The 225,581-nt window shown below is 60.6% G+C and carries 225 protein-coding genes, 2 tRNA genes and 2 pseudogenes (2 of these 229 running past the window's edge); 92 read left to right on the top strand and 137 right to left on the bottom strand.

Annotation, left to right across the window (positions count from 1 at the left end):
• The 8 genes from pepN to J5274_RS09740 form a co-directional block, all read right to left on the bottom strand.
• A protein-coding gene (gene pepN, locus J5274_RS09710; RefSeq protein ID WP_142829838.1) for an aminopeptidase N crosses the window boundary here: on the bottom strand, nt 1-1,363 show its 5' portion. 1,286 nt of this gene lie to the left of the window's left edge; 1,363 of the gene's 2,649 nt are visible here — the first part of the coding sequence; its start codon is at nt 1,361-1,363; the stop codon falls past the left edge of the window.
• A gap of 179 nt (nt 1,364-1,542) precedes the next feature.
• A complete protein-coding gene (locus J5274_RS09715) occupies nt 1,543-2,787 on the bottom strand; it encodes an MFS transporter (RefSeq protein ID WP_142829836.1) in 1,245 nt (414 codons plus the stop codon).
• A gap of 255 nt (nt 2,788-3,042) precedes the next feature.
• Nucleotides 3,043-3,231, bottom strand: coding sequence for a hypothetical protein (locus J5274_RS28780; RefSeq protein WP_142829834.1), 189 nt, complete (start codon nt 3,229-3,231; stop codon nt 3,043-3,045).
• A gap of 155 nt (nt 3,232-3,386) precedes the next feature.
• Entirely contained in the window at nt 3,387-4,262 is an 876-nt protein-coding gene (locus tag J5274_RS09720) for a uracil-DNA glycosylase family protein (protein WP_142829832.1), read from the bottom strand.
• Nucleotides 4,263-4,323: 61 nt separating this feature from the next.
• Entirely contained in the window at nt 4,324-5,613 is a 1,290-nt protein-coding gene (locus J5274_RS09725; RefSeq protein WP_142829830.1) for an Hsp70 family protein, read from the bottom strand.
• Nucleotides 5,614-5,765: 152 nt separating this feature from the next.
• Nucleotides 5,766-8,882 carry an efflux RND transporter permease subunit gene (locus J5274_RS09730; protein ID WP_219274578.1) on the bottom strand — a complete coding sequence of 1,039 codons (3,117 nt, stop codon included), beginning with the start codon at nt 8,880-8,882 and terminating at the stop codon, nt 5,766-5,768.
• Nucleotides 8,879-10,114: an efflux RND transporter periplasmic adaptor subunit gene (locus tag J5274_RS09735; protein ID WP_142829826.1), complete on the bottom strand. Its 1,236-nt coding sequence runs from the start codon at nt 10,112-10,114 to the stop codon at nt 8,879-8,881. The genes J5274_RS09730 and J5274_RS09735 overlap by 4 nt, the downstream gene beginning before the upstream one ends.
• 396 nt (nt 10,115-10,510) lie before the next feature.
• On the bottom strand, nt 10,511-11,299 hold the full coding sequence (locus tag J5274_RS09740) for an SDR family oxidoreductase (RefSeq protein WP_142829824.1): 789 nt from the start codon (nt 11,297-11,299) through the stop codon (nt 10,511-10,513).
• A 252-nt stretch (nt 11,300-11,551) separates the two neighbouring features.
• Between J5274_RS09740 and J5274_RS09745 the strand changes: the two genes are divergently transcribed.
• A complete protein-coding gene (locus J5274_RS09745) occupies nt 11,552-13,216 on the top strand; it encodes an electron transfer flavoprotein-ubiquinone oxidoreductase (protein WP_142829823.1) in 1,665 nt (554 codons plus the stop codon).
• A gap of 11 nt (nt 13,217-13,227) precedes the next feature.
• Entirely contained in the window at nt 13,228-13,758 is a 531-nt protein-coding gene (locus J5274_RS09750) for a GNAT family N-acetyltransferase (protein ID WP_142829821.1), read from the top strand.
• 64 nt (nt 13,759-13,822) lie between these two features.
• On the opposite strand, the gene mgtE is transcribed toward J5274_RS09750, so the two are convergent.
• From mgtE to J5274_RS09765, 3 genes are all read right to left on the bottom strand, one after another.
• Nucleotides 13,823-15,196, bottom strand: coding sequence for a magnesium transporter (gene mgtE, locus J5274_RS09755; RefSeq protein ID WP_142829819.1), 1,374 nt, complete (start codon nt 15,194-15,196; stop codon nt 13,823-13,825).
• Nucleotides 15,197-15,565: 369 nt separating this feature from the next.
• Nucleotides 15,566-16,579 (bottom strand): zinc-binding alcohol dehydrogenase family protein, encoded by a 1,014-nt coding sequence (locus J5274_RS09760; protein WP_142829817.1) that lies wholly within the window; start codon nt 16,577-16,579, stop codon nt 15,566-15,568.
• A 130-nt stretch (nt 16,580-16,709) separates the two neighbouring features.
• Nucleotides 16,710-17,912, bottom strand: a complete 1,203-nt coding sequence (locus tag J5274_RS09765) for an MFS transporter (protein WP_224128086.1) — start codon at nt 17,910-17,912, stop codon at nt 16,710-16,712.
• A 338-nt stretch (nt 17,913-18,250) separates the two neighbouring features.
• On the opposite strand from J5274_RS09765, the gene J5274_RS09770 reads away from it, so the two are divergent.
• Nucleotides 18,251-19,198, top strand: coding sequence for a diacylglycerol kinase family protein (locus J5274_RS09770; RefSeq protein ID WP_219274579.1), 948 nt, complete (start codon nt 18,251-18,253; stop codon nt 19,196-19,198).
• 9 nt (nt 19,199-19,207) lie between these two features.
• Here J5274_RS09770 and J5274_RS09775 read toward each other — a convergent pair whose 3' ends face one another.
• Complete coding sequence (locus J5274_RS09775) at nt 19,208-20,560, bottom strand: glutamine synthetase family protein (RefSeq protein ID WP_224128046.1); 1,353 nt, start codon at nt 20,558-20,560, stop codon at nt 19,208-19,210.
• 80 nt (nt 20,561-20,640) lie between these two features.
• On the opposite strand from J5274_RS09775, the gene J5274_RS09780 reads away from it, so the two are divergent.
• Complete coding sequence (locus tag J5274_RS09780) at nt 20,641-22,008, top strand: aspartate aminotransferase family protein (RefSeq protein ID WP_142829810.1); 1,368 nt, start codon at nt 20,641-20,643, stop codon at nt 22,006-22,008.
• A gap of 14 nt (nt 22,009-22,022) precedes the next feature.
• Here the strand turns inward: J5274_RS09780 and J5274_RS09785 are convergent, their stop codons facing one another.
• The 3 genes from J5274_RS09785 to J5274_RS09795 are packed head-to-tail and all read right to left on the bottom strand — an operon-like array spanning nt 22,023 to nt 25,162.
• Complete coding sequence (locus tag J5274_RS09785; RefSeq protein ID WP_142829931.1) at nt 22,023-22,613, bottom strand: NUDIX hydrolase; 591 nt, start codon at nt 22,611-22,613, stop codon at nt 22,023-22,025.
• Nucleotides 22,614-22,653: 40 nt separating this feature from the next.
• Nucleotides 22,654-24,150 (bottom strand): glycosyltransferase family 39 protein, encoded by a 1,497-nt coding sequence (locus tag J5274_RS09790; RefSeq protein WP_142829808.1) that lies wholly within the window; start codon nt 24,148-24,150, stop codon nt 22,654-22,656.
• Nucleotides 24,143-25,162, bottom strand: a complete 1,020-nt coding sequence (locus tag J5274_RS09795) for a glycosyltransferase family 2 protein (RefSeq protein ID WP_142829806.1) — start codon at nt 25,160-25,162, stop codon at nt 24,143-24,145. The genes J5274_RS09790 and J5274_RS09795 overlap by 8 nt, the downstream gene beginning before the upstream one ends.
• Nucleotides 25,163-25,251: 89 nt before the next feature.
• Here J5274_RS09795 and J5274_RS09800 point away from each other — a divergent pair, with 89 nt between their 5' ends.
• Complete coding sequence (locus J5274_RS09800) at nt 25,252-26,223, top strand: lysylphosphatidylglycerol synthase domain-containing protein (protein WP_142829805.1); 972 nt, start codon at nt 25,252-25,254, stop codon at nt 26,221-26,223.
• Nucleotides 26,224-26,270: 47 nt separating this feature from the next.
• Here J5274_RS09800 and J5274_RS09805 read toward each other — a convergent pair whose 3' ends face one another.
• Together J5274_RS09805 and J5274_RS09810 are read right to left on the bottom strand one after the other, a co-directional pair.
• On the bottom strand, nt 26,271-27,764 hold the full coding sequence (locus tag J5274_RS09805; RefSeq protein WP_219274581.1) for an AMP nucleosidase: 1,494 nt from the start codon (nt 27,762-27,764) through the stop codon (nt 26,271-26,273).
• A gap of 116 nt (nt 27,765-27,880) precedes the next feature.
• Nucleotides 27,881-28,150 (bottom strand): hypothetical protein, encoded by a 270-nt coding sequence (locus J5274_RS09810; protein ID WP_142829803.1) that lies wholly within the window; start codon nt 28,148-28,150, stop codon nt 27,881-27,883.
• Nucleotides 28,151-28,545: 395 nt separating this feature from the next.
• Between J5274_RS09810 and J5274_RS09815 the strand changes: the two genes are divergently transcribed.
• Complete coding sequence (locus J5274_RS09815; protein ID WP_111220376.1) at nt 28,546-28,812, top strand: sel1 repeat family protein; 267 nt, start codon at nt 28,546-28,548, stop codon at nt 28,810-28,812.
• A gap of 133 nt (nt 28,813-28,945) precedes the next feature.
• Here J5274_RS09815 and J5274_RS09820 read toward each other — a convergent pair whose 3' ends face one another.
• The 9 genes from J5274_RS09820 to J5274_RS09860 form a co-directional block, all read right to left on the bottom strand.
• The gene (locus J5274_RS09820; RefSeq protein ID WP_142829801.1) at nt 28,946-30,058 is read right to left on the bottom strand and encodes a pyridoxal phosphate-dependent aminotransferase; all 1,113 of its coding nucleotides are present in this window, start codon (nt 30,056-30,058) and stop codon (nt 28,946-28,948) included.
• A gap of 84 nt (nt 30,059-30,142) precedes the next feature.
• Nucleotides 30,143-30,529, bottom strand: a complete 387-nt coding sequence (locus J5274_RS09825) for a PilZ domain-containing protein (RefSeq protein WP_111220378.1) — start codon at nt 30,527-30,529, stop codon at nt 30,143-30,145.
• Between the two features lie 134 nt (nt 30,530-30,663).
• Nucleotides 30,664-31,065, bottom strand: coding sequence for a DUF2177 family protein (locus J5274_RS09830; RefSeq protein WP_142829929.1), 402 nt, complete (start codon nt 31,063-31,065; stop codon nt 30,664-30,666).
• A gap of 328 nt (nt 31,066-31,393) precedes the next feature.
• Nucleotides 31,394-31,729, bottom strand: coding sequence for a hypothetical protein (locus J5274_RS09835; protein WP_142829927.1), 336 nt, complete (start codon nt 31,727-31,729; stop codon nt 31,394-31,396).
• 184 nt (nt 31,730-31,913) lie between these two features.
• Nucleotides 31,914-32,717: a 5-deoxy-glucuronate isomerase gene (gene iolB / locus J5274_RS09840; RefSeq protein ID WP_142829799.1), complete on the bottom strand. Its 804-nt coding sequence runs from the start codon at nt 32,715-32,717 to the stop codon at nt 31,914-31,916.
• Between the two features lie 43 nt (nt 32,718-32,760).
• Nucleotides 32,761-33,678, bottom strand: a complete 918-nt coding sequence (iolE, locus tag J5274_RS09845) for a myo-inosose-2 dehydratase (RefSeq protein ID WP_142829797.1) — start codon at nt 33,676-33,678, stop codon at nt 32,761-32,763.
• Between the two features lie 36 nt (nt 33,679-33,714).
• A complete protein-coding gene (gene iolD / locus J5274_RS09850; RefSeq protein WP_142829795.1) occupies nt 33,715-35,565 on the bottom strand; it encodes a 3D-(3,5/4)-trihydroxycyclohexane-1,2-dione acylhydrolase (decyclizing) in 1,851 nt (616 codons plus the stop codon).
• Between the two features lie 39 nt (nt 35,566-35,604).
• The gene (iolC, locus tag J5274_RS09855) at nt 35,605-37,536 is read right to left on the bottom strand and encodes a 5-dehydro-2-deoxygluconokinase (protein ID WP_142829793.1); all 1,932 of its coding nucleotides are present in this window, start codon (nt 37,534-37,536) and stop codon (nt 35,605-35,607) included.
• 98 nt (nt 37,537-37,634) lie between these two features.
• Entirely contained in the window at nt 37,635-38,510 is an 876-nt protein-coding gene (locus J5274_RS09860; protein ID WP_142829791.1) for a MurR/RpiR family transcriptional regulator, read from the bottom strand.
• Between the two features lie 301 nt (nt 38,511-38,811).
• On the opposite strand from J5274_RS09860, the gene J5274_RS09865 reads away from it, so the two are divergent.
• The 8 genes and pseudogenes from J5274_RS09865 (at nt 38,812) to J5274_RS09900 (ending at nt 47,178) form a co-directional block, all read left to right on the top strand.
• The gene (locus J5274_RS09865; RefSeq protein ID WP_142829790.1) at nt 38,812-40,029 is read left to right on the top strand and encodes an NAD(P)/FAD-dependent oxidoreductase; all 1,218 of its coding nucleotides are present in this window, start codon (nt 38,812-38,814) and stop codon (nt 40,027-40,029) included.
• Nucleotides 40,030-40,035: 6 nt separating this feature from the next.
• Entirely contained in the window at nt 40,036-40,839 is an 804-nt protein-coding gene (locus tag J5274_RS09870; RefSeq protein ID WP_142829788.1) for an aldolase/citrate lyase family protein, read from the top strand.
• Between the two features lie 100 nt (nt 40,840-40,939).
• Nucleotides 40,940-41,030 (top strand) — tRNA-Ser (locus tag J5274_RS09875).
• Nucleotides 41,031-41,690: 660 nt separating this feature from the next.
• The gene (locus J5274_RS09880) at nt 41,691-42,770 is read left to right on the top strand and encodes an IS630 family transposase (RefSeq protein ID WP_111223089.1); all 1,080 of its coding nucleotides are present in this window, start codon (nt 41,691-41,693) and stop codon (nt 42,768-42,770) included.
• 49 nt (nt 42,771-42,819) lie between these two features.
• On the top strand, nt 42,820-43,500 hold the full coding sequence (locus J5274_RS09885; RefSeq protein WP_142829786.1) for a hypothetical protein: 681 nt from the start codon (nt 42,820-42,822) through the stop codon (nt 43,498-43,500).
• Nucleotides 43,501-43,887: 387 nt separating this feature from the next.
• Nucleotides 43,888-44,150: pseudogene (locus J5274_RS09890) on the top strand (GNAT family N-acetyltransferase); the annotation flags it as partial.
• Nucleotides 44,151-44,668: 518 nt separating this feature from the next.
• A complete protein-coding gene (locus J5274_RS09895) occupies nt 44,669-45,733 on the top strand; it encodes a porin (RefSeq protein ID WP_142829784.1) in 1,065 nt (354 codons plus the stop codon).
• A gap of 383 nt (nt 45,734-46,116) precedes the next feature.
• Complete coding sequence (locus tag J5274_RS09900) at nt 46,117-47,178, top strand: porin (protein WP_142829783.1); 1,062 nt, start codon at nt 46,117-46,119, stop codon at nt 47,176-47,178.
• Between the two features lie 179 nt (nt 47,179-47,357).
• On the opposite strand, the gene J5274_RS09905 is transcribed toward J5274_RS09900, so the two are convergent.
• Entirely contained in the window at nt 47,358-49,424 is a 2,067-nt protein-coding gene (locus J5274_RS09905; RefSeq protein WP_142829781.1) for a lytic transglycosylase domain-containing protein, read from the bottom strand.
• A 217-nt stretch (nt 49,425-49,641) separates the two neighbouring features.
• On the opposite strand from J5274_RS09905, the gene dapA reads away from it, so the two are divergent.
• The 3 genes from dapA (at nt 49,642) to J5274_RS09920 (ending at nt 51,569) form a co-directional block, all read left to right on the top strand.
• Entirely contained in the window at nt 49,642-50,526 is an 885-nt protein-coding gene (dapA, locus tag J5274_RS09910; protein ID WP_142829779.1) for a 4-hydroxy-tetrahydrodipicolinate synthase, read from the top strand.
• 147 nt (nt 50,527-50,673) lie between these two features.
• On the top strand, nt 50,674-51,153 hold the full coding sequence (smpB, locus tag J5274_RS09915) for an SsrA-binding protein SmpB (RefSeq protein ID WP_111220398.1): 480 nt from the start codon (nt 50,674-50,676) through the stop codon (nt 51,151-51,153).
• Nucleotides 51,153-51,569, top strand: a complete 417-nt coding sequence (locus J5274_RS09920) for a DUF3830 family protein (protein ID WP_142829777.1) — start codon at nt 51,153-51,155, stop codon at nt 51,567-51,569. Before smpB ends, J5274_RS09920 begins: the two co-directional genes overlap by 1 nt.
• 51 nt (nt 51,570-51,620) lie before the next feature.
• Here the strand turns inward: J5274_RS09920 and J5274_RS09925 are convergent, their stop codons facing one another.
• Nucleotides 51,621-52,202, bottom strand: coding sequence for an NYN domain-containing protein (locus J5274_RS09925; RefSeq protein WP_142829775.1), 582 nt, complete (start codon nt 52,200-52,202; stop codon nt 51,621-51,623).
• Between the two features lie 304 nt (nt 52,203-52,506).
• Between J5274_RS09925 and rpoZ the strand changes: the two genes are divergently transcribed.
• The 11 genes from rpoZ (at nt 52,507) to recO (ending at nt 61,539) form a co-directional block, all read left to right on the top strand.
• Entirely contained in the window at nt 52,507-52,899 is a 393-nt protein-coding gene (gene rpoZ / locus J5274_RS09930) for a DNA-directed RNA polymerase subunit omega (RefSeq protein WP_111220401.1), read from the top strand.
• 101 nt (nt 52,900-53,000) lie between these two features.
• Complete coding sequence (locus tag J5274_RS09935) at nt 53,001-55,226, top strand: bifunctional (p)ppGpp synthetase/guanosine-3',5'-bis(diphosphate) 3'-pyrophosphohydrolase (RefSeq protein ID WP_142829773.1); 2,226 nt, start codon at nt 53,001-53,003, stop codon at nt 55,224-55,226.
• 190 nt (nt 55,227-55,416) lie between these two features.
• Nucleotides 55,417-55,566, top strand: coding sequence for a DUF3563 family protein (locus J5274_RS09940; protein ID WP_111220403.1), 150 nt, complete (start codon nt 55,417-55,419; stop codon nt 55,564-55,566).
• A 140-nt stretch (nt 55,567-55,706) separates the two neighbouring features.
• Nucleotides 55,707-56,297 (top strand): DUF2062 domain-containing protein, encoded by a 591-nt coding sequence (locus tag J5274_RS09945; RefSeq protein WP_111220404.1) that lies wholly within the window; start codon nt 55,707-55,709, stop codon nt 56,295-56,297.
• Between the two features lie 33 nt (nt 56,298-56,330).
• Nucleotides 56,331-56,735: a holo-ACP synthase gene (acpS, locus tag J5274_RS09950; RefSeq protein WP_142829771.1), complete on the top strand. Its 405-nt coding sequence runs from the start codon at nt 56,331-56,333 to the stop codon at nt 56,733-56,735.
• A gap of 114 nt (nt 56,736-56,849) precedes the next feature.
• The gene (gene lepB, locus J5274_RS09955) at nt 56,850-57,593 is read left to right on the top strand and encodes a signal peptidase I (RefSeq protein ID WP_142829769.1); all 744 of its coding nucleotides are present in this window, start codon (nt 56,850-56,852) and stop codon (nt 57,591-57,593) included.
• On the top strand, nt 57,590-58,309 hold the full coding sequence (gene rnc, locus J5274_RS09960; RefSeq protein WP_142829767.1) for a ribonuclease III: 720 nt from the start codon (nt 57,590-57,592) through the stop codon (nt 58,307-58,309). The genes lepB and rnc overlap by 4 nt, the downstream gene beginning before the upstream one ends.
• A gap of 8 nt (nt 58,310-58,317) precedes the next feature.
• Nucleotides 58,318-59,265, top strand: a complete 948-nt coding sequence (era, locus tag J5274_RS09965) for a GTPase Era (protein WP_142829766.1) — start codon at nt 58,318-58,320, stop codon at nt 59,263-59,265.
• A 77-nt stretch (nt 59,266-59,342) separates the two neighbouring features.
• Entirely contained in the window at nt 59,343-60,095 is a 753-nt protein-coding gene (locus J5274_RS09970) for a Crp/Fnr family transcriptional regulator (protein ID WP_142829764.1), read from the top strand.
• A gap of 231 nt (nt 60,096-60,326) precedes the next feature.
• Nucleotides 60,327-60,695 carry a response regulator gene (locus tag J5274_RS09975; protein WP_374108578.1) on the top strand — a complete coding sequence of 123 codons (369 nt, stop codon included), beginning with the start codon at nt 60,327-60,329 and terminating at the stop codon, nt 60,693-60,695.
• A gap of 67 nt (nt 60,696-60,762) precedes the next feature.
• A complete protein-coding gene (recO, locus tag J5274_RS09980) occupies nt 60,763-61,539 on the top strand; it encodes a DNA repair protein RecO (protein WP_142829762.1) in 777 nt (258 codons plus the stop codon).
• A 13-nt stretch (nt 61,540-61,552) separates the two neighbouring features.
• Here recO and J5274_RS09985 read toward each other — a convergent pair whose 3' ends face one another.
• Entirely contained in the window at nt 61,553-62,401 is an 849-nt protein-coding gene (locus J5274_RS09985) for an MOSC domain-containing protein (protein ID WP_142829760.1), read from the bottom strand.
• 8 nt (nt 62,402-62,409) lie between these two features.
• A complete protein-coding gene (locus tag J5274_RS09990) occupies nt 62,410-63,063 on the bottom strand; it encodes an HD domain-containing protein (protein ID WP_161990955.1) in 654 nt (217 codons plus the stop codon).
• 300 nt (nt 63,064-63,363) lie between these two features.
• Between J5274_RS09990 and J5274_RS09995 the strand changes: the two genes are divergently transcribed.
• Both J5274_RS09995 and J5274_RS10000 read left to right on the top strand, forming a co-directional pair.
• The gene (locus J5274_RS09995; protein ID WP_142829758.1) at nt 63,364-63,699 is read left to right on the top strand and encodes a hypothetical protein; all 336 of its coding nucleotides are present in this window, start codon (nt 63,364-63,366) and stop codon (nt 63,697-63,699) included.
• Nucleotides 63,700-63,959: 260 nt separating this feature from the next.
• Nucleotides 63,960-64,166, top strand: coding sequence for a hypothetical protein (locus J5274_RS10000; protein ID WP_142829756.1), 207 nt, complete (start codon nt 63,960-63,962; stop codon nt 64,164-64,166).
• A 28-nt stretch (nt 64,167-64,194) separates the two neighbouring features.
• Here J5274_RS10000 and J5274_RS10005 read toward each other — a convergent pair whose 3' ends face one another.
• From J5274_RS10005 to J5274_RS10040, 8 genes are all read right to left on the bottom strand, one after another.
• The gene (locus J5274_RS10005; protein ID WP_142829754.1) at nt 64,195-65,001 is read right to left on the bottom strand and encodes a mechanosensitive ion channel family protein; all 807 of its coding nucleotides are present in this window, start codon (nt 64,999-65,001) and stop codon (nt 64,195-64,197) included.
• Between the two features lie 59 nt (nt 65,002-65,060).
• The gene (locus J5274_RS10010) at nt 65,061-65,585 is read right to left on the bottom strand and encodes a tyrosine phosphatase family protein (RefSeq protein ID WP_142829752.1); all 525 of its coding nucleotides are present in this window, start codon (nt 65,583-65,585) and stop codon (nt 65,061-65,063) included.
• Entirely contained in the window at nt 65,582-66,202 is a 621-nt protein-coding gene (locus J5274_RS10015; protein ID WP_142829751.1) for an HD family hydrolase, read from the bottom strand. Before J5274_RS10015 ends, J5274_RS10010 begins: the two co-directional genes overlap by 4 nt.
• Nucleotides 66,199-67,038 (bottom strand): folate-binding protein YgfZ, encoded by an 840-nt coding sequence (locus J5274_RS10020; protein WP_142829749.1) that lies wholly within the window; start codon nt 67,036-67,038, stop codon nt 66,199-66,201. The genes J5274_RS10015 and J5274_RS10020 overlap by 4 nt, the downstream gene beginning before the upstream one ends.
• Before the next feature lie 78 nt (nt 67,039-67,116).
• Entirely contained in the window at nt 67,117-67,866 is a 750-nt protein-coding gene (locus J5274_RS10025; protein ID WP_142829747.1) for a hypothetical protein, read from the bottom strand.
• A gap of 16 nt (nt 67,867-67,882) precedes the next feature.
• On the bottom strand, nt 67,883-68,140 hold the full coding sequence (locus J5274_RS10030) for a hypothetical protein (RefSeq protein ID WP_142829924.1): 258 nt from the start codon (nt 68,138-68,140) through the stop codon (nt 67,883-67,885).
• Nucleotides 68,141-68,250: 110 nt separating this feature from the next.
• Nucleotides 68,251-68,676, bottom strand: coding sequence for a TIGR02301 family protein (locus J5274_RS10035; RefSeq protein WP_142829922.1), 426 nt, complete (start codon nt 68,674-68,676; stop codon nt 68,251-68,253).
• 59 nt (nt 68,677-68,735) lie between these two features.
• A complete protein-coding gene (locus tag J5274_RS10040; protein WP_142829745.1) occupies nt 68,736-69,152 on the bottom strand; it encodes an NUDIX hydrolase in 417 nt (138 codons plus the stop codon).
• A 133-nt stretch (nt 69,153-69,285) separates the two neighbouring features.
• Between J5274_RS10040 and J5274_RS10045 the strand changes: the two genes are divergently transcribed.
• The 3 genes from J5274_RS10045 to J5274_RS10055 are packed head-to-tail and all read left to right on the top strand — an operon-like array spanning nt 69,286 to nt 71,069.
• A complete protein-coding gene (locus J5274_RS10045) occupies nt 69,286-69,606 on the top strand; it encodes a YnfA family protein (RefSeq protein WP_142829920.1) in 321 nt (106 codons plus the stop codon).
• A 42-nt stretch (nt 69,607-69,648) separates the two neighbouring features.
• Nucleotides 69,649-70,413: an SOS response-associated peptidase gene (locus J5274_RS10050; protein WP_142829743.1), complete on the top strand. Its 765-nt coding sequence runs from the start codon at nt 69,649-69,651 to the stop codon at nt 70,411-70,413.
• 38 nt (nt 70,414-70,451) lie between these two features.
• Nucleotides 70,452-71,069 carry a LysE/ArgO family amino acid transporter gene (locus J5274_RS10055; protein WP_202617158.1) on the top strand — a complete coding sequence of 206 codons (618 nt, stop codon included), beginning with the start codon at nt 70,452-70,454 and terminating at the stop codon, nt 71,067-71,069.
• Here J5274_RS10055 and J5274_RS10060 read toward each other — a convergent pair.
• The 5 genes from J5274_RS10060 to J5274_RS10080 form a co-directional block, all read right to left on the bottom strand.
• Nucleotides 71,066-71,206, bottom strand: coding sequence for a hypothetical protein (locus tag J5274_RS10060; protein ID WP_162854772.1), 141 nt, complete (start codon nt 71,204-71,206; stop codon nt 71,066-71,068). The genes J5274_RS10055 and J5274_RS10060 overlap by 4 nt on opposite strands.
• Before the next feature lie 251 nt (nt 71,207-71,457).
• Complete coding sequence (gene pssA, locus J5274_RS10065) at nt 71,458-72,318, bottom strand: CDP-diacylglycerol--serine O-phosphatidyltransferase (RefSeq protein ID WP_142829739.1); 861 nt, start codon at nt 72,316-72,318, stop codon at nt 71,458-71,460.
• Between the two features lie 21 nt (nt 72,319-72,339).
• Complete coding sequence (locus tag J5274_RS10070) at nt 72,340-73,038, bottom strand: phosphatidylserine decarboxylase (RefSeq protein ID WP_142829737.1); 699 nt, start codon at nt 73,036-73,038, stop codon at nt 72,340-72,342.
• A 112-nt stretch (nt 73,039-73,150) separates the two neighbouring features.
• Nucleotides 73,151-75,037: an ABC transporter ATP-binding protein/permease gene (locus J5274_RS10075; RefSeq protein WP_142829735.1), complete on the bottom strand. Its 1,887-nt coding sequence runs from the start codon at nt 75,035-75,037 to the stop codon at nt 73,151-73,153.
• Nucleotides 75,038-75,267: 230 nt separating this feature from the next.
• Nucleotides 75,268-77,331: a LysM peptidoglycan-binding domain-containing protein gene (locus tag J5274_RS10080; protein ID WP_219274582.1), complete on the bottom strand. Its 2,064-nt coding sequence runs from the start codon at nt 77,329-77,331 to the stop codon at nt 75,268-75,270.
• A 153-nt stretch (nt 77,332-77,484) separates the two neighbouring features.
• Here J5274_RS10080 and J5274_RS10085 point away from each other — a divergent pair, with 153 nt between their 5' ends.
• On the top strand, nt 77,485-78,108 hold the full coding sequence (locus tag J5274_RS10085) for a TIGR00730 family Rossman fold protein (protein WP_142829731.1): 624 nt from the start codon (nt 77,485-77,487) through the stop codon (nt 78,106-78,108).
• Nucleotides 78,109-78,121: 13 nt separating this feature from the next.
• On the opposite strand, the gene rarD is transcribed toward J5274_RS10085, so the two are convergent.
• From rarD to J5274_RS10170, 17 genes are all read right to left on the bottom strand, one after another.
• Nucleotides 78,122-79,033 (bottom strand): EamA family transporter RarD, encoded by a 912-nt coding sequence (gene rarD / locus J5274_RS10090; RefSeq protein ID WP_142829729.1) that lies wholly within the window; start codon nt 79,031-79,033, stop codon nt 78,122-78,124.
• A gap of 91 nt (nt 79,034-79,124) precedes the next feature.
• Complete coding sequence (gene cimA, locus J5274_RS10095; RefSeq protein WP_142829918.1) at nt 79,125-80,738, bottom strand: citramalate synthase; 1,614 nt, start codon at nt 80,736-80,738, stop codon at nt 79,125-79,127.
• Nucleotides 80,735-81,202, bottom strand: a complete 468-nt coding sequence (locus tag J5274_RS10100; RefSeq protein WP_142829727.1) for a GFA family protein — start codon at nt 81,200-81,202, stop codon at nt 80,735-80,737. The genes cimA and J5274_RS10100 overlap by 4 nt, the downstream gene beginning before the upstream one ends.
• Nucleotides 81,203-81,223: 21 nt before the next feature.
• A complete protein-coding gene (gene pip, locus J5274_RS10105) occupies nt 81,224-82,189 on the bottom strand; it encodes a prolyl aminopeptidase (RefSeq protein WP_142829726.1) in 966 nt (321 codons plus the stop codon).
• The gene (locus tag J5274_RS10110; protein WP_142829724.1) at nt 82,186-82,662 is read right to left on the bottom strand and encodes a GFA family protein; all 477 of its coding nucleotides are present in this window, start codon (nt 82,660-82,662) and stop codon (nt 82,186-82,188) included. The genes pip and J5274_RS10110 overlap by 4 nt, the downstream gene beginning before the upstream one ends.
• On the bottom strand, nt 82,655-83,140 hold the full coding sequence (locus J5274_RS10115) for a GFA family protein (RefSeq protein WP_142829722.1): 486 nt from the start codon (nt 83,138-83,140) through the stop codon (nt 82,655-82,657). Before J5274_RS10115 ends, J5274_RS10110 begins: the two co-directional genes overlap by 8 nt.
• 307 nt (nt 83,141-83,447) lie before the next feature.
• On the bottom strand, nt 83,448-84,890 hold the full coding sequence (gene cysS / locus J5274_RS10120; RefSeq protein WP_142829720.1) for a cysteine--tRNA ligase: 1,443 nt from the start codon (nt 84,888-84,890) through the stop codon (nt 83,448-83,450).
• A gap of 231 nt (nt 84,891-85,121) precedes the next feature.
• On the bottom strand, nt 85,122-85,775 hold the full coding sequence (locus J5274_RS10125; protein WP_142829718.1) for a hypothetical protein: 654 nt from the start codon (nt 85,773-85,775) through the stop codon (nt 85,122-85,124).
• A complete protein-coding gene (locus J5274_RS10130; RefSeq protein WP_142829716.1) occupies nt 85,744-85,968 on the bottom strand; it encodes a DUF2188 domain-containing protein in 225 nt (74 codons plus the stop codon). The genes J5274_RS10125 and J5274_RS10130 overlap by 32 nt, the downstream gene beginning before the upstream one ends.
• Before the next feature lie 103 nt (nt 85,969-86,071).
• Complete coding sequence (locus J5274_RS10135; protein ID WP_142829715.1) at nt 86,072-86,812, bottom strand: SDR family NAD(P)-dependent oxidoreductase; 741 nt, start codon at nt 86,810-86,812, stop codon at nt 86,072-86,074.
• An 87-nt stretch (nt 86,813-86,899) separates the two neighbouring features.
• Complete coding sequence (gene purF / locus J5274_RS10140) at nt 86,900-88,396, bottom strand: amidophosphoribosyltransferase (RefSeq protein ID WP_142829713.1); 1,497 nt, start codon at nt 88,394-88,396, stop codon at nt 86,900-86,902.
• Nucleotides 88,397-88,553: 157 nt separating this feature from the next.
• Entirely contained in the window at nt 88,554-89,195 is a 642-nt protein-coding gene (locus J5274_RS10145) for a CvpA family protein (protein ID WP_142829711.1), read from the bottom strand.
• Nucleotides 89,196-89,280: 85 nt separating this feature from the next.
• Nucleotides 89,281-90,684 (bottom strand): DNA repair protein RadA, encoded by a 1,404-nt coding sequence (radA, locus tag J5274_RS10150; RefSeq protein ID WP_142829709.1) that lies wholly within the window; start codon nt 90,682-90,684, stop codon nt 89,281-89,283.
• Nucleotides 90,684-91,043, bottom strand: a complete 360-nt coding sequence (locus J5274_RS10155) for a type II toxin-antitoxin system RelE/ParE family toxin (protein WP_307877638.1) — start codon at nt 91,041-91,043, stop codon at nt 90,684-90,686. Before J5274_RS10155 ends, radA begins: the two co-directional genes overlap by 1 nt.
• Complete coding sequence (locus tag J5274_RS10160; RefSeq protein WP_224128269.1) at nt 90,991-91,266, bottom strand: type II toxin-antitoxin system ParD family antitoxin; 276 nt, start codon at nt 91,264-91,266, stop codon at nt 90,991-90,993. Before J5274_RS10160 ends, J5274_RS10155 begins: the two co-directional genes overlap by 53 nt.
• A gap of 48 nt (nt 91,267-91,314) precedes the next feature.
• Nucleotides 91,315-92,481, bottom strand: coding sequence for an alanine racemase (alr, locus tag J5274_RS10165; protein WP_142829704.1), 1,167 nt, complete (start codon nt 92,479-92,481; stop codon nt 91,315-91,317).
• A gap of 105 nt (nt 92,482-92,586) precedes the next feature.
• Nucleotides 92,587-94,083 (bottom strand): replicative DNA helicase, encoded by a 1,497-nt coding sequence (locus J5274_RS10170; RefSeq protein ID WP_111220789.1) that lies wholly within the window; start codon nt 94,081-94,083, stop codon nt 92,587-92,589.
• A 317-nt stretch (nt 94,084-94,400) separates the two neighbouring features.
• On the opposite strand from J5274_RS10170, the gene J5274_RS10175 reads away from it, so the two are divergent.
• From J5274_RS10175 to J5274_RS10185, 3 genes are all read left to right on the top strand, one after another.
• On the top strand, nt 94,401-94,853 hold the full coding sequence (locus tag J5274_RS10175; protein ID WP_111220444.1) for a MarR family winged helix-turn-helix transcriptional regulator: 453 nt from the start codon (nt 94,401-94,403) through the stop codon (nt 94,851-94,853).
• Between the two features lie 68 nt (nt 94,854-94,921).
• Complete coding sequence (locus J5274_RS10180) at nt 94,922-96,511, top strand: MFS transporter (RefSeq protein WP_219274951.1); 1,590 nt, start codon at nt 94,922-94,924, stop codon at nt 96,509-96,511.
• Nucleotides 96,512-96,524: 13 nt separating this feature from the next.
• Nucleotides 96,525-97,577 (top strand): HlyD family secretion protein, encoded by a 1,053-nt coding sequence (locus J5274_RS10185; protein ID WP_142829702.1) that lies wholly within the window; start codon nt 96,525-96,527, stop codon nt 97,575-97,577.
• A 76-nt stretch (nt 97,578-97,653) separates the two neighbouring features.
• On the opposite strand, the gene rplI is transcribed toward J5274_RS10185, so the two are convergent.
• The 5 genes from rplI to J5274_RS10210 all read right to left on the bottom strand — a co-directional run bounded on the left by rplI (nt 97,654) and on the right by J5274_RS10210 (nt 101,569).
• The gene (gene rplI, locus J5274_RS10190) at nt 97,654-98,229 is read right to left on the bottom strand and encodes a 50S ribosomal protein L9 (RefSeq protein ID WP_142829700.1); all 576 of its coding nucleotides are present in this window, start codon (nt 98,227-98,229) and stop codon (nt 97,654-97,656) included.
• An 18-nt stretch (nt 98,230-98,247) separates the two neighbouring features.
• Nucleotides 98,248-99,228, bottom strand: coding sequence for a DUF2232 domain-containing protein (locus tag J5274_RS10195; RefSeq protein ID WP_142829698.1), 981 nt, complete (start codon nt 99,226-99,228; stop codon nt 98,248-98,250).
• Nucleotides 99,229-99,390: 162 nt separating this feature from the next.
• Nucleotides 99,391-99,642, bottom strand: a complete 252-nt coding sequence (gene rpsR / locus J5274_RS10200; protein ID WP_111220447.1) for a 30S ribosomal protein S18 — start codon at nt 99,640-99,642, stop codon at nt 99,391-99,393.
• A 12-nt stretch (nt 99,643-99,654) separates the two neighbouring features.
• Nucleotides 99,655-100,104: a 30S ribosomal protein S6 gene (rpsF, locus tag J5274_RS10205; protein ID WP_111158624.1), complete on the bottom strand. Its 450-nt coding sequence runs from the start codon at nt 100,102-100,104 to the stop codon at nt 99,655-99,657.
• A 421-nt stretch (nt 100,105-100,525) separates the two neighbouring features.
• A complete protein-coding gene (locus J5274_RS10210) occupies nt 100,526-101,569 on the bottom strand; it encodes an aldo/keto reductase (RefSeq protein WP_142829696.1) in 1,044 nt (347 codons plus the stop codon).
• Nucleotides 101,570-101,754: 185 nt separating this feature from the next.
• Here J5274_RS10210 and fabD point away from each other — a divergent pair, with 185 nt between their 5' ends.
• The 7 genes from fabD (at nt 101,755) to gmk (ending at nt 108,273) form a co-directional block, all read left to right on the top strand.
• Nucleotides 101,755-102,699 carry an ACP S-malonyltransferase gene (gene fabD, locus J5274_RS10215; protein WP_142829694.1) on the top strand — a complete coding sequence of 315 codons (945 nt, stop codon included), beginning with the start codon at nt 101,755-101,757 and terminating at the stop codon, nt 102,697-102,699.
• A gap of 47 nt (nt 102,700-102,746) precedes the next feature.
• Nucleotides 102,747-103,484 carry a 3-oxoacyl-[acyl-carrier-protein] reductase gene (fabG, locus tag J5274_RS10220; protein ID WP_142829692.1) on the top strand — a complete coding sequence of 246 codons (738 nt, stop codon included), beginning with the start codon at nt 102,747-102,749 and terminating at the stop codon, nt 103,482-103,484.
• A 290-nt stretch (nt 103,485-103,774) separates the two neighbouring features.
• Nucleotides 103,775-104,011 (top strand): acyl carrier protein, encoded by a 237-nt coding sequence (locus J5274_RS10225; protein ID WP_027675866.1) that lies wholly within the window; start codon nt 103,775-103,777, stop codon nt 104,009-104,011.
• A 111-nt stretch (nt 104,012-104,122) separates the two neighbouring features.
• A complete protein-coding gene (fabF, locus tag J5274_RS10230; RefSeq protein WP_142829690.1) occupies nt 104,123-105,385 on the top strand; it encodes a beta-ketoacyl-ACP synthase II in 1,263 nt (420 codons plus the stop codon).
• A 106-nt stretch (nt 105,386-105,491) separates the two neighbouring features.
• Entirely contained in the window at nt 105,492-106,694 is a 1,203-nt protein-coding gene (mltG, locus tag J5274_RS10235; protein WP_263431799.1) for an endolytic transglycosylase MltG, read from the top strand.
• 25 nt (nt 106,695-106,719) lie between these two features.
• Nucleotides 106,720-107,607, top strand: coding sequence for a YicC/YloC family endoribonuclease (locus J5274_RS10240; protein WP_219274583.1), 888 nt, complete (start codon nt 106,720-106,722; stop codon nt 107,605-107,607).
• 3 nt (nt 107,608-107,610) lie between these two features.
• Complete coding sequence (gmk, locus tag J5274_RS10245) at nt 107,611-108,273, top strand: guanylate kinase (protein ID WP_142829684.1); 663 nt, start codon at nt 107,611-107,613, stop codon at nt 108,271-108,273.
• Here the strand turns inward: gmk and rsmA are convergent.
• The 6 genes from rsmA to J5274_RS10275 form a co-directional block, all read right to left on the bottom strand.
• Nucleotides 108,270-109,097: a 16S rRNA (adenine(1518)-N(6)/adenine(1519)-N(6))-dimethyltransferase RsmA gene (rsmA, locus tag J5274_RS10250; protein WP_142829682.1), complete on the bottom strand. Its 828-nt coding sequence runs from the start codon at nt 109,095-109,097 to the stop codon at nt 108,270-108,272. The genes gmk and rsmA overlap by 4 nt on opposite strands.
• A complete protein-coding gene (gene pdxA, locus J5274_RS10255) occupies nt 109,097-110,122 on the bottom strand; it encodes a 4-hydroxythreonine-4-phosphate dehydrogenase PdxA (RefSeq protein ID WP_142829680.1) in 1,026 nt (341 codons plus the stop codon). The genes rsmA and pdxA overlap by 1 nt, the downstream gene beginning before the upstream one ends.
• A gap of 9 nt (nt 110,123-110,131) precedes the next feature.
• Nucleotides 110,132-111,109, bottom strand: coding sequence for a peptidylprolyl isomerase (locus tag J5274_RS10260; protein WP_142829678.1), 978 nt, complete (start codon nt 111,107-111,109; stop codon nt 110,132-110,134).
• A 211-nt stretch (nt 111,110-111,320) separates the two neighbouring features.
• Nucleotides 111,321-113,672, bottom strand: coding sequence for an LPS-assembly protein LptD (locus J5274_RS10265; RefSeq protein ID WP_202617155.1), 2,352 nt, complete (start codon nt 113,670-113,672; stop codon nt 111,321-111,323).
• On the bottom strand, nt 113,672-114,757 hold the full coding sequence (gene lptG / locus J5274_RS10270; RefSeq protein ID WP_143122967.1) for an LPS export ABC transporter permease LptG: 1,086 nt from the start codon (nt 114,755-114,757) through the stop codon (nt 113,672-113,674). Before lptG ends, J5274_RS10265 begins: the two co-directional genes overlap by 1 nt.
• Entirely contained in the window at nt 114,754-115,932 is a 1,179-nt protein-coding gene (locus J5274_RS10275; protein WP_142829672.1) for an LptF/LptG family permease, read from the bottom strand. Before J5274_RS10275 ends, lptG begins: the two co-directional genes overlap by 4 nt.
• A gap of 368 nt (nt 115,933-116,300) precedes the next feature.
• On the opposite strand from J5274_RS10275, the gene J5274_RS10280 reads away from it, so the two are divergent.
• Entirely contained in the window at nt 116,301-117,791 is a 1,491-nt protein-coding gene (locus J5274_RS10280) for a leucyl aminopeptidase (RefSeq protein ID WP_142829670.1), read from the top strand.
• 22 nt (nt 117,792-117,813) lie between these two features.
• Complete coding sequence (locus tag J5274_RS10285; protein ID WP_142829669.1) at nt 117,814-118,263, top strand: DNA polymerase III subunit chi; 450 nt, start codon at nt 117,814-117,816, stop codon at nt 118,261-118,263.
• 30 nt (nt 118,264-118,293) lie between these two features.
• On the opposite strand, the gene J5274_RS10290 is transcribed toward J5274_RS10285, so the two are convergent.
• The 5 genes from J5274_RS10290 to J5274_RS10310 all read right to left on the bottom strand — a co-directional run bounded on the left by J5274_RS10290 (nt 118,294) and on the right by J5274_RS10310 (nt 124,098).
• A complete protein-coding gene (locus J5274_RS10290; protein WP_219274584.1) occupies nt 118,294-118,836 on the bottom strand; it encodes a GrpB family protein in 543 nt (180 codons plus the stop codon).
• Nucleotides 118,837-118,907: 71 nt separating this feature from the next.
• Entirely contained in the window at nt 118,908-119,849 is a 942-nt protein-coding gene (locus tag J5274_RS10295) for a Gfo/Idh/MocA family protein (RefSeq protein ID WP_142829665.1), read from the bottom strand.
• Nucleotides 119,850-119,955: 106 nt separating this feature from the next.
• Nucleotides 119,956-120,807, bottom strand: coding sequence for a polysaccharide deacetylase family protein (locus J5274_RS10300; RefSeq protein WP_142829663.1), 852 nt, complete (start codon nt 120,805-120,807; stop codon nt 119,956-119,958).
• A gap of 265 nt (nt 120,808-121,072) precedes the next feature.
• On the bottom strand, nt 121,073-122,956 hold the full coding sequence (locus tag J5274_RS10305) for an ABC-F family ATP-binding cassette domain-containing protein (RefSeq protein WP_142829661.1): 1,884 nt from the start codon (nt 122,954-122,956) through the stop codon (nt 121,073-121,075).
• An 86-nt stretch (nt 122,957-123,042) separates the two neighbouring features.
• The gene (locus J5274_RS10310; protein ID WP_224128267.1) at nt 123,043-124,098 is read right to left on the bottom strand and encodes a GGDEF domain-containing protein; all 1,056 of its coding nucleotides are present in this window, start codon (nt 124,096-124,098) and stop codon (nt 123,043-123,045) included.
• A gap of 256 nt (nt 124,099-124,354) precedes the next feature.
• Here J5274_RS10310 and ndk point away from each other — a divergent pair, with 256 nt between their 5' ends.
• Nucleotides 124,355-124,777: a nucleoside-diphosphate kinase gene (gene ndk, locus J5274_RS10315; RefSeq protein WP_142829659.1), complete on the top strand. Its 423-nt coding sequence runs from the start codon at nt 124,355-124,357 to the stop codon at nt 124,775-124,777.
• Between the two features lie 86 nt (nt 124,778-124,863).
• On the opposite strand, the gene J5274_RS10320 is transcribed toward ndk, so the two are convergent.
• Nucleotides 124,864-125,370 carry a hypothetical protein gene (locus J5274_RS10320; RefSeq protein ID WP_142829657.1) on the bottom strand — a complete coding sequence of 169 codons (507 nt, stop codon included), beginning with the start codon at nt 125,368-125,370 and terminating at the stop codon, nt 124,864-124,866.
• Entirely contained in the window at nt 125,367-125,918 is a 552-nt protein-coding gene (locus J5274_RS10325) for a CGNR zinc finger domain-containing protein (protein ID WP_142829655.1), read from the bottom strand. The genes J5274_RS10320 and J5274_RS10325 overlap by 4 nt, the downstream gene beginning before the upstream one ends.
• Nucleotides 125,919-125,983: 65 nt before the next feature.
• Between J5274_RS10325 and J5274_RS10330 the strand changes: the two genes are divergently transcribed.
• Nucleotides 125,984-126,880, top strand: a complete 897-nt coding sequence (locus tag J5274_RS10330; RefSeq protein ID WP_142829653.1) for a branched-chain amino acid ABC transporter permease — start codon at nt 125,984-125,986, stop codon at nt 126,878-126,880.
• 3 nt (nt 126,881-126,883) lie between these two features.
• On the opposite strand, the gene J5274_RS10335 is transcribed toward J5274_RS10330, so the two are convergent.
• From J5274_RS10335 to J5274_RS10355, 5 genes are all read right to left on the bottom strand, one after another.
• The gene (locus J5274_RS10335; RefSeq protein ID WP_142829651.1) at nt 126,884-127,366 is read right to left on the bottom strand and encodes a molybdenum cofactor biosynthesis protein MoaE; all 483 of its coding nucleotides are present in this window, start codon (nt 127,364-127,366) and stop codon (nt 126,884-126,886) included.
• Nucleotides 127,367-127,371: 5 nt separating this feature from the next.
• The gene (gene moaD, locus J5274_RS10340; protein ID WP_142829650.1) at nt 127,372-127,626 is read right to left on the bottom strand and encodes a molybdopterin converting factor subunit 1; all 255 of its coding nucleotides are present in this window, start codon (nt 127,624-127,626) and stop codon (nt 127,372-127,374) included.
• Complete coding sequence (pgsA, locus tag J5274_RS10345) at nt 127,623-128,219, bottom strand: CDP-diacylglycerol--glycerol-3-phosphate 3-phosphatidyltransferase (protein WP_142829648.1); 597 nt, start codon at nt 128,217-128,219, stop codon at nt 127,623-127,625. Before pgsA ends, moaD begins: the two co-directional genes overlap by 4 nt.
• Nucleotides 128,220-128,330: 111 nt before the next feature.
• Nucleotides 128,331-130,370: an excinuclease ABC subunit UvrC gene (gene uvrC / locus J5274_RS10350; RefSeq protein ID WP_143122968.1), complete on the bottom strand. Its 2,040-nt coding sequence runs from the start codon at nt 130,368-130,370 to the stop codon at nt 128,331-128,333.
• Complete coding sequence (locus tag J5274_RS10355) at nt 130,367-131,134, bottom strand: SDR family oxidoreductase (RefSeq protein ID WP_142829645.1); 768 nt, start codon at nt 131,132-131,134, stop codon at nt 130,367-130,369. The genes uvrC and J5274_RS10355 overlap by 4 nt, the downstream gene beginning before the upstream one ends.
• A gap of 364 nt (nt 131,135-131,498) precedes the next feature.
• On the opposite strand from J5274_RS10355, the gene J5274_RS10360 reads away from it, so the two are divergent.
• On the top strand, nt 131,499-132,131 hold the full coding sequence (locus J5274_RS10360) for an outer membrane protein (protein WP_142829644.1): 633 nt from the start codon (nt 131,499-131,501) through the stop codon (nt 132,129-132,131).
• A 145-nt stretch (nt 132,132-132,276) separates the two neighbouring features.
• Here J5274_RS10360 and J5274_RS10365 read toward each other — a convergent pair whose 3' ends face one another.
• Complete coding sequence (locus tag J5274_RS10365; RefSeq protein WP_142829643.1) at nt 132,277-132,870, bottom strand: glutathione S-transferase family protein; 594 nt, start codon at nt 132,868-132,870, stop codon at nt 132,277-132,279.
• Nucleotides 132,871-132,901: 31 nt separating this feature from the next.
• Nucleotides 132,902-133,786 (bottom strand): 23S rRNA (adenine(2030)-N(6))-methyltransferase RlmJ, encoded by an 885-nt coding sequence (locus J5274_RS10370; protein ID WP_142829642.1) that lies wholly within the window; start codon nt 133,784-133,786, stop codon nt 132,902-132,904.
• 21 nt (nt 133,787-133,807) lie between these two features.
• Here J5274_RS10370 and J5274_RS10375 point away from each other — a divergent pair, with 21 nt between their 5' ends.
• From J5274_RS10375 to J5274_RS10385, 3 genes are all read left to right on the top strand, one after another.
• The gene (locus tag J5274_RS10375) at nt 133,808-135,991 is read left to right on the top strand and encodes a molybdopterin-dependent oxidoreductase (protein ID WP_142829640.1); all 2,184 of its coding nucleotides are present in this window, start codon (nt 133,808-133,810) and stop codon (nt 135,989-135,991) included.
• The gene (locus tag J5274_RS10380; RefSeq protein ID WP_142829638.1) at nt 135,988-136,581 is read left to right on the top strand and encodes an NUDIX domain-containing protein; all 594 of its coding nucleotides are present in this window, start codon (nt 135,988-135,990) and stop codon (nt 136,579-136,581) included. The genes J5274_RS10375 and J5274_RS10380 overlap by 4 nt, the downstream gene beginning before the upstream one ends.
• 98 nt (nt 136,582-136,679) lie before the next feature.
• Nucleotides 136,680-137,858, top strand: coding sequence for an alpha-D-ribose 1-methylphosphonate 5-triphosphate diphosphatase (locus tag J5274_RS10385; protein ID WP_142829636.1), 1,179 nt, complete (start codon nt 136,680-136,682; stop codon nt 137,856-137,858).
• A gap of 18 nt (nt 137,859-137,876) precedes the next feature.
• Here the strand turns inward: J5274_RS10385 and purN are convergent, their stop codons facing one another.
• Both purN and purM read right to left on the bottom strand, forming a co-directional pair.
• On the bottom strand, nt 137,877-138,566 hold the full coding sequence (purN, locus tag J5274_RS10390; protein WP_142829634.1) for a phosphoribosylglycinamide formyltransferase: 690 nt from the start codon (nt 138,564-138,566) through the stop codon (nt 137,877-137,879).
• Complete coding sequence (gene purM / locus J5274_RS10395; protein WP_142829632.1) at nt 138,563-139,636, bottom strand: phosphoribosylformylglycinamidine cyclo-ligase; 1,074 nt, start codon at nt 139,634-139,636, stop codon at nt 138,563-138,565. The genes purN and purM overlap by 4 nt, the downstream gene beginning before the upstream one ends.
• Nucleotides 139,637-139,854: 218 nt before the next feature.
• Here purM and J5274_RS10400 point away from each other — a divergent pair, with 218 nt between their 5' ends.
• From J5274_RS10400 to ppx, 4 genes are all read left to right on the top strand, one after another.
• Nucleotides 139,855-140,985: an AI-2E family transporter gene (locus J5274_RS10400; protein ID WP_142829630.1), complete on the top strand. Its 1,131-nt coding sequence runs from the start codon at nt 139,855-139,857 to the stop codon at nt 140,983-140,985.
• A 7-nt stretch (nt 140,986-140,992) separates the two neighbouring features.
• On the top strand, nt 140,993-141,703 hold the full coding sequence (gene hdaA, locus J5274_RS10405) for a DnaA regulatory inactivator HdaA (protein WP_142829628.1): 711 nt from the start codon (nt 140,993-140,995) through the stop codon (nt 141,701-141,703).
• A 62-nt stretch (nt 141,704-141,765) separates the two neighbouring features.
• Nucleotides 141,766-143,967: an RNA degradosome polyphosphate kinase gene (locus tag J5274_RS10410; protein WP_142829626.1), complete on the top strand. Its 2,202-nt coding sequence runs from the start codon at nt 141,766-141,768 to the stop codon at nt 143,965-143,967.
• 10 nt (nt 143,968-143,977) lie between these two features.
• Nucleotides 143,978-145,498 carry an exopolyphosphatase gene (gene ppx / locus J5274_RS10415; protein ID WP_142829624.1) on the top strand — a complete coding sequence of 507 codons (1,521 nt, stop codon included), beginning with the start codon at nt 143,978-143,980 and terminating at the stop codon, nt 145,496-145,498.
• Nucleotides 145,499-145,633: 135 nt separating this feature from the next.
• Here ppx and J5274_RS10420 read toward each other — a convergent pair whose 3' ends face one another.
• From J5274_RS10420 to J5274_RS10440, 5 genes are all read right to left on the bottom strand, one after another.
• Complete coding sequence (locus tag J5274_RS10420; protein WP_142829622.1) at nt 145,634-146,992, bottom strand: esterase-like activity of phytase family protein; 1,359 nt, start codon at nt 146,990-146,992, stop codon at nt 145,634-145,636.
• Between the two features lie 104 nt (nt 146,993-147,096).
• Nucleotides 147,097-148,170, bottom strand: coding sequence for an adenylate/guanylate cyclase domain-containing protein (locus J5274_RS10425; RefSeq protein ID WP_142829620.1), 1,074 nt, complete (start codon nt 148,168-148,170; stop codon nt 147,097-147,099).
• 93 nt (nt 148,171-148,263) lie between these two features.
• On the bottom strand, nt 148,264-149,409 hold the full coding sequence (gene rnd / locus J5274_RS10430) for a ribonuclease D (RefSeq protein WP_142829618.1): 1,146 nt from the start codon (nt 149,407-149,409) through the stop codon (nt 148,264-148,266).
• An 83-nt stretch (nt 149,410-149,492) separates the two neighbouring features.
• The gene (locus J5274_RS10435; RefSeq protein WP_142829616.1) at nt 149,493-150,884 is read right to left on the bottom strand and encodes a multicopper oxidase family protein; all 1,392 of its coding nucleotides are present in this window, start codon (nt 150,882-150,884) and stop codon (nt 149,493-149,495) included.
• A gap of 91 nt (nt 150,885-150,975) precedes the next feature.
• On the bottom strand, nt 150,976-152,214 hold the full coding sequence (locus J5274_RS10440) for an MFS transporter (protein ID WP_142829614.1): 1,239 nt from the start codon (nt 152,212-152,214) through the stop codon (nt 150,976-150,978).
• Between the two features lie 225 nt (nt 152,215-152,439).
• On the opposite strand from J5274_RS10440, the gene aspS reads away from it, so the two are divergent.
• Nucleotides 152,440-154,230 (top strand): aspartate--tRNA ligase, encoded by a 1,791-nt coding sequence (gene aspS, locus J5274_RS10445; protein ID WP_142829613.1) that lies wholly within the window; start codon nt 152,440-152,442, stop codon nt 154,228-154,230.
• A 117-nt stretch (nt 154,231-154,347) separates the two neighbouring features.
• Here the strand turns inward: aspS and J5274_RS10450 are convergent, their stop codons facing one another.
• Nucleotides 154,348-155,538 (bottom strand): DUF945 domain-containing protein, encoded by a 1,191-nt coding sequence (locus tag J5274_RS10450; protein WP_142829611.1) that lies wholly within the window; start codon nt 155,536-155,538, stop codon nt 154,348-154,350.
• 229 nt (nt 155,539-155,767) lie between these two features.
• Between J5274_RS10450 and parC the strand changes: the two genes are divergently transcribed.
• Complete coding sequence (gene parC, locus J5274_RS10455) at nt 155,768-158,047, top strand: DNA topoisomerase IV subunit A (protein WP_142829609.1); 2,280 nt, start codon at nt 155,768-155,770, stop codon at nt 158,045-158,047.
• Between the two features lie 18 nt (nt 158,048-158,065).
• Here parC and J5274_RS10460 read toward each other — a convergent pair whose 3' ends face one another.
• The 6 genes from J5274_RS10460 to hemB form a co-directional block, all read right to left on the bottom strand.
• Nucleotides 158,066-158,458 carry a type II toxin-antitoxin system death-on-curing family toxin gene (locus J5274_RS10460; RefSeq protein WP_142829607.1) on the bottom strand — a complete coding sequence of 131 codons (393 nt, stop codon included), beginning with the start codon at nt 158,456-158,458 and terminating at the stop codon, nt 158,066-158,068.
• Nucleotides 158,455-158,676 (bottom strand): AbrB/MazE/SpoVT family DNA-binding domain-containing protein, encoded by a 222-nt coding sequence (locus J5274_RS10465; protein ID WP_142829605.1) that lies wholly within the window; start codon nt 158,674-158,676, stop codon nt 158,455-158,457. The genes J5274_RS10460 and J5274_RS10465 overlap by 4 nt, the downstream gene beginning before the upstream one ends.
• 65 nt (nt 158,677-158,741) lie before the next feature.
• Nucleotides 158,742-159,629 carry a DMT family transporter gene (locus J5274_RS10470; RefSeq protein WP_142829603.1) on the bottom strand — a complete coding sequence of 296 codons (888 nt, stop codon included), beginning with the start codon at nt 159,627-159,629 and terminating at the stop codon, nt 158,742-158,744.
• Nucleotides 159,630-160,403: an arginyltransferase gene (locus J5274_RS10475; protein WP_142829601.1), complete on the bottom strand. Its 774-nt coding sequence runs from the start codon at nt 160,401-160,403 to the stop codon at nt 159,630-159,632. It abuts the gene before it with no gap.
• Nucleotides 160,404-160,561: 158 nt separating this feature from the next.
• The gene (locus tag J5274_RS10480) at nt 160,562-161,020 is read right to left on the bottom strand and encodes an RDD family protein (RefSeq protein ID WP_111220496.1); all 459 of its coding nucleotides are present in this window, start codon (nt 161,018-161,020) and stop codon (nt 160,562-160,564) included.
• A 168-nt stretch (nt 161,021-161,188) separates the two neighbouring features.
• Nucleotides 161,189-162,202, bottom strand: a complete 1,014-nt coding sequence (hemB, locus tag J5274_RS10485; RefSeq protein ID WP_142829599.1) for a porphobilinogen synthase — start codon at nt 162,200-162,202, stop codon at nt 161,189-161,191.
• Between the two features lie 132 nt (nt 162,203-162,334).
• On the opposite strand from hemB, the gene J5274_RS10490 reads away from it, so the two are divergent.
• Together J5274_RS10490 and ldtR are read left to right on the top strand one after the other, a co-directional pair.
• Nucleotides 162,335-162,772 carry a DUF6163 family protein gene (locus tag J5274_RS10490; protein ID WP_142829597.1) on the top strand — a complete coding sequence of 146 codons (438 nt, stop codon included), beginning with the start codon at nt 162,335-162,337 and terminating at the stop codon, nt 162,770-162,772.
• 130 nt (nt 162,773-162,902) lie between these two features.
• Nucleotides 162,903-163,418, top strand: a complete 516-nt coding sequence (ldtR, locus tag J5274_RS10495) for a transcriptional regulator LdtR (RefSeq protein ID WP_142829595.1) — start codon at nt 162,903-162,905, stop codon at nt 163,416-163,418.
• Between the two features lie 149 nt (nt 163,419-163,567).
• Here ldtR and J5274_RS10500 read toward each other — a convergent pair whose 3' ends face one another.
• The 3 genes from J5274_RS10500 to J5274_RS10510 form a co-directional block, all read right to left on the bottom strand.
• Nucleotides 163,568-164,122 (bottom strand): AAA family ATPase, encoded by a 555-nt coding sequence (locus tag J5274_RS10500; protein WP_307877634.1) that lies wholly within the window; start codon nt 164,120-164,122, stop codon nt 163,568-163,570.
• Nucleotides 164,123-164,445: 323 nt separating this feature from the next.
• Nucleotides 164,446-164,688, bottom strand: a complete 243-nt coding sequence (locus tag J5274_RS10505) for a hypothetical protein (RefSeq protein ID WP_111220501.1) — start codon at nt 164,686-164,688, stop codon at nt 164,446-164,448.
• Between the two features lie 157 nt (nt 164,689-164,845).
• Nucleotides 164,846-165,223 carry a helix-turn-helix domain-containing protein gene (locus tag J5274_RS10510; protein WP_142829593.1) on the bottom strand — a complete coding sequence of 126 codons (378 nt, stop codon included), beginning with the start codon at nt 165,221-165,223 and terminating at the stop codon, nt 164,846-164,848.
• Between the two features lie 94 nt (nt 165,224-165,317).
• On the opposite strand from J5274_RS10510, the gene J5274_RS10515 reads away from it, so the two are divergent.
• Nucleotides 165,318-166,382, top strand: coding sequence for an SDR family oxidoreductase (locus tag J5274_RS10515; RefSeq protein ID WP_219274585.1), 1,065 nt, complete (start codon nt 165,318-165,320; stop codon nt 166,380-166,382).
• A 214-nt stretch (nt 166,383-166,596) separates the two neighbouring features.
• Here J5274_RS10515 and pqqE read toward each other — a convergent pair whose 3' ends face one another.
• The 6 genes from pqqE to J5274_RS10545 form a co-directional block, all read right to left on the bottom strand.
• On the bottom strand, nt 166,597-167,724 hold the full coding sequence (pqqE, locus tag J5274_RS10520; protein ID WP_161990954.1) for a pyrroloquinoline quinone biosynthesis protein PqqE: 1,128 nt from the start codon (nt 167,722-167,724) through the stop codon (nt 166,597-166,599).
• Nucleotides 167,721-168,020 (bottom strand): pyrroloquinoline quinone biosynthesis peptide chaperone PqqD, encoded by a 300-nt coding sequence (pqqD, locus tag J5274_RS10525; RefSeq protein WP_142829589.1) that lies wholly within the window; start codon nt 168,018-168,020, stop codon nt 167,721-167,723. Before pqqD ends, pqqE begins: the two co-directional genes overlap by 4 nt.
• Nucleotides 168,017-168,820 (bottom strand): pyrroloquinoline-quinone synthase PqqC, encoded by an 804-nt coding sequence (gene pqqC / locus J5274_RS10530; RefSeq protein ID WP_142829587.1) that lies wholly within the window; start codon nt 168,818-168,820, stop codon nt 168,017-168,019. The genes pqqD and pqqC overlap by 4 nt, the downstream gene beginning before the upstream one ends.
• Nucleotides 168,783-169,688, bottom strand: a complete 906-nt coding sequence (pqqB, locus tag J5274_RS10535; RefSeq protein ID WP_142829908.1) for a pyrroloquinoline quinone biosynthesis protein PqqB — start codon at nt 169,686-169,688, stop codon at nt 168,783-168,785. Before pqqB ends, pqqC begins: the two co-directional genes overlap by 38 nt.
• A gap of 33 nt (nt 169,689-169,721) precedes the next feature.
• Nucleotides 169,722-169,817, bottom strand: a complete 96-nt coding sequence (gene pqqA, locus J5274_RS10540) for a pyrroloquinoline quinone precursor peptide PqqA (protein WP_111220508.1) — start codon at nt 169,815-169,817, stop codon at nt 169,722-169,724.
• A gap of 338 nt (nt 169,818-170,155) precedes the next feature.
• Nucleotides 170,156-171,073, bottom strand: coding sequence for a DUF1003 domain-containing protein (locus tag J5274_RS10545; protein WP_142829585.1), 918 nt, complete (start codon nt 171,071-171,073; stop codon nt 170,156-170,158).
• A gap of 554 nt (nt 171,074-171,627) precedes the next feature.
• On the opposite strand from J5274_RS10545, the gene J5274_RS10550 reads away from it, so the two are divergent.
• The 6 genes from J5274_RS10550 to J5274_RS10575 all read left to right on the top strand — a co-directional run bounded on the left by J5274_RS10550 (nt 171,628) and on the right by J5274_RS10575 (nt 177,361).
• Nucleotides 171,628-172,932: a murein L,D-transpeptidase gene (locus tag J5274_RS10550; protein WP_142829584.1), complete on the top strand. Its 1,305-nt coding sequence runs from the start codon at nt 171,628-171,630 to the stop codon at nt 172,930-172,932.
• Between the two features lie 162 nt (nt 172,933-173,094).
• Complete coding sequence (glyA, locus tag J5274_RS10555) at nt 173,095-174,393, top strand: serine hydroxymethyltransferase (protein WP_142829582.1); 1,299 nt, start codon at nt 173,095-173,097, stop codon at nt 174,391-174,393.
• Nucleotides 174,394-174,402: 9 nt separating this feature from the next.
• A complete protein-coding gene (gene nrdR, locus J5274_RS10560) occupies nt 174,403-174,879 on the top strand; it encodes a transcriptional regulator NrdR (RefSeq protein ID WP_111220512.1) in 477 nt (158 codons plus the stop codon).
• A 3-nt stretch (nt 174,880-174,882) separates the two neighbouring features.
• Nucleotides 174,883-175,968, top strand: a complete 1,086-nt coding sequence (gene ribD / locus J5274_RS10565; RefSeq protein WP_142829580.1) for a bifunctional diaminohydroxyphosphoribosylaminopyrimidine deaminase/5-amino-6-(5-phosphoribosylamino)uracil reductase RibD — start codon at nt 174,883-174,885, stop codon at nt 175,966-175,968.
• Nucleotides 175,968-176,588, top strand: a complete 621-nt coding sequence (locus tag J5274_RS10570; protein WP_142829578.1) for a riboflavin synthase — start codon at nt 175,968-175,970, stop codon at nt 176,586-176,588. The genes ribD and J5274_RS10570 overlap by 1 nt, the downstream gene beginning before the upstream one ends.
• Nucleotides 176,589-176,791: 203 nt before the next feature.
• Nucleotides 176,792-177,361 (top strand): cytochrome b, encoded by a 570-nt coding sequence (locus tag J5274_RS10575; RefSeq protein WP_142829576.1) that lies wholly within the window; start codon nt 176,792-176,794, stop codon nt 177,359-177,361.
• A 3-nt stretch (nt 177,362-177,364) separates the two neighbouring features.
• On the opposite strand, the gene J5274_RS10580 is transcribed toward J5274_RS10575, so the two are convergent.
• Together J5274_RS10580 and J5274_RS10585 are read right to left on the bottom strand one after the other, a co-directional pair.
• Nucleotides 177,365-177,913, bottom strand: coding sequence for a GNAT family N-acetyltransferase (locus J5274_RS10580; RefSeq protein ID WP_224128265.1), 549 nt, complete (start codon nt 177,911-177,913; stop codon nt 177,365-177,367).
• Entirely contained in the window at nt 177,910-178,413 is a 504-nt protein-coding gene (locus J5274_RS10585) for a cupin domain-containing protein (RefSeq protein ID WP_142829574.1), read from the bottom strand. Before J5274_RS10585 ends, J5274_RS10580 begins: the two co-directional genes overlap by 4 nt.
• Nucleotides 178,414-178,594: 181 nt before the next feature.
• Here J5274_RS10585 and ribH point away from each other — a divergent pair, with 181 nt between their 5' ends.
• From ribH to J5274_RS10600, 3 genes are all read left to right on the top strand, one after another.
• Nucleotides 178,595-179,050 carry a 6,7-dimethyl-8-ribityllumazine synthase gene (gene ribH, locus J5274_RS10590; RefSeq protein ID WP_142829572.1) on the top strand — a complete coding sequence of 152 codons (456 nt, stop codon included), beginning with the start codon at nt 178,595-178,597 and terminating at the stop codon, nt 179,048-179,050.
• Nucleotides 179,051-179,053: 3 nt separating this feature from the next.
• Complete coding sequence (nusB, locus tag J5274_RS10595; RefSeq protein WP_111220519.1) at nt 179,054-179,536, top strand: transcription antitermination factor NusB; 483 nt, start codon at nt 179,054-179,056, stop codon at nt 179,534-179,536.
• A 298-nt stretch (nt 179,537-179,834) separates the two neighbouring features.
• Nucleotides 179,835-181,979 carry a sodium-translocating pyrophosphatase gene (locus tag J5274_RS10600; protein ID WP_142829570.1) on the top strand — a complete coding sequence of 715 codons (2,145 nt, stop codon included), beginning with the start codon at nt 179,835-179,837 and terminating at the stop codon, nt 181,977-181,979.
• A gap of 58 nt (nt 181,980-182,037) precedes the next feature.
• Here the strand turns inward: J5274_RS10600 and J5274_RS10605 are convergent, their stop codons facing one another.
• On the bottom strand, nt 182,038-182,547 hold the full coding sequence (locus J5274_RS10605; protein ID WP_142829569.1) for an outer membrane protein assembly factor BamE: 510 nt from the start codon (nt 182,545-182,547) through the stop codon (nt 182,038-182,040).
• A gap of 211 nt (nt 182,548-182,758) precedes the next feature.
• On the opposite strand from J5274_RS10605, the gene J5274_RS10610 reads away from it, so the two are divergent.
• The 6 genes from J5274_RS10610 to J5274_RS10635 all read left to right on the top strand — a co-directional run bounded on the left by J5274_RS10610 (nt 182,759) and on the right by J5274_RS10635 (nt 187,222).
• Nucleotides 182,759-183,352: a ubiquinol-cytochrome C chaperone family protein gene (locus J5274_RS10610; RefSeq protein ID WP_202617154.1), complete on the top strand. Its 594-nt coding sequence runs from the start codon at nt 182,759-182,761 to the stop codon at nt 183,350-183,352.
• Between the two features lie 9 nt (nt 183,353-183,361).
• Nucleotides 183,362-183,922 carry a DUF177 domain-containing protein gene (locus J5274_RS10615; protein WP_111220523.1) on the top strand — a complete coding sequence of 187 codons (561 nt, stop codon included), beginning with the start codon at nt 183,362-183,364 and terminating at the stop codon, nt 183,920-183,922.
• A gap of 103 nt (nt 183,923-184,025) precedes the next feature.
• The gene (gene plsX / locus J5274_RS10620) at nt 184,026-185,087 is read left to right on the top strand and encodes a phosphate acyltransferase PlsX (RefSeq protein WP_142829565.1); all 1,062 of its coding nucleotides are present in this window, start codon (nt 184,026-184,028) and stop codon (nt 185,085-185,087) included.
• A 5-nt stretch (nt 185,088-185,092) separates the two neighbouring features.
• Complete coding sequence (locus tag J5274_RS10625; RefSeq protein ID WP_142829563.1) at nt 185,093-186,064, top strand: beta-ketoacyl-ACP synthase III; 972 nt, start codon at nt 185,093-185,095, stop codon at nt 186,062-186,064.
• 105 nt (nt 186,065-186,169) lie between these two features.
• Nucleotides 186,170-186,508: an integration host factor subunit alpha gene (locus J5274_RS10630; protein WP_111220525.1), complete on the top strand. Its 339-nt coding sequence runs from the start codon at nt 186,170-186,172 to the stop codon at nt 186,506-186,508.
• 171 nt (nt 186,509-186,679) lie between these two features.
• Entirely contained in the window at nt 186,680-187,222 is a 543-nt protein-coding gene (locus J5274_RS10635) for a MerR family transcriptional regulator (protein ID WP_142829561.1), read from the top strand.
• A gap of 9 nt (nt 187,223-187,231) precedes the next feature.
• On the opposite strand, the gene J5274_RS10640 is transcribed toward J5274_RS10635, so the two are convergent.
• A complete protein-coding gene (locus tag J5274_RS10640; protein WP_374113719.1) occupies nt 187,232-187,585 on the bottom strand; it encodes a response regulator in 354 nt (117 codons plus the stop codon).
• Nucleotides 187,586-187,804: 219 nt separating this feature from the next.
• Nucleotides 187,805-187,993: a hypothetical protein gene (locus J5274_RS10645; RefSeq protein WP_142829557.1), complete on the bottom strand. Its 189-nt coding sequence runs from the start codon at nt 187,991-187,993 to the stop codon at nt 187,805-187,807.
• A gap of 125 nt (nt 187,994-188,118) precedes the next feature.
• Between J5274_RS10645 and J5274_RS10650 the strand changes: the two genes are divergently transcribed.
• Nucleotides 188,119-188,577, top strand: coding sequence for a YbaK/EbsC family protein (locus J5274_RS10650; protein WP_142829555.1), 459 nt, complete (start codon nt 188,119-188,121; stop codon nt 188,575-188,577).
• Nucleotides 188,578-188,593: 16 nt separating this feature from the next.
• On the opposite strand, the gene J5274_RS10655 is transcribed toward J5274_RS10650, so the two are convergent.
• The 3 genes from J5274_RS10655 to J5274_RS10665 form a co-directional block, all read right to left on the bottom strand.
• Nucleotides 188,594-188,848, bottom strand: a complete 255-nt coding sequence (locus J5274_RS10655; protein WP_142829553.1) for a hypothetical protein — start codon at nt 188,846-188,848, stop codon at nt 188,594-188,596.
• A 101-nt stretch (nt 188,849-188,949) separates the two neighbouring features.
• Nucleotides 188,950-189,165, bottom strand: a complete 216-nt coding sequence (locus tag J5274_RS10660) for a hypothetical protein (protein ID WP_142829551.1) — start codon at nt 189,163-189,165, stop codon at nt 188,950-188,952.
• A gap of 86 nt (nt 189,166-189,251) precedes the next feature.
• Nucleotides 189,252-189,539: a GCG_CRPN prefix-to-repeats domain-containing protein gene (locus tag J5274_RS10665; RefSeq protein ID WP_142829549.1), complete on the bottom strand. Its 288-nt coding sequence runs from the start codon at nt 189,537-189,539 to the stop codon at nt 189,252-189,254.
• Nucleotides 189,540-189,761: 222 nt separating this feature from the next.
• On the opposite strand from J5274_RS10665, the gene J5274_RS10670 reads away from it, so the two are divergent.
• A tRNA-Pro gene (locus J5274_RS10670) sits at nt 189,762-189,838 on the top strand.
• Nucleotides 189,839-189,890: 52 nt separating this feature from the next.
• Here the strand turns inward: J5274_RS10670 and chrA are convergent.
• The 9 genes and pseudogenes from chrA to J5274_RS10715 all read right to left on the bottom strand — a co-directional run bounded on the left by chrA (nt 189,891) and on the right by J5274_RS10715 (nt 199,218).
• A pseudogene (chrA, locus tag J5274_RS10675) lies at nt 189,891-191,284 on the bottom strand (chromate efflux transporter).
• Nucleotides 191,285-191,583: 299 nt separating this feature from the next.
• Nucleotides 191,584-192,540, bottom strand: coding sequence for a zinc-binding alcohol dehydrogenase family protein (locus tag J5274_RS10680; RefSeq protein WP_142829545.1), 957 nt, complete (start codon nt 192,538-192,540; stop codon nt 191,584-191,586).
• 300 nt (nt 192,541-192,840) lie between these two features.
• Entirely contained in the window at nt 192,841-192,990 is a 150-nt protein-coding gene (locus tag J5274_RS10685) for a hypothetical protein (protein WP_162854771.1), read from the bottom strand.
• A 108-nt stretch (nt 192,991-193,098) separates the two neighbouring features.
• Nucleotides 193,099-193,389, bottom strand: a complete 291-nt coding sequence (locus J5274_RS10690) for a helix-turn-helix transcriptional regulator (RefSeq protein WP_142829543.1) — start codon at nt 193,387-193,389, stop codon at nt 193,099-193,101.
• On the bottom strand, nt 193,386-194,588 hold the full coding sequence (locus J5274_RS10695; protein WP_224128263.1) for a glycosyltransferase family 4 protein: 1,203 nt from the start codon (nt 194,586-194,588) through the stop codon (nt 193,386-193,388). The genes J5274_RS10690 and J5274_RS10695 overlap by 4 nt, the downstream gene beginning before the upstream one ends.
• Complete coding sequence (locus J5274_RS10700) at nt 194,585-195,844, bottom strand: O-antigen ligase (protein WP_142829542.1); 1,260 nt, start codon at nt 195,842-195,844, stop codon at nt 194,585-194,587. Before J5274_RS10700 ends, J5274_RS10695 begins: the two co-directional genes overlap by 4 nt.
• A gap of 5 nt (nt 195,845-195,849) precedes the next feature.
• On the bottom strand, nt 195,850-197,412 hold the full coding sequence (locus tag J5274_RS10705) for an undecaprenyl-phosphate glucose phosphotransferase (protein WP_142829540.1): 1,563 nt from the start codon (nt 197,410-197,412) through the stop codon (nt 195,850-195,852).
• A 78-nt stretch (nt 197,413-197,490) separates the two neighbouring features.
• Complete coding sequence (locus tag J5274_RS10710) at nt 197,491-198,636, bottom strand: glycosyltransferase family 4 protein (RefSeq protein ID WP_142829538.1); 1,146 nt, start codon at nt 198,634-198,636, stop codon at nt 197,491-197,493.
• Between the two features lie 6 nt (nt 198,637-198,642).
• Nucleotides 198,643-199,218, bottom strand: coding sequence for a polysaccharide biosynthesis/export family protein (locus J5274_RS10715; protein WP_142829536.1), 576 nt, complete (start codon nt 199,216-199,218; stop codon nt 198,643-198,645).
• 176 nt (nt 199,219-199,394) lie between these two features.
• Here J5274_RS10715 and J5274_RS10720 point away from each other — a divergent pair, with 176 nt between their 5' ends.
• On the top strand, nt 199,395-201,626 hold the full coding sequence (locus J5274_RS10720; RefSeq protein ID WP_142829534.1) for an exopolysaccharide transport family protein: 2,232 nt from the start codon (nt 199,395-199,397) through the stop codon (nt 201,624-201,626).
• An 8-nt stretch (nt 201,627-201,634) separates the two neighbouring features.
• On the opposite strand, the gene J5274_RS10725 is transcribed toward J5274_RS10720, so the two are convergent.
• Together J5274_RS10725 and J5274_RS10730 are read right to left on the bottom strand one after the other, a co-directional pair.
• Nucleotides 201,635-202,888 carry a GNAT family N-acetyltransferase gene (locus J5274_RS10725; protein WP_224128260.1) on the bottom strand — a complete coding sequence of 418 codons (1,254 nt, stop codon included), beginning with the start codon at nt 202,886-202,888 and terminating at the stop codon, nt 201,635-201,637.
• Nucleotides 202,889-203,015: 127 nt separating this feature from the next.
• On the bottom strand, nt 203,016-203,225 hold the full coding sequence (locus J5274_RS10730) for a DUF2842 domain-containing protein (protein ID WP_111220799.1): 210 nt from the start codon (nt 203,223-203,225) through the stop codon (nt 203,016-203,018).
• Nucleotides 203,226-203,349: 124 nt separating this feature from the next.
• Here J5274_RS10730 and J5274_RS10735 point away from each other — a divergent pair, with 124 nt between their 5' ends.
• The 3 genes from J5274_RS10735 (at nt 203,350) to J5274_RS10750 (ending at nt 208,320) form a co-directional block, all read left to right on the top strand.
• Entirely contained in the window at nt 203,350-204,453 is a 1,104-nt protein-coding gene (locus J5274_RS10735; RefSeq protein ID WP_142829532.1) for a COX15/CtaA family protein, read from the top strand.
• A gap of 120 nt (nt 204,454-204,573) precedes the next feature.
• Nucleotides 204,574-207,129 (top strand): glycosyltransferase, encoded by a 2,556-nt coding sequence (locus J5274_RS28785; protein WP_257625644.1) that lies wholly within the window; start codon nt 204,574-204,576, stop codon nt 207,127-207,129.
• Between the two features lie 183 nt (nt 207,130-207,312).
• The gene (locus tag J5274_RS10750) at nt 207,313-208,320 is read left to right on the top strand and encodes a hypothetical protein (protein ID WP_374113720.1); all 1,008 of its coding nucleotides are present in this window, start codon (nt 207,313-207,315) and stop codon (nt 208,318-208,320) included.
• Between the two features lie 45 nt (nt 208,321-208,365).
• On the opposite strand, the gene J5274_RS10755 is transcribed toward J5274_RS10750, so the two are convergent.
• The 8 genes from J5274_RS10755 to J5274_RS10790 form a co-directional block, all read right to left on the bottom strand.
• Nucleotides 208,366-209,157: a sulfite exporter TauE/SafE family protein gene (locus J5274_RS10755; RefSeq protein ID WP_142829526.1), complete on the bottom strand. Its 792-nt coding sequence runs from the start codon at nt 209,155-209,157 to the stop codon at nt 208,366-208,368.
• A 22-nt stretch (nt 209,158-209,179) separates the two neighbouring features.
• Nucleotides 209,180-210,112, bottom strand: a complete 933-nt coding sequence (argC, locus tag J5274_RS10760) for an N-acetyl-gamma-glutamyl-phosphate reductase (RefSeq protein WP_142829524.1) — start codon at nt 210,110-210,112, stop codon at nt 209,180-209,182.
• An 82-nt stretch (nt 210,113-210,194) separates the two neighbouring features.
• Nucleotides 210,195-211,148: an agmatinase gene (speB, locus tag J5274_RS10765; protein WP_142829522.1), complete on the bottom strand. Its 954-nt coding sequence runs from the start codon at nt 211,146-211,148 to the stop codon at nt 210,195-210,197.
• A gap of 254 nt (nt 211,149-211,402) precedes the next feature.
• Entirely contained in the window at nt 211,403-211,699 is a 297-nt protein-coding gene (locus J5274_RS10770) for an addiction module antidote protein (protein ID WP_142829521.1), read from the bottom strand.
• Nucleotides 211,700-211,990 (bottom strand): type II toxin-antitoxin system RelE/ParE family toxin, encoded by a 291-nt coding sequence (locus tag J5274_RS10775; protein WP_142829519.1) that lies wholly within the window; start codon nt 211,988-211,990, stop codon nt 211,700-211,702.
• A gap of 124 nt (nt 211,991-212,114) precedes the next feature.
• Entirely contained in the window at nt 212,115-212,585 is a 471-nt protein-coding gene (gene rpsI, locus J5274_RS10780) for a 30S ribosomal protein S9 (RefSeq protein WP_111220548.1), read from the bottom strand.
• Between the two features lie 2 nt (nt 212,586-212,587).
• Entirely contained in the window at nt 212,588-213,052 is a 465-nt protein-coding gene (gene rplM, locus J5274_RS10785; RefSeq protein WP_111220549.1) for a 50S ribosomal protein L13, read from the bottom strand.
• Between the two features lie 593 nt (nt 213,053-213,645).
• On the bottom strand, nt 213,646-213,972 hold the full coding sequence (locus J5274_RS10790) for a hypothetical protein (protein WP_142829518.1): 327 nt from the start codon (nt 213,970-213,972) through the stop codon (nt 213,646-213,648).
• Nucleotides 213,973-214,081: 109 nt separating this feature from the next.
• On the opposite strand from J5274_RS10790, the gene J5274_RS10795 reads away from it, so the two are divergent.
• From J5274_RS10795 to J5274_RS10830, 8 genes are all read left to right on the top strand, one after another.
• On the top strand, nt 214,082-214,513 hold the full coding sequence (locus J5274_RS10795; RefSeq protein WP_142829516.1) for a CoA-binding protein: 432 nt from the start codon (nt 214,082-214,084) through the stop codon (nt 214,511-214,513).
• Nucleotides 214,514-214,631: 118 nt separating this feature from the next.
• Entirely contained in the window at nt 214,632-215,915 is a 1,284-nt protein-coding gene (locus J5274_RS10800; RefSeq protein WP_142829514.1) for an O-acetylhomoserine aminocarboxypropyltransferase, read from the top strand.
• A gap of 126 nt (nt 215,916-216,041) precedes the next feature.
• Entirely contained in the window at nt 216,042-216,386 is a 345-nt protein-coding gene (locus J5274_RS10805) for a cupin domain-containing protein (protein ID WP_142829512.1), read from the top strand.
• A 301-nt stretch (nt 216,387-216,687) separates the two neighbouring features.
• Nucleotides 216,688-217,713 (top strand): phosphate ABC transporter substrate-binding protein PstS, encoded by a 1,026-nt coding sequence (gene pstS, locus J5274_RS10810; RefSeq protein ID WP_142829510.1) that lies wholly within the window; start codon nt 216,688-216,690, stop codon nt 217,711-217,713.
• A 76-nt stretch (nt 217,714-217,789) separates the two neighbouring features.
• On the top strand, nt 217,790-218,761 hold the full coding sequence (pstC, locus tag J5274_RS10815) for a phosphate ABC transporter permease subunit PstC (protein WP_142829508.1): 972 nt from the start codon (nt 217,790-217,792) through the stop codon (nt 218,759-218,761).
• An 11-nt stretch (nt 218,762-218,772) separates the two neighbouring features.
• Nucleotides 218,773-219,624: a phosphate ABC transporter permease PstA gene (pstA, locus tag J5274_RS10820; protein ID WP_142829506.1), complete on the top strand. Its 852-nt coding sequence runs from the start codon at nt 218,773-218,775 to the stop codon at nt 219,622-219,624.
• Between the two features lie 29 nt (nt 219,625-219,653).
• Nucleotides 219,654-220,490: a phosphate ABC transporter ATP-binding protein PstB gene (pstB, locus tag J5274_RS10825; RefSeq protein ID WP_142829504.1), complete on the top strand. Its 837-nt coding sequence runs from the start codon at nt 219,654-219,656 to the stop codon at nt 220,488-220,490.
• Nucleotides 220,491-220,651: 161 nt separating this feature from the next.
• Nucleotides 220,652-220,978: a hypothetical protein gene (locus J5274_RS10830; RefSeq protein WP_142829502.1), complete on the top strand. Its 327-nt coding sequence runs from the start codon at nt 220,652-220,654 to the stop codon at nt 220,976-220,978.
• A 19-nt stretch (nt 220,979-220,997) separates the two neighbouring features.
• Here the strand turns inward: J5274_RS10830 and J5274_RS10835 are convergent, their stop codons facing one another.
• Complete coding sequence (locus J5274_RS10835; RefSeq protein WP_219274586.1) at nt 220,998-222,242, bottom strand: cytochrome P450; 1,245 nt, start codon at nt 222,240-222,242, stop codon at nt 220,998-221,000.
• Between the two features lie 57 nt (nt 222,243-222,299).
• Nucleotides 222,300-223,553 carry a GGDEF domain-containing protein gene (locus tag J5274_RS10840; protein ID WP_219274587.1) on the bottom strand — a complete coding sequence of 418 codons (1,254 nt, stop codon included), beginning with the start codon at nt 223,551-223,553 and terminating at the stop codon, nt 222,300-222,302.
• 376 nt (nt 223,554-223,929) lie between these two features.
• Here J5274_RS10840 and clpP point away from each other — a divergent pair, with 376 nt between their 5' ends.
• Nucleotides 223,930-224,562, top strand: coding sequence for an ATP-dependent Clp endopeptidase proteolytic subunit ClpP (clpP, locus tag J5274_RS10845; protein ID WP_111220561.1), 633 nt, complete (start codon nt 223,930-223,932; stop codon nt 224,560-224,562).
• A gap of 303 nt (nt 224,563-224,865) precedes the next feature.
• Nucleotides 224,866-225,581, top strand: partial view of an ATP-dependent Clp protease ATP-binding subunit ClpX gene (gene clpX / locus J5274_RS10850; protein ID WP_111220562.1) — the 5' portion only. The gene runs 562 nt beyond the window's last position; the window shows 716 of its 1,278 coding nt (coding positions 1-716); the start codon lies at nt 224,866-224,868; its stop codon lies beyond the right edge, outside the window.

The raw sequence follows: 225,581 nt of genomic DNA on the forward strand, positions 1-225,581 counted from the left end.
CCAGCGGCGTACCGGCCTGATGATACCACAACGAGAACTGCGTCAGGTCGCGGCCGCTGACCTCTGCAAAGCAGGCAACGAAATCCTCGACCGTCGCGGCGTCGCCGTCATGACGCTCAAAATAGAGATCCATGCCTTTCTTGAACAGATCGCTGCCGAGGAGCGTCGCGATCATGCGGGTGACTTCGCTGCCCTTTTCGTAGACCGTCGTTGTATAGAAATTGTTGATCTCGCGATATTTCGTCGGGCGGACGGGATGCGCCAGCGGTCCGCCGTCTTCCGGAAACTGTTCGGATTTCAGATGCCGGACCTCCGCGATGCGCTTGACCGGGCGCGAGCGCTGGTCGGCTGAAAACTCGTGGTCGCGGAAAACCGTCAGGCCTTCCTTCAGGCAGAGCTGGAACCAGTCGCGGCAGGTGATGCGGTTGCCGGTCCAGTTGTGGAAATACTCGTGGGCAATGATCGCTTCAATGTTGGCATAGTCGGCGTCGGTCGCCGTTTCCGGATCGGCCAGAACGTACTTGTCGTTGAAGACGTTAAGCCCCTTGTTCTCCATTGCCCCCATGTTGAAGTCGGAGACGGCGACGATCATGAAGATATCGAGATCGTATTCGCGGCCGAAAACCTCTTCGTCCCACTTCATCGAGCGCTTTAGCGCATCCATGGCATAGGCAGCGCGCGGCTCCTTGCCGTGCTCGACATAGATCTTCAGCGTCACTTCGCGCTCGGACATGGTGACGAACGTGTCTTCGATGACGCCGAGATCGCCGGCGACCAGCGCAAAGAGATAGCTCGGCTTTGGATGCGGATCGAACCACGCGGCAAAGTGCTTGCCTTCGCCATACCCGGCACCGCCGAGGAAGTTACCGTTCGACAGAAGCAGTGGATTGGCAGCCTTGTCGCCGATGATGTTGACGGTGTATGGCGCCAGCACGTCGGGGCGGTCGGGAAAATAGGTGATGCGGCGAAAACCCTCGGCCTCGCACTGGGTGCAATAGATGCCGCCGGTGCGGTAAAGGCCCATCAACTGGGTATTGGCTTCCGGGTTGATGATCGTGGTGATCGTCAGTTCGAAAGGCAGCGTTGATGGTAGATCGCGCACAGTCAGGTTTTTGTCGGTGACTGAATACTGCGACGCCGGAACTTCTTCCTGGTCAAGCAGCAGGCCGGAAAGGCTCAATTCGTCGCCGTCGAGGATCAGAGGCGCTGTTGCATCGACCCCTTCGCGGCGGTGAAAGATCAGCCTGGCTTCCACCTTGGTTGCGGTCGGATCGAGTTCGAAGGTGAGGTCTACGCGCTCCAGGACAAAATCTGTGGGACGGTAGTCCGCCAAATGGACGATCTGGCCGATATCAGTGCGCATGGGGGTTCCTAGGTAGACGTTAGGGACGGTGGCCGAGCGGGCGCGAGCGTCGATTTGAAACAGCTTTATTCAATATGATTACATTAAAATCTGAACCAAAGCTAAAGCCATGTATTTCTTCGACCGCAATTTGCAATTGCTGTCCGAAATTCTTTGATAACAGAAGAATTTACCGGCGATCAGGCAAGGCGGTCGTCTGGCGAAGCAGTACGGACGGATGTCTCCGTCCCGCGCACCGGGATCGGCATGGCCTTGAAATCAGTTTTGTCGATGCGCCCCTCACCAACTTTTCGCCGCGCAGTGCGCCAGCCCGCGTAACCAGCATAGAACGCAAAAACCAGCGCCAGAAACCAGAGCAGTCCCGACGTGCCGAAGACCTGCATCATTGCACCAGCAGCCAGCGGACCGACGACGGTGCCGAGGCCGTAGAGGATCATGATGCCGCTGGAGATCGTCACATATTCGTCCGGGGCCGCGCGGTCATTGGCATGCGCGACGTTGATCGCGTAAATCGGGTAAAGCACCGTGCCGACGAAGAAGGCGGCGATATAGAGCGAGACGATGGAACGGACATCGAATAGGGTCATGACCGCACAGGCGACGACGCCGACGATGCCGCAAACGATCATCACCATGCGACGGTCGATCAAGTCGGATACCCTGCCTATCGGCATTTGCGAGATCGCCCCACCTGCCAGCACGCAGGCGAGGAGTGTCGCCCCCTGCGCCGTATTCATGCCGACGATCTGGGTGTAGACGCCGCCAAGACTATTCCAGGTGCCGGACAGGGCGCCCGATAGCAGCGAGCCGACAAAGGCAACGGGAGATAGTTGATAGAGCTTGGGAAGGTTGAATTTGGCTTGGGCTATCGGTGTCGGAGAGGCGGCCGTCGACAGCGCCGTCGGTAGCATGGCCAGCGCGAAGATGATGCCGCACAGGATGAACAGAGACGTCGATTTGGGATCGCCGAGCGGGACAAGATATTGCCCGCCGATCGATCCTACCAGGCAGGTGATCATATACACAGAGAAGATCGTTGCCCGGTTGGCATTGGTGACGCGCTCGTTCAGCCAGCTTTCGATGATCAGGTAGCTGCCGGCGATGGCAAAGCCGCTGATGAAGCGGAACGCCACCCAGGCCCGCCAGTCCACCAGCAGCGCGCAGAGCAGGATGCCGACGCCGAGCAGTGAAATCAGGGCGCCGAACACGCGTACATGGCCAACCCGCTTCACAAACAGCGGAGTGATGATGCAGGAGATGGTAAATCCGAGCGTATAGCCGGTTGCGATGAAAGAGATCGTGAATGTCGACCATCCCTCCGCCACCGAACGGATCGGCACGACATAGTTCATCAACCCCAGCCCGACCATCATCAGGAGGGTCGACAGCATCAGGCTGGCGATAGAGATCAGGCTTGCCAGCATGGCACTGTTCCGCTCTTGGCAGGGGTGGATGGCAGAGAATGTATTGTCCTCTATCCCACCATAAGCGCGCAATCAATCGCGACACTGCGCGGCGCATAAAGCGCGTCACCGAAAGCGAAATCGTATTGCCGTTTGAATGTGAATTGGCGGCTGAGGTTCTCGTGCCGCTGAGGCTGTTGCCCGGCTTGCTCTTTCAAGGCTCTCGCATCGCCACGTTCACCGAGGCACCTCAGCTATGCGGACCCTGCACGCTTTTCAGGAGGCGCGAAATTCCGCGAACATCGTGGTCGGGCGGACAAGACGGGAAGATGTGCCGGTTCCACGAGCCGTTATCTGTTCGTTTGTCGCCTCGAGGCGGCGATAGCCTTGTGACCCGCGCAAAGAAGCATTTACCTGACGGAGGGTTTCAAACCCGCAATGTATAGGACGCGAACGAATGGTCATTGCCTTGGATCCTGATCGTGGTTCCTCCCAAGACGCCCGATTAATATCGCAATGCAGCATCGATTCTACAACGCATGTTGCCGCCATGGCAGTCATGCGTAAATCACATGGCTAAATTCATAATTTCATTATAGTGCCAAAAAAATAGTCGTTTATCAGACTGCATCGATCCGGCGGCGAAAAGCCAGAAGATCCTGCCACGCCAACCGCTTGTTGATCGGCGCGGTCAGCAGATCCTGGGGATGCAGCGTCGCAATCGCCGGGACAGAGCCGGCTCCGGCGCCGATTTCACGCCAGTGTCCGCGAAGGGCATGGATGGTCTCGTTACCGCCGAAGAAGAAGCGCGCGGTGAAATTTCCAAGCAACAGCAGGACTTTCGGCTCTGCCAAAGCGATTTGTCGCTCGATGAAGGGGCGGCAGATATCCGTTTCCGGAATGGATGGCGCACGGTTGCCCGGCGGCCGCCACGGAATGACATTGGTGAGTAGTATGCCATCACGATCAAGGCCGATCGACGCCAGCATCCGGTCGAGAAGAAGGCCGGACCGTCCGGCGAACACAGCGCCCTCGCGGTCATCGTCGGCGCCCGGCATCGGGCCGATGACCATGATTCCGCTCTCCGGGTTGCCGCTCGCAAACAGTGTCGAGCGCGCGCTATTCTTCAGATTGCAGCCGTTGAAGGCTTCCAGGGCGGCTTTCAGTTCCGGCAGCGAGCGAGCGCTTTCAGCAGCAAAGCGCGCCTGGTCGATAGCCTGTTCGTCTGGAATAGCCGGCGCGCGCGCTGCAGCGGGTGGCGCAGTCGCAACCGCCTGTGCCGAAGGCCGACGTTCGGCAGCGCTGGCGAGCGGGCTTGCCGGCGTAGGCGAGGGTGCCGGCGCCGGACGCCCCGCCTGTCTCGCCGCTTTCAGCGCCTCGAATTCGGCAAAGCGGTCCACCGGATCCTCTTCCAGCATCCAACTGATGCCCGCGTCGGCATGGAAATGCAAAAGCGCGGCAAGTTCGGCCGGGGAGAGGTCTTGAACGGAGATCATTGCTGAACTCTAGCGAAGCCGGTCGGGCAAGGGAAGGGCCAAAGCCCCCACCATCCCCGGCTCAGGAGGTCCATTGGGCGATATCGTCGCGCTCGCCGATCAGCGCCAGACCGTGCGCGATCGACAGCAATTCGCCACCGGTCTCGATCCGGCTCACGTCGAAGCGCTCGGTGAACAGCCGGCGCACGGCGGGCACGAAGGACGTCCCGCCTGTCAGGAACACCTTGTCGATGCTGGCAGCCGGTGTGTTGGTCTTTTCCAGCACCTCGTCCAGGGCCGCCTCGATCCGCGCCAGTTCCGGCGCTATCCAGCCATCGAAATCGCTGCGCCGGATCGATGTCTTGCCGGCAGCGCCGAGAGGCGGAAAATTGAACTCGGCCTCTTCCGCGGATGACAATGCCATCTTGGTGGCGGAAACCGCCTGGTAGAGCGGATATCCCTCGTCATGCTCGATGAGCTCGATGAAGGTTTCGAGCTTGTCAGGCTCGATGGCCGTGCGGACCAACTTTTGCAACTCCGGAAATTCGCGCGATGTCTTGAAGATCGACAGCTGGTTCCAGCGGCCGAAATTGGCGTAATAGGAGGAGGGCATCTCGAGCAGCTTGTCGAAGCTCTTGAAGTAGCTTCCCTTGCCGATCAGTGGCGAGACGACATTGTCGATAATGCGGAAGTCGAAATGGTCGCCGGCGACGCCGACGCCGGAATGGCCTATCGGCGTTGCGGTCAGCCGGCCCGCCGCAGTCTCGAACCGTATCAGCGAATAATCGGTCGTGCCGCCACCGAAGTCGGCCACCAGCACCGTGGCGTCGCTCTTGAGGTTCTGCGCGAAGTAGAAAGCCGCCGCGACAGGCTCGTACACGTAGTGGATTTCCGGGAAACCCAGCCGCGTCAGCGCTTCGTTGTAACGCGCTGTCGCCAGCGCTGGATCCGGGTTGGCGCCGGCGAAATGCACAGGCCTTCCCGTGACGATACGGCCGATATCCGATGGCCAGTCGTCGCCGGCATAGGCCTTCAGGCGACGCATGAAAATTTCCATCAGGTCTTCGAAACTATGCCGCTTGGCGTGCACCAGCGTTCCCTGGAACAGCGCGCTGGCTGCAAAGGTCTTGATGGACTGGAGAAAACGGCAATCGCCGGGATTGTCGATGAATTGGCGGATCGCAGCGTTGCCTGCCTCGACTTTCAGTGCCGCCGCACCGAGGTGACGATCCTTCATGAAGGAGAGGGCGGTGCGCATGCTGTCTGCAGAGCCGGCAGCGCTGGTGAACGAGACCGAGCGCGTGGCCGCTCCGTCTGCCAGCGCCATCACGCTGTTCGTCGTGCCAAAGTCGAAACCTAGCGCCTGAGCCATGCTCGCACTCCTGTCTGCCGAAAATGTCTGGATGGGGCGATGTCCCGCGCCAAAGCGAAACGCCCTCTGATCGAAGAGGGCGCGTCATCGCATAGGCCATCAGGCTGCGCAAGATGGTGAAGGCCCTGAAATCTCTCCGGACAGGCCAGAGGTCATTCCGCCGCAATCGCGGTCGGAGGGTTCTCCTGCTGCGGCTGCTCTTTCCTGCGGCCGAGGCGCCTGACGAAATTGTCGAGCCGGTTCATCTCCAGGAAGATGACGGGCGTGATGAACAACGTCAGGATCTGCGACACGACGAGGCCGCCGACGACTGCGACGCCAAGCGGCTGGCGGAGTTCCGAACTCGCGCCGCCACCGATGGCAATCGGCAGGGCACCGAGCAGGGCGCAGAATGTCGTCATCATGATCGGCCGGAAACGCCGGACGCACGCCTCATGAATAGCCTCGGCCGGCGACACCTTGTCCGACGATCGCAATGTCTCGAGCGCCACGTCGATCATCATGATCGCGTTTTTCTTGACGATCCCGATCAGCATCAAGAGCCCGATCAGCGCAATGATCGACAGGTCGAAGCCAAACACTTTTAGCGCCAGCAAGGCTCCGAGCGCCGCTGCCGGCAGGCCGGAGAGAATGGTCAGGGGATGGATGAAGCTCTCGTAGAGCACGCCGAGGACGACATAGATCGTGAGCACGGCGGCCAGGATCAGGTAGGGCGTGCTGCCCTGCGATTGCTGGAAGATCTGGGCCGTACCGCCATAGGACGTGAAGACGTCAGCCGGCATGTTGATCTGCTTCTTGATCTGGTCGATAAACGCCGTCGCATCGCCCAGCGCCTCCCCGGCCGGCAGGTTGAACGACACCGTCGTCGAAACCAGCTGTCCCGTCTGGTTGATCGTCACAGGTCCGGTATTGCGCTCGATATGGGCGAAATTGGATAGCGGAACCTGCGCGTCGGAGGAGGACGAGACGCGGATGCGCGAAAGCTTCTGGTCGTCCCAGGGCTGGTTGGCATCGTATTCGATGATGACGTCGTAGCTATCGCCGGTAGACTGGATCTGCGCGGCGGCATAGTCGCTGAATGCCTCCTGCAGCGTCGTGCGCAACGAGGCATTGTTGATGCCGTAGGCAGCGGCCTTCTCCGTGTCGATGACGATATTGGCCTGCAGCGCATTGTTCTGGGCGTCGGTCGTCACGTCGGTGAAGCGCGGATCCTTCTTCATCTCCACGAGCAGCTTGTTGGCCCAGGTGTTGGTCAGGTCGGCGCTGAGGGCCTGGACTACCAGCTGATACTGGCTGGCCGTCTGTCGTCCGCCAAAACGCAGGCTCTGCTGCGGATTGATGAACACCTGGATGCCCGGGATGGTCGCCACGGCGGCCCGCATTTCCCGAAGTGTCTGGTCGAGCGGCGGACGATCCTTCTTGTCCTTAAGCTGGGCATACATCGTGCCGTTGTTCAGCGTCTGGCGGGCACTGGCACCGACGATCGACATGACATGTTCGACAGCTGGGTTCTTTTCGATCAGTGCCGCAGCCTGGCTCTGGAGATCGCGCATGGCATCATAGGAAATGTCCTGCCGGGTGCGAGTCGAAATCTGCAGGCGGCCAATGTCTTCGGTCGGGAAGAAGCTCGCCGGCAGGGTCATGAACAGGTAGATCGACAGCCCCACGGAGGCAAGGAAGCTGCCGAGCACTATGGCGCGGTTGCGCAGGCACCAGGCAACGCCCTTGTCGTAGTTACGCTCAGTCCAGTTGAAACCCCGGTTGAAAAGTCGAACGGGATACGGCGGATGACTGTGGCCGCTCGACAGGCGCGAGCCTAGCATGGGCGTCACGGTCAGCGAGACGATTGCCGACGAGACGATAGCGATTGCCACCACCATGCCGAATTCGTTGAAAATACGCCCGACGACGCCGCCCATCAGCAGGATGGGTATGAACACCGCGATCAGCGAGATCGACATCGAGATGATGGTGTAGCTGACTTCCGCCGAGCCCTGGATGGCCGCTTGGCGCACCGGCATGCCGTTCTCGACATGCCTGAGGATATTTTCCAGCATGACGATGGCGTCGTCGACCACAAGCCCGACCGCTATCGTCAACCCGAGCAGTGAGATGTTGTCGACGCTGTAGCCGAGCACATACATCATGCCGAATGTTGCAACCAGCGACAGCGGAACTGCCAGCCCGGGGATGATCGTTGCCATCACGTGGCCGGTGAAAAGGTAGATGACGAGGACCACGAGCCCGATTGTCAGTGCCAGCGTAAACTTGACGTCGCCGATCGCTTCCCGGATCGGTGCGGCCGAATCGTTCATGACAACCGTCTTCACCGATGCCGGCATCTCGGCATGCAGCTTCGGCAGCGTCTTGTTGATCTCGTCGACGACATCGACGGTATTGGCGTCGGGTTGGCGCTGGATCGACAGGATAATGGCCCGGCTGCCGTCATACCAGCTACCGACATTCTGGTTTTCGACGCTGTCCTGAACGTTGGCAACATCGCTCAAATGAATAGGCGCACCGTTGGGATTGGCGATGACCAGAGTGCGGAATTGCGCGGCGTTGGTGCGCTGCGTATCCGCATTGATGGTCATGCTCTGGGCGGAGTTCTGCAATGTGCCGACGGGCACCTGGCTGTTGGCGTTCACGACCGCAGAGTTGACGGTGTCGATGCCGATGCCCCGGGCAAGCAGTTTGTCTGGGTCGACGCCGATCCGCACGGCATAGGTCTGAGCACCGTTGACCGTCACTTCAGCGACGCCCGGCAATGTCGACAGCGATGGGGAAATGATGTTCTCGGCGATATCGTCGAGCTTGCTGCGCGGCAGGGTGTCGCTCTGCACGGCGATCAGCATGACGGGTGCGTCTGCAGGGTTGGTCTTGCGATAGCTCGGAGGCGTCGTCAAATTGTTCGGCAACTGCCGCGTTGCTGTGGAAATCGCCGCCTGGACGTCTGCGGCCGCAGCGTCGATGCTGCGGTTGAGATCGAACTGCAGGACGATGCTGGTGTTGCCGAGCGAATTGGTCGAGCTGATTTCGCTGATCCCCGGAATTGTCTCGAACTGCTTGATCAGCGGCGTCGCCACCGATGTCGCCATGGTCTGCGGCGAGGCGCCGGTCAGCTGGGCGGAAACGTTGATAGTCGGGAAATCGACCTGCGGCAGGGCTGCGACCGGGATCAGCTGGTAGCCGGCAAGGCCGGCCAGAACCACGCCGATCGCGATAAGGGTAGTTGCGACCGGACGCTGGATACAAAAAAGCGGGATCATGGCTGGGCTCCGACCGTAAAGTTTTCGGTCTTGCCGTCAGCGGCAGATGCTACCTTCTGTGCCGCACCGTCGCTGAACTCTTCCTTGATCGTCTGGCCGTCCGTCACCTGCGACTGGCCCTCGATGATGACGTGATCGCCGACGGCGAGACCCTTGGCGACGGCTGTGCGGTCGCCGTTGGCGCGCGCGACAGTTACCGGCGTGACGTGAACCTTGCTGTCCTTGCCGACCACGAAGGCAATAAAGCCGTCCGGGCCTGGTGCCACGGCGACCGTCGGCACCACGATCAGCGGCTCCTTGTCCGAGAAGTGCACGGAGACGTTTTCCGATCTTCCGGGCCACAGCGCCCCATTGGCATTGTCGAATTTCGCCTTGACGATGATTGTGCCCGAGGCGGAATCAACCGTGTTATCGAAGAAGCTGACTTCTCCCTGGCGAGGCTTGCCCTTGGCGGAGCGCGGAACGGTGCTGACGGGAACCGGACCAGCAGCGAGCGCCTCCTGCAACTGGCGCAGACTGGTTTCCTGCAGGTTGAATTTGACAAAAGCAGGATCGTACTTGGTGATCGTGACGATGGCGGTGCCGGGGCTCACATAGGCGCCGAGGCTGAGGGAGATGTCGCCGAGACGTCCGTCATAAGGCGCACGGATATCAGTGTGCTCCAGCAGCACCTCATCCGACGCAAGCTGCGCCTTGTCGGCCGCAGCAGTCGCCACAGCTGCGTCGCGCGCCTCCTGCGCCTCGTCCGCCGTTGCCTGGGTGCCCGCCTTGCTGCTCAAAAGGTTCAGCGCGCGGGTCAGCGCTGATTCTGTCTGGGCCAGCGTTGCCTGGTCCTTCGCATACACCGCCTTGTCCTTGTCGACGGTGGCCTGCGCAGTGCGCGGATCGAGTTTGGCGATCAGGTCACCGGCCTTAACCGTTGCCCCATCCTGCGCAATGATCTGCGTGATCACACCACTTTCTTGCGCGGCTATGGTCGTCGAATCGACCGGCACCACCCATCCCGTGGCCGTCACATCCATCGGCAGTGTCGTCTCGACCGCAGCAACGGTTTTGACGACGACCGGCGCGCCTGACTTCTTACGATTGCCATTCTCGGCCGTGCTGGTGCTTGCGGGCGACGTGGAGCCCTTTCCAAGCAGGGCAGAAACATAAGGAAGACGTTCCCGGTAAGTCCAAAGCGCCGCACCTGCGACAATGACGAGACACAGCGTGATCCAGAATTTCTTCATATGTGCTACCGATAAGGAACGACTTCGTAAGTAAGCGGCCTACAGATGTGCAATGAAACCAACGCAGAGATGACAGCGCCGGAGTAACACTTCACATTTCCGTTACCGCGCCATTAGAATACGTTCAGTTTATCTTGGCTGGCGAACCATTAGCGGGCAATCTATCACAGTTATTTCCGTGGAAAAATTAACACTTGGAAAGCTTCGGGCCGCCCGGCATGCCAAAAGGCGTTGAATCGCTCCGGAATTACATCCCAAGATTTCTCATTGCTTTCACATGCCTCCGCTGATTGCAGTAGGCGCGTTGTCGCCTCAACAGTCCTAACTTACCGCACTCGTGGCCAAGACTGAGAGCAGCCCGAACCAGGCGATCAATGTCGGGTTCGGCATCCGCAATCAGAGGGAGCGCGCGGCGCCGCCGTCGCAACGGATCATCGAGCCCGTGATATAGCTTGCCGGTTCGCTGCAGAGAAACGCCGCCGTCGCCGCGAATTCGTCGACCCGCCCGTAGCGCCCGACCGGGATGCGTGCCTGCTTCTCGGCACGGATATCTTCCATCGGACGGCCCGTACGCTTTGCCGCTGCGCCGTCGAGGTCGTCGAGACGGTCGGTTGCGATGCTGCCCGGCAGCAGCATGTTCGAGGTCACTCCATAGCTCGCAACTTCGCTTGCCAGCGTCTTGCTCCAGCCGGCAAGCGCCGGACGCATCGTGTTGGAAAGAGCCAGATTAGCCAGCGGCTCGATGACCCCGGAGGACGCAACGGTCAGGATGCGGCCCCAGCCCTGCGCCTTCATGGCTGGCAGCAGCGCGTTGGTGAGGGTGATGACGCGCGCCACCATGGTGATAAAGTAGCTCTCGAGATTTTCAGCGGTCATCTCTTCGGTGGTGCCGGGAGTAGGGCCGCCGCTGTTGTTGACGAGGATGTCGAGGCCGCCGAGCTTTGACGCAACTCCCTCGGTGAGTGTTTTGACGAAGTCGGGATCGGCGAGATCGGCTTGCAGCCAGAAGGCCTTGCCGTTTCCCTCGGCATTGATGGCTGCGCAGTTCGCTGCCAGCCTTTCGCCGCTGCGACCGCAGAGGAGCACGTCAGCGCCTTCGCGCGCCAGCGCCACGGCGATACCGTGTCCAAGTCCCTTCGAGGACGCCAGGATGAGTGCGCGTTTTCCCTTGATGCCGAGATCCATTTTGGTCGTCCTTCATTTTCGATGGCCTGTGCCGATCCGCTTCATATAGAGCGGCGGCCGGCGGCGCATAAGAAAAATGCGCTGTCTTTTCCATCTGTCCCTTGGCCACGGCATGAAAACTCGGCTCACGGTCGATTGTGCGAATTGGGGGAGCCAGCGTCGCATCCCGGCTCGACAATCCCATTCCGTTTTGACAAGAGATAAGGCAAAACGGGGACAGGGCCGCGCGCAGGGCCAAGTGGAGACGACGCAATGACCGATGCAATGGAACTGCCGGAACGCGAAAGCATGGAATTCGACGTCGTCATCGTCGGCGCCGGTCCGGCCGGCCTGTCGGCTGCCATCCGTCTGAAGCAGGTCAATCCGGACCTCACCGTCGTCGTGCTGGAAAAAGGCGCCGAGGTCGGCGCGCACATCCTGTCCGGAGCGGTTGTCGATCCTGTCGGCATCGACCGCTTGCTGCCGGGCTGGCGTGAAGAGGAGGGGCACCCCTTCAAGACGGAAGTCAAGGCCGACCATTTCATGCTGCTTGGCCCTGCCGGCTCCATCCGCCTGCCGAATTTCCTGATGCCGCCGCTGATGAGCAATCACGGCAATTACATCGTCTCGCTCGGCCTCGTCTGTCGATGGCTGGCCGAGAAGGCAGAGGGGCTTGGGGTCGAGATCTACCCCGGCTTTGCCGCGACGGAGGTGCTCTATAATAGCGCCGGCGCCGTTATCGGCGTTGCCACCGGCGACATGGGCGTCGAGAAGAATGGCGAGCCCGGCCCGAATTTCACCCGCGGCATGGAGTTGCTCGGCAAATACGTGCTGATCGGCGAGGGCGTCCGCGGTTCGCTGGCGAAGCAACTGATCGCCAAGTTCGACCTGTCCAAGGATCGCCAGCCGCAGAAGTTCGGCATTGGCATCAAGGAACTGTGGCAGGTGAAACCCGAGAACCATAAGCAGGGGCTGGTCCAGCATTCCTTCGGCTGGCCGCTCGACATGAAGACTGGCGGCGGCTCTTTCCTCTATCATCTCGAGGACAATACGGTGGCGGTCGGTTTCGTAGTCCACCTCAACTACAAGAACCCCTATCTCTATCCCTTCGAAGAGTTCCAGCGTTTCAAGACCCATCCCGCGATCCGCAGCACGTTCGAAGGCGGCAAGCGTCTTTCCTACGGCGCCCGCGCCATCACAGAAGGCGGCTGGCAGTCGGTGCCGAAGCTCACCTTTCCGGGCGGTGCGCTGCTCGGCTGCTCGGCCGGTTTTGTCAACGTTCCGCGCATCAAGGGCAGCCACAATGCGGTGCTGTCCGGCATGATGGCGGCCGACAATATTGCCGCTGCTATTGCCGCCGGTCGCGCCAACGACGAAGTTGTCGAGATCGAAAACGAATGGCGCAGCAGCGACATCGGCAAGGATCTGAAGCGGGTGCGCAACGTCAAGCCGCTATGGTCGAAGTTCGGCACGGTGCTCGGCGTCGCACTCGGTGGCCTCGACATGTGGACCAACTCGCTGTTCGGCTTCTCATTTTTCGGAACAGTCAGCCACGGCAAGACCGATGCCGCCTCGCTGGAACCTGCGGCAAAGCATAAGAAGATCGACTATCCGCGTCCGGATGGCGTACTGACCTTCGACCGCCTGTCGTCCGTTTTCCTGTCCAACACCAATCACGAGGAAAACGAACCGGTCCACCTGCAGGTCAAAGACATGGCGCTGCAGAAATCCTCCGAACACGACATCTACGCCGGCCCCTCGACGCGCTACTGTCCCGCCGGTGTCTATGAATGGGTGGAGAAGGACGGAGCTGAAACCTACGTCATCAACGCCCAGAACTGCGTCCACTGCAAGACTTGCGATATCAAGGACCCAAACCAGAACATCAACTGGGTGCCGCCGCAGGGTGGTGAGGGGCCGGTCTACCCGAACATGTGAGGAGCGCCGGGATGACGGGAGATCCAGCCGACAGCTTCATCATCCGGCTGGCCCGGCTTGAGGAGTTGCCACGGCTGACGGAGATCGAACTCGATGCCTTCGCGACGCTCGCCGATGCGCGCGGTGGAAGCCGCGAGGCCCATGCCTTGCCGGAAAGCCTGCTGCGGCAATCGCTGGATGACGATCTGCTGTTCGTTGCCGCAGACAAAGAGAACCAGCCGATAGCCTTCCTCGCCGGCACGCAAAGCGACGAAATGCTTTATATCCGGGAGGTAGACGTTGCACGTGCCTGGCAACGCAAGGGCGTCGGCCGGCGCCTGATGGCAACTGCCATCGAAACCGCCCGCGCCAGTCGCCTGCGCGGCGTGACGCTGACCACAGATCGCTTCGTGCCCTTCAACGCGCCGTTTTATGCCCGGCTGGGATTTTCAGAAATCGTCGACAGCGACCTTGTCCCTGAACTGCGCAAGGCGCTGGAAAAAGAAGTCTCCGTCGGCATGGGTGCAGACCGGCGTGTGGCCATGATCCTGCGTTTTGCCTGATGGTTTGCACGTCGAGCGCAATCCGCCGATGATTGGCGGGCGGCAGCCGCCCGCCTGAGAGGCCTCAGAGCAAGGTGCCGCTGAGGATCGCCAGGGCAACAGTGAAATAGATCACCAGGCCGGTGACATCGACCAGCGTCGCCACGAACGGCGCCGAGGCGCTGGCGGGATCGAGCCGCATCTTCTGCAGGATGAACGGCAGCATCGAGCCGCAAATCGAGCCAAAGGTGACGATGCCGATCAGCGCTCCGAACACCGTCAGCCCCACCAGCTGCCAGTGCGGTCCGTAGTCGAACAACCCCAGTTGCTGCCAGGCAACGATACGGATGAAGCCGACAAGCCCGAGGATTGTGCCAAGCGTCACGCCGGTCGGCAATTCGCGCACAAGCACTCTCCACCAGTCCGAAAGCTTCAGTTCACCGAGCGCCAGCGCCCGGATGATCAGCGACGTCGCCTGCGACCCGGAATTGCCGCCGGAGCTCATGATCAGCGGTATGAACAGCGTCAGCACGACCGCCTTTTCCAGTTCGCCCTCGAAATGCTGCATGGCGCTTGCCGTCAGCATTTCGCCGAGGAACAGCGCCGCCAGCCAGCCGGCGCGCTTGCGGATCATGCCGGTGAAGCTGATCTGCATGTAAGGCTTTCCGAGCGCTTCCATGCCGCCGAATTTCTGGGCGTCCTCCGTGGTGTCGGCAATCATCGTGTCGATGACGTCGTCGACGGTGACGATCCCCAGCATCTTCTGTTCGTCGTTGACGATCGGCAGCGCCAGCAGGTTGTGCTTGCGGATCAGACGCGCGACATCCTCCTGTCTCATCAAAGGATATGCCGTCACCGGTTCGCCCATCTGCGCGACCGTGAGGATCGACGCATCGTTCTCGCCGTTGATCAGCCGCCGCAGCGTGACAACATGGGTCAACGCATGCGTCAGGCTGTCGAGCACGTAGATGGCGTAGACGGTCTCGCGCGAGCGCTCCACCTGGCGGACGTGTTGCAGCGCCTGGCCGACTGTCCAGTCGTCCGGCACGCTCACATACTCCGTCGTCATGATGGCACCCGCCGTGCGTGGCGGATAGCCCATCAGGGCCTTGATCGCTTGTTGCGTGGCAAGGTCCAGCCGCGCGACGAGGGCATCCCGGACATCCTCGTCCATTTCGAGGATAATATCGGCAACGCGGTCGTTGGCGGTGGCGTTGAGCAACTTTGCCGCATGCTCCGGCGGCATCGCGGTCACGATGTCGACCGCGTTGTGCAGCTCCGGCTGGTTGAGGACGTGCACCGCCTTCTGCAGCGATAAGGTCGCCAGTGTCGCGGCTGCTTCCTTCACGTCGAGGGCATTCAGCCGCTCGACGCGTTCTGCGGTCGTGATGCCGCGCGTTTCGTGAAGGAGATTGAGGGCGGCGTGGCCGGCCCGAACGGGTAAGCTGTTGAGGTTCATGAGCTCGCCTTTCTGTCGATCCGCCGCAGCGGCGGATCGTGGCGAGCCGACAGGAGTCGGTTAGTGCACGAAGGCCGCTGACGGCATAGGCAATCGACTGCTACTGTCGCTAGGCATCGTAAGATGACTCCGGTTGATCGGCATGGATGTCGTTGACGTCCACGCCGCGAGAGATCGCGCCAAATGCCCGAAAAGTCAAGCGCGATAGGGGCTTGCAGCCGTTGCCGCATCGCTTTTTTCACGACCGTCAAAAGCTGCATCGGCGGGTTGAGGAGGGGCAGTTTAGCAATTTGAGGCAGTAAAGCCGGGTGGTGACCCGGCTCCAATGTCTTCGTGAGTCTTCGTGATCCTCAGGAAGCCGTGAAAGCTTTAGAACCCTGCCAGGACGATCTTGCCCTTCGTCGTGCCACTTTCCAGCATCGCGTGTGCCTTCTTCATGTTGGCGGCGTTGATGGTGCCGAGCGTTTCGGTCAATGTCGTGCGAACCTTGCCTGTGTCCACGAGCCCTGCCACCTCGGTGAGAAGCTTGTGCTGCTCGATCATGTCGGCGGTTTTGAACAGCGAACGCGTGAACATCAGCTCCCAGTGCACCGAGATCGATTTACGCTTGAAAGCCATGATATCGAGCGTCTTGGGGTCGTCGATCAGCGCAAAGCGACCCTGCGGAGCGATCGCCTCGACGATGTCGGCAAGATGCTTTCCGGTGTTGGTCGTCGAGAACACGAACGCCGGTGCGCCGAGGCCAAGTCCCTCGATCTGGGGCGCCAATGGCTTGGAATGGTCGATGACATGGTGGGCACCGAGTTCCCGGACCCAGCTTTGCGTTTCCGGCCGTGAGGCGGTGGCAATGACGGTCAGGTCCGTCAGCGTCCGCGCCAGCTGGATGGCAATCGAGCCGACGCCGCCGGCGCCGCCGATGATCAATATCGTCCGCGAAGCACCTGGAACAGTGTCCTGAACCTTGAGGCGGTCGAACAGTGTCTCATAGGCCGTGATGGCGGTCAGCGGCAGGGCCGCAGCCGCTGCGAAATCGAGACTTTTCGGTTTCAGTGCGACGATGCGCTCGTCCACAAGATGGAATTCGGCATTCGAGCCGCCGCGATCGATGGCTCCGGCGTAGTAGACCTCGTCTCCCGGCTTGAACATCGTGACCTCAGCACCCGTCGCCTTGACGATGCCGGCCGCATCCCATCCGAGAACCTTGTATTGCCCGGCATCGGGTGTGACGCCGGCACGGACCTTGGTATCGACGGGGTTCACGGAAACGGCCTTGATATCGACGAGCAGATCCCGCCCGCTGGCTTCCGGCATCGGCAGGTCGACGTCGATCAATGCGCTTTCGGCTGAGATCGGCAGTGGATTCTGATAGGCGACGGCGCGCATGGGGAACTCCTGTGTTTGTAGCGAGACACGTTAGATGCGCATCGTTCACTGGCAACGCAAGAAGCATCGAACGAGTTCGACGCCACCGAGGCTGTCAAAGTGCGCTGTGAATTTCCGGGGAGGAGGCAGGCTAGGCGATCCCGTCCTTGCGCTCCAGCGCAACGGATATGCCGAAGACCACGAGGCCGCCGACCGAAAGGATGGCGCCGACATAGCCGGTGGCCGCCGCCGTATATCCCCAGGCGATGGCAATGCCGCCCAGCCATGCGCCGAGCGCGTTGGCGACGTTGAAGGCGGAATGATTGGAGGCGGCGGCGAGCATCTGGGCATCGGCTGCTACGTCCATCAACCGGGTCTGGACGGCGGGACAGGCCGCAAAGCCGCAGCCGATCAGGAAGGTGCAGATGCACAGCATGACTGGCTCGGCAGCAGTCATCGAAAACAGCGTCATGATGACGACATTGAAGGCCAGCATGCCGCCGATTGTGCCCTTCAGCGAGATATCGGCCAGCCGCGAACCGACGACATTGCCGACATTCATGCCGATGCCGAACAGCGCCAGCACGACGGGGATCATTCCCACCGAGAGGTGGGCGACATCCGTCGTCGTCGAGGCAATGTAGGTGAAGATCGAGAACATGCCGCCGAAGCCGACGGCAGCGATGGCGAGCGTCAGCCAGACCTGGACGCGCACCAGAGCGCCGAGTTCGCGCAAAACGCTGGCGCCCTCGGTAACCTTGTCTTTCGGCAGGAACAAGGCGATCAGCAGAACCGTCAGGGCGCCGAGGCCGCCAACCATCATGAATGCGGCCCGCCAGTCGAGCAACTGCCCAAGGAATGTGGCGATCGGCGTACCGATCAGCGTTGCGATGGTGAGCCCGAGCATGACGCGTCCGACAGCCCGAGCGCGGCGATGGATTGGCACCATCGAGGCAGCCACCAGGGCTGCAACCCCGAAATAGGCTCCATGCGGCAGACCGGTCAGGAAGCGCAGCAGGGTGAAGCTGGCAAAGGTGGGCGCGAAAGCGCTCATGATGTTGCCGGCGGCAAATACCGTCATCAGCAGCAGCAATAATGTCCGCCGCGCAAGCTTGGCCGACAGTACCGCAATCACCGGCGCGCCGATGACGACGCCAAGCGCATAGGCGCTGATGACATATCCTGCTTCCGGCGTCGTCACATGGAAGGTATCAGCGACGTTGGGAAGCAAGCCCATGATGACGAACTCGCCTGTCCCGATGCCAAAACCGCCCATGGCAAGTGCCAGCATGACAAGCGCGACGGCCGTGCTCGATGGAGCTTCGACTGCGGATGGCGGATCGAGGTTGTCGATGACAAGGTCGGTCACGAAAGCTCCAGATAGGCTGGCTGCAGGAGGCTTTTCGCAGCGCCAGTAAATTTGGCGCCAGCCCCGCTCACAGATCGGAAAAATTGGGATGGCGCGATGCGCCTGGAGATTACTATGAATCAAAAGGATAGCCGCGTCCCCTGCGTTTTTCGCACCGCAGCATGGCCGGTTGTGCATACGTAGGTCTACGACCGGAGCTCACCTTTCTTCACGTTGCCGTGACACGAATGTCTTGATTTCGCTCGACGACAGGCCATCTTAGCGAGAGAATTGCATGGGCTGTCCAATATCGACTGTCCGAACTGAGGAAACCGGGATCCTCTATGAAGCTTATCGGACTTTTCAACCAAGACGGTGGCACATTCCGGACAACGGACATGAATGCCTATCGTATCCATGCGGAAAAGGTTTTCCGCGACGCCGGCCATGACTTCGAGTGTCAGGTGGTGTCGGGAAAGGAAATCGTGCCCGCCATGGAACGGGCGGCGCGGCGCGATGACATCGAGGGCATCATTGCCGGCGGTGGCGACGGCACGATTTCGGCGGCCGCCTCCGTCGCCTGGAAGAACAAGATCGCACTCGGCGTTGTGCCAGCCGGTACCATGAACCTCTTTGCCCGCTCACTTCAGCTGCCGCTGGATATCTGGCAGGTGCTCGACGTGATTGCCAATGGCGAGGTCGATGCGGTCGATATCGGCAGCGCCAACGGCCGGCCCTTCATCCACCAGTATTCTGCCGGGATGCACGCGCGCTTGGTGCGCTATCGCAATTCCTTCACTTTCAGCTCGCGCATAGGCAAGATGTCTGCCAGCGTGCGGGCCGCCCTCGGCGTTATCTTCAATCCACCGGAATTCGATGTCGAGTTCGATATCGACGGCAAGAAGGATCGCCGTCACGTGTCCGCCGTGTCCGTATCGAACAACCCGTTCGGACAAAATGCATTGCTCTACGCCGACGAGCTGACGACCGGAACGCTTGGCTTCTATCTCGCCAAGCCTATGAAACCGTTGGGCGTAACCCGGCTGGCCTTCGATATGCTGCGCGGCAAGTTTCGCGATAATGTCGATGTCATGGTCATGCACACGCAGTCGCTGCACCTGCATTATCCGAAAATGAGGTCCAGGGCTCACTGCGTGATCGACGGTGAATTGTTGCGGCTCGAGCGCGACGTCGAGCTGAAACTCCACCCGCGCGAGCTCAAGGTAATGGTTGCCCATGGAACGGCGAGCCGTGTTGCCGTCGAGCAGAGCAACGAGCCCGCACCTGTCTGAGCAAGATTCTTATATGCGTGGCAAATATGTACGGTAGTCGAAATTCGAGACGCTGCGCAGGAAATGGATGGCTTCCTTTTCCTTCGTATCCGCAAACAGCGTCTGGTACCTCTCGCCAAAAATCTCCCTTGTGAAGGCCGAGGCGCGAAACCGCTCAACGGCTGTCAGAAAATCATGGGTCAGCTTCGGTGCGTCGATAGCGGCCGCATGGGCGGTGGTCTCAGGCCCGGGATCGAGATCTTCCGTCAGGCCGCCCAGCATGCCGCCGAGGATGGCGGCAATTGCGAGATAGGGATTGGCATCCGCGCCGGCAACGCGGTGCTCGATGCGAGCGCCTGCACCGTTTTTTTCGGGAATACGCAGCGCCGTGCCGCGGTGATCGTAGCCCCAGTTAATGTCGACCGGTGCAAACGATCCTGGCTGGAAGCGGCGATAGGAATTGGCAAAGGGTGCAAACACCAGTTGCGTTTCCTGCATCGTCCGCAGCAATCCGGCACACACCGATTTTAGCTTGGCGGGATCGCCTCCCTCGGCGTCAAGAATATTGCGGCCATCCTTGTCGAGAATGCTGACATGGACGTGAAGTCCGGAGCCTGCATGATCGGTATAAGGTTTGGCCATGCAGGTCGATTTCAGCCCGTGCTGTCTTGCTGCCTGGGCCGCGATCCTTTTCAGGCCGATACAGTCATCGGCGGCAGCCAGAGCGTCGGGCCCGTGCAGCAGGTTCACTTCGAACTGGCCCGGCCCGAACTCGGCAGTCGTCGCATCGGCGGGCAGACCCTGTGCCCGTGCATAGGCGCGCAGCGTCTCGAGATAATCGCCGAGCACGTCGACGGCATCCATGTCGTAGAGCTGAAAGCCGTCCGGCTCGCCACGATAGGTGAGGGCCGCGGGCGGCGACGGGATGCCGGTCTCGCGCCAATCCGCCGCCAGCAGGTAGAACTCCAGCTCCGTCGCGACCACCGGCGTCAGCCCCATCAGCCGATAGCGCTCGACAACGGCAGCAAGGATGGCACGCGGATCCATGAAGCTCGGACCGCCACTCAGCTCATGCATCGTCGCCAGCACCTGGCAGGATCCGGCCGGCGCCCAGGGCATCGGTGCCAGGGTGCGCGGATCGGCGATGCAGCTTCCGTCGGGATCGCCGATCGTCATCGACAAGCCGTTCAACTCATCATTGTCGTAACCCCAGATATCCAGGGTTTGCGTCGACAGGGGCAGCCGCACGTCGCCGGCCCAGACCTTTTTTTCAGCCGAAAGCGGGATCTGCTTGCCGCGCAGCCGGCCGTTCATGTCGACGGTCAGCACCTCGATGCGAGCCGCAGCGTCCAGCGTGTCGTCTTTTGCGGTCCCGACCGTCATGCTCTTGAAAATCCTCGAATGCCCGGCCATGGTCGTAGCCGATCAAGCCCGGCCTTTCAATTCCGAAGGATTTGCAGACGATGACGGAGACGAAACCCTTGTCCAATCTCGCCGCCATCGATGCAGCCCATCACCTGCATCCCTTCGCCGATACCGGGAAGCTGAACACTGAGGGCACGCGCATTATCCAGCGCGGCGAGGGCGTCCATATCTTCGACAGCCTCGGTAAGAAATACCTCGATGGATTCGCCGGTCTCTGGTGCGTCAACATCGGATATGGACGCAAGGAGATCGCCGAGGCGGTCGCAAGGCAGATGAACGAGCTGCCCTATTACAATACGTTCTTCGGCACGACCACCACGCCGGCAACCCTGCTTGCCGAGAAGGTCTGCTCCCACGCCGGGCCCAACTTCAACCACATCTTCTTCACCAACTCCGGTTCCGAGGCGAACGACACATGGTTTCGCATGGCGCGGGTTTACTGGAGCGCTGTCGGCAAACCTTCCAAGAAGATCGTCATCGCGCGCCGTAACGGCTACCACGGCTCGACTGTCGCCGGCGCCAGCCTCGGCGGCATGAAATACATGCATGAGCAAGGCGACCTGCCGATCCCGGGGATCGTCCATATCGGACAGCCCTATTGGTACGCCGACGGCGGCGATCTGACGCCCGAGGCTTTCGGGCTCAAGGTGGCAGGCGAGCTTGAGGAGAAGATCGACGAGCTCGGCGAGGATAACGTTGCCGCCTTCGTGGCCGAACCGATACAGGGGGCAGGCGGCGTCATCATACCGCCCTCGACCTACTGGCCGGAGATCGACCGCATCTGCAAGGCACGCAACATCCTGCTGGTTTCAGACGAGGTGATTTGCGGCTTCGGACGCCTTGGCGAATGGTTCGGCTTCCAGCACTACGGTTTCACGCCGGACCTTGCACCCATCGCCAAGGGCCTTTCATCAGGCTATCTGCCAATTGGCGGCGTGCTGGTCGGAGACCGTGTTGCCGATGTGCTGATCAACGACGTCGGCGAATTCAACCACGGCTTCACCTATTCCGGCCATCCGGTATGCGCGGCCGCCGCACTCGAAAACCTGCGCATCATCGAGGACGAGCATCTCGTCGAGCGCGTGCGCAATGACATCGGACCCTATTTCGCTGCAGAATGGAGCAACCTTGCCGATCACCCCATGGTCGGTGAAGCCGTCAGCGTCGGCTTGATGGGCGCCCTGCAGCTTGCCGCCGATAAGACTACGCGCCGCCGCTTCGACAAGCCGGATGCCGTCGGCGCCATGGTTCGCAATCACGCGCTGGCCAACGGCCTAGTCCTGCGCGCCACCGCCGACCGCATGCTAGCCTCGCCCTCCCTGATCATCAGCCGCGAGGAGGTCGACACGATGGTCCGCATTGCACGTCTGGCGCTGGACGCGGTCTGGGCGGGAACCACCGCCTAAACCGACCATCCAAGTCAGACGATCCATTTCCCTGCCTTGTTCAGAGCAAGGGTCAAGGCTGCGACATGAATGGCCTGGATCATCTCTCCAGCCAGCATCATCCTGATGGCTTCGCGAATAGGCACTCGAACAATCTCGGTCCGCTCTGTCGGATTGTCATCCGGAAGCGCGTTGCATTCAATTCCGAGCGCCAGAACGATATGGCAAAGATTGGTATGGGTTGCCGGGTTCGGGGACAAAGACGCCACCGGCAGCCACTCCGCCGCCGAAAATCCGGTTTCCTCCCGCAGTTCACGCTGCGCCGCCTGCACCGGGCTGCCATCTTTAGCATCAATAGCACCGCCAGGCAATTCCAGCGAGATACGGCCTAAGGCATGACGATATTGTCTGAGCAAAAGAATATTGTCCTCGGTATCGATCGCCACGACCTGAACCCAGTCGCTATACTCGAGGACATAATAGGGAGCGATTTCAACGCCTTCGGATGTGACGCAATCGTCGGCCCTGACCGTCAGCCAGCGATCGCGCAGCGGGTAGCTCGACCTCTTGATTTCCCACGGAGCAAGATTGATAGGCGCGGGCTGGGTCTGATCGCTTGCAGCCATGGCTTGCCTCCGAGTTTTGAAGAACGGATAGCCGCAGTCGTTACTGCGGATAGATCCACGCATAGGCAAAATGTGCCGTGTCACCGGGCTTGCCGTGGATATAGCCGACATCCGCCTGGCGAACGACCGCGTTTACATATTGCGGTCCGAGCGAGGTGCTTACCCATTCGGCAAGAACGGGTGGCATGGCATCACGACCCTTTTTCGGCAGCCAGACGAGCAGCACCGGCCTCTCCGCCGTCCACTGATAGGGCAGCGTGAGGTTGCCGAAAAACCGCGACATGACGGGCACGCCAGCAAACTGGAGCTTGAGGTTGCCGGCCGGAAGCCAGTCGTCCGTCATCACCAGCCCCGGCTTCTTGGCTTCTGTGCTGACAATCTGGCTGGCAAAATCGGCATAGGGAACATTGTAGGCTTCATAAGAGCCGAACAGGCCCGGCACGGTCACGCGGGTCAGCAGGGCCGTCGGGATGAGCAGCATAAGTGCAATCGGAATGTAAACGAAACGCTTGGCAAAATCTTCGGCACGCAGCCCGGCAATTTCCATCTTCAGGCAAAGGTAGATCGGCAGCAGGAATAGAAACGGCAGCAGCCATCGGTCGCGCATTGCAGTCATGCCGATGCCGAAAATCAGAACCAGCACCAGAATCGCTATGGCAACGAAGATTGTCGCAAGGAAACGCGTCCATTCGTTCGACATCTTCAGGCTGGCAAACAGGGCTTTCCCGAACACCAGAGCGTAGACGATAGCGGTCGGCAGGCAGATGACGATGGCGAGCTTGAAAAACTCGAGCGGTCCCTGGACGAGTTTCGCCCAATGGCTCTTCGGCGCGTCCTGCTCCATGATCCCGAGCGTGCGACCGGAGGCCAGATCGAAATTGTGGAGCAGCCACAGGCCGTGCGGCAGGAAGATGATCAGTGCTATCAGCACAGTCACAAGAAACCGCTTGTCGAAAATCCGGGCGCGGCCTTGCGGGTGCAGTAACACGGCAACGACGGTGGCGGCGGCCAGCAGCGCAAAATTGTATTTCGACAGCATGCCGAGGCCAAGTGCCACGCCGGTGATCAGGTATCCGGTCCAGGACGGCGTCTTCAGCGTCCGGATGACGCCGTAGAGAAACAGGTTGATGGTCACCATCTGGGCGACCGTATGGGTGAGATCGCGCTGAGCTTCCCAGAAAAGCTGCGGAATGGTCAGCAGCGACAGGGTGGCGATCACTGCAAACAGCTTGTCGGCCAGGACCAGGCGGGCAAGCTTGTAATAGGTCACGTAGATCAGAAACAGCACGAGGTTCTTGACGACGGAAATGATCGCCAGCGACAGGCCGAAGACCGAAACGAACGCTGTCTGCAGCCAGTTATACAGCGGTGGTTGCGAATCGTAGCCGAGCGTCAGCCATTGCGAAAAGAATGCCTGCTGCGATTCGTCGTAGCGCATGCTGTGCGGCATGAGCATGCGGACGACAAACTCGAGGCAGAAGTAGGCTGCCAGAAGGAGGATCACGGCATCTGGCTTGCGGACCAGCAGCCTATGCATGGGGATGATCCCGATCGAAGATCGTCCGGACGATGTAGTTCGGCGACGTGTCGTCGCGGTAATAGTTGCGGGCAATCATCTCGGCCAGAATGCCGGTCGTGACCATCTGCACGGAGGCCAACAGCAGCACGACGCCGACCATCAGCATCGGCCGGGTGCCGATATCGTTGCCCATGATGAATTTGTCGACGAACAGATAGGCCATGATGACAAGCGCCAGCGCGCCGAAGCCGAGGCCGAGCGACCCGAAGAAATGGCCGGGACGGGCCTTGTAGCGCATGAAGAACATCACTGAAAGAAGGTCGAGGATGACCCGGAACGTCCGCGATATGCCGTATTTCGACTTGCCATGGGCGCGGGCATGGTGGCTGACGACCATTTCGCCGATCCGCGAACTCGGCACCACGCTGGCGACCCAGGCCGGGATGAAGCGGTGCATCTCGCCCATCAGCTTGACCTGCTTGATGATCGCAGCCCGGTAGATCTTCAGGCTGCAGCCATAGTCGTGTATCTTGACGCCCGTCGTCCGGCCGATCAGGTAATTGGCGCACCATGACGGGATCTTGCGCAAAAGCAGTCCGTCCTGGCGATCCTTGCGCCAGCCGACGAGAAGATCGAGATCGCGGCGTTCCAGTTCGGCGACCATGGCAGGAATGTCTTTCGGATCGTTCTGCAGGTCGCCGTCCATCGTCGCGATCAGGCGGCCGGTGGCCGCGTCGATGCCGGCCTGCATCGCCGCCGTCTGGCCGAAATTCCGCTGCAGTTCGACAAGTCGCAGGATCAGGCCTTCCTGGCCCAGATAGCTCCGGGCGTTTACCAGCGTCGCATCCGTGCTGCCGTCATCGATCAGGATCAGTTCCCAGCGACCGGGGAAAATGGCCATCGACTGGGTGATACGCTCGATCAGCGGGCCGACACTGTCTTCCTCGTTGAAAACAGGCACGACCAGCGAAAGCTCGACTGGATTGACGGTATCCGCGTGAAGCCGATTAGACTCTGCCGTTGTCTGCAACGCTACTTTCTCCTAAAAGCCGCTATGATCGGTGGCCGGGCGAGCAAAGTTCGTGCCGTCAGCCAGAGCTCACACGGGTGCTTTCCTACATGAAGAGTCCAATGGTTGCCACCCGACAATCCTGGTTTATTCGAAACCGGATGACGCTGCTGACCCTGGGCGTCGTCTTGCTCTACGCGGCCTTCATAGAATGGTTCTGGGGCTGGAGCGTCATCCTTGCAGAATGGGCAAAAGTTGGCGTCTTGCCGATCGTCGTCGCCCTCGCATTGCTGACCGGCACCTACTTCCTGCGGACGTGGCGTATCTACGACTATTTTCCCGTCGAGACGAAGGGTCACTTCTCAGCCCTTTTCCGAGTCACGCAGATCCACAACTTGCTCAACATCATGATGCCGTTCCGCACCGGCGAAACCAGCTTTCCGCTTTTGATGCGCTCGGAATTCGGCATTCCACTGGTCCGCAGCACCGCGGCGTTGCTGGTCATGCGGTTGCTCGACCTCCACGCGCTACTCGCCGCCGCCGGCATGGGCCTCGCCGTAACATCACCGCATAAAGCCGTTGCCTGGTTGCTCTGGTGCTGTTTTCTGCTCTTGCCGGTCGCAGCCTTTGCCGTGCGCCGCCCGCTGGTCCGGTTCGCCGCGGAGGCGCTGCCTGCAAAGGCGCAGTCCGTCGTCCTCGAGATCGAAAGGGGACTGCCCATAAACGCATCCGCTTTTGCACGGGCCTGGCTGATGACCATCGTCAACTGGCTGGTCAAGGTACTCGTGCTCGCCTGGGCACTCGGCCTTATGCAGGTCGTCCCGCTAGCGGCGAGTTTTGGCGGCGCTCTCGGTGGTGAGCTTTCATCCGTGCTGCCGGTGCACGCGCCGGGCGGCGTCGGCACCTATCCGGCGGGCATTACCGCCGGTGCGCTGGCCTTCGGTGCCCCCTCCGACACGGCGTCGCTCACCACGCTGGCGCAGGCAAGCATCAACGGCCATTTACTGGTGATCGTTTCCGCACTCATCGGTACGGCGCTGGGACTGGCGATGTCGAAAGGCCGGGTCCAAAAGTCGGCCTGATGCCACCGCTCTCTCACCGCGTTGGCAAGAGGGCGGTGCGTGTGTTCCTACTGGAACGCCGTCTCGAAAAAGCTGCGTAGCTTGCGTGAATGCAGCGCTTCTGGCGGCATGGCAGCGAGCTTCTGGATGGCGCGGATGCCGATCTGCAGATGCTGGTTGACCTGCGTCCGATAGAAGGCGGTCGCCATTCCCGGTAGCTTCAGTTCGCCATGCAGCGGCTTGTCCGAGACGCAGAGCAACGTGCCGTAGGGCACGCGGAAGCGAAATCCGTTGGCCGCAATCGTTGCCGATTCCATGTCGAGGGCGATGGCGCGGGCCTGCGATAGGCGCTTGACCGGCCCTGCCTGGTCGCGCAGTTCCCAGTTGCGGTTGTCGATGGTGCCGACCGTGCCGGTGCGCATGATCCGCTTCAGCTCGAAACCCTCGTAGCCGGTAATCTCGGCCACCGCTGCCTCCAGCGCCACCTGCACCTCGGCCAGCGCCGGGATCGGCACCCAGACGGGCAGGTCGTCGTCGAGCACATGGTCTTCACGCATGTAGGCATGGGCAAGCACGTAGTCTCCGAGCCTCTGGCTGTTGCGCAGGCCGGCACAATGGCCGAGCATCAGCCAGGCATGCGGTCGAAGCACTGCGACGTGGTCGGTGATCGTCTTCGCGTTGGAGGGGCCGACGCCGATGTTGATCATGGTGATCCCGGCATGGCCCTTCTTCTTCAGATGGTAGGCCGGCATCTGCGGTAGTCGCGGCGAAGCGATATCAGTATCCGGCGAGCTCGATCCGGCGTTGGTGATGATATTTCCCGGTTCGACGAAAGCTGTATAGCCTTCGCCGCCCTTGGCCATCAGGTCACGTGCCCAGGTGCAGAACTCGTCGATGTAGAACTGATAGTTGGTGAACAGCACGAAATTCTGGAAATGGGCCGCGCTGGTCGCCGTGTAGTGAGCGAGCCGCGCCAGCGAATAGTCGATGCGCTGGGCGGTGAACGGTGCCAGCGGCGAGGGCTGGCCCGGAGGCGGTATATATTCGCCATTGGCGATCTCGTCGTCGGTCGTGTTCAGATCCGGCGTATCGAAAAGATCGCGCATCGGAATGTCGGCAAATGTCGCCGCCGATGCCTCTACGTGCGCTCCTTCGCCGATAGCGAAATGCAACGGGATCGGCGTCGTCGATTCGGACACGACAATCGGTACGTTGTGGCTGCGCATCAAAAGCGCCAGCTGCTCCGTCAGATAATGCCGGAAAAGCACGGGCCTGGTGATCGTGGTGGTGTAGATGCCGGGCGCGGTGACGTGACCGTAGGACAGCCGCGAATCGACATGTCCGAAGCTGGTAGTCTCGATGCTCACCTGCGGATAGAAGGCCCGGAAGCGAGCAGAGATTGGCTCCCCCTCGGCAAGTTCGGCGAATTTGCCGATCAAGAAGGCCGTGTTCCTGTCGTAGAGCTCGGTCAGAGCATCGACAGCTTTGACCGGATCGTCAAAGGTAACGGGCGCGAAGGGTTCGGGTGAGGATACGTCCAGCGGAGAGAATTTGTTGCTCATGCGCCATTATAGAGTGCTGTCTCCAACAAGCAAATGACGGCAACAGTGGCAGCCGGGATTTCCGCAGGATTTTTTTCCCCATCTGCGGCTCCGGGAAGATGCCAGCCCGCGACCCTTTACTGTACCGTCGAGCAATAAGAGCTTGTCGATTGCAGGCAGGTGAAGTTTGCGCCGAAGTGCGATTGCGAACCGCTGCCCCCGCTGTGCAGGACGGCTGCCGAAAAGCTGATGGCGAAAACTGCGGAAACCAAAGTGATGATGGTGAAGCGCCGCGCCAGAATTGCCATGTCCATTTCCCCCGTTGTTGGAACGGATCGCCCTTGATCCTGACGCCTTTCTGCCACGGTTCGTCTGAACGGCGGCTGATACGGCGGTTCATCCGGCATTCAGCTTGCCGGGTCGGCCTCAATTCGCATCGCCAAGACGGTGAATTCAGGCAAATACGAGCCGGGAAAAATCACGCGCCAACAACCGCGGCTCGATTCAGGGTTAGCAAAGGGTTGATTTGCAGATCCTAATTTTTCGTAAAATGCCAGGCAAAGTCCTTAATTCGCAAGGCCTGCGATGTTTAACAAAATCCCAAGTTTACCAAGCATTTGCACTTTGTTTGCATCAAATTAAGCAAGCATTTTAAGCGCTTTTTGAAGTCCTTATGCGATACTCAAATCATCAAACGAGCGGGGAAAACCCGCCACCCGGAAGGCCACCAAGCTGCGTTAGACGGCAAAGGCCCAACGGAAAACAGGGATTGCACTAACAGGCTGAAACAGGGACCGAACCGATGGCACGCTTTGAAATGACGACGTCTGAAATGGCCACCATGGGTGGCGAAAAAAATGCCGATATCTTTTGCGAAATGGGCCTGATGTACGCAACCGGCCGCGGTTGCGACATCGACCTGATCTCGGCCCACAAGTGGCTGAACATCGCTGCCATCAAGGGCTGCGACCGCGCCGCCGAGCTTCGCGCCGACGTCGCTGCCACGCTAACGAAGATGCAACTGGCAGCAGCCCTTCGCTCCGCTCGCGAGTGGATGACCATGCACTGAGGCAACGTCCTCAGACGATCATTACCAAGAACAATAACCTCGCAAAGAGGGGGAGCGTCAATGTCAAAAGGCAGACGCAACAGCGCGACCGCGACCGGCCGGGACAAGGCCGGCGCGGTTTTTGGCGCGATGATTACCGGAGCGTCTGAAGGACCTGCGGCAGGGCCTGTTCGAAAAGGTCGAGATCGGCTTTCTGTCCGGCGCTGACGCGGACACACCGGTTGAGCGGCGCCACGCCGGGCATCCGGATAAACACGCCGTGATCGAGCAGCCCATCGACAACGGCCTTCGCGTAGACCGCATCGCGCCCACAGTCGATGGCAACGAAGTTGGTGGCCGATGCCAGCGGCATAACGTCGTTGTCGCGCGCGATCATGGCGATCCGTTCCCGGGCGTCGTGGATCTTGCCGATGACCTCTTTAAGATAGCCCTGATCGTCCAGCGCGGTTAGCGCCCCGACGGTTGCCAGCCGGTTCATGCCGAAGTGATTGCGCAGCTTGTCAAACGCTGCCACGGTTTCGGGAACGCCGATCGCATAGCCGACCCGCGCGCCGGCAAGCCCGTAGGCCTTGGAGAAGGTGCGGGTACGCAGGACATTGGGCATGTCGATGAGGGACGCGATCGGTGGCAACGACGACGCCGGCGCAGTCTCGCTGTAGGCCTCGTCTAACACCAGCATGCAGGTCTCCGGCAAGGCCCTTGCGAAGGCGATGACGCTTTCCTGATCCCACCAGCTTCCCATCGGATTGTCGGGGTTGGCAAGATAGACCAGCGGTGCATTCTCCCGCCGGACTGCATCGAGCAGTCCCTCAAGGTTCTCACGGTCGTCGAGATACGGGACGGTGACGAGCCGACCGCCGAAACCGGCGACGTGGAAGTTGAAAGTCGGATAGCCGCCATGGGACGTCACCACCGGCGTGTTGGCGGAAACGATCATCCGGACGATCAACCCGAGCAGCGAATCGACACCTTCGCCTATGGCAATGTTGGCGGAATTTATCCCGAGATGCGTTGCCAGCGCCGCCTTGAGGTCGAAATTTTCCGGGTCGTTATACTTCCAGATCTCGCCAGCTTCCCGGCGCATCGCCTCGATCACCCGCGGCGAAGGACCGAAGCCGCTTTCATTGGCGCCGATCCGGGCCTTGACAGCGACGCCGCGCTGCCGCTCCAGCGCTTCCGGCCCGACAAACGGCACGGTCGAGGGCAGGGCGCTGGTGAGCGGTGTAAAACGCGAAAAGACAGGCATGCTGGTGATTTCCCGGCGAAGCGATTGCAGTCGCCCGCACCATAAGCGCTTGTTGCCGGGTTTCAAGAGACGAGGCGGCTGGCGTCAGCGACGCATGGACCTTGCGGCATTGGCTTCGCGGTTGCCGATCATGAAGTCGGCACGTACCACCAGCCTCAATGTCTCGGGCGTCAGGAAGTTGATGAACCGGACGCCGATCCGGTCGCCATGCCGGTAGGTCTCGGCGCAGCCGATGCGATAGGCGAGACCGAGGATGTTGAGGTAGTAATGTTGCGGCAGGCCCGCAGTGCTGCCGACAAGGAAGGTCGCGCCGCCCTGCGAGATATCGATGATCTCGGCACTGCGCATCGAGACCCCGGTAAGGCAGGGTTTGACGGCGATAAGTCGTGCCGGCCGCTGGACGAAAAAGCGCTCGAAGCTCCGCTCGTAGACCTCGGATTTGACGGACGCCAGATGCGTTGAGCGAAGCATGTTATTCCCCGGACGGTGGCTTACCGAAATCATCTCGGTTTAAGACACAAGCGTCGCACGAAGGCTTTGCGCATTCGTCAATCATATGGATGGCATTTTAGTAATCTGACATTTAGCTGCCAGATGAGTCGATTTCAGGAGAAATACCGCGCGACCGCATATCCGCCGCCCGCGGTGGCAGCCGTGACAACGGTACCCCAGGCCATGTCGACGACGCTGACCATGACGGGCCAGTTCTTCAACGTCGAAAGGTTGGTGATATCGTAGGTCCCGTAAGCTGCAAGGCCAAGCACGGCGCCAAACAGCAGAGCCCGCGTCAACGAACCGGCACCAACCGCAGGCATCACTGCGAGCATGACGACGGCAACGGTGAAAAACAGGTAGAAAAGTGCTGCGATCCCGAAATTCGGCTGAGGCAGCATCAGGTCGCCTAACTGGTCGCGATAGAAGGTGCGCGCCACAAGCCCGAGCCAAGCGGCATCGAGAACAAGCAGCGTCACGAGACAACCTGCGTAGGCGGTAAGCGCTGTCTTGATCATGGGTCGAGCTCCTTTTTCAAAAAGTCCTACGCCGTTCGGCGACGGTCGGATTACCTTTCGTCAAATGATATTCGAACCGTGTGGGCAATTGGGCGTTGTATGTGGGACGATATTGCACGGATTCTTCGGGCGTAAGGTCCGCCCTGACGGAATGCTGCAGAAGTCAGGCGTAAAATTCAGTGACCGATTTCCCGGTCGGCAAAGCCTAGCGCCGAGTGGCTGCTGCTATGTCATCAGGGGAAGGAGAAGCGCGGGGCGGCGGCCCCGCGCTTCTTTGATTCGGGCCGTCGGGTCGAGACGCACGCAGGTGAGCCGCTTTCACGTCCTAGACGCCGACCTCGAAGTTCAAACGCAAGACATGATGTAGAAACTCGGCATTGATCAGCATGTTGAAGCTGACGATGACCCGCGAACCCTCACGTTTGACGAGGGTGCAGCCGATCTCGTCGCGAATGCCGAGGATCTCGAGGAAAAAGTGATTGGGCAGATCGTGGCCGGTGCCCACCTCGAGCGTGGCGCCGGATTGCGACATGATCTTGATCATGCAGTCCGTTTGTACGCTCGTGCTGAGATGATGGCCCACGAAGATGATTTTGCCGGGTCTATCGACAACGAATTCCTGAAGCGCGGGCTGCTGGTCAGTGTTCGTCATGAGGTGCATCTGAAGGGGCATGTTGCCCTCCGCTGGTTGAATGATGTCAGAATAGAACGCTTCGCTTGATGAAGATTTAAGAGACTCCTTAAAAAACAAAGCATGTGTGCAAATAAGCCGCAAATGCTCGTTGCCTGGGCATTCTCGGGCCGGGATATACGCCCCCGGCGCCCTCTCTCCGTATCCGCTACTCTCAGGCCTTTACCAGCCAGGCATGTTCCGGGGCATTGTAGAACTTCCACACCCGTTTCGGCCCCGCCATGACATTCAAATAATAGAGATCGTAGCCGTGGCAGGCTGCGCATGGGTGATAGCCCTTCGGCACCATCGTCACGTCGCCATCTTCCACAGCCATCACCTCGTCGAGCGACCGGTCGTCGGTATAGACACGCTGGAAGGCAAAGCCCTGCGGCGGGTTAAGGCGATGATAGTAGGTTTCCTCGAGATAGCTCTCGTTTGGCAGATCGTCCTGGTCGTGCTTGTGCGGTGGGTAGGAAGAGGTATGGCCGCCGGGCGTGATCACCTCGACGACGAGCAGCGAGTGGGCGGCACCATCGTCTTCCGGCATAATGTTGTTGACGTATCGAACATTCGTCCCCTGGCCTCGCGTCAGCGCCGGATGCGTGCCGGGCGGAATGGCGCGCGCCGGGTGATCGCCGCCACCGGGTGCCGAGCAGACGGCCAGTTCGAGATCTGTTTCCGCGGTGACGGACCAGCTGGACCCGGCCGGGATGTAAAGCGCATGCGGAGCGCCGTCGAATGGGCTCATCCGTTCGCCCAGCAGCCCGAAATCCACATCTCCGGCTGTCGCCCGGCCTTTTCCACTGACCCAGACAAGGCAGACCTCCCGCTCACCCGTATCACCCGCCGCGCTCTCACCCGTCTTCAGGCGGTACAGGTCAAAGCCGACATAGGTCCAGCCGGCTGTTTCCGGGGTCACGTGATGGACTTTGCCAGTGGTCCCGCTGGGGCTGACATGCAGGTGGGACTTCGTCATTTTGAGATCTCCTGTAAACACTGGCGAAGGAACGACAGCCGTTTCATCCCTTCGGAAAACCCTGCGTCTCAACCGTATAGCCGGCCAATGTCATGACGCGCATCAGTTCGGCGTGACCAATTTCAGCCATCCGTTGCGGCGGCGCCTTGCGCGGATCCTGCTCGGCTTCGACCACGAACCAGCCCTCGTATCCGTAGTCGGCAAGCCGCTTGACGATGGCTCCGAAATCGAGCGAGCCGTCGCCCGGCACCGTGAAGGCGCCGAGTGCCACCGCATCGAGAAACGACTGCCGGCTGCGATCAAGTCCGTCGACCACAGGCTTGCGGATATCCTTGACGTGGACGTGGTTGATCCGACCGTGGTGGTTGTCGATGGCGCGCAGCACGTCTCCACCGGCAAAGGCCAAATGGCCTGCATCGAGCAGCAGCGGAATGCCTTCGCCGGAATGCCGCATGAATGCGTCCAGTTCAGCCTCGGTCTCGACCACGGCCGCCATGTGGTGGTGGTAGGACAGCGGCATGCCCTTGTCGGCGCACCATTCCCCAAACTCGGTCAAACGATGTGCATAGGCCTTCATTTCGTCGTCGGACAGGCGTGGCTTGGTGGCCAGCGGCCTGGAGCGGTCGCCCTGGATGGAACGGCCGACTTCGCCATAGACAATGCAGGGCGCATCGACTGCCTTGAACAACTCGATCATCGGCGCGATGCGATCCTTGTTGGCGGCAAGCTCCTCGTCGACAAGCGTGCCCGAGAACCAGCCGCCGCAGAGCGTGACGTCGGCAGCCCGAAGGATCGGCAGCATCACGGCCGGATTGTCCGGAAAGCGGCGGCCCTTTTCCATGCCGGTAAATCCTGCACTGCGGGACTGCCTGAGGCATTCCTCCAGTGATACGTCGTCGCTCAGTTCCGGTAGATCGTCGTTCCACCAGGCGATGGGCGACATGCCGAGTTTGGCTTTCATCATGCTCTCCTCAAGATGTGATCCGGCGATTGTCCGCTATCCGATCCGCTGGGCGGCCCGCTTGGCGACGTAGTTCTTATGGGCCTCGTTGACTTCCGGGCGCAAACTCACCTCGGGAACGGCTACATCCCACCAGTGGCCACCTTCCTCGGTGGTAACCAGCGCATCGGTATCGATGACGAAGACAGACGTCCGGTCGTTCGTCCGGGAGGCTTCTATCGCCTGCTCGAGCTCAGTGATGGACGACACCTTCACGGCGATGGCACCCATGCTTTCCGCATGAGCGCGGAAATCGATGGCCGGCATCACCTCGTGATAGGAGTCCTTCAGGAGGTTGTTGAAGTTGGCACCGCCGGTGGCCATCTGCAGCCGGTTGATGCAGCCATAGCCCCGGTTGTCGAGCAGCACGACGGTTAGCTTCATGCCGAGCATGACGGACGTGGCGATCTCGGAATTCAGCATCATGTAGGAACCGTCGCCGACCATGACGACGACCTCCTTGTCCGGCCGCGCCAGCTTGGCGCCGAGCCCGCCAGCGAGCTCGTAACCCATGCACGAAAATCCGTATTCCATGTGGTAGCTGCCCGGCACCGTCGCCGGCCAGAGCTTGTGAAGTTCGCCCGGCAGACCGCCGGCAGCGCAGAGCACGATGCTGTTTTCGCCGCCGATCGTGCGGGCCACCGCGCCGATAACCTGCGCGTCGGAGGGGAGGGTGGCGTTTGTCGTCGCCATCGCCTTGGTGGCAGCCTCCATCCAGCGTGTCTTTTCAAGCGCTGCTCTCTCGGCGAGCGCTGCAGGGGCTTTCCATCCGGCAAGCCCGGCAGACAGAGCCTTTAGCCCCTCGCGCGCATCGGCAACCAGCGCGTGGGAATCATGCTTGGCAGCATCGAAGGCTGCGATGTTCAATCCCACCATCGAAAGCGCGTCGTTCTTGAACAGCGCCCAGGAGCCGGTGGTGAAATCCTGGCATCGGGTGCCGACGGCAATGATCAGGTCGGCATCCTCTGCAATCGCATTGGCCGCAGACGTACCGGTGACACCGACAGAGCCGAGCGACATCGCATGGCTCTCGTTGATCGCAGATTTTCCGGCCTGGGTGACGACGACAGGAATGCTGTGGGTTTCCGCGAATGAAGTCAGCTCGGCGGTCGCCTGCGAGTAGAGGACACCGCCGCCGGCGATGATGACGGGCTTCTCCGCTTTGCGGATGAGGGCAATGGCGTTGGCGAGTTCGTCGGCATCCGGCCGTGGCCGGCGCTGCGTCCAGACGTGCTCCTCGAAAAGGCTCACGGGATAGTCGAAGGCTTCTGCCTGGACATCCTGGCAAAGTGCCAGCGTCACCGGACCGCAGTCCTGCGGATCGGTCAGTACCTGCATGGCGCGCTTCAGGGCCGAGATGATCTGCTCCGGCCGGGTAATCCTGTCGAAATAGCGAGAGACCGGGCGGAACGCGTCGTTGGCGGAAACCGTGCCATCGCCGAAATCCTCGATCTGCTGCAGCACCGGGTCCGGAGCACGGTTGGCAAACACGTCGCCGGGGAGGAACAATACGGGTATGCGGTTGACATGGGCCACGCCTGCCGCCGTCACCATGTTGAGTGCGCCGGGGCCGATCGAGGTCGTGCAGGCCATGAAGCGCTGGCGAACGCTGGTCTTGGCGTAGGCAATCGCCGCATGCGCCATGCCCTGTTCGTTGTGGGCACGGTAGACCGGCAATTCGTCCCGGATCTGGTAGAGCGCTTCGCCAAGTCCGGCGACATTGCCGTGCCCGAAGATCGCCCATACGCCGCCGAAGATCTGCACCTTCTGGCCGTCGATGACGGTCATCTGCTTCGTCAGGAACTGCGCGACAGCCTGCGCCATCGTCAAACGGATCGTCTTGCCCATCGGGCGCCTCCCAGTTTTCTTCTTTTCCAGTCCGCGGGTCTACAGCCCGCGCGTCTTAAGCCAGGCCTCGGTCAGATGCCGGAAACGGCCGGCCATGTCGGCAATCGCCGCCTCGTCGTCGATCTCGCCAGCAAGCCAGTTGCGCGCCGCTTCGGCAAAGATCGTCCGGCCGACGGCAAAGCCCTTGACCGACGGTGCTGCGAGCGTCGCCTCGAAACCTTTCAGCAGTTCCTCGGCTGGCGCCTCCAGTCCCAAAAGCACGATGCCGCGGCAGAGCGGATCGTTGCCGGTCACCACCGCCTCGATGTTCTTCCAGGCGGCACGCGACGCCTGCGGCTCCAGCTTCCACCAGTCCGGCTTTATGCCGAGGTCATAGAGCTCCTGCATCGCCGTCGAGATCGTGTTGTCGTCGAGCGGTCCGTTCTTGCCGGCGATAATCTCGACCAGCAATTCGCGACCGACCTTTCGCGCCGCGTCGAACAACGTGCGCAGCTTCTCCTGCTGCTCGGCCTTCAACTCCGCCGGATCGTCCGGATGATAGAAGCAAAGGCACTTGATGCAATGGTCGACAGGCCATTCCACGAGTTGCGAGCCGATATCCTGGCTAAATTCGAATCGCAGTGGCTTTGACCCGGGCAATTCGACCGGCCGGCCAATCCATGAGAAGTTTTTGGTGGCAGCATCGAAGAAGGCGTCGCGCCCAAAACGTTCGTCGATCAGCATGCCGTAGCCCGGCCGTCCGTCGGCAACTCGCGCCGCTGCCGAAACCGCCAGCCGCTTGAAGGCATTGATTTGCTCGTAGGGGACGCCGAGTTCGTCGGCGACGCTGACCAGCTGCGAGCGGTGATCGATGGCCAGCGCCATCAGCAGCGGGATGTGACCTTTGCGGGTTGTTGCCCAGTGGATGTGGTTGAGGTCTTCGTCCTTGCGCAGTGCGCGCCGCCGGCTGCCGTGTTTAAGGAAGCTGTCGAGTTCGGCCCAGGTCGGATATTCCGGCGAGCAGAGCAGCCGCGATACGGCGAAGGCACCGCAGGCATTGGCCCAGGTGGCGCAGGTCTTGAGAGGCTCGTTCTTCAGCCAGCCCCGCAGAAAGCCGGACATGAAGGCATCGCCGGCGCCGAGCACATTGTAAACCTCGATTGGAAAACCGTCGCCGACGATGCCAGCTTCGAGGTCTTCGGAAATTGCGCCATCATAGACGATGCAGCCCATCGCGCCGCGTTTTAGAACGATGGTGGCAGCGCTGAGTTCGCGGATCGTCTTCAATGCGCCGAGCACGTCATCGGCGCCGGACGCGATGAGGATCTCCTCCTCGGTGCCGACGATCAGGTCGCAGTCAGGGAGCGTCTGCTTCATCTTGGCCGTGACGCGGTCGGATTTCACGTAGCGCTCGAAACCTTCGGCATGGCCGGCAAGGCCCCAGAGATTGGGCCTGTAGTCGATATCGAAGACCACCTTGCGGCCATGCGCCTTGGCGACGCGGATCGCCTTGCGCTGGGCTGCCTCGGTGTTGGGTTGAGAAAAATGCGTGCCGGACACAAGCACTGCACCCGATGAAACGATGAAGTCTTCGTCGACATCGTCTTCCGTCAGCGCCATGTCGGCGCAATCTGAGCGGTAGAAGATCATCGGCGAGACGCCTTCAGCCTCTACCGCCAGCAGCACCAGCGCTGTCAGCCGCTGCTTGTCGGTGACGATGCCATCGGTAGCGACACCCTCGCGGGCCGATTGCCCGCGGATGAAGCGTCCCATCTGCTCGTCGCCAACGCGCGTGATCAACCCTGATTTCAGCCCAAGCCTGGCCGTGCCGATTGCGATGTTGGCCGGGCAGCCGCCAACGGATTTGGCGAAGGACGCGATGTCTTCGAGCCTGGAACCGATCTGCTGGCCATAGAGATCGACAGAAGAACGGCCGATGGCGATGACGTCGAGCGTCGGCTCCGGCCGCGCGCCGTTGTTGAGATTTGCCATTGATATCCTCCGTCAAGATTTCCGCCGGCATCTCCCGTTGCCAACGCCGTGCACCGATAATGAAACATCGGTTCCGTAATTTTGTCAATTCGGAATGTTTATTCCATTTTATGTTTTCCGGATTTTGCCATGGCCCACTTTCTGCGCTGCTCCGCGATGGCGACGGGGAAAGCCATGATCAATGCCATGGACGCCGATAACGAACGAAAGCCGGCAAAATCCGATTCTGCCACTTCGAACCAGTGGGTGGCGCAGGCGGCGAGCGGCGAGAATGCCGAATCGGTGATGGCAATGAGTGGTACGCCGCGGTCGACCAGCAGTTGGCTTTGCACCAGGCTTTCTGCCGCATAGGGCGAAAAACTGGCGGCAATGGCTGCATCGCGCGGCGTGGCGAACTGTACAAGCTCCGTATCGACCCCGTTCGGCGAGGCAACGATCTGGTGGCGGATGTTCAGCTTGGAAAACGCATAGGTCATGTGTGCCGTCAGCGGGTAGGAGCGTCGCTTGGCGATCAGGTAGATGGTTTCTGCTGCCGCAAGGATTTCGACCGACGTCGCGAAGGTGTCCGTCTGCACGGTTGCCGCCAGCCGGTTGATCGACTGGGTGGCAGAGGAAATAAACCCGGCAAGGATCGCCGCGTTCTCATCTTCTACGCGCGCCTCCTCCAGCGAGATCAGCCGCTCCTCGTAGCTGATTGTCCGGTCGCGCAGCCGTTCGCGGAAAATGCTCTGCAGATCGGAAAAGCCTTCATAGCCGAGATGGCGGGCCAGCCGCACCAGCGTCGAGGGCTGGACGTCGGACGCCGTGGCGATGCTGGCCGTCGTGCCAAACGCGATTTCATCGGGGTTGTTGAGGGCAAAGACCGCAACCTGCGCCAGCCGTTTCGGCATGGACGCCTTGCGCTCGATGATCGTGCTGCGCAGGCTTTCGAAATCGCGCGGCACCTTCGCCGGTATCGTCACGTCCTCACTCATTCCACGGCTTTCGTTTTTCCCGGTTTTCGGAACATATATTCCATCTGCAATGATACCGCATCTGCCGATTTCCGCCACAGGCAATTCAAGTGACTGAATTGCTTGCCGATTGTTGCAATCCTCTGGCATTTCACAAACGCCAGACTCGCAGCAAAACGATCCAGATGTTCCAAATCGTCCGGTATGACGCTTGATGGGCACCGCTGCGGTTGACGCTTTCGGGACGAGGCGATACGCCTTGCCTTTGAAGCGCGATGCGCGGCCGCTACGGCTTCGTGTCCCCAATTTCTGGAGGGCTTGCGTGACGGGTAGATTGGTCATTGTCGGAGCAGGGCAGGCCGGCTTTGCTGTTGCTGCCAAGCTGAGGGCTCTCAATGACACGCGGCCGATCACGCTGGTCGGCGCGGAAGAATCGCTGCCGTACCAGCGCCCGCCGCTGACGAAGAAATACCTGCTCGGCGAGATCAGCTTCGATCGCCTGATGTTCCGTCACGAGCACTGGTATGCCGAGCACGACATCGACATCCGTCGTGCGACCTGGGCCGAACAAATCCATCGCGACAAGAAGCAGGTCGTCATGCAGGACGGCAGCGCGCTCGACTACGAAACCCTGGTGCTGGCGACAGGCGCAACCCCGCGCCGACTTCCTGCTGCCATCGGCGGCGATCTCGAGGGCGTCTATGTCGCCCGGGACAAGCGCGACGCCGATCTCCTGTCAGGTGAAATGCGCGCGGGCCGCCGCGTCCTTATAATAGGCGGCGGTTATATCGGTCTCGAAGCAGCGGCAGTCGCCCGTCATCGCGGGCTGGAAGTCACCGTCATCGAGATGGCCGATCGCATCCTGCAGCGGGTTGCCGCCAAGGAAACCGCAGACATTATGCGGGTCATCCACGCAGACCACGATGTCGTCATCCGCGAGAAGACCGGCCTCAAGCGACTGGTGGGCAAGGACGGCCGTGTCGTTGCCGCAGAGCTCTCCGATGGTTCCACCCTCGACGTCGATTTCGTCGTCGTCGGCATCGGCGTCGCGCCGCTGGATCGTCTTGCCAAGGAAGCCGGCCTTGTGGTTGCCAACGGCATCGTCGTCGACGAATACGTCCGCACCTCCGACCCCAGCATCTATGCCGTCGGCGACTGCGCCGCGCTGCGCTGGCAGGGCGAATTGATCCGTCTCGAATCGGTACAGAATGCGGTCGACCAGGCAGAGGCTGCGGCCGCGATCATCGCCGGTGGCAACGAACCCTATGTGCCGAAACCGTGGTTCTGGTCCGATCAGTATGACGTCAAGCTGCAGATCGCAGGCTTCAACAAGGGCTACGACGATACGGTGCTACGGCATGGTGCCCGCGAAGGATCGGCTTCCGTCTGGTATTTCAAGGCCGGCCGGTTGATTGCTGTCGATGCGATCAATGACGCCCGCGCCTATGTCACTGGCAAAAAGCTCATCGACGCCGGCCAGACGCCCGATCGCGACCTGCTGGCCGACGCCGGCACCGACCTCAAGACCTTGCTCGGATAAGTGACGATGACCCTGCCACCCAATGCATTCAAGATCGCCCTGCGCGAGCGCCGCCCGCAGATCGGCCTCTGGGTGGCGATGGCCGATGCCTATGCCGCCGAGATCGCCGGCCATGCCGGTTTCGACTGGCTGGTCCTCGACGGCGAGCACGGCCCCAACGATCTTCGCAGTATAATGGCGCAGTTGCAGGCCCTCCAGGCCTCGCCGTCGGAACCGGTGGTTCGCCTGCCGACCGGGGCAAGCTGGATGATCAAGCAGTTTCTCGACATCGGCGCCCGCACGCTGCTCATCCCGATGGTCGATTCGGCCGAGCAGGCAGCAGAACTCGTTCGCGCTGTCCGCTATCCGCCGGACGGCATCCGTGGCATGGGCGCCGGCATCGGCCGCGCCTCGCGGTTCAACACCGTTGCCGGCTACGTTGCCGATGCAGGCAAGGATATCTGCCTCCTCGTCCAGGCCGAAACCCGCGCGGCGCTTGCCGACCTCGAGCGGATTGCCGGTGTCGAGGGCATCGATGGCATCTTTATAGGGCCTGCCGACCTTGCTGCCGACCTGGGCTTTCCGGGCAATCTCGAGGCGCCCGAGGTGCAGGACGCGATAGAGGCCGCCATAGCCACCATCGTCAAAGCGGGCAAACCGGCCGGAATCCTGACATTCAACGAGACCCTCAACCGCCGCTACCTGGAACTCGGCGCCACTTTTGTGGCCGTCGGCGCCGATGTCACCGAATTCTCCACGGCACTCCAGCGCCTTCGCCGACGCTACGGACCGGAACCGGAAAATGCCGAAGCCGGCCCACGCGGCTACTAGCCCTCGCACTCCCGGGGTTTAGCGCACAGCAAGACACTTTTCTGACGGCATTGGAAAAAAAACCTTGCCTTTGGAGCCTTTGCCCAATAGTCACGGCCTCGGAGAGGTGGCCGAGTGGCCGAAGGCGCTCCCCTGCTAAGGGAGTATACGTCAAAAGCGTATCGAGGGTTCGAATCCCTTCCTCTCCGCCATTCTTTCAAATGTGCGGATTTATCTAATCATTACAGCGTCTTACGTCCACAATTGTAGATTATTTGTGCCAAGCGCTTGTGCCAAAATATTCGTTCCATCGCCAAATCAGGCGATATCAACTGCGATCATCTAGTCCGGGACTGGGAATCATCCAATCGAAAGACCGGAACTCAGTAGTGCGGTCCCAGCGGTAATCGCAATTTCCCGAAGGCCTACACCTCAACGAAGATAGAGCAGAACTACAGTTCAGTTTCAAGGCGGCGTATCTTAACTAGGGTTGTAATGGTTCCCATGAAATTCCCGTTGGTGTAATTATCCTCTTGCTCCAGATATCAATGGCTATCGACGTGAGAGGCTTAAGTATTCGGGGTCAAGGTCAGTCGGTTGCCGTGGTCGAATGTAGACATCTTGTAAAAAGTAAAAGTCGCTGGGTGGAGATTGGACCTAGTGTGTTTTCTCAAGATGTATTAGCTATTTCCAAATGCTAAGATACTTTATCTCTTCCCTTTCGGTAATTATGAAGAAATCGTGCGGCCTTTTCCTAATCGCCGCAGTTATGCTTTGCACCTTTACGATTTCTACGCCTGCTAGTGGTTACCGCCTGACATAAGAGTCCTGTATGGGATTCCATTTGCTGGGTTGGCATGCGAGTCTGGCGCATGCGCACAGGAATATCGTTCACCGTTTCGCCAACAGATCACCAACGCCTGATGGCCTTGACCAGGGATCGCAATGCGCCCCAAAAGCACGTCTGGCGGGCCGAGATCATCCTGCTGAGTGCCGATGGCGTCGGAACTGTCGAGATTATGCGCCAGACCGGCAAATCGAAGACCTGCGTATGGCGCTGGCAAGAGCGCTTCGCCACAGAAGGCGTCGAGGGTCTCCTGCGCGACAAGACGCGGCCGTCGCGTATTGTGCGGCTCGGACCCGATGTCGCCGAGCGTGTGGTGGCCCTGACGCTGGCTGATCCGCCGGGCGAGACGACGCACTGGACGGCCGACATGATGGCGACGGCCGCCGGCATCAGCGCCAGCGCAGTCAGGCGTATCTGGAAAGCGCATGGCCTCGCACCTCATCGGTGGCGGCAGTTCAAATTGTCCAACGACCCGAAATTCGTCGACAAGCTGCGAGACGTTGTCGGCCTCTATGTTGATCCGCCAGCCCACGCCGTCGTGTTGTCGGTCGATGAGAAAAGCCAAATCCAGGCGCTCGACCGCACCCAGCCGGGCCTGCCGATGAAGAAGGGTCGGCTCGGCACCATGACCCACGACTACAAGCGGCACGGCACAACCACGCTGTTTGCCGCCCTCAACGTGCTCGACGGCACCGTCATCGGCCGCAACATGCAGCGTCATCGTCATCAGGAGTTCATCCGCTTCCTCAACGCCATTAACGCCCAGGTGCCGGACGACAAGGCCGTCCACGTCATCCTCGACAACTATGCTGCCCACAAGCATCCCAAGGTGAGAGCCTGGCTCGACCGTCACGAGCGTTTCACCTTCCACTTCACTCCGACTTCAAGCTCATGGCTCAACGCGGTGGAGGGTTTCTTCGCCAGGCTGTCGAAGCGGCGTCTGAAACGCGGCGTTTTCCATTCCGTCGTCGATCTCCAGGCCGCCATCAACCGTTTCCTCGTTGAGCACAACAAAAAGCCAAAGCCCTTCACTTGGACCGCCGATCCCGACAAAATCATCGCCGCCGTTAAACGCGGGCACCAAGCGTTAGATTCCATCCACTAGTGAGAATGAGGGGTTTCCGGTAAGGATAGTAAGTCAGCCAAAGCCGTCCTTGGAAGATCTGGAAAGGGAGCGGCAGACTACCGCCCGACAGCAGGCCGATCTTACCGCTCAGCAAACCGTGGCATCAGCGACCGTTAGTTTGTCGATGTGGAGCAAGTGGCAGTTTATGCTTAGCCTTTTGGGAACTGCGGGAATTGCTATTTCGATAATCCTAGCTCGGGAGCAGATCAAAAGTGCTAAGCACGCCCTTGAGACCACTGAGCGGGCTTATGTGGTCGCTGGGGGGATACGTTACATATCGCATCCATCCCCAACTGGCCTGTTTTGGAGAATGCGTCCTTCTTGGATCAATCGAGGTGCTACGCCTACCCGTAAAGTTCGTGTCAGCGTTGGCTACGAGTTGCGAGACGATGATCTGCCAGGAGACTTTGATTTTGTGGGCAGCTTACCACCCCGCATTGCGACAGTTAATCTTCATCAAGACGGTGGGTCTATTGAAGCCAATCCTATTGACTACTATGCCTCGGATTTGCTTCTCATCGCTACAGGTAAAAGGCGGCTCTTCGTTTTTGGGCAATGCGACTATGAAGACGTTTTTGGTCGGTCTCACACGACGCGCTTCTGTGTAACTGCGATCAACATTACGGGAGATGTATCGATGCCGTACACGCCCGCCAACAATGTGGAAATTCCTTGGGCCGTTCTAGACAGGTTCAATTCTGATGACTGATTTCGTCAGTTTGGAGACAACACGCGCTGGCTTTCGGGTAAACCCAGCGTCCTCCTTTCGTTGTGGCCGGGAGGTGTAAGCCGCTCGATTGCCTTCCCCGCCTTTCTTTCGTAAAATACAAAAAAAAGCCTGGCGGGAACCGAGCCTGTGTTGACGTTTGCTGCGGTGAAATATCGAGGCGAATGGTCTACACGCCCTATTTACAGGGCTTCTAGGCTTCTAGGCTTCTAGGGCTTTGCTGTAGCCTGTCGATGGCTAATTAGCCACTTTGGTCAGCCATTGAAATCCTTAGGTTCACCTCAGAAATCTCCGAGATCAACAGCAGCCTTGGGCCATTCCCTACTGCCTGTGACAGCTTCCGATACCTCGGTAACTGTAACGTCGGTTATCGGCGCTTACGCCGATGGTCAGCTCGTCGGTTTCGTGAATGGTGCGTGGGATGAGGCGTTCACGCCTTTATTCTCGACACCCGCGTCGCCCCTCGAATGCGAAGACAGGGGATTGCTACCGGCATGATAAAAGAGGCCACCAGTATTGCGCAGGAGCACGATGCAAGGTGGTTGAGTGTCAACGTCGAGCCGCAGCTGGTCTCACTCTACCGTAGTTGCGACTTCTGGCCGACGGAGGCGGGGCTTATAGAGCTGAAGTAATGACGTCCGCCGGACCGGATGCCTACCCCATGTCTGCACCCAAGCTCGAATCGCAGGCGGAATCGCACACACGATCCGAATCGACCTCCAGCGCATGTCCATTCCCCAACCGGGAATCGTTGCCGGGCTGTTTCCAAATGTTGCCGCCTGCCGTGGAAATGCCGTACATGTGGCAGGGTTTCCAGGGATTTTGTGCGTCGGCAGGTCTACCGAAAGACTGTGACGGGCCGGCGCGTCGGGGTTAAGTCCGTGCGAGATAAGGCTTTTTCTTAATAAAGGCTAAATAAACCACCCTTCATCTCACCGTTTTGTGTCCTTTCGGCAACATGAATTGGGGAAGGGTCCCCCCAAAACCCCCTTCCGGCAAGATGTCGATTGCGTGACGGCGCCCGTCGAGTATTTTCAACAACGGAAGCGAGGGCGTGATCGTCCACTTCTTGAAACATGGGGATGGGGCAGGGAATGCCTTCGGGTTAAAAATCCCAGACCCAATTGAAACTTTGAACTGGAGGTCAATCATGAACATCAAGAGCCTACTTCTCGGCTCCGCTGCTGCCCTCGCAGCAGTATCCGGTGCTCACGCTGCAGACGCTATCGTAGCTGCTGAGCCTGAGCCGCTTGAATACGTCCGCATCTGCGATGCATACGGCGCTGGCTACTTCTACATCCCAGGCACGGAAACCTGCCTCAAGATTGGCGGCATGGTTCGTACTGAAGCTCAGTGGCACAACCCATACGCTGTTGGCGATCGCTTCAAGCGCGGCACGGAATGGCACACTCGCGCTGAACTCAACGTCGACACGGCAACGGACACAGAATACGGTCCGCTGAAGACCAACATGGTTTACCGTTTCGACTCGACTGAAGGTGTCAACGACTCCAAGGTTCTGTTCGCAACGATCAGCCTCGGCGGCTTCATCGTTGGTAAGACGGACTCGCAGTACAATCAGTGGATTGGTTATGCTGGCAACGTCATCAACGACGACGTGATCGGCGATGGACCTTACGAGCTGAACCAGCTCTCCTACGTATACGACGGCGGCAACGGCTTCACCGGCGTTCTGTCGGTTGAAGACAGCCAGTCTGGCGACCTTGCAGTTGATCCGAACAATCCTGGCCGCGACATCTCTGACCACTACACACCTGACTTCGTTGCCGGCCTCGGCTACAAGACTGGCATGTTCGGTCTGAAGGTTGTCGGCGGCTACGACTCGGTTGTTGAAGAAGGCGCTGTCAAGGCTCGCCTCGACCTCGACTTCGGCACGTTCTCTGCCTTCTTGCTCGGCCAGTACAACACTGACGGCAACAAGATCAACCGCTACGCCAATGGCGACGCTAGCGGCGCTTCGACCGGCGATTGGCAGGTTTGGGGTGGCACGACTGTCAAGTTCAACGACAAGCTCGAGTGGAACACTCAGGTTTCGTATGCTGACAGCAAGACCTTCGAAGCTACGACAAACCTCAACGTTTTCGTTGCTAAGGGCTTCAAGATCCAGCCAGAAATCACCTACGTCAAGTACGACAACGCCGTTCTCGATGACAACACGTTCTCTGGTATCCTTCGCTTCCAGCGCACGTTCTAATTCAATACGACTTCGGTCGATTGAAAGGAGCCCGGCTTTCGAGCCGGGCTTTTTCGTTTTTGCTCTTTGTCTGTTCTCCAGGTCTTGTTTCCGCTGCCTTTTCCAGGCCGCGAGGTGATCAATCACCTTTCATGACGGAATTATCACAGTTTCGTGACGTGATTTTTGTGCAACGCACCAATCCAAAGCTTTGTCACAAACGGTGCCTGTTACGCATTGATATTTCATTGTTATATTCAATCGCTATGGTCTGCCCAGAACCGAAGCAGACGCGCTTTGGTTCTCCCCAAGGGGGGGTCACAAATACAGGGATGGGGTAGGGCACGCCGATTTTTCGGCGCGACGTCTCACGCCCAGTCGTCTTTTGATTGGAGCTAATTGCAATGAACATTAAAAGCCTTCTTCTCGGCTCGGCCGCTGCCTTCTCGGTAGTATCCGGTGCACACGCTGCCGACGCCATCGTCGCTGCTGAACCTGAGCCGCTGGAATACGTCCGCATCTGCGACGCTTACGGCGCGGGCTATTTCTACATCCCGGGCACGGAAACCTGCATCAAGATCGGCGGCAAGGTTCGCTCTGACGTCAGCTGGTACAACGCTTACAAGGCCGGCCAGGACGCTGCTGCTCGCGGCACATACTGGAAGACACGTGCCGAACTTTCGATCGACACTGCAAGTGACACTGAATATGGCGCCCTGAAGACTGACGCCGTTTTCCGCTTCGAGTCGGCCGAAGGTAACAACACCAACAAGCTTCTCTGGGCCAACATCAGCCTGGGTGGTTTCCTCGTCGGTAAGAATGACTCGGTCTACTCGACCTTCCTCGGCTACGCTGGCGACGTCATCAACGACGACATCATCGAATACGGCATCAACGGCACCGACGAACTGAACCAGCTGACCTACGCCTACGACTCTGGCACCGGCTTCACGGCTGTTGCTTCGCTCGAAGACAGCACCAACGGCACTGCAGCTGGCGCCAATGGCGAGAACAGCTCGGATCACTACGCTCCGGACGGCGTTCTCGGTCTCGGCTACAAGGCCGGCGCTTTCAACTTCCGCGTTGTCGGCGGCTACGACTCGATCGTCGAAGAAGGCGCTGTCAAGGCTCGTGTTGATGCCAAGTTCGGCGGCTTCACCGCCTTCCTCATGGGTGGCTACAACACCGATGGCAACAAGCTCAACAAGTATGCTGGTGCCGGTGGTGCTGGTATCGGTTGGGGCGACTGGGCTGTCTGGGGCGGCATTGGCCAACAGATCAATGACAAGCTGAAGGCCAACGTGCAGCTGGCCTACGACGACAAGAAGACGTTCGCAGCAACGGGCAACCTGAAGTTCAACCCGGTCAAGAACCTGCTCATCGAGCCGGAAGTCACCTACGTCAACTACGACAGCGTCAACAAGGACACCTGGTCTGGCATCATCCGCTTCCAGCGTTCGTTCTAATACTGAGTTGATCTAACCTCCTGTCAAAGAGATGGCCCGGTATCCCAGCCGGGCCATTTTCGTGCCGACAATTTCGAGTCGGTGAGCTCGGGAATTGGATCCCGGGCACAAACTCTGTGCCCGTCAGTCGGCGGGAAGGGTGGCGGACCTAACGAATCGGTAAGCCGCGAAAGGCCCCTTCAGCCGCGTCCGTGGATGAGGTCCTGCTCGATATCACTCTTCTGACCAAGCCGAGCCTTGTAGACCTCGTAGTTTTCCATCACCCTTTGCACATAATTGCGGGTTTCCGGAAAGGGAATGCGCTCGATCCAGTCGACGACTTCATCCATCGACTTGCCGCGCGGGTCGCCGTAGCGGCTGATCCATTCGGGCACTTTTTTCGGACCGGCGTTATAGGCAACGAATGTCAGGATATAGGATCCGCCGAATGCATCTATCTGCTCGCCGAGATAGTGCGAGCCGAGCGTCGCGTTGTAGCCGGCATCTTTCGTCAGGCGGTCGGCTGAATAAACGATCCCGTGGCGACCGGCCACAGCCTTGGCGGTCTTCGGCAGCAGTTGAAGCAATCCACGGGCATCTGCGGACGACACGGCCTGCGGATTGAAGGCGCTTTCCTGCCGGGCGATGGCATAAGCCATGGCCTTTCCGGAGCCAGCGATATTGGCATCGTCTGGAATGACGCCGATCGGAAAGGCAAGCGCTGCGACATCGACGCCGCGTCCATAGGCGATCTTGCCGACTTGCAGCGAAAGCTGGTGATTGCCGGACTGCTCGGCGCTGGCCGCAAGCAGCGCGATCTCGCCCGGGCTTTGCAGCTGTTGGGCTAGCGCGCGGTAAAGACTGTCGGCGCGCCAGCCATTGCCGGCTGCCTCTAGGCGCGCGATCGCCAGCACCGCTTCTCGCGATTGAAAGCGCTGCCGGTCTTCCGGCGATGGCGATGGGTAGGTCACGTCCAGCATCTGCCGTCCGAGCTTTTTCGCGGCAAGCTGACCGTAGAACGTGCTCGGAAGGGCGGCGGCCTTCGCATAGAAATCACTGGCCTTGCCCGGGCCGCCGGCTTCCGCCGCGCGTCCCAGCCAATACCAGGCACGAGAGACGGAGATCGGTCCGTTCGACACGCCGAGGATTTTGCGAAAATGCGTTGCTGCCGTGGAGGGATCCTTCAGGCCGCGCAGCGCATACCAGCCTGCATGGAACTCCGCTTCGCCGACATCGACCGGGGTGACGGCGACGTTGTCGTCGGCAATTCTGTATGCAGCCTTGTAGTTACCTTGGTCGACAAGGCCGCGGCTGACGATTCGCTGCTCGTCCCACCACTGGCTCGCGTCGATCAGCAGGCTGCGATCGCGCGGCATTCGCGCCAGCAGGGCTGCAGCCGTATCGTAGTTTTCCTTGCGGCGCTCAAATTCGACCCGCATGAAGAGATAGGCCGGATCGCTTTTCCACTGCGTCGAGATGTTGGCAAGCAGGCTCGCAGCCTTGGGGCTTCGATCGTTGACAGCTGCCCATGCAGTATAGAGTGATTGTGCCTTGCCTAGATCGCCAAAACGCTTCGCCTGCGCCGTCTTGCTTCGGTAGAGCAACAGATCCATGCGTGCTTTTTGGTCGGCGGGGCTGAGCAGGCCGCCAAAAGCTGCCAGATATTTGTCCTCGAGCGATGCGTCCAGCGTCTGGTTTCGCCAGACGTTGCGGATATAGGCGGCTGCCTGGGCGGGCTTTCCAACGGCAATGAGGGCCTTTGACAACACGAATGCACCTTCCGGCGTTTCCGGTGCGGTCTCTCCGAAGGCAGCGAGCACCTCGGCCGTGGACGGATTCTCGTTGTAGATCGCCCGCTCGGAGAAGCCACGCAGACTGGCGAGCCCCGGCCAGCCCGCAAGCTCTTGCGAGGCGGAAGCGATTTCGGCGGACGGTATCCCGGTCTGTCCCGACGTGGCAATTGCCCAGGTGAGGATGTGGCGGTCCAGCGTTCCGCGCGCCATGCCATTGCGGACGGCGATGGCCTGCAGCGGCTTCCGGTTCGACAGCGCGTCGAGGCCAGCCTTGAGATCGGCGCTCGCAGGCGCGATGTTGGAAGCGCGTGGAATAGAACCAGTCGTCAGCGGATCGTTCGGAATTGCCATGGCGACTGATGTCTGCGGCTGCCCGGCCGGATCAGGGGCGCTTTCAATCGGCAGCCCGGCCGCAAGACAGCCCCAGGCAATGGCAAGGCCTGTGGCGGACACGACCAGGATCGATTTGTTCATCCGGCTACTCACGCGAATTCAGATCCCCTCAATCTGCCGAAAGCCATCTTAACGAAACCTTAGCGCATGCACGAATTATCGATCTAACATGATACCGGAATTTGCAAACGAAGCCATAAAGCGCGCTTGTCGGAGCCAGATGGCCGCTTTATGGTGCGCAGATTCATAACCAAGGATTGCGGCCGAAGCGTGAAATGCCAGGCCTTGAGGAGTTTGCATGTTCAGGGGATCCATTCCCGCTCTCGTTACGCCCTTCACCGCTGCGGGCGCCGTCGACGAAGCTTCTTTTGCCTCGCACGTAGAATGGCAGATCACCGAGGGGAGCACCGGGCTTGTCCCTGTTGGCACCACCGGCGAATCGCCGACCCTGTCGCACGCCGAGCACAAGCGCGTCGTCGAGCTGTGCATCGAGGTCGCCGCCAAGCGCGTGCCCGTCATGGCAGGCGCGGGATCCAACAATACGCGCGAAGCGATAGAACTGGCACAGCATGCCGAAAAGGTTGGCGCGAATGCAGTCCTGGTCGTCACGCCCTATTACAACAAGCCGACGCAGAAGGGGCTCTATGCTCACTTTTCGGCGATTGCCGAGGCCGTTAAGCTACCGATCTACATCTACAATATTCCAGGTCGCTCTGTCGTCGACATGACGCCTGAAACCATGGGTGCGCTGGCTAAGTCCTATGGGAATATTGTCGGCGTCAAGGATGCGACCGGCAAGATCGAGCGCGTTTCCGAGCAGCGCATCACCTGCGGCAATGATTTTCATCAGCTGTCGGGCGAGGATGCGACCGCTCTCGGCTTCAACGCCCATGGCGGGGTCGGATGTATTTCGGTGACGGCAAACGTCGCGCCGCGCCTCTGTGCCGAGTTACAGAAGGCGACCCTTGCCGGCGACTACAAGGCGGCGCTTTCGATCCAGGACCGGTTGATGCCGCTGCACAAGGCAATCTTTCTCGAGCCCGGTCTCTGCGGTGCAAAATATGGCCTGTCGCGTCTGGAGCGGATGAGCCGCCACGTTCGCTCGCCGCTGCTGTCTACGCTGGAACCGGGTACGGAAGCAGCGATCGATGCTGCGATGCGCCACGCCGGCCTGCTGAATTGATAGCTTGAGGCGAAGGCGGCGGCGTTCGTCGCCGTCGCGTCTTCACAATCCGGTCATACTCCCCTATCTAGGGCCCTGAACATCACTGCGGCCCGCATTTTCTCATGTTTGAGCGCCGCCGGTACCCGAGGGACGGAACAACAGATCATGGCACCCAAAGGCAGCCAACGCGTCGTCAAGAAGGTTGTCGCCGATAACCGCAAGGCTCGCTACAACTATGAGATCCTCGATACCTATGAAGCCGGCATCATGCTCATGGGCACCGAGGTGAAGGCGTTGCGCGACGGCAAGGCGAATATCGCGGATAGTTATGCCTCGGACGAAGGCGGCGAGATCTGGCTGATCAATTCCTATCTGCCGGAATATCTGCAGGCCAATCGCTTCAACCACGAGCCCCGCCGTCGCCGCAAGCTGCTGCTGACCGCCCGCGAAATCAACAGACTTCGCGTCGGCATCAATCGTGAGGGCATGACCCTCATTCCGCTGAAAATCTATTTCAACGATCAGGGCCGCGCCAAGCTCGAACTGGCTCTTGCCAAGGGCAAGAAGCTGCACGACAAGCGACAGACGGAAAAAGAACGCGACTGGAACCGCCAGAAGACCCGAATTCTGAAGGACAACGGCTGATGCAGATGGTGAGGCTGACCGTCGGCGACCTGGTCTTCGTCGCTCGTTTCGAGAACAAGAAGGCGCCTCGGACCTGCAAGGCATTCCAGGCTCTGCTGCCCTTCGTCAATCAGACGATCCACTCGCGCTGGAGCGGCGAAGCGGTCTGGGTACCTCTCGGCGATTTCGAGTTCGGCGTCGGTTTCGAAAACCACACCACCCATCCGTCACGCGGCGATATCCTGCTTTATCCCGGCGGCCACAGCGAAACGGAGCTGCTTTTCGCCTATGGCAGCTCGTCATTTGCCAGCAAGATGGGCAGTCTTGCCGGAAACCATTTCCTCACCGTCGTCGAAGGCGCTGAGCACCTGCCGGAGATGGGCCGCCGTGTTCTCTGGAACGGCGCGCAGCCAATCCGCTTCGAACCCATTGGCTGACCGTCTAACGCAGTCTCTCTAGCCAGGCGGATACGGATATCGTCGACCGAACTATTCTTCCTGTTCGGCCGTCGGTGACGCGTCCACAAGCCGTGCCGGTCTTTCGGACGGATCCCTGCCGATCTCGGATTTCAGCGAGACCAGGTCGATGAAGTGATCGGCCTGCCGACGAAGGTCGTCGGCGATCATCGGCGGCTGGGTCGCCATCGTCGAGATGACGGAAACCTTGCGTCCGCGACGCTGCAGCGCTTCGACAAGCGTCGTGAAATCGCCGTCCCCGGAGAAGATCACCATGTGATCGACAGTCTCGGACTGCTCCATGGCATCGATGGCCAGCTCGATATCCATGTTGCCCTTTATCTTGCGGCGTCCCATGGAGTCGGTGAATTCCTTGGCGGGCTTCGTGACCACCTTGTAGCCGTTGTAGTCGAGCCAGTCGATCAGCGGCCGTATGGAGGAATATTCCTGGTCCTCGATCAGCGCAGTGTAATAGTACGCGCGCAACAGGTAGCCGCGTTTCTGGAACGCTTTCAGCAGCTTGCGATAATCGATGTCGAAGCCGAGACTTTTGGAGGCGGCGTACAAATTCGCGCCGTCAATGAAGAGTGCAATTTTCTCGCGAGGGTCAAACATGGCTGGTTTATCCATTGCTGCAAAAAGAAAACACTAAAAGGCAATCAAAACAAAGCCTTATCGCTAAAATATAGAAACAGGTCGCTTAATTCACGAATTGTTCATATAAGGAGATTTAGGGCAGGATTCCAGTTATTCCAAGCAACTCTGGATTGAAATGAAAAATTCAATTTCCGTTTCCTCGTCCAGCAGCGGTTGTTATCTGTCGCCTTGCGAGGAAAAACTTGAATTTGCCGCCGTTTGATTGTATCCGGCATCCTAATTCCATACATGTCGACGACATCACGACCGTAAAGGACAGGCAATGGCCCGTGTCACCGTAGAAGATTGCATTGATAAGGTAGAGAACCGGTTCGAGCTTGTTTTGCTCGCCAGCCATCGCGCCCGGCTCGTCTCCCAGGGTGCAGCGATCACCATCGACCGCGACAATGACAAGAACCCCGTGGTTGCCCTTCGCGAAATCGCCGACGAGACCCTGTCTCCAGACGATCTGAAGGAAGACCTGATCCACTCGCTGCAGAAGCACGTCGAAATCGATGAGCCTGAGCCAGATCCGGCAACTCTTGCCGCCGCTGGTTCTTCTTCCGAGGAAGACGACGACAAGCCGGAAGCTGTAACCTTCGACCAGATGTCGGAAGAAGAGCTGCTGGCCGGCATCGAAGGCCTTGTACCGCCGGAAAAGAGCGACGATTACTGATCGTCAATCTTGATGCTCCGCGTTGGAGCTATATGATGGTGAAATGTCTGTGCGCCAGTCATCCGATTGGCGCGCTTTTCTTTTTACCGGAGTAGCGTTGGATGATGCGGCAATACGAGCTTGTAGAGCGAGTTCAGAAGTACAAGCCCGATGCCAACGAAGCGCTTCTGAACAAGGCTTATGTCTATGCGATGCAGAAGCATGGACAGCAGAAGCGCGCCAGCGGCGATCCATATATTTCCCATCCGCTGGAAGTCGCTGCGATCCTGACGGATATGCATCTCGACGAATCGACGATTGCGGTCGCCCTCCTGCACGATACCATCGAAGACACGACGGCAACGCGGGCCGAAATCGACGAGCTTTTCGGTGAGGACATCGGCCGGCTGGTCGAGGGGCTGACGAAGATCAAGAAGCTCGATCTCGTCACCCGCAAGGCAAAGCAGGCTGAAAACCTCCGCAAGCTGCTGCTCGCCATCTCCGACGATGTGCGCGTATTGCTGGTGAAGCTCGCCGACCGCCTGCACAACATGCGCACGCTCGACCACATGCCGGCAGACAAGCGCGCCCGCATCTCGGAAGAGACGATGGACATCTATGCGCCGCTTGCCGGGCGCATGGGTATGCAGGATATGCGCGAGGAACTGGAGGAACTGTCCTTCCGCCATATCAATCCGGAAGCACACGACACAGTCACCAAGCGCCTCGAGGAGTTGTCGCAACGCAACGAGGGGCTGGTCAAGAAGATCGAAACCGAGTTGCGCGATCTCCTGGTCGCCAACGGCCTCGACAATGCCGTCGCCAAGGGCCGGCAGAAGAAGCCCTATTCCGTCTTCAGAAAAATGCAGTCGAAGTCCCTGTCGTTCGAGCAACTGTCGGATGTCTATGGCTTTCGTATCATCGTTGACGATCTGCCTGCGTGCTACCGGGCTCTCGGCATCGTCCACACGCGCTGGCGCGTCGTTCCCGGTCGTTTCAAGGATTACATCTCCACGCCCAAGCAGAACGACTACCGTTCGTTACACACCACCATCGTCGGCCCGTCGAGCCAGCGCATCGAGCTGCAGATACGCACCCGGCGCATGAACGAGATTGCCGAATACGGCATTGCAGCTCACGCGCTCTACAAGGATCAGAACGCGGCGGAAGGTGATCTGCTGTCGCGTGAAAGCAACGCATACTCATGGCTGCGCCGCACTATCGAGGCATTGGCGGAAGGTGACAGTCCGGAGGAGTTTCTTGAGCATACCAAGCTCGAACTGTTCCAGGATCAGGTCTTCTGTTTCACGCCGAAGGGCAAGCTTATCGCGCTGCCGCGCGGCGCAACGCCGATCGACTTTGCCTATGCCGTGCATACCAACATCGGCGATACGACAGTCGGTGCCAAGATCAATGGTCGGATCATGCCGCTCGTCACACGGCTTGCAAACGGCGACGAGGTCGAGATCATTCGCTCCGGCGTACAGGTGCCTCCCGCCGCCTGGGAAGAGATCGTCGTTACCGGCAAGGCGCGCGCCGCCATCCGTCGCGCCACCCGCATGGCCATCCGCAAGCAATATGCCGGCCTCGGCTACCGCATCCTCGAGCGTACATTCGAGCGCGCCGGCAAGATATTTACCCGCGACGCCCTCAAACCGGCGCTGCACCGGCTTGGCCAAAAGGATGTCGAGGATGCCATTGCTGCCGTCGGGCGAGGGGAGATGTCGTCGCTTGACGTGCTGCGCGCGGTCTATCCTGACCACCAGGACGAACGGGTGACGGTTAAGCCTGCCGGCGACGAGGGCTGGTTCAATGTCCGCAGCGGCGCCGGTATGATTTTCAAGATACCTGGCCAGAGCAAGGTCGCCGATCTCGCCAATGCCGGCATTGACGACCTCGAAACCCTGCCGATCCGCGGACTGGCTGCCGACGTGGCCGTACATTTCGCGCCGACGGGTGCAGTGCCCGGGGACCGTATCGTCGGTATCCTCGAGAAGGGCCGGGGAATCATCATCTATCCCATCCAGTCGCCTGCGCTGCAACGCTTCGACGACCAGCCGGAATGCTGGATCGACGTGCGCTGGGATCTCGACGAGGCCAACAAATCGCGGTTCACCGCCCGCGTGCTGATCAATGCTCTCAACGAACCCGGCAGCCTTGCCAAGATCTCGCAGACAGTCGCCGACATCGACGTCAACATCCGTATCTTCAATACCGTGCGTGTTGCAGCCGATTTCACCGAGATGGCACTCGATGTCGAAGTCTGGGATCTGCGCCAGCTGAACCAGATGTTGCTGCAGTTGAAGGACCTCGACTGCATTGCCACGGTTAAGCGGCTTTATGAATAATTAACCGCGTCGCAGGTGCCGGAGGCGCCATGTGCATCTTTTATGATCGTTTCTTAGTCATTTTGTCGCAGGTAATGGCCTACATATGCATAGAATGCATGGCTGCACTGGTAATCGGGCGTTGGTCATTAACGCCTGCACGAGCTATATTCACCTCATCGAAAGAAACAAACCAGATGAGGAAATGACAATGTTTGGTCCCTTCAAGAAATTCGCCCGCGCCCTCCGCGTTCCTAGTGTTGAAGAACGCGAAATGGCTTACCTTAACGGTTCTAACGACCGCTTTGATCTTGAGTATCGTCAGCGTCAAGTCGACCGTGGTGCATTCCGCAACCGTTAATCGACAGTAGACTTACGAAATGGGAAAGGCGGCGTGCAAATGCAACGCCGCTTGCGAGTGGTAAAACACTTGCACCACTCGCTAAAAGAAGCGCATGAGCGCTCTTGTCATCGCGGCTTCGCCTGCACTAGATATGCCGCATGTTATTTCGCCGAAGAAAACCACAGAAGCTAACTGAAAAGCTGCGCGACATGGTCTGGCCCCGCAAGGGCTTCATGCGTCCTGTCCGCTATTTCCAGAGACGCATCGTTCGCCTCAGTGCTTCCCCGCATGCCATTGCGGCTGGTTTTACTGCAGGCATCCTTGTTTCATGGACGCCCGTGATCGGTGTACATATCGTCATCGCTTTCGTGCTGGCTTACATCGTTCGCGGCAACCTGCTTGCAGCAACCCTCGGCTGCCTTGCGGCCGGCAATCCTTTTACCTACCCCTTCATTTGGGCCATCACCTGGGAGATCGGGCACCTGATCCTCGGGCGCGATAGCGGCAACCAGGGCGGATCCATCGACCTCCCGGCGCTGTTCCACCAGCTCGACGTCTGGCAATTGTGGGATGTCGTCCTGAAGCCGATGCTGATTGGCGCCATTCCCCCTGCCATCGTCTCTGGTGTCATCGTCTACAGCATCACGTTCTACGGTGTCCGGGGCTTTCAGCGCCGCCGCAAGGCACGGCTTATGGAGCGCGCCCGCGACCGCGTCACGCTTGCAGTCGAGAATGCATCCAGCGTCTAGGCGCAAGGTATCGCGTCTACCAGGAGATCCGGCATGATCATCGGCATCGGCAGTGATTTGATCGACATCCGTCGGGTCGAAAAATCCATCGAGCGCTTCGGAGAGCGTTTCACCGGACGTTGCTTTACCGCCCTCGAACGCCAGAAATCCGACGGCCGCAAGAACCGTGCGGCGTCTTACGCCAAACGTTTCGCGGCGAAGGAGGCCTGCTCGAAGGCCCTTGGCACGGGGCTTGCCCAGGGCGTGTTCTGGCGCGACATGGGCGTCGTCAATCTCCCGAGCGGCAAGCCGACCATGCAATTGACGGGCGGAGCTGCCGATCGCCTTGCCGCGATGATGCCGGCTGGCCACAAGCCCGTCATTCACCTGACCATCACCGACGACTTTCCGTTGGCTCAAGCCTTTGTGATCATCGAGGCTGTGCCCGCGACATCCTGATGCCTTGCTTCAGTCGCTTTTCATGCGGGTGGCATTGCAGCAGTGATATGAAGCGGCTAGAGAGTGCCTGACAGTCAATTGCGCCGGTGGGGTGCAAAAAAGGAATAAGACTTCGTGTCCGAGAAAGCCGTAAAGCAGCCGAATGCCCTGTGGGAAAACGTCAAAGTCATCGTTCAGGCATTGCTCCTGGCAATGGTGATCCGGACGGTGCTTTTCCAGCCCTTCACCATCCCGTCCGGCTCGATGATGCCGACGCTGCTTGTGGGCGACTATATCTTCGTCAACAAGTTCGCATATGGCTATTCGAAGTACTCCTTACCGTTCTCGCCCAATCTCTTCAGCGGACGGATATTTGCAAGCGAGCCGAAGCGCGGCGATGTCGTCGTCTTCCGGTTCCCGCCCAATCCCGAGATCGATTACATCAAGCGCCTTGTCGGCTTGCCGGGCGACCGCATCCAGGTCAAGGACGACCTTCTCTATATCAACGGCCAGGCCGTGCCGCGCGCGCCGGACGGCAGCTTCACGTCGGATTACAAGCAGGATCCAGGCGAAGACGTTCCGGTGTTCCGCGAAACCTTCGACAATGGCAAGACGTTCGACACGCTCGACCAGTCGCCTGTGTCGCGTGGCGACAACACGCAGGAGTTCGTCGTTCCGCCAGGTCATTATTTCATGATGGGCGACAACCGCGACAACTCGCTGGATAGCCGTTTCGACGTTGGTTACGTGCCGGCTGAAAACCTTGTCGGTCGCGCAAGCGTCATCTTCTTCTCGCTGGGCAATGACACCTCCTTCCGCGAAATCTGGAAGTGGCCGAGCAACATGCGCTGGAACCGCATCTTCAAGGTCGTGCAATGACCAAGCTACAGGCACTTTCGTCGGCCGACCGTGCCAGACTTGAGGCAGCGATTGGTCACGAATTTGCCGAAAAGGAACGCCTCGACCGCGCGCTGACGCATGCCAGTGCGCGCACGGAAAAAGGTGCCAACTACGAGCGCCTCGAATTCCTCGGGGATCGGGTGCTCGGCCTTTGTATCGCCGAGCTTCTGTTCAGCACCTTCGGCAAGGCGGACGAGGGTGAACTCTCGGTTCGCCTCAATCAGCTTGTCAGCGCCGAAACCTGCGCGCAGGTGGCCGACGAGATGGAATTGCATCTGTTCATTCGCACCGGTGCCGACGTCAAGAAAACGACGGGCAAGCGGATGCTCAACGTCCGCGCCGACGTCGTCGAAAGCCTGATTGCCGCGCTCTATCTCGAGGGTGGCCTGGAGGTGGCGCGGAAGTTCATTTTGCGCTATTGGGAGGGGCGGGCCATTCGCGCCGATGGCTCCCGGCGCGATGCCAAGACAGAATTGCAGGAATGGGCCCACGCAAAGTTTGCCGTCAGTCCGGTTTACCGGATTGAAGACCGCAGCGGACCGGATCATGATCCCCGCTTCACGGTGACGGTAGAGGTGGCGGGAACAAAGCCTGAGACTGGGACAGATCGCTCCAAGCGCGCCGCCGAACAGGTGGCCGCGACCAAGATTCTGGAGCGCGAAGGCGTATGGCAGAGTTCGTCTGCCGGAAAATGACGGAAAAAATGACCGAAACTGAAGACACAAGCGCTGTTGACGGCGTGGCCGTAGCCGATGAACGCCCGACACGCTCGGGCTTCGTCGCCTTGATCGGGCCGACCAACGCCGGCAAGTCGACCCTCGTCAACCGCTTTGTCGGTGCCAAGGTGTCGATCGTCAGCCACAAGGTGCAGACGACGCGCGCGATCGTGCGTGGTATCGCGATCCACGACCGCACCCAGATCGTCTTCATGGATACGCCCGGCATCTTCAAGCCGCGCCGCCGGCTGGACCGCGCCATGGTGACGTCTGCCTGGGGCGGCGCCAAGGATGCCGACCTGATCATGCTGCTGATCGACAGCGAGCGCGGTCTTCGCGGCGATGGCGATGCCATCCTCGAAGGCCTGAAAAACGTCTATCAGCCGAAGATCTTGGTGCTGAACAAGATCGACCAGGTCAAGCATGAAGACCTGCTGGCGCTGGCGCTGGCTGCCAACGAAAAGATCCCCTTCACCCAGACCTTCATGATCTCGGCCGAAAAGGGCCACGGTTGCGACGATGTCATGGACTATCTGGCAAAGACACTGCCGGAAGGTCCGTGGTACTATCCGGAAGACCAGATTTCCGATCTGCCGATCCGTCAGCTGGCCGCTGAAATTACCCGCGAAAAGCTGTTCCTTCGCCTGCATCAGGAGCTTCCCTATTCCTCGCATGTCGAGACGGAGAAGTGGGAAGAGCGCAAGGATGGTTCGGTGCGCATCGAGCAGGTGATCTACGTCGAGCGCGATAGCCAGAAGAAGATTGCACTCGGCAAGGGCGGCGAAACGATCAAGGCTATCTCGAGCGCATCCCGCAAGGAACTCGGCGAAATCCTGGAGCAGACGGTTCATCTCTTCCTGTTCGTCAAGGTCCGTGAAAACTGGGGCGACGATCCGGCCCGGTTCCGAGAAATGGGGCTGGATTTCCCGAAGTGACCCTCACTTTGGTACTCCACCCACAGGCTTCCTAACGGCGGGTCCGGACGGTCTCGCAGCAAGTTGCAAAGTTAGCTATGAGCAAGACCGCCAATACGAATGATACCCGGACCCCATGCGAGCTTTGCCCGCTGAGGGCGAAGCCGAGTTTTCGGGAGTTCGATGCCGACGAGCTCGATTTCGTCTCGCATTTCAAGCGTGGCGAACTCGCCGTCGATGCGGGCGCGACAATCCTCGTCGAGGGTTCGCACAGCGCCCACCTTTTCACCGTGCTTTCCGGCTGGGCCTTTCGCTACAAGGTCCTGGAAGACGGTCGCCGCCAGATCCTTAATTATGTCATGCCCGGTGACCTTCTAGGTCTGCAGGGAACGATCATGGGCGAGATGCAGCACTCTGTGGAGGCACTTTCGCCGGTGACGCTCTGTGTGTTCGAGCGCGACAAACTGATGACGTTGTATAACAGGCATCCATCACTGGCATACGACCTGACATGGATCGCGGCACAGGAGGAGCGCATCCTCGATGAGCACCTGCTCAGCATCGGCCGGCGTTCGGCGCTGGAAAGGGCGGCCTATTTGCTGGCCTATCTGCATCAGCGTGTAAGTGCCATCGAGCTGTTCAGCGGCAGGACTGTGCTGCCTGTCACCCAGCAGCATATTGCCGACACTCTGGGTCTTTCGATTGTTCACACCAACAAAACGCTGAAGAAACTCGCCGAGCGCAAATTGATTCGCTGGCAGGAGCGCGGTTGCGACGTGCTGGACGGGCAAGGATTGGCCGATCTGGCGGAATGGAGCGGGATAAGCGGAGGTAAACGCCCATTCATTTGATATCCGAATGAAAATACATGTCTTTTTTAAATGCTTAACCGCAGGAAACAGCATAGGTAGAGCGGGTCGTTAATTATAGGCGTTTGCACAACTATGGTAAGATGGCCCGAAACGACTACAATAGAGGGAAGGCAAATGCCTTCCATCGACATGGCTGCGCGGAACGCCGGAGACCAAGATGAGACTTCTACTGGCAGACTGCGCTTCGCACCGGCCTTCTTGGCAAGAAAGATGCCAATGATTCCGCAGCGCGTTCTCGTTCTCGAAGACAATCTTATCATTGCGATGGAAGCGGAGGAAATCCTTCGTGAAATCGGCTCGACCAAGGTCGAGCTGGCGTCGAACCTCGACGAAGCTTTGGCAGCGATTAACCTCGGCCAATATGATCTGGCTCTTCTCGACGTCAATCTTGGCGAAGCGATGAGTTTCAATTTTGCAAGGCTCCTGACGGAGCGCGGCATCCCCTTCGGTTTCGTCAGCGGATACTCCGATACGCAGGAGTTCCCAGATGACCTGCAGGATGCGCCACTGCTGGTGAAGCCGTTCGACGAACGGGCCATGCTACAGTTCCTGGCGAAGATGTTTCCGGCCACCGTCTGAAGCGGTTCTCGTGACAGCCTGCCTGCTTTCCACTAGACTTGTGTCTTCATAGGAACGAGTGCGTCGGATGCAGTGGCAGGACCAAGCCATCATTTTGGGTATCAAGCGCCTTGGCGAATCGAGTGTGATCGCCGAGGTGATGACCCATGGCCATGGTCGACATCTGGGGCTCGTCCGCTCCGGCCGCTCGCGTTCGATGCAGCCTGTGCTGCAGGCCGGGAACCAGGTCGAAGTCACCTGGCGCGCGCGGCTGGACGAGCATCTCGGCGAATTCCGCGTCGAGCCAGTGCGGCTCCGCGCAGCCCGGCTGATGGAAACCGCGACGGCGGTCTACGGGGTGCAGGCAATGGCAGCACTTCTTCGGCTGCTGCCCGAGCGCGACCCCCATCCTCACCTCTACAACGCGCTCGACGTCATTCTGGAGAACCTGCATGATCCCGCCGATGCCGGCGAGCTTTTCGTGCGTTTTGAATTGGCCGTCCTCAACGACCTCGGCTTTGGCCTCGATCTGGCGGAATGCGCTGCGACCGGCGTGAGGGAAGACCTCGTCTACGTTTCTCCGAAGTCGGGCAGGGCCGTCAGCCGGGCTGCAGGTGCTCCCTGGGCAGACAAGATGCTGGCGCTTCCGGCCTTTCTGGCTGTCGGCAACGGCAAGGCGGCGGACGGGGAAAGTCTGGCCGCTGCGTTTCGCTTGAGCGGCTTCTTCCTCCACCGCCACGTCTACGAGCCGCGGGGCATCGATATCGGCGCAACCCGCCACGGTTTCGTCCAGTCGGCACTGAAGGCGCTGGACAGGGCAGCAGCAGCTGAGCTTGAAGAATCCCCCCAAGCGGTTCCGCTTTAGACCGGTGCGCCACTCACCGTCGCTTGAACGCCCAGCCTTCGCTGCGCTCTTCGATGATCTTCACGAGGTTGCCGACCTCGATCATGCCTTCACCACGGGGCACGGTATTCCAGCCGAACAGCGGGCCGGGGACGCGCCGGTCTGCAGACATCCTGAGGCGTCCCATGGAAGGCATCGGATTGGCGACGTCGCGAGAACCGGTGAGTTGATCCTGGGTGGTCATGATGCAGCGGGCGCAGGGTTTGACGAGATCCAGCCTAATGCCGTTGATCTCGATCGCCGCCCACCGATCCTCCTGCCACGGCTCTGGACAATCGATGACGATATTTGGGCGAAAGCGATCCATTCCGACGGGCGACGAGCCATGGGTGGCAAGGTCCTCGTTCAGGGCGGACAGCGAGCCGGTTGTCGTCACCAGGATCTGGAAGCCATCGGCAAAGGTCACAGGCGCTGCACTGCCGACCCAGGCTTCCTCCGCGAGGCGTTCCGATGCGTCGTCGAAAATCGCAAGTTTCACATCTCGGCCGAGCCAGTCGGACAAAGCCCGGTTGGTTGCCTCGTCGGCCACAGCAGCACTGACGATCGATTTCCAGATGTCCACATCGAGACGCGCGACCGGGCTGGGGCGCTGGACGACGATATCGCTCTGTCCCTCCATACGCAGGAGGAGTGATCCATTGTTGGCTTCGACGGTGATCCGGGCCAGTAGCGGCAGTTCGCGCTGGGTGATCGCTTTTCCGTCGGGAGCCACCACCATGGCGCGCCGGTCGCCGACGAGGCCGAAGGCATCGACCGCCGAGGCCTGCAACGCGGTACCGCGTGCGCTCTTCACGGGGTAGATGAACAGGTCGCTGATACGCATGGTGCCTCTCAGATTTCATCGATTAACATGGAAAGCACGGTTTTCAGACGTTCATGCCGCGTCTTGGCTATGGCCGCGCCCGTCTTCGTCTGGAACTGGTCCGCAAGTTTGAACAGCTTTGTCTCGAAATGGTCAATTGCAAAGCGCTTGTCGTCGAGCGGTCGCTGGATAGCCAACGGATCGAGCGGATCGTAAAGACCGGAGCCAAGTCGCCCGGCGATGTAGAAGCACCGGGCAGCGCCCACCATCCCGATCGCATCGAGCCGGTCGGCATCCTGCAATATTCTCGCCTCCAACGTCTGCGGCGGCAGGTTGGCGGAAAAGCTGTGGGTGGTGATGGCGTGCGCCACTGCAGCGATGTCGTCGGGCACCCACCCCATGCCCGCAAGGATGCCTGACGCCTTGTCTGCCGCAAGCGCGGAAGCCTGATGACGCAGCGGCGAATCTTTCTCGACCGAAATGCAATCGTGCAGCAACACGGCCGCGGTCAGGATACGTCCGTCGCCACCATCTACTGAGCGGATATGCATGGCGTTTTTGAACACCCGCAGGATATGAGCGATGTCATGGGAGCCATCGTCGCTATCCGTTGCATGGGCCACGAGGGAGGATGCCAGTGCACCGAAAGGAGAAAAGGCTTCCGACAGCAGGGTATCACGCATCGCCGTTCCGATCGTTTGTGGAGAATCGGCCCGATTGGACCAGGCCCGATCCTAGCTGGTCGGGGGTGGGAGACGATAGCCGTGATCCACGGCGCCATGGTTCGCAATCGTGATCTCGCCTGCCTCAGATTGCCGAATCACGTTAGTAGGGTCGTTCAGGTAGAAATCACTATGGTTAATGACCATTAACTTTTTGTTTTGACCCGGAGCGCAAATCGGTTTACTTATTAAGAAATCATTTAAATTGTACTGCGTCTAACCGACGTCGCATGAGGCGGCACCTTCCCTAGGAGGTTCCCTATGTCCCATGTATCAGTATCAACATCTTCCTATCCCTACCGTGGAACGCTTCTTCGCCTCGATGCCAATGGCGACGGGCTTCTGAGCCGTGAAGAGATTGCCGCAGATCAGCGTCCCGGCATCATGGCAACCAATGTCGACGAGCAGCCGAGCGTCAGCACCAGCAGCAGCGCGCTTGTCAGCCTGGTCGCAAAGCTGATGCAGATTCCGAGCGATGGAAATGGCGCGCCCCTGCTGGGCGGCACCGCGGACGCAGATCCCGAAAGCGATGCACAGCCCACCGACATCTACCGCAACACCTACGGCCAGTATGCCTTGGATGACATGGCTGCCTGACCCGCTTTTTCGACGTTGCCGCCGCGACTGGCGGGCGTCTCCCTTCGTTTAACGATTTCGATCTGCGTCCACCTACACCTTTTATAGCCGGCAGACATCGCTGGCCTGATTTACACGCCAGCGATGATCGCCTGGTTGTCCAGCTCCACCCGTCTTGAGCAGTTGTGATTGCGAAGGCTCTTCATACGCCGCAACCGAACCGACGTGCGCCAATGCGCCGAAGGGACGGCCCATTTATTTCCGCTACGGAGACCACGGCAATGTTGAAAACAGTTCAGTTTCCGCAAGGAATACACATTCTTGGACCGCAGGCCGCTTCTGCGCCCGGCACGGAGATCGGGAGCAGGGTCAGGCACGACGCGCTCGAAGACTATCTAGCCGAGATGCAGGCCGAAATGTCTGCCTACACGGACCCGGCCGCACCCTATGAGTTCGGCCGTTCTTTACCCGTCAATAGCGCCGTGTAGTTTGCGTCCCGATCGCGACAAGCGAGCATCAGGAAATCTCGATCTCCCTGGCATCGAGTGACGCCTTGGTCTTGCGCATCATTTCGCGGGTCGTGGTGCTCCAGCCGCCGGTGCTGACCCAGTATTGCAAAGTCACACTGATCGTTCCGCCGAGGCTGTTGACATAGGCAGTCGGCGCAGGCGTTTTCTCCACGTTGGGATCGCTTTCCGCTATCTCCATCAGCGTCGCCAGCACCGCATCGATGTCGCCTTTCGAACTGACGCCGATGGTGATCTTGTGCTTGCGGCTGGGCTCGCGGCTGAAATTGGTGATCGGCGTGTTCCAGAGCGTCGAATTCGGGGCCAGTCGGTAAAGGCCTTCCGCCGTCCTTAGCTCCGTGGCGAACAGCCCGATTTCCTTGACCGTGCCGGTGACGCTTCCCGTCTCGATATACTCGCCGACCCGAAATGGCCGCAGCACCAGCAGCATGATGCCAGCAGCTATATTCTGAAGCGTACCCTGCAGCGCCAGCCCGACGGCGAGCCCCGCAGCCCCGAGAGTGGCGATGATCGATGCCGTCTGCACGCCGAACTGGCCGAGCACGGTGACGAACACCAGGATGAGCAAGCCATAATAAAGCACATTGGTGAAAAAGCGCGCCAGTGTTTCATCGATGCCGTGGACGCGGGAAATCCCTGCGAATGCCCAGCGGCTGACGAAGCCGGCCAGGACCCAGCCGGAGATCAGCAGGATGAGCGCTCCCATGATCGAAAACGTATATTGAACGGCCAGCGCACTCGCCTGCGTCAACGCAGTCCGTGTAGCGACGATAAGGTTCGCTGCCTGATTTTCCATGATGATAGACCAGCCTTTTCTGCAATGTCGGGCGGTAGATGGAGCAATTGCCGGCCCGGTCAACCAGCCGGGTCGAGCGGCAAGACGAAAGGCATGTTGCCATCGCTTTCCGCGCCACGCCCGGCAGCCTTGACCGCTGCGACCAGTCTGCCCTGCCGTCCCAGCAATTGATCGCCAAACGCCACCAGTCTTGAATTCGGCGTTGCCTGCGGTGATGCGCGGCGAAGGCGAGCGACGAGGGCGCCATCGTCTACATCGGGATCGATTGCCAGTGCTGCGATCAGCGCTGCTGCCGGCGAACGGGAAACACCCATCCAGCAGTGGATCAGCAACGGGGCGGAGCGGTCCCAGCTTCGCGCAAAGGCGATGATCTGCTCGACATGGGCTTCCTGCGGTGCGACCAGCTTGTCATTGCCGGCAAAAGTGATGTCGTTCATGCCGAGCAGCAAATGGCGGTCGGCCGAGATGACGGCGGGCCGGTGAAAGCTGTGCTGTTCGGCCATCAGGCTTATCATCTCGCGGGCTGAGTGGCGCACAGCCATCTCGGCAATGCGCTCCAGCGGTGAAACGACGATGGCGCTCATCGTGCGGAACCCGCAGCTCTGCGTCTCTCCGCCTCCAGCGCCTCAAACCGGGCGAGGAACAGCGCTTGCGCCTCTATGGCGGGCAGGGGATCGATCGGCAGCATCTCCTGGACGATGTCGCGCGGCTGGCCGAAGAATTTCCTCGCCTCGACAGGTGTGAAACCGGCAAGAACGGTCGCTTCGAAATAGGCGGCGATGGCATCCGCCTTCTTGATATTGTCCTTGAGCAAGCGCGACGGATGGGCGGGCAGGCCGAAGCGCAGGTGGATGGCGGCTTCGAGCCGCTTTTCCACGGCCTTGTAGCCGCCACCGACCACCGCTTTGAACGGCGAAATCATGTCGCCGATGACATATTCCGGCGCGTCGTGCAGCAGGGCCACCAGCAGGTCATCAGCTGTACTCGGCACGATCCGCCGCAGAATATCCTCGACGACGAGACAATGCTGTGCGACCGAAAATGCGTTGCTGCCGGACGTCTGGCCGTTCCAGCGGGCGACGCGCGCCAGCCCGTGGGCAATATCTCCGATTTCGACATCGAGCGGCGAGGGATCGAGCAAATCGAGGCGACGCCCCGACAGCATACGCTGCCACGCACGCGGTTCTTTCGCCGATGTCACGCCGTTGCCTCGTCGGCCTTGCTTGGGAATGAAAGCCCGGACCACGCGGGCAGGGCCAATGAGACCGGCAGTTCGCCAGCAAGGATCGGTGTGTCGGTCGCCATGGCCTCTCCCGCCCTGTCGATGCGGACGATGGCTAAGCCTCTATTGGCGGAGACGGAGCCCAACGTGCCGATCGGCTTCCCGCCGGCAAGAAGAGGCGTTCCAGTTTCCGGAAGATCGGCATCAGCCGAGACCAGCACCAGCCGCTTGCGGGCGGTGCCGCGATGCTGCATGCGCGACACCACTTCCTGGCCGACATAGCAGCCCTTCCGGAAGGAGAGTCCGCCGTTCAGATCCATCAGCACATCATGGGGAAAGGCGTCCTGCAGCGAAAAGTCGATACCGGAGGAGGGAACGCCCGCTGCAATCCGCGCAGCGTCGTAAATGGCAACGGGACCGTCACCCTGGGCGCCGGGAACGCGGTGAAGTGCAATGCCCGCCTTGGCAAAGCGGCTGTCGGCATATCCGCTGTTGTCATCGTCGCCCCAGCTGACGGTCACGCCCTGCTCGTCGGAAGCCGTAATCTCGACCGCCGCCCGAAGTCGGTACATCGAAAGCCGCTTCAGCAACGCTTCGCCCTGGACGCTGTCCGTCTCGACGACAAAGCCGTCGCCGTCGCGCCAGATCATGAAGTCGAACATGATTTTGCCCTGCGGTGTCAGCAGTGCTCCCGGACGCGCTTCGCCTGCAGCAAGGGCGCCGAGATCCGTCGTGATCAGGTTTTGCAGGAATGATTCGGCATCTGCGCCGGTGATGCGCAGCAGCGAGCGATCATTGAGAAATACGGCTGGCATGGGCAATCCGTCACGTTTGTGATGAGGCCTGGAAATAGGCATGACGGGAGACGATCGCAAGTTCCCGCCGCTGGCAGGCTATTCGCTGGCCGAGAAGAACTTCCACTTGCCGTCAGGCGTGATTCCGACCCGGTAGAAATTGTAGCCACCGAATTCCAGCATGTCGGAGTAGTCGCCAGCCGTGACGATCCGCATCAGGTCGACCTTTTCCGGCGCCGTCAGTGTCTTGATGTCTTTTTCGGCGAAGTACGGCCAGACATACATTTCATTTGGCGTCCCCTGGCCGACATGGGCAAAGCCGGTCGATAGTAGGTCGAGAAGGATCGACATCACCTCGATACCGTCCTTGTCGCCGGAGAGGTCGTGAAGGGACTTGATCGGGTCTTCGCCCGGATCGTCAGCCGTTACCTGCGTCTGGTTAAGACCGCCGCCGACATTCATCAGCGGGCGCAGGCGTTCCGGATCGCCGGAGGCAGCGGCCTCGACGATGGCCTCGCGCAATTTCCGCACCGCATCAGGCGCCTTGTTGATATCAAAGAGGAATTCGACAGATTTGGTTGGAGTGCCGCTCGCTGGCGCACTGTCGCCTGTGCTCGGCGCGGCCTGGCTGTTCACCAGCGGGTCAGGCATGGGGATGCCCTTGCTGGGTGCTTCCAATGCCTGCAGGACGGGCTTCTCGCGTGGTGCAGCAGGAGCTTGCTTCACAGCATCGTTAAGGAGCGAAAATGCAAAGGCGGGTGTGGCCGACATGGCGCTTGTTGCCAGAAGCGTCGCAGCCATCACTGAAGTGACAGACTGTCGCAGAACATCGCCCATGGCACGCGGCATAAAATATCTCTTGAGGTTATTGCAGGGAACGGATCGGCGAAAACTCGCCCGACAACATGCGTTCACGGAGCGATTCGAGCAAGGCCTCGGCACCCTGTTCGCCCTGAAGGCGTATGGTTTCGCGCAAGGCATGGGCGATGGCAGCGCCGGCAATGATTTCCGGTTCGATACCGTCGGCTACACCGTCCGCCCAGGCTTCGTTCTGATATTCCAGAGCCGCCTGCATCTTCTCATGGACGATCATGTCGTCGATGTCGTTGAGGCTTGGTTCCATCATTTTCTTTAATCCTCGAGAACGCCCGGTGTACTTACTGCCCGGTTAACAAGTTTAACAGCCTTTTCCTAAAACGACACGGGTCGCTATGGAAAGAGGTTAATAAAGCGTCAATTTCCGAACCGCGCAGTTATTTCGCCAGCGAGTGTTGCACCTTCGTTACGGTACTGCTGTTCGGCGGTCATAGCCTGTGGCGTGCAATCCGTATAGACGGAAGCGAAAGATCTATAGCCACGGTTGAATGCAGCGGTCATTCGTTCCTTCCTTTTCGGCTCGTTCTTCGTCTCCGTGTCCAACAGTTTTTGCATGGCTTCGCGCCAATCTTGCGGCTCTGTTGGCGCACACAGGTGACGGAGATAGGTCACCGAGCCCAGAATTTCACCCAGCCGAAGTAGCTTATCGTCGTAGGGCGCCGGGGTCCCCGCATCTGCCGGCGGCGGATCCGGTACAGGCTCTGCCTTGGGCGACGCCGCCTCAGCCTGGATGGCGCACAGCGATAGCAACAGCGAGATGACGATGACAGGCCGGGGAATCATCGTGCCAGTTGACAGGCTGCGGAGGGTGCGAGCAAGTGGTCTGGCCGCTTCTCCCGCAATTAATGCGTTTGCGACAGCTTCTCGACGCATTCGAGAACGCTCTGTGGCACCGGCAGTGCCCTGATCTCGTCGAGCGTGAACCAGCCGACCTCAGCCGCATCGTCGGCGGCAGTGGCTACCGCATCCTCGTCGGCGCCTACCAGAAATACGGACAAAATGAAGTGGCTGTCCGCGCTGCCGTCCTTGCCAGGATGGCGAAGATCGTAGGTCGCAAAGGGCCGGGGATTGCTGACGGCAATACCGGTCTCCTCCTCGAACTCGCGCAAAGCCGTCTCGGCCGGTGTCTCGCCGGCCTCCGCCCGCCCGCCCGGAAAGGCATACATGTCCTTGGACGGAGGATTGCGGCGCAGCACGAGCAAAAACCGTCCGTCGCGCTCCAGGATCGCGGAGGATGCAGGCTGTGGGGTTGGGGTCATGGGGCACCCTGAACTGTTGACGCAATTGCTCTCAACATCGCATGCCGCAGATTATTCATCTAGCTTTGACGACACCTTCGCAGCAATGCCATATCCTAAGCCAAAAGATAATTGGCGGCATGGGTTGCGAATGATCACGTACGGGCTTTACGCATTGGCAGCGCTGGCGGAGATTGCCGGCTGCTTTGCCTTCTGGGGCTGGATGCGGCTGGGCACGCCGGTCTGGTGGCTGGCTCCCGGCATGCTGTCGCTGGCGATATTTGCCTGGCTTTTGACATTCGTGCCGAGCGAGGCGGCCGGTCGCACGTTTGCTGCCTACGGTGGCATATACATCGTTGCGTCGGTGCTGTGGCTCTGGCTGGTCGAGGGCCGGGCGCCTGACCGGTGGGATATTTCCGGTGCCGTGGTTTGCCTGGCGGGAACGTCGCTAATCCTGTTTGGCCCGCGCGGCTAGCGTGGCCTTGACCGGACCTGTGGTGAATGCAAGACAGATCTCATGTGCGGCCGATTTGCGTTGAAAGCGACGCCTGAAGAGGTGCGGGAATTGCTCGGGCTCCTTGAACTCGAGAGCTTTCCCGCGCGCTTCAATATTGCGCCGACACAGCCGATCCTCGTTGTCGTTTCCGGCGAACGCCAGGATGCCGGCAGCAACCTGCCGGATCGTCGAGCCCTGCTCGTGCGCTGGGGGCTGACGCCCTCCTGGGTCAAGGATCCCAAGGCTTTTCCCCTGCTGCTCAATGCCCGTGCCGAATCGGCAATCGAAAAGGCGTCGTTCCGTGCCGCCATGCGCCATCGCCGCGTGCTGATACCCGCCTCCGGCTTTTATGAGTGGCACAGGCCCGACAAGGAGAGTGGTGAGAAGTCGCAACCCTACTGGATACGCCCGCGCGATGGTGGCGTCGTGGTCTTTGCCGGATTGATGGAAACCTGGTCGTCTGCCGATGGCTCCGAAATCGATACCGGTGCCATCCTGACCACGGCCGCCAACCAAACGATTTCGCCGATCCATGACCGCATGCCTGTCGTCATCAAGCCTGAGGATTTCGCGCGATGGCTGGATTGCCGGACGCAGGAGGCGCGCGAGGTCGCAGAGCTGATGGTGCCGGCCGACGAAGACCTGTTCGAGGCCATCGCTGTCTCCGATCTCGTCAACAAGGTCTCCAACATGGGCCCGGAGTTGCAGATACCGATAGAAGTGCAGCCGCGCCTGAAGCCGGCGCGCAAACATGACCCGGGAGACGACCAGCTGCGCCTGTTCTGACGTACCTCTACTTCTGCTGTGGAAATCCCCCCATGCCAATTCTCTCTGCCGCTTTCTCCGGCGCTCTGCTCGGTGCCTCGCTGATCATCGCTATCGGGTCCCAGAACGCCTTCATCCTGCGCCAGGGGCTGTTGCGGTCGCATGTCTTCGTGCTTTGCCTGATCTGCGCGCTGTCCGACGCGGTGCTCATCGCCGCCGGCGTGGCAGGGTTAGGGACCGTAGTGGCCCAGTCGCCGCGGCTGATAGCCTTCGTTACCATCGGTGGCGCCGTGTTCCTGGGCACCTATGGCGTGCTGGCCTTTCGCCGTGCATGGCGGCCGCAGGCGATGCGCGCCGCCGGTGGCAACGGGTTGACGCTACCGGCAGCGATTGCGACCTGCCTGGCATTCACCTTTCTCAATCCGCACGTCTATCTGGATACGGTGCTGCTGCTGGGCAGCCTGTCGGCTGCCTATGAGGGAACGGCGAGGTTCGCCTATGGCGCAGGTGCTGCTGCGGCTTCGTTCGTCTGGTTCTTCGGGCTGGGCTATGGCGCGCGTTTGCTACAGCCGGTCTTTGCCAAACCCGCCGCCTGGCGGGTCCTCGATGCAATCATCGGTGTCGTGATGAGCCTGCTTGCCCTCAGCCTGCTCTATAAATTCTATGCCGGCGCTTAGGCGATCTTCTTGGAGGTGGCAGACTTGCCCTTCAGCATCAGATGGGCGGCAGTCACGGCCTTGAGGCCGATCGGGCGGTAGAGTGATGCGAGGTCTGTCTTGGCCGGTTGTGTCGTACTTGTGTTGACGGTGCTCATTAGGATCTCCTTCCCAGGTGGTTGTAATGCTTTCTCTTTCACGGCCAATCGTGACGAATCGGAGGCGGTGCCGATCAGCTTTTGTGAACGTGCAGCATAATCCGCGAGCCTGACGCGAGGCCTGATTCGCGAATGCCGGATCAATGAGGAGGGAGATGGCACGCCAATGCGGGCCGCCGGACAGGCTGAGCAGCCGTCAGTATCTTCAGGCGGCATCGCGAGAGAGGCGCCGATGCTGTCAGCTGGAGGTGTCAGATATGCCGGCCGATATCGTCGTTGGCGTCATCGACATCGGGGTCTGCGGGGCCGTTGATGGTGTAGGTGCCATATTTGCGCTGCCAGGAGCGGGCGCCAAGCGGTAGAGACAGGAGGTAGCCGGCCACGGTTACCACCATCACCTCCCAGGTGTAGCTCATCAGCAGTGCCACATAGACGACGACTCCGAGCATGATCGGAAGCACCAAGTCGCGGCGGATACGGCTGCCTTCGCTCTTGCCCGACCAGACGGGCAGGCGGCTCACCAGGAGGAAGCCGATGATGACGGTATAGGCTGAGGCAATGTAGCCGAATGTCTTGTCGGGCATGATGCCGAGGAAGCCGAGATAGACGGGTGCGAGCACCAGCATCGCACCCGCCGGTGCGGGAACGCCGACGAAGTATTCGGATTGCCACGGGGCCTTGTTTTCGCGTTCGGCCATGACATTGAAGCGCGCCAGCCGAAGCCCGGCAGCGATTGCATAGATGAGGGCCGCGATCCAGCCGAGAGAATGGGCCTGGTTCAGCACGTAGACATAAAGCACAAGAGCCGGCGCCACGCCGAAGTTGACGATATCGGCGAGCGAATCCATCTGCGCACCGAATTTGGACGTCGCCCGCATCATCCGCGCAACCCGGCCGTCGACTCCGTCGAGAAACGCTGCAACCAGAACCATCGCGACAGACAGTTCGAAGCGCTCCTCGAAGGCGAGCCGCACCCCGGTCAGGCCGGCGCAGATCGCCAGCACGGTAATGAGGTTGGGCACCATAAGCCGCAGCGGGATCTCCCGCAGGCGCGGGCCGCGTGCTTCTTCGTTTTCGCCGAGCGGTTCCAGCTGAGGAAATGGCGTCTTCATGTCGCGATCTCCCGGTGACGCTTAATCGCGTCGGCTGGTGGTCGGGCCTTTCAGCGACCCGAATTCGGCAATGACGGTTTCGCCGGCAATGGCCGTCTGACCAAGGGTCACACGTGGCGAAAATCCGGCCGGCAGGAACACGTCGAGGCGTGAGCCAAAACGAATGAGGCCGATGCGCTCGCCAGCCTCGATAGGCTCGTTTGGCTGGGCGAAGCAGAGGATACGACGCGCCACGAAGCCGGCAATCTGCACGACGCCGATCTGGCCGCGCACCGTATCGATGACCATGCCGTTGCGCTCGTTCTCGTCGCTGGCCTTGTCGAGTTCGGCGTTGAGGAAGTTGCCCTTGCGATAGGCGATGTTGCTGATGCGACCCCGCATCGGCGCGCGGTTCACATGGCAGTTGAAGACATTCATGAAGATCGAGATGCGCAGCATCGGCTCGACACCAAGGTTCAACTCGGCCGGCGGCGTGATCATCACAACGCTCGATACCTTGCCGTCAGCCGGCGAGATCACGAGGTCCTCATCCTGCGGCGTCAACCGCTCCGGATCGCGAAAGAAGTAGGCGCACCAGAGTGTCAGGATCAGGCCGATCCAGAATAGCGGCTTGAAAAACCACCCGAGGACCAGCGATGCCACGAAGAAAGCGGCAACGAAGACGTAGCCCTCCTTGTGAACAGGGACGATCGTATTGCGGATGGTGTTGTACAAGCTCATCGATGGCGGCCTTCCGTTGTTAGCCCTGACGCTGACTACAGGCAAAACGGGCGGCAAGCAATGCCGCCGCGACCGCCGCCCCCAGCTGATCGCGCTGGCGGCTGGCTGCTGATCAGGTCGCCGGAGAGAGACGCACGACGACGCCGAGGTCGTCGCTCTCGCGAACCTGCTTCAGATGCTCTTCCGCCTGGGTCGCTTCGCGCTGGCGGTTCCACATGGAGGCGTAGAGGCCATTCTGCTCCAGCAGGCCGGCATGGGTGCCGCGCTCGGCAATCTCGCCGCTCTTCAGGACGATGATCTCGTCGGCGCCGATGACGGTCGACAGCCGGTGGGCGATGACCAGCGTCGTGCGGTTCTTCGAGACGACGTCGAGCGCAGCCTGGATTTCTTGTTCGGTGGTCGTGTCGAGCGCCGAGGTCGCCTCGTCGAGGATCAGCACCGGCGGCGCCTTGAGAATGGTGCGGGCAATGGCCACGCGCTGCTTCTCGCCGCCGGAGAGCTTCAGGCCGCGTTCGCCGACCTTGGTCTCGAAGCCATCGGGCAGCTGGTCGATGAAATGGCCGATCTGCGCCACTTCGGCAGCAGCCAGAACAGCAGCGTCGTCGGCGTCCGGGCGGCCGTAGCGGATGTTGTAGGCAATCGTGTCGTTGAAAAGCACCGTGTCCTGCGGCACCATGCCGATTGCCTTGCGCAGGCTTTTTTGGGTGACGCTGCGCACATCCTGGCCGTCGATGGTGATTGTGCCGCTCTGGACGTCGTAGAAACGGTACAGCAGCCGCGACAGCGTCGACTTGCCGGCGCCGGAGGGCCCGACCACCGCCACGGTCTTGCCCGCCGGCACCTCGAAGGAGATGCCCTTGAGGATCGGTCGCGCCGCATCATAAGCAAAATGCACGTTGTTGAAGGCAATGGCGCCTTGGTGGATCGTCAGTTCGGTAGCCCCAGGCGCGTCGGTGACCTCGGCCTGAACCTCGAGCAGATCGAACATCTCCTCGATGTCGGTCAGACCCTGGCGAATTTCGCGGTAGACGAAACCGATGAAATTGAGCGGCACGGAGAGCTGCAGCAGCATCGAGTTGACGAAGACGAAATCGCCGACCGTCTGCGTGTGGTTGAGTACGGCGAAGGCCGAGAAGATCAGCATGACGGTGGTGCCAAGACCGAAGATCACGCCTTGGCCGAAATTGAGCCAGCCGAGCGACGTCCAGACGTCGGTCGCGGCCTTCTCGTAACGCGCCATCGACTTGTCGAAGCGCTTCGCCTCCATCTCCTCGTTGCCGAAATATTTGACAGTTTCGAAGTTCAGCAGCGAATCGATGGCCTTGGTGTTGGCGTCTGTGTCGCTGTCGTTCATCGTGCGGCGGATCGAGATGCGCCAGTCGCTGGCCCTCACCGTGAACCAGATGTAGATGGTGACGGTGACGGCTGTTATGGCGAGGTAGGAAAATCCGTAGCCCCACCAGAAGATCGCCGCCGTCAGCAGGAATTCGACAAAGGTCGGAACCGTGTTGAGGATCGTGAAGCGGACGATGGTCTCGATGCCCTTGGTGCCGCGCTCGATGACGCGCGAAAGGCCGCCGGTCTTGCGCTCCAGGTGAAACCGCAGCGACAGCTGGTGCATGTGCACGAAGGTGCGGAACGCCAGCTGGCGCACGGCATGCTGGCCGACGCTGGCAAACAGCGCGTCACGCAACTGGTTGAGGGCGAGCTGGATCAGCCGGGTGACATTATAGGCAATGACGAGGGCAACGGCGCCCATCATGAAGTTCGGTACGATGCCGTTCAGGTCCATCTTGCCGTTCAGCGCGTCTATCGACCACTTGAAGAAATAGGGGACGAGCAGGAGCACGAACTTGGAGATCAGCAGGAAGACCGAAGCCCAGACGACGCGCATCTTGAGATCGGTGCGGCCGGCTGGCCACATGTAGGGCCACAGATTGAGGATGGTGCGGAACGGATTGCTGGCATCCGCCGAAATCGTCTTCTTGCCGTCTGCCATGCAACTCTCCCGCATCACCGGGGATCTGGAGTGCCGGTCAGATCCGGTCGATCACGCGGTGTAAAAATGCCGCTGGTCTGCATGGCTTCACAAGCCATGCCGGCCGGGGCATCCGGCGCACGCATATACTATTCGATAGCCGTTCGAAAAGTTTTATGATCACTTTAACGCGAAGGAGCGGGCGAAAATTCTACCCGGCCCATTCCCGACGCAAAACCAAGGCGATCAGCCTAGAGATGCTTGCCCGACATACGCTGGCGATGCAGCTCTTCCGAATTCGGCAAGGCGTCTTTTGGCAGCCCGAACACCTGGCCAGGCAGGATGCGGTCGGGGTTGTGGATCTTGTCCTCGTTGGCAAGATAGATCGTGGTGTACCGCACACCCAGTCCATAGGTTCGCCTGGAGATCTGCCAGAGCGTATCGCCCTGGCGGATGATGACGGCATTCTTGTTGACGGCAAGCGGTGCCTGTTCGTAGGTTTTGACGCCGGAAGTATCTGTTCCGGCGGCCGGAGCAGGTGCTGCAGCGACCGATCCTGCTGCAGGTTTCAGCAGCGGCGAGATCAGCTGGTCGAGACGGGCGATTACCGCACCGACTGCCACGGGATCGCGCGGCAGCGGCTCCAGCAGGGCAAGTGCCTTGCCAGCGCCGTCGGATGCAATGGACGATGCCTGTTTCAGGGCCGCACTGGCATCGATGGCGGGGCGGAAATCGCGTAGCCCCTTCAGGGCGAACTCCGTGCCGGAGCGGGCTGCGGCGAGCTGTTCGTTGCCCGGCATCTGGCCACCCTGGAAAAGGCCCTTGAGCAGCGCAAAGGCGCGCCCGAGATCGCTGCGCAGCTTGCCGAGCTGCCCCTCGTCGAGCGCTCCGGCAGGGGCCGGGTTAACGGCGGCGGCGGCCGGCGACTGGGCGGCAACTGTCAGCTGGCTTCCTTCCGGACGGTTGAAATTGACTGCCGTGCGCACGATGACCTTGCCGTTGGCATCCAGGCCATCGACGCGGATCTTGTGATCGCCGACCGCCAATGGCATGGCGCCGTCGATGACGAAATGGCCGTCGCCGCCGGCCGTGCTCTCGCCGATCTGCTTTTCGTCGGCGTAGGCGCGAACCTTGAGGTTGGCGCGCGTGGCTCCGGCGACGAACAGATGGTCGTTCTCGACCTCGACAGCGCTGATGACCAGTCCTGCATGATCGGTGGTCGCCGATGGTGTGCCGGCATCGGCTGCCGTTGCGGCAGGATCGGCCTGCGCCGTTGCAGGTGAGGTGAGGGCATCAGGCGCTGCCGAAGGAGCCGGCGTCGCCGCCGACTTGGTGGCCGGTGCCGTGACACGCGGCTGCTTGGCTTCCGGAGCGGTCATGATGCGGCTTGCCTCGCCGGGCTTGGTGACCATCGCCAGCAGTTGCGAAGACCCATCCTTGGGAATGGATACGGTTGCAGTCTCCTCGGAGACGACGGATGTACCGTCCTTGCCAGTCGATTTCAGGGTGATCTCGTGGTCGCCGGCGGGAAGTGGACTGTCGAGCACGGCAGCGAAATCGCCTCCCGGCCCGACTTCGGTCGAGTTGATCACCTTGTCGCCGTCGATTATGTCGAGCTTGGTGCCTGGCGCGGCACGGCCGGCGATGACGGTCGAGCCATCGGGTTCGACGCGCAAAACGTCGAAGGCCGGCTTGATGGGCGCTGCTGGCGCCTGCGCCAGCGGTGTGGGATCGCCGAGCAGCACCGCGCGTGCGCGGTCGATTGCGGCAACGGCGTCGGCGATGTTTTCCGGAAGCGCCTTTATGACGGCCAAGGCCTTGTTTGCCCCCTGATGCGACTTGTCGATCAGAGTTGCGGTCGCCGGATCTGCATTGTCGGGTTTCGCGACATCGACGATTGCTTGCAGGCTATTGATTATCTTGGTCTTTGCGGCATCGAACACATCCTCTGTCGGGCCCTTGCCATCGGCAAACAGCGCCTTCAGCTCGGCAAGCGAGGTGGTGGCCTTGTCCTTGAGGGCGCCGATCATGACGGCGATGTCAACGGGTGCCGGCGAAGGTGCCGTTGCCGGTGCGGCCGACTTGGCGGCTCCATCTGCAGCGGGCGGCGTCGCATCTGCCGTCTTCGCCGGAGTATCCGCCGGTTTCGCGGTGTTGTCGGCAATGATGTTGCCCACCTGCGAGCTTGCCTGGTTGATGGCATCACCGATCGGCTTCTTGTCGCTGCCGATGCGCGGCAGCACGAAGAAGACCATCAGGATGGTCGCAATTACCAGCACCAACAAGGCCAGCAATCCGGCGCGGTTCTTCATCATCAAGGTCTCCAGGCGGCATCGTCGTCGCAGTTATAAAAATTGCTAACGATTTCCGCTGCTTTTACAAGCTTGCTCAGCTATTTCCGGGGAATGAGGCACAGGTTTTCCGTTAAATTTCTTGACTGGGCATCTGCTGCATTGTTGTTTGCAGGCATGAATCAAGAATCTTTGCCAATTCAATCCATCTGCGTCTATTGCGGCTCCCGCCCCGGACGTGACCCTGCCCACATGGAAGCTGGCCGTGCGCTGGGCAAGGCGATTGCCGAAAGCGGCCTTCGCCTCGTCTATGGTGGCGGTACAAAAGGCATCATGGGTGCCGTTGCCTCCGGCGTGCTATCCAACGGCGGACAGGTGACCGGTATCATCCCGGAATTCCTCGTCGACATGGAAGCGACGCGCCATTCGCTTGGCCAGCTCGACGAGTTGATCATCACTCCCGACATGCACACCCGCAAGCACCGGATGTTCGAGCGGGCGGACGCCTTCGTGGCATTACCGGGCGGCATCGGGACACTTGAGGAAATCGTCGAGATCATGACCTGGGCGCAGCTCGGCCAGCACGAAAAGCCGATGGTCTTTGCCAATATCAACGGGTTCTGGGATCCGATGATGGAGCTGATCCGTCACATGACCGGCGAGGGCTTCGTCCACACCGCCCACAGGGTCCAGCCGATGGTCATCGATTCCGTCGCCGATATCGTCCCCGCGGTTCTCGCCCACGCTGCCGAGACGAAGGCCGGTCGGGCCGGCGACGAGAACGTGATTTCCAAGATGTAGACCGGTGGCGGGCTCAGCGCCCGCGGTTGTTTTTCAGCATCGACCACGTGTAGAGCACGAGCCCGGTCCAGATCAGCGGGAACGCAATCATGCGGGCCGTGCCGAGCGGCTCATGGAAAACGAACACGGCCAGCAGGAAAACCATGGTCGGCACGATGTACTGCAGGATGCCGATCGTCGATAGGCGTAGCAACTTTGCGCCGTTGGCATAGATCATCAAGGGCAGGGCGGTGACGAGGCCGCAGCCGGCCAGCAACATCGTATCGTTCATGCCAGTAGCATAGAGATGGCCCTGGCCGATGCTTTCGAGATAGATGATGTAGCCGAGTGCCGGCAGGCTGAGCAGCAGCACTTCCAGGAAAAATCCCTGGTTCGGCCCGACCGGCAGCGTCTTTCGGAAAAAGGCGTACAGCCCCCATGACAGCGTCAGCAGCAGCGCCACCCAGGGTGGGCGCCCGGCATCCACCGCGAGGATGACTACGGCGATAGCGGCGAGCAGGATCGCGACCAGCTGCGGCACCGAGATCTTCTCCTTCAGCAGCAGCGCCCCAAGCGCGATGCTGAACAGCGGATTGATGAAATAGCCGAGTGCCGCATCCAGCGAGTGGCCATTGCCGATCGCCCAGACATAGGTCCCCCAGTTGATCGTCACCAGCAATGCCGTCATCGAGGCCAGCGCGATGGTCCGAGGGCTCCTAAGCGCCCCCTTCAGGTCGCCCGTCCGCCCGAGGAACAGCAGCACGGCGCCCGCCACCGGCACCGACCAGACGATACGATGGGCGATGACCTCGGCTGCCGGGATATGGGCGAGCGCTTTCATGTAGAGCGGCAGTATTCCCCAGAACAGATAGGCCGCCAGCGCAAAGGCAAAACCGCGCGGACTGTCTTCGTTCTTCACCAGGGTGGCAGTTGCATCGGCAGCCATCGGATGTTTCCATATTTTGTTGTTATGGTCCGATTAACCGATGCGCCCGCACTTCACCAATTCATTTCCTTGACGGACCTATTCGTGGCGCTCACTCTGCGGCGATCTTGCCGGCCATATGGCGGTTCTTCATCAGCTTGTAGACGACCGAATCCGTCAGTGCTTCGAACGAGGCGTCGATGATGTTTTCGGATACGCCGACCGTCCACCAGCGCACCCCGTCGCTATCGTTCGATTCGATTAGCACCCGGGTGATCGCCTCGGTGCCGCCATTGAGAATACGCACCTTGAAGTCGGCGAGCACGAGGTCCTCGATCTCGGCCTGGTATTTGCCGAAATCGCGGCGCAGCGCCAGGTCGAGCGCGTTCACCGGCCCGTCTCCCTCCGCCACCGACATGATCGTCTTGCCGTCGATGATCAACCGCACCACGGCCTCGGAGACGGTCTTCACCCGCCCGTGCGAATCGAAGCGCCGCTCGACCATCACCCGAAAGCCGTCGATCGAGAAGAATTCGGGGATGGTGCCAAGTGTGCGGCGGGCCAGGAGCTCGAAGCTGGCGTCGGCACCCTCATAGGCATAGCCGAAGGATTCCCGTTCCTTGACGATCGAGATCAGTCGATCGAGTTTCGGGTCGTCCTTGGAGACGGCGATACCGCGCCGCTTCAGCGCATTGATGAAATTTGCTTTTCCGCCCTGATCCGAGACCATCACCTTGCGAAAATTGCCGACGCTTTCCGGCGGCACGTGCTCGTAGGTGCGCGGATCTTTCAACAGCGCCGAGGCATGGATACCCGCTTTGGTCGCAAAGGCCGAACCGCCGACATAGGGTGCCTGGTGGTTCGGCGACCGGTTCAGCAGTTCGTCGAAGGCATGCGACAGACCGGTCAGCCCAATCAGCCGTTCGCCGTCGATGGCGGTTTCGAAGCGGGTGTTGTAGGCGCTCTTCAGCGCCAGGGTCGGGATCAGCGTCACCAGATCGGCATTGCCGCAGCGCTCGCCGAGCCCGTTCAGCGTGCCCTGGATCTGCCGCACACCGGCCTCCACGGCTGCCAGCGAATTGGCCACCGCCTGGCCGGTGTCGTTATGGGCATGGATGCCGAGCGCCGTGCCGGGCACGCCCTCGGCAATAACAGCCTCGACGATGGCGCGGATTTCCGATGGCTGCGTGCCGCCATTGGTGTCGCAGAGAACCACCCAGCTGGCCCCTGCCGCGTAGGCAGCCCTGGCGCAGGCCAGCGCATAACCGGGATTGGCCTTATAGCCGTCGAAGAAGTGTTCGCAATCGACCAGCGCTTCCTTGCCGGCGCCGACAGCCGCCTTGACGCTCTCGGTGATACAGTCGAGATTTTCCGCGTTCGAGATCCCGAGTGCGACCTCGACATGGTAGTCCCAGCTCTTGGCGACGAAACAGATGGCATCGCCGCTCGCCTGCAGCAGGCCCGCAAGCCCCGGGTCGTTGGACGCCGAGACGCCGGCCCGCTTGGTCATGCCGAAGGCGACGAAGGACGCATTTTTTGTGCGCTTCTGGCCGAAAAAGGCCGTGTCGGTCGGATTGGCGCCGGGATAGCCGCCCTCGATATAGTCGAGCCCGAAATCGTCTAGCAGGCTCGCAATAGCGATCTTGTCCTCGACCGAGAAATCGACGCCGGGGGTCTGCTGGCCGTCGCGCAGCGTCGTGTCGAAAAGATAGATGCGCTCTTTCATGGGAATGGCCATTCGGTCGTATCGTGATCGGGATGTTGATGGGGGCGTCGATTGAGAATTTCCTCGGGCGAGGCGGTGCTGGAGATCGACGGCAGATGCGGCTGCGTATCGAACCAGGGCACCTTGCTGCTCGTCCAGTGCTGCCCGTTCGGCTCAACTTTGGCCGGATTATCCAGGCTGCCGATCGATATGTCGATCTGATCGCTGCCAACAGCCTTGAACGTCAGGGGAGTGCCGCATCGCGAGCAGAACCCGCGCTCCGCAGCCTCTGAACTTCTATAAGAAGCGGGCAGGCCTCTCGACCACTCGAGATCGTCGGTGGCGACGGTGAAAAACGGCCACGAGATCGATCCGACGGCCTTTTGGCACATCCGGCAGTGACAGATCGCCTGGTGGCTGATCGCCCCCAGTACCCTGAAGCGGATCGCGCCGCATTGGCAGCCGCCAGTTAGAATGTCTCGCATGCCTTCCTCCCTCGCGCCCGGTCAGCTGTCTATCTTACCCGCAAACCGGTCAGTCGCGCGGATCAGCTGGTCGAGAATGCCGGGTTCGGAATAGGCGTGTCCGGCCCCCTCGATCAGGTGAAACTCCGCCTTCGGCCAGGCCTTGTGCAGCTTCCATGCATATTTTGCCGGGCAGGGCATGTCATAGCGCCCGTGCACGATCACGCCGGGAATGTCCTTCAGGCGCACCGCGTCACGGATCAGCTGGCCTTCCTCGAGCCAGCCGGCGTTGACAAAGAAATGGTTCTCGATGCGCGCAAAGGCATAGGCGAATTCATCGCCCTCGAACGCTGTGCTGGTGGAAGGTTCCGGCAGCAGCGTGATCGTCTCCCCCTCCCAGATCGACCAGGCCTTGGCGGCGGCGAGGCGCACGTGGCTGTCCTCATGGGTCAGGCGGCGGTGATAGGCGAGCATCATCTCGTGGCGCTCGTCAGCCGGAATATGGGCGACGAAACGCTCCCACTTGTCGGGAAACATTTCGGAGACGCCGAACTGGTAGTACCAGTCGAGCTCGGCCTTTGTCAGCGTATAGATGCCGCGCACGACCAGCTCGCTGACGCGCTCCGGAAACTTCTCCGCATAGGCGAGTGCCAGCGTCGACCCCCAGGAGCCGCCGAACACCAGCCATTTCTCCGCCCCGGCCATCTGCCGCAGGCGCTCGATGTCGTCGACCAGGTGCCAGGTGGTATTGGCATTGAGATCGGCAGCCGGCGTCGACTTGCCGCAACCGCGCTGGTCGAACAGCGTCACGTCGTAAAGCGCCGGATCGAACAGGCGGCGATGGCTGGGCGAGATCGTGCCGCCGGGGCCGCCGTGCAGGAAGACGGCCGGCTTGGCGCCCGGCGTGCCGATCCGTTCCCAGTAGATGACATGGCCGTCGCCGACATCGAGATGGCCGGAGGCGTAGGGTTCGATCTCGGGGTAGAGGGTGCGCAGGGCTTCGGTCATAGGTTCAAACCTTTGGAGGGCCAGGTATCTGTGTCGTGGTCGGGGTGCTGGAAGGAGATGATCGCTTCCTGGCGGGCATAGAAATCGGGGTCGGCATGTACCGGCTGTGCGAAGATCGTTTCCACCCAGGGCAGGCGCGCGTCATGGTTCACCTGGATCTGCGGTGCCAGATCGTCACGCTCATCGAAGGCTCCGATGGCGATCTCCAGCCCGCCGGGATGACGATAGGTCAGCGGCGTGCCGCAATCGCTGCAAAATCCGCGTTCGATATTCACCGAAGACCGGAAATAGCTGGGCGCGCCCCGCGTCCATTCGGTACCATCCTCAGGTGCCGTCACCAGCGCCGAAAACAGGCCACCGAACTGCTTCTGGCACATGCGACAATGACAGATCGACGGTCGCCCGAGCGCGCCGCTAATCCTGAACCGCACCGCACCGCATTGGCAGCCGCCGCTTCTGGTGGTCTCAGTCATGCTTCGCCTCCGCTGGCCATGTGGCCGTATCGTGATCGGGATGCTGGTAGGAAACGATGTCCCCCAGGAACGGCAGGGCAGCGATGTCCTCCTCCGTCGGGTGCCCCGGTAGCTCCTGAAGATGGTCCACGAAGGCAATCTTGGCCTCGGTGCCATATTGCAGCTTGGGTGGCAGAACGGCAGGATTATCGAATGCGCCGGCGGCAAGAGCGATGCCATCGGGCGCTTCATAGGTCAACGGCGTGCCGCATTCGTCACAAAATCCGCGAGCAACGATATTGGACGACTGAAAGCGCTTCGGCGTCCCACGTGTCCACTCCAGTACGGCGCTCCGAGTGGAGACCAGCGGTGCGTAATAGCCACCGAAGGCCTTCTGGCACATTCGACAATGACAGATCGAAACGTCCTCGAGCGATCCCTCGACTCGGAAGCGCACCGCACCGCATTGGCAGCCGCCGGAAAGCGTGACGTTGGTCATGGCGTGCCTCCCGTTGAGAGAGCGGTGGGGCACAAGGCGTCTGAGGTGCGCATTTTTGGAGGGATGGGCGTATGCGGCACGTTGCCCCCCTCTGTCACTGCGTGACATCTCCCCCACAAGGGGGGCGATTGGCTGGCGGCACGGTCTTGCGCTCCAGCTATCCTGGGAGTTTTCAGCAGCTTCTCTTTCAGATCAAGAGAGCGGAATGAAAAGACAACGTCGTCGCCGCACCCAACCAATCTCCCCCCTTGTGGGGGAGATGTCACCGAAGGTGACAGAGGGGGGTATGCCGCGGCAGCTGCAGGTATCACCGCTTGATCTCCCAAGTGGTCACCCGCTCGCCTGTCGCGGCGTCCTTGCCGTCCTTCAGCTGCACACCCTTGGCAGAGAGCTCGTCGCGAACCTTGTCGGCATCGGCGAAATTCTTTGCCTTCAGCAGTTCGAGGCGCATCTGCACCAGCGCATTGATCGCCGCCGTCAGATTTGTTGAACTATGCTGGGAAGAAACCTTTGGGTTGTCAAAGATTAGACTGCTGCTGCGAGTTCGGAATTGGGCAAAAAAGGCGGTGATGTCGATGCCCAGCCATTCTAAGGAGGCTCGAAGGGCAGCCGGACTACTTTTTCTTAACGAGTGGAGTTCCGCAATCGCGCCAGAACTATCAAGGTCTCTCGCCCATGCGGCGATAAACCTCTGACTTGGCCTGCCAGCTGTCGAGTTGCCAACGGTCTTTCCCCACGTAAAGAGCATGTGCTCCGCTTCCTCCAGCCGCTTCACCGAAAAGTCGATCGGCTCGCGGTAATGCGTCATCAGCATCGCCAGCCGCAGAACTTCGCCCTGCCATGTCCGTCCGCCGAGCTTGTCTGTTTCCAGTAGCTCGGCGATGGTGACGAAGTTGCCGTCGGATTTCGACATCTTGCGGCCTTCGACCTGCAGGAAGCCGTTGTGCATCCAGACATTGGCCATCACGGACGTACCGTGGGCGCAGCGCGACTGAGCGATCTCGTTCTCATGGTGCGGAAAGATCAGGTCGAGGCCGCCGCCGTGGATGTCGAAGACGTCGCCGAGGTACCGGCGGCTCATCGCCGAGCATTCGATATGCCAGCCCGGCCGGCCACGGCCCCAGGGGCTGTCCCAGCCGGGTTCGTCGGCATCGGACAGTTTCCACAGCACGAAGTCGCCGGGGTTCTTCTTGTGAACATCGACTGCGACCCGGGCGCCGGCCTGCTGCTCGTCGAGATTTCGCTTCGACAGCTGGCCGTAATCCGCCATCGACTTCGTGTCGAACAGCACCTCGCCCGCCGCCGCATAGGCATGGCCTTTCTCCACCAGCGCCTCGATGATCGAAATCATCTGACCGATGTTGTCAGTGGCGCGCGGCTGCACGGTCGGCTCGAGGCAGCCGAGCGCCATCACATCCTTCTGGTACTGGTTGTCGGTCTTTTCCGTGACCAGCCGGATGGCAGCATTGAGCTCCATGCCTGGATAGTCGCGAAGGGCGCGGGCGTTGATCTTGTCGTCGACATCAGTGATGTTGCGCACATAGGTGACGTTCTCCGGCCCATAGACCTGCCGGAGCAGCCGGAACAGCACGTCGAAGACGATAGCCGGGCGGGCGTTGCCGATATGGGCGAAATCGTAGACCGTCGGGCCGCAGACATAGAGACGCACATTGCTGGCATCGATCGGCACAAACACGCTCTTTTCGCGCGTCAGGGTATTGTAAAATTTCAGCTCAGGCGTCCCGCCCATGTCCACTCTCCCAGATGCACGATCGAAAAAAATCGTCGCGGCCGGCGGACCGGGCGTTTCTCATCTTTGCGCAATGGGGAGACGAAAACGGCCAGGCCAGCGGTGCGCTAGCGAATAATTTTCCGGCAGATGCTGCAAATAGCTGTTTTCATGGCTGGCTTTATGGCGCGACACGGGATTTTGGTCAAGAGCAGCGGAGGCATCGCGGATGTAGTCTTGCGATTTATTGCCTCATGCCTGACGCTTCCACTCATGCATGGCCTCGATTACTTCGACAGTCGGATACTCCCTGATATCCTCCTCGGACGACCCGGCTGCGAGTTCGCGTTTCCAATACCATTCCTGAAAAGCCAGATATTCGCCGAGTATCTTGGAGGGGCTTACCCTTGCCGTTGAGGGTTGAGCGACGAGCCACGTTCGAGCATGCCTGACGGCTTTTGCGAAGTCGCCCTGGTGTGCTTGGATGTCCCAGCCTGCGATGTCGGACAGCGACTTTTGATAGTCGAAGCGCTCCTGTTCGAGGATCAAAATGACCTTTTCCGACAACAGGGAATTTCCGAACCGCTTGCAGGCATGATCCATTCCGAGTTCGAACGGCATATTCATGCGAGAGTATTGCCCGATAGAGGTAGCCTGGCAACGGCTCAGATCATGGATTCCGTACTTGGAACCCTTGATAAGTTCAACGATCTTTTCGAGGCGGCTTGCCGCGTTGTCACGGTTTTCTGGGGCCAATCGAGGAAAGAATCCGAGAAAAACCACGCAGAATGCAATGGCTTGGAGGATCGGCGCAAAGGCTTCGTCAAACGGACAATTGATAAAAACCGAGCGTTCGAACGGAGGTTGCGCCATTCTAACGTTTCGATTGAGCGTGGTTTTCGCCAAACGAGTTCCGCTCGCGAATTCGTCCGTCTTCGCCGTGAATGTAAAGTTCGGTTCCGTAGTTTCGAGCGATTGCGGTCGCGGCCTTGATAGCTTCATCTTGAGTGGCGTGGACACTTGTAGAACGCGCCGAGCCCGCCTTTCTGACGCTCCACTTTCCCGCTTGGGGCACAACATGCTGGGCTCTGCTTGTCATCGCACGATCCTCAATTCCGTGGTCGACCACGTCGGGCCAGTGAAAGCGATGTCGCTTTATACCCGGCAATGCAATGTTAGCATGCAACCCCGCTCGCGGCCACCTATTCCGGCAACCGGTAATCCACCAGCCTGTTCTCCCGCACCACGAACAGCTTGCCCGTCTCCGTTACATCGGGGCCGACCAGCCCCATGATGACCTCGGCTACATCGCGGGGATGCTGCACGGTCTCGGGGTCTTCTCCGGGCATCGCCAGTGCCCGCATGGCAGTGCGGGTGGCGCCCGGGTCGAGGCTGGTGATGCGCAGCGGTGTGCCTTGTGTTTCCCCGGCCCATGTGCGGGCCAGGGCTTCGACGGCCGCCTTGGAGGCGGAGTAGGGGCCCCAGAAGGGCCGGCATTTATGGGCTGCGGAAGACGACAGGATGACGGCGCGACCGGCGTCTGAGCGCACCAGCAGCGGTTCGACGGAGCGGATCAGCCGCCACGTCGCGGTGACGTTGATCGTCATGACCTTCTCGAAGACCTTCGCCTCGACATGGCCGATCGGCGAAATTGTCCCGAGCACACCGGCATTGGCAACGAGGATATCGAGCTTGCCCCAGCGCTCGAAGATCGAGCCGCCGAGCCGGTCGATGGCATCCATGTCGGCAAGGTCGAAGGGCACCAGCGTTGAACGTCCACCGACAGCCTTGATCGCGTCGTCCAGTTCTTCCAGTCCGCCGACGGTGCGGGCGCAGGCGATCACATGCGCGCCGGCCTTTGCCAGCTCCAGAGCGGTGAAATATCCGATGCCGCGCGAGGCGCCGGTGACCAGGGCAATCTTGTCCTGCAGGTTGACGCTCATGATACCGAGTTCCGTTCGCAATTTTATGGGGCGATAATATGCCCCATAACAGACTATCGGTCAGTCCATCAAGCGCGGCTCTCGGCCTCAGCCGTTGCCGGCAAGCACCGATAGCTTGCGGACATTGTTGATGCTTTCCCGATCGAGCAACCGGGTCGGATAGTCGCCGGTGAAATAGTGGTCGGTGAACTGGGGTGCAACGGGATCGCGCGGCTCACCGCCGACAGCCCGGTAGAGGCCATCGATGGACAGGAAGGCGAGGCTGTCGGCGCCAATGAAGGCACACATGGCTTCGAGGTTCTCATACTGGTTGGCCAGCAGCTTGTCGGCGTCAGGCGTATCGATGCCATAGAAATCCGGGAAATAGATCATTGGGCTGGCAACGCGAATGTGCACCTCGCTGGCGCCGGCCTCGCGGATCATCTGGACGATCTTCACAGATGTCGTGCCACGGACGATGGAATCGTCGACGAGCACGACGCGCTTGCCTTCGAGGATGGCACGGTTGGCGGAGTGCTTCAGCTTGACGCCGAAGGCGCGGATCGACTGGGTCGGCTCGATAAAGGTCCGGCCGACATAGTGGTTGCGGATGATCCCGAGCTCGAACGGTATGCCGCTCGCCTGCGCGTAGCCGATTGCCGCCGGCGTGCCGCCATCCGGCACGGGAACGACGAGGTCGGCCTCGACCGGCGCTTCGTTGGCCAGATTGATACCCATGTTGCGACGGGCGACGTAGACGTTGCGGCCGCCGACGACAGAGTCCGGGCGCGCGAAGTAGACATATTCGAACAGGCACAGCCGCTCGGGCTCGGGCTCGGGCTGATCGGCCTTGCGCGAATCGATGGTGATAGAGCCGTCGCTCTGGATCTCGCAGATGATGACTTCGCCGTTCTCGACGTCGCGGATATATTTCGCGCCGATGATGTCGAGCGCGCAGGTCTCCGAACAGAAGATCGGCTTGCCATCGAGTTCGCCCATCACCAGCGGCCGGATGCCGATCGGATCGCGGGCGGCAATGAGTTTGGTACGGGTCATCGCCAGCATCGAGTAGCCGCCTTCCATCTGGCGGATAGCATCGATGAAGCGGTCGGAAGAGGAAGCATGCTTGGAACGAGCGATCAAGTGCAGCACGACTTCGGTGTCGGACGTCGACTGGCAGATGGCGCCGTCGGCAATCAGCATGCGGCGCATTGTCAGACCGTTGGTGAAGTTGCCGTTATGGGCAATAGCGATGCCGCCGACTTCCAGTTCGGCAAACAGCGGCTGGACGTTGCGAAGGATCGTCTCACCCGTGGTCGAGTAGCGGACATGGCCGATGGCGCGGTCGCCGGGCAGGCGGGCTAGGGTTGCCGGATCCGTATAGTGGTCCCCGACCAGACCCATGCGGCGCTCCGAATGAAAGCGCTGACCATCGAAGACGACCATGCCGGCTGCTTCCTGGCCGCGGTGCTGCAGGGCGTGCAGGCCGAGCGCCGTCAGGGTCGCAGCGTCCGAGTGTCCGAGGATGCCGAACACGCCGCACTCTTCGTGCAGTGTGTCGCCGTCGATGTCGTTATCGATTTCAGGGGATGGTGACAGGGTCATGGCTGAAGGCCTTTGCTCTCACGGGGTTCGGGCAGCGCTGGGGCTGGGATCCAAAATAACTGAAAATCCGGCCGGGCGATATGCCTGGCCGGATAGGGTCGTCGGTGCCGATCAGATGGCGATGCCAGCCAAACGGGTCAAGCCTGGTGACGCAGCGTCAATTGTTCGTCGCCGGAGCGGCAGGTGTCGTCGTCGGTGCCGCTGGCGAAGCCGGTGCGTCGTCCGATGGGGCTGCATCGCTCGGTGCGGCCGCGTCATCGTTCAACTGCTGCTTTTCCGGCTGGATCTTGTCGATAACGTTGGTCCGGATCATCTGCGCGAATTTCTCCGGCAATGCAGCCTCCAGCTTGACCACCATCGAATCGAGGAAAGGCTTGGACTTGGCATTGTTGACCCAATCGGGGCGGTGCGGCTCGTCGACGAGCCAGTTCCAGAAGGCAACGGCGACGACCAGCAGCAGCACGCCACGGGCGGCGCCGAAAAGGAAACCGAGCGTGCGGTCGAGCGCGCCAATGCGGCTGTCGATGATGAAATCGGCGATCTTCATAGTGATGAACGAGATGATGATCAGCGCGATGAGGAAGACGACTGCGGCCGAGCCAACGATGGCGATACGATCGTCATCTGTGTAGTGCTTGGCGTATGGCACCAGCTTCGGGTAAAGATAGTAGGCCGCAACGGCCGAGCCGCCCCAGCTGACGATCGACAGAATTTCGCGGGAGAAGCCGCGTACCATGGCGAGAACGGCGGAAAACAGCACGACGCCGATAACAATACCGTCGAAAATCGTAATGGGCATCTATACTTTACTCCAAGACTTGCCATGGGCGCCATGGCTATCGTCTGCCTGAATGCGTCTTGCCTCGTCGCCAGAGCGAAAAGGTTCAGTCCTCGTCTTCCGTCGGCCGCAGTGCGCCCTTCGATCCGGCGACCCTGACCACCATGTCGGTCAGGCTGTCGATCTCGTTCCAGCGGCCGCCGCTGCCTTTCGGCAGTTCAGCCGAGCCGGATGGTAGGAGCGCTTGCGCAAAGCCCAGCTTCTCGGCTTCCTTCAGGCGTTGTGCCGTATGGCCCACGGGCCGCACGGCGCCAGAAAGACTGACTTCGCCGAAATAGACGCAATCGGCGGGAAGGGCAATACCGGCAAGGGATGAAACCAGTGCAGAGGCCACCGCAAGGTCGGCCGCCGGCTCCGAAATCCGGTAGCCGCCGGCGATGTTCAGGTAGACATCGTGGCTGCCAAGCCGCACGCCGCAGTGGGCCTCGAGCACCGCAAGGATCATCGATAGCCGCGACGAATCCCAGCCGACGACCGCGCGCCGTGCTGTTCCGAGCGACGTCGGCGCCACCAGCGCCTGTACCTCGACGAGGATCGGCCGCGTTCCCTCCATGCCGGCAAAGACGGCAGCACCTGGCGATTTGGAGTTGCGCTCACCCAGAAAAAGCTCTGACGGATTGGCGACTTCACGAAGCCCGATATCCGACATCTCGAAAACGCCGATCTCGTCCGTCGGGCCGAAGCGGTTCTTGACGGTGCGCAGGATACGGTAGTGATGGCCACGGTCGCCCTCGAAGTAGAGCACCGCATCGACCATGTGCTCGACGACCCGCGGCCCGGCGATCTGGCCATCCTTGGTGACATGGCCGACCAGCACCATGGCGGAACCTGTCTGCTTGGCAAAGCGGATCATCGCCTGCACGCCGGTGCGCACTTGGGTGACGGTGCCGGGCGCCGATTCGGCAAGCTCGCTCCACAGGGTCTGGATGGAATCGATGATGACCAGATCCGGTCGCTTGCCATCGGCGAGCGTCGCCAGGATATCCTCGACATTCGTCTCGGCCGCCAGCATCACGTCTGTATCGGCTGCCTTCAGCCGCTGTGCCCGCAGCCGGATCTGGGCAACCGCCTCTTCGCCCGAGACGTAGACGATCTTGTGGCCTCGTCTGGCAAGCGCGGCTGCCGCCTGCATCAGCAGCGTCGACTTGCCGATGCCCGGATCTCCGCCGACCAGCACTGCCGAGCCACGCACAAAGCCGCCGCCCGTCGCCCGGTCGAGTTCGGAAATGCCGGTATAAATCCGCGGTGCTTCCTCGATTTCGCCGGACAGTGCCACCAGCGTCACCGCTCTGCCCTTCTTCGGCACGCGGCCCGGACCCGAACCGATGCCGCCCATCGGGTCTTCCTCGACGATGGTGTTCCACGCACCACAGGATTCGCATTTTCCGGCCCAGCGATTGTGGATGGTGCCGCAGTTCTGGCAGATGAATTGAGTTCTGGCCTTGGCCATCAGGGAATGCTTTCGGTAAAATCTTCTGGTGCGGTGTCCTCGTGTGCATGGATCACGCGCACCACCCGGAGCGCAATATCACTGACAACGAAGTAAAACACTCTCTGTCGATAGGAAAAGCTGCGGAGGCCGGGTCTGAGATGGTCGCGGCCAACACCGGTCAGGCCAAGCCTCGCAAATGACTGCGCCTTCCGCTCAATGTCGAGAATGAATTTGTTTGCTGCGGGAGAGTTGCTCTCCGCGATATAGAGATACTGGCCCATGAGATCGGCCCGGGCGGTTCCGGACCAGATAAGCCGGCGTCGCTTAATGGTCAGTCTCCGGCTTGGACTGCTGGGACGCGGCCATTTGCTGGATATCTTTCAGAAGTTCTTCAGCCGTGTCGTACTCGTAAACGCGGCCATTTTCGATGTCATCGATGCCCTCCTGGATCAGTCCCCGCAATCTCGCAACTTTCTCGTCACGTTTGCGCAGGAGCGCGAGCGCTTCGCGCAATACAGCGTCTGCATCCTGATAGGCGCCCGTCTCTACCTGCTCGTCAACGAAGGCCTGCTCTCTCGAGCCCAGTCGAATGGTCGCCATAGCCATCTCCCAATGTTCTGCTTTTATACCGCAGCCTCCCTTGGAATGCTACTCCTCGACCAGGTACCGCCGCTTGTGGCGGAGGCCCATGCTGGTGAGCATTTCGTAGCCGATCGTGCCGGCGGCACGGGCGGCATCGTCGACAAGGATATTGCTGCCGAACAGTTCCACATAGTCGCCGGCCCGAACGAGACCGTCCGGCAGGTCGGTGATGTCGAAGATCGTCAGGTCCATGGTGATGCGGCCGGCGACGGGCACGCGATAGCCGGCGATGAAGCCGTGGCCGGCGGCGATCCCTGTCTGGCGCAACGGCACGCCGCCGCTCGACTGGCTGCGCATGTACCCGTCCGCATAGCCGGCGCATACCACCACCAATGTGCTGTCGCGGGTCAGTTGCATGGCGCGGCCATAGCTGACGGCTTCGCCGGCCTTCACTTGACGCACCTGCAGGACCCGGGCTTCTGCAGTGGCGACCGGGCGCATGGGGTTGGCCACACCCGGCACAGCCTCGCCGCCATAGAGCGCGATACCGGGGCGGGTCAGGTCGAAATGATATTCCGGGCCGAGAAAAATGCCGGCCGAGGCGGACAGGCTCGATTCGATGCCTTCGAAGGCGCGGCTGACTTGCCGGAATGAATCGAGCTGCTGCCGGTTCATCGGCGAGGCCGGATCGTCGCCGCAGGCAAGGTGGCTGACCACCAGTACTGGCGAAAAGCTGGCGGGACGGGACACGTCGTCGGCGAGCGCCATTGCCTCCGGGACTGTAAGGCCCAGCCGGTTGAAGCCGGTATCGACCTGCAATGCGCAAGGATATTCGCCATAGTCGGCCACAACGGCCATCCAGAAAGCTAGTTGCTCCTCGGACGATATGATTGGAACCAGATCGTTTTCAAAAAACAGCCGCTGCATGCCCGGCCAGATACCCGCAAGCACGAAAATGCGGGCATCGGGCGCATAGAGCCGCAGCGTCACGCCTTCCTCGACGGTGGCGACGAAAAAGTCGCGGGCTCCGGCGATGTAAAGGGTTTCGCCGACCTCCTCGATACCGAGGCCATAGGCATCTGCCTTGACGACAGCGGCGGTACGGGCGCGGCCGGATCGCCGGGCCATGTCCTGCCAGTTGGTGACCAATGCCCCCAGATCGACCGTCAGCCGCAGGCCGGCGGCGTCAAAGGCATCGAGTTCGTCGTCGAAGTCTTCGGAAAGGTCGGTCATGAAACCTCAATAGAATTGGCCGGAGAGTGGTGTCTCCGGCCATGATAGAGCCGATTCAGGTTGAAATGAAGACAGCCCCGGCTGCCAATCCCTGATAGCCTGGGATCAATGCTCTTCATACGGCGTGAACGACGAATCCGCGAGATCTGCGAAGCGCGTGAACTCGGCCTGGAAGGCGAGCTTTACGGTGCCGGTCGGTCCATGGCGCTGCTTCGAGATGATAACGTCGGCGGTACCCTTGACCTTCTCGAACAGCTGTTCCCATTCGTTGTACTTGGGGTCGGCCGGATCGCGAGGCTCCTGGTTCTTGACGTAGTATTCCTCGCGGTAGACGAACAGCACGACGTCGGCGTCCTGCTCGATCGAGCCCGATTCGCGCAAGTCCGAAAGCTGCGGCCGCTTGTCGTCGCGATTTTCCACCTGACGCGACAGCTGCGACAGGGCAATGATCGGCACATTCAGTTCCTTGCCCAGCGCCTTCAGGCCGGTGGTGATCTGGGTGACTTCTTGCACACGGTTCTCACCCGATTTGCCCGAGCCGGTCATCAGCTGGATATAGTCGATGACGAGCACGTCGAGGCCCCGCTGGCGCTTCAGGCGGCGGGCGCGGGCGGCGAGCTGGGCAATCGAGATACCACCGGTCTGGTCGATGAAAAGAGGCACCTTCTGCATCATCATCGAGCAGGCGACGAGCTTTTCGAAATCGGCATCGTTGATATCGCCGCGTCGGATTTTTGACGAGGACACTTCCGTCTGCTCCGAGATGATGCGGGTCGCCAGCTGTTCGGACGACATTTCCAGCGAATAGAAGCCTACGACGCCGCCGTTCTTCGCCTTGGTCGAGCCGTCTGCCTGCACTTCGCCCTCGTAAGCGGCGGCGATGTTATAGGCGATGTTGGTGGCGAGCGACGTCTTGCCCATGCCGGGGCGTCCGGCCAGCACGATCAAGTCCGAGCGCTGCAGTCCGCCCATCTTGCTGTCGAGCGAATGGATACCGGTAGAGATGCCCGAAAGCCCGCCATCGCGCTCCTTGGCGACGGCAGCCATGTCGATTGCCATGGCGACGGCATCGTTGAAGGCCTGGAAGCCGCCGTCGTAGCGACCGTTTTCAGCGAGTTCGAACAGCCGGCGCTCGGTGTCCTCGATCTGGCTTTGCGGCGGCATGTCCAGCGGTGCGTCATAGGCGATGTTGACCACGTCCTCGCCGATTGTGATCAGCGCCCGACGCAGGGCGAGGTCGTAGATGGCTCGACCGTAGTCTTCGGCATTGATGATCGACACGGCCTCGGCAGCAAGGCGCGCCAGATACTGCGCCACCGTCATGTCGCCGACTTTCTCGTCGGCCTTCAGGAAGGTCTTGATGGTCACCGGGTTGGCGATCTTGCCCATGCGGATGATGTCGCCGGCAACCTCGAAAATCCTTCGATGAAGCGGCTCATAGAGATGCACGGGCTTCAGGAAGTCCGAAACGCGGTAATAGGCGTCGTTGTTGACGAGAATTGCGCCCAGCAGCGCCTGCTCCGCCTCGATGTTGTTCGGGGCTTCACGGTAATGCTGTTCGGCGGGAGCAAGTGCTGCGCTCTTGCGACCTGCGTCGTTCATCACATCCATCTCGATCTCCTACCTTCACTTCGCGGTGGTGTTCGACCCTGCGGCCCTGGGCGTCAAGGCCGTTCGGCCGATAATGCACCCGGCATGGGTGATTCGTCCGCCCTATGCCCGTTGTCCACAGGGCCACAAAAAAGCGTGCAATCTTTGCATTTGCCGCTTGCTCCGCATGGAGGGCCCGACTCACCCGTGCCGGAAGGCAAATTAGACTGTTTGAGTGTTGCCTGTCTCTGAACGCGAGACAGCCGTCGCTTGAAAAGATGATAGAAGCCGGTAATCTGACAGCCTTCAGAGCAAGAAAAGCGTGAAACATGCCCGACAAAGCGACGAGCCGTGAATTCTTCGATGAGCTTTCGGCTTTCAACAGAAAGTTGCGGGCGGGCTTCGATGCTCTTGTTCGCAAGCGCGGCATGACGCTTGCCCGTGCCCGCGTGTTTTTTGCGCTGGCCAAGAAGGACGGCATCAACCAGCGTGAATTGGCCGAGCTTCTGGAGCTCGAAACGCCGACGCTGGTGCGCATTCTCGACGCGATGGAAGGCCAGAAGTTTATCGAGCGTCGCGCCGTCGAGACCGACCGCCGCGCCAAGCAGATTCATACCACCGAGGCCGGAAAGGTCATCGCAATCGAGATCGACGCGCTGGCAGCGCGGGTCCGCGCCGATATCCTCGAGGGCATATCCGACGCAGATCGGGCGACCGCGCTCAAGGTGATCCGCACTATGGCGGCAAATCTGCCGAACATCGGCAAAGACGAGGTAGCTTGAGCGCCGTTGACGCCACCGACGGAGAGGCTGCAGGGGGCGCTGCCGGCACCCCGGCACCGGCGCCTGCAATGGCTGATCCACCGGCGATGCCGGGATGGAAGGCACTCGGCTACATGCTGTCCTCGGTGATGTTCTTTCTGACGCAGGGGCTGGGGATGAACCTCGCGCTTGCCAACCTTACCCAGATCCAGGGCACCATTGCCGCGACGACAACGGAATCCGCCTGGCTGTCGGCTGCCTACATGGCGCCGAATGTCAGCCTGGCGATCTTTCTGGTCAAGATCCGCATGCAGTACGGCGTGCGCAATTTCGCCGAGATCAGCATCATCGGCTTCGTCGTCGCCTCGCTGCTCAATCTGTTCGTCTCGGATCTCCAATCGGCAGTCATCGTTCGTTTTCTCAGCGGCATTGCTGCAGCGCCATTGTCGACGCTGGGCTTCCTCTACATGCTCGAGGCCTTCCCACCGGCCAAGAAACTGACCGTCGGGCTCAGCCTGGCGATGATGAATACGACGCTGGCAGCACCGATCACGCGGCTGGTGTCGCCCACACTCCTCGATTTCGGTGAGTGGCGGGGTCTCTACACGCTGGAAATGGGCCTGGCCCTTTTGGTGATGCCGATCATCTATCTCCTGCCGCTGACTGCCCCGCCGCGGGTCAAGATCATCAACTTCGGCGATATCGTCGTCTATCTCCTGGTCGCCATCGGTTTTGGCTGTCTCGCCGTCGTTCTGTCCGTCGGCCGGCTTTACTGGTGGCTGGAGGTGCCATGGCTCGGCGTTGTCCTCGCAGTCAGCATCGCGACGCTGACGGTGGCGGTGGTGATCGATCTCGACCGAACGACGCCGCTCATCGATATCCGCTGGCTTCTGACGTGGCCGAACGTGCGCCTGACCATCGTGCTGCTCGTCTTCCGCATGATCGCTGCCGAGCAGAACTCGATCCTGCTGATCTACTACCAGAATATCGGCCTGCTCTACGATCAGCTGCAGATGCTCTACACCATCATCCTGGTGTTTTCGCTCGTCGGCGGGCTGACCTGCGCAGCCCTGATGAATGTCGGCTACACTTGGCAGATCCAGATGATCGCGCTGCCGATGATGATCGCAGCCGCCTTCATGGACAGCCAGGTGACAAGCCTGACGCGCCCCGAGCAGATGTATCTGAGCCAGGCGCTGATGTCGGCCGGAATCACGCTGTTCCTGCCGCCGGCACTGTCGCCCGGTTTCCGCGCCGCGCTTTCCAAGGGACCGTTTTACCTGGTGACCTTCTTTGTGATTTTCCTGTTTACTCAGAGCATTGGCTCGTTGATGGGGACGGCCTTCTATGGCACCCTCATCACCATCCGCGAAAAATTCCACTCCAGCGTCCTGGTCGAGCACGTCCTGCTCACCGATCCGATCGTCGCCCAGCGGGCAGCGCAGCTTTCGGCCTCCTATGGCAACGTGATTACCGATTCGCGCCTGTTGAACGGCGAGGGGCTGACGCTGCTTGGCGCACAGGTCACGCGCGAGGCCTACAGCCTTGCCTTCGGCGATGCCTTCTTCGTGGCCGGGGTGATCGCAGCCTTGGCATTTGTCGTATTGATTGCAAATCGGCTGATGGCCGTCATCCGCACCAAACCGGCCGATGCGCCGGCCACCGCATCCGCGACCTGAGGAACGCTGCACCATGTCCAGGCTTGTCCGATCTCCCATCGAAGTGGTTGCCGTCCTCGCCGGCATCGGCGGTATAATGCTGGTGCTCTATGCCTGGCATCTGCCACCCTTCAGGACATCTGTGGAGACGACAGACGACGCTTACGTCAAGGGCTACGTCACGGTCATCAGCCCGCAAGTCAGCGGCTACGTCACGGACGTTCGCGTCAAGGACTACGAGAGCGTCAAGCAGGGCGAGGTACTGGCCAAGATCGACGACCGCATATACCAGCAGAAACTCGCCCAGGCGCGTGCCAACCGCGACGGCCAGAAGGCGGGTCTTGCCAATTCCCGCCAGCAGGAGCTGGTGGCCCGCGCCGAGATTGCCTCGAGCCAGGCGGCTGTCGATAGCGTGCAGGCCGGGCTGACGCGGGCTCAACTGGCCTGGGAACGCATTGAGACGCTCGTCCAGAAAGGCGTATCGACCACCAGCGATGCCGAGACTGCGCAAGCGACGCTCGAGCAGGCAAAGGCTGCCGTCAACCAGGCGCTGGCAGCCGTCGAGGTCTCGCGGCAGAACCTGACGACGATCATCGTCAACCGCGCCTCGCTCGAAGCAGGCGTTGCCGGCGCCGAGGCGGCGATGCAGCAGGCGTCCATCGACCTGCAGAATGCCACCATCATTGCCCCGAGGTCGGGCAGGCTCGGTGAAATTGGCGTCCGGTTGGGCCAATATGTCACGGCCGGCACGCAATTGCTGGCGCTCGTGCCCGAAGACACCTGGGTCATCGCCAATTTCAAGGAAACGCAGCTCGACGGCATGCAGGTCGGCCAGCCCGTAGCGATCTCCGTCGACGCCTTCGGTCACCGCCGGCTGAATGGCCACATCCAGAGTTTCTCGCCGGCTGCCGGTTCCGAGTTCGCAGTGATCAAGCCCGACAACGCCACCGGCAATTTCACCAAGGTAGCCCAGCGCGTCGGCGTCCGCGTGACGATAGACCCCGGCCAGCCGGAAGCCGCCAATCTAGCCCCCGGCCTCTCCGTCGTCGTCTCCATAGACAAGGCTTCGAAGCCGGAGGCGAAGTAGGCCTGAGGCCACAAAACGCAAAAAGCCCGGATCGCGAGATCCGGGCTCAAACGCCGCCGTGAAGCGAAAGTTGTGACTATTCGTCGTCGCGGTTGCCGTCGGCATCCGGATCGAAGAAGTCTTCCGGACGCAGGGCGTCTTCGTCGATGCCGTAGATGGCGTCGGCCGAAGTCAGGGTTTCACCCTGCTTCTGGCGTTCGGCTTCTTCGGCGGAACGGGCAACATTCAGCTCGATTGCGATTTCGACTTCGCCGTGCAGGGCCAGCGTAACGCTGTGCAGGCCGATGGTCTTGATCGGGGTGTTCAGCTCAACCTGGCTGCGGCCGATGTTGAAGCCTTCTGCAGCGAGGATGTCGACGACGTCGCGAGCAGCGACCGAGCCGTACAGCTGGCCGGTTTCGCCAGCCGAGCGGACGACGTTGAAGGACTTGCCTTCGAGAACGTCGGCAACCTTCTGGGCTTCGCTCTTGCGCTCCAGGTTACGGGCTTCGAGCGTAGCGCGTTCAGCTTCGAAACGGGTCTTGTTGGCGGCGTTGGCGCGAAGAGCCTTGCCGAGTGGCAGCAGGTAATTACGGGCAAAGCCGTCGCGGACTTTTACGGTCTCGCCCATCTGGCCGAGCTTGGGAACGCGTTCGAGAAGAATGACTTGCATCGTGGTATCCTTTCAATGTCAGGTTTTTGGATCGGGTTTGTTCGAGGCATTCGCATCCTTGTTCGGGGTCAGTGCGATCGCCTTGCGGGTATCGGACAGGCCGAGAACGAGGATGAAGAAGATTGGCAGCACCATGGTAGCGGCCAGGTAGCAGAGGACCAGGACCGGCAGTTGCCAGTCCTTGCCGCGTGTCTTGAAGTGGAGCGTCGAGAAACCGGCGAGCACGAAGCCGGCGCCGAAGGCTCCGAACACGGTTGCGCCGACCATGGCAGGAATTCCGCCGGCAAAGCAGGCAACAAGGCCGGCTAGAAAGATGAAGATCGCATTGCGGTTCATCCTGAGCGCCGAAGGCACATCCTCCCGCGGCCGGAAATTGCGGCCTGAGGCGGTGACGATCCGGGTTGCAATGTAGTAGGCGGCAAACAGCATGATGACCCAGATTGCCGCCTGCAGGGCCGGCAGCATCAGGACGATCAGCGATTTTGTCTGGGCGGTGGCATCCGGGTCCGGCTGGAAAGACGGCTCCTGTGCCGAAAGCGCCGTCATCAGCGCATCGACCATCTTGTCGGTGAGCTCAGGTCCGTAGCCGATCATCACGCCGACGGCGATGACGCCGATCGTTACCAGTCCGCAGAGCTGCACCAGCATGTCGGAGAGGGGATACCAGGCCATCAGGTGGTCCGGTCCGCCGATTTCGTCGGCCGGGCGGGCAAGGTTCGCCAGATGGCTGATCCAGCCGGCCGGAACCAGCGTCACCAGCGCCATGACGAAGGCAAACGATGGCGATATGGCGACCGCGCCGAGCACGAAGGCGGTAAGGATCGAGACGATGGCGGCAATATTGCCCCAGCCGAGGCCGGCAATCAGAATTGGGAGGGCAGACGCAGCGTATAGGACAGCACTGAATGACGGCTGCGCATTCGCGGCCAGCACAAGCAGGGTCGCGGTAATGCCGGCGAGCACGCCGATCAAAAGCAGTCTGGGATTCAAGGTCTTCAAGTCGCTGTCCTGCTTGTTTAAGCAGTTAGAGGTTCGCCCTGATGACAAGTCTCAGAAGCGCAGCCCCAACATGGGTTTCAAACGGTTTCGATCCACGCCCACCGTGGAAGGAAGAAGGGAAGGCATCGCTGCCTTCCCTCTGATCGGAGATGTCGGACGCGATTAAGCGACGACGTAAGGCAGCAGGCCGAGGAAACGGGCGCGCTTGATGGCCTGGGCCAGTTCGCGCTGCTTCTTCTGGGAAACGGCCGTGATACGCGAAGGAACGATCTTGCCGCGCTCGGAAATGTAGCGCTGCAGAAGGCGAACGTCCTTGTAGTCGATCCGCGGTGCGTTGGCGCCGGAGAACGGGCAGGTCTTGCGACGACGATGAAACGGACGACGGACCTGCGAAGAGGAGGAAGCTTCAGACATATTCAGATCTCCTTAAACGCGGTCTTCGCGCGGACGGCGCGGACGGTCTTCGCGATCACCACGATCCGGGCGAGGACCACGGTCGCCGAAACCACCACGATCCGGACGGTCGCCATCACGACGCGGACGGTCGTCACGGTCGCGCTTCTGCATCATGGCAGATGGGCCTTCCTCGTGCTTTTCGACGGCAATCGTCATGTAGCGCAGGACGTCTTCCGAGATGCGCATCTGGCGTTCCATTTCCTGCACGGCGGCAGGAGGAGCGTCGATGTCCATCAGGGCGTAGTGAGCCTTGCGGTTCTTGTTGATGCGATAAGTCAGGGACTTGAGGCCCCAGTTCTCGATACGCCCGACTTTGCCACCGTTAGCTTCGATGACACCCTTGTACTGTTCTACGAGGGCATCAACCTGCTGCGCGGAAACGTCCTGTCGGGCAAGGAATACATGTTCGTAAAGAGCCATGATGAGCTTTGCCTTTCTTGCGTTTGTGAAACCCGGTATCGGCGGCTAAGCCTCAACGACTGCTCCTGTAAGGGGTGACCCCAGCAAGAAAGCGTTAATCCGAGACGGTCGAGAGCGGAGACACGGGAGGCTGGAACGCTTCCGTTCCGAACGATTTCCAAGGAAACCGGCCCTCCGTTCAGCCACCAGCCAGATGACCGGGTTTGCGAACACGGCGGCTTATACGGGATTCTCGGCGAAAGGCAAGGGAGGGCGGCAAAGGAATATGGTGAAGTGGCTGCGTCTCCTTCTCCCCGCCGGGGAGAAGGTGGCCCCGAAGGGGTCGGATGAGGGGGGCTCCTCACGCGGTACACGGTATGCCGCGCGTCCCCCTCATCTGCCCTGGCGGGCATCTTCTCCCCGGCGGGGAGAAGAGAAATCCTCAGATCGGCATCGGGTATTGGCGATGAACCTTGGCTATCTCGGCCAACACCTCGGGCGACAGCGTCAGGTCTGCGGCGCTGATATTAATCTTCAGTTGCTCCATCGTGGTCGCCCCGATGATCGCTGCTGCCATGAACGGGCGGGTAAGGCAGAATGCGATGGCCATCGCCGACGGGTCGAGGCCGTGCTTGCGGGCGATTTCGAGATAGGCCTTGACGGCCGGCTCCTGCAGCGGCTGCAGGCGGCCGCCGAGATCGCCGTTGATGGCCGCGCGGGAGCCCTCTGGCTTGGCCCCGCCGACATATTTGCCGGTGAGGAGCCCGGCGGCCAGCGGCGAGTAGGCCAGCAGCCCGACATCCTCGTGATGCGACAGTTCGGCAAGGTCGAGATCGAAATGGCGGTAGAGGAGGCTGTACTCGTTCTGGATGCTGGCGACGCGCGGCAGGCCCTTCTGTTCGGCCAGCGTCAGATATTTCTGCGTACCCCAGCTCGTCTCGTTGGAAAGACCGATTGCGCGGATCTTGCCTTCCTTGACGCATTCGCCGAGCGTCTGGAGGATGTCCTCGATGTTGGCGATGACAGCGGCGCGGTCCTGGGTGAAGGGATTGTAGTTCCAGCTCTGGCGGAAGTGGAAATGGCCGCGGTTCGGCCAGTGGATCTGGTAGAGGTCTATATAGTCGGTTTTCAGGCGCTTCAGGCTGGCCTCGAGCGCAAGGCGGATATTGGCGGCGTCGGCGCCCTGGCCTCCGCGCAGATAGGAACGTCCGTTGCCGGCAACCTTGGTGGCGAGTACGATATCCGTGCGCTTGCCGGTTTTTTCGAACCAGGTGCCGATATGCTCTTCGGTGCGGCCCTGCGTCTCGGCCGACAGGGGCGTAACGGGGTACATTTCGGCGGTATCGAAGAAGTTGATGCCCTTCTCGACGGCGAAATCCATCTGCTCGCGGGCCTCGGCTTCGCTGTTCTGCGTGCCCCAGGTCATGGTGCCAAGGCAGATTTGCGAAATCGAAATGCCTGTGCGGCCTAAATTCTGATATTTCATGGGAAAACCTTGGATCTGGCGGGAATGCATGTCCGGGAGGACGGCGGGAATTTAGGTCTAATTCTCGCAAGTGCAAGAAAAATTCGTGGGCCTTAGCATCCGCAAAAGCCCGGTGCCATCAGGCCTGCGCTCTTGACTCCGGGGACAAGAATGCCGATTGGGAAGCCAAACAAGGACGCCAAACAATGACTGTTGCTTTCACATTCCCGGGTCAGGGAAGCCAGGCCGTCGGCATGGGCAAGGATCTGGCCGAGCAGTTTCCCGAAGCCCGCGCGGTCTTTGCCGAGGTCGATGATGCCCTCGGCGAGGCACTTTCCGAGACGATATTCAACGGCCCCGAAGACAAGCTGACGCTGACGGCCAATGCCCAACCGGCGTTGATGGCCGTATCGGTGGCCGCTTTTCGGGTTCTGCAAGCCCGCGGACTCGATCTCAAGGGTAAGGTCGGCTATGTCGCCGGCCATTCGCTCGGCGAATACTCGGCGCTCTGTGCTGCCGGCACCTTCACGCTCGCCGACACCGCCCGTCTTCTGCGCATCCGCGGCAACGCCATGCAGGCAGCTGTTCCCGTCGGCACCGGCGCGATGGCTGCTATCATCGGGCTCGAGCAGGCGGACGTTGTTGCCGTCTGCGAGGAAGCATCGGCGCTCGGCGCCTGCCAGATCGCCAATGACAATGGTGGCGGCCAGATCGTGATCTCGGGCGAGAAGGCAGCCATCGAGAAGGCGGCGGCACTGGCGACCGAAAAGGGCGCCAAGCGGGCGATCCTGCTGCCGGTCTCCGCACCCTTCCATTCCAGCCTGATGGCACCGGCCGCAGACGCGATGCGCGAAGCGCTCGCCAACGTCAAGATGTCCGATCCTATCGTGCCTGTCATCGCCAATGTCCGTGCTGCTCCCGTCACCGATGCCGGCGAGATTGCCGCGCTCTTGGTCGAGCAGGTCACAGGCCAGGTTCGCTGGCGCGAGACGGTTCAGTGGTTTGCCGCCAACGATGTGACGACGCTCTATGAAGTCGGTGCCGGCAAGGTGCTGACCGGGCTTGCCAAGCGCATCGACAAGTCTGTGACCGGCATCGCCGTCAATTCGCCCGCTGATATCGAAGCAGCGCTTGCCGGCCTCGTCGGCTGACCGAGTGCGCTACCAAGCACGCAACATCCAGGAATGAGGAAACTCACATGTTTGACCTGACCGGCCGCAAGGCCCTGATTACCGGCGCCACCGGCGGCATCGGCGAGGAAATCGCCCGCACGCTGCACGCCCAGGGCGCCATCGTCGGCCTGCACGGGACTCGTGTCGAAAAGCTCGAGGCACTGGCAGCCGAACTCGGCGATCGCGTCAAGATCTTCCCGGCCAACCTTTCCGACCGCGACGAAGTCAAGGCGCTCGCCGCCAAGGCAGAGGCAGAACTCGAAGGCGTCGATATTCTCGTCAACAATGCCGGCATTACAAAGGACGGCCTGTTCGTGCGCATGAGCGACGAAGACTGGGATAATGTCATCGAGATCAACCTGACCTCGACATTTCGACTGACTCGCGAACTCACGCATCCGATGATGCGCCGCCGCTACGGCCGCATCATCAACATCACGTCGATCGTCGGTACGACCGGCAATCCGGGCCAGGCGAACTACTGCGCCTCGAAGGCCGGCATGATCGGCATGACAAAATCGCTGGCCCAGGAAATCGCCACGCGCAACGTCACCGTCAACTGCGTTTCGCCGGGCTTCATCGCCAGCGCAATGACCGATAAGTTGAACGACAAGCAGAAGGACGGCATCATGGGCGCCATCCCGATGAAGCGCATGGGCACCGGTGCCGAGATCGCTGCGGCCGTCGCCTATCTCGCATCCAGCGAAGCAGCCTACGTGACGGGGCAGACGCTGCACGTCAACGGCGGCATGGCCATGATCTGAAATGGAAATTGCGGTTGGGGAGAGAATTTGTCCCCAACAGCTTGTTGGGCGGGCCCGTAGGGTTGATTTTCAGGCTTTGCGACAGAGATAAAGCATGTTAATCGGGCCATGACTGTGAACAGTCGTCCCGAATACGCAGATTCTACATGCCGTTATTGCGCGGTTTTGTGGTATCTCAAGCCGGGTTGAACGGGTTTGCCAACGGTGCTCCGATTGAGTGCTGCAGGTTGAAAACAGGGTAGGGGTGCCAGACGGCATTCTGATCAGGAAATAAGGTCGAGGAAACCGACATGAGCGATATCGCAGAACGCGTTAAGAAAATTGTTGTTGATCATCTTGGCGTCGACGCCGACAAGGTTGTTGAAGGCGCCAGCTTCATCGACGACCTGGGTGCGGACTCGCTCGACACTGTCGAACTGGTCATGGCATTCGAAGAAGAATTCGGCGTTGAAATCCCGGACGACGCCGCCGACTCCATTCTGACGGTTGGCGACGCTGTAAAGTTCATCGAAAAGGCCCAGGCTTAACAGCTTGGCAATATTAAAGGGCGGGCTCATGGAGTCCGCCCTTTTTCGTCCGGTCATGCCGGACTTTCCATATGATATGCATGACATGCGCGAAGACAGGGGCTGAGGGCGATGAGACGTGTCGTTATCACGGGTACCGGCATGGTATCTCCTTTGGGGTGTGGCACGGAGGTGTCCTGGACACGCTTGCTCGCCGGCCACAACGGCGCCCGCCTGATCACCGAATTCGAAGTTTCCGATTTGCCTGCCAAGATCGCCTGCCGGGTTCCCGTCGGCGACGGTAGCGACGGCACGTTCAATGCCGACGACTGGATGGAGCCGAAGGAACAGCGCAAGGTCGATCCCTTCATCATCTACGGCATGGCCGCCGCCGATATGGCGCTGAACGATGCCGGCTGGCATCCGAAGACCGACGAGGACCAGATTGCTACCGGTGTGATGATCGGCTCCGGTATCGGGGGTCTGGAAGGCATCGTCGAGGCCGGCTACACGTTGCGTGACAAGGGTCCCCGGCGCATCTCTCCGTTTTTCATTCCCGGCCGTCTGATCAATCTTGTGTCCGGCCAGGTCTCTATTCGCCACAAGCTGCGCGGCCCGAACCACGCCGTCGTCACGGCCTGTTCCACCGGGGCCCATGCCATCGGCGACGCCGCCCGCTTCATCGCCTTTGGCGATGCTGACGTGATGGTTGCCGGCGGTGCCGAGGCTCCCGTTTGCCGCATTGCCATGGCTGGATTTGCCGCCTGCAAGGCGTTGTCGACCCAGCACAACGACGATCCACAGAAGGCTTCGCGCCCTTACGACAACGACCGCGACGGCTTTGTCATGGGCGAGGGAGCTGGCATCGTCGTGCTCGAGGAACTCGAACACGCCAAGGCGCGCGGCGCCAAGATATATGCGGAAGTGGTCGGCTATGGCCTGTCCGGCGACGCCTACCACATCACCGCACCGTCAGAAAACGGCGAGGGCGCTTTCCGCTGCATGACATCTGCCTTGAAGCGTGCGGGCGTCACGGCAGCCGATGTGGACTACATCAATGCCCATGGCACATCGACCATGGCCGATACGATCGAGCTTGGCGCCGTCGAGCGACTGGTCGGCGCCTCCGCTTCGAAGATCTCGATGTCGTCCACCAAGTCGGCGACCGGACATCTCCTCGGAGCGGCCGGAGCAATCGAGGCGATTTTCTCGGCATTGGCGATCCGCGACAATATCGTGCCGCCGACGCTGAACCTCGACAATCCGGAGCGGCCAACCGCGATCGATCTGGTACCGCACACCGCGCGCAAGCGCGATGTCAACATTGCGCTGTCGAACTCCTTCGGATTTGGCGGAACCAACGCGTCGCTCGTTCTGCGCCGCTATGAGGCTTAGAGGCAGGTAACGGCTGATTTTTCGCGCACCACGTGTGTGCGGAAGATCCTGAACCTGTTTTTGCCGCATTGCTTGGTCAAGAGCGGACAAAGACAAGAAGAAGGGACTGCCGGTGAACGACACGAACCAGAACGGGGATACGCCGGCGGGGCAGAAGGGACCGATCATTCCTAAATCGCCAAACGAGGCATTGCGTCCCGAACGCGTGCCGGAGCCACCGAAGCGGTCCCGCAAGGCCCGCAGCCAGATGGTCATCTTCCTGAACTTCCTGATGACGCTTGTCGTCTTCGTCATCGCGCTGGGCGTCATCGGCTTCTACTATGTCGTCTCGACCTACCAGTCGCCCGGACCGCTGACCACCAATGCCAACTTCATCGTCCGTAACGGAGCGGGTCCATCCGAAATCGCTTCTCGGCTGGAGGCCAGCAACATCATTTCTGATGCTCGGATATTCAAATATCTCGCGGCCCGTCAACTCCGCGACGGCGATACACTGAAGGCCGGCGAATACGAGATCAAGGCCGGCGCGTCCATGAAGGACATCATGGAGTTGATGGAGTCCGGCAAGTCCATTCTCTATTCCGTCACGCTGCCGGAGGGCCTGACAACTCGCCAGATCTTCAACAAGCTTCAGGCCGATCCCATACTCGAGGGCGAACTGCCGTCTGCCCTGCCGCCGGAGGGAAGTCTCGAGCCGAACACCTACAAGTTTTCTCGCGGCGCGAAGCGTGCCGAGATTGTCGACCAGATGGCTGCGGCCCAGAAGAAACTGGTCGACCAGATCTGGGAAAAGCGTGACGCCAACCTGCCATTCGCCAGCAAGCAGGAACTCGTCATACTGGCATCGATCGTCGAAAAGGAAACCGGCCTTGCCGACGAGCGTGCACATGTAGCGTCGGTATTCATCAACCGCCTCGCCAAGAACATGCGCCTTCAGTCTGATCCAACCGTGATCTACGGTCTGTTCGGCGGGGACGGCAAGCCGACAGACCGGCCGATCTACCAATCGGACCTGAAGAAGGAAACGCCGTACAACACCTACATCATCAAGGGTTTGCCGCCGACGCCGATTGCCAATCCCGGACGCGATGCACTCGAAGCCACGGCCAACCCCTGGAAGTCGCAGGATCTCTACTTTGTAGCCGACGGCAGTGGCGGGCATGTCTTTTCCGCGACGCTGGAAGAGCATAACGCCAACGTCAAGCGCTGGCGCAAGATCCTGGCCGACAAGGGCGTCAACAGCACCGATATCGTTGTCGACGGCCAGCCTGAAGAAAATGGTGCCGTGACGCCGGCAAAGAAGAAGTAACCCGAAGCAAAGCACGGAGACGCTGATGGCACTGCAGTCCATGACAGGATTTGCCCGGCGTGAAGGCACCAGCGGTCGCTACCGCTGGGCCTGGGAACTGCGCTCGGTCAACGGCAAGGGGCTCGACTTGCGCCTGCGCCTGCCGCCCGGCCTAGAGCGTCTGGAACTCGACATCCGGCGCCTTGTTCCGCTGCAGTTTTCCCGTGGCAACATTCAGGCAAGCCTGTCGATCTCGGCCGACGAAAACCGCTTCGAAGCGGTCGTCAACCAGGCAGCACTCGCCACCGTACTTGCCATGCGCGATCAGCTGGCCGGCATCATCGATCCCGCGCCGCTGAAGCTCGATACGCTGATGGCGATCCGCGGCATCATAGAGTTTCGCGAGACCCCCGAAGGTGACGATGCAGTCGCCAGCCGCGACGCCGACATCATGGCTGGGCTCGAGGGTGCGCTCTACGACCTCAGGACCATGCGGGAGGAGGAAGGACAGGCGCTGGCCCACGTCCTGCTCGACCAGGTCGCCACCATCGAGACGCTGACGGATACCATAGAGCGCGATCCGTCGCGGTCGCCGGCTGAAATCGCCACGAGGCTTGCAGCCCAGGTCGCTTTGTTGATGGACGCAGCCTCCGGGCTGCATCGCGACAGGCTTCACGCAGAGGCGGCGCTCATCGCCACCAGGGCGGATTTGCGCGAGGAGATAGACCGGCTGATGGCCCATGTCGCCGCCTCTCGCGAATTGATGAGGAAAGGTGGCCCGATAGGGCGCAAGCTCGATTTTCTTGCACAGGAATTTAACCGCGAATCGAATACCGTCTGTTCGAAATCGAATGCCGCAGCCGTTACCAACGCCGGCATCGAATTGAAGGTGGTCATCGACCAGTTTCGCGAACAAGTTCAGAATTTGGAGTGAATGATGAATACGGCGATCTCGCCATCGTTGCCAATCGCCCGACGCGGTCTGATGCTGGTCATCTCCTCGCCATCGGGCGCCGGCAAATCGACCATTGCCCGCACGCTGCTGGCCGACGACAAGCAACTCAGCCTCTCCGTCAGCGTCACCACGCGCCAGCGTCGCCCGAGTGAAATCGCCGATGTCCACTACCACTTCGTCTCGCAGCGCGAGTTCGAGCGGATGCGCGATGCCGATGCACTTCTGGAATGGGCAGAGGTTCATGGCAATTTCTACGGCACGCCGCGCGAGCCTGTCGAGACGGCGATGGCCGAGGGCCGCGACATGCTGTTCGATATCGACTGGCAGGGCGCCCAACAGTTGCAGGACAAGATGGCGGCAGACGTGGTCTCGGTCTTCATCCTGCCGCCGACCATGACGGAACTTCAGTCCCGACTGCATCGCCGTGCCGAAGACTCGGAGGCGGTGATTGCGACGCGGCTGCAGAATTCCCGCGCCGAAATCGAGCACTGGCGGGAGTACGATTATGTTCTGGTCAACGAGGATCTGAACACAGCCTTCGATTCGGTGCAGTCGATCGTCAAGGCCGAGCGTCTGCGCCGCGACCGTCGCCATGGTATGTTCGATTTCATTCGGGGCTTGCTGGAAGAAGTGCCGAAACTCTAGAGGCAGTTCGCCAGCCGGCAGAACTCTTCCACGGACAATGTTTCGGCCCGCCTTGTCGGGTCGATGTCGGCGCGCGCCAGCAGCACTTCCCCACCGAGCGATTTGACACTCTGGCGCAGCATCTTGCGGCGCTGGCCAAAAGCCGCCTCGGTGACACGCTCGAGCTTAGCGACGGAGCAGGGGATCGGGTTTTCGCGAGGTGTCAGGTGGATCACCGACGAGGTGACCTTGGGCGGCGGCGTGAAAGCCTGCGGCGAGATATCGAAAGCCGCGTAGGCCTCCGTGCGCCAGCCACAGATCACGCCCAGTCGTCCGTAATGATTGTCGCCCTCGGCAGCGACGATGCGCTGGCCGACTTCCTTCTGGAACATCAGTGTCAGCGATTGCCAGAACGGCGGCCAAACGGCTGGCAGCAGCCAGTTCAGCAGCAACTGTGTGCCAACATTGTAGGGGAGGTTGGCGATGACCCGCACGGGGCCATCTGTCGCCAGCGCGGCAAAGTCGATCTTCAGCGCATCGCCTTCGATCACCTCCAACCGGCCGGGATAATGGGCAGCAATCTCCGCTAGCGCCGGCAGGCAGCGCGGGTCGCGCTCGATGGCTATGACCTTCTTGGCACCGAGCGCTAAGATTGCCCGCGTCAGTCCCCCGGGACCGGGCCCGACCTCGATGACGGTAACGCCCTCAAGGTTGCCGGCCGTCCGCGCCACGCGCTGCGTCAGGTTGAGGTCGAGAATGAAATTCTGTCCCAGCGCCTTGCGTGCATCGAGCCCAAACCGCTCGATGACATCGCGAAGGGGAGGCAGCCCGTCGAGAGCGGCCATCAGGCAGATATCCTGTCGACACGGGCAAGGTCGGCAGCAAGCTTCAGGGCTGCCACGAGACTGTCCGCCTTGGCAATGCCCTTGCCGGCAATGCCGAAGGCGGTGCCGTGGTCCGGCGATGTGCGGACGAAGGGAAGGCCGAGCGTCACGTTGACGGAGTCGTCGAACCCGAGCGCTTTGGCCGGGATCAGCGCCTGGTCATGATACATGCAGATAGCCACATCGTAGCGATGGCGTGCGTCGTCGTGGAACATGGTGTCGGCCGGAAGCGGGCCGAAGGCGTCGATACCCTCGGCGCGCAATACCTCGATGGCGGGGTGGATGATGTCCTTGTCCTCGCTACCGAGCGTCCCGTCCTCGCCGGCATGAGGATTGAGCCCGGCTACAGCAAGCCGGGGGCGGGCAATGCCGAAACGGGCCTTGAGATCGGCGTGCGTAATCCGGCAGGTCTCGATGATGAGGTCTGCTGTCAGCGCTGTCGGCACGTCCTTCAGGGGAATGTGGATCGTTACCGGTATGGCTCGTAATTTCGGGCCGGCCAGCATCATCACAGGCATGAAGCGCTTGCCGCTGTGGCGGCCTGCAAGGTCCGCCAGAAATTCCGTATGGCCGGGAAAGCCGAAGCCGGCCTCGTATAGCACGGACTTGGCAATCGGGTTCGTCACGACAGCTGCAGCCTCTCCTGCCATTGTCAGCTGTACGGCAGTCTCGATCGCAGCGATGGTGCCGCGCGCGGTCGAAACATGCGGCACGCCAGCAGCCACGTCGACACCCGAAGCCACCGGCAGAACCGGCAGCGCGGTGGCGAAGATCGAGCAGGCCTGCGCAGCATCGCATTCCCGAAGGGGAATCTCCCGTCCCAGCAACCGGGCGCGTACGCCGAGGGCAGCCGGATCGCCGATGAAAAGGAACGGCGCAAGCCCCAGCTCCGTGCGGCGCATCCACGCGTCAAGCGTTATGTCGAGGCCTATGCCGGCAGGGTCGCCCTGGGTAAGCGCCAGTGGCCGGGTGTTGAACGCTGTCATCCGAAGAGATCAGCGGTAGATGATCTGCGCCTTGGAGCGCAGTTCATCCACGTATTTCTTCTCGTTGCCGGTGGCCTCGCCCTGGGCGTTCTTGCCAAGATCTTCCTGGCGGAAGACGGCAGCGGCGGCGACATCGTCGCTGACCTGACGCTTGGAGCAAATGGCCAGATACTCGACGCCACGGTCCGTGACGATGGAAGACGTTGTGTTGCCGGTCGCGCCCTCGACCAGCGGCTTCCACTGGGTTGGCAGTTCCGGCGCAAGAACGCGGCCGAGGTCGCGCACCGAGACGTCATGCATCGTGGCGGCAAACACCTTGGCCTGCTCGCATCCCGGGAATTTGGCGCGCGAGGCATCTGCTTCGGCCTTGCGCTTGGCTTCCAGCGTTCCCTTCTTGGCGGCGGGGACCACGAAGATCACCTGCTTGAGGAAATATTCCGTGGTCGACGTGTTGTTCTTGTTCTGCGTCATGCGGGTGATGAGCTCGTCGGGCGACAGCTTGCCGCTGGCGCCGAAGCGCGCATTCAGAACGCGTGGCCAGCTCATCTGGATGGCGATATAAGCTTTGAAGTGTGCGGGCGTGACGCCGGTCTTTGTGAGGACCTCGTTCAGCTGCTCCGTCTTCATCTTGTTGCTTGCGGCAAAGCGGGCATAGGAAGCATCGACATCCGTTGTCGACACCGACATGCGAACGCGCTGGATTTCCTGGCGCTTCAGCAGTTCCGTGACCAGCTGCTCCTTGGCGAGCTTGGGCAAGTCGCCCGTCTGGTGCTGCAGGCGCATGAAGTTGATACGCTTGGCGATGTCGCCGCTGGTGATGACTTCATTGTTGACGAGGACCTTGACCTCGCTGGTGCCCGATGCGACGGCCGGAGGAGCGCCCCGCTGTTGTGGCGCAGCCTGGCCCGAGATCGGCAGTGATGTGGCAATGGCCAAGGCGACAGCGCCGGTTAAAATGGCGCGTACCGGGTTCTGTCCAGCAAACATCGACTATCCCTCTCAAAGGTCCCAGCGGTTGGCCGCTCCTGTCCCGGACGTATCCGGACGGGCCAACGTTTCCTGCCGACCATCTACAGCAAGGCTATGGAATTGCACAATCCTTGCGGCGAAACAATGACACGGATTTTGCACGGAATGGGATCTTTGGGCAGCGATATAACGGTGACCGGATGGAAATCCGGTCACCGTGCGCTTGATGCTAGAAGGTGGTGTCCGACGCGCTGCCGACATTGATGTCGCCAAGGGTACGGAAGGTGATCTTGGCACCGATGGACCAGTCGCTGGCGGTCTGGTCTACGCTGTCGCTTTTCGACAGGTAGGAGATGCTGAAGATTGTGCATTCGTCGCTGTAGGAAAGTCCGACGCCACGACGCGTCACATCGTTGTTGTTCAGGTCGTAGCTGACCGTCCCGAAGATCGCCCAGTAGTCCTTGAAGTTGATCTGGGCGCGTGTCTGGATTTCGTCGTTGTCGGAGGTGAAGCCGTATTCGGGCTGCGCCTTGATATGCGTGTAGGTAACCGAGGTCTGGAAGTCGGCATTCGCATATCCGAGCGTCGAGTCACCACGCTTGAACGACATATCCTTGTGATCGAGGCGGTAGGAGCCCGTCAGCGACAAGCCCTGCGGTGTCGATAGAGACGCCATGGCGACATAGTCGGAAACACTGTCTTCGAGGCCAGACTCGGCACCGGCGTTTACAAGGTCCGCCGTATCGAAAGAGTTCTGTCCAGCCAGCTGGTAGGACTGGCCGACAATGCTCGTCAGCTTGTAGCCGCTGTCGAAGCTGCCGGTGTAGCGGATACCGACATTGGCGCGCGTGCCGCCTTCGATACGGTCGAAGCCCGAGAACTTGTCGCGATTGAAGAGGTTGCTGGCGTCGAAGACGAAGCTCTGCGCATCTTCGTTCGGCAGCCTGCCTGCCAGCGTCTCGTTCGGACGAACGTAAAGCTGTGCAATCGGCTCGAACACGTGTGTGCTGTTCGCCGTTGAGACCATGATCGGGTATTTCGCTTCGATCCCGGCCGTCAGCATGCCCTGTGCGGCCGTGCTGCTGTCGTCGTAGTTGCCGGAATAGCTGTAGTTGGTGCCGATCGAATTCGGCGAGTCCATGCCGAGGCCGTAGGCATCGCCACGTGCTGCCATCAACGGGGTGAGGAGGAGACCACCCTGCGTCGCGAAAGTCCGCTGCCACTGCAATTCGGTCGTCAGGCGGCTGGTGTCGCCCTTCAGTCCTTCAAACCGATCCTTGGTCGTCAGGTCGCTGAGGTCGCGCGCAGCCACTTCCTGGCGCGAGATGTTGGTGAAGTTCATCGTCGCCGAAAGTTCGCCGCCGTAAACGGGCTTGGGATCGACATAGTGGTAGTCGATCACCGGGGCAGCGATCGCCTGCTGCTTCTCGCTGTCGCTGTTTTCGGTGGCGTCCTGCACGTCGTAATAGAAGCCGCGCATATCGAAATAATTGCGCTTGCCGAGACCCGTCAAATAGACCTCGTTGGTGTGGGTGCTCTGGTTGAGACCCTCGATGCCGTAGGTACGGGCAAAGTTGTTGTCCGTCTGCGCCATCACATCCCAGCCGAACGTCCAGCGTGGATTGATCTGGAAATCGCCCTTGGAGGCGATCAACGCACGGGTCTTTGATTCCGCGTCGCTTGTGCCTGCAGTGAAGGCATCGGGCTTGTTCTGGTCGATACCGGCAGCCCGGATCGTATAGGTGCCGTTTTCAAGCCGCTGGCGGAATTCGCCTTCGAGCAGGAATCCCTGCGTGGTGTAACCCGTCGCGCTGACGGTTGCGTCCATGCTTGGCGAGATGACGTAGTAATAGGGAACCTTGGCGCCAAAACCAAGGTTTTGCGAGACGCTGAAGGTCGGGAACAGAAAGCCGGACTTGCGCTTGACCGTGTTGTCCGGAACTTCGATCCACGGAATGTAGGCAATCGGCAGGCCGAACAGTTCGAACCGGGCGTGCTCCAGGCGAACCGTATGCGTCACGCCGTTCTGGACGACGCGCTGCGCCTTCACCTGCCACAGCGGTGCCTTGCCGAGCTTGGTGCAGGCGAGGCAGGCCGTGTAGATGCCCTTGGTCAGGATCATCTGCGTACCGCCAACCCGCTCGGCCTTTTCGGAGGCAAGGCGGGTGTTGTCCGGCATTTCGATGCGCAGCGAATCGACGAAGCCATCCGAGAAACTGTCGGTGACGTCCATCTTGTCGCCATACATGCGATTGCCGTCGGGCGTGATGAGCTCGACATTGCCGAGCGCCATCATCCGGCCGGTCTTCTGATTGTAGACGACCTGCTGGGCGACCATCTTGTAGCCGCCATAGTTGATCTGCACCGCGCCGTTAGCGGTGACGACCTGTGTGTCCTTGTTATAGATCAGCTCGTTCGAGGACAGCACCAGCTTCGAATCAGCCGGTACATTGACCTTCGCGGTTTTCATTGGCGAGCCGTCCTGGCCGAATACGGCAGGCGACGTCGCGACGTAGGCACTCAGTGCTGCCAATACGACAGCCGAGAGCTTTCTGATCTGTTTGCGGTTAGTGACCGCCACTAGCCATCCTCCTGATGAAGCAGGATCGTTGCGCCCAAAGCCAAGGCGACGACCACGGGTATCCATGTCGCCACGAAGGGAGGCACAACGCCACTACTTCCGAATGCCTTTACAAGCACGTTGACGACATAAAGCACGAAGCCTGCGAGTATTCCACCCAGAATCACGGAACGTGACTGGTTGAAACGGCTGAATTTTAGAGACACGGTTGCGGCAATGAGAGTCATTGCCACCATGAGGAAGGGTTGTGAAAGCAGGGAGTTAAACTGCGTCTCCAACGCCTTGGTAGATATACCAAAGCTTCGTGCGATCTCAATTCGATTAGAAAGATCATAAAAAGCAATGGTTTCAGGCTGTGCCAGCCGTTGGGACACGAAATCCTGTTTCAAATTCGTACGGACGCGCACCGTAGCCTTGTGCGCAGGGATCTCCCCCGGAGCACGCTCCACAACGCCGGTAAGAAGCCAGTAACCATCTTCCAACTTAGCAGAGTTTGCGTCCTGCCGAAGCACCACGTCGCCCTGTGGATTGAAGTGGATGAAAACCGCGTTCATCAGCGTCATGCCGTTGTCGACAACGGTTTTCGCGCCAATGATGACATCATCGTCGCGGGCGATCTGGCGCAGCCACGGCACGGAGAGCCGGTTGTGATAGGACGGGTCGCCGCGCAGGTCCGCCTCGAGCGCATCCGCCTGCCGCTGGCCGGCTGCCGCGATCGGGTTAAGCACCAGCATTGTCAGCAGCCCGACGATAAACGCGCCGAAAATGAACGGCGCCATGAATTGCCAGACGGAAATGCCGGCGGCGCGGGCAATCACCAGTTCGTAGCGACGATTGAGCGCGATCAGCGTCGTCATGCCGACGAACAGCACGAGAAACGGCATCGTTTGCTGCAGGATGAGCGGCAGGCGGACGGCGGTCATCAGCAGCCCGATGGCGACGGTATAGCCGGGAAGGCCGGAGAGCCTGCCGGCATTTTCGCTGAAATCGGCGAGGAAGACGATGGCCGTCACGCCGACGAAGAACCAGCCGGTGGTGATGGCATAGCGGAGGAAGAAATAGCGGTTCAGGGTGCCGAAAATCATGCGTTGCCTCCGCTCGATTTCCCACCGGATGCCGGCATTTTCGCCTGCGCCCGCAGCCACCATCCGCTGATGCGATTGCGCAAGGTCGTTGGCATGGTCCGCTTCTTCGTGCGTGACAGCAGGAAGATGCAGATCAGGATCGAACCGATGTTGATTGCATAGAGAACGCCGATGAAATAGGGCGCGGCTTCGATCTGGTTGGCGGCATAGAAATCCGCCCAGCGCAGGCCGAATGAGATGGTAAGCGCCGACACCATCGGATGCAGGCGTGCCTCACGATGGGACCGGGCGTCGCCGGCAATGACGAGGGAGATCAGCGCGAAGATCGCCGGCAGCATCCAGTCCGTCAGGCGACGGTGAAGCTCGGCACGGTAGCCTGTCGGTTTCGCCTTGTAGTCGGCATCGTTCGGATCGGGATGCAGAAGGAATGGCAGGCTTCTGTCGCCGGAGCGAAGATTGGCCTGGCCACGGCTCTGGCTAAGATCCGAGAGGTCGAATGAATAGCTGTCGAACTTGATGACCGAGACGTTGCCGTCGACGGTTTTGCGGTGCACTTCGCCGTCATGCATCAGCAGCGACTTGCCGCTCGGATCGACGGCGCCTTCCTTGGCGTAATAGATAAGGTCGAAGGCCGGATCGCGGGAATCGGCGACGAACAGGCCCTTGAGGATACGCCCCGACATCCGCTGGGAGATCTCGACATAGAGGCCGTCTTCGATTCGGCGGAAGTTCTTTTCCTCGATGACCGTGGACAGAAGGTCGGCATAGGCGGCAGCGACCATGTCGCGCGCCGCGACACGCGCCTTTGGCTCAACCATATTGTCGACGGCAAAGGAGAAAATACTGACGGCGACGGCCAGAAGCATGATCGGGCGGATGATCACCATCCGGTTGGCACCCGCAGCCTCCATCACCGTCAATTCCGAATCGGTGTTCATGGCAGTTAGCGTCTGCGTGATGCCGATCACCAGGGCGAAAGGCAGCACGACGGGAATGATCGTTGGCAGGATGAGGGTGGCAAGCGTCGCAAACGACCCCATCGACTGGCCGCTGTCCGTCACCAGATTGATGCGCTGCAACACCTGAGTCGTCCAGATGATGGCAAGCACCGGCAGCAGCGCCACCAGAAACATCAAACCGACACGCCGGGTAATATAGGATTCAAGTAGTTTCATGCCGGCCCTTGATGCGACGCGTCTCCGAAAGCCCTCAGGCCTCGCAGTTCCAATTCCTCTACGCTGTTTGTTATTTTTTTGCGACAAGCGGCACGCGAAAATTTCGTTAATTTCTCGAAATATTTCCATGGTGTGTCGTTTGTGATCGGAGGTGGACGACAGCCGCTTTGCAGACCCGGCAACCACCCCCTTCGCGCTCCAGATTTCCCATGGATATAAAGTGTATGGGTGTGGGGCTTGCTACGACGGGTACGCGCAGTTTGCTGCGAACTAATGCAGGCTTTGTGGCCCTTAAGCTTGTATTCAATGGGGAAACCCTAAATGATCCCACATCAAAGACCCGGCATCGGGCACATCGTGGAGCTGACATGTCTGTGAAATTCGAAATCTCCTTTGCACCCTCGGCACGGCCGACGACGGGACTGGCTGTCCTCCTCCAAGGTATCGGCAGCGAGCGACCGGCCGGCGCGGAGCACGTCGATCCTGCTAACACCGTTGCCAAGGCAACCCGCATCGCCGGCTATTCTGCAAAGTCTCTGAAGACCCTCGATATCGTCGCGCCGGAAGGGTCCTCCGTCGAGAGGATCCTGGTGATAGGGACGGGCAAGCCGGCCGATACCACGCCGCATGACTGGTTGAAGCTCGGCGGCGTCGCTGCAGCGCGCATGAAGAAGGTCGAGACCGTGACGGTTTTCGTCGACAGCCCGGGTGCCGACGTCACCCCGCAGAATGCTGCCGATTTCGCGCTGGGCATGCTGATGCGCGCCTACAGCTTCGATACCTACAAGACCCGCAAGGGCGAAGACGACGAGAAGACCAGCAAGGCAATCAAGGTGACCATCGTCACTGCCAAGGCTGCGCAAGCCGATGTCCTGTTCGGCGATTCGGAAGCGATTGCGGCCGGCGTCAACCTCGCCCGAGACCTGGTCAACGAGCCGCCAAACGTCCTCGGTCCCGTCGAATTCGCCGCCAAGGCCAAGGAGTTGGAAAAGCTCGGCGTGACCGTCGAGATTCTCACCGAGCGCGACATGCGGACGCTTGGCATGGGCGCGCTGCTGGGCGTAGCCCAGGGGTCCGTCCGCCCGCCGCGTCTGGCAATCATGCAGTGGAACGGCGGCAAGCCCGGCGAGGCACCGATCGCCTTCATCGGCAAGGGCGTCGTCTTCGATACCGGCGGCATTTCCATCAAGCCATCGGCCGGGATGGAGGACATGAAGGGCGACATGGGCGGCGCCGCTGCCGTTATCGGCCTGATGCACACGCTGGCGGCACGCGGCGCCAAGGCCAATGTCGTCGGCGTCCTCGGCCTCGTTGAGAACATGCCCGACGGCAACGCCCAGCGCCCCGGCGACATCGTCACGTCCATGTCCGGCCAGACGATCGAGATCATCAATACAGATGCCGAAGGCCGTCTCGTTCTCGGCGATGCCATCTGGTACACAAACGACCGGTTCAAGCCGCAATTCATGGTCAATCTGGCGACGCTCACCGGCGCCATCGTCGTTGCCCTCGGCAGCCAGCATGCAGGCTTGTTTTCCAACGACAACACGCTTGCCGAACGCCTGACGGCCGCCGGTCTTGCCACCAATGAGCGCCTTTGGCGGATGCCGCTCGGCAAGGACTACGACAAGCTGATCGACAGCAAGTTCGCCGACATGAAAAACAGCGGCGGCCGCCAGGCCGGATCGATCACCGCCGCACAATTCATCAAGCGCTTCGTGAAGGACACTCCATGGGCCCATCTCGACATTGCAGCAACGGCCCTCGGCTCGCCGCTCGACGAGATCAACCAGTCCTGGGGTTCAGGCTTTGGCGTCCGCCTGCTCGACGAACTCGTGCGCCGGCACTACGAGCAGTGATCGGTAAAAACGAGATCGCCCGATGACCGAGGTGCTGTTCTATCATCTGACGGAATCAAAGCTCGAGGACGCCCTGCCGCCATTGCTCGACAAAAGCGTCGAGCGTGGCTGGCGGGTGGCGGTGCAAGGTCGCGACCCGGCTCGGCGCGACCTGCTCGACAGCCATTTGTGGACATTCCGCGAGGACAGTTTCCTTCCTCATGGCACCGATGCCGGCGAGGCGCCAGAACACCAGCCGGTGCTGCTGACGCTGTCGCCGGAAAATGTCAACGATGCCAAGGTCCGCTTCTTCGTCGACGGTGCCGAAGCTGAAGAGATCGACGTCTACGACCGCGTCGTCTTCATGTTTGACGGCTACGATCAGTCACAACTGGAAGGTGCCCGGGCCCAGTGGAAAAAGCTGAAAGCCGAGGGCCACAAGCTCACCTACTGGCAGCAGACCCAGGAAGGTCGCTGGGAAAAGAAGGCCTGACCTGAAGATTTAGGTAGTCGAGGCGAGGGGTCACCCGTTCCCGACTACCTTGTCGATGAAAGCTTTCTTCGCGTCCGTATAGGCGGCGCGGTCCCCGGAAAATTTGGCTGCAAGAGAAATCTTAAGATCTTCATACTCAGACGCCAGGGCGGCATTCGTGCGGAGTTTGTCGCGAAACAGCAGGTTTCGCCTCCAATGAAAACCTTGATGTTCTACAATATGCACGAGATGGGTGCGCGTCTGCTGCTTGATACCACGTCCGAAAATATGGTCATCCGGAACGATATCTGCGCCGGCATAATCGTAGCCAATGGATTCCATCGGCTTGATACAGTCACTACCGTCTTCGAAACGACGGATGCCGACGATGATATCGATAACGGGCTTCGCCCTGATGCCCGGTATCGAAGTGCTTCCGAAGTGCTGGATATCGATCGCAAGTGCACCCAGTACAAGCCGGATGCATTCGGCTTCCTCGGCGTAGGCCTTAGGCCATCGGTCGTCGGGCTCCGCGAGCACGACGAGCTTATGTTTGACGCCAAGACCGTAGGCTGATTCTTCATTCCGCTGCATTTTCGACCCCGGAATTAATGCGAACACTACCTCTTATTCAAGCGCCTTCGCACGCATCTGGAACCCGCAGATCAATCGTGGAACGCTTCCACGAACTTGCGCTTGCCGAGCATGAAGGCGTCGGCGACGTGGCGGAGGGGGGCGAGATCGACGTCCGATGTGCCGGCCTTGACGATTTCGGCGAAGCGGCGGTACAGCGACGGGTATTCCGCCTCCGGTTCGGCGAGCTTCAGTTCTTCGTCGACGAAAAGCTTGGCGCCGCCATCGGCCAGCCGCATCGTGCCGGCCTCCGTCTCGACGATGATATCCCAGCTCTGCTTGCCAGTCTGGCGCCAGTCGAATTCAGCGTGCACGGGCACTCCGGTGGCATCCTTGAAGTGCAGGTCGGCAGCGATGGGCGCATCGCGGTTTTCCGGGAACTCCAGGGTTGCGCCGGTGAGGAAGATGGCGCGAGGCAGGATGTGGGTGACGATCGACAGGGCGTTGATGCCGGGATCGAACACGCCGAGGCCGCCGGCCTGCCAGATCCAGTCCTGGTTCGGATGCCAGTGGCGCACGTCTTCCTTCCAGATGACATGCATGCTCTTGATCGTCGTCGCGGCAAGAAAGTCCTTTGCGGCCTCGACGCCCGGTGCGTAGCGCGAATGCCAGCTTGCAAACAACGACACGCCCTTGGCCTTCGCCAGCGCTTCGAGGTCGTGGACTTCGCTCAGTGTCGCGCCCGGTGGCTTCTCGAGAAACACGTGCTTGCCCGCCGTCAGCGCCTTGTAGGCGGCCTCATAGCGGTATTGCGGCGGCATGCACAGCGACACGGCGTTCATCGCAGGAACAGTGGCAATCATCTCGTCGATGGTCGTGAAACTCTGGATGCCGTCGACAGTGCCGTTGCGGCTGGCTGTGGCGATCAGGTTGTAGTCCGCATTGGCCGCGATCGACGGCAGATGCTGGTCGCGGACGATCTTGCCGACGCCGACGATGCCGAGCTGGATGGGGGCGGAGGGATTGGAAGACATGGGCTTGCTCGCGTTCCGGTGTTTCACTCAAAAGTATGATTATTTTTGAGGTGTTTGTATCAGAATGCGGGCCGCGAGCAAGGCCGGGCTTGGTGCGAGTGGCGGCTTAACGGCTCATTTTCAGATCGGCCATGGCAATGACGTTGCCCGGTGCCGCGTCACGCCCGTAGCGAAGCGTGACCACCTTGTAGCCCTCCTTCTCAAGTCTGTTGAGCAGGCCCGGCAGCATGATCGCAGTACGTTGGTGGATATCGTGCATCAGGATGATGCCGCGACCGCGCCGATGCAGCTCCTCCATGGTACGCTCGAGGACGATAGCCGGCTTGACGGTGAAATAATCCTTGCTGTCGATATCGACATCCATGACGATCATGTCGCGCTGGGCAATCGCCGAGCGCAGGCTTTTCGTGTCGGCGAGATAGGGGAAGCGGAAGAAGTTGACATCGGTACCGATGGCCTTCGAGACGGCATTCTCGCCTTTGACGACCTCGGCTATGGCCATGTCGAAGCTCATCCTGGCGAGATCCGGATGGCGGTAGGTATGGCTGCCGATGGCATTGCCGTCGTCGAGAACCTTGCGGGCAATCGCTGGATGGGCGGCGGCCATTTCTCCGACCATCATGAAGGCACCCTTGACGCCGAACTGGTCGAGTGTCGCAAGGATTTTCTCGGTCTTTCCCGGCATCGGGCCATCGTCGAAGGTGAGGATTACTTCCTTGTCGGCAAGCTTGAGGTCGTGCAGGGACGAGACCGTCAGTGTCCGACCGGCAAGATGGTGCCAGTAGCCTCCCCAGGCGGTCGGCTCCATGGCAATGGGATCGTGGGCCTTGAGCGGTGCAGTGACAGTAGCGCCCGGCGCGTAGGAGGTTTTCAGCGACATCTCTGTCGTCGGTTTTGTCGCGCAGCCGGCGAGCATCAGGCTGGCCAGAAGGCCGGCGACAACGGGACGTGAGAACATGGGAATCGCTCAATCAAGGGAGGAATATTGAGACGATATTTTCTGATTATGGTTAACGAGGTGTTGACGAAGGCGGTTCGCCCGCAGATGCCGTCGTGGTCCCGGCGCGCATGTTGGCGACTGTTGCCGATCGGCATCAACGTTGGGTTGATCGCGCGACCGTGAGCCGAGCAATCCGTCCTTTAGACAGGGGACGGAGGCGGGAAAGCAAACAGGCTAAATGAAGGTTGCGCCTGCTTGCCTGGAGGAAATGCGACGCTGGCGGTCACCCCGCCATCGCTGCCTCGTATTCGTCCGAGAGCAACATCCACTGCTCTTCGCTCTTGGCGATCTTGGCCATCAGGTCGGCGCGTTCCTTGACCTTGGCTGCGGCCTTGTCAGGAAACTTGTCGTAGATCTCCTGGTCTTCCAGTTCGCGGTCGAGAGCCTGAATCTGCTTCTGCAGTTTCTGCGTCAAAGCCTCGACATCGTTGATCTTTTTCTTCAGCGGTGCGTTGGCGGCGCGCTTGTCGGCGTTGGCCTTGCGCTGCTCGGCCTTGTTGGCCTTGTCTTCCGGGCTCTTCTTGCCGCCCTTGCCGCCGCGCGATGCAGCAACGATGGTGTTGCGGTAATCCTCGAGGTCGCCGTCATAGTTCATGACGGTGCCGTCCTTGACGAGCCACAGCCTGTCGGCGGTGGCTTCGATCAGATGGCGGTCATGCGAGATCAGGATGACGGCGCCGGAATATTCGTTCAGCGCCTGGATCAGCGCGTTGCGGCTGTCGATATCGAGATGGTTGGTCGGTTCGTCGAGGATCAGCAGGTTCGGCGCGTCGAAGGCGGCAAGCCCCATCAGCAGGCGTGCCTTTTCGCCACCCGACAGATCCTTCGCTGCGGTTTCCATCTTGGCGGTCGCAAGCCCCATCTGGGCAACGCGCGCCCGCACCTTGCCTTCGGTGGCGCCTGGCATGCGGCGACGCACGTGCTCGACGGCCGTCTGCTCGGGAATGAGGTCGTCCAGCTGATGCTGGGCAAAGAAGCCGATCTTCAGGCCGGATGCGGTCTTGACCGAACCCGGTGAGCCAGGAAGACGGCCGGAGATGAATTTGGCAAATGTTGACTTGCCGTTGCCGTTCGAGCCGAGCAGCGCGATGCGGTCGTCGGTGTCGATGCGCAGGGTCAGGTGCTGCAGGATCGGCTTGCCCGGCGCATAGCCTACGGAGCCGCTCTCGATGGCGATGATCGGGGAGGCGGCTTCCTTCTCGGGATCGGGGAACTTGAAGCCCTGGACATTGTCCTCGATGACCGACGAGACGGTGCCCATGCGCTCCAGCGCCTTGACGCGGCTCTGCGCCTGGCGGGCCTTGGAGGCCTTGGCTTTGAAGCGGTCGATGAAGGACTGCAGATGCTTGCGCGCCGCATCGTTCTTGACCTTGGCCTTCGTCTGCAACTCGTTGGCTTCAGCGCGCTGGCGCTCGAACTGGTCGTAGGAGCCGCGATAGAAGGTCAGCTTCTGCTGGTCGAGATGGACGATGGCGTTGACTGCGGTGTTGAGCAGGTCGCGGTCATGGCTGATGATGATCACGGTGTGCGGATAGCGGCTGATATAGTCTTCCAGCCACAGCGTGCCTTCAAGGTCGAGATAGTTGGTCGGCTCGTCCAGCAGCAGCAGGTCTGGCTCGGAAAACAGCACGGCGGCAAGCGCCACGCGCATCCGCCAGCCGCCGGAAAAGCTCGAGGCCGGACGCAGCTGCGCCTCGGCATCGAAGCCGAGACCTGCAAGGATGCTCGCTGCCCGCGATTCCGCCGAATGGGCGCCGATGTCGGCCAGCCGCATGTGGATTTCGCCGATGCGATTAGGATCGGTCGCGGTCTCGGCTTCGGCCAGCAGCGCCTCGCGCTCCTTGTCCGCCTTCAGCACGATTTCCAGCAGGGGCTCTTCCGTACCCGGCGCTTCCTGCGCGACCTGGCCGATGCGGGCATTCTTCGGAATGGAGACGTTGCCCGTCTCGCTTTCCATGTCACCGGTAATGATCTTGAAGAGCGTCGACTTGCCTGCACCGTTCTTGCCGACGAAGCCGGCCTTTATGCCGGCCGGCAGCGCGATGCTTGCCTGGTCGATGAGAAGGCGCCCTGCGATGCGGGCGGAAATGTTGTTGAGCGTGATCATGGGGCGGTTTTGACCGAACTTGCCCTTGAAGGCAAGAGTGTGCGCTGCAATACGGTTCGCGCGACGGCAAACAGTCCGCCGAAGGTTTAAGGGCGCGCGTCGTGGCTGAACAGCTGTATCGGATGGCGGCGGTTGGCTTGCGCGCTGGCAAGTGCCGCCTCGGCGTGGGCCATGAGTTGGGCTGCCGATGGAGCGTCGGTGCTGAGCGCAATGCCGGCAGAGATACTGAGCCGGCCCGGATCGCTTTTGTCAGAGGTTGCATAGACCAGCGTTTCCTCGACTGATGTCCGAAGCCTTGCAGCGATTGCCCGAGCGCCCTCGGTATTCACGTCTGTCACCAGGAAGCAGAAGTCGTCGCCTGTCATGCGAACGACGAGATCGTTCTTCTTGATGCTCTTGCGGAAAAGCCCGCCCAGCTTCTTCAGCAGGTGATTGGCGGCCTGCGGTCCGAACTTGCCGTTGAATGCCCCGAAATCGTCGATGTCTACCATGATCAGCGCAATCCCCTGGGCGCTGTCTTCGTCGTACAACTCTATCAGCCGGTTGATGAGGGCAATCTGGTTGGGCAGCCCGGTGATGCGGTCGGTGGCAACGGCGGTGCGGATTGCCGCGTTGCCCTTTTCCAGCGTGGCGATCCTGTCCATCTGGTCAGTCAACTTTTCCGTCAGCCCGGTCTCGTAGATCATCAGGTTGGTCAGCGAGGCGTTGAGGAAATCCATCTCGGCGGAAAATGCAGCAAGGCTCTGCATCGGGTCTTCGTTGACAGACTGTGTGATCGTTTCGACGGCTTGAACGAAACTCTGCTTGTGCCTCAGGCCCTCGGCCAGTTGCCCGGCGACGTCGCGCAGCATCCGTGCTGTCTCTGACTGGGTATTCTCGGCGACCAGTCCGCAATGGCTGACAAGGCGGTACCTGAGGCCGATCTCGTCGAGCATGGCCTGCGAAGGGTGGCTGCCGAGAAGAGCGATCTCGTTCGATAGGCTGCGGTCGGCGCCGAACAGTGCCTCATGGAAAAGCTGGTAGTTGCGCGGCAACCCGCGGACCTTGAACTTGGCCATGGCGTGGCCAACCTTCTGGAGGTCGACCGGACCGAGCATCGAATTGGCCGAAGTCGCAGCAGCGCCTGGCGTTGGGTGTTTCATCGCTTTGTCCTGCTTGAGGTCGTCCTGCGCCTGGCCGTTTGGGTAATCGCTCTCGATTTGCGGCCTGCCGGGTTAAAACGGCTTTAAGGTAGCCCGGTATGGCGCCGTTTTTCGATAGTATCGGCTGGCGGGGTTAACGGGCGGTTGCAGCCAGGCGACTGTGACGGTCCCGTGAAATTGCCGCATCCCCCTTGTTTTCAGGCGGGCAGGCGGGTAAAGACCGCCAACTTTTGCCGCAAAACGAAGGATTTGAACCATGGCCACTGAACGCACCTTTTCGATGATCAAGCCTGATGCAACCAAGCGCAACCTGACCGGCGCGATCACCAAGATTCTCGAAGATGCCGGCCTCAAGGTCGTTGCTTCCAAGCGCGTCTGGATGAGCAAGCGCGAAGCCGAAGGCTTTTACGCCGTGCACAAGGAGCGGCCTTTCTTCGGCGAACTCGTTGACTCCATGACATCTGGCCCGACGGTCGTTCAGGTTCTCGAAGGCGAAGGCGCCATCCTCAAGAACCGCGAAGTCATGGGCGCAACCAACCCGGCTAACGCTGCCGAAGGCACGATCCGCAAGCTGCACGCCCTGTCGATCGGCGAGAACTCGGTTCACGGTTCGGACGCTCCCGAAACCGCTGCCGAGGAAATCGCTTACTGGTTCTCCGGCACCGAAATCGTCGGCTGAATCAAGCTCTCGGCATCTTTGCCGAAGCCATTGAACTAACTTGTCAAAGCCGGGTCGTTCGCGTCCCGGCTTTTTCGTGGCTGCGATCAGCCGGCGGCGCATTTTTCCGGCGAGAAATCGATGCTGCCGTCGGGCTTTACCAACTCGGGATTGACGCTATAGCCCGGCCCGACGACCAGCGGCCTTGCTGTCAGCACCGATTGGTCGACATCCGATATGACCTGCGTCTTGATGGTCTGGAATGTCCGGCCGTCGCCGTCCACCAGCCGGATGTTGACGGCATAGGGCCGATCCTTGCGGACGCAATGGACGGCTGGGCTTTGCAGCGTGATCTTGTCCCAGAGCGGAAATATCTTTTCCTTCACCACCAGCGGCTCGCCACCCATCGGGTTTTCGAATTCGGCAATGGCAAAGCTGCCATCCGGCATCGGCGCCTTCAGCGCAAGATTGACGAGGTAGGTCGCAGTTGAGACGCGGTAGTTGAAGACGAAGTACCGGCCGTTCAACTCGGTCGGACCGTCGCTGTCCTGCCGCTGGCAACCGCCCAGCGTCAAGAGGGCCATGGTGACTGCGAATATCTCTCTGGTTCTCATGACGGCACCTCCTGCTTCTTGCGCCTGTAGTGCCGGCTTGCCTTTACCCGGTTGCCGCAGACGGCCATGTCGCACCAGCTGCGGCTACGGTTCTTGCTGCGGTCGACAAACAGCCAGCCGCAATTGCCGCAGATCTTCATGCGGTCCTGTTCCGGGTTCGCGAGCAGCCGCAGCGTCGAATGTACGGTCGCGCTGGCAAGACTGTCAGGCGTGGTGGCACCGCGCAAACATGTTGCCATGGCCGCGAGCAGATCGGCCAGCAAAGCATCCGATGTCGTGCCCAGCACCACCGCCCGGAAGTAGCCGTCGATCGCTTCCCTCAGATGCAGGAATGCAGGCGCCTCGGAGGATTTCAGTGGCTTGATATCGCCGAACAATGCCCGTTCGGCGCAGAACTGCATTGCCGCAGGCGCAAAGTCTTCGAGATGTTCCGGTGTCGCAAAACGGTCGATGCTGCGTGTTGCGTCGTGTCGCAGGATGACGCTGTTGGCGACATCGAGCGCAAGGCCGCCACCGGAAAAGCGATGAGGGGTCCAGGAAAAGCTCATGCCGCAAATAATAACTGGTAAAACCTATTTTGCCAGTTATTATTTCAGCCGTGGGGAGGGGTGGCATGGCCTATCTGTTGCAGCAACTGGCGAACGCTGTGCCGCTCGCAGCACTCTACGCCGCCCTGGCTTTCGGCTATGCCATTGCCTTCGGTGTCACCAGGCGGCCCGATATCACCTATGGCGCGCTGTTTGCCTTTGCTGGCCAGATGCTGCTGCTGTTCAGCGATGTCGGCTACAACCGGCTCATCCTCGTGCTACCCGCAGCACTGGCATTCGGAGCAGTGCTCGCCTTCGTCTACACGCTCGGCGCGGGTCTGCTCATTGGTCGCTCCGTCATCCAGCCACTGGCAAAGACATCGCCGAACACGGTGATCGTCGCCGCCTTCGGTGTCCTGATCGTGCTGATGGAAACCGCGTCGCTGGCGATGGGCAGCCGGCCGCGCTGGCTGCCGCCGTTCCTCAATGCGCCGGTGGTGCTCTGGAACGACATCAGCTTCCCGGTGACGCTGACGGAAATCCAGCTGCTGGACACGGCCCTCATGTCAGCGATCGTCCTCGGCGGCGCGGCGGTGCTGCGCTACACCGCCTGGGGGCGCATCTGGCGCGCCGTAAATGAGGAGCCGCTCGCCGCCCAACTTTGCGGCCTGTCGACCAGCCGGGTCTTCCTCACAGCCTATGGCAGCGCAACCCTGATTGCCACGGTCTGCGGGTTGCTGTCGACATCCTACTACGGCACCATGGATTTCGGCGCCGGGATGATGTTTGGATTGAAGGTGCTGTTGATTGCTTCGGTCGGCGGCTACGGCAATCCGCTGAAATCGGCGGGCGGCGCAGCGGCACTGGCGTTTGCGGAGACGCTGTGGAGCGCCTACGGGCCGCTGCTCTGGCGCGATCTCATGGTGTTCACACTGCTGGTTGTTTTGCTGGTCATCAGCCGGCGGGAGCGGGTCATTCCCTGAGCGTCACCTGTCTGCGGTCCATCTCGTCCGCGCCGCATCGTCCGCATCGCGGGCCGCCACCCAGTCTCCGGCCTTGCCGTCGGCAGCATGTTCTTTTTTCCAGAAGGGGGCCGCCGTCTTCAGGAAATCCATGACGAAATTGGCGCCGTCGAAGGCGGCCTGCCGATGGCTCGAGGCGGCAATGACGAGCACGATGTTTTCGCCGGGGAGGATGCGGCCGAAGCGGTGGATGGCCGTCAGGCCGCGCAGTTCGAAGCGTTCAATGGCAGCGGTGGCGATTCTCTCCATCTCGGCCTCGGCCATGCCAGGATAATGTTCGAGTTCCAGCGCCGCGAGACTGGCACCTTCGTCCCGGCAGAGGCCAGAGAAGGTGACGACCGCGCCGATCTCGTGGCGTCCTCGCGACAGCTTCGCCACCTCCGCCTGCAGGTCGAAATCCTCACGCTGGACGCGGATCGTTGGCAGAATGGGAAGAACGTCGGCCATCCCCGTCAGCCGCCTGTCATCGGCGGAAACAAAGCAATCTCCCGCGCGCCGACGATGCTCTCGTCATGCTCGACATGTTCCATATTCACGGCAATTCGGATGGCATCCGGAAATTCCAATGCCATCTCGTACTCTTCGCCCAGCGTCTTCAAATGATTGAGGAGATCGGCACCGGTAATCACATCGGCGGGAAGAACCAGTTCGTCCTCGCCCCGGCCGATCCGTTCGCGCACCCAGGCGAAATAGACGAGTTTGGTCATCCCTCGTCGTCCACGATGTGCTTCAGACCGACGCGGAAATAGTCGTAGCCGGAATAGATCGTCAGGATCGCCGAAATCCACAACAGCGCGATGCCTATCTGAGTCGTGTGCGGGAGGATTTCTTCGCCGGCGGGGCCCGCCAGCAGGAAGGCGATGGCCACCATCTGCGCCGTCGTCTTCCATTTGGCGATACGCGTCACCGGCACGCTGATGCTGACCTTCAACTGCGCCAGATATTCACGCAGTCCCGACACCAGAATTTCGCGGCAGAGGATGATGATCGCCGCCCACAGCGACCAGCCGGCAATCGTCTGGTCGGCTGCGACCAGTAACAGGATCGAGGCGATCAGCAGCTTGTCGGCGATGGGATCGAGCATGCGGCCGATATTCGATGTCTGGTTCCAGATCCGCGCCAGATAACCATCCAGGAAATCGGTGATCGAGGCGATGATGAAGATCCATAGCGCGACCCAGCGCGCCGTGTTGCTGATCGAAAGCTTTCCCTCGACGAAAAAGCAGATGACGATGAGCGGCACCGCCAGGATGCGTCCGTAGGTGAGGAGATTCGGAATGTTATATGCGCGCGATGCCATGAAAATCGTTTCGTTTGGAGCGTCCGGGTAGAATGACGGTCATTGCTCTATAGCGTCAATATTGTTTCAGTTTTTCCGCCGTCATTGCGTAGAATTTGCGACCTGCCGCTTTTATTTCGCGGCGTCGTCGTGAAAGTGATTGTAGACGAGCTTCGCCACGGTCTCTGAAATCCCCTCGACGGCGAGCAGGTCGGTGTATCCTGCCCGCGACACGGCCTTTGCGGTTCCGAAGTGCTGCAGCAATGCGCGTTTACGCGAAGGTCCGATACCGCCGATCTCGTCGAGCGGATTCTTGACGAACTCCTTCTTGCGGCGTGCCCGGTGCGATCCGATCGCAAACCGGTGCGCCTCGTCGCGCAGGCGCTGGATGAAATAGAGAACCGGGTCGCGCGGTGGGAGGGTGAAGTTATCGCCGGACGGCGGAAAGAATCGCTCTCTGCCCGCCTCGCGGTCGACGCCCTTGGCAACACCGATGGCAATGACGCTGTCCGTGATGCCGAGTTCGTCGAGGATGGCGCGCACCGCCGTCATCTGTCCCTGGCCGCCGTCGATCAGGATGACGTCGGGCCAGGCTGGGAAGGGCAGGTCGGCCGCATCCTCGCTGATCGCCTTGGTCCGGTCCGGCAGGCCTTCCTCTTTCAACAGGCGCGAAAAACGCCGCATCATCACTTCGCGCATCATGCCGAAATCGTCGCCGGGGGTGATCTCCGTCGATTTGATGTTGAACTTGCGGTACTGGCTTTTGACAAAACCTTCCGGTCCGGCGACGACCATGCCGCCGACGGCATTGGTGCCCATGATGTGCGAGTTGTCGTAGATCTCGATGCGCTGCGGCACATAGGGCAGCTTGAATGTTTCCTTGAAGCCTTCGAGCAGCCGCGACTGCGAGGCGGTCTCGGCCAGCTTGCGACCGTGCGCCTCGCGGGCATTGCCGACGACGTGGTCGACCAGGTCCTTCTTCTCGCCGCGCTGCGGCACCAGAATGGCGATCTTGTAACCGGCCTTTTCCGACAGCGCGGCTGCCAGAAGCTCGATTTCCTCGACGGTCTCCGACAGCAGGATCTGGCGCGGCACCGGCTTGTCGTCGTAAAATTGCGCGAGGAACGAATTCAGTACCTCGGCGCCTGACAGAGACGGATCGGCGCGCGGAAAATAGGCCCGGTTGCCCCAGTTCTGGCCGGTGCGGAAGAAGAACACCTGGATGCAGGATATGCCGCCCTCGTGGTGGATGGCGAAGATGTCCGCTTCCTCGACGCCGGCCGGGTTTATGCCCTGATGGCTCTGCACATGCGACAAAGCCGAAAGCCGGTCGCGATAGACGGCTGCACTTTCGAAATCGAGGTTCTCGGCCGCCAAGTTCATCGCATCGGCAATATGCGATTTGACGTTCTGGCTTTTGCCCGAGAGAAAATCCTTGGCTTCCTGCACCAGTTCGCCATAGCCGTCGTCGCTGACTTCGTGGGTGCAGGGAGCGGAACAGCGCTTGATCTGGTGCAGCAGGCAGGGCCGGGTGCGCGTCTCGAAGACGCTGTCCGTACAGGTGCGGATCAGAAAGGCCCGCTGCAGCGAGTTGATCGTCCGCCCCACGGCGCTGGCTGAGGCAAAGGGGCCGAAATAGGCGCCCTTTCGGCTGCGCGCGCCACGATGCTTGAAAATCGCCGGTGCCCGATGATCACCGGTAATAAGGATATACGGAAAGGATTTGTCGTCGCGCAGCAGCACGTTGTAGCGGGGGCGCAGCCGCTTGATGAGGTTGGCTTCCAGCAGCAGCGCTTCTGTTTCGGTGCGGGTCGTAACGAACTCCATGTTCGCCGTCTCGCGGATCATCTTGGCGATGCGGTTCGAGTGGCCACGACCGAGAGCGTAGTTGCTGACGCGCTTCTTCAGGCTGCGGGCCTTGCCGACATAAAGCACGTCGCCCGCCTCGTTGAACATGCGATAGACGCCCGGGGCATTCGGCAGCCGCTTGACGAACTCGCCGATGAGCTCGGCGCCCTTCAGCCCGGTCTCGTTCTTTCCGCCTTCGTTCCAGTCGACGGCCACCGTCAGGGCAGGGACGGCGATGCCGCCGCCCTCGACCTCGATGTCATCGTCGGTATCGTCCGATTCGTCGTAGAGAACGCCGCCCTCGGGCAGCTTTCTGGCATTCATTCAGCGGTCTCCGGCACGTCGGGCGTCTCCCAGGCCAGGTGCTGGCCTCCATCCAGGGCAATCATTTGGCCCGTGATCGAAGGCGTGTCAAAAAGAAAGCGGACCGTCCGGCCGAATTCGTCGAGCCCCGGGCCTGCCTTCAGCAACAGCCCGTCGATCTGCGCCTGGAAATCCTCCGGCGCCTGCCGGCTGCTGGCGAGCGTCGGGCCCGGCCCGATTGCGTTGACCCTGATTCGCGGCGCAAAAGACTGGGCGAGGGTTTGAGTGGCCGTCCAGAGAGCCGCCTTGGAAAGCGTGTAGGAATAGAAACGCGGATTGAGAGCCCAGACCCGCTGGTCGATGATGTTGACGATCAAGCCGGGTACGCTGTCCGGGAGTTGTCGGGCAAATTCAGCCGCCAGGATGGAGGGTGCCCGCACATGGACGGCGAAATGCGCCTCAAACGCCTCCGCATCGAAAGCGTCTGCCGTGTCCGAGCGGAAGGTCGAGGCATTGTTGATCAGCAGATCCAGTGGCCCGAGAGCCGAAACCGTCCGTTCGACAAGGGTCGAGACCTCGAAATTATTTTGAAGGTCGGCCTTGACGGCAATTGCCTTGATGCCGTCAAGCCTCAATTCCGCCGCCAGGGCTTCCGCCTCGACCATCGATGTATCTGCGTGAATTGCAATATTGAATCCGTTAGACGCGAGATCCCGGGCCATTGCACTGCCTATCCGGCGGGATGCGCCGGTGATCAGCGCGGTTCGGAGTTTGTTATCGGTCAAAATGTCGCCTTTTCACTGCGTTGGTCGGATTAGCACTTATATAGGGAGCCGATAGACCATAGGAAGCCACTCCGATGCAGGGGCAGGGGAGACAAATCTTCTATGTAGATCTTGAGATATATTTGAATAAAATTAAGTATAGTCTCTTTAATAATTTGTTATGGTTAACGATTGTCCTGTGGCGTTAAAGCAACATCGAATTTCAGCCATTCGGTTGCCACAATGATTTCACAATTTAGCTCTTCCAAATCCGCAATTGCATTCCAATTTACAGTCATCCGGGAGGGAATATCCAGGAATTGCTCGGACCGTTCGAACGCCAGGACAGTAGGCGACGGAACGAGATTATTAGGAGAATAAAAGTATGCGTAACATCATCACGACCCTCATGGCTTCGGCTTTCGTTATCGGTGGTTTCTCGGCTGCAATGGCTGCCGACGCTGTCGAACAGATTCCTCAGCCTCCCGTCGCTCAGGACGCTCCCCAGGTCAGCAACTGGGCCGGCTTCTACCTCGGCGCGGCTGGCACCTACAACATGGGCAAGATCAAGGGCCAGGGCGGCAGCGCTGACGCTTTTGGCGGCCAGGTCTACTCGGGCTACAACTGGCAGGACGGCCAGATCGTATACGGTATCGAAGGTGACGTAGGTTACTCCGGCGCCGACAGCACGAAGAACGGCATCACAGGCAAGAACGAAACCAACGGTTCGGTTCGCGCTCGCCTCGGCTACGACTTCAACCCCTTCATGCTGTACGGCACGGCCGGTGTTGCTGCTGGCCAGAACAAGATGTCTGACGACACTTCTTCTGACAAGAAGACGGCTGTTGGCTGGACGGTTGGTGCTGGTGCCGAAACGATGGTCACCAACAACATCTCTGCCCGCCTCGAATATCGCTACACCGACTACGGCAAGAAGAACTTCGATCTCGACTCCGGCAGCGTATCGCGCGGCTACGACGAAAATAGCGTCAAGGTCGGTATCGGCTACAAGTTCTAAGACTTGGTCTGATGTTACGGAAGAAGCCGGGTTCGTCCCGGCTTTTTTCGTTTCTAGGCCTGTAGAAAGGCGAGGTCGGCAACGAAACCCTGCCGTTTGCTATCGCACCAGCCAATCTTGACCGGAGCGGCGGCGTCAAAGCCTCCTACTGCGGCTTCAGTTCCGGAAATGCCGGAAAGCGCTTTTCGAAGTCTCGCAGCCAATAGACCAGTGCCTTGTGATCGTCTTCCCACTCGCCGGCGAATCGCAGTTGTAGGTAACCCAGCATTGCCGCCATGGCAAAATGGCCGCCGTTCAGCTTGCGACCGATCTTCGGCGTGTCTTCGTTGAGGTAGGTAAGCGCTCGCTGGGCCTTGGCCCACTGGCGGTCGATCCACGGCTGGAACACCTTCTCTTCCGTGCGGAACCGCCGCTCGTAGATGATCGACAGCAGGCAGTCGCATGTGCCGTCGCAAAGAGCCTCGAGGACATCGGCCTTGGTGCGCTTGGTCTGGCTGCCGGGATAAAGCCGCTTGCCTTCCATGCGGCCGAAATAATGGTTGATGCCACGGCTGTCGAAAACGGAAAGACCGTCGTCGGTAATCAGTGTGGGAATTTTACCGAGCGGGTTGTTGTCGAGGAGAATTGCAGGCCCGGCATTGGTGTCGACGCTGATTTCTGTAAGCTTGATATCGAGATAGCGTGCCGCCATCCTGACCTTGGACGAGTACGGCGATGTCGACGAGCAGAGAAGCTTCATGGTTGTCTTTCCAAAACGGGAAGGGGAACTCTCAGATGTCTTCGTTGGCATCGGGCTTGCGGCTCGGTTGCTCGCCGCGCAGCCAGAAGGCCCGGTTTGAGGAGAAACGGTCCTGCGCAAGGATATCCTTCAACACCGGCAGCAGGGCGTGCAACTCGTCCTTGAGCGTGAAGGGCGGATTGACGATGATCAGGCCGGAGCCTGACAATCCGGTGAAATCGCGTTCGGTGCGCACCGCAAGTTCGGCACACAGCATCTTCGGGATCTCGAGCGCCTGAAGCGCCTCGTGAAACGCCTTGATCGGCGCATCCTTCTTCAGCGGATACCATAGGCAATAGGTGCCGCCCGGAAAGCGGCGATAGGCGCGCGCCAGTCCGTCGACCAGCCGGTCATATTCGCCTTCGATTTCGAATGGCGGGTCGACCAGCACGATGCCGCGCTTTTCCTTCGGCGGCAGGTGGGCGCCGAGCGCCAGCCAACCGTCGAGTTCCGTCACGCGCACCTGGTGGTCGCCCTCGAACAGCCGGTGCAGCCGGCTCGCATCTTCCGGGTGCAGTTCCATCGCCGACAGGCGGTCCTGCGGCCGGAACAGCAGGCTCGCCAGCTTCGGCGAGCCGGGATAGAATTGCAGGCCACCGTCAGGATTGAGCGCATTGACGGCGGTGAGATAGGGCTCGAGCAGTTCCGCTGCCTGCGCTGGCAGGTCCGCGGCCATAACCCGGCCGATGCCATCCAGCCATTCGCCGGTCTTCTGGGCTTCCTCCGACGACAAATCGTAAACGCCGATACCGGCATGAGTGTCGAGCAGCCGGAAGGCCTTGTCTTTCGTCTGCATGTAGCGGACAAGCCGAGCCAGGACCGCGTGCTTGAAGACATCGGCGAAATTGCCCGCATGGTAGATGTGCCGATAATTCATTTTCGGTGATGCCTGCATGAAATGTTGCGATGCACCGGTTTTGCTCTTTTTGCCGGCCTCGCCTTGAAATATACAGTTGCGATGAACATTGCGACCCCCATTCCGGCAAAAGCGAGAATCGGCCACACGGCCTGTCCGCACGACTGTCCGTCCACTTGCGCCCTCGACATCGAGATTTCCGAGGACGGCCGCATCGGCCGCGTTCGCGGGGCCGGCGATCATTCCTATACCGCAGGCGTCATCTGCGCCAAGGTCGCCCGATATGCCGAGCGGCTGTACCATCCCGATCGGCTGATGAAGCCTGTCCGGCGCTTGGGCGCTAAGGGCGAAGGGCGATGGGGAGACATTTCCTGGGACGACGCGCTGGATGAGATCGCCAACGCCTTCGTCAAGGCAGAGGCGAAGGACGGAAGCGAAGCCATCTGGCCTTATTTCTACGCCGGCACGATGGGCTGGGTGCAGCGCGACTCGATCGAGCGTTTGCGCCACGCGAAGCGCTATTCCGGGTTCTTCTCGTCGATCTGCACCAACCCGGCCTGGACCGGCTTCACCATGGCGACCGGCGTGTTGCGCGGTCCCGACCCGCGCGAGATGGGGCGTACCGATTGCGTGGTCATCTGGGGCACCAATGCTGTCGTCACCCAGGTCAATGTCATGACCCACGCGATCAAGTCGCGCAAGGAACGTGGCGCCAAGATCGTCGTCATCGATATCTACGACAATCCGACGATGAAGCAGGCCGATCTTGCGCTGATCGTCAGGCCCGGCACCGACGCAGCCCTTGCGTGCGCGGTCATGCATATCGCCTTCCGTGACGGCTATGCCGACCGCGCCTATATGGCGAAATACGCGGACGATCCGGCGGGCCTCGAGGCACATCTGAAGACCCGCACCCCGGCATGGGCCGCCGACATCACCGGTCTGACGGTCGAGGAGATCGAGGCTTTCGGTGCGCTCGTCGGCCGCACGAAGAAGTCCTATTTCCGCCTCGGCTACGGCTTTACCCGCCAGCGCAATGGCGCCATCGCCATGCATGCGGCAGCTTCGATCGCCACCGTACTCGGCTCTTGGCGATACGAGGGCGGCGGCGCCTTCCATTCCAACAGCGATATCTTCCAGATGAGCAGCGCCGAACTGACCGGCCGCGCCATGAAGGACGAGGATATCCGGATGATCGATCAGTCGCAGATCGGCCGGGCGCTGACGGGCGATGCCGAAGCCCTTCGCCATCGCGGCCCGGTGACCGCGATGCTGATCCAGAACACCAATCCCGTCAACATCGCGCCCGAGCAGCGGCTGGTGAAGCGCGGCTTTGCCCGAGACGACCTGTTTGTCGCCGTCCACGAGCAATTCATGACCGACACCGCATCGATGGCCGATATCGTCCTGCCGGCGACGATGTTCGTCGAGCATGACGACATCTACCGTGCCGGCGGCCAGAACCACATCCTGCTCGGCCCAAAACTGGTCGAGCCGCCGAAAACGGTGCGCAGCAACCTCTTTGTGATCGAGGAACTGGCCAAGCGCCTCGGCGTCGCCGACCGCCCGGGTTTCGGCTTCACGGCCCGCGAGATGGTCGACCGCATCCTCGCCGACAGCCATCTTCCGGATTACGACTATTTTCTCGAGCACAAATGGTTCGATCGCCAGCCGGATTTCGACAAGGCGCATTTCATCGACGGCTTTGCCCATCCCGACGGCAAGTTCCGCTTCCGGCCGGACTGGAGCAACCAGCCGGCGCCGAACCGTCCGCCGAAATCGATCGGCCTGCTCGGCCCGCATGCGGAATTGCCGACCTTTCCCGATCAGGTCGACGTGATCGAGGTCGCGGATGCAGAGCATCCATTCCGGCTGGCGACATCGCCGGCCCGAAACTTCCTGAATTCCAGCTTCGCCGAGACCAAGACCTCGCGACAGAAGGAAGGTCGCCCGGAAGTCATGATCAATCCGAGCGATGCCGAAGCGCATGCCATCGCCGATAGTGACCTCGTGCGTATCGGCAATGTCAGGGGCGACATCCGCCTTCACGCCCGCATCACCACCGAGGTCAAGCCCGGCGTGCTGATCGCCGAGGGGCTTTGGCCGAACAGCGCACATGTGGACGGCGAGGGCATCAATGTCCTGACCGGGGCCGATCCTGTCGCGCCCTATGGCGGCGCTGCCGTCCACGACAACAAGGTCTGGCTGCGCAGGGATGTCCAATGACGAAATTTGAGAAAGCCGGCGTGGCAATCGTCGCGCAGACCACGCTGTCGAAGGGCTGGACCGAGCTCAGCAGCTACGACATCGACTACACCGCCTCGGATGGCGCGACCCACCGCCTGAAGCGCGAGATCTACCATCGCACCCCTGCGGCCACGATCCTGCTCTACGATCCCCACAAGGAGACTGTCGTTCTCGTCCGCCAGTTCCGCCTTGCCGCCCATCTGAACGGCGATGCCGGCTGGATGATAGAGACGCCGGCCGGTCTTCTCGACGGGGAGGAGCCGGAAGCAGCCATTCGCCGAGAAGCGATGGAGGAAACCGGATATCACGTGCGCGACGTCAGGTTCCTGTTCAAGGCCTATATGGCACCGGGTGCAGTGACCGAGGTCGTCCACTTCTTCGCTGCCGTCATCGACACCGGCGATCGTTTGTCGGAAGGCGGTGGACTGGTCGAGGAGCACGAGGATATCGAGGTCATGGAAGTGCCGCTATCGGAGGCACTGTCGATGATAGAGACCGGCGCCATCATCGACGGCAAGACGATCATGCTGCTGCAATGGGCTGGGTTGAACCGCGACCGTCTCGCCTGAGCGCTCCCGCTCATTCGGTCGCCGACGTTCATGCAACGGTCATCGACCACGGTTAAGGGCTGCGCCTTGATACGCCGGCATACGCCAAGGAGGTTCCCATGTGGCTCAACAATTTCAAACTCGTCCTTGCCGATGAAGTGATCGACAAAGGCGCCGTCCGGATCGACGACGGGGCGATTGCCGAGATCAGGGCAGAACCTGTGGCGGAGGCCACCTTCGAGGGCGGCGGGCGGTTGCTGATGCCCGGATTTGTCGACCTGCACGGCGACATGATCGAGCGCGAGATCGCGCCGCGGCCGAATGCGATGATGCCGATCGATTTCGGCATCCACGAACTTGACAAGAAACTGGCGGCCTCGGGCATCACCACGGCCTACGCCGCGCTGTCATTCGCGACCGAGAGCGTCTACGGCCATATCCGCTCGTTGGAAAATACGCGTGCCATCATCGAAGGCATCCACCGGCTGAAGGCCGGCCTGCTGGTCGATCATCGCGTTCATGCCCGCTACGAGATCACCAACCTTGCAGCCTCGCCGGTGCTCGAAAAGCTCATCGAGGACGACCTCATCGACATGGTGTCGTTGACCGACCACACGCCGGGCCAGGGTCAATACAACGACGTCGAAGCCTATATGGAGCGGATGTCGGCGCAGAGGGGCATTTCGGCGGAGGCTGCGGCCGAAGTCGTCGCCCTTCGCATGGAACGCCGCAACAATCCCGAGGTTGACAAGCGGCTGCGCGAGATCACCGATCTATCAATGAAGCACCGTATCTCGCTCGCCTCCCATGATGACGACAGTGCCGCCAAAGTCGTCGAGATGAACGGTTTCGGCATCACCATCAGCGAGTTTCCGGTGACGCTCGAAGCTGCAGAGGAAGCCCGTCGGCTCGGGCTGTGGACGCTGATGGGTGCCCCGAATGCGCTGCGTGGCCTGTCGATGATCGGCAACCTCAGTGCGCTCGATGCCGCCCGCGCCGGGCTGCTGACCATCATTGCTGCCGATTATCATCCGGCCGCATTTCTGTCGGCGACCTTCAAGATTGCCGATGCGCTGGAGGGCGACCTTCCTGCAGCCGTTGCAATGGCGAGCCGCAATCCGGCGCGTGCAGCAGGCCTGATGGACCGGGGAGAGATCGCTGTCGGACAGAAGGCCGATCTGATCGCCGTGGAGCCCGGCGCCGTGCCGCGTGTCCGGGCAACATTCCGCAATGGCCGCGTGGTTTACAGCGACGGCACGCTGCACCCGCTGCATCTGCATCCGGCGCTGGTCGCCTGATCGCCGGAAGACTGCCTTTCAGGCCTTGTCTGGGTCGACCAGCAGGGCGATCAGTTTCTTGAGAGCCGGAGGGATCAGCGTTCCGCCGGCCTCGTTGGTGGTGACGGTGACGCCTTTTTCCATCCGCACCTTGCCCTCGGCAATCAGCCTGAGTGCGAGGGGATAGAGCTGGTGCTCGATGGTGAGCACCCGCGCGGCCAGCGTCTGGGCATTATCGTCCACCAGTACGGCGACAGAACCCTGGCCGATGACCGGGCCTTCATCCATGCCCTCGGTGACGAAATGCACGGTACAGCCGACGATCTTCATGCCGGCGTCCAGCGCCCGCTGGTGGGTGTTCAGGCCGGGAAACAGCGGCAGCAGGGAGGGATGGATATTGATGATCCGTCCCTTGTAGCGCTTGATGAAATCGCCGGTCAGAAGCCGCATGTAGCCGGCAAGGCAGATGATGTCTGGTTGAAGCTCGTCGAGCCGCTCAAGGATTGCCGCTTCATGGGCTTCCTTGCTTTTGAAATCACCGCGCGGGATGGCGAAGGCCGGGATGCCTTCCGCTTGTGCCTTGGCAAGGCCAGCAGCCTCGGCCCGGTCGGAAATGACGCCGACAATTTCGGCAGCATAGTCAGGCGCCTGTGCCGCCTTTATCAGCGACATCATGTTGGAACCGGTGCCGGAGATGAAGATGACGGCGCGTTTGCGCGTTTCGCTCATAGGGCGAGGGTTCCTTTGTAGACGGTGCCTGCCGCGCCCTCGGCACGAGCGATCATCCGGCCGAGAACGATGACGCTTTCGCCTTCAGCCTCGAGGGCTTTCGTAACGCGATCGACATTCTCTTCGGCAACGACGACGATCATGCCGACGCCGCAGTTGAAGGTGCGCAGCATCTCGTTCGCCTCGACGCCACCGGTCTTGGCCAGCCACGAGAAGACGGGCGGCACCCTGACGGCGGAAAGATCGATCTCGGCGGCAAGGTTCTTCGGCAGTACGCGCGGTATGTTTTCCGGAAAGCCGCCGCCGGTGATGTGAGCCAGCGCCTTCAGCGCACCGGTCTCGCGGATCGCCTTCAGCAGCGGCTTGACGTAGATGCGGGTCGGCGTCAGCAGCGCCTCGCCGAGGGTCTTTCCCTCGGCAAACGGGGCAGGGGCATCCCATGCGAGGCCGGACAGCGTGACGATCTTGCGTACTAACGAGAAGCCGTTCGAATGGACGCCGGAGGAGGCAAGGCCGAGAATGACGTCGCCCTCGGCGATGTCGCGCGTCGGCAGCAACTGGTGGCGCTCGGCAGCACCGACGGCAAAGCCCGCCAGATCGTAGTCGCCGTCGGAATACATGCCGGGCATTTCGGCGGTCTCGCCGCCGAGCAACGCGCAACCTGCCTCGCGGCAGCCGGCAGCGATGCCTTCGACGATGGCTGCTCCCTGGTCCGTGTCGAGTTTGCCGGTCGCAAAATAATCGAGGAAGAACAAGGGCTCGGCCCCCTGGACGACCAGATCGTTGACGCACATGGCGACAAGATCGATGCCGACGGTGTCGTGATAATTGGCGTCGATGGCGATCTTCAACTTGGTGCCGACGCCGTCATTGGCGGCGACCAGGATCGGGTCGGTAAAGCCTGCGGCCTTCAGGTCGAAAAGGCCGCCGAAACCGCCGATTTCGCCATCCGCACCGGGCCGGCGCGTCGAGCGCACCGCCGGCTTGATTTTCTCGACGAGGAGGTTGCCGGCATCTATGTCGACGCCTGCGTCGCTATAGGTAAGGCCGTTTTTTCCCGACTGGCTCATGCTGCGTCTCCGGTCGGCGCTCTTGCGCCCTGGCAATAGGGTTTTGACCGGGTCGCCATTGCATGGCAAGTCTCTTTATGCAAGGCGTTGGCGATCAAACCCCCGATTTTCACCGACCGTCGGCCGATCCCGCCATTGCCCGTTATCATCTTGACGCTAGTTGAGCGGCTATCCTATGTGCTAATTCAACGTCACCAGCAGCAAAGATCAGGAATATCATGGAGCAACAACCATCGAGCGTCACCGATCTGAAGCGGCAGGTCTTTTTCTGGCTCGCGATCCTGGCTTTCTTCATTGCCTTCCTTTTCCTGTTCAGCTCGATCCTGCTGCCCTTCATCGCCGGCATGGCGATCGCCTATTTTCTCGATCCGGTCGCCGACTGGCTTGAGCGGCGCGGTCTCAGCCGGACCATGGCGACCCTCGTCATCCTCGTCGTTTTCGTGCTGATCTTTGCGCTGGCGCTGACGATCCTGATTCCGATCATCGTCAACCAGTTCAACGACTTCCTGCAGCATTTGCCGGGCTACGTAGAGCAGTTCCAGAAGTTCATCACCAATACGCAGAATTCGATCGTACCGCAGTGGATCCGCAATCAGGCAGGCACGATCAAGGACAACATCTCGACGATCATGTCGGATGGCGTCAGCTTCGTTGCCGGGCTGTTCGGGCAGATCTGGAGTTCCGGCAAAGCGCTGGTCAATATCGTCTCGCTGATGGTCGTCACACCCGTCGTCGCCTTCTACATGCTGCTCGACTGGGATCGCATGATCGCCAAGGTCGACGCCTGGATCCCACGCGAGCATGTCGGTTCCGTCCGCCAGATCGCCCGCGAGATCGACCAGGCAATCGCCGGCTTCATACGCGGCCAGGGCTCGCTGTGCATCATTCTCGGCGTCTACTACGGCGTCGGCCTGTCGCTGGTCGGCCTGAATTTCGGCCTGCTGATCGGCATGTTCGCGGGCATGATCAGCTTCATCCCCTATGTCGGTTCGCTGGTTGGCCTGTTTCTCGCAGCCGGTGTCGCGCTGGTGCAGTTCTGGCCCGACTACCCCTGGATCGCGCTGGTGCTGGCCGTCTTCTTCACTGGCCAGTTTCTGGAGGGGAATATCCTGCAGCCGAAGCTGGTCGGTTCGAGCGTCGGCCTGCATCCGGTGTGGCTGATGTTTGCGCTGTTTGCCTTTAGCATCATGTTCGGCTTCGTCGGCCTGCTGATCGCAGTGCCGGCAGCGGCCGCCTGTGGCGTGCTTGTCCGCTTCGCCCTTTCGCGGTATCTTGAGAGCGACCTTTACCATGGACGCAAGCTGATCCTGCCGGCGCGCAAGGTTATCGACAGCAACATCGAGAAATAAAGCGACCATGAGCGATGTGAGGAAGGCTGATCCGAGGCGCCGCGGCGCCGAGCAGCTGCCGCTGGCATTCGTTCACGATGCCGCCAGCGGCCGCGACGACCTGCGCGTGTCCGCACGGCTTCAGGCAGCCGTTGCCATCGTCGACAGCTGGCCCGCCTGGCCGTCGCCTGTGGTGATCCTGGCTGGCCCCGTCGGCTCAGGCAAATCCCATCTCGCCAGCATCTGGCGCGAGCAGAGCGGCGCCGTCGAGATCCACCCCGTCAAGGGCGCCAATGCCGCGCTTGCAGCGGCTGCGGGACCGGTGATCTTCGAGGATGCGGACAGGGCGGGCTTCGACGACACCGAACTCTTCCATGTTATCAACAGTGTCCGCGAAAACCGCACCAGCCTGATGATCACCAGCCGGTTGTGGCCGATCTCCTGGCCGGTGACACTTCCGGACCTGATCTCGCGTCTCAAGGCGGCAACGACAGTCGAGATCGGCGAGCCCGATGAGGAGTTGCTGTCGCAGGTCATCGTCAAGCTGTTCGCCGACCGCCAGCTTTATATCGATGACAAATTGGTTCTCTATATCGTCGGCCGCATGGAGCGTTCGCTTGGCGCCGCCCAGACCATTGTCGACCGGCTGGATCGCCTGGCCTTGTCACGAGGCACCCGCATCACGCGAGGACTCGCGTCTGAGGTATTGAATGAATTGGGCAATTTCGATTCAATGTGATTGACTGTGACAGTTTCTTCGTCAAATTGATGTCCAACGCAGACAAACAGGGGCAGGTGCATATGGAGTCTTCAGTCGCAGAACTTCCGGAGGAAGGCGAACCGGAGATCGTTGCGAAGCCGCCGATCAGCGATCTGATGAACAGCCCGGAACGCTTCATCAACCGCGAGTTTTCGTGGCTGCAGTTCAATCGGCGCGTCCTTGAAGAGACCCTGAACACGGCCCATCCGCTGCTCGAGCGCGTCCGCTTCCTGTCCATCTCGGCCGCCAACCTCGACGAGTTCTTCATGGTCCGGGTCGCAGGCCTCGAAGGCCAGGTGCGCCAGAACATCGTCGTGCGCAGTCCTGACGGAAAGACCCCGGCCGAGCAGCTGAACGACATCCTGAGGGAGATCGACAACCTGCAGATGGAGCAGCAGGCCTCGCTCGCCGTCCTGCAGCAATACCTCGCCAAGGAAGACATCCTCATCGTCCGATCAGCGGCTCTGTCCGAGGCTGACCGCCAGTGGCTTGCCAACGAATTCGACCAGTCGATCTTTCCCGTTCTGACGCCCCTGTCGATCGACCCGGCCCATCCCTTTCCGTTCATCCCCAATCTCGGCTTCTCCATCGCACTGCAATTGAACAGCATGCGCGGCCACGAGGCGATGACGGCGCTGCTGCGCCTGCCGCCGGCGCTCGATCGCTTCATTCGCCTGCCGGACGCCAATGGCGTCATTCGCTACATCACGCTCGAGGACGTGGTGAACATCTTCATTCATCGTCTTTATCCGGGCTACGAGGTGCAGGGATCCGGCACATTCCGGCTTATCCGTGACAGCGACATCGAGGTCGAGGAAGAGGCCGAAGACCTGGTGAGGTTTTTCGAAACGGCGCTGAAGCGCCGCCGTCGCGGTTCGGTCATCCGCATCGAAACCGATTCCGAAATGCCTGCCCCGCTACGACACTTCGTCGTCACGGCGCTGGGTGTGCCGGACAATCGCGTTGCTGTGCTGCCAGGTCTACTGGCGCTGAACACGCTGTCCGAAATCACCAAGGCTCCGCGCGAAGATCTGCGCTATCAGCCTTACAATGCCCGCTTCCCAGAACGTGTGCGCGAGCACGCGGGCGACTGCTTTGCCGCCATCCGCGAGAAGGACATGGTGGTTCACCACCCTTACGAATCCTTCGACGTCGTCGTCCAGTTCCTGATCCAGGCGGCGCGCGACCCGGACGTGCTGGCGATCAAGCAGACGCTGTACCGCACCTCCAACGACAGCCCTATCGTACGTGCCCTCATCGACGCTGCCGAAATGGGCAAGTCGGTGACGGCGCTGGTCGAATTGAAAGCCCGCTTCGACGAAGAGGCCAACATCCGCTGGGCGCGCGACCTGGAGCGTGCCGGCGTGCAGGTCGTCTTCGGCTTCATCGAATTGAAGACCCACTCCAAGATGTCGCTGGTCGTCCGTCGCGAGGAGGGCAGACTGCGCAGCTACTGCCATCTCGGTACCGGCAACTACCATCCGATCACCGCCAAGATCTACACCGACCTGTCCTACTTCACCTGCAACCCGAAGATCGCCCACGACATGGCGAACATCTTCAATTTCATCACCGGCTATGGCGAGCCTGCCGAGAGCATGGAGATCGCGGTTTCGCCCTACACGCTGCGCTCGCGTATCCTCAAGCACATCGAGCAGGAGATCGTCCACGCAGGCGAGGGGCGTCCGGCTGCGATCTGGATGAAGATGAATTCGCTGGTCGATCCAGAGATCATCGATGCGCTCTATCGCGCCAGCTACGCCGGCGTCGAGATCGACCTCGTCATTCGCGGCATCTGCTGCCTCAGGCCCCAGGTGGCCGGGCTTTCCGAGAATATCCGCGTCAAGTCTATCGTCGGCCGCTTCCTCGAGCACAGCCGCATCTTCTGCTTCGGCAACGGCTATCGCCTGCCGTCGGACAAGGCGCTGGTCTACATCGGATCTGCCGATATGATGCAGCGAAATCTCGACCGGCGCGTCGAGACTCTCGTGCCTCTTCTTAACCCTACGGTACACGAGCAGGTTTTGTCGCAGATCATGCTCGGCAACCTGATTGACAACCAGCAGAGCTACGAGATATTGCCCGACGGTACCTCCAGGCGCATGGAAGTGCGCAAGGGGAAAGAGCCGTTCAACGCGCAGCAGTATTTCATGACCAATCCGAGCCTGTCCGGGCGCGGCGAGGCCCTGAAGTCCAGTGCGCCGAAACTCATTGCCGGCCTGTTGTCGCGCCGGAAGTCATAGCTGGAATCGCATGGTGGAATCAGAAGCTCAGGGGCGCCTTCCCGGAATTGCCCCCGTTTCCGTCGTCGACATCGGCTCAAACTCCGTGCGGCTTGTCGTCTATGAAGGCCTGTCGCGTTCGCCGACGATCCTGTTCAACGAAAAGGTCCTCTGCGGCCTCGGCAAGGGTCTTGCCCTGACTGGCAAGATGGACGAGCAGAGCGTGCTGCGCGCGCTGGCGGCGCTGCACCGGTTTCGGGCTCTCTCCGACCAGGCCCGCGCCCGTACCATGTATGTGCTGGCGACGGCGGCTGCTCGCGAGGCCAGCAATGGCCCCAACTTCATCCATCAGGCGGAAACCATTCTGGGCCGCAAGGTGCGCGTGCTGTCGGGCGAGGAAGAGGCGCTTTTCTCCGCCTATGGCATCATCAGCGGTTTCCACGCTGCGGACGGAATTGCCGGTGATCTCGGCGGCGGATCGCTGGAACTGATCGACATCAAGGGAAACAAGTTCGGCCAGGGGATCACCCTGCCGCTCGGCGGATTGCGACTGTCGGAATATGCCGACGGGTCGCTCGCCAAGGCGCATACCTTTGCCCGCAAGCACGTCCGCACCGCAAAACTGCTCGGTGGTGGCGAGGGACGCACCTTCTATGCGGTCGGCGGCACCTGGCGTAACATTGCCAAGCTGCACATGCAGGTGCGCGATTATCCGCTTCACATGATGCAGGGCTATGAATTGCCGCTCGACGAGATGCTGCGCTTCCTCGATCAGGTGGCCGTCGCCAAGGACAGCAAGGACCCGATCTTCCAGTCCGTCTCGAAGTTTCGGCGCTCGCTCCTGCCCTATGGCGCCATTGCGCTGCAGGAAGTTTTGCTGGCAATGAAGCCGGCGCGCGTCTCCTTCTCGTCGCAGGGCGTGCGCGAGGGCTATCTCTATTCGCTGCTCAACGAGCACGAGCGTCACGCCGATCCTCTGCTCGCCGCTGCCGGCGAACTCGCCATCTTGCGCGCTCGTTCGCCGGAGCACGCACGGGAGCTTGCGGACTGGACCGGCCGCATGATGCCCTTCTTCGGGGTCAATGAGACCGAGGAAGAGAACCGCTACCGCCAGGCTGCGTGCTTGGTGGCCGACATCAGCTGGCGTGCCCATCCCGACTATCGCGGCCTGCAGGCGCTCAACGTCATCGCCAACTCCTCCTTCGTCGGCATTACCCATGCCGGTCGTGCCTTTCTCGCCCTCACCAGCTACTACCGCTACGAGGGCCTGAGCGACGACAGCGCCACCGGCCCGCTGGCGACGATCGCGACGCCGCTCTTCATCGAGCGTGCCAAGCTTCTCGGCGGCCTTCTGCGCGTCGTTTATCTGTTCTCGGCCTCGATGCCCGGCGTCGTCAGGAACCTGACATTCCAGCGGTCCAAAGATCCGGATGTCGACCTCGACTTCGTCGTTCCACCGGAATATCGCGATTTTGCCGGCGAGCGCCTCGACGGGCGCCTGCAGCAACTGGGCAAACTCACCGGCAAGCGCCTGGCGTTCCGCTTCGAATAGCCTCGTCTTTCCTTCTCCCCGTCTGGGAGAAATGCCGAGCCAATGCGAGGCGATGAGGGGAGCCGCAACTTTGGCCGCCGCCCCTCATCTTTCCTTCGGACATCTTCTTCCCGGTAGGGAGAAGACAGATTCAACTTACTTCGCGTTCAGGAACTCGCCGACCTCGAGAAGTACGAACTCGTTGTCGTCAGCCTTGCCGAGTGTCCGGCCGGAAGAGAACGGCAGGTTGTTGTCGTTGCCAACGATGATATGGGTCGCATCGACGCGGTCGACATTCTCGATGGTCACGAACGGCATGTCGTAGAAACCTTCGCCGCCGCCCTGGCGCTTCTTGTTGTTTGGGTCGGCGATGTGCATCAAGTCGATATAGCCGATCTTGCGCACGGCCTTTCCGACGTTTTCTTCGGTCATTTCGATCTTGTAGACGCGCTTGTGCTTGGCGGCGACGGCAAAGCAATCGGGCTTTGGCGCCTTCGGATCGGCGCAGACCTTGTCGCCGGTGCCGGCACCGTTGTCGCGTTCGATCACCAGCCCGGTGCTGGCATCGAGCATGTTGAAATCGCCGATCGATTCGCCGCCGGGCGAGAACGGATAGAGCCAGGAGCGTCCGGTCCAGTTTTTCGCAGCAACGTCGAGTTCGATGATCCGCAGTGCGGGCTGGCCGTCGACCTTCTCCACAGACCCGTCATCCTGATAGAGCGCGCCTTCCAGCAGAGCATAAAGCTTTGTGCCGTCCGGCGACTTCGCAAGCCCCTCAAAGCCACGCGAGCGAGCGAGATTGAAGGCAGGCAGCTTGAGTGTGGGGTTGGCCGGCAGCGAGATCGTCGGATTGTCGGGGGATTTGACCGGCTTGCCGTTGACGACGGTGGATATCACGTCGGTCAGTCGGCCCTCGGTGTCGAAATGCAGCATGTAGGGACCGAATTCCTCGCCCGTCCAGAAACCGTCGGCTACGGGCTGGATCGATTCGACGTCGAAATCGGCACCGGTGAGGTAGCGCTTCTCGGCGCCTTCGAGAACGATCGGGAAGGGCGCCTTCTTGTCCGGGTCGGAGAGGAAGACTGTTTTCAGAACCTCGACCTTGCCGCTATCCCAGTCGAATTTGAGGTGGTGATACATTAGCGCTGCATCGCTGGAATTCGCCTTCGAGCCAAATCCGTTGTCGGAGAGGCTCCAGAAGGTGCCGTCCGGCATGGTCTTGATGCCGGAGAAACCCTGCACGGCCTGACCATCGAAGGGCAGCGCGAGATCGGTTTTCACCAAGCCGTCCATGCCGGGGACGCTGCCGAGAACGGTGGCGCGCTTGCGGTCGGGAGTGGTGAATTTACCGGCCGTCTTCAGGAAGTCCGGCGCATCGGCAGGCGCTGCAATGATCGTGTTAGCAGGCAGAATGGCCTGTGCGGTCAGGGTTGCCGGAAAGGCCTTTTCCTCGGCGAAAGCCTGAGACGACATCAAGAGGGAAAGCGCCACGGAGGCGTAAAGGATTTTGGTCATGATTCTCACCAGTTCCGGTCGGGATTGACGCCCGAGGAGTTACGGCGGGATCGTGTCTGTGAGATTATACTCGGATTAAGTTTTGATGACAGCGAACCACAACTTCAGGACGCCTTGCCGAGATTGAGCGAAAGCTGCGATGGCGGGCGGGCAATTCCGTCGCCAAGGTCGGTCAGAGCGACGACCCCGACCTCCCGGCCACGTCCCTTGACGGCGTGGTTGCCGAGATATTCCGCATGGATGCCTTTGGGCAATGTCATGAGGTCGGCAAGGTCGGACGAGATCAGGACATGCCTTTCCAATGTCTTCGAAAGACCCTCGAGGCGGGCCGTGGTGTTCACCGTGTCTCCGAAATAGGTGATCTTGTGACGATCGACGCCGATTTCCGCCGTGATCACCGACCCGCCGTGCAGGGCTGCGCGCAGACGCGGGACCTGGCCGTAGACCTTCAGCCAGACATCCTTGTTCTTCTCGATGTTTGCAAAGATATCGAAAATGCAACGGACGCAGCAGCCGTTCTTGATGCCGCGTTGCAGCGGCCACGTGACGATGGCGGCATCGCCGATGTAATCGTCTATGGCACCGTTATGGCGACGGATCTGTTCGGCGAATGTCCCGAACAGCGAGCCGAGATATTGCTGTGTCCTGAGGTCGCCGTGTTGCTCTGCAAATGCCGTGGAGCCGACCAGATCGATAAACAGAAAGACACGTTCCTCCGGCACCGGATTGCGGTAGCGGCCTGTCAGCAAACTGATGAAGACATCGCGGCCCAGCAGCTCGCGGACACGCATGATGAAAACCATCAGGGCGGTGACCGACAGCGCATAGACAAGAACCTCGGCGGACAGGATGGTCGCCTCCGCCCAGCTCGTGTTGGTTATGCCCATGATTTTCAGCAGGCTGCCAGAAATCGCATAGCCGACGCTGATGAGCGCAAGGTCGATCATCAGCGCGATGGGAATATAGGCCGGTGTCGGCAGCCGATGGACGCGATAGTAAAGACCGGGCAGCACCAGTCCACGCTCAAAGACCAGCACAGGCATGCCGGTCGTCAGGGCAAAGATGGCGCCGATATAGAAGTGCGATTCGGGATAGAAAGCCGCGCCGTAAAAAACACCGGACAACGCAACGACGGCAGCGATAGCAAGCCAGTTCAACGCCGTGGGCAGAGTTCGCATGGTTCGTTCCGACAGGCAGATGACAGACGTCTGCCGTTATTGATCCCGCCCAACTGCTGCGGTCAAGCCTTTTCGGTCCGAAGACGGTTCCCGCTAGATGGCGATCGTCTCCACCTTCTTGTCTACAAACCGCAGCGCAACCTCGCCCTTTATGAGTTTCAGCGCGGTATCGCCGAACAAGTCTCGACGCCAGCCGGAGAGGGCCGGTACGTCGGCCTTGTCGCCTTCTGCAGCGATCCGTTCGATGTCTTCGCTGTTGGCGATCACTTTCGGCGCAACGGCGTTCTTTTCCGCAATCAGCTTCAAAAGGACTTTGAGTAGCTCGGCAGCAGCAGCTGTTCCCTCCGGGGCCTGCGTGTGACGCGGAACATGCGGCATGTCGGCCTTCGGCATGTCCAGCGCGGCGTTGATAGCCTCCAGCACCGCGCCGCCGGCCGACGAGCGCTCCCAGCCCTTCGGAACGGTGCGCAGGCGGCCGAATGCCTCCACGTCACGCGGCTGCTGCTGGGCGATCTCGTAGATCGCATCGTCCTTCAGCACCCGCGAGCGCGGCACGTTGCGGCTGCGGGCCTCGCGCTCGCGCCAGGCGGCTACATACTTCAGCACGGCCAGTTCCTGCGGCTTGCGCAGCCGCATCTTCAGCCGCTGCCACGCATCGTCCGGATGCAGGTCATAGGTGTCGCGCGATTCGAGGATCGCCATTTCCTCGGCAAGCCAGGAGGCGCGGCCTTCGCGTTCGAGTTCGTCACGCAGGAAGATATAGACGTCGCGCAGGTGGGTAACGTCGGCAAGCGCGTAGTCGAACTGCTTTTCCGTCAGCGGACGGCGTGTCCAGTCGGTAAAGCGCGAGGTCTTGTCGATCTGGATATTCTTGATACGGCTGACAAGCTGGTCATAGGAGACCGAGTCGCCGAAGCCGCAGACCATCGCAGCAATCTGCGTGTCGAACACCGGATGCGGGATCAGGTTTCCGCGATTGTAGATGATTTCGATGTCCTGGCGCGAGGCATGGAATACCTTCAGCACCGAGGTGTCGGCCATCAGCGCGAAAAACGGCGCAAGATCGATGCCGGGCGCCAACGGATCGACAATGACCTCGGTTGTCGGGCTCGCCATCTGTATCAGGCAAAGCACCGGCCAGAAGGTCGTCTCGCGAAGAAATTCGGTATCGATGGTGATGAATTCTGACTTGGCCAGCTCTTGGCAGGCCGCCTCTAATTCGGCGGTAGTTACGATCATTTGGACACATTCATACGAAATTAGTTCTTGAACCTTCCTTTCCCTTTCGCTTCGATATGTCAATAAGCTGACGAGCCCGAAGGCTAAACGACCCGCAGATAGCTGGTCATGCCAGTCTTTTGATGCTCGATGATGTGACAATGCAGCAGCCAGTCGCCGGGATTGTCTGCGACGAAGCCAAGCTGGACCTTTTCGTTCGGCTGAATGAGATAGGTGTCGGAGACGAATGGCTGGACAGCGCCGGTTGTCGAGGAAAGCACCGTGAAGCTCATCCCGTGAAGGTGTATGGGATGGGAGTGCGGCGTCAGGTTTTCCATGTCGAACACATAGCTCTTGCCAAGCTTCAGTTCCGCCAGCGGCGCCGTCGGGTCCGGCGTGTCGCCCGGCCATGGCACCTTGTTGATGGCCCAGAAACTGTAGCCGAGCGAGCCGCAGATGCTGTCGGTCGACGTATCCTCCGCCGTCGCGCTGAGGATGATCGGGATATGCTCCGCGGCCCCGACATCGGCCTTGGCCACCGGGTTTGCGGCCAGCGGCGCCAGATCGCCCATGTCGCGCTTGAGCGAGCTACCGACCGCCTTCAGCGTCGCCAGCGTCTTCGGGCTGGTACCATGGATATCCTCAAGCGTGACAAGCGCCCCTTCGCTGTCCGGCATGCGGATGGCCAGTTCCAGCCGCTGGCCCGGCCCGAGTTGCAGCACGTCGAGAGGAAAGCGCTTTGGCACCGGGTTGCCGTCGATGGCGATGACTGCAGCCTCTGCGCCAGCGATCTTGAAGGAAAATATCCGCGTCACGTCGGTAATCGCCAGCCGCAGCCTGACGAGGCCGCCGGCGGGCGCGTCGTATTGCGGTTCGATCTGCCAGTTGGCCGAACGTACCGTGCCGTAGGTTCCGGACCGTGCCGAGTCGCGCGGCTTGAACTGGGCGATGAACTGTCCGTCGCCACCAAGCCGCCAGTCGCGCAGGTTGACGACGATCTCGGCATCGAATTGCGGATCCTTCGGATTATCGACGACGATCACCCCGGTCATGCCGTGGCCCATCTGGATCAGAGTGTTGCAATGGGGATGATACCAGAAGGTGCCCGCATCCGGCGGCGTGAAGGCATATTCGAATTTTTCGCCGGTATAGACATAGGGCTGTGTCAGGAATGGCACCCCGTCCATCGCATTGGGGATACGCATGCCGTGCCAGTGGATGGTCGTCGGCTCGTCGATGCCGTTGATCAGTCTTGCGGCAAAGGGTTCGCCCTGGCGCATGCGCAACACCGGCGGCATGCCATCGGCGCCATAAGTCAGCACGTCCCTGGTCATCTCGGTGCCGGTGATGTTGGCCTGGATCTTGTTTGATTTCAAGATAACCGGTTCCGGCGCTGCCTGGGCACGTCCGAAGCGACCCGCCAGACCCATGCCGACACCGTAAACGCCGGCTACGGCTGAAGCCTTGATGAGATTGCGGCGGGTGAAAACGGCCATGCTATGCTCCGGACGGGGTCTAACCGGTCCTGTTTAAAGTTGAGCGCAGTATTCAGCAATAGCACCTGTTTGGCCAAACTGCCGCAGTCACCTATTGTTTATCGCGCTCGGAAGGCGGCGTGGCGAGCTTGTTGAAATAGGTCGAGGTCCGCAGCAGATTGCGAAACCGCATGCTGCGCCGCTCCGTCGGCACGCCCTCGCGCACCGTCATCCGCTGCAGTGTGTAGAGCATGAAGAAAAATAGCACGGCGGCCATGTAAATAAACAGCACGCGCGGGCCGAACCTGTCGAGCATGAAGGCTGCAAACATCGGCCCGACGATGGCGCCTACCGACCAGAAAAACAGCGTGCCTGCCGAGACCAGGGCATGTTGGCCCTTGGCGGCGTGATCGTTGGCGTGGGCCGAGCAGAGCGAGTAAAGCGGCATGCAGAAGGCGCCGAACATGAAGATGCCGACGAAATTGCGCCATTCGCTGCTGCCCGCGACAAGCGCCAGGAACAGGCAGCCGATCAGCGCGCCAACGGACGAGACGAGGATGATGAGCCGCCGGTCGAGCCTGTCGGAATAGGCTCCGAGCGGATATTGCAGCACGATGCCGGCAAAGATCCCGACGCTCATGAAGGTTGCGATCCCCGTCACCGACAGGCCGATGCCCTGCGCATAGACCGGACCCAGCGAGCGGAACACCGAGTTCGTCAGCCCGACGACGACGCAGCCGACGGTGGCGAGCGGCGATATCCGCCATAGCGTCTTGATATCGAAGCGAATGGCCTCCGGTGCGCCCGGGCTCGAGCGGTCGGCAAAGGAGATCGGTACGAGCGACAGGCTGAGCGCCATCGATATGATGGCAAACAGCTGGAACCCGTCGATGCCGACGGACGGGATCAGGTATTGCGCCAGCGTCACCGAGCCGAGGTCGACAAAACGGTAGACCGACAGCGTCCGAGCCCGGTTGGAGTTGGTCACGCGGGCGTTCAGCCAGCTTTCCACAACAGCAAACAGCCCTGCAAAACACAGGCCCTGCACGAGCCGCATGCTGAACCAGAACCATGGCACGATCAGCAGCACCATGGCGATCGAGGCGGCGGATGCGATCGCAGCCAGCGCAGAGAAGGCGCGGATATGGCCGATGGAGCGGATGATGCGGGTGACATAGACGCAGCCGATGGCAAAGCCGATATTGTAGCCGGTGCCGACAAGCCCGATGGTCGAGGCCGAAAAGCCCTCGTGCAGGGCGCGCAGCGAGATGAACGTCGCCTGCAGGCCGTTGCCACCGATCAGGATACCGGCCGTGACGAGCAAGGGAATAAGGGGTCGGATCTGGCTCATCGGGGAGGGCCTGCAAACGAATCGAACCATGACCGCGACCGGCCCGGCAACATGGCTGTCTTTCTAGGCGGGGTTTGGCTATAAAGACAACCTCAAACGCGACGAGGCGTGGCAAGTCTTGACAAATGAGGCAGGCCATGCGCTTTTCCGCCCGATTTTCTCGACGGGGAGATCGCGGCATTTCGACCGCTTCTGCCACCGTCCGCCAAGCCCAGGAATGATAAAATGCATCGCTATCGCAGCCATACATGCGCCGCTCTCAGCAAGTCCGACGTCGGGTCGACCGTGCGCATCTCCGGCTGGGTCCACCGCGTCCGCGACCACGGCGGCCTGCTGTTCATCGACCTTCGCGACCACTATGGAATGACGCAGATCGTTGTCGATCCGGACTCACCTGCCTTCAAACAGGCTGAACTGGTCCGCGGCGAATGGGTCATCCGCGTCGATGGCCTCGTCAAGGCACGCACCGAGGACACCGTCAACAAGACGATGCCGACAGGCGAGATCGAACTCTACGCACAGGAGATCGAGATACTCTCGGTCGCCAAGGAACTGCCGCTGCCAGTGTTCGGCGAGCCCGATTATCCGGAAGACGTGCGTCTGAAGTATCGCTTCCTCGACCTTCGCCGCGAGACGCTGCACAAGAACATCGTCAAGCGCAGCCAGATCATTTCCGACATCCGCAACCGCATGACGTCGGCCGGCTTCGGCGAATACACCACGCCGATCCTGACGGCCTCGTCGCCGGAAGGCGCGCGCGACTTCCTGGTGCCGTCGCGCATCCATCCCGGCACGTTCTTCGCGCTGCCGCAGGCGCCGCAGCAGTACAAGCAGTTGTTGATGGTGGCAGGCTTCGACCGCTACTTCCAGATCGCGCCCTGCTTCCGCGACGAAGACCCGCGCGCCGACCGCCTGCCGGGCGAATTCTACCAGCTCGACATGGAAATGAGCTTTGTCACCCAGGAAGATGTCTGGGACACGATGGCGCCGATCATGACATCCGTCTTCGAGCAGTTCGCCGAAGGCAAGCCGGTTACCAAGGACTGGCCGCGCATTCCCTATGACGTGTCGATCCGCAAATACGGTTCCGACAAGCCCGACCTTCGCAACCCGATCGAGATGCAGGCCGTCACCGAGCACTTTGCAGGCTCCGGCTTCAAGGTGTTCGCCGGCATGATCGCGTCGAACCCGAAGGTCGAAGTCTGGGCGATCCCGGCCAAGACCGGCGGTTCCAGAGCGTTCTGCGACCGCATGAACGCCTGGGCCCAGAGCCTCGGCCAGCCAGGATTGGGTTACATCTTCTGGAAGGAAGAGGACGGCAAGATCGTCGGCTCCGGTCCGCTGGCGAAGAACATCGGCGAGGAGCGTACAGAAGCGTTGCGCGTGCAACTCGGCCTGGAAGCCGGCGACGCCAGCTTCTTTGTCGCCGGCGAGCCTGCCAAGTTCTACAAGTTTGCAGGCGAGGCGCGCACCAAGGCTGGCGAAGACCTGAACCTCGTCGACCGTGATCGCTTCGAGCTTTGCTGGATCATCGACTTCCCGTTCTACGAATGGAGCGAGGAAGACAAGAAGATCGACTTCGCGCACAACCCGTTCTCGATGCCACAGGGTGGCCTCGAGGCGCTGAACACGCAGGAACCGCTTTCGCTGAAGGCGTATCAGTACGACGCCGTCTGCAACGGCTTCGAGATTGCCTCGGGCTCGATCCGTAACCAGTCGCCGGAAGCCATGGTCAAGGCCTTCGAACTGGTCGGCCTCAGCCAGACCGATGTCGAGGAACGTTTTGGTGGCATGTACCGTGCATTCCAGTACGGCGCCCCTCCGCACGGCGGTTGCGCCTTCGGTATCGACCGCGTCGTGATGCTACTGCTGGGTGCGAAGAACCTGCGCGAGATCACGCTGTTCCCGATGAACCAGCAGGCCCAGGACCTGCTGATGAACGCGCCTTCGCCGGCAGCACCGAAGCAGCTCATGGAGCTGTCTCTGCGCGTTATTCCGCCGATCAAGAAGGACTGATCTCGGTCTTCAGGCCGTTGTAAATTGGAACCCGGTGGCGAAAGCTGCCGGGTTTTTTGCAACAAAAAACCCGGCGATACAATCGCCGGGTTGCATTCAGGCAATCGACACTGACGATCAGTCGTTCGCGCTTACTTTCAGGCCGATGACTTTCGGGATGGTGTTCGGCGCGCCCATGGCGGCGCCGACGATCATCGGGAAGGGGACCGGCTTTTCCGGCGAAGCATTCAGCGTGAAGCTCTGCGGATTGTCGAGGTAGCTGTTGATCGCGGCAGAGACCGAGTTCTGCAGTTCCGGGATGTTCAACTGCGCCAGCATGATTGGCGCTAGCCCCTTCAACGTGTTGGCCATCTGGGCGCCAGAGACGTTCTGCGTCGAGCCGGCATAATCCAGCAGGCGCTTGGTGATGGAGGCGTCCTTGAAGTGGATCTCGGCGCTGTCGAGTGTCAGCTGCTGCATCAGCCCCATCATGGCAAGGCCGGTGGCCTGCTGGGCTGCCTGCTTGTCAGGGTTTGCCTGCGCAGCCTTTGCGGCCTCCTGCAGCGATTTCATGAATTCCATCGTGTAGCCGGAGATCGCCAGCGACAGGTCGAGGCGGCCGATATTGTCGAGGTCGAGGCCGAGGTCTTCGACAGTGACGGTGCCGGGCTTGATATCCCAGCTGCCCTTCATCGTCAGGGCGCCGGAAACGTGCTGCAGGGCAAGCTTGTTGATGGTGTCCTGCGATGCCGGATCCTTGACATCGGACAGGTCCGCCTTGATGGCGTTGACGTTGCCCGTAAATTCAAAACCGGAATCGTCATGGGTCGGCGTCAGCGCGAAATCCATGTCCTTAACCGACAAGACTTCCTTGCCTTCCTTGGTGACCGCCAGCGGACCCGTATGGGCTTTGGAATAGAGCAGCATTCCGTCGATGCCTTCAGCATTGGCGTCGGCCGGTACTGTTACTCCACCCAGGAACATGTCGCTTGCAGTGTAGGTCACGCCCTCGTTGGTCACCGAAATATCCGGAAACGTCACTTTGTCGATAGCGTAGCCGCCGTCACTTTCTTCCGTGACATCGCTCATCGTCACCTTGCCGAGGGGAACGCCCTGGCCGCCGGACAGCGGCTTGAACGAAGCGCCCTTGAGCGTCACCGTCGTGTCGTCGACCTCGACGCTGTCAGCTGCAAGACTGACGCCCTGGATAGCGTAGGCAGCATTCATCTTCTTCAGCAGATCGTTGCCATCGAGCGCGAAGGCCGAGCTTGCGAGCGAAAGAATGGCGGCGCTGGACAGCATCAGCCGGGTTGTCCGGTAAAAAGTCATGTCGGGCTTTTCCTCATTGGCCAAGTGACAAATAGATATGCAGTGTAGACGTATGAAGCCGGGTTTGTATCGCCCGTGTCTAAAATTCTGGTGAATTGCAATAGGGAAATGCGCTCCAAGTCTCTTCACTGTTGCATTGCGGTCAATCTAGGGCGCTGTGCGGCTTAATCCACAGGCTGATACCACTGTATTCCTTGCCGGACATCAGCTTCTCCGCTAGGCAAAGCCTATGGGACAAGAGATTTTGCCGCCTTCTGGCGGGGGCGATGACAGTATTCTGCCGATTGATCTGAAGGCGGCGCTCGAGGAGCGTTACCTTGCCTATGCGCTGTCGACGATCATGCACCGGGCGCTGCCTGACGTACGCGACGGCCTGAAGCCCGTCCATCGCCGCATCATCCACGCGATGAGCGAAATGGGCATCCGCGCCAACTCGTCGTTCAAGAAAAGCGCCCGCATCGTCGGTGACGTCATCGGTAAGTTCCACCCGCACGGCGACCAGTCTGTCTACGACGCTCTCGTCCGTCTGGCCCAGGATTTCTCGCAGCGCTATCCCATCGTCGATGGCCAGGGCAATTTCGGCAACATCGACGGCGATAGTGCCGCCGCCTATCGATACACCGAAGCCCGCATGACCGATGTTGCTACGCTGCTGCTCGAAGGCATCGACCAGGACGCGGTCGACTTCCGTCCGACCTACAACGAGGAAGACAGCGAGCCGGTCGTCATGCCCGGCGCGTTCCCGAACCTGCTCGCCAACGGCACGTCCGGCATCGCCGTCGGCATGGCGACATCCATTCCGCCGCATAACGCCCACGAGCTCTGCGACGCAGCATTGCACCTGATCAAGCATCCGGATGCCACGGTCGAAGATCTGATGGCCGATCCGAACAATCGCGAGAAGGGTGGCATAGAGGGTCCCGACCTTCCGACCGGCGGTATCATCATCGACAGCCGCGAAAGCATCGTCGAGGCCTACAAGACGGGGCGCGGCGGTTTTCGCGTTCGCGCCAAATGGGCGGTCGAGGATCTCGGTCGTGGCGGCTACCAGATCGTCGTCACCGAAATCCCGTTCCAGGTGCAGAAGTCGCGTCTGATCGAAAAGCTGGCCGAGCTGCTCAACGCCCGCCGCCTGCCGCTGCTGGAAGACGTGCGCGATGAGTCCGCCGAGGATGTCCGGCTCATCCTGGTGCCGAAGAGCCGCACGGTCGACCCGACGATCCTGATGGAATCGATCTTCAAGCTGTCCGAGCTTGAAAATCGTATTCCACTCAACATGAACGTCCTCTCCATGGGACGCATTCCACGGGTCATGGCGCTGAACGAAGTGCTGCTGGAATGGCTCGCCCACCGCAAGGACGTGCTGATCCGTCGCTCGAAGTTCCGGCTCGCAGCGATTGATCGCCGGCTCGAGATCCTCGGCGGCCTGCTGATTGCCTATCTCAACCTCGACGAGGTGATCCGGATCATCCGCGAGGAGGACGAACCGAAGCCAGCCTTGATCGCGCGCTTCGGCGTTACCGACATCCAGGCCGAAGCCATCCTCAACATGCGGCTGCGCAACTTGCGCAAGCTCGAGGAATTCGAGATCCGCACCGAATTCGACGCCCTGTCTAAGGAGAAGGCTGAGATCGAGGCGCTGCTTGCCTCCGACGAAAAGCTCTGGGCGACTATTGCCTGGGAGATCGGCGAGGTCCGCAAGAAATACGCCAAGGCCACAAAGCTCGGCGCTCGTCGTACGGTTTTCGCCGATGCACCTGAAACAGATCTTGAAGCCATCCAGCAGGCGATGATCGAGAAAGAGCCCGTCACTGTCGTTATCTCGGAAAAGGGCTGGATCCGGGCGCTGAAGGGTCATATCTCCGACACGTCAACGCTGACCTTCAAGGAAGGCGATGCGCTGCGCCTGGCGTTCCCGGCCCAGACCACCGACAAGCTGCTGATCGTCACGACCGGCGGCAAGGCCTACACGCTCGGCGCCGACAAGCTGCCCGGCGGTCGCGGCCACGGCGAACCGCTGCGTCTCATCGTCGAGATGGAAAACGACCAGGACGTACTGACCGCCTTCATTCATGATCCACATCGCAAGCTGTTGATCGTCTCGACCGAGGGCAACGGCTTTATCGTTCCGGAAGCGGAGATGGCTGCCAACACCCGCAAGGGCAAGCAGATCATGAATGTATCGATGCCGGCAGAGGCCAAGCTGCTGGTGCCGGTCAAGGGCGATCATCTTGCAGTCGTCGGCGAAAACCGCAAGATGGTGGTCTTCCCGCTGGCGCAGATCCCCGAAATGTCGCGCGGCAAGGGCGTACGCCTGCAGCGCTACAAGGATGGCGGCATTTCCGATGTCCGTTGCTTCAGCCTTGCCGATGGGCTGACCTGGGCAGACAGTGCCGGCCGCAGCTTCATGAGATCGAAGGACGACCTGATCGAATGGCTCGGCGACCGCGGCGCTGCAGGCAGAGCCGTACCGAAGGGCTTCCCCCGTAGCGGTAAATTCTCGGGCTAGCGAGGCCACCTGCCGGGGTCACTTTGGCAGGGGCACGCTCATATCACGCAAAAAGCGCGTCGCGCCGTCCTCGTCGATCTCGCCGGCGGCGACGCCGAGGACGAATTCGATTACCATCACCTCTTCAGCTTCGATCAAGTGACCGTTGATGTAAAGAAATGTGAAGGCTGCGAGAAAGCCCGTCCGCTTGTTGCCGTCAGAGAACGGGTGGTTTCTTGTCAGGCCATAAAGGTAGGCGGCCGCCAGAGCGAAAATATCGTCTTCGCCATAAGCCGCCTTGTGAAGCGGACGGGCAAGCGCTGCCTCCAGCGCATTCTCGTCTTTTAAACCAGCAAGCCCGCCATGCTCGGCAAGTTGCTCATGATGCATGATTTCAATGGCTTCGCGGCTCAACCATTTGAGCTCGCTCACTTTGCCAGCTCACGAAGAGCAATACGATATTTCTGCATGCCGATGCGGGCCGCACGCAGTTGCTCAGCTAGATCGGGCTTCTGGTGGACCAACTGGAAGCCGTTTTCGACTTCCCGTAATTCGAGGCTGTCGCCGCTCTTCAGGCCGAGGCTCTGCAGCGCCTCCTTCGGCAGAATCACACCTTCAGAATTGCCGATCTTGCGAATGATGACGTTCATAGCTCTGGCTCCGATGTTGTAACTACGTTATAACACGAACTAAAGTCGGCCGCAACGCCGCGTCTTCATCCAGCCAGCGCTGCTTGACGACCCTTCGTTCGGGCCTGCCAGAGCGAGTGGCTCGCCAGCGCGACCATCATGATGGAGCCGCCGATCAATGTCATCGGGCGCGGTGTCTCCTCAAAGATCATCCAGATCCATACAGGTGCAAGGATGGTTTCGAGGAGGTAGAACATCGCCACCTCAGGACCGGACAGGTAGCGGGGGCCTGTGGCAAGGCACCAGAAGGCGAGCGGCATCATCAGGCCGCCGTCGAGAAGGATCCAGAACGGGTGATCGACAACCAGCCCTGCGGGCAGGGCATAGGATAGCCCGATGGCCGCCGGGATGACCGTCGCCAGCAGCGGCATGAAGCCCATTCCTCGCTTCGAGCCCCGGCCAATGGTGATGGCGCAGGCGGTGGTCAGCGCCGAAATGGCCGATAACAGGTCGCCGAGCCAATGTCCGCCGCCGATGCCATCGCCAACGATCAGCCCTACGCCCACCAGCATGGCCAGCATCGTGGCTATGGTGACGTTCGACGGTCGCTCGCCAATCACGAACCATGCAAGAAGGGCCGCGAACATCGGATTGAAGGCGAGGATGAATACGACATTCGCGGCGCTGGTGTAATAGACCGCGAGGATGAAGGTGACAGTGCCGATACCATAGAACAGGCCAACCCAGAGGCCGGTTGCGCCCGGCAGCAGCAGGCGCCATGGCCGTCCGCCCGCCCTGAGGACCAGCAGCAGGATAATGCCGACAGAAAGGGTAACGATATTGCGCAGGCCGAGGATCGACCAGGCTTCACCGCTGGAAAGACGAATGAGCGGGATGTCCATCGATAGCGCGAGGCCGCCGATGGTCGTCAGCAGGAGGCCCTTGCCATGGTCGGATAAGGCTGAAAATCCCATTCAGACAGCGCTGGGGTCGAGGGAGGCCGGGTCGAACCGTTCCCATCCGCGCGGCGTCAGATGCTCCTGCGGCTGGTAGCGCGTCTTGTAGTCCATCTTGCGAGAGCCGTTGACCCAGTATCCGAGGTAGACATGCGGCAGGCCGAGCAGCTTGGCGCGGCGGATATGGTCGAGGATCATGAAGGTGCCGAGCGAGCGCTTGTCGAGCGCTGGATTGTAATAGGAGTAGACCATCGACAGGCCGTCGCTCATGACGTCGGTGAGAGCTGCGGCCATGAGTTCGCCGGTCGGACGCTCCTGCAGGCCAGAACCTTCCTCGCGGCGGCGATACTCGATGATGCGTGTATTGACATGGGTATCCTCGACCATGATGGCGTAGTCGAGAACCGTCATGTCGGACATGCCACCCTGCTGGTGCCGGTCGTCGAGATAGCGGCGAAACAGCGAATATTGCTCGCTCGACGGCTGGGCAGGAAATTCCGTCGCGATGATGTCTTCGTTTGTCGCCACGACGCGGTTCATGGATCGTGTCGCCTGGAACTCCTGGGCTAGGATACGCACGGATACACAGGCACGGCACGCCTCGCAGGCCGGGCGATAGGCGATGTTCTGCGAGCGCCTGAAGCCGCCCTGGGTGAGGATGTCGTTCATCTCCGTGGCGCGCGCGCCGACCAGATGCGTGAACACCTTCCGCTCCATTTCGTGCGGCAGGTAAGGGCAGGCAGCCGGAGCGGTCAGATAGAACTGCGGAGATGGCGTTGTCTGCGTGTTCATCAGCCGAAAATCGACCTCTCGTCAGTCGTCAAAAGTGTGCCCGTTCAAGCATGGCGAAAGAATGCGAAACGTCAACACCGGGAATTGCTCCCGGGCTGACGTTTTGTCGCTTCTGCGAAACAAACTTCAATTCTGCAATGATATAGGCCCGATCCGCCTCAAATCGAGCGTACGGTCACCGTGCCGATCAGCAGGTCGTGCAGGAGCCTGCTGCGATCGGTGAACAAGCCGACGAGCAGCACCAGCGGCGTCAGTACCGAGTTGAGGATCCAGAACAGCACAAGATGGACGATCGCCGTCATGAAATCGATGCGCTGCCCGTCGATGCGGCGCATGCCGATGCCGACCGAGCGCATCCCGAGCGACGCTTGCGCTGGCCCGCCGACAGTCATGCCGAAGTACAAGCCTGCAACGATGACGAACAACGCCGGATACAGGAAGAATCCGAGCCCAAGCGTGGCCACTGACACGATGAACAGCAGGATCCCGGCCGGAATGCACAGCAGGGCAACGATGAAGTAATCGAGGATGAACGCGAACACGCGGCGGCTGAGAACGCCGCTATAGGTGCGCCAGTCGTCCTGTACGGCGGGAATTGGGCTAGGGTTCAACGACATCATCGTGCTCCGCGGTTACGTCGTCAGAGATATGGTATGGCCGCCGGGAAATCGCAAGAGCGCCAAGAAAACCGCCCCCGCAATAAGGGCGAGGGTGAGGGGCATGCCCCTCTAGCGTCATCGCGACGCCACAGCAATCAGCGGCCCCTCCCGAAAGCCAGACTGCGCTCACCTCTTGGCAAGCGCCTTGGCGACGTCGATGGCGAAATAGGTCAGGATCCCGTCGCATCCGGCGCGCTTGAAGGAGAGCAGGGTTTCCATCATGGCGCGGTCGCCGTCGATCCAGCCGTTCATCGCTGCCGCCTTGATCTGCGAGTATTCGCCTGAGACCTGGTAGGCATAGGTGGGCAGGCCGAACGCCTCCTTCAGCCGCCAACAGATATCGAGGTAGGGCAGGCCGGGCTTCACCATCAGCATGTCGGCGCCTTCCTCGACGTCCATGGTCGCCTCGCGCAAGGCCTCGGTGCCGTTGGCCGGGTCGATGTAATAGCTCTTCTTGTCGCCCTTCAGCAGGCCGCCGGTGTTGATCGCCTCGCGGTAGGGGCCATAGAAAGCGGAGGAGAACTTCGTCGCATAGGACATGATGCCGACCATCTGGTGGCCGTGGGCGTCCAGCGCGCGGCGGATTGCGCCGATGCGGCCGTCCATCATGTCCGACGGAGCAATGATGTCGGCGCCGGCATCGGCCTGGACGATGGCCGCCCGGACGATCTGGTCCACCGTCTCGTCATTGACGATCTCGCCATCGCGCAGGATGCCGTCATGGCCGTGGCTGGTGAAAGGGTCGAGCGCCACGTCGGTGATAATACCGATGTTGGGAACCTCCCTCTTGATGGCTCTGGTTGCGAGATTGATCAGGTTGTTCGCCTCAAGGCTCTGTGAGCCCGTCTGGTCGCGCAGTGCCATCTCGACGTCTGGAAAAGTGGCAATCGCCGGAATGCCGAGATCGGCGGCCATCCTGGCGGCCTCGACCGCCTTGTCTATCGTCATGCGGTTGACCCCGGGCATGGCCGTGATCGGATCGACGATGCCGGTACCGGGAATGAGAAAGATCGGCCAGATGAGATCGTCGACTGTCACCCGGTTTTCCTGCACCATGCGACGGGTCCAGTCGGCCTTGCGATTGCGGCGCATGCGCCGATGGCCGGTGATCTCGTCCACCAGGTGGGTCTTGTCCGACATGTCGGTCGTCCTTTATCTCTGTCCTTGTATAGGCCGCTCATTAGCATGGTGGCGATGCAAAATAAAACCAGACGAAAGGCCGCAGCCATCAAGCCGCTGGCGAGGTGCCGATTGCCTGCCTATGATTTGCTCATGAAACATGATTCTTCCGCCATTCCGAAACGCAGCGTCCTGGACATCCTGTTCATCGTCTTCCTGCGCCTGATCGCCGTGTCCTGCCTATGGTTCGGGCTGCAATACTGGTCGATGCTGGTGGGCTATTCTCTGGCTGGCCAGGGCCGCTTCGATTTGCTGAGTCTGCCCTGGAAGGTCGCCGGCGCAGGCCTTGCCGTCGTTTTTCCCGTTGCAGCTCTCGGCCTGTGGCTGACGGTGTCCTGGGGACCGGTCATCTGGCTCTGCGCCGCAGGCGGCCAGGCGCTGATGTACGGGGTGTGGCCGGAGGTGTTCGGCAGCAATCCGCTGGTGATGATCCTGCACGCCGCAGTGGTCATTCTCTACTGCATTTTTCGCGTCATGCTCTACGTGGAGAAGCGGCAGCGCCGCAAAAGTGTAACCGTTGATTTACCCTGAGACACATCGGGCCTTTGGTAAGGTGCTGTTAAGCCTGCAGTTTAAGTAGAATTTTATGTGTATTCGATAGTGTCTGTCTCAAGGCGGGAAGAAAACCAACACCGCCAAACAAAACAGTGAGGCAGTCATCATGAACACGAAAATCAAGCCGCAGGCCGTGTCTCCCGTCCAGGACGTCAAGGTCGAAGCCATCCGCGATCTCTACATGGAATCGCTGCACCTGGTCGAGCGTCTCCACCGCCGTCTCCTTGATGTCATCAAGGACGAGTTCGACCGCCAGGGTCGCAGCGACGTCAACGCCATCCAGGCACTTCTGCTTTTCAACATCGGCAACTCGGAACTGACCGCCGGCGAACTTCGCTCACGCGGCTATTATCTGGGCTCGAACGTTTCCTATAACGTTAAGAAGCTCGTCGATCTCGGCTTCATCAATCACCAGCGCTCGCGTATCGACCGTCGCTCTGTTCGCATCAGCCTGACCGACAGCGGTCAGGACATCGCCGAGACTGTCGCCAAACTCTACGAGCGCCACATCGGCTCCATCGACAAGGTCGGCGGCATCGGCACCGACGAATTCACTCAGATGAACAAGCTCCTGCAGCGCCTCGACCGCTTCTGGAACGACTCGATCATGTACCGCCTGTAAAATCTGCCGGGCCGTTATCCCAGATGGCCCGACCGAGACCTCCAGTTGGTGCCTGAGGGCGCAATCATGCGGTGACGCATGGTTGCGCCTGCTGGCATTTGTGCGGGGAAGACGAGATCCCGGCGGGCTGAGCCCGGAGGGTCTTCCCCTCAGAGCGAAAAACTTTTCCGTGCAGCGTCAGGCATGGCTGCTAAGATTGCCGCAATGCTTTCGTCGACGGAGAGGTGGGCGGTGTCGAGGCTGAGGTGCGGACTATCCCATGGCTCGTACTGACGTTGCGCAACATCTTCCCAGGTCGGCAGCTTCAATCCTTCGACAGCTGACGGTCGGCTTTCCACACGATGCCGATGCATCTCCGGGTCGGAACATACGACCTCGACCTCGATGAAGCTCACTTTTACCTCTGCTGCGATGTCCCTGAAGGCTGCACGGGTTATTTCGACAGGATTGACAGAGTCGGCAATCACGAATTGGCCGAGGGCGAGATTGTCTGCAGCGAGGCGGTAGCTCGTCAAATAGCCGGCCGGACCCACATCCTTGCCTTGCGGTAAAATCTCGGCAGAACGAATTGCCTGCTCAATGGAGTCTATGCGCAGGTAAACCGCCTTGGTCCGGCTTGCCAAGGCTTGGGCGATGGTGCTTTTCCCGCTGCCGGGCAATCCGCCAAAGATAAAAAACATCCGACAATTCTCCGTCGTTCGCATACGACACCAGTCGGCCACAGGTCTCCTGGTAGCATTGGCGATATTTACCGCTGCCACTGCGACAGATTTATATCGCCTCTCGATTGTTCGCGAATTCCAAATGCAGCGTTTTACCTTTCGCCGCCAGATCGTCACAGAAACGTAACGAAAACAATGCTATCTCGGCGTCGGACTGATCACGTGCCATCTGCAAATTTTGACGGGCCGTTATCCCAGATGACCCGGCAGAGACCTCCAGTTGGTGCCTGAAGGGCGCGACGGTGCAGGGATGTGCGGTCGCGCCCGCAGGTGTTCACCCGGCGCGACCATCTTTTCGCAAAATGTTATCTTGCAGTTTTGGTCATCAGGGCGCGACCGGCATTGCGGATGGTCAACGCCGAATCCGCCATCGGTGCGACGAGGCCGGCGGCAATGGCAGCCGTCAGGGCTTCAGCGTAATCTTCGCCTTCGAGGCCGTGCTTCTTGGAATGATTGAGGACAGCGCCGCGGGTGGAGGTCGGCGAGGCGCCGAAACGGCTGTTCTGAAAGGCATTTACGATGATCAGGTATTTTTCGTCGAGGGTCATGATAGCTCCGATGCGGTTCCGGTGGTGCTACCAGTAAGCGAGGCCAAGCGATACCTTCGTTCTGCACGGGTGGCAGAATTCTTGCATTATCTAGCTGTCCGGCCGATTTTTTGTGCTTTTTTCGGCCGGCTCCGACGCTGCTCGCCCCAATCTGCAGCTAGCCGCGGCGGCGCGATTTCGGTCTGGATGCCAATTGGTCGAGGGCGCCGGAATGGGCTTTTCCCCAGTTATAGAGCATCTCGATCGGCTCGACGAACTCAATGCCGAGGGGCGTCAGGCTGTATTCGACGCGCGGCGGGACAACGTCGAACACCTGCCGGGTAACCAGCCCGTCATTTTCCATCTCTCGGAGCGTCTGCGTCAGCATCTTCTTGCTGATGCCAGGCAGGCTGCGCTGCAGAACGCCGGTGCGGCAGGTTCCGCCGTGCAGCGTATGCAGTGCGTGCAGCACCATGCTCGTCCACTTGACGCTGAAGAGCTCCAGCACCCGGCGGGGCGCGCAGTCTTCCTCGTGGGTCGGTATATCGTCTTTCATGGGCACCTCCCGGTGGCTATGGCACTTAACGGTGCCTTCTAGCAGAGCCTGCGCAAATTGCCTATTTCCTCTTCAGCAAAAGGAGTTTGGAAACATGACGAAATCAGCCCTCATCATTGGCGCCACCGGCATTGTCGGCAATAACCTCGCCCGTCATCTCATCGACAAGGGTTTCGAGGTAGCAGGCCTTGCCCGCAATCCGGCAAGCGACATCGCCGGCCTGCGCCCGGTTGCCGCCAACCTGCTCGATCCCGAAAGTCTCGCCTCCGCCGTGCGCGACCTGAAGCCTAGCCATGTCTTCTTCAGCACATGGTCGCGTCAGGCGACTGAGCTCGAAAATATCCGCGTCAACGGCGCGATGGTAAAGAACCTGCTCGATGCGCTCCGCCCACACAAGTCGGTCGAGCACGTGGCGCTGGTCACCGGCCTCAAGCACTACCTCGGGCCTTTCGAGGCCTACGGCAAGGGCGTGCTGCCGGCCACACCGTTCCGCGAGGAGCAGGGTCGCCTCGAAGTCGATAATTTCTACTATGCACAGGAAGACGAGGTTTTCGCCGCCGCCAAGACCGATGGCTTTAGCTGGAGCGTCGACCGCCCGCACACCATCATCGGCTACGCACTCGGCAACGCCATGAACATGGGCGTGACGCTTGCCGTCTACGCCTCGATCTGCAAGGCGACCGGCCGTCCCTTCATCTTCCCGGGCTCGCCGATGCAGTGGAACGGCTTGTCGGATATGACAGACGCCCGCCTGCTCGCCCGCCATCTGGAATGGGCCTCGACCACGGATGCAGCTCGGAACAAGGATTTCAACGTCGTCAACGGCGATGTCTTCCGCTGGAGCTGGATGTGGCAGCGCATCGCTGCATGGTTCGACATCGAGCCACAGCCGCTGCCATCCGAAATGACGACGCTCGAATCACAGCTCGCCGATGCTGGACCGATCTGGGCGGACATCGCCGCCAAGAACGGTCTTGCGGAACATGACATCAACAAGCTCGCCTCCGCCTGGCACACGGACGCCGATCTCGGCCGCCCCATCGAGGTCATGACCGACATGAGCAAGAGCCGCAAACTCGGTTTCCTCGACTACCAGGCTACCGACGACAGCTTCACGGACCTCTTCACCCGCCTCCGGGAAGCCCGCATTATCCCCTGAGTTAAGGGGTCAAGCCGGGGATAGGCATGGTTCCGCCCCCGGCCGTGCCCTATATCGTCCCTGGCAAGGTAGCTCGTAATCCTTGGCCCCGTCGCTCGTCATCCTCGGGCTCGACCCGAGGACCCACGACCTCAGAGTGTTTTACGGGTCCTCGGGTCAAGCCCGAGGATGACGAACTCTGGAGGCTCGTCCACCATCATCACACCGCCCACCATTACCGACCGCGATAAACAAACGGCGGCGGGATCGCGAGCGAGTCGGCTTTGGCCCGCGCCGTCAGTTCGCCGCGCAATGGAGAGAATGCGCAGACGGGGTCTGTGGCGGCGGGGTCGCCGGCGAGCGCCATGGCCTGGCAGCGACAGCCGCCGAAATCGATGTGCTTTCGGTCGCATGAGCGGCAGGGTTCCTGCATCCAGTCGTCGCCGCGATAGGCGTTGAAGGCGGCGCTGTCGTACCAGATTTCGGAAAGCGGCCGCTCCGTGGCGTTGTCGAAGGCGAGGCCGGGGATAGTCTCGGCGGCGTGGCAGGGCAGCACCTTTCCTGAAGGCGTGACGTTGAGGCCGATGCGCGCCCAGCCGCCCATGCAGGCTTTGGGGAAACGCGCATGATGGTCGGCCGGCACATAGTCGATAACCAGCGTGCCTTCGAGCCGCTTGCGCGATGCATCGACGAAGGCGTTGGTCGCTTCCACCTGCTCCAGCGTCGGCATCAGGGCCTGCCGGTTGCGCTCCGCCCAGCCGTGGAACTGTACTGTGGCTATCTCGATGCGCCGGGCGCCGAGCGCGATGGCGAGATCGAGCATGCCGCCAATCTCTTCCATATTCTGCTTGTGGCAGACGGCGTTGACCGTCAGCGGAATGCCGGCTGCGCGCGTCCATTCAGCAACCGCCATCTTGCGCGCATAGCCACCCCGGTAGCCGCCGACCTGATCGGCCTTTTCAGGCGTGATGCCCTGGATCGATAGTTGCAGGTGGTCGAGACCGGCGTCGGCCAGTTCGGCGATGCGGGCTTCGGTGAGGCCGACGCCCGATGTGATGAGGTTGGTGTAGAGCCCGAAGCCGGCTGCCGCGCGCGTCAGTTCGACCAGATCGCGCCGCGACGCCGGCTCGCCGCCGGACAGATGCAGGTGCAGGACACCCATGGCTGCCGCCTGGCGAAAGATCTCGATCCACTGTTCGGTGCTGAGCTCCGCATTAGCCCGCACCAGCTCCAGCGGATTGGAGCAATAGGGGCAGGCGAGCGGACAGCGGTGCGTAAGCTCGGCAAGCAGCGCCATAGGCGGTGGAGCTGCAACGCGGCGCGCCTCCGCCATCGATTTTTCCGCTGAGAAGACGACGGTCATTGGACGACCTCCAGCATCCGGCGATTGGCGAACTCTTGCGCAAAGGCGATGATGTCGGCCAGAACCTGGTCCTTCGGAGCACCGAAATCGCGGGCAAAGCCGTCAGCGATCTGATCGAGGCTCTTCACGCCATCGAGTGCGCGGACGATGGCGACAGCGATCTCGTCGAGCGCCAGCGCCCGCTCGGGCGCCAGCAGCACCATCTGCTTGCGCACCGGGTCGTCGTGCAGCCGCACGCCGCGCGGCAGCTTGATGACGGTTTCGGCGGTGATGGTGACTGTCTGTTGGTCGCTCACAGGCGCTGTCCCTTCGGGAAATCATCATCCGGCGAAAAAGCAATGACCGCCTCGCGGCCATCCCATCCCCCGGGCGGAATGCGGCCGGGCGTTACATAGGCGGAATAAAGCGCGTCGAGTTGAGACCAGAGCACATCGGTCTTGAAGGTCAGTGCCGCTGCGGCCGCATCCTGCTTTTCCAGCGTATCGGCATGGTCGAGTACATAGCCGAGCCCGAAGGCTACCTCCTCTGGTGCTTCGTTGAGACGCTGGCGAAAATAGGCGAGTGCCCGATCGTCGGCAAAGGCATAGTGCTTCAGCAATCCGGCAATGCGGTCGGCGTGGATTTTCGGTGCAAACATTTCTGTCAGCGACGAGGCGACGGCTTCCAGCATCGGCTTCTCGCGCACGAAATGCAGATAGGCGTCGACGGCGAAGCGGGTTCCGGCCAGCACACCCCTCGTCGATGCAACATAATCCGGATCGAGACCGACGGCTTCGGCAAGCTTCAGCCAACGGCGGATACCACCGCCTTCCTCGATGCCGCCATCATGATCCTCGATCCGCCGGCGCCAGGCGCGGCGCAGATCGGGGTTGTCCGAGCGAGACATGAAAGCGGCATCCTTCATGGGGATGCGGCTCTGATAGTAGAACCGGTTGATCACCCAGGCGCGCACCTGTGTCAGGCTACATTCGCCGCCGTGCAGCATGACGTGGAAAGGGTGCTTGTCATGGTATCGTTCCGCGCCGATGGCCCTCAGGCGATCTTCGAAACTGTGTCGGTCAGGTGTTTGTTGCAAGATTGATCTCCATGCCGTCATGGCCGACCTCGAAACCCGCATTATAGACTTTGTCGCGGGCAGGGCCTTGTCGCCAAATCGGATTGGTATTGTTGATATGGACGTAAATTTTTCGCCCGATGGTCGCGCTCGAAAGCGCCTCCAGGCTGCCGCCAGCGCCATCAATCGGCATATGACCCATGCGCCGGCCGGTCTTCTGCCCTGTACCGCTGAGGAGCATCTCGTCGTCGGTAAACAGCGTGCCGTCGAAAAGCAGCAGATCGGCGCCATCGATACGGGACATTAGCTTTTCCGTGAGCGCAGCGCAGCCGGGGATGTAATAGGCGCGCTGGTTTCCTGACTTAAGTTCGATGCCGACGGTCTGTTCGCCTTCGAGGCCGATCTCCGGATTGTCGTCCTCCAGGAATAGCGGCAGCTTGCCCGGCACGGGGAACAACTCTGCCGTCAATCCCGGGAGAAGCTGCAAGGGGGTGCCGAGAGCGATCGTTTGCCGCTGGACAAATGCGGGGTCGAGTGCCGAAAAAACCGGATTGCCAGACAGGATGTCGGCCAGGGCTTCCGTCATGAAGAGCCCGAATGCCTGCTTTTCCCGCAGGACAAGCAGCCCTGCGATGTGGTCGATATCGCCATTGGTGACGACAACGCTACGGATGGGGGAGTGCCGGAGTTCGCGGGGGTGCAGGGCGCTGTTGTCCGCTATCTGCTGGCGGATATCCGGCGAGGCATTGAGTATGGCCCAGTTTTCACCGTCGACGCTGACGGCAACGGAAGACTGGGTCTGCGGGCTCAGTCCGGATCCCTTGACCCGGGCCAGCCTGCAGTTGTCGCAGCCGCAATTCCATTGCGGCAATCCGCCGCCGGCTGCGGTCCCGAGCACGAGAAAGCGCATATCTGTCAAACCCGTGCTCCGGTTGCTTCAGTCCTAGAACAGGACGGGTTCGCTGCCGTCGGCCGGAGCGTAACGGTTGATTTCCATGCCGCAGCTAACTTCGATGAATTTTGGTGCATGCCATTTCATGATGGAATCTCCTGTTCGTGAATGTGAGGGCAGGGCAATCTGCTCCCAACCTTAAACTTCGCCCGGCCCGTTTCCGTTCCGAGCGACCGTGTCGAAAAAGGCAGGTCTTTCACCATCTTGGTTCACTTACCCGTGACAGGATTGCAAGTGTCCGGCTGATACAGCGTGACGCCAACGCGCCTGTCGGGTTCTGAACCAGAACCAAAAGACGACTGCCGGTGACAACTCTGACGGCAAGCGATCAAAAAGTAAATTCAAATCGATAGGGAGGCTAATAATGTCACCGCGACGCCTCCGACTTTGCCGGCAGTGCGCTGGCTCCTCGAGTATCAACCGTTCTATTCCAGCGCACCGTCCGGCAACGGGGCAGGCGGCGCCTTCTTCGGCGCGACCTTCTTGCGCACGGTCTTTGCCTTGCTGGCCTTGCTGACTTTCAGCACCCGGCCGGCTGCCTTTGCTTGTTCCAGCATCATCTCGATCTGGATTTGCTGGATCTCGGTCAGCCGCTCCCACTGGCGATTGAGCAGGTGGTCGACTTTTTCATGCAGGTGGCGGATTTCGAGCTCGGCCTTGAGGTTGACCTTGTAGTCGTTGAGCGCCCGCAAGCGGTCTTTTGCCTCCTGCCGACGCTGGCTCATCATGATGACCGGAGCCTGCAGGGCTGCGATTGTCGAGAGAATGAGGTTGAGCAGAATGAATGGATAGGCGTCAAAGGCCTGGGTGGCGCCCATGACGACATTGATGAGCATCCAGATGGCGAGAAACGCGCAGAAGGAGATGATAAAGGTCCAGCTGCCGCCGAAGGAGGCGACGACGTCGGACATGCGATCGCCGATCGACCGGTGGTCCTCGTAGTCTTCTTCGATATTCTCGGCCAGCGTGTCGTGCGTCTTCAGGCTCTCGACGACTTCGTCTTCCAGCGTCGACAGTTCGCCGCGCTCGTCCTTCAGCAGTTCGGCGATATACTGGCCGCGGTACTCGTCCATCGCCTTGCGACTGAGATAGTCGTCCGATCGAATGCCCGGATGCTTCTGGCGGACGAAATCGGCGAGCGACGGCCGCAGGTCGTCGAAATGCACGGCGTCCTTCTTCTTCAGGGCCGCGCCGGTAATCGCGTCGATCAGCTTGACGGACTTGGCCTTGGCTTGCGCGAGGCTCCGCGTGTAGTCGTCCATCTCGACGGTCGCGGCTTCACCCTGACCGGCGTCGAAATCCACCATGCCTTCTTCCGTTTCGATCGCATTCTCTTCAGCCATGGCGAATCCCTTCTTTCGATTGTTTGTTCGTCTAGACAGGCTTCTGAACAGGATTGTGACCGAAGTCCCTCGTGCGTCAGCTCTTGGTACGAGTGATGAGCACGATTTCCAGGCGACGACAAGAGGCGATGCCAACCATTGCCTGCTGTGGATTTTCTGCCACGCCGGCGACCTTGTTTCGAATGCAACCATGAGGGCCGCGCGTCGCTGATTGACGCCTATGCCGGATGCACTATGAGCATGCGGACCGTCTTGTTTCAGCAACACTGAATGATCATTTTTCGCCGTCGGACCATGCAAGCAAGTTCCGTGCCTGACGACACGAATCGGCCATATTGGTATGACAGCGAAATGGGATGGCAGACGTGCGCCTCCGGCCCGAATGCCTTGTTTGCCAAGGCTTTGACCTCTCAAAATTGTGATGGTCAAAAATGAGGTTCGGACCGGTGTGGACGCAACAGATCGCTGCGTGCCGCGTTATGCAGTGCGAGTGTTTCCAGAATTTCGCTTTTGGCCGCAGACGATCATCGTCGCCGGCGTGGAATGGTAGGGTTATGTCGAAGAAAAACGGAATTGTAGACTTCTCACGCCGCGCCTTTCTGCGGTCGGCAGCAACCGTCGGCGCCGTCGCTATGGCAGGCCCGGTATTCGCTCAGTCGGCAATGGACGATATCATCAATGCGCCGCGGCGCGGCTCCTGGGATGACCAGTTCGACGCCAAGTCCGCCTCCCGCACGGCCGCCGCGATGGTATCGAACACCCCGATCCTGAGCCCGGACTCGGTTTCCAACATCCAGCAGGCGATTGCCCAGTATCAGGCGATTGCAGCAAACGGCGGATGGCCGCAGATCGACGTCGGCGATAACAAGCTGCAACTCGGCGTTTCCGACCCCATCGTCGAAACGCTGCGGCAGCGCCTTGCCATCACCGGCGACCTGCCGCGCGAGGCTGGCATGTCGCCTGCGTTCGACTCCTATGTCGACGGCGCAGTAAAGCGGTTCCAGGCCCGTCACGGCCTGCCGCCAGATGGCCGTCTTGGCGAATACACCGTCAAGGCACTGAACGTGACGGCAAACGTCCGCCTACAGCAGCTGAATACCAACCTGATCCGCCTCCAGACCTTCCCGGCAGACCTCGGTCGCCGCCACGTGATGGTCAATATTCCGGCGACCTATGTCGAAGCCGTGCAGGACGGCCAGGTGGCGCTCCGTCACATGGCGATCGTCGGCCGTATGGCGCGCCCGACCCACATCATTAACTCGAAGATCTTCGAGGTGATCCTCAATCCTTATTGGACCTCGCCGCGCTCGATCGTCGAAAAAGACATCATGCCGATCATGCGCAAGGATCCGACATACCTGGCGAAGAACAACATCCGCCTGTTCGACCCCAAGGGCACGGAAGTCGCGCCGGAATCGGTGGACTGGAATGCCGACAAGGCGCCGAACCTGATGTTCCGTCAGGATCCGGGCAAGAACAACGCCATGGCCTCTGCCAAGATCAACTTCTACAACCCGAACAACGAATATATGCACGACACGCCGGAGCAGGGCCTGTTCAACAAGCTGATGCGCTTCGACAGTTCGGGCTGTGTGCGCGTTCAGAACGTCCGCGATCTCGTCGTCTGGCTGCTTGCCGAGACGCCGGGATGGCCGCGCCAGCATATTGAAAGTGTGATCGCCAGCCGTATCAACACGCCTATCAAGCTACCCGAGGAAATTCCGGTTTATTTCGCCTATATTTCCGCCTGGGGTGCGGGCAATGGCGTGGTGCAGTTCCGCGACGACATCTATCAGCTGGACGGCAACTCCCAGCTGGCCCTGGATACGACGCAGGGCATGGAAAAGCCGGTTCAGTAAGCTCAACGATGCAATATTCGACGAAAGCCGCGCCCCGTTGCGCGGCTTTCGTGTTTCTGCGGGCAGGACACCGCGGTTTGCCTAGCAAATGTCGCGGATCGTCTTGCCCTCGCAAGGCCGCGACGCTAAGACGTCATGCATTCCAGATCCGGAGATTTGACGATGACCCATCCTTCCACCGAGCCCTTCTTCAATCGCCCGCTGTCCGAGGCCGATCCTGAAATCTTCGGCGCGATCACCAAGGAACTGGGTCGTCAGCGACACGAGATCGAACTGATCGCCTCCGAAAACATCGTCTCGCGCGCCGTGCTGGAAGCGCAGGGCTCGATCATGACCAACAAATATGCCGAGGGATATCCGGGCAAGCGCTACTACGGCGGCTGCCAGTTCGTCGACATCGCCGAGGAGCTGGCCATCTCGCGCGCCAAGCAGCTGTTCGGCGTCGAGTTCGCCAACGTCCAGCCAAACTCCGGCAGCCAAATGAACCAGGCTGTCTTTCTGGCGCTGCTGCAGCCGGGCGACACATTCATGGGCCTTGACCTCAATTCCGGTGGTCACCTGACGCACGGCTCGCCGGTCAACATGTCAGGCAAGTGGTTCAACGTCGTTTCCTACGGCGTGCGCGAAGGCGACAACCTGCTCGACATGGAAGAAGTTGCCCGCAAGGCCGAGGAAACCAAGCCGAAGCTGATCATCGCCGGTGGCACGGCCTATTCCCGCACCTGGAACTGGAAGCGTTTCCGTGAGATCGCAGACTCTGTCGGTGCCTACCTGATGGTCGACATGGCTCACATCGCCGGCCTCGTTGCCGGTGGCCAGCATCCGTCGCCGTTCCCTCATTGCCACGTGGCGACGACCACGACCCACAAGTCGCTCCGCGGCCCGCGTGGTGGCATGATCCTTACCAATGATGAGGGTCTGGCAAAAAAGTTCAACTCGGCCGTCTTCCCGGGCCTGCAGGGCGGACCGCTGATGCACGTCATCGCCGCCAAGGCCGTCGCATTCGGCGAAGCGCTGAAGCCTGAATTCAAGGAATACGCCGCCCAGGTGGTCAAGAACGCCAAGACCCTGGCCGAAACGCTGATGGCCGGCGGTGTCGACGTCGTCTCCGGCGGCACCGACAACCACCTGCTGCTGGTCGACCTGCGCAAGAAGAACGCCACAGGCAAGCGCGCCGAGGCAGCCCTTGGCCGCGCCTACATCACCTGCAACAAGAACGGCATCCCCTTCGATCCGGAAAAGCCCTTCGTCACCTCGGGCGTCCGCCTCGGCACGCCAGCCGGCACGACGCGCGGTTTCAAGGAGGCCGAATTTAAGGAAATCGGCAATGTCATCATAGAGGTGCTTGACGGCCTGAAGGTCGCCAACTCCGACGAAGGCAATGCCGTAGTCGAAGCTGCCGTCCGTGAGAAGGTCCTGGCCCTGACCAATCGCTTCCCGATGTACGACTACATCGGCTGAGGGATTTAAATGCGCTGCCCATATTGCGGGACCGAAGACACCCAGGTGAAGGATTCGCGTCCGGCGGAGGATAACACCTCCATCCGCCGGCGGCGCATCTGCCCGGAATGCGGCGGTCGCTTCACGACCTTCGAGCGCGTGCAGTTGCGCGAACTCATGGTCACCAAGAAGACCGGCCGCAAGGTTCTGTTCGACCGCAACAAGCTGGTGCGTTCCTTCGAGATCGCGCTGCGCAAGCGCCCGGTGGATCGAGACCGCATCGAGCGCGCCGTCTCCGGCATTGTCCGTCGTCTTGAAAGTTCCGGCGAGACCGAGATCTCGTCCGAGCAGATCGGCCTGCAGGTTCTGGAAGCCCTGAAGACGCTCGACGATGTCGCTTTCGTCCGTTACGCCTCTGTCTATCGGGACTTTTCCCATGCCGAGGATTTCGAAAAGGTCATCGCCGAGATCAACGCGAAGATCGCCCGCGATCCACTGGACGGCTGAGCGATGACTGGCCCAAAGTCGGCAACCGATGAATTCTTCATGGCCGAGGCCATCGCCCTCGGGCGCCGGCATCTCGGCCAGACCAGCACCAACCCTTCCGTCGGCTGTGTCATCGTCAAGGATGGCAGTGTTGTCGGCAGCGCGGTGACGGCTCTCGGCGGCCGACCGCATGCAGAGCCGCAGGCCCTGGCCGCAGCAGGCGAGTCGGCCCAGGGCGCTACGGCCTACGTCACGCTCGAACCCTGTTCCCATTACGGTCGCACGCCGCCCTGTGCCAATGCGCTGATTGCAGTAGGCGTTTCGCGCGTTGTCGTCAGCGTCGGTGATCCCGATGCCCGCGTCGCCGGTCGTGGTCTCCAGATGCTGCGGGCCGCCGGCATTACTGTCGAGACCGGCGTATTGGAGACGGAGGGCTGCCGGTCGATGGCTGGCTACCTCATGCGGCAGACTCAAGGCCGTCCCTATGTCACTGTCAAGCTTGCCATTTCCGCCGATGGCATGATCGGCAGGTTGGGTGCGGGACAGGTCGCGATCACCGGTCCGCAAGCCCGCGCTGCAGTCCAGCTTCTGCGCGCCGAGAGCGATGCTATCCTCGTCGGCATCGGTACCGCCATTGCAGACGATCCGCTGCTGACCTGCCGGGCGCCGGGTCTCGAACACCGCTCTCCCATTCGGGTGGTGCTTGATCGGAGGCTTGAACTGCCGCTGTCCTCGAACCTGGCAAAGACTGCCGGGGAGGTACCTGTGATTTCGGTCGGGCTCGTCAATGACGCGGACCGGCGCGCGGCTCTCCGGGATGCAGGCATCGAGATCCTCGATCAGGATCCGAAAGATCTGGCGATGCTGCTGACGACGCTTGGCGGTCGCGGCATATCCTCGCTGCTGGTGGAGGGCGGCGCTAAGACTATCCGCAGTTTTCTCGCGGCCAGTCTCGTCGACCGCATCCTGCTATTTCAAGCACCCATCACCATCGGCACGGATGGCCTTGCATCGCCGGTTCAAAGCACCGATATCCCTGCAGGCTTCACCCATGTCGGCACCGAAGTCTACGGCGACGATCGCTGCGACACCTATGAGAGAGACATCTGATGTTCACCGGAATTGTCACCGATATCGGCACCGTCGAAGAAGTTTCCCCCATGAAGGAGGGCATCAAGCTTCGCGTCGCCACCATCTACGATCCGCAGACCATCGCCATGGGCGCATCGATCTCCCATTCGGGCATCTGCCTGACGGTGACCGGTCTTCCCGAAGGCGGAAGCAACGATCGCTGGTTCGAGGTGGAAGCCTGGGAAGAGGCCCTTCGCCTGACAACGGTTGGCACCTGGACGGCAGGCACCCGCATTAATCTCGAGCGCTCCCTGAAGATCGGTGATGAACTCGGCGGCCACATCGTCTCCGGCCATATCGACGGCAAGGCCGAGATCTTGTCGGTTACAGAGGAGGGCGAGGCCACCCGTTATCGCCTGCGCGCACCAGAGCACCTCGCCAAATTCGTGGCGCCGAAGGGCTCGATTGCTCTCGACGGCACATCGCTCACCGTCAACGCCGTGAATGGCACCGATTTCGACGTTCTGCTCATCCGTCACACGCTCGAGGTCACCACCTGGGGCGAGCGCAAGACCGGCGATTTCGTCAATTTCGAAGTCGACACCATGGCGCGATACGCCGCGCGACTGGCAGAGTTCCCGGCCGCGCAAGCGGGTTGAAGCGTGCGGTCATCATCAAAAAGCGACCTTTTCGCTGCATTTCGTAATCTTGGCGTAAGAAATCTGCGTTAGGCGCTGCGGGTGCGCCAGATCAACGCGCATTTTTGAAAACTGCGGCATCGATGGGATCCGACCTTTGTATCCATGTCTGCCTCATCTGCGTTGTAGCTTCGACGCCGTGTAACGTAAAAGCAGGAAATCCAATGTCCATCGAATCCTTGTCACCAGTCCGAGCCGGGCGCGCTATGCGATACGACCGATGGACAATAACCCTGCACTGGTTCTCGGCATTGCTGGTCATCGCCCTGTTCGCCTCCGCGATCACCTGGGATTACCTGCCGAGGGGCACGCCGCTTCGCAAATCCCTGCAGTCCCTGCATATTTCGATGGGCATCCTGCTCAGCGTGATCTTCATCGCACGCGTCTTCTGGCGTTCGACGGGTGGCCGCAAGCTTGCCGCGCTGGAAACCGGTATCCAGCGCATCCTGTCGAAGAGTGTCCACCATCTGCTCTACCTCATGCTGGCGGCGCAGATTGTGCTCGGCTATCTCTTCCGCTGGGCGCAGGGCGAGCCGTTCATGTTCTTCGGCCTGTTTTCGATTCCCAATCCTATCGGGGAGAACAAGGAGCTAGGCCACTGGTATTCCTCGATCCACTATTACGTGGGCTGGACGATTATCATCCTTGCATGTGGGCACGCCGTTGCCGCTCTCGCACACCATTACCTGATGCGCGACGGTGTGCTGAGACGGATGCTGCCGGCGCGCGTCTGAGTCTTAAAGGCGGCGTGCACGTTCCAGCAGCGTGACCTCGGAGCCGAGGTAGGAAGTGGTGGTGACCTTTTCGAAACCGAGCTTTTCGGCCACCCGCATGGAAGCACCGTGTTCGGAGGCGATGATGCAGGTCATGCGCTGCTCGGGGAAGCGCTCCTGGCCCCAGGCGATCATCGCCGAGACGGCTTCGGTCGCATAGCCCTTGCCATGAAAGGTGGGGTTCAGCACCCAGCCTGTTTCCAGTGTTCCCGCGATCGACGGTGTCATGTCACGCATTGCCTCCAGGAACCCGGCTTCGCCGACAAACGCGCCGCTTTCTCTTTCTTCGATAGCCCAGAAGCCGAAACCGAGCATCTGCCAACTCCCGGCATAGCGAAGCAGCCGCGCCCAGCTTTGCTCGCGTGAGAACGGCACCGCGCCGATGAAGCGGACCACGGCTGGGTCGGCCCACAGCGCCGTGCAAGCCTCGAGATCGTCGAGCCGGTGCGCCCGCAGGACCAGACGCTCGGTGACCATCACCGGCACATTGCCATCCGCTGCTTCCATGCTCATGCGCCGGGTTCTCCGTCCCAGTAATCCACATTGCTCTCTTCCCGGCCGACGAAGCGGAAGCGCTTCGTCACGGCGTCGCCGACCCGCGTCTTTGCCATGAACTTTCCGGAATCGGGATACTCGCAGATCTCGGTTCTGGCTACCGTCGAGATGGCGACGAAGACGAGGGGCGTGTCGCCCGTATTGATCAGCTGGTGCGCCGTTTCCGGGCCGCCTGCGGGCGCGCCGAGCACATCGCCGGCCTTGACCGTAATACGCCGCGCACCGAACCGGTAGTCGCCCTGCCCGGAGAGGATGATGAACGCCTCGTCCTCGACATGGTGGTTGTGGAACGGGCAGCCGGACTTGCCGGGCGGGACGATGTTGTAACTCATGCCCAGTTGCTTCAGCCCGATTATTGCCCCGAAGGAAGCGTCGCTGCCGCCGTAATATTCGCCCTGTTGCCAGTCTTCCAGCGGCAGCGCGTCGAGGCTGACGGCAACCTTGTCTGTGTCTGTCATTCACAACTCCCTGTGGTGGTACCAGATTATCGGAACCCGGCCAGGGCGGGAAGGGCAGTCTTGCGCGGTTCCGGGCGCTCTATTGCCTGTCTGAGACCGAAAAACACTTGCCAACCGCGATACGGCATGGTTTGACGCCCGCCATGTCAGGCGTTCGCGCCACTCAAGATCCAGGTGCCGTATGTCCAGCTCATCCAATGCTCATATTCTGATTATCGAAGCCCGCTTCTATGACGATATGGCCGATGCGCTTCTCGACGGCGCCAAGCATGCGCTCGAAGAAGCCGGCGCAACCTACGACATCATCACCGTGCCCGGCGCGCTGGAAATTCCGGCGACCATCGCCATGGCGCTTGACGGCGCCGACAATGGCGGCACGGCATATGACGGTTTCGTTGCGCTCGGAATGGTCATTCGCGGCGAGACCTACCATTTCGATATCGTTTCCAACGAGTCGTCGCGCGCATTGATGGATCTGTCCGTCAGCGAGTCGCTCGCCATCGGCAACGGCATTCTCACCGTCGAAAACGACGAACAGGCCTGGAGCCGCGCCCGCCGCAGCGACAAGGACAAGGGTGGCTTTGCCGCCCGCGCCGCCTTGACGATGATTTCCGTCAAGCAGAAGCTGGGTGCCTGAGCGATGAGCAACGAGGAAGTCGAGCGCCCGGTCAAGACCGCCAACCAGCGCGGCGCAGCGCGTCTCGCCGCAGTACAGGCGCTCTACCAGATGGATATCGGCGGCAGCGGCGTGCTCGAGGTCGTTGCCGAATACGAGGCGCATCGCCTCGGACAGGAAGTCGACGGCGAAACCTACCTGAAGGCCGATGCCTCCTGGTTCCGCTCGATCGTATCGGGCGTGGTTCGTGAGCAGACGCATCTCGATCCGCTGATCGGCCAGGCGCTGCAGGACGACTGGGCTTTGTCGCGTCTCGACAGCACGGTGCGTGCCATCCTGCGTGCAGGCACATTCGAGATCGTCGATCGCAAGGATGTACCGGTGGCCGTCATCGTCACCGAATACGTCGAGATCGCCCAGGCATTCTTCGGCGACGACGAGCCCAAGCTCGTCAACGCGGTGCTCGACCGCATCGCCAAGCAAGTCCGGGTCGAGACGAAGAAGTGATTCTCGCCTGAGTCGCCGTAGTAGTTCGAAAATCTACCCCTGCGCGCCGCTTCTTCGTCATCCCATCCGGCTTTTTCAGCCCTGATTTGGCTCGCTTTGCAGGATCTTCGGCACTCCCGTGCATAACGACTGCTGTTTTTGCCACCCATGGCTTTTTGCCTGCCGCCCGTCTTGACGCGCGGTTGTCCCGCACGCAATCTCGCCTTCCGCAAAGGCCGCCATCCTTGGAGGAGGTTGGCGACCGATGCCTTTTGCGGCCGGGGGAGACAAGCGCCGGCTTTTTGGGAGGGAAGATCGAATGCTTATACTTTTTGGCGTCATTGCATGTGGGGTGCTGTCGCTGCTCTACGCGGGATGGGCGACCCGCTCGGTGCTGGCTGCCGACCAGGGCAATGCGCGAATGCAGGAAATTGCCGGCTATATTCGCGAAGGCGCGCAGGCCTATCTGACGCGTCAGTATAAAACCATTGCCATTGTCGGCCTCGTTGTCTTCTTCGCCGCCTGGTGGCTGCTCTCGGGCGAGGCGGCTATCGGCTTCCTCATCGGCGCGGTACTCTCCGGTGCCGCCGGCTTCATCGGCATGCACGTCTCGGTGCGCGCCAATGTCCGCACCGCACAGGCGTCGTCTGTCAGCTTGTCGGCAGGCCTCGATATCGCTTTCAAATCCGGCGCGATCACCGGCATGCTGGTGGCCGGTCTCGCTCTGCTCGGCGTCTCCGTCTACTACGGTGTCCTTACCGGCATTCTCGGTCACGATCCCGGCTCGCGAGATGTCGTCGATGCGCTTGTGGCACTCGGCTTCGGCGCCTCGCTGATCTCGATCTTCGCCCGGCTCGGCGGCGGTATCTTCACCAAGGGCGCCGATGTCGGTGGCGATCTCGTCGGCAAGGTGGAGGCCGGTATTCCGGAAGACGACCCACGCAACCCGGCCACCATTGCCGATAACGTCGGCGACAACGTCGGCGATTGTGCCGGCATGGCGGCCGACCTGTTCGAGACCTATGCCGTCTCCGTCGTCGCCACCATGGTGCTGGCTTCGATCTTCTTTGCAGGCAGCGCCATCCTGCCGGTCGCCATGGTCTATCCGCTGGCCATCTGCGGCACCTGCATCATCACCTCGATCATCGGCACTTTCTTCGTCAAGCTCGGCCCCAACGGCTCGATCATGGGCGCGCTCTACAAAGGGCTTGTTGCCACCGGGCTGCTGTCGATCGCAGGGCTTGCCATCGCGACATCGGCCACCATCGGCTGGGGCTCGATCGGAACAGTCGGCGGCGTCGATGTCTCCGGCCTCAACCTCTTCTACTGCGGTCTCGTCGGTCTGCTTGTTACGGCCCTCATCGTCGTCATCACCGAATACTACACCGCGACAGGCAAGCGCCCGGTGGTCTCCATCGCCCAGGCGTCGGTGACTGGTCACGGAACCAACGTCATCCAGGGACTGGCTGTTTCGCTCGAATCGACGGCGCTGCCGGCCATCGTCATCATCGGCGGCATCGTTGCCACCTACCAGCTCGGTGGCCTTTTCGGCACCGGCATCGCCGTCACGGCAATGCTGGGCCTCGCCGGAATGATCGTCGCGCTCGACGCTTTCGGTCCGGTCACCGACAATGCCGGCGGCATTGCCGAAATGGCCCATCTGCCGCCTGAGGTCCGCAAATCTACCGATGCGCTGGATGCGGTCGGCAATACGACCAAGGCCGTCACCAAGGGCTATGCCATCGGATCTGCCGGCCTCGGCGCCCTCGTGCTGTTTGCCGCCTATTCCAACGACCTGAAATATTTCGCCGCCCATGGCGACCTGTTTCCCTACTTCGCCAACATGGGGGCGATTTCCTTCGATCTCGCCAATCCCTACGTTGTCGCCGGACTGCTCTTCGGCGGCATGATTCCCTACCTGTTCGGCGGCATCGCCATGACAGCGGTCGGCCGCGCCGCCGGTGCCATCGTCGAGGAAGTACGCCGGCAATTTCGCGAAAAGCCCGGCATCATGCTCGGCACCGAGCGCCCGGATTACGGTCGGGCCGTGGATATCCTGACGAAGGCGGCCATCCGCGAGATGATCGTCCCTTCGCTGCTGCCGGTGCTGGCGCCAGTCGTGGTCTATTTCGGAGTGCTGCTGATATCGGGGTCGAAGGCCTCGGCCTTTGCAGCACTTGGCGCCTCGCTGCTCGGCGTCATCATCAACGGCCTGTTCGTCGCCATCTCGATGACGTCGGGCGGCGGCGCATGGGACAATGCCAAGAAGTCGTTCGAGGATGGTTTCGTCGACAAGGATGGCGTGCGGCACATGAAGGGATCGGAGGCACACATGGCCTCTGTGACTGGCGATACCGTCGGCGATCCCTACAAGGATACGGCCGGTCCCGCCGTCAATCCGGCGATCAAGATCACCAACATCGTTGCCCTGCTGCTGCTGGCAGTGCTGGCTCGGTCAGCCTGATACACCAAAAAGCCCGCGGCGCATGAGTGCGTCGCGGGCTTCGTCTTGATTGGTGGGCTTATTGGCCCGGGTTGACGGTGTTCAGCAGGTTCTTGGCGCCATTGGCACCCGTGCCGCTGCCCATCAGGACCTGCTGCAGGAAGGTCATGTCCTTGCCGCCTGTTGGCGTCGTGCGCGAAATCATGTCGAACGGCTTGCCGTCCTTCAGCGAGTAGTTCGCCCGCTGCTTCACGACACCGTCCTTGTCGAAGTAGATCGCCAGGATCGACTGGGCGACCAGGTGCGGCTTCATGAAGGCCACCGGGCGCGTACGCTTCTGGGAGATGTAATAGAACACCTCGCCGTCGAACGTCGCCGTCGTCGATGGCGTGCCCAGCGACAGCAGCACCTGCTCGCGGCTGGAGCCGACCGGCACCAGATCGAGCGACTGCTGGTCGAAGATGTAGCCGCCATTCATGACGTCGCCAGTCTGGCAGCCTGCAATCCCTGCGGTGGCAATCAGCAGGGCGATAGTGGCGCCCCGGATGAAAGTTCTGTCCGACTTGAAATCCCGTCGCGTCAACGACATCTCCCTATCTATCAATCCTGCGGCCGACCGCCCGGAACACTTGCTGCGCACATCATTATGGCGTTTCCGCGATATGCGGAAAATCCGGTGATGGACGAATGGCCCTGAAGCGACTGTCGTGGCACCAGGGCCGGACAGATCGGGCGGTTCCCGCAAGGGCACCAACGGCATTGCAATTCGCGCCTGCTTCGGTAAACCAGCTTTTTGACGGATGCAACAAGGGCCGGCGCCATGCGGCGCGCCGAATGGGCCAATTCTGGGAAATTCGATGATCTTCGGGCTCTTTGCCAAAAAGAATCACAATCGGACGATCGTCGAGCGGCAATATGCTGCCCTGACCGCTGCAGCCCGCCAGCCCGGCTTCTATGCCGCACTGGACGTCCCGGACACGGTGATGGGCCGTTTCGAAATGCTGTCGGCCGTCATGATCCTGTTTTTTCGCCGCACCCGGTCGTCTCGGACCAGCGGCCAGGAGATCGCCCAGGAAATTGTCGATGCATTCTTCCAGGATATCGACTATTCGATCCGGGAACTCGGCGTCGGCGACAACGGCGTGCCAAAGCGGATGAAGAAACTGGCCGGCATGTTCTACGGTCGTCTCGAATCCTACGCTGCGGCGATGGACAGCAACGATCGTGAGGCACTCGCGCAGGCGCTACGCCGCAACATATATCCCGAACCGCGCGACGATGCGCCTGACATGCTGGGATTGGCCGACTGGATGATGTCGGCGGAAAACCATCTGTCGGGCATTTCGGAAGCGGAAATTGCCACAGGCTCGGCGTCACTGCCGGTGCCGGCATAGGAGGCAAAGATGAAGAATAAGACGGCGACAGCCGAAAACCCGTTTTCCTACAACGTCAAGGTTGGGCATATTTCGCTCAATCCGATCGAGGTGCGTCTCGAAGCCGACGAGGCTGAACGTATGGGCCTGGCTGCTCTGTGGAATGTCGTCTCGGTCGACGATCTCAAGGCCGAGTTGAAGATCTCCCGCTGGAAGCGCGATGGCGTCAGGGTGAGGGGTACAGTCAAGGCGCGGATCGTGCAGGAGTGCGTCGTTTCGCTCGACCCGGTCGCCTCCGAGATCGACGAGGAGTTCGACCAGCTGTTCGTTCCCGAGGGATCCAAGCTCGCCCGCGTGCCGGTTCAGCCCTCCGGCGAACTGGTGCTCAACCCAGACGGTGACGACCTGCCCGAGACCTTTGTCGGCGATGTCATCGATGCCGGCTCTATCGTCACGGAATTTGCCGCAATGGGCATCGAACCCTATCCGCGCAAGCCCGGTCTGGACTTCGAGGACCATATCGAGGATACCGCCGACAATGACGTCAAACCGTCAGCATTTGCTGCTCTAAAGAACTGGAAGAAGGAATAGGCTTCCGCAGCCCCTTCGGCACAATTCAGTTGTAAGGCAAATGAAAAACGGTATTTTGGCCGAAATTTCGCCAAATGTGGCGGAAAAAAAGGATCAGTCAGGCGTGATCAGAATTTCTCTCGACCTTATGGGTGGCGACTTCGGCCCTGGAGTTGTCATCCCCGGTGCTGCCAAGGCGCTGGAAAGGCACCCGGAAATCTCCTTCCTGCTCTATGGCCGGAAAGACCTTTGCCAACCGCTGATCGACAAGTTTCCCAAGCTCAAGGCAAAGTCCGTATTCTACGATTGCGAAGTCGCAGTCGCCATGGACGAGAAGCCCAGTCAGGCGCTGCGTCGCGGTCGCAATGTCTCGAGCATGTGGCGCTCGATCGAAGCGGTGAAACTCGGCGAGGCCGACGTTATCGTGTCTGCCGGCAACACCGGCGCGCTGATGGCGATGTCGAAGTTCTGCCTGCGCACCATGGCCAATATCGAACGGCCCGCCATTGCTGCGATCTGGCCGACGCTGCGCGGCGAGAGCATCGTGCTCGACGTCGGCGCCACCATCGGTGCCGATTCGCAGCAGTTACTGGATTTTGCCCTGATGGGCGGCGCCATGGCGCGGGCGCTGTTCGAGGTGGAGCGACCGACGGTCGGGCTGCTGAACGTCGGTGTCGAGGAGATGAAGGGACAGGAAGAGGTCAAGGATGCCGGCCGCCTGATCCGCGAGGCCAATCTCGAATCGCTGGAATATTTCGGCTTCGTCGAAGGCGATGACATCGGCAAGGGCACCGTCGACGTCGTTGTGACCGAGGGCTTTTCCGGCAACATCGCCCTGAAGACGGCGGAAGGAACAGCCAAGCAAATCGCCGGCTATTTGCGCTCGGCGATGAACCGGACCCTGATGGCCCGCATCGGCTATCTTTTCGCCAAGGGTGCTTTCGACATGCTGCGTGAAAAGCTCGATCCAAGCAAGGTCAATGGCGGCGTGTTCCTAGGCCTCAACGGCATCGTCATCAAGAGCCATGGCGGCGCCACCGCCGACGCCTTTGCAGCGGCCATCGACGTCGGCTACGATATGGCCAAAAACGGCCTCACTCAGAAAATAGAAAACGATCTCAAGAGATATCATGCCATGCGTCTGCCGCCCATCGGGCCGGAAGCTGTCATGAGCGACGAGGTATAATCAGCATGATCCGTTCAGTAGTCCGCGGCTTCGGGGCAGCGCTTCCGAAGCGCGTGATGACCAATCGCGAAATGGAAACCGTCGTCGATACGTCCGATGACTGGATTGTACAGCGCACCGGCATCCGCCAGCGATACATCGCCGGAGATGGCGAGACCACCGCATCGCTCGGCGAAGCCGCTGCCCGTGCTGCGCTCGACAATGCCGGCCTGACGGTCGCTGACATCGACCTGATCATCCTTGCAACCTCGACGCCGGACAACACCTTTCCAGCGACTGCGGTCAATATCCAGAACCGTCTGGGCATGCACCACGGCTTCGCGTTCGACCTTCAGGCGGTCTGCAGCGGTTTCGTCTATGCTGTCACCACTGCCGATGCCTACATCCGCGGCGGCCTTGCCAACCGTGTGCTGGTGATCGGTGCAGAGACCTTCTCGCGCATCCTCGACTGGAACGACCGCACCACCTGCGTGCTGTTCGGAGACGGGGCAGGCGCGCTGATTCTGGAGAAGGCTGAAGGCGAGGGCACTGTTGCCGATCGCGGCGTGCTGACCGCCAGCCTGCGCTCCGATGGGTCACACAAGGACAAGCTCTTCGTCGACGGCGGGCCATCCTCGACGGGCTCCGTCGGCAAGCTGCGCATGGAAGGCCGCGAAGTCTTCAAATATGCGGTCGGCATGATCACTGACGTCATTGTTGCCGCTTTCGAGGCGACAGGGACCACCGCCGACGATCTCGACTGGCTGGTCCCGCACCAGGCCAACCGCCGCATCATCGACGGTTCCGCGAGGAAGCTCGGCATTCCGCCGGAGAAGGTCGTCATCACCGTCGATCTTCACGGTAATACTTCGGCGGCCTCCATTCCGCTGGCGCTTGCGACTGCGGCCGGAGACGGGCGGATCAAGAAGGGCGATCTGGTGATGCTGGAAGCCATGGGCGGCGGGTTTACCTGGGGTGCGGTGTTGCTGCGCTGGTAGCTGCCAAACCCAAATTCCGATTCCGAACAAGAGCTTGACCGTTCGGCGCAAGGGCAATACTCTCTCGCGGCGACCACAATTCCAGAACACGATGGGCGGGGAACCATGACCGGTAAGACAGTCACGCGGGCAGACTTGGCAGAGTCGGTGTTCCGGAAGGTCGGCCTGTCCCGTACCGAATCCGCGGAACTGGTCGAAACCGTGATCGACGAGATCTGCAACGCCATTGTGCGGGGCGAAATCGTCAAGCTTTCGTCGTTTGCGACGTTCCAGGTGCGCGACAAGAACGAGCGCATCGGCCGCAATCCGAAGACGGGCGAGGAAGTGCCGATATCGCCGCGCCGGGTGATGACATTCAAGGCATCCAACGTGCTGAAGACCCGCATCCTGAAGGCCCATACGAGCCGCAAGACCAAGGTCAAGCCCGCGGCGCCCGTGGCCTGAACGGGCTAACCGCCTTGCAGCGGGCAACTTCGACCAATTTTCCAACACATATTTTTGCATAATGCTGGTGTTCACTGTGTAACACCCGCAGACTGCACTTGAAATGCGTGTCGCAAACCTTTGAAATATAGCGATTCGTTACCAGATGGCGAGAATGGTCGTGCAGGGAGAGTGACGTTGGACAAAAGCCCGGATGCTTTCCGCACCATCAGCGAAGTCGCTGACGATCTCGATCTCCCCCAGCACGTTCTTCGCTTCTGGGAAACCCGCTTCCTGCAGATCAAGCCGATGAAGCGGGGCGGCGGCCGCCGCTATTACCGGCCGGAAGACGTCGATCTGCTAAAGGGCATCCGCCATCTTCTCTACGACCACGGCTACACGATCAAGGGCGTCCAAAAGCTTCTGAAGACGAATGGCAACAAGTTCGTTATCGCGGTCGGCAGTGGCGACCTTGCCAGCGTCGAGGCGCTTGCTGCTGCGGTACAAGAGCCGGCTCCGTCCGAACCACGCGTGAGCACCGCCGAGGAAGACCAGATTGTCGGCCGCGCCAAGACTCCGACCAGCCGTCGGTTCTTCAATTTCGGAGGCGGCGAAGAGGGCGCTCCGGAGATTTCACTGGGCGGGTCGACTGTGGGCAAGGAAGATCGCGCGCTGTTGCAGGAAGCGCTTTACGATCTGCTGGAATGCAAGCGTCTCCTCGATCAGGTTCGCTGACCGGAGGCCTCAGCCGATGTTGAGGCTGGTAAGGGCGGCTTCCAGCTGGTGTAGCTGGTAGGGCTTGTTGAGCAGCTGACGACCGCTGCCCTCCATGCCCTCGGGCAGGACGCCGTAGCCGGTGGCAAAGATATAGGGCTTGTTCTTCTCATCGAGCAGACGTGCAACCGGCAGCGAGCTCTTGCCTGCCAGAGACACGTCGAGAATAGCTGCATCGAACGCGCCACCCTCCGCCATTTCAAGCGCGTCTTCCAAATCCGCTGCCGTACCGGCAACCGCGTAGTCGAGTTCCGAAAGCATATCTTCCAAAAGCATGGCGATCAGCGCATCGTCTTCTACGACCAGAATTCTGCGGTGTGTCACGAATATGTGTTCCCCTGTTCAACCCTACCAGCAGCTTATTTGGCTTGAAACGACGGGGTGTCAAGGTCCGTTAGCGGACCGTCTGCTTTTTCGGCGCCAGACATCTATGTCATGTAGCGGAGCTATGCCCCGCGTAGAGGGAAATGCTGAGCCGGAATACCGCCTCGAAAACAAAACGGACGCCTTAGGCGCCCGTTGCAAACTGTCGCGGATTTCACTCTACCGGAAAACCGGGCGCCGCTGGGCGTTCATCAGCAGTTCGTGTTCGAGCGCGAAGGGCCCTAGAAGCGCCAACAACTTGTCTTCCTCAGTCTTGTCCAGCCGGTAGCGCCGGGCAAATTCGGGAACGCTCCACACGCGCCTGTTGGCAGCGTTCTCGATTGTCTTGCTGTCGATATAAGTGCTCATGGTATCAGTCCTCCTGTAGCCCACCTCGCTAACGTCGAATCCTGGGGAATGTTCCTGAGGGGAGGCGACGAATTCCCGTTGCCGCCGGGCTTGCACCCCGTGGAGGCCTATGGCATCCGTGGACCATGACACTGGAAACTGTAAGACGCTTTTTCGAAGCCAATGCGCCAGACCTGACGATTATCGAAACGGTTGAAAGCTCCGCTACCGTTGCCATGGCCGCTGCTGCTCACGGCGTGGAACCTGGCCAGATCGCCAAGACGATTTGCCTGAGGGTCGGCGACAAGGTCATCCTTGTCGTCATGAGCGGTACTGCGAGGCTGGACAACAAGAAGAGCCGCGAGGCGCTCGGCGCCAAGCCCCGGATGCTGGATTTGGAAGATGTGGCAACACTGACGGGACATCCCGTCGGTGGCGTCTGCCCGTTCGGTCTCGCAACGGACTTGCCCATTTACTGCGATGTATCGTTGCAGGCCTACGCGGAAGTTCTTCCGGCGGCCGGGGCGACAAACTCGGCAGTGAGATTGTCGCCGCAGAGAATGGTAGATCTCACCGGTGCTCAGTGGGTCGACGTCTGCCAGTAATTTGGTTGTTGCCTACTTAGCGCCAGAAGCGCTGGCGGCTGTTAACGCCGGAAGAGTGTCCGAGCGCGTAGCCGAGACCGAATGCGATGGCACCGATGGTCACCAGCAGCGCAGTCGCTGTGTGCGGGTGTTCGGCCGCCGCTGCTGATACGGCACTTGCCTCGTCCTTCAGGCCAGAAACGACAGCCTTTGCCTTTTCGGCGACGCTGTCGGAAGGCTCTATGGGCGTGCCGGTAAAGCCGGCGTGGAGGTCTTCGTCGTTCTTTGCCATCTTCTTCTCCTATGTTGCAGAGAAACAGCCAAGTGGCTGCGAAGTTCCGATAGCAATGTCATTCAACGGACTGCCCGCGCGAACGCGGGCAGTCCGGGCAATTAACGGCAAACGCGCGTCTTGCGGACTACCAGCTGGCCATGGTGACGCACTTTTGTCACCTTGACGTAGCAGTGACGGCGTGGGGGGTGATGCCAGCCGCGGTGCATCGGCCGTTCGCGCGTCGTCACGGTGGTGACGGTGTCGGCGTATGAGGCCGGTGCGAATGACACGATGGAAGTCACTGCGATTGCAGCAGCTATGATCAGGTTTCTCATGGGATTTCCTCGATTTGTATTGGCGACGGGAAACGCGGGCCTGGCCTCGTTCGTTCCCCCTCGCGAGTGGATTTTATGCGACGATCTCAGTAGTCGTCGTAGTGGCGGTGGTGGTGCCATCTGCGGTCACCCCAGTATGGCGGTGGCGGGCGATGGTGACCATAGAAACGCGGTGGTGGTGGTGGCGGCAGACGGCGCCAGCCGTTGCGTCGGCAATCGCCCCACGGCGTCTGGTGGAAGCCAGGACCGCAGACGTAATCCACCTGCACGACGACGGTCGGGGCCTTGGCGATCGAGACCGCAGGCATTGCGCTCGCGCCTGTCGCGAACAAACCGCCGACCAGAATTGCAGAGGCAATAATCATGTTCTTCATCAAACTTCCTCCTATTGGACGGCTTATTTAGCGACCGCAGGTCTGAACGGCTGATGAACCGAGTTAGGCCATTTCCGGGCAAAAATCGGGCATTCTGGGAACGCCGGGATACGGCTTCAGACAGGAATCTCAACCCCCTCACAAATTCATTCGGCACCCGGCATTTTTTCGCTTGCGTCCAGAAAGTCGAAAGACTAATCAGACCAAGCCTTTTAGGCAGGTCGGGGCGTAGCGCAGCCCGGTAGCGCACTTGACTGGGGGTCAAGGGGTCGCAGGTTCAAATCCTGTCGCCCCGACCAATTATCTCCTTGATATCCCTGGTAAAATCACAGAAATATTAGGCTGGCTGCTTCACCTTAGGGCGGTCCATGCCATGCCGGCGAGGGCGCAGGCTATCAGCGTCGCGACGACGGAAGCTCTGAAGCGGAAGATCGCGATGGCCGCTGCCAGCGACAATGCCATGGCGGGAATGGCTGCCGAGTCTAAAATCGGGATTTCGAGGCTGACAGGGCCGATGGCTGCCGTACGGACCGCTCCGAAAAGCGTATGGATGGCAAACCAGATCGCCAGGTTGAGGATGACACCGACCACGGCAGCTGTTATCGCCGACATGGCGGCGGAAAGAGGGACATTGCTGCGCATGCGCTCGATGAACGGCGCACCGAGGAAGATCCAGAGAAAGCACGGCACGAAGGTTACCCACGTCGTCAGAATGGCGGCCAGCGTTGCCGCGAGCATTGGGTTCAGGCTCCCCGGATTGCGCAGGGCGCCCATGAAGCCGACGAACTGCGTCACCATGATCAGCGGGCCCGGGGTCGTTTCGGCCATGCCGAGCCCGTCGAGCATTTCCCCAGGTTTCAGCCATCCATAGTGCTGCACGGCCTCCTGGGCCACATAGGCAAGCACCGCATAGGCGCCACCGAAGGTGACGACCGCCATCTTGCTGAAGAAGACGCCAATCTGGGTAAACACATTGTCCGCGCCCAAGAGGACATGAAGAAGGATCACCGGTCCGAGCCACAGGGTGAGAAAGACGATGGCTATTCGCAAGGACCAGCCGACGTCAGGACGCGCGTGCTCTGGGGTGTCCTCGCCAAGCGCGGAGTCTGCATCCGGCAGAACCCGCCCGGAGCCCGGTCGGTGGCCGCTATCGATCCGGAACCAGCCAAGTCCCGCCCGCGATCCGGCATAGCCAGCTAGACCGGCGGTAACGATGATCAGCGGGAACGGCACATGGAATGCTGCGATCGCCACGAAGGCCGTGGCAGCGATGGCGATCATGGCGGGGTTCTTGAGCGCCCGTCCGCCAATCCGCAGGACTGCCTGCACGACCACCGCAAGAACCGCGGCCTTCAGGCCGAAGAACAGTCCTGCCACCATGCCGGCATCCCCGAAGGCGGCGTATAGATAGCTGAGGTCAAGGATTGCCACGAAACCGGGAAGTACGAACAGCGTGCCTGCGACAAGCCCGCCAGCCGTGCGGTGCAGGAGCCAGCCGAGATAGATCGCCAGCTGCTGGGCTTCCGGGCCAGGCAGCAGCATGCAGTAGTTCAAGGCATGCAGGAAGCGCGCTTCACCGACCCAGCGCTTCTCCTCGACGATAATTCGGTGCATCAGCGCATCTGCCCGGCCGGGCCCCCGAAGCTCAGGGCGGCGATCCGAGCCCACACCAGCAGCGCCTCGCCAAAGGCAATGCCGTGCACTGGGCGACTGTCGGGAGCCTCGACTGCGACACGATCTGCCAAGGTTTTAACCCTTCCGGCAGCGTCTGGCGACAAAGTGGCCGGCGAGGCGGGACCCTTGTCTCTGCCTGATGATCGAAATCTGTAGGGGTAACGGCATGACGCGTCCTGATGGGATGTGTTTGCCGTGGACATCGCTCCAGAGCACGCCGCGTTGCGTTACGCAGCCCGCTCATCAGTGGCAGCGGCACAGGGCGGCTGTCAAGCAGGTGACCGGCTCCAGGAGGCTGCCGCTTGCGTGTCACAGGCGACGGTGCGCCGCCTGTGACTTCAGTCCGAGACACAAAAATGCGCCCGAAAGCCTAGACCGTCATGATGACGCGACCGATGCGGCCGCGTTCTTCTGCCCGTCGGTGCGCTGCCGCTGCCTCGGAGAGGGGGAACGTGGCATCGATCGGGACATTGAGGGAACCGTCCTTGGCCATCGGGAACAGTTCCTCGATCAGCCTGCGTGCCTCGGGATCGGTCATTGCCGTACCGAGGAGGCAGCCGATGATGACGTGGCGGTGCATCAGGATCTGGCCCGCATCGATCATCGTGCTGCGGCCGCCGAAGACGCCGATCAACACAGCCTTGCCGCCGTCCTTCAACACCTTGAGAGAATCGACCAGTGCGTCGCCGCCGACATTGTCGATGATGAGATCGACCTCGTTGCCCCCGAGAAGCGCACGGACCTGTTCGCTCGCCGGCTGGTCAGCGGTGACGATTGCGTCCGTGAGGCCATAGGCCTTGAGCTTTGCGAGGCTCTCTGCCTTGGTGCCGGTGCCGATTACCCGTGCGCCGGCCTTGGCGGCAAGCTGGACGGCGGCAAGACCGACGCCGCCGCTGGCACCGAGGACGAGGACGGTTTGGCCGCTCTGCAAATCACCGAGCTTGAGCGCATAGGCCGCCGTGCCGGGGCCGACGGGAATGGCGGACGCCACGCCGATATCGAGGCCATCTGGAACGATGAAGCAATTTGCCGCCGTAACCGCGCGAAGAGTGGCATGCGATCCCTTCCATTGGAAAGTTGCAACGCGCTGCCCGACGGAGAGCCCTGTCACAGCCTTGCCAACCTGCAGGATCGTGCCTGCTGCCGCATAGCCGACCACTTCGTCGGCACCCTGGCGCGTCAGCGCCCGGTTGATCAGGTCGCCGCCCTCGATGCTGATAGCCTCGACGCGGATGAGCACTTCGTCGTCGGCTGGAACAGGATCGGCAACCTCACCGTAATGAAAAACATCCGGGGTGCCTGGTTCGCTGTAGATTGCAGCTTTCACTGGCTTTTCTCCTTGTGGGATAAGCCGCCATGGGGCGACAGACCGCGCAGATGTAGTGTGCCCCACACCGCAGACAAGCGCATGAGGACGTTAATGCGTAGCAGGACTAATGATTTGAGTGGCTTCGTATCGAATGTAGAGGTGGGGAAGGGAGAAGCGACTGAGCTGTCTCTGATAGTTGCTGATTACTGCACAGCCTGAATTCAGGGTACAGGCAACTGTGAGTCATCCAAGAAGGGAACGTTGTTATAACGGAGTGCGGGGTCGGTAGCGTCGAGAGAGGCGACCGACCCCCGCGTGTCATTTCTGTTCGACTGAAACGCCGTTCTTGCCGATGGTGAGTTCGACACCCTCGGGCTTCTGCTTTTCGTGATAGACATAGGCGCCAAGGCCGATGACGGCGACGATCAGTGCGCCGATAATGAGATAGAGCCCGTTGCTGCGATTCAAGATGTCCCCCTGAGCGTAATGCGGGGGCAGAATGCGCGACTGCCGCTTTTGTTCCGTGCGTCGCAGGATTTATTGCGCTGCCGGAGAAATTGTGTCGAAAGGATAAATTCAGTCGTCGTTGGTGGAATTGAGGTTTTCGGGGCGTGTGCCCTCGTCGCCATGCGTGTGTTTCAGCCTCAGGCCGGCGCCGCCGCCATCCTGGCTACCATCGGCGAGAAACTGTATGCCGCTGGCCTCGAGCGCGGCGCGGATGGCCGAGACAGCGTGGCTGTTGGCGGGTTCAGTGCCGGTTTCGATGGCTTCGACCTCGGCTGAGCTGAGCCTGGCGGCGTCCGCCAGCTGTTGCAGGGAGAGGCCGGTCATGGCGCGGGCGGCGCGGATTTGTGCTGCTGTGATCATGCCTTCAACTCTAGGGCATTCTCCGGCGTTCTCAAGAGGGTGGGCAGGCGATGGCCGAGCAATTCGAAATAGATTTCCTCGGTTTCGTCGGCCATGCCAGACAGCGTGTATCGGTTGCGGCGGCGCTGCGCCTCGGCGGTAAAGATCGTCCTGGTCTCCGGTTCCGCAGCGCTGAGCATCGCGGCTGCCAGCTCTTCCGGATCGTCGCTGTTGGCAATCCTGATGCCGTTGCGCCCGTCTTCGAGCACTGTGCTGACGCCGCCGACGTCGGTCAGGATCAGGGGCTTGGCGCCCGATGCTGCTTCCAGCATGACGTATGACATGGCCTCGTAGCGGCTCGGCATGACGACGATATCGAAAGCGTCGATGGCGACTGGGCCGTGGATGCTGCTGTCGAGATGCGCACGGTCTCCGAGATTGGCGGCAGCCATGCGCTGTCTGACCTCCTGTTCGAGCTCGCCGCTGCCGATCATCAGCAGCCTGGCGGAAGGCAGCTGTTCTGCGACCTGCGCAAAGGCCGAGACCAGTCGTTCCGGCGCCTTCTGGGCGGAAAGCCTGCCGACGAAGCCGAAAAGTATATCGTCCGGAGAAATACCGAAGCGGGTGCGAATTGCCTCGCGTTCGCCGACCGGCGGTCGGGCGACGCCGTTGTAAACGACCCGCAGCCGGCGTCTCGGAATACCGATCGAGACGGCATGATCGTATTCGTCACGCGAGACGCAGATCACGCGGTCGGAAAAGAACGCGCCGAGAAGCCGCTCGATGCTGCCGAAGACAAATCGCGGCTTTCCTCCGAGCGAGGGGTCCATCGTCCGGAAGGCGTGCGGTGTGTAGAGCACCGGCGTCTTCGACCAGGGGAGCCGCAGGCGCGCAAGAGCCCCGGCCTTCGAGCTGTGGCCATGGATCAGGTCGAATGGGCCATGCGTGGCGATTATCCGGCGGATTTCCAGCCAGGCGGTGAAGTCGGCCGGGCCGAGAGCCCGCTTCATGCCGACCGAATGCACGGCGGTAAGGCCCATGCCCTCGAGTTCCTCGACAAATTTCTGTTCGGCGCGCACCGGTGAATAGATCGCCGTCACGGCGTGGCCACGGTGTTGCATGGCCCGGCAGAGGTCGAGGAAATGCCGGCCGGAGCCGCCGCCGCCGGGCTCGAGGATCTGCAGCATCGACAGGTGCGTAGTCGCGGTGCTGGCGTTCATGCCGCGATTTCTCCCCGGGCAAGCCGATGCTGGTGGCGAACTTCGAGCGCACCGCAGCCCCAAACGATCCCGATCAGCATGTAGAGATGGCGCCAGTGATCCGTGTCGATGACGTTACCGATGCCGACGTGGCCGAGGACGACGATCCAGGCAATCATCAGGAACGGCTGCCAGGGCCGTTCCTTCAACACGTTCTTGAAGCCGATATAGATGGTCCAGCAGATCATGCTCACCCAGCAGAAGAAACCGATCCAGCCGTAGGTCGTCAAAGTCTTCAGCCAGATATTATGTTCGTCCTCGCGGAACATTGTCGCAAACACCAGCGGCCCGATGCCGAGCGGGCGCTGCATCGACAGCAGGAAGCCGATACGATGGCGCTCGAAGCGCCCGAGGTGCCCTCCGTCATAGTCCTGCACCAGTTGGGTGCGGGTCGAGAACAGGTCGCTGACCTGGTGGAACTGCAGGGCGACCAGGAGGGCTGCGCCAAGCAGCAGGATTGCCGTCAGCGTCATGACCAGGATGCGCAGGCGAAACGTATTGCTGCGGTGCTTGAGCAGCATGAAGAACACCAGCGCCACCGACGAGAAGGCGAACAGGCCCCAGGCGGCGCGCGAAAACGACAGGAAGATGCCGAGTGCGAGGATCGTCAGTCCGATTGCCTTCAGGGGCGCCTTACGGAGGTCGCCGATGATCACGCCATGGATGAGATACAGCGTCGGCGCCACCAGATAGGGGCCGAAGACATTCGGATCCTGGAAGGCCCCCATCGCCCGGTCGTAGCGGGTGAACATTCCGGCGCCGGGGAAGGCATGGAAATAGCCGAGAATGCCGAGCAAGGCCGTGATGATGGCGGCAGCCACCCAGACCTTGAACATCAGCTTCAGCACATTGCCGTTGTGCTCGATGATGGCGGCATAGAACACCGCGCTGAGAGCAAGAAAAGTGGAAACGGCGATATAGATCGGTGCGTCCATTTCGGCGCTGCCGAGATCGCGCATCTGCGTCATCGACAGCATCCCGCCGATGTTGAATGTCAGAAACAGCACGAGCAAAGGCGCCACGCTGCGCGAGATGCGCAGCCCGAGCATGAACCATAGGCCGATCAGCATCGCCAGCCACAGTTCGTACGGCGCCGGTTCTGCGACGACGAAGCCGGAGAGGAAGACGCCGAACGCAACGCAGCCGGTGCCGATCAGCCGCAGCGCGGCGAGCTGCGGTTGGGTGACCTGCGGTGATGGGGTGGCGAACGTGCTCATCGGGCTCAATAGGCGTTTTCGGTGTTGAACAGGCGGATCGGTGTCAGGAAAAGGATCTTGAGATCGAATAGCAGCGACCAGTTCTCGATGTAATAGAGGTCGTAGGCCGTGCGGAATTTGATCTTGTCGTCATTGTCGATCTCGCCGCGCCAGCCGTTGATCTGCGCCCAGCCGGTAACGCCGGGCTTGACGCGGTGGCGGGCAAAATAGCCCTCGACGACATCGCCATAGGATCGGTCATGGCTGGCGGCGGCAACCGCATGGGGGCGTGGGCCGACCAGCGAAAGTGTGCCCAGCAGAACGTTGAACAACTGTGGCAGTTCGTCGATGGACGACTTGCGGATGAAGCGGCCGACGCTGGTAACGCGCGGATCGCCCTTGGTGACGGCATTGCGGGCGGTGGGGTCGCTCATGTCGGTATACATGGAGCGGAACTTGAAGATCTTGATGATCTCGTTGTTGAAGCCGTGGCGCTTCTGCATGAAGAACACCGGGCCCTTGGAGTTTAGCTTAATGGCAATCGCCGCGCCGACCATTACCGGCCAGAGCAGCAGCAGTGCCAGGACGCTGAAAAACACGTCGAACACCCGCTTGGCGACCGAATCCCAGTCCGGGATCGGTTTGTTGAAAATATCGAGCATCGGCACAGAGCCGACATGCGAATAGGCGCGCGGCCGGAAGCGCAGCTTGTTGGCATGGGCGGCGAGCCGAATATCGACCGGAAGCACCCACACCTTCTTGAGAAGCTGTAGAATACGCTCCTCGGCAGATATCGGCAGGGCGATGATCAGCATGTCGATACGGGTAACGCGGGCAAATTCCACGAGTTCTGCGACTGTACCGAGTTTCGGATAGCCGGCGACGACGACGGGCGATCGTCTTTCTCCCCGGTCATCGAAAATGCCGCAGATGCGGATATCGTTGTCGACCTGATCCTCCAGCGCCCGGATCAGTTCCTTGGCAGGTTGACCTCCGCCGACGATGACCGCGCGACGTTCCATGATGCCGTTGCGCGCCCAGCGGCGAATGCCCCAGGCAAACAGCAGCCGCTCCGCAAACAGGAACGCCATGCCGATCAGGCACCAGCTCATGATCAGCCGCGGCGGGAAGGTCGGCAGCATCTTCAGTGCAATCGCAAACAGCGGCATTGCGACGAACGGCAGTGCCCAACCGAGAACAATGCGGCGGAGATGGCGCGTCGGCGCGCGCAGCACCGGTATCTGGTAGGTGTCGAAAACTTGCAGCGAGAGAATATTGATCCCGGCGACAAGCACCGTGATTGGGACCTGGATCAGCGCTTCATAGGTCGGACTGCCGAAACGCAGGTAAAGCAGCAGTAGTCCCAGCGCCAGCAACGACACGAACTCGAACAGCATGAACTGGCCGATGATGATCGACGGCGTGTAATTGCCTTCGCGAAACTGCTCGGCGATCTGCCGCGCAAACGGATTGAGCTTGACGGTGCCCTCGGCCTCGACCTTTTCGTCGGGACTGCGGGCACGGATTTCCGAGACGCTCTTGCGAATTTTGTCGAGGTCGAAGTCATCAGGCTTTTCGATATTCGTCATCGCTCTCGATCCGTCTCACTGACGTATCAATTTCTATCGAAAGGCCCCTAAGGATGGCTTAGTAAGGTAGGTTAAATTTTAGGAACTGGCCTCTAGATCCAGTATATCTGTATACAGCTTCAGAACTTCGCCGGCCATAACGGGCGCCGAAAATCTTTTGTGTATCATTTCAAGACCGGGCATGGCGCGGATACGCCAATCCGGTTCCGTGATCGAGGCGGCCATGATGCGCGCAAGGTCGGCGACGTTGCCGGCCTTGGCGAGACCCTCGCTGGTTGCGCCCAGCACCTCGGGAATTCCACCGACTGCCGATGCGATGACGCCCTTGCTGGCGGCCAGTGCCTCGAGCACGATATAGGGCATGGATTCGGCGCGGGAGGGAACGACGACGGTCTGCGACATCGACAGGGCGTCTTCGATGCGCATGGCGGGGAGAATGCCGACGCGCGGATAAAGTCCGCCCGCGACTATCATCCTCATGTATTTGTCCCGGTCCTGCCCATCGCCGATCAACAGCGCCGACAATGGCCGACCGACCAGCCTCTCGGTCTGCCCAAAGGCCTCTATAAACAGATCGGGACCCTTGAGGTCCCGAAGCATGCCGATATAGATGAAGTCGACGGAGTCCGATCGGGTTGGAACAGTCCTGAAATCCCGCTCGTTGATGCCGTTGTAGACGAGCCTCGACATGGGGGAGGGAGGGCCGACCTTGGCCTCGTAGGCGTGTCTCTCGAAATCGCAGATGAAAATCAGCGCGTCCGTCAGGCGCTCCTGCAGGCGTTCCATCGTGAACACCGCGCGTCCCTTGAGAGACGCCTTTGAAAAATGCAGGCTGCCTCCATGGGCGGTATAGACGCGGGCAACGCGATACTTGTTCACCCGCAACACTGTGCCGATGACGCGCGCCAGCATGCCGCCCTTGGCGCCATGTCCGTGCAACACGTCCGGCCGCAAACTCTTGATCGTCCTGTAGCCCCGCCAAATCGCCGGCATGTCCGCGAAGCTCACCGAACGGTGGATCGGCATGCGCGTCAGGCCGAGTGCCAGGAACGGCTTTATTTCGTCAAACAGCGCATCCTCATGCGCTCCGCCGGTCAGGCTGTCGCAGACGATCCCGACGTGATGGCCGGCCCGGCTGTGCTGCTCGGCCAGATCGCGCACATGCCTGAAGATCCCGCCAACGGGCGACCTGAAGCAATGGATAATGCGCAAAGGCTTCGCCATTGATAATCAGAACAGCCTTTCGCGGACGTAGATGGTGTCGCCTGCAAGCACCGCATCGGAAATTCCGACGCGCCCTGTCATCACGTGGCCGTTGATCTTGCGGGTCACGTCCGTATTGCCCTGGTAGGCGCGCGGCGTAAAGCCGCCAGCGGCTGCGACCGCGTTCTGGATCGTCATGCCCGGGACATAGGAGTATTGGCCGGGCTGGCCGACTTCGCCCATGACATAGATCGAGCGATAGCGGTCGATGTCGATGGAGACGTCCGGGTCGCGCAGGTAGCCCTGCTTCAGCTTCGACGCGATCTCGCCGGACAGTTGCTGCATCGTCTTGCCACGAGCGGTCACCTGGCCGATCAGTGGCACAGAGATATAACCGGCCTGATCTACCGTATAGGTATTCGTGAGAGCCTGCTGCTCGAAGACGGTCACACGCAGGCGGTCTCCGCTATCGAGCCGGTAGGGCTGGATAGTCGCGGCGCTGAACGCCTCCGGCGCCGGCTGATAGCTCACGCAGCCGCCAAGGGCGGTGCCGAGGACAACCATGCTCAGGACGACGACGATGTTACGCTTAGCGAAAGACATCCGCGTGCTCACAAAGGAATAAAATCATGAACCCGTTATCAGTCTGTTAGGGTTAACAGACGGTAAATCGTGACGACAAATTGCGCATAATGGGCCGGTTCAGCAGAAGAGGGGCCTTAACCCTTGCGTTACCATAGTCGTTTACGGTTGCCGCCAAACGAGTATCGGAGTGCGGTATGCCCGGCGTAAACAGCAGCCAGCAGGATGTCGACATTGATTTGAGCCAGCTTTTCCGGGCCGTATGGCGTCGGCGGCTGCGCGTGGTGCTGATCGTCACTGCCGCTGCTCTTGTCGCCTTCGTAATCGCCAAGGTCGTCTCGCCCGAATATCGCAGCGAGACGAGGGTGCTGATCGAGCCGCGCGCTGCGGCTTTTGCCACCACGAGCAACCAGGCAAGCGCCGGCAGCAACGATGCGTCTCTGCTCGATGAACTCAATATCGCCAGCCAGGTGCAGATCCTGCAGTCGGCCGACCTTATCAAGCAGGTGATTACCCAGCTGAAGCTCTACGACCTGCCGGAGTTCGAGGACAGTGCGCGGTCGTCGGCGCTGGCCGGTCTGCTGGTCACCCTGCATCTGAAGAAGCCTTCATCCGACAAGGCACCCGAGGAGCGCATCCTCGATGCCTTCACCGAGCGGCTGCAGGTCTACCAGATCAACACGTCGCGTGTCATCGGCATCCAGTTCACCTCGCGGGATCCGAAGCTCGCCGAGAGCGTTCCGAACGCTATGGCATCGGTCTATCTGTCGATGCAGAGCGGCGCCAAGCTCGATTCCAATGCCGAGGCAACCCGCTGGCTGGAGCCGGAGATCGCCAACCTGCGCATCAAGGTGGCGGAAGCCGAAAAGAAGGTTGCCGATTACCGCAGTGCCAATGGCCTGCTGCAGACCAACGACACCACCAGCTTTTCCAACCAGCAACTGACCGACATCTCGACGCAGCTTGCCCAGGTGCGCGGCGAAAAGGCGAATGCCGATGCCCGCGCCCAGGCCGTGCGTAACGCCCTGGCCTCCGGCGGCCCCACCGACACGCTGAACGACGTCAGCGGCTCGCAGACCATGCAGCGTCTGAAGACGACCGAGTCCAGCCTCGAATCGCAGATCTCGGACCTTTCGACGACGCTGATGGACGGTCACCCGCGGCTGAAGAGCCTGCGCGCCCAGCTGGCCGACATCCGCTCGCAGATCACCCGCGAGACCCGCAAGATCCTGACCGGCATCGACAACGAGGCAAAGATCGCCGCGATGCGCGAGCAGCAGCTGTTGGCGCAGTCGAAGCTCCTGAAGGCGGACAGCGCCCGTGCCGGCGAAGACACCGTCGGCCTCAATGCGCTTGAGCGTGAGGCAACCGCCGAGCGGCAGCTGCTCGAGACCTATCTCGCCCGCTACCGCGAAGCTGCCTCCCGTTCCGACAAGAATTCCAGCCCTGCCGATGCCCGGATCGTGTCGAGTGCGGTCGAGCCGGTTGACCCCTACTTCCCCAAGGTCGGGCCGATCGTGGTCATCGCCGCGGTTGCAGCCTTCGTGCTCAGTGCCATTGTCATAATGCTCATGGAGCTGTTCAGCGGTCGCGCCCTGCGGCCGGTGGGCTTGCCCAATGACGGTGCGCGGCGTGCGACCATGTTCGAAGACGATGGCCGGCCAAGTGCGACAGCCGCGCCGCTCCGCCGTGCGGTAGTGTCCGCAAGCCTGCTGTCGGCAACGCGCAGGGTGCAGGCGCCCGAACGGGCTGCCGTACAGCCGGAGACAATTATGCAGCCCCCGGCAGCGGCTGTCGTCGCTGAGCCTGAAGCGCTGCCTGCCGCCACTGTCGAGGCGGTGGAGGACTTCTCGATCCCATCGGTCGCCGAATACTTCATCGATGCCAAGGTGCCGATGGCAATCGCCGTCTCGCCGGATGGTGACGCAGGTTCGACTGCCACCGTCATGCTGGCCCGCACCATCGCCGACAGCGGCCGCCGCGTGGTCCTGGTCGACATGACCGGCACAGCCTGCCCGACGCGCCTAATGGCCGACAAGCCGGGACTTCCCGGCGTGACCGACCTTTTGTGTGGTGAAGCAGCGTTTGCCGATACCATCCATCCCGACCGCCTGTCGGACGCCCATCTGGTGCCGCTCGGAGCAAGCGATCTTGCAAGCGCCATGCGCGGAGCCGACCGGCTTTCGCTGATCCTCGAAGCACTCGTGTCGGCCTATGATCTGGTGCTGGTCGAATGCGGTGCGGTCAACGTCGACGGGATTGCGAAATTGACGCGCAGCAAGGATGTCGAGATCATCCTTTCCATGCCCGTGCCGGATGAGGCGAAGTTCGTCGCCGTCATGCATGATTTCCAGCAGGCCGGCTACGAGCATCTCGTGCTGATGTCCGGCAGCGACGGTGACGAGGACCGGCACCGCACCGCCGCCTGAGGCTTGCTTCAGGCTCCGTCCAGCGTTGCCGCCTGCTGGCGGCGAGCCCTCAGTTTCTGGATGGCACTGTACAGGCGTGGGTTACCCTTGATCAGCGCCTTTGCCCGCGTCAGACTTCTCTGCCCGAAGGCGGCGACCCTCCCGAGTGGCGAGACCGGCAGCAGGATATCGTGCTGCACCGTCTGCACCGGGCACCACGAGCGCTTGTAGAGCTGGTCGCCGATGCCGAAGTCGAACAGCGCAATGCCGGATTCCCGGCACTTCTCGATCATCACCCAGAACAGCAGTTCGCCGGGGCTGGCCTCCGGGACCACGCTCTCGTCGATTGAGGCAAACTGGCAGATGACGTGGTCTCCCTTGCGCGAAAGGGCTGCAATGGCCGGCAGATGACCGTCATGCCGTCCCTTCAGCCTGATGGCGTGCAATTCGAGCGCGATGCTGTCGCCCTCGATATTTTTCGTCGCGAGCAAGCGTAGCAGGAAGTCGCGGGCGTCGCTCCCCTGGAAGACATCCGGCAGCCCGGCCGCTCTGAACCGTTCTGCTTTTTGCTGCAGGAAAAGATCGAGCATCCGCCGCTTTTCCTCCGGCGTCGTCGCGACGACATGCTCGAAACCACCGATTTCATTCAGTAACTTTGTCTGGGACCGATGCTTCTTGCGACGCCTTTTCGCATTGACCTGGCTGAGCGTTTCCTCGAATGAGCCCAGCAGAGGCAGCTGGAAGGCGCGGTTCTGGTTTTCGACGGAGGGTAGCGAGGCGAGCGGGCTGACACGACCGCGCCACTCCAGCGGCAGGTTCGACAGCAACAGCAGATCGGCGTACCCGCGCAACGCGACAGCGATGGCCGCCTGAACATCTGCCGAAAGGGTTGTGACGTCGGCAAGAAATTTCGCGGAAAACAAGCCGGTATTGATGTTGCTGCGTGGAGCGCCGATGAAGCGCGCGGTTCTGACGCCATGGCTGCGGACGATTTCCAGCGGCAGAATGAAAGCCACTTCGGAGCCGATGCTTGCGCGCAGGATGGCAAGCGTCGGCCGATAAGTCTCGACCCAGGCCGTGCACCACCCGAAACTCTGGTGCAGGGAGCTCAGCCTGTCTCGCTCTAACCGACGCCATTCCGGTTCCAGAGGCACCATGTTGTCGCTGACGGTGATCGTCAACGAGCCGCTGCCGGCTTGCAACGGCGATGCTGGTCGAGGCTGCACCACGACGCCGGTTTCGCCATCGGCCAATGTTCCGGTTTCGCCTGTCGCCGTCCGCACTTTTGGCCTCCGCGCCTGTTTCTGCAGGCGCACGCTAGAGGCGAGGCCGTCTATTTTCGGTTTAAGCGCGTGTTTGGCCGGTGTCTTCCGGCGATCATGCTTATCCGGCGGTTAACGCGGCAGGCAGCTATCCCTGCTTCGGTCCAGACATCCATTTGATCAATCCCATTGCCGGCAGGATCCACAATAGGCCGGTGAGGAAAAAGTAGGTGAGGTGCACCCACCAGGGCGAGGCTCCGAGCGCATTGACTGCCACGGTGGTCGCCAGCAGAGCATAACCAAGCACCAGCACGATCAACAGGATGGTGCCAATGAATTTGCGCAGGCGGATGGGCATGATGGCACTCTCCTCGGCAGTCGATTGCGGGGACGGGGAGTTGCGACCCCATGCCGCAAAGGCGCAGCCCTTGTTTTGCACCGCGCGCTGGGGCAAATCAACAGGCAGATTGAAGGAGCCCACCATGGCTGTTGCACATTTTTCCACCGAACAGGCCGTTCGCGGCGAGGTCGCACGCCAGGACCGCAATCGCCGTGCCGTCCGCATCTGGCTCGGCTTCGTGCTGCTGTCGCTGTTCTGTCTGGTTCTGGTCGGCGGCGCGACGCGGCTGACCCAATCCGGGCTGTCGATCACCGAGTGGAAGCCGATCCACGGCGTCATCCCGCCGCTGAATGCCGCAGAGTGGCAGGATGAGTTCGATCGCTACAAGCAGATCCCGCAATTCAAGCTGCTGAACAGCGACATCACGGTCGATGATTTCAAGAGCATCTTCTGGTGGGAATGGGCGCACCGGTTGCTCGCGCGCGCAATGGGCGTCATCTTCGCCGTGCCGCTGATCTTCTTCTGGGCGACTGGCCGCATCGAGAAAAGCCTGCGGCTGCCCCTTGTCGGCATCTTTGCGCTTGGCGGCCTGCAGGGCGCCATCGGCTGGTGGATGGTGTCGTCGGGCCTTGAAGCCCGCACCGATGTCAGCCAGTACCGGCTTGCCACGCATCTTGTCACCGCCTGCCTGATCTTTGCCGCCTGTATGTGGGTGATGCGGGCGCTGACCCCGCATTCGGACGACGCGCCTCCGAGTAGCCATTCCGGCCGGATTGCCGGTCTCATTGCCCTGATGGCCTTGTTCCAGATCTACCTCGGTGCGCTGGTCGCAGGCTTGCATGCCGGCCTCAGCTACAACACCTGGCCGTTGATGGACGGCGCCGTCGTCCCCGGCGACCTGTTCGTGCAGAACCCGTGGTGGATCAATTTCTTCGAGAACCCGAAGCTTGTGCAATATGTCCATCGTCTCGGGGCCTACGCGCTGACTGCCGTGGTGCTGGTCAACATGATCGTCTGCCTGCGTGTTACACCCGGCAGCACCCATACCCGCCGCGCCGTGGTGCTGGCGTTTCTGGTGCTTTGCCAGGCAGGGCTCGGCATCGCCACGCTGCTGATGCAGGTGCCTCTGCATCTGGCTCTCGCGCACCAGGGCGGTGCCCTTGTCGTGTTCGGGTTTGCTGTGGCCAACTGGCGGGGTTTCTACGGCGAATATTCGCGCGACACCACGGTGGTCGTTGGCGCCTGACGCTGCCGGCGATCATGCCACGCGAAGTCATTGGCCGAATCGGCAAATAGTTGCATTCTGCGCAAAAGCGATGGGATGCAGATGAACTGGCAGCTACAAGACGAAAACAGCGGCGGCAAAATGCCTATGCTGTCTCTGGCGGTGCCTTTCTACAATGAGGAAGAGACTGTTGCGGCTTTCTTTGCCGCCGTTGTCCCGGGTCTGGAGGCCATTCCTGCGCTGCGCTTCGAGATCGTTTGTATCAACGATGGTAGCCGAGACGACACCCTGCGCCTGCTCTTGGCTGCTGCCCGACGCGACCGTCGCATTCGCGTCATCGATCTCACCCGAAATTTTGGCAAGGAGGCCGCCCTCTCGGCTGCCATCGACGAAAGCCGTGGCGATGTCGTCGTTCCCTTCGATGCCGACCTGCAGGATCCGCCCGAACTGATCGCAAGGCTGGTAGAGCGCTGGCGTGAAGGATATGACGTCGTGCTCGCCCGTCGCACGGATCGCCGCTCGGACGGCGCTGCCAAGCGGCTGACGGCATCCTGGTTCTATCGCCTCCACAACGCCGTCTCGGATGTGCAGATTCCGGAAAACGTCGGTGACTTCCGGCTGATGACGCGTGAGGTCGTCGAAGCCGTGAAGCAATTGCCGGAATCGCATCGCTTCATGAAGGGCCTGTTTGCTTGGGTCGGCTATGAGACGGCAATCGTCGATTACACCCGCGAGGCGCGCGTCGCCGGTCAGAGCAAATTCGCCGGCTGGCGCCTGTGGAATTTCGCCCTCGAGGGCATTACGAGCTTCAGCACGTTACCGATGCGTATCTGGACCTATCTCGGGGTCGCCGTCGCGCTGGTCGCCATCGGTCGCGCCGCCTTCCTCATTCTCCGAACCTTGATCGAGGGCGTCGACGTACCAGGCTATGCATCGCTGGCGACCGCAATCCTCCTCCTCGGCGGCATACAGTTGATCGGCATCGGGACGCTCGGGGAATATATCGGTCGCATCTATCTGAGTCGAAGCGCCGGCCCATCTACCTCGTCAAGCGTCGGCATGAGGTCGTACCCTCGGAACTGCCACTTGCTACGGCGCACCAGGACCATGTCTGAGGGACGCGCGGATGCCGGCCGGGCGCGGGGCCGGATTGGGGTGTCGCCGATGGGATTGCTCGACAGGGATGCGCCCCTCGGCACCCGCATATTCTGGATTGCCTGCGTCGCGATAACCCTGCTCGGCCTTGCGTTGCGGCTGCCCAACCTGGCTACGCGGTCGCTGTGGCTGGATGAGGCCTATACTGCATGGTTTGCCGCCCAGCCGCTGCGTGCGCTGTGGACCGACGTGCCGCTCTACGAAACCCATCCGCCGATGTACTATACCCTACTCAAGGGCTGGACGACGCTGTTCGGCAACTCGGAGGCCGCCCTTCGCATGCCTTCGGTACTGGCAAGCGTCGCCACCATCCTGCTGGTTGCAGGAGCCGGTCGCGTCCTCAATGCCGGTCCACGTGGCGACCGGGTTGCACTTCTGGCAGCGCTGCTGCTGGCGATCAACGCGGGCAGCATCTATTATGCGCAGCAGGCGCGACCCTATGCGCTGGAAACGTTTGCAGCATCCATTGCCATTCTCTCGGCGCTGATCCTGCTTCAGCGGCTGCGGGCCGGGGCTGAACAGTTTTTTCTGATGAGCCCTCTCGTGCCACCGATGGCAGCTCTGGGGCTCTCCACGGCCGCAACGATGTGGCTTCACGACACCGGTATCCTGGTCGCCCTCGGGATATGGGTCGGGCTGATAACGTCGTTGCTTGTCTTCATTCCTGGTCGCCGGGCAGGGCAGGCTCTGGCTGTCGCCTTGCCGGGCATCCTGGCACTCCTGCTGTGGTCGCCCTTCCTGTCGATGTTCATCCGGCAAAATTCTGGCATGGCATCGCTTGCCTTCTGGATCACCTTCTCGCCCTGGGATCTCTTGACCGCCTGGTTCCTGATCGCAGGCGGCTATCTGCCCTTCATTCCCGCCGTGCTGCTGTTCTTCGCCGGTATGGCGTCGGTCTGGCGCAATCAGCGGCCACTGGCAGCGCTCATCTTGGTCGTGGTGCTCCTGCCCTGGGCGACAATGCTGGCGATCAGCTATTTCATAAAGCCTGTCTACATCGACCGCCTGTTCGAATGGATGGCGCCGACCGTGCTCGGATTGATCGCCATCGGCATGCTGGCCAGAAGCCGCTGGGCAATCCTGCGACTGGTCGCCGCCGTGCTGTTCATCGGCATGTGCCTGATGTCGACCAACGCAGTCTATCACCTGGAGACAGAGGACTGGCGAGGCCTCGTCGCATCCATCGCGGCGGATGCCGAGCCCGGCGATCTGGTCATAGCCTCCCCGAACGAACTCGATGCTCCTCTGCGGTATTACATTGCGCGCACGCAGCCATTCCCGGATCTGATGGTGCTGCCGGCGCCGTTTCCAGCGCGCGGCTTGCCACGCGTCTACGTCAGCAATCGCGGCGCGCCGAAAATCATGCCCGAGGATCGTCAAAAGGTTAGGGCAGCTCTGGAGACGCATCGACGCGTCTGGCTGATCGAGCGGGCAACCGATCTCTACGATCCGCAAGGCCTGATCCGCGCCGAGATCATGGCCAGCCGCCACAAGATCTCGTCGCGCATCAGCGACAGCATCTCGCTCGATTTGTTCGAATGAGCGATGCAGTCTGCTTCCTCTACAGGGATGCCCTTTAATGAAGCAAGATGCCCGCAGAAACCGTCGGCTCACGAAGGATTGACTCGCCTGTTTACGAAATATGCTCCGAATCGCTCTATCGACTGTGTTTGACGGCTTGCTGCATGCTAGGGCGAGCCCTGATTCTCTAGGAGTGCTTAGTACGTGCGGTTGCCTTCGACCTTTCGGACCATCGGCCAGACCATTGGCGTCTTCAGCATTGCGGCGCTCCTCGGCAGCGCCGCACCAGCCTCTGCCGTGCAGCAGTCGGGCTCCTTTCCATCCTGGCTCGATGCCCATGTCGGGCTCGGACCTGGCCAGATTGCGCGGCCTGTCCTGAAGCGCGCCCGTGCTCTCTACCAGCAGCGCGTCAGCGAAGGCAGGGTCCGGAACCCCTGCTATTTTGCGATGGATGCCACCAAGCCGAACGATCCCGGCAGCGAAACTTCGGGTGGCCGCTTCTACATCATCTGCGAGGCCAGCCAGTCGTTTCGCGCGATAGCAGCCGGCCACGGCAGCGGTACGAAGCTTCCAGGCGTCGTCGATTTCTCCAACGGCCGGGAATGTGCCCGCAATTTCGGCAACGCCATGGACTCCAACCTGACGACGGGTGGCTCCTATGTCACCAGCGAGGTGAAGACGTCCTTCAAAGGGTATTACAAGTCATCGGGCGTCAAGGACGCTGTCTTCATGCGATCCTTCCTCCAGTTCGACGGCGAGGGGGACACGGCGAATGCGCGCGCCCGCGTTATCGGCGGTCACGCAGCCGCGAAGGTGGCCGCCATGTGCATGATGAAGGCCCCGGCGAGTCCCTACGCCAACAAGGACGGCTATGTGCCGTTCGGCAATCTGGTCAACTACGCCGGCGGCCGCAGCAATGGCTGCACCAGCTGGTCGCCGACGGATGCCAACCAGGTCATCTCCATGGTCAAGGACAACCCGACGACGCTTTATATCTATCCGGAATCATCGGATATATCAGCCGTTGCCAAGGCTGCTGCGTCCCATGCATCGCTGTCGCAAGCGGGGCTGTACTGGAACGATCAATGCCTGCAGAAGATAGGCACCCCGAAATTCTGGTCAAAGACAACTCTCGAGCCAGTGATCGCCAAGTACAAGGCCGACAATCCCCCGAAGCCCGGGAAGCCGCTTCCCGTCTGTGCACCGCAATAAACGGTTACAAGAAACGTTGGACCTGAGGTCCGTGGGGCTTACAGTCTAGTGGAAGATGCCATCCAGCGCCGGCATGCCGAGCACGGCGGAGGTGCCGATCAGCGCATAGCAGATCCATCGGAAGGTGCTTTCGCGGGCGAGGCCGAAGAGCCTCGTTCCACCGTAAAGCCCGAGCACATAGCTCGGCAGGATCACAACCGTCAGCGCGAACACCTGCGCCACGAACAGGCCGCTGGTATAGTAGCTGACGACGCTGAGAATGGTCGAGATCGAGAAGTACAGGATGATGTTGGAACGGACGCGGGTAAAGTTGCTCTTGCCACCGAGCCAGAAGGCGACGACCGGCGGCCCGCCAAGCTGGGCCGCACCACTGAACAACCCGGCAATGAAACCGACCGCCGCCGTCAACGGCCGCGTCGGCTCGCCGTGGTAGCGCCAGCCGGATACCAGCAGCGTCAGCAGGCAGGCGGCGATGGCAGTGATCAGCCAGCGCAGCAGCAGCGGATCCATCAGCGCGAGTATGGCAGTGCCGAGCGGCACCCCGATGATAGCGCCTACCGCCATCGTCACGACCTCGCGCCGGTTCGCCAGATGAAACGCCGGACGCACCATTCCGAGCGTCGCCAGCCCATCGACGACCAGCAGCACCGGTGAGATCAACCTTGGGCCAATCAGTGCACCACCGAGCGGAATGAGGATCAACGCCGCGCCAAAGCCCGAAAATCCACGCGCAAGACCAGCAACAAGTGCGATGGCGACAAGCGCCACCAGACCATGTGCAGGCAGGGATGCGATAAACCAGGCGTCAACGGCCGCCCGCAGCGCATCCAAAGACATTGCTTGGCTTACTCCCGGGATTTCAGGCGGACAGCATCAGGTCCATGTTCTGCACGGCAGCACCTGAAGCGCCCTTGCCGAGATTGTCGAGCAGCGCCACCAGATTGACCTGGCTGCCACCCGGCGTCCCGAACACAAATAGCTTCATCGTATCCTTGCCGGCCAGTTCGACCGCATCGACGCGGGGCTGGGCGCGGCTGGCATCAAGCGACACCACCTCGACGATATCCTGTCCGGCGTAGTAATCCGTGAGCGCCGCGTGGATTGTTTCCAGCGTCGTTCCTTGCGCCAAGGCATCCAGATGCAACGGGACCTGGACGATCATGCCCTGCGGAAACTTGCCGACCGACGGCGAGAAGAGCGGTGCGCGGTCGAGCAGGCCATGGGTGGTCATTTCAGGCACATGCTTGTGATTGAGCGGCAGGCCATACAGGAAGTGCGGCGAGGAGATCGAGTCAGGCCGGCTCGGGTCTTCCATCTGGGCGATCATCTGCTTGCCACCGCCGGTATAGCCGGAGACCGCATTGACGGTAACGGGATAGCCATCAGGCAGCATGCTGGCAGCTCTCAGCGGCCTTATCAGCGCGATGGCACCGGTAGGGTAGCAGCCGGGATTGGCGACGAGACGCGCCGCCGCGATCTTGGCGTCCTGGCCCTTGGCCATCTCGGCAAAGCCGTAGGCCCAGTTCGGATCGATACGGTGAGCCGTCGAGGTGTCGATGATGCGGACATTGTTGTTGCCGGACACCATGGCCACCGCTTCGCGGGAGGCATCGTCCGGCAGGCAGAGAATAGCGATGTCGGCGCTGTTCAGCATATCTTCGCGAATTGCCGCATCGCGCCTCTGTGCTTCCGGGATCGACAGCAATTCGACATCGCGGCGATCGGCCATGCGCGTGCGGATCTGCAGGCCCGTGGTGCCGTGTTCGCCATCAATGAAGATTTTCGGTGCCATGATCGTCCTGCACTTTCAAAGGGTTCGCGTGATTTACGGAATCAATATGCCATCAACTTGATTCAGAATGATAACAACCGCCTCAGCGGTTTGTCGCCAGTCGCCCGGCATACAATCCGAGCATATACATTGCCACCGTGGCGCCCGCAATGGCGGTGATATCGGCGTGGTCGTAGGCTGGCGCCACCTCGACAACATCCGCGCCCCGGATATCGAGCGATGACAACCGCTGCAACACCGATAGTATTTTGGCGCTCGACGGGCCCCCGGCGACAGGCGTTCCGGTACCGGGTGCATAGGCAGGATCGAGGCAGTCGATGTCGAAGGTGAGATAGGCCGGCGCACCCGCGGTGCGGGCGAGGATCCGGGCGGCGATGTCGGATGCTGTCATGTCCTCTACTTCGTAGCCATGGATCATCTCTATGCCGCAATCCTCCGGCGCCTGGGTGCGGATGCCGATCTGGATCGAGCGGGAGGCATCGATCAACCCGTCGCGCACCGCACGCCCGACAAAGGAACCATGGTCGATGCGCCCGGCCTCGTCGGTCCAGGTGTCCTGATGGGCGTCGAATTGCACCATTGCCAGCGGCCCGTGCCGCGCGACATGGGCTTTCAGCAACGGCCAGGTGATGAAGTGATCGCCGCCGAGTGTCAGCAGGAAGGCACCGCTGTCGAGCAGCGTGTTGGCCTGGCGTTCGATCGCAGCAGGCGTGGCGGCGTGGTTGCCATAGTCGAGCAGGCAGTCGCCGTAGTCGATGACAGCCATTTCGGCAAAAAGGTCGCGGGCGAACGGATATTGTGGATCGTTGTCAAAGATCGCCGAAGCTCGCCGGATCGCCTGCGGCCCGAAGCGGGCGCCGGGGCGGTTCGAGGTTGCCGCATCGAACGGAATGCCCCAGACGACGGCATCAACGCCCGTCGGGTCCTTGCTGAAACGCCGGCGCATGAAGGAAAGGGCGCCGGCGAAGGTCGGGTCGCTGGCGGCCGAGGTGGGGGAGGTCGCGGTGAAAGCATGGTCGATGGATTTGCTGGCCAAGCCGGTGTCCTTCGCATTCAGTTCGTCTTCGAGCCACGCAGTTTCAGCCGCAGTTCTGCGAATAAATGATGGCCAGCCATAGTCTTCAAAGCCTGAGTTACTCAAAGGTGAATGTCACCGACAGCCTTACGCATTGCAACGGGTGGAGAGCAAAAAAGGCTGCCGGATCGTCTCCCCGACTATTTGCGCTGACTATGCCTGCGGGAGGGTCGGAAAAACGCCAGCTATCCTCTTTCACCCGTTACCCGCCGATCCTAAGCCGCATTCTGATCCGTCGAGATCGACACCTTCAATCCTAGCGCCTTGATCACGCCGAGAAAGGTCGACAAGCGCGGATCACCGGCTTCGCTCAGTGATTTATAGAGTGCTTCCCGGGTCACGCCCGCTTCTTTGGCGACAGACGTCATGCCGGCAGCACGGGCAACGTCGCCGAGGGCCTGGGTGATGAGCGCCGGATCACCGTCCTCGAAAGCGGCTTCGAGATAGAGCATGCGGTCGGCCGGTGTGGTCAAATGGTCCTGGATGTCAAAGCGGGTGGTTTCCAAGGGCATTCAAATCTCCTTAGCCAATTGCCGGGCGATTGCGATGTCCCTTGCCTGCGATGACTTGTCGCCGCCGCATAAAAGAATGACGATCGTCTCACCGGATCGGGTGAAATAGAGCCTGTAGCCGGGGCCATGAGGGATGCGCATTTCGCTGACACCTTCACCGACCGGCTTGATATCTCCAGGGTTACCGAGTTCGAGCCGCCGGATGCGAACGACGATGCGTTGGCGCGCCTGCGCGTCTCGGAGCGCATCTAGCCAATTCGCAAAAATAGAGGTCTGCCGAACTTCGATCACGCGTGAATTATAGTTCACAAAGCCGATTTGTCAAAGTCCCGGGAGAGGCTGGCGACTTGTTGCCGAAACACAAAAAAGGCGGCGCCGAAGCACCGCCTTTTCCAAAACCAAATCCAGCCAGCGATTAACGCTTGGAGAACTGGAACGAACGACGGGCCTTCGCCTTGCCGTACTTCTTACGTTCAACAACACGGCTGTCGCGTGTCAGGAAGCCGCCCTTCTTCAGAACGCCGCGCAGGCCGGGTTCGAAGTAGGTGAGGGCTTTGGAGATGCCGTGACGAACGGCACCGGCCTGGCCGGAGAGACCGCCGCCAGCAACCGTGGCGATGATGTCGAACTGGCCGTCGCGGGCAGCAGCGACGATCGGCTGGCGCAGGATCATCTGCAGAACCGGACGTGCGAAATATGTTGCGAATTCGCGGCCGTTGATGATGATCTTGCCGGAGCCTGGCTTGATCCAGACGCGGGCAACGGCGTTCTTGCGCTTGCCGGTGGCGTAGGAACGGCCGAGCGAGTCGACCTTGCGAACGTGAACCGGAGCAGAAGGCTGTTCCGAAACCGTGCCGAGATCCTTCAGGGAAGAGAGGTCAGCCATACTCAGGCGCTCCTTGTGTTCTTGCTGTTCAGCGCGGCGACGTCGAGAACGGTCGGCTGCTGCGCTTCATGGGGATGGTTGGAGCCGGTGTAGACGCGCAGGTTCTTCATCTGGCGACGGCCGAGTGGTCCGCGGGGAACCATGCGTTCGACAGCCTTTTCGAGGACGCGCTCAGGAAAGCGGCCTTCGATCAGCTGGCGAGCGGTACGCTCCTTGATGCCGCCGGCATAACCGGTGTGCCAGTAGTAAACCTTGTCTTCGTACTTCTTGCCGGTGAAGACGACCTTCTCGGCATTGATGACGATGACATTGTCGCCGTCGTCGACGTGCGGAGTGAAGGTAGCCTTATGCTTGCCACGCAGACGCATTGCGATAACAGAAGCGAGACGACCAACGACGAGCCCTTCGGCGTCGATGATGATCCACTTCTTCTCCACCTCTGCAGGCTTCTGGGAGAAGGTTGCCATGTTGTATACTCTCTTTTAGGACCCAGAACCCGAAGGTCAGGGCGTTTCTTGTTGCTTGAATTGGAAAGGCTTGGCCCGGCCAAAAAGAAAGCAGCCCGGAAAGGCTGCGTTTCTGCTGCGGCTTGTAGGGGAAACCCCATCTCAGGTCAAGATTGGCATTTCGAGAGACGGTTAAAAATAGTCAATGATATCAACGCTCTAGGAATGTGGTATATCAATACCACAAAATTCATGGCGTCTGATGTCTTCTATGACTAAAGCTCAGGGCGATCATTTCATCGAAAGTAAGCTGAAAAGCTTCAACGTCGCGACAATCAAGCCTCTACCGAAGAGGGTAAACTCGAGTATTATTGTCGCTCTGCGAGCAACAGAGAAGCATCTGTTCGTCCACTGTCACAATGTTGCAATGCACCAAAGGCGGTAGCGGAATATCTGCGGCAACTATAAGATGCTACTGATGGATACCAGAACAAAAGTAGACCGAAACAGGACAATTGATAGAACCTTCTCCCGCTCCAATTTGGCTCGCTCTTTATCACTCTCAGCTGCGCTCGCTGGCGGTTTTGGAGCTCAAGTTAGGCGGCGTACCAAAATCAACGGTCGGGTATGATCTCGTCGTCGTCCAGTTCGCTTGTCGAGTGACAGGTGTAGACCGGACAGTTTTTCGTGTCCTTCGTCGGCAGCGTGTCTTCGAAAGCATATTCGCCGAAATTGCAGGCCCCGCGGTCGCTGACGTAGCGGTCATAAAGCGTCAGGTTTTTCGTCCGTTCCGCAGGGTGACGGAAAATCACGGCGCGTTCGCGGCCGATCAGCGCCTGCGCTGCCGAGCAGCTGTATGACATGGAGTTGTAGCGATTGATCGCCAGTGCGGGCGTCGCCATAGATGCTGCCAAAACGCCGAGTAGGATGATTTTTTGCATGAGACTGTCCTCACAGGTTCGGTTCATGCCTATATACGCAGAAGCGGTACGCTAGTTTCCGCTGGATACGACAAAAACGTAACTGTGATCGAAGCTGGAGATGTCAGCAATGAACCACGACCGTTATGACGATTCCTACATCGCCGATATTCTGCACAGCGTGAAGACCATCGCACTGGTCGGCGCGTCCCCGAATGCTGCACGCCCGAGCAATGGGGTGATGGGCTATCTGCTGGCCAAAGGCTATCACGTCATCCCGGTCAATCCAGGCCTGGTCGGCAAGGAAATCCTCGGCCAGCCGGTGTTCGGCAAGCTCGCCGACATTCCCGAGCCTGTCGATATGGTCGATGTGTTTCGCGCGCCCGAATATCTGGATGCCGTCGTCGAGGATGCGCTGGCGCTTCCGGCCAAGCCGCAGGTCATCTGGTCGCAGCTGGACATCCGCGACGATGCGGCCGCCGAAAAGGCCGAGGCGGCCGGCGTGAAGGTGGTCATGAACCGCTGCCCGGCAATCGAGATCCCGAGACTTGCCTCCGCCTGATCGACTGCCCGTGCAGGGTAGGATTTTCTCCGCTTCAGGCGGGAATGAGAAAAGATCGCGATGAATTTGCATCGCCGTCGCGCTATGGTCGTCCGTGAGATATTGAGGGAGGACTACCATGGCGACCACCAATCCGGGCTTCGACACGCTGGCAATTCATGCAGGCGCACAGCCCGATCCGACGACCGGCGCCCGCGCGACGCCGATCTACCAGACGACCGCCTATGTCTTCAGCGACGCGGATGCCGCAGCCGCCCTGTTCGGGCTGCAGCAGTTCGGAAACATCTACACCCGCATCATGAACCCGACCCAGGCCGTGCTCGAGGAGCGCGTCGCGGCACTCGAAGGCGGCACGGCGGCGCTGGCGGTAGCATCGGGCCATGCGGCTCAGCTTCTGGTGTTCCACACCATCATGCAGCCGGGCGATAATTTCGTTGCGGCAAGCAAGCTTTACGGCGGTTCGATCAACCAGTTCGGTCATGCCTTCAAGAATTACGGCTGGCAGGCGCGCTGGGCCGATCCGCTGGAGCCCGAGAGTTTCGAGAGCCAGATCGACGATCGTACCCGCGCAATCTTCATCGAGAGCCTTGCCAATCCGGCCGGCACCTTCATCGACATTGCTGCCATCGCCGCCGTCGCCCACCGCCACGGCCTGCCGCTGATCGTCGATAACACGCTGGCAAGCCCCTATCTGATCCGCCCCCTCGAACACGGCGCCGATATCGTCGTGCATTCGCTGACCAAGTTCATGGGTGGCCACGGCAATTCGATGGGCGGCGTCATCGTCGACGGCGGCACCTTCGACTGGTCCGCATCCGGCAACTATCCGATGCTGTCGGCGCCGCGCCCCGAATATAACGGCATGGTGCTGCATGCGACCTTCGGCAATTTTGCCTTCGCCATCGCCTGCCGCGTCCTTGGGCTGCGCGATCTCGGTCCGTCCATCGCCCCGTTTAATGCCTTCCTGATCCTCACCGGCATCGAGACGCTGCCGCTCCGCATGCAGCGCCATTGCGACAACGCGCTTGAAGTCGCGGGGTGGCTGAAGCGACACCCCAAGGTCGCCTGGGTCAAGTATGCCGGTCTTGCCGACGATCCCAACCATGCCTTGCAGCAACGCTATTCGCCTAAGGGCGCCGGCGCCGTCTTCACCTTCGGCCTGAAGAACGGCTACGAGGCGGGAAAGACCTTTGTCGAGAGCCTGACGCTGTTCTCGCATCTCGCCAATGTCGGAGACACCCGCTCGCTTGTCATCCACCCCGCGTCCACCACCCACAAGCAACTGAGCGACGACCAAAAGACAGCCGCAGGTGCCGGCCCCGACGTCGTCCGCCTCTCCGTGGGAATCGAGGACGTGAAGGATATCATCGCGGATCTGGAGCAGGCGTTGTCGAAGGTTTAGGAGCAGCCATCGCCATCGGAAACTGCCCTGCCGTAGAGCAGGGCAGTTCCAATCCGCCATTATCCACTCTCGACGCTCTTGTGCTACAGGCAGGGCCTGTCACCAAGATCAGATGCGAGACTTCCGATGACCAATGCCATCCTTTTCGACGCTACAGCCATCGCTCCTGAATTCGGCGTGCCTGCTGCCGATCGCGTGCTTTCCGGCAACCCCCAGTTTCGGACATGGAGCCTCGACGAGGCCGAGGGTGGCATTTACGCCGGCATATGGGAGGCGACTCCCGGATCGTGGCGCATCGTCTATGAGGAGTGGGAATACTTTTCCATTCTGTCGGGATACTCCATCGTGACAGAGGATGGCGGCGAGGCGCATCATCTTCGCGCAGGCGACCGCATGGTCTTGAAACCCGGCTTCAGCGGAAGCTGGGAAGTGATTGAAACGACTCGCAAGGATTATGTCGTGCGGCTTTAGGCGAGGGCGCAGGCTCCGGGCTGGCCGTTGCGCTCGACGACGATGGCCTTGCTCCCGTGACGAGCGGCAGTTGCTGTCTGCCCAGCCCCATTGGCGCGGTCTGCATTCTCGATCCATGCGGCCGCACACGCCCTGAAAACCGTGTCATTTGGCCATCATCAAACTGTCATCAAACTGAAACATTGCAACTATAGAGCCATCCATGTCGCCGGAAGTGGCGGCCGTGATGGATCGATGGACGGTCCGTTTGTGGCTCCCTTCCGCCCGCCATCCGATCATCACTCAAGGAAGTGAGACCCTTATGTTGAATTTGAAAATCCGCACCCTCTGCCTGAGCGCAGGCCTGGTCGTCACCATGACGGCTTCGGCCATAGCTGCCGACATCACCGGCGCTGGTTCGAGCTTCATCGCTCCGGTTCTGTCCAAGTGGGCCGAGGGTTACAAGGCTGCAACCAACAACTCCGTCAACTACCAGTCGGTTGGTTCGGGCGCCGGCATCAAGCAGCTCCTCGACAAGACCATCATCTTCGGCGCTTCGGACAAGCCGATGAGCGACGCAGATCTCGAGAAGAACGGCATTGCCCAGTTCCCGATGATCTCCGGCGGCATCGTCGTTTCCTATAACGTCGAAGGCGTAAAGCCGGGCGAACTCATTCTCGACGGCACGACGCTCGCCGACATCTTCCTCGGCAAGATTGCCAAGTGGGACGATGCTGCGATCAAGGCTCTCAACCCCAACGTAAAGCTGCCTTCCACGGCGATCTCCGTCGTTTACCGCGCTGACAGCTCTGGCACGACCTTCAACTTCACCGACTACCTCTCGAAGGTTTCACCGGATTGGAAGTCGAAAGTTGGTTCCAACACGGCTGTTGAATGGCCGGTCGGCTTCGGCGCCAAGGGTTCGGAAGGCGTTTCCACAACCGTCAACCAGACGGCTGGTTCGATCTCCTACGTTGAATACTCGTATGTCGTCGCCAACCACATCGGTTTCGCGAAGATGAAGAATTCCGCCGGCAAGGTTATCGAGCCTAGCCTGGAAACCTTCAAGGCTGCTGCTTCGAACGCCGATTGGGCACATGCCAAGAACTTCAACCTGATCCTCACAAACCAGCCGGGTGAAAACAGCTGGCCGATTGCAGCGTCTACCTGGGTCATGCTTTACAAGAAGCCTGCCGATCCTGCTGCAAACGCAGAAGCCCTGAAGTTCTTCAAGTGGGCCTACGAGAAGGGCCAGAAGTCGGCGACCGACATGTCCTACCTTGCTGTTCCGGAATCGGTTGCCAAGGTCGTGGAAGAGTCCTGGAAGAAAGACTTCGGCACCAAGTAATCTGTGCTGACTGAAAAACGAGCGGCGGACAGGGTATTGCCCTGTCCGCCTTTAATGACAGGACAAGGAGAAAGCGATGGCTGATGCGACTCAGACGGCTGGATTCCAGACCATGGAAACCTCCGCCGTCACCAGAAAATTCCGGACGCAGGATCGGATTTTCTATTTCATGACGCTCAGCTCGGCTTCTTTTGTCGTGCTTCTGCTGCTGGCAATCCTGACCGTTCTGGTCGTGGATGCCTTGCCAACATTCCAGGCCTTCGGTTTCTCGTTCCTCTGGGGCACAAGGTGGAGCGCTCCCCTGGAGATTTACGGAGCGGTGCCCGCCCTGGTCGGCACGCTGGTGAGTTCGCTCATCGCGATGCTGATTGCAGTTCCGCTGGGCATTGGTATCGCCATCTTCCTGACCGAGCTTTGCCCCGGCAGCCTGCGGCGCCCGATCAGCACCGCCATTGAGCTCTTGGCCGGCGTTCCCTCGATCATCTACGGCATCGTCGGTCTGTTCATGATCGTGCCGCTGATGCAGACTTATGTCCTCCCATTCCTCATGAACACCGTTGGCCAGGTGCCGCTGATCGGGTCGCTCTTCCAGCCACCTGCACCGGGCGTCGGCCTTTTGACGGCAAGCCTCGTGCTGGCCATCATGATCCTGCCGTTCATCACGGCGATTGCCCGCGACGTCTTCACCACCGTGCCGCCGATGCTGCGTGAATCCGCGTACGGCATGGGCATGAGCACCTGGGAAGTGGCGCGCAACATCCTGATACCCTACACACGCCGCGGTCTCGTCGGCGGCATCATGCTCGGCCTTGGGCGTGCGCTCGGCGAAACCATGGCCGTCACCTTCGTTGTCGGCTCCGTCAGCCGCCTGCAGTCGTCGATCATCTCGCCGTCGACCACCATTTCCGCCCAGATCGCCAATAATTTCGGCGACGCCGACGGTCTGCAATTTTCGAGCCTGATGGCACTCGGCCTGCTCCTGTTCGTCCTTTCCTTCTGCGTGCTTGCAGTGGCGAGATGGATGATCGGCCGCGTCGACTCGTTTTGAGGAAGAAAGCCATGGAAAACGCAATTCGTCAGAGGATCATCTCGCGCCGCCATATGACGAACCAGGTCATGATGGCCTTGTCGTTTCTCGCTGCCATCCTCGGCATACTGTTCCTGAGCGTCATCCTCGTGACCTTGGTTTATCGAGGTGTCACGGCACTCAGCCTCGACGTGTTTACGATGTCGATCCCGGCCCAGGGCTCGCGCGGCGGCCTGCTGAACGCCATATACGGTACCTTCATCGTGACCGGTCTGGCGACCCTGCTGGCAGCACCGATCGGCATTCTTGCCGGCACCTACCTGGTAGAATTCGCCAACGGCAGCAAGCTTGCCGAGGTCGCCAAGTTCATCAACGACATCCTGCTCTCCGCACCCTCGATCATCATCGGCGTGTTCGTCTACGGTGTCGTGGTCGTGCCGATGCATGGGAACTCCGCCATCGCCGGCATCCTTGCATTGGCGCTCATCGCGCTCCCGGTCATCAACCGCACGACGCAGGACATGCTTCTGCTGGTGCCGAACTCGCTTCGTGAAGCAACGGCGGCCCTTGGCGCGCCACGCTGGAAAGCGATGACGACTGTGATATACAAGTCTGCCTGGTCGGGCATCCTGACGGGCATCCTGCTGGCCGTTGCCCGTATCAGTGGTGAGACCGCGCCGCTGCTGTTTACGGCCGGCTATAGCAAGTTCATGCAGGGGGGACTGACCGGTCCGATCGCCACGCTGCCGGTTGCCATCAACACGCTGGCCGCTGATGCCGGTGAGGATCTGAAGCAATTGGCCTGGGCAGGCGCGCTGATCATCACTGTCGCCATTCTGGCCCTCAATATCATTGCCCGTTTTCTGAGTGGGCGCCGCCAGTGACGCAGCCGCCGAACGATAGGAATAAGACCATGAACATGAGCGACAACAATTTCCTGAGCGTTAACGCACAGTCGGGCAAGGGCGCAGTCTCCGCTTCGGATATTGGTGACCTTCCGAAGCTCGATGTGAAGAACCTCGATTTCACCTATCAGAACGGCCATCGCGTTCTGAAGGGTGTGAACATGAGCATCAGCAAGAATGCCGTGACGGCGTTCATCGGTCCTTCGGGCTGCGGAAAGTCCACGCTGCTGCGCACCTTCAACCGCATGTATGATCTTTATCCGGGCCAGACGGCTTCTGGGGAGATCCTGCTGGACGGTCGCAACATACTCAGCAAGGACGTCGATCTGAACGATCTGCGTGCCAAGGTCGGCATGGTGTTCCAGAAGCCGACGCCGTTCCCGATGTCGATCTATGAAAACGTCGCTTTTGGCATTCGTCTCTATGAGAAGATTTCCAAGGCGGAGATGGATGCGCGCGTCGAACAGGCGCTGACCGTCACGGCGCTGTGGGGCGAAGTGAAGGACAAGCTGCACCAGAGCGGCCTCGGGCTTTCCGGCGGCCAGCAGCAGCGTCTCTGCATCGCCCGCGCCATCGCCGTGAAACCATCCGTCCTGCTGTTGGACGAACCGACATCGGCACTCGATCCGATCTCGACTGCCAAGATCGAGGAACTGGTTGCGCAATTGAAGGGCGATTTCACCATCGTCATCGTCACGCACAACATGCAGCAGGCCAGCCGTATCTCCGACAAGACCGCCTTCATGTATCTCGGCGACCTGATCGAATACGGCGCCACCGACCAGATCTTCCAGGCGCCGAAGAACAAGCGTACCGAAGACTACATCACCGGCCGCTACGGCTGATATTTGCCTTTATCGTATTGCAGATGGCGCTCCGCAAGGGGCGCCATTTTTGTTTGGATTTTGCAGCCAGTCGTCGACCACTGTGCACTCGCCCTCGAAAATGCTGCAGGTTGCATTTCAGTCGTGCTGCGTTATCATCTATGTAAAGTGGGATCATGGTAATGGTAGAAGACAATATCGACCTGGGGTTGATCGCCAAACTCGTTCAGAAGAACAACGATGAGATGCGCGGTCTTCGCAGAGAGGTGGCCGACATCCGGACACTATGCGTTCAAACATACGATTATCTGAACCGCAGCGATAGGCGTTACATGGAGCTACGCGACGATCTCGAGTTGATGATCAAAATGGAGGTAGGCGGCGCGATAACGCACGTCCACTCTGTCTTGGAGAACTCCCTGGTGCGTATCGAGGGAAAGATCGCCGATGTTTCTGTAAAAGTGGACGATCTCTCGGGCAGGATCTTCGCAGCCGAAAATAAACATTAGCTGATAGCTAAAATCCCGCTCACCAGCGCAAATCCAGCCGCTCCAGCCCATGGAAATGGTAGACGTCCTTGACCACCGGCGTCTTTGCCAGCCGCAATCCCGGCAGCCGCTCGAACAGGATCGGCAGTGCGATATTGAGCTCGAGGCGGGCAAGCGGTGCACCGATGCAAAAATGGATACCGGCGCCGAAGGAGAGGTTGGGCGCTTCGCGGCGGTCGGGCTTGAATGTCAGCGGGTCGGAGAACTTTTTCGGGTCAAGGTTGGCGGCAGCAAGGATAATCGCCACCTTGTCGCCGCGCTGGAAGGTGACGCCATCGATTTCGGCAGTCTCCAGTGCCCAGCGCTGGAAGATGTGCACCGGCGCGCAGAGTCTGAGTGTTTCCTCGACGGTGCGCTCGGTCGCGGCTTCGTCGGCAAACAGCGTCTCCGGGGGCAGCCCGCATTCGAGGATCACACGAACCGAATTGCCGATCTGATGGACGGTTGCCTCGTGGCCGGCGTTGAGGAGCACAATCGTCGTCGACACCAGTTCCTCGTCGGTGAGATACTGGCCCTTGTGCTCCGTGGTGATCATGTGGCTCAGCAGGTCGTCGCGGGGCTCGGCGCGCCGCTCCCGGATCACCGATCTGACATAGTCGGCAAATTCCTTTGCGGCCGTGTCTGCGGCATCTTCGTCTGCACGCGTCCTGCCAAACATGTACATGCGCACATAGGCATGCGACCATTTCAGCAGCTGCGGCCCCATCTCGTCGGGAATGCCGATCATCCGGGCGATCATCGTCACCGGAATGATGTCGGCAAAGGCCGTGAGCAGCTCTACTTCGCCGTTTCCCGCAAAATTGTCTATCAGCCCGTTTGCCAGTTCTGCAATTTCCGGCTTCATCTTCTCGACGTGGCGCGACACGAAGGCCCGATTGATCAGCGTCCGCAGTCGCGTGTGCTCCGGGGGCTCTATCTCCAGCAGCGAATGCAGCTCGGCGGCGTCGAAGTTGCGCAGATGGGGCAGCGGTTCGGCGAGACCGATCTCGGCACGGCTCGCGACGTGCAGGATCTGGCGGCCGAAGCGACGATCCCGCAAAAGAGCGTTCACGTGATCGTAGCCAGTGACCGTCCAGAGCTTCTGCTCCTCCCAATAGAAGGTCGGACACTGCTCGTGCAGCGCCGCATAGACGGCGTTCGGATTGCTATAGAATGCGGGATCTTTGCCATCGAGAGAAACGTGGCGGGTAGCAGGATCGATACGGAGCATGGGAGGGATCATCATGATACTGGCATTAGCCCAAACCGGCGTGCACGGGAAGCGCGTCGGCGCCCCTTTATCCTAGTTTCGCGCCAGTGTGCCGATCCGTTGCAGCGCCTGGATCTGGTCGTCGACCGTAGGCACCAGTTCGCCGGCTTCCTGTTCGCTGGACGCGCTAATTGCGCTTTCGGTGGCAGCCTCGCTGAAGACCACGGTGCAATTGCGTCCCGCTCGCTTGGCGGCGTAAAGCGCCCGGTCCGCAGCCCCGGTGAGCTTGTCCCAGTCTGCGGCCTCGGCAGTCGCGAGTGCCACGCCGACGCTGACGCTGGCATTGACGGCAGCTCCCTCGATCTGCAAAGGCACCCTGCAAAATTCGCTGCGGATCGTTTCCGCCACCGCTTCGGCCTCCGTCTGGTCTGTCACGGTGATGAAAGCCATGAATTCCTCGCCGCCCATGCGACCGAGGGCGCCGCCGCGCGGAAGGCACTTTCGAGTGATGGTGACGAATTCGCACAGCACCTGGTCGCCGGTTTGGTGGCCATAGCGGTCGTTGATGCTCTTGAAGTGATCGAGATCGAACAGCAGGGCGGCAATCCGCCGAGACGGCGACGTCGTCTCGCGTCGGAGCAGCCCGAAGAATTCCAGCAGCCCGCGCCGGTTGAAGGCCGAGGTCAGCGAATCGTTCAGCGACAATGCGCGCCAGCGTCGCTGCGACCGCTGGACCAGCACATGGCCGGTCAGCGCGACAGCGATCGTGATCAGCAATGCGTTCACCACTACCGTAACTGTGCGGTAGGTGACGGCCGTCTCTGGCGAGGGCCGGAAAACGACTGCCGAGAGTGCAATGACGAAGCACAGGGAGGCGAGCGTCATCAGCACGAAAGCCAGCGGCATGCGGGCCGCCTCGGGGCGGCTGGTCGCCGGACGGACGGCCGCGGCAAGGAGAGTTGCGCTGGCAGCGCTTGCCAGCAGGAAAAGGACAACGCGGTTGGCGAGATCGTCATGCACCCAGGGAAGACTGATGCCGATCAGCCATATGGCCGGCGGCAGCAACGCGGTCCATTCCGGCCGGCGCTTGTCGAACAGGCTGAAGCCGGCGATCCAGGCGCTCTGGCCGAGGAAGGTGAGTACGTTGCCGAGATCGATTGTGAGAACATTGGGCATCACGCCCTGCAGGCTGATCAGCGCGTAGCCGACTGCGCGCAGGGCGAAGCCGATGGACCAGAGCAGGTAGAAGGACGATCTGCGGTCGCTGCGCCAGGCGAAAAACAAGACTACGGCAAGCGTCGTCGCTTCCGAACACCAGATCGTCAATCCCGTCGTGATATTGAACACAGGCTGCGCAACTCCATCTCGCGCAGTACCATGCCGCAAGAAACTGGCCAGCCGGTTAACGCGGACCGCAAATTACGCCCATCGGTCGTGGAATCGCGGCACGGTTGCGTCAATACGGAGGCCTGGGATCGAACATTCATCGTTTCTTCACTCTGCCACGTCGAAAAGCTGTGGGCGGCCTCTGGCGTAACGCCGCCTTAATAGCCATCTGTGACAAACAGCCGTAACTGCAGCCTGAACTTCATTCGCATCCGCTTCTTGACGTTATCCTCTGGCGCGTCTTGAAGTACAGGGCGGTGACACTCTATGTAGGGGTGACGATTTTATTCGATTCCCGGTATTTCGCCGCCGGGTGCAAGTTTGACAGAGGACGCACATGAGAAATCCAGTCGATACCGCAATGGCTCTGGTCCCCATGGTTGTGGAGCAGACCAATCGGGGCGAACGGTCCTACGACATTTATTCGCGCCTTCTGAAAGAGCGCATCATCTTCATGACGGGTCAGGTCGAAGATCATATGGCGACGCTTGTCTGCGCGCAGCTGTTGTTCCTCGAGGCTGAGAACCCGAAGAAGGAGATTGCGATCTATATCAATTCTCCGGGCGGCGTCGTGACTGCCGGCATGGCAATCTATGACACCATGCAGTTCATCAAGCCGGCCGTATCGACCCTGTGCATCGGTCAGGCGGCATCGATGGGCTCGCTGCTGCTGGCGGCAGGGCATAAGGACATGCGCTTCACCACGCCGAATTCCCGCATCATGGTTCACCAGCCCTCCGGCGGTTTCCAAGGGCAGGCATCGGACATCGAGCGCCACGCCCGCGACATCATCAAGATGAAGCGCCGCCTGAACGAGATCTATGAAAAGCATTGCGGCCGCACCTATGAGGAAGTCGAGCAGACACTCGATCGCGACCACTTCATGACCGCCGAAGAGGCAAAGGACTGGGGTCTGGTCGACAAAGTCCTGACGTCGCGCGCCGAAATGGAATCAGACGCCGAAGCGTGATTATTCGCGGGGCGGTGTCTTCTAAGCCACAGTTCTATCCCATTTGTGATCAACGAGGGGGTTTCAACTGCGGTAGAAGAAGCTAATAGTAGGCTTTAACGCTATGTTTTGATTTTATGACATAGCGTTCGGATTCGACGGGGAATTCGTTGCCGCCGTGGCCCGTGCAGTGTGCGGACCACGTTCAGTACCCCTAGGAGCGCCTGAACCGGCTAAGCTCCAGTCCATGGAGTGGCGCAGGCGAGCGCAGAGAGTGGACCGCCATTTCGATTTGGAAATGCGGCGTGCTGGAAGGAAAGTGATATGAGCAAAGTCAGCGGCAGCAACGGCGGTGACTCCAAGAACACCCTGTATTGTTCTTTCTGCGGCAAGAGCCAGCACGAAGTCCGGAAGCTTATCGCCGGACCGACGGTCTTCATCTGCGATGAATGCGTCGAGTTGTGCATGGACATCATCCGCGAGGAAAACAAATCCTCGATGGTCAAGTCCCGCGACGGCGTTCCCACGCCCCAGGACATCATAAAGGTCCTCGACGAATACGTGATTGGCCAGCGCCAGGCAAAGAAGATCCTCTCTGTCGCCGTCCACAACCACTACAAGCGGCTGGCGCATTCTTCGAAGAATGGCGACATCGAATTGGCAAAGTCGAACATCCTGCTCGTTGGCCCGACGGGTTGCGGCAAGACTTACCTTGCCCAGACGCTCGCCCGGATCATCGACGTGCCCTTCACCATGGCTGATGCCACGACGCTGACGGAAGCCGGCTATGTCGGTGAAGACGTCGAGAACATCATCCTGAAGCTTCTGCAGGCTGCCGACTACAACGTCGAGCGCGCCCAGCGCGGCATCGTGTATATCGACGAAGTCGACAAGATCTCGCGCAAGTCCGACAACCCGTCGATCACCCGCGATGTATCGGGCGAGGGCGTGCAGCAGGCACTGCTGAAGATCATGGAAGGCACTGTCGCTTCCGTGCCTCCCCAGGGCGGTCGCAAGCATCCCCAGCAGGAGTTCTTGCA

The sequence above is a fragment of the Rhizobium sp. L51/94 genome, assembly GCF_019355555.1.
Lineage (GTDB): Bacteria > Pseudomonadota > Alphaproteobacteria > Rhizobiales > Rhizobiaceae > Rhizobium > Rhizobium rhododendri.

Coding starts and splice junctions, on each gene's coding strand:
- purF (WP_142829713.1), bottom strand. CDS start 88,396: ATGACCCTGTCACCATCCCCTGAAATCGATAACGACATCGACGGCGAC.
- J5274_RS09870 (WP_142829788.1), top strand. CDS start 40,036: ATGACCCTGCCACCCAATGCATTCAAGATCGCCCTGCGCGAGCGCCGC.
- J5274_RS10480 (WP_111220496.1), bottom strand. CDS start 161,020: ATGTCGTTGAACCCTAGCCCAATTCCCGCCGTACAGGACGACTGGCGC.
- radA (WP_142829709.1), bottom strand. CDS start 90,684: ATGGCCAAGGCCAGAACTCAATTCATCTGCCAGAACTGCGGCACCATC.
- J5274_RS10755 (WP_142829526.1), bottom strand. CDS start 209,157: ATGTCTTTGGATGCGCTGCGGGCGGCCGTTGACGCCTGGTTTATCGCA.
- J5274_RS09775 (WP_224128046.1), bottom strand. CDS start 20,560: ATGACGGTCGGGACCGCAAAAGACGACACGCTGGACGCTGCGGCTCGC.
- iolC (WP_142829793.1), bottom strand. CDS start 37,536: ATGGCAAATCTCAACAACGGCGCGCGGCCGGAGCCGACGCTCGACGTC.
- J5274_RS10280 (WP_142829670.1), top strand. CDS start 116,301: ATGTCTGTGAAATTCGAAATCTCCTTTGCACCCTCGGCACGGCCGACG.
- J5274_RS10800 (WP_142829514.1), top strand. CDS start 214,632: ATGGCGACCACCAATCCGGGCTTCGACACGCTGGCAATTCATGCAGGC.
- J5274_RS09970 (WP_142829764.1), top strand. CDS start 59,343: ATGAGCAAGACCGCCAATACGAATGATACCCGGACCCCATGCGAGCTT.
- iolD (WP_142829795.1), bottom strand. CDS start 35,565: ATGGGCAAGACGATCCGTTTGACGATGGCGCAGGCTGTCGCGCAGTTC.
- J5274_RS10260 (WP_142829678.1), bottom strand. CDS start 111,109: ATGTTTGCTGGACAGAACCCGGTACGCGCCATTTTAACCGGCGCTGTC.
- rpoZ (WP_111220401.1), top strand. CDS start 52,507: ATGGCCCGTGTCACCGTAGAAGATTGCATTGATAAGGTAGAGAACCGG.
- J5274_RS10210 (WP_142829696.1), bottom strand. CDS start 101,569: ATGAAATATCAGAATTTAGGCCGCACAGGCATTTCGATTTCGCAAATC.
- uvrC (WP_143122968.1), bottom strand. CDS start 130,370: ATGAATGCCAGAAAGCTGCCCGAGGGCGGCGTTCTCTACGACGAATCG.
- J5274_RS10335 (WP_142829651.1), bottom strand. CDS start 127,366: ATGGCCGACGTTCTTCCCATTCTGCCAACGATCCGCGTCCAGCGTGAG.
- J5274_RS10575 (WP_142829576.1), top strand. CDS start 176,792: ATGTCCATCGAATCCTTGTCACCAGTCCGAGCCGGGCGCGCTATGCGA.
- J5274_RS10465 (WP_142829605.1), bottom strand. CDS start 158,676: ATGAACGTCATCATTCGCAAGATCGGCAATTCTGAAGGTGTGATTCTG.
- J5274_RS10365 (WP_142829643.1), bottom strand. CDS start 132,870: ATGAAGCTTCTCTGCTCGTCGACATCGCCGTACTCGTCCAAGGTCAGG.
- J5274_RS10440 (WP_142829614.1), bottom strand. CDS start 152,214: ATGAGCCAGATCCGACCCCTTATTCCCTTGCTCGTCACGGCCGGTATC.
- iolE (WP_142829797.1), bottom strand. CDS start 33,678: ATGAAAGCCAAACTCGGCATGTCGCCCATCGCCTGGTGGAACGACGAT.
- lptG (WP_143122967.1), bottom strand. CDS start 114,757: ATGATTTTCGGCACCCTGAACCGCTATTTCTTCCTCCGCTATGCCATC.
- rpsI (WP_111220548.1), bottom strand. CDS start 212,585: ATGGCTGACCTCTCTTCCCTGAAGGATCTCGGCACGGTTTCGGAACAG.
- J5274_RS09825 (WP_111220378.1), bottom strand. CDS start 30,529: ATGCTTCGCTCAACGCATCTGGCGTCCGTCAAATCCGAGGTCTACGAG.
- J5274_RS10580 (WP_224128265.1), bottom strand. CDS start 177,913: ATGAGCATGGAAGCAGCGGATGGCAATGTGCCGGTGATGGTCACCGAG.
- acpS (WP_142829771.1), top strand. CDS start 56,331: ATGATCATCGGCATCGGCAGTGATTTGATCGACATCCGTCGGGTCGAA.
- ldtR (WP_142829595.1), top strand. CDS start 162,903: ATGAACACGAAAATCAAGCCGCAGGCCGTGTCTCCCGTCCAGGACGTC.
- J5274_RS10570 (WP_142829578.1), top strand. CDS start 175,968: ATGTTCACCGGAATTGTCACCGATATCGGCACCGTCGAAGAAGTTTCC.
- J5274_RS10225 (WP_027675866.1), top strand. CDS start 103,775: ATGAGCGATATCGCAGAACGCGTTAAGAAAATTGTTGTTGATCATCTT.
- J5274_RS10730 (WP_111220799.1), bottom strand. CDS start 203,225: ATGCCCATCCGCCTGCGCAAATTCATTGGCACCATCCTGTTGATCGTG.
- J5274_RS09925 (WP_142829775.1), bottom strand. CDS start 52,202: ATGTTTGACCCTCGCGAGAAAATTGCACTCTTCATTGACGGCGCGAAT.
- pstA (WP_142829506.1), top strand. CDS start 218,773: ATGGAAAACGCAATTCGTCAGAGGATCATCTCGCGCCGCCATATGACG.
- J5274_RS10295 (WP_142829665.1), bottom strand. CDS start 119,849: ATGTCTTCCAATCCCTCCGCCCCCATCCAGCTCGGCATCGTCGGCGTC.
- J5274_RS10370 (WP_142829642.1), bottom strand. CDS start 133,786: ATGAATTATCGGCACATCTACCATGCGGGCAATTTCGCCGATGTCTTC.
- argC (WP_142829524.1), bottom strand. CDS start 210,112: ATGGCACCGAAAATCTTCATTGATGGCGAACACGGCACCACGGGCCTG.
- pssA (WP_142829739.1), bottom strand. CDS start 72,318: ATGAAGACGCCATTTCCTCAGCTGGAACCGCTCGGCGAAAACGAAGAA.
- J5274_RS10050 (WP_142829743.1), top strand. CDS start 69,649: ATGTGCGGCCGATTTGCGTTGAAAGCGACGCCTGAAGAGGTGCGGGAA.
- J5274_RS10605 (WP_142829569.1), bottom strand. CDS start 182,547: ATGTCGTTGACGCGACGGGATTTCAAGTCGGACAGAACTTTCATCCGG.
- J5274_RS10240 (WP_219274583.1), top strand. CDS start 106,720: ATGGCACTGCAGTCCATGACAGGATTTGCCCGGCGTGAAGGCACCAGC.
- J5274_RS10075 (WP_142829735.1), bottom strand. CDS start 75,037: ATGGCAGACGGCAAGAAGACGATTTCGGCGGATGCCAGCAATCCGTTC.
- J5274_RS09820 (WP_142829801.1), bottom strand. CDS start 30,058: ATGCCTGTCTTTTCGCGTTTTACACCGCTCACCAGCGCCCTGCCCTCG.
- glyA (WP_142829582.1), top strand. CDS start 173,095: ATGACCCATCCTTCCACCGAGCCCTTCTTCAATCGCCCGCTGTCCGAG.
- J5274_RS10655 (WP_142829553.1), bottom strand. CDS start 188,848: ATGGCAAAGAACGACGAAGACCTCCACGCCGGCTTTACCGGCACGCCC.
- J5274_RS10375 (WP_142829640.1), top strand. CDS start 133,808: ATGTTGCGATGCACCGGTTTTGCTCTTTTTGCCGGCCTCGCCTTGAAA.
- pqqE (WP_161990954.1), bottom strand. CDS start 167,724: ATGACCGTCGTCTTCTCAGCGGAAAAATCGATGGCGGAGGCGCGCCGC.
- alr (WP_142829704.1), bottom strand. CDS start 92,481: ATGACCGACCTTTCCGAAGACTTCGACGACGAACTCGATGCCTTTGAC.
- rplM (WP_111220549.1), bottom strand. CDS start 213,052: ATGGCAACCTTCTCCCAGAAGCCTGCAGAGGTGGAGAAGAAGTGGATC.
- hdaA (WP_142829628.1), top strand. CDS start 140,993: ATGAGCGATGTGAGGAAGGCTGATCCGAGGCGCCGCGGCGCCGAGCAG.
- aspS (WP_142829613.1), top strand. CDS start 152,440: ATGCATCGCTATCGCAGCCATACATGCGCCGCTCTCAGCAAGTCCGAC.
- smpB (WP_111220398.1), top strand. CDS start 50,674: ATGGCACCCAAAGGCAGCCAACGCGTCGTCAAGAAGGTTGTCGCCGAT.
- pqqC (WP_142829587.1), bottom strand. CDS start 168,820: ATGACGGCATGGAGATCAATCTTGCAACAAACACCTGACCGACACAGT.
- J5274_RS10735 (WP_142829532.1), top strand. CDS start 203,350: ATGGCTGTTGCACATTTTTCCACCGAACAGGCCGTTCGCGGCGAGGTC.
- rsmA (WP_142829682.1), bottom strand. CDS start 109,097: ATGGCCGCTCTCGACGGGCTGCCTCCCCTTCGCGATGTCATCGAGCGG.
- era (WP_142829766.1), top strand. CDS start 58,318: ATGACCGAAACTGAAGACACAAGCGCTGTTGACGGCGTGGCCGTAGCC.
- J5274_RS10630 (WP_111220525.1), top strand. CDS start 186,170: ATGACCGGTAAGACAGTCACGCGGGCAGACTTGGCAGAGTCGGTGTTC.
- J5274_RS10505 (WP_111220501.1), bottom strand. CDS start 164,688: ATGACCCTCGACGAAAAATACCTGATCATCGTAAATGCCTTTCAGAAC.
- J5274_RS10475 (WP_142829601.1), bottom strand. CDS start 160,403: ATGAACACGCAGACAACGCCATCTCCGCAGTTCTATCTGACCGCTCCG.
- J5274_RS10300 (WP_142829663.1), bottom strand. CDS start 120,807: ATGTTCTCACGTCCCGTTGTCGCCGGCCTTCTGGCCAGCCTGATGCTC.
- J5274_RS10185 (WP_142829702.1), top strand. CDS start 96,525: ATGTCCAGGCTTGTCCGATCTCCCATCGAAGTGGTTGCCGTCCTCGCC.
- dapA (WP_142829779.1), top strand. CDS start 49,642: ATGTTCAGGGGATCCATTCCCGCTCTCGTTACGCCCTTCACCGCTGCG.
- J5274_RS09895 (WP_142829784.1), top strand. CDS start 44,669: ATGAACATCAAGAGCCTACTTCTCGGCTCCGCTGCTGCCCTCGCAGCA.
- J5274_RS10025 (WP_142829747.1), bottom strand. CDS start 67,866: ATGCCGCGTGCCATGGGCGATGTTCTGCGACAGTCTGTCACTTCAGTG.
- mgtE (WP_142829819.1), bottom strand. CDS start 15,196: ATGAACCTCAACAGCTTACCCGTTCGGGCCGGCCACGCCGCCCTCAAT.
- J5274_RS10665 (WP_142829549.1), bottom strand. CDS start 189,539: ATGAAGAACATGATTATTGCCTCTGCAATTCTGGTCGGCGGTTTGTTC.
- J5274_RS10830 (WP_142829502.1), top strand. CDS start 220,652: ATGGTAGAAGACAATATCGACCTGGGGTTGATCGCCAAACTCGTTCAG.
- cimA (WP_142829918.1), bottom strand. CDS start 80,738: ATGAAAGAGCGCATCTATCTTTTCGACACGACGCTGCGCGACGGCCAG.
- J5274_RS09860 (WP_142829791.1), bottom strand. CDS start 38,510: ATGAGTGAGGACGTGACGATACCGGCGAAGGTGCCGCGCGATTTCGAA.
- J5274_RS09880 (WP_111223089.1), top strand. CDS start 41,691: ATGCGCACAGGAATATCGTTCACCGTTTCGCCAACAGATCACCAACGC.
- J5274_RS10545 (WP_142829585.1), bottom strand. CDS start 171,073: ATGGCTGAAGAGAATGCGATCGAAACGGAAGAAGGCATGGTGGATTTC.
- pip (WP_142829726.1), bottom strand. CDS start 82,189: ATGACCGAAGCCCTGCGCACCCTCTACCCCGAGATCGAACCCTACGCC.
- J5274_RS10160 (WP_224128269.1), bottom strand. CDS start 91,266: ATGGCGACCATTCGACTGGGCTCGAGAGAGCAGGCCTTCGTTGACGAG.
- J5274_RS10135 (WP_142829715.1), bottom strand. CDS start 86,812: ATGAGCGTCAACCTGCAGGACAAGATTGCCCTGGTCACCGGCGCCTCG.
- J5274_RS09985 (WP_142829760.1), bottom strand. CDS start 62,401: ATGCGTATCAGCGACCTGTTCATCTACCCCGTGAAGAGCGCACGCGGT.
- J5274_RS10650 (WP_142829555.1), top strand. CDS start 188,119: ATGACACTGGAAACTGTAAGACGCTTTTTCGAAGCCAATGCGCCAGAC.
- moaD (WP_142829650.1), bottom strand. CDS start 127,626: ATGACCAAACTCGTCTATTTCGCCTGGGTGCGCGAACGGATCGGCCGG.
- J5274_RS10305 (WP_142829661.1), bottom strand. CDS start 122,956: ATGATCACGCTCAACAACATTTCCGCCCGCATCGCAGGGCGCCTTCTC.
- J5274_RS10695 (WP_224128263.1), bottom strand. CDS start 194,588: ATGAACGCCAGCACCGCGACTACGCACCTGTCGATGCTGCAGATCCTC.
- ppx (WP_142829624.1), top strand. CDS start 143,978: ATGGTGGAATCAGAAGCTCAGGGGCGCCTTCCCGGAATTGCCCCCGTT.
- clpP (WP_111220561.1), top strand. CDS start 223,930: ATGAGAAATCCAGTCGATACCGCAATGGCTCTGGTCCCCATGGTTGTG.
- J5274_RS10380 (WP_142829638.1), top strand. CDS start 135,988: ATGACGAAATTTGAGAAAGCCGGCGTGGCAATCGTCGCGCAGACCACG.
- J5274_RS10035 (WP_142829922.1), bottom strand. CDS start 68,676: ATGATTCCCCGGCCTGTCATCGTCATCTCGCTGTTGCTATCGCTGTGC.
- J5274_RS10705 (WP_142829540.1), bottom strand. CDS start 197,412: ATGACGAATATCGAAAAGCCTGATGACTTCGACCTCGACAAAATTCGC.
- purN (WP_142829634.1), bottom strand. CDS start 138,566: ATGAGCGAAACGCGCAAACGCGCCGTCATCTTCATCTCCGGCACCGGT.
- J5274_RS09920 (WP_142829777.1), top strand. CDS start 51,153: ATGCAGATGGTGAGGCTGACCGTCGGCGACCTGGTCTTCGTCGCTCGT.
- J5274_RS10285 (WP_142829669.1), top strand. CDS start 117,814: ATGACCGAGGTGCTGTTCTATCATCTGACGGAATCAAAGCTCGAGGAC.
- pgsA (WP_142829648.1), bottom strand. CDS start 128,219: ATGGCATCGCGCGCATATAACATTCCGAATCTCCTCACCTACGGACGC.
- J5274_RS09745 (WP_142829823.1), top strand. CDS start 11,552: ATGACCGATGCAATGGAACTGCCGGAACGCGAAAGCATGGAATTCGAC.
- J5274_RS10490 (WP_142829597.1), top strand. CDS start 162,335: ATGAAACATGATTCTTCCGCCATTCCGAAACGCAGCGTCCTGGACATC.
- J5274_RS09835 (WP_142829927.1), bottom strand. CDS start 31,729: ATGCACCTCATGACGAACACTGACCAGCAGCCCGCGCTTCAGGAATTC.
- cysS (WP_142829720.1), bottom strand. CDS start 84,890: ATGGGCGGGACGCCTGAGCTGAAATTTTACAATACCCTGACGCGCGAA.
- J5274_RS09815 (WP_111220376.1), top strand. CDS start 28,546: ATGGCACGCTTTGAAATGACGACGTCTGAAATGGCCACCATGGGTGGC.
- J5274_RS10790 (WP_142829518.1), bottom strand. CDS start 213,972: ATGCAAAAAATCATCCTACTCGGCGTTTTGGCAGCATCTATGGCGACG.
- J5274_RS10600 (WP_142829570.1), top strand. CDS start 179,835: ATGCTTATACTTTTTGGCGTCATTGCATGTGGGGTGCTGTCGCTGCTC.
- J5274_RS10710 (WP_142829538.1), bottom strand. CDS start 198,636: ATGGCGAAGCCTTTGCGCATTATCCATTGCTTCAGGTCGCCCGTTGGC.
- ribH (WP_142829572.1), top strand. CDS start 178,595: ATGTCCAGCTCATCCAATGCTCATATTCTGATTATCGAAGCCCGCTTC.
- J5274_RS09990 (WP_161990955.1), bottom strand. CDS start 63,063: ATGCGTGATACCCTGCTGTCGGAAGCCTTTTCTCCTTTCGGTGCACTG.
- J5274_RS10645 (WP_142829557.1), bottom strand. CDS start 187,993: ATGAGCACTTATATCGACAGCAAGACAATCGAGAACGCTGCCAACAGG.
- J5274_RS10310 (WP_224128267.1), bottom strand. CDS start 124,098: ATGAAACACCCAACGCCAGGCGCTGCTGCGACTTCGGCCAATTCGATG.
- J5274_RS10145 (WP_142829711.1), bottom strand. CDS start 89,195: ATGCCCATTACGATTTTCGACGGTATTGTTATCGGCGTCGTGCTGTTT.
- J5274_RS10715 (WP_142829536.1), bottom strand. CDS start 199,218: ATGTCTTTCGCTAAGCGTAACATCGTCGTCGTCCTGAGCATGGTTGTC.
- purM (WP_142829632.1), bottom strand. CDS start 139,636: ATGAGCCAGTCGGGAAAAAACGGCCTTACCTATAGCGACGCAGGCGTC.
- pstC (WP_142829508.1), top strand. CDS start 217,790: ATGGCTGATGCGACTCAGACGGCTGGATTCCAGACCATGGAAACCTCC.
- J5274_RS09940 (WP_111220403.1), top strand. CDS start 55,417: ATGTTTGGTCCCTTCAAGAAATTCGCCCGCGCCCTCCGCGTTCCTAGT.
- J5274_RS10030 (WP_142829924.1), bottom strand. CDS start 68,140: ATGGAACCAAGCCTCAACGACATCGACGACATGATCGTCCATGAGAAG.
- J5274_RS10170 (WP_111220789.1), bottom strand. CDS start 94,083: ATGAACGACGCAGGTCGCAAGAGCGCAGCACTTGCTCCCGCCGAACAG.
- J5274_RS09750 (WP_142829821.1), top strand. CDS start 13,228: ATGACGGGAGATCCAGCCGACAGCTTCATCATCCGGCTGGCCCGGCTT.
- J5274_RS28785 (WP_257625644.1), top strand. CDS start 204,574: ATGCCTATGCTGTCTCTGGCGGTGCCTTTCTACAATGAGGAAGAGACT.
- J5274_RS10435 (WP_142829616.1), bottom strand. CDS start 150,884: ATGGCCGTTTTCACCCGCCGCAATCTCATCAAGGCTTCAGCCGTAGCC.
- J5274_RS09790 (WP_142829808.1), bottom strand. CDS start 24,150: ATGCATAGGCTGCTGGTCCGCAAGCCAGATGCCGTGATCCTCCTTCTG.
- J5274_RS09805 (WP_219274581.1), bottom strand. CDS start 27,764: ATGAGCAACAAATTCTCTCCGCTGGACGTATCCTCACCCGAACCCTTC.
- parC (WP_142829609.1), top strand. CDS start 155,768: ATGGGACAAGAGATTTTGCCGCCTTCTGGCGGGGGCGATGACAGTATT.
- J5274_RS10425 (WP_142829620.1), bottom strand. CDS start 148,170: ATGCGAACTCTGCCCACGGCGTTGAACTGGCTTGCTATCGCTGCCGTC.
- J5274_RS10385 (WP_142829636.1), top strand. CDS start 136,680: ATGTGGCTCAACAATTTCAAACTCGTCCTTGCCGATGAAGTGATCGAC.
- J5274_RS10100 (WP_142829727.1), bottom strand. CDS start 81,202: ATGCGAGACATTCTAACTGGCGGCTGCCAATGCGGCGCGATCCGCTTC.
- J5274_RS10085 (WP_142829731.1), top strand. CDS start 77,485: ATGAATCAAGAATCTTTGCCAATTCAATCCATCTGCGTCTATTGCGGC.
- J5274_RS09740 (WP_142829824.1), bottom strand. CDS start 11,299: ATGGATCTCGGCATCAAGGGAAAACGCGCACTCATCCTGGCGTCCTCG.
- J5274_RS10625 (WP_142829563.1), top strand. CDS start 185,093: ATGATCCGTTCAGTAGTCCGCGGCTTCGGGGCAGCGCTTCCGAAGCGC.
- rnc (WP_142829767.1), top strand. CDS start 57,590: ATGACCAAGCTACAGGCACTTTCGTCGGCCGACCGTGCCAGACTTGAG.
- pstS (WP_142829510.1), top strand. CDS start 216,688: ATGTTGAATTTGAAAATCCGCACCCTCTGCCTGAGCGCAGGCCTGGTC.
- pqqA (WP_111220508.1), bottom strand. CDS start 169,817: ATGAAATGGCATGCACCAAAATTCATCGAAGTTAGCTGCGGCATGGAA.
- J5274_RS09725 (WP_142829830.1), bottom strand. CDS start 5,613: ATGGCTCAGGCGCTAGGTTTCGACTTTGGCACGACGAACAGCGTGATG.
- J5274_RS10180 (WP_219274951.1), top strand. CDS start 94,922: ATGGCTGATCCACCGGCGATGCCGGGATGGAAGGCACTCGGCTACATG.
- gmk (WP_142829684.1), top strand. CDS start 107,611: ATGAATACGGCGATCTCGCCATCGTTGCCAATCGCCCGACGCGGTCTG.
- J5274_RS10070 (WP_142829737.1), bottom strand. CDS start 73,038: ATGAGCTTGTACAACACCATCCGCAATACGATCGTCCCTGTTCACAAG.
- J5274_RS10500 (WP_307877634.1), bottom strand. CDS start 164,122: ATGCGAACGACGGAGAATTGTCGGATGTTTTTTATCTTTGGCGGATTG.
- J5274_RS10020 (WP_142829749.1), bottom strand. CDS start 67,038: ATGCCAGCCGTATTTCTCAATGATCGCTCGCTGCTGCGCATCACCGGC.
- J5274_RS10130 (WP_142829716.1), bottom strand. CDS start 85,968: ATGACAAGCAGAGCCCAGCATGTTGTGCCCCAAGCGGGAAAGTGGAGC.
- J5274_RS10700 (WP_142829542.1), bottom strand. CDS start 195,844: ATGAGCACGTTCGCCACCCCATCACCGCAGGTCACCCAACCGCAGCTC.
- J5274_RS10510 (WP_142829593.1), bottom strand. CDS start 165,223: ATGAAAGACGATATACCGACCCACGAGGAAGACTGCGCGCCCCGCCGG.
- hemB (WP_142829599.1), bottom strand. CDS start 162,202: ATGTCGGACAAGACCCACCTGGTGGACGAGATCACCGGCCATCGGCGC.
- J5274_RS10275 (WP_142829672.1), bottom strand. CDS start 115,932: ATGAAACTACTTGAATCCTATATTACCCGGCGTGTCGGTTTGATGTTT.
- J5274_RS10660 (WP_142829551.1), bottom strand. CDS start 189,165: ATGAGAAACCTGATCATAGCTGCTGCAATCGCAGTGACTTCCATCGTG.
- J5274_RS10450 (WP_142829611.1), bottom strand. CDS start 155,538: ATGACTTTTTACCGGACAACCCGGCTGATGCTGTCCAGCGCCGCCATT.
- fabF (WP_142829690.1), top strand. CDS start 104,123: ATGAGACGTGTCGTTATCACGGGTACCGGCATGGTATCTCCTTTGGGG.
- J5274_RS09735 (WP_142829826.1), bottom strand. CDS start 10,114: ATGAAGAAATTCTGGATCACGCTGTGTCTCGTCATTGTCGCAGGTGCG.
- J5274_RS09810 (WP_142829803.1), bottom strand. CDS start 28,150: ATGCCGGATGAACCGCCGTATCAGCCGCCGTTCAGACGAACCGTGGCA.
- J5274_RS10795 (WP_142829516.1), top strand. CDS start 214,082: ATGAACCACGACCGTTATGACGATTCCTACATCGCCGATATTCTGCAC.
- J5274_RS10410 (WP_142829626.1), top strand. CDS start 141,766: ATGGAGTCTTCAGTCGCAGAACTTCCGGAGGAAGGCGAACCGGAGATC.
- J5274_RS10330 (WP_142829653.1), top strand. CDS start 125,984: ATGGCCTATCTGTTGCAGCAACTGGCGAACGCTGTGCCGCTCGCAGCA.
- rpsF (WP_111158624.1), bottom strand. CDS start 100,104: ATGGCTCTTTACGAACATGTATTCCTTGCCCGACAGGACGTTTCCGCG.
- J5274_RS09800 (WP_142829805.1), top strand. CDS start 25,252: ATGAAGAGTCCAATGGTTGCCACCCGACAATCCTGGTTTATTCGAAAC.
- nusB (WP_111220519.1), top strand. CDS start 179,054: ATGAGCAACGAGGAAGTCGAGCGCCCGGTCAAGACCGCCAACCAGCGC.
- recO (WP_142829762.1), top strand. CDS start 60,763: ATGCAGTGGCAGGACCAAGCCATCATTTTGGGTATCAAGCGCCTTGGC.
- ribD (WP_142829580.1), top strand. CDS start 174,883: ATGACTGGCCCAAAGTCGGCAACCGATGAATTCTTCATGGCCGAGGCC.
- J5274_RS09785 (WP_142829931.1), bottom strand. CDS start 22,613: ATGGCTGCAAGCGATCAGACCCAGCCCGCGCCTATCAATCTTGCTCCG.
- J5274_RS10610 (WP_202617154.1), top strand. CDS start 182,759: ATGCAACAAGGGCCGGCGCCATGCGGCGCGCCGAATGGGCCAATTCTG.
- fabG (WP_142829692.1), top strand. CDS start 102,747: ATGTTTGACCTGACCGGCCGCAAGGCCCTGATTACCGGCGCCACCGGC.
- J5274_RS10115 (WP_142829722.1), bottom strand. CDS start 83,140: ATGACCAACGTCACGCTTTCCGGCGGCTGCCAATGCGGTGCGGTGCGC.
- rpsR (WP_111220447.1), bottom strand. CDS start 99,642: ATGTCTGAAGCTTCCTCCTCTTCGCAGGTCCGTCGTCCGTTTCATCGT.
- J5274_RS10320 (WP_142829657.1), bottom strand. CDS start 125,370: ATGAGAACCAGAGAGATATTCGCAGTCACCATGGCCCTCTTGACGCTG.
- J5274_RS10175 (WP_111220444.1), top strand. CDS start 94,401: ATGCCCGACAAAGCGACGAGCCGTGAATTCTTCGATGAGCTTTCGGCT.
- J5274_RS09995 (WP_142829758.1), top strand. CDS start 63,364: ATGTCCCATGTATCAGTATCAACATCTTCCTATCCCTACCGTGGAACG.
- J5274_RS09760 (WP_142829817.1), bottom strand. CDS start 16,579: ATGCGCGCCGTCGCCTATCAGAATCCACTGCCGATCTCAGCCGAAAGC.
- J5274_RS10110 (WP_142829724.1), bottom strand. CDS start 82,662: ATGACTGAGACCACCAGAAGCGGCGGCTGCCAATGCGGTGCGGTGCGG.
- J5274_RS10585 (WP_142829574.1), bottom strand. CDS start 178,413: ATGACAGACACAGACAAGGTTGCCGTCAGCCTCGACGCGCTGCCGCTG.
- J5274_RS09730 (WP_219274578.1), bottom strand. CDS start 8,882: ATGATCCCGCTTTTTTGTATCCAGCGTCCGGTCGCAACTACCCTTATC.
- J5274_RS09945 (WP_111220404.1), top strand. CDS start 55,707: ATGTTATTTCGCCGAAGAAAACCACAGAAGCTAACTGAAAAGCTGCGC.
- J5274_RS09715 (WP_142829836.1), bottom strand. CDS start 2,787: ATGCTGGCAAGCCTGATCTCTATCGCCAGCCTGATGCTGTCGACCCTC.
- J5274_RS10420 (WP_142829622.1), bottom strand. CDS start 146,992: ATGACCAAAATCCTTTACGCCTCCGTGGCGCTTTCCCTCTTGATGTCG.
- rarD (WP_142829729.1), bottom strand. CDS start 79,033: ATGGCTGCCGATGCAACTGCCACCCTGGTGAAGAACGAAGACAGTCCG.
- J5274_RS10290 (WP_219274584.1), bottom strand. CDS start 118,836: ATGCAGCGGAATGAAGAATCAGCCTACGGTCTTGGCGTCAAACATAAG.
- J5274_RS10515 (WP_219274585.1), top strand. CDS start 165,318: ATGACGAAATCAGCCCTCATCATTGGCGCCACCGGCATTGTCGGCAAT.
- J5274_RS10805 (WP_142829512.1), top strand. CDS start 216,042: ATGACCAATGCCATCCTTTTCGACGCTACAGCCATCGCTCCTGAATTC.
- J5274_RS09935 (WP_142829773.1), top strand. CDS start 53,001: ATGATGCGGCAATACGAGCTTGTAGAGCGAGTTCAGAAGTACAAGCCC.
- J5274_RS09720 (WP_142829832.1), bottom strand. CDS start 4,262: ATGATCTCCGTTCAAGACCTCTCCCCGGCCGAACTTGCCGCGCTTTTG.
- J5274_RS10615 (WP_111220523.1), top strand. CDS start 183,362: ATGAAGAATAAGACGGCGACAGCCGAAAACCCGTTTTCCTACAACGTC.
- J5274_RS28780 (WP_142829834.1), bottom strand. CDS start 3,231: ATGACCATTCGTTCGCGTCCTATACATTGCGGGTTTGAAACCCTCCGT.
- J5274_RS10080 (WP_219274582.1), bottom strand. CDS start 77,331: ATGATGAAGAACCGCGCCGGATTGCTGGCCTTGTTGGTGCTGGTAATT.
- J5274_RS10040 (WP_142829745.1), bottom strand. CDS start 69,152: ATGACCCCAACCCCACAGCCTGCATCCTCCGCGATCCTGGAGCGCGAC.
- J5274_RS10360 (WP_142829644.1), top strand. CDS start 131,499: ATGCGTAACATCATCACGACCCTCATGGCTTCGGCTTTCGTTATCGGT.
- pqqB (WP_142829908.1), bottom strand. CDS start 169,688: ATGCGCTTTCTCGTGCTCGGGACCGCAGCCGGCGGCGGATTGCCGCAA.
- J5274_RS10770 (WP_142829521.1), bottom strand. CDS start 211,699: ATGCCCTTGGAAACCACCCGCTTTGACATCCAGGACCATTTGACCACA.
- J5274_RS09770 (WP_219274579.1), top strand. CDS start 18,251: ATGAAGCTTATCGGACTTTTCAACCAAGACGGTGGCACATTCCGGACA.
- J5274_RS10325 (WP_142829655.1), bottom strand. CDS start 125,918: ATGAGCTTTTCCTGGACCCCTCATCGCTTTTCCGGTGGCGGCCTTGCG.
- J5274_RS09905 (WP_142829781.1), bottom strand. CDS start 49,424: ATGAACAAATCGATCCTGGTCGTGTCCGCCACAGGCCTTGCCATTGCC.
- ndk (WP_142829659.1), top strand. CDS start 124,355: ATGGCCACTGAACGCACCTTTTCGATGATCAAGCCTGATGCAACCAAG.
- J5274_RS09900 (WP_142829783.1), top strand. CDS start 46,117: ATGAACATTAAAAGCCTTCTTCTCGGCTCGGCCGCTGCCTTCTCGGTA.
- J5274_RS09975 (WP_374108578.1), top strand. CDS start 60,327: ATGCCAATGATTCCGCAGCGCGTTCTCGTTCTCGAAGACAATCTTATC.
- J5274_RS10550 (WP_142829584.1), top strand. CDS start 171,628: ATGTCGAAGAAAAACGGAATTGTAGACTTCTCACGCCGCGCCTTTCTG.
- rnd (WP_142829618.1), bottom strand. CDS start 149,409: ATGATCGTAACTACCGCCGAATTAGAGGCGGCCTGCCAAGAGCTGGCC.
- J5274_RS10010 (WP_142829752.1), bottom strand. CDS start 65,585: ATGAGCGCCATCGTCGTTTCACCGCTGGAGCGCATTGCCGAGATGGCT.
- J5274_RS10835 (WP_219274586.1), bottom strand. CDS start 222,242: ATGATGATCCCTCCCATGCTCCGTATCGATCCTGCTACCCGCCACGTT.
- iolB (WP_142829799.1), bottom strand. CDS start 32,717: ATGACGAAGTCCCACCTGCATGTCAGCCCCAGCGGGACCACTGGCAAA.
- J5274_RS10005 (WP_142829754.1), bottom strand. CDS start 65,001: ATGGAAAATCAGGCAGCGAACCTTATCGTCGCTACACGGACTGCGTTG.
- J5274_RS10690 (WP_142829543.1), bottom strand. CDS start 193,389: ATGATCACAGCAGCACAAATCCGCGCCGCCCGCGCCATGACCGGCCTC.
- J5274_RS10720 (WP_142829534.1), top strand. CDS start 199,395: ATGCCCGGCGTAAACAGCAGCCAGCAGGATGTCGACATTGATTTGAGC.
- J5274_RS10400 (WP_142829630.1), top strand. CDS start 139,855: ATGGAGCAACAACCATCGAGCGTCACCGATCTGAAGCGGCAGGTCTTT.
- fabD (WP_142829694.1), top strand. CDS start 101,755: ATGACTGTTGCTTTCACATTCCCGGGTCAGGGAAGCCAGGCCGTCGGC.
- J5274_RS10000 (WP_142829756.1), top strand. CDS start 63,960: ATGTTGAAAACAGTTCAGTTTCCGCAAGGAATACACATTCTTGGACCG.
- nrdR (WP_111220512.1), top strand. CDS start 174,403: ATGCGCTGCCCATATTGCGGGACCGAAGACACCCAGGTGAAGGATTCG.
- J5274_RS10060 (WP_162854772.1), bottom strand. CDS start 71,206: ATGAGCACCGTCAACACAAGTACGACACAACCGGCCAAGACAGACCTC.
- rplI (WP_142829700.1), bottom strand. CDS start 98,229: ATGCAAGTCATTCTTCTCGAACGCGTTCCCAAGCTCGGCCAGATGGGC.
- J5274_RS10470 (WP_142829603.1), bottom strand. CDS start 159,629: ATGGGATTTTCAGCCTTATCCGACCATGGCAAGGGCCTCCTGCTGACG.
- J5274_RS09780 (WP_142829810.1), top strand. CDS start 20,641: ATGACGGAGACGAAACCCTTGTCCAATCTCGCCGCCATCGATGCAGCC.
- pstB (WP_142829504.1), top strand. CDS start 219,654: ATGAACATGAGCGACAACAATTTCCTGAGCGTTAACGCACAGTCGGGC.
- pdxA (WP_142829680.1), bottom strand. CDS start 110,122: ATGACAGCGTTCAACACCCGGCCACTGGCGCTTACCCAGGGCGACCCT.